The organism is Bacillus sp. Nf3, from assembly GCF_003028545.1.
GTDB classification, from domain to species: Bacteria; Bacillota; Bacilli; order Bacillales; family Bacillaceae; genus Bacillus; species Bacillus safensis.
Genome location: NZ_PYUA01000003.1, coordinates 461374 through 670745, shown reverse-complemented (window position 1 = coordinate 670745; position 209372 = coordinate 461374). Strand labels below are relative to the sequence as shown.

Below are 209372 nucleotides of genomic sequence, written 5' to 3'. Positions count from 1 at the left end.
CATCAGCTGCAGTCAGAGCAGTCGACATCTACAAGACATCTCAAAAATCCTTTGACGCCCTGAAAACATCTCAAAAAGGCTTATATGGCCTCACCGCCACTAACGGTTTCAGCGAAGCAATCACAGGCCGCGATATGTTTGGAAACAAGATCTCAAAAGAACAGCAGGAAGCGAGTATGAACGCGGCTTTGGGGATGCTTTTGCCGTTTGGGGCGAAAGGCTTTCGGGGGAAGATGGGAATTACGGGTAGGGAAAAAGTTAAGTTCTCATCTAGCTTAGAAGATCATATAAGAAAAGTTGATCCCAATGTTCCAAGGAGAAGAGGAATTGGTGGGGCGCATAACAAAGATGAATTTATGAAAAATGATGTAAATATATTAAATGTTAAGAAGCATGATGCTTTGCCAGGAGTGGAAAAAATAACTTACCAAGTTCCTTCTTTAGATGCTAAAACAGGTCAAAAAATTGGATGGAAAGCAAAGCCATTTGATAAAACTGTTTATGATCCTAAGTTAATTTCTGATGAAGATTTTATTAAACGAGGAAAAGAAGCTGTAAATAATGCTTCTTCAAAAGGTGTTTTAGGGAGAGAATGGGAAGGTTATGATGGACAAGGTATAAAATGGAGAGGTTATACAGATAAGGATGGGGCAGTGACCTCGTTTTATCCTGAATTATAGGTAGGAGGATTCAGATAGTATGTTAAAAAAAATTTTAGAAACTCAAATGTTAAGAGATGAACACTTTCCTGTGGTGGCTTTTTTCAATGCCATTACTGATGATAGCTTTGTAAATATTGTTCAGCATTTATCTACGGGAGTAGGTTATGGAATTAACGATGTGGATTGCACATTTCCAAATGATTTGGAACCCGACGAGGAGCCCTTTCATGGAGTACTATTTGCACTTCATGATGATGAGGTTATTGTTGATTATCAAACATTCTACTATTATCTTGAGCAAGCCTGTAACACGTACATTACAGAGTATCCTCAGGATAAGAAAACTATTAGCGAGGTGTTAAGGAAGGTTTTTGAAAAATATAGATTGGCCAATTGACAAAAGCACCTCTGACAATAGTTGAGCAACTAAGTATTAAAATTAGTAGAATGATTAAAGACAATTCTAATTGATAATTCATAGGCTAGATAATAAATTAGGACTTAAATTACTATCAAATTTATGAATAAGTTGGAGAATAATGAGAAGAAATATAAAACTCGAAGTCCCTGTATTCAACATTCATCCTTTAAGAATAACTGAAGGTTGGATTGTACGTTATAATAATTTTAGGGAAATTGACCCTAAAAAGTTAGAAACAGAAGATGATAGATGGTTTATGTTCACTGAAAGTTTATTACAACTTTATCATGAGAAATCATCAATAACATTGGATTTAGGGTGGTATCCTGATTTATCTTCTGATGGTAACTACCTTGTTCTAATAGTTAAAAATACAGATTGGGACAATCCTATTGAGGAATTCAGCTCGGATAACTATACCAAAGTGATTGATTTTATAGAATTTCATTTGAAAGAAATTACATCCAACTGGTGGAAATAAAATAGTAGATACTTATTTACTAACAAATTAACATCGCTAGTTTCTTCAGTTTTACTCGTTTATGATCAATTTTTGGGGCTGTAGGTACTCGAATGTGTTCTCAGAGTAATTTCATAATTAGGGGACTCAATATGTTTAGAGAATCTTTTATCTGCTGATACAACAGTAGATTCATGGTATGATGACGGGTGTTTGATTGCTAGTGAGATACTCTCTGATTTTAGCCTAAATGACTGGGAAGAACTATCAAATCAGGTGCTTAATAAACCAACAGAGTGGCAGCGTAAAATTGCTTATTGTCTGGATAATGAGTGCAATGAATATGAATTAAATATTTTAATAGAATTGTTGAATACTAATGATAAAGAATTATTTGAGATTTGTATTGATACATTGAGAAGCTTCCCAATTGAAGAAGGCAAGAAATTGATATTGAAGCATCCTCAAATTTTAAAACGTGTAAATCATGTAGTGGCTACTACTGCGAATTCACCAGTAAAAGTAGTTCTTCAAGATTTTCTTTCAAAAATGAATTCAAATTAGTTCATTTTTAATGAGATTACGCAAAAAAACCTTGATTGGCTAAATGCCTTTCAAAGTTTTTTGTGTTATTGTACTTCAAATTGAGAAAAAAACGACAAAAAGGGAGATGAGGACCTTTTTTCCTGTGTGGGTCACGTATGATAGAGACAAGCCAAAATGAGCACTCACAGCTTTTATAGTGAGTGTTTTTTGAATGAGGGATACTTTACATCTTTTTCTTGAAAAAGTATAGATGTTAAACAGACAAGCCACTTTAACGGCGAACTTCTTCATAAGAAAATGAGGTTGGTACAATAAACAGAAAAACATCCTCTAAATAATGCATAGAGAATGCTGCTCTGTTTAGATGGCGGAAATTATTTTAATGTATTTGTTCAATCAGATTCACAAATTCGAGTGAAGAAAGTGTTTCTCAACTCAATATTCCCCTTTAATTTTAAAAAATGACCCACGAATCGTTCCAGCTAGTTTAGACTTCTGCCTAGCAAATTTAAATTTTCCTTCTAATTCCTTTGGTACTTCCATCCCTTCAGAAAGCTTAAAACCAACAGCACGTTTTTTCGGGTCATCCACTGTATACAGGACGTTAATTGCAAGACCATCCTCATAAAAGACGTAGGTCCATTTGATATTTTCCACTTGAAAACTTGCCGTTTCTAAAGGTTTGGCTGCAAACTCTAGTTCACGTTCTTCTTTTAACACTCGGTTTACATAATCAAGGGTCTCCTGACTTTCCCTAGCAGGTAATACTGTAAATTCATGCTTATATTTGTTCATAAAGTAACGAGCCTCATTCGCTCGTAAGCCAGCAAGTGCTTCTGCTACAGGTGAAGACTCTAAACCAATCGTAGACACATGTTTAAAATCAACGATATAAGCCATTTCTATTCCTCCAAATCCTTCTTATTTCCGTACAACAGGAATCCACATCTCACCAAGTAATAAGTCGTTTCGCTGTCCCATTTCTACCACTGCATTTGGTCCACCAACATAGGCAAAATTCTTTGCTTCAGGCAAGACTTGACCAAATGCAATGCCAGTAAGCGTTTGATGCAATTCATCAGCGGTTTTAGCTTCCCCTTTAACGATTAGATATTCCCCTTTAGGAAATTGAATCACTCTGTCCGCTTCTGGTAACGATTCCTCTGTCATGACCCCGACATAATGCATCAGCTTATTATTTACCGCTTCGTTTACGATAAAAATATAGTCATTTGTGGCAATGGCTTTTAAGGTGTCAAGCTTACCTTCTTGGTTGACTGCTTGCCAAAAGTCTGCTTTTTCCTTCGTTATGCCCGCATAGTCTGTGTAATGACTCTTAAGTTCAGTTCCAATACCTAACACGTGAAAGCTGTCTTTTTCTTCTAGTATATATTCTGCCATATTCAACACTTCCTTTTCGAAAAAATGAACCAAGTGATTCTGTCTTTTCACTTGATAGGTATATAATAGGCTTAAACCATGTCAAAAAATGATACTGTTTAGGGGGACCAGATGAAAAAAGTTGAACGGATTAATACCATCATGCGGTATATTAACAACCGCGCCAACTTTACAATTTCTGAAATCATGAGAGAATTTCATATCTCTCGTTCGACAGCAATTAGAGACATCAGAGAAATTGAAGCTATGGGGATGCCGCTTGTCGCAGAAGTCGGAAGGGACGGGGGATATTTTGTAATGAACAATTCTGTCCTGCCAACTGTTCGCTTTACCGATAATGAGATTAAAGCTCTTTTTATTGCCTTTATGGCCACGAGAAACCAACAACTCCCTTATTTAAAGAGTCGCCAGTCTTTAGCTGAAAAATTACTAGGACTCATCTCAGAAACCCAGCAAGATGACCTCGTTCTGTTAAATCGCCTCTTGCTATTTGAAGGGACCAACCCGAATAATCCTGATCTGCTTGATTTGTCCGATCTCCCTCACCCCATGTTAGAAAAATTAATCCAATTGCTTATTTTGGATCGATATTTACTGATTACCATGAGAGAGGAGAAAGTGATCAAGTCCTATCCTATTTACCTTTTGAACCTTTATCGTGAAAAAAGCCTGTGGTTGATTGAATGCTTTGATTTAAAGGAAGAGAAGAAACGGATTGTGCCTGTCGACAATCTCACAGATGTAGAACCATGCTCTACAAAAAATAGATTAACCAGGAAAAAGATTTTAGAAAAACTAAGTAAGCAGGAGGAAGTAATCAACCTTGTCCTTGAGCTTGGTCCAAAGGCAATTGGACAGTTCAAAAAATACCATCCTTTCAAAATGTCAATTTCTTATACGAATCCTTACCAAACTACAGCCATTTTAAAGACTTTTATCAATGTTAATTATTCAGAAGAAATAACCGAAATAACAAATTGGCTATTTTTCCTAGGCGATGATATCAAGGTCCGGGAAATGCCTGTAGAAATCTTTGAAAGTATACAAGAGAGACTACTCCTATATTGTCCATAATCAATGCTGGTTAGACCTCATATTAGATACATGACGGTGAGACGTATCACTAATAGTGGTAAAGCAGAAAGGTGAAGTGGTATTTTGATAAAGAGTCGATTCACAAAATTCATGCTCCAAGTTTCAAACAAAATCGTCAATGAACCACCAATATTATTTCCATGCTTCTTTTAATAAACAAATACCTCTTTCGATTTGTTCAAGAGAAAGGTTTGCGAAACCGAGCAGTATGTGAGGTAGTACAGGTGGATTTTCGATAAATAAATGACTTGTTGGATAAACTTTAACATGCTGTTGAAGGGCTTTTTCAATTAATTCATTTTCGGTATAGGGAGTGTGTATACGTAACATGATATATAACCCTGCATTGTCGCCAATGATCTCAATTTGTTTTCCAAATAAATGCTGAACTTGTTGAACCAATAAGTTCATTTTCCTTTTATAAGTATTGCGCATACGTTTAATATGCTTTGTCCATTCCCCACTTTTCATAAATTCAGTCATGGTCAGTTGATGTAATAAAGAAGCATTATGTTCGAAGTGTTGAAATTTATCCATATAGATATTGATTAATGAATCAGGTAACACCATATATGCTAATCGTATAGATGGTAGAAATGCTTTTGAAAACGTACCAAAATAAATGACATGTTCAGCATCTAAAGAAGCTAAAGCAGGAAAGGGTTTTTGGCCATATCGAAATTCTCCATCGTAATCATCCTCTAATAAGAAACCGTTATTTGATCGTACCCATTGAATCAATTCAAGTCTTTGTTGAATCGATAGTGCAGTACCAGTAGGATATTGATGTGAAGGTGTTATGTACAATAATTTCCCGCTTTTATTTACGAGTGAGTCCAATAATACACCTTGTTTTGATGCAGGAATACTTTCAATCTCAAATCCATGTAAATGACAGACCTCACGTACACCGCTATAACCAGGGTTTTCAACAATCATACTAGAAAAACGTTCTTTTAATAGAAATCCTAAATACAACAGTAGTTGCTGTGTATTACTTCCAACAATCATGTTTTGAGGATTAATGCTCATACCTCTCGCTTGGAATAAGTAATCAGCCAGTTCTTGTTTAAATTCCGGCTCTCCAAAAGGATATCCATATTGAAAGCTAATGGATTGCTGCAACACTTTGTTAGAAATTTGCCGCCAAACTTTTAAAGGGAATTGTTCCTCATCAACAGCACTTACTTTGAAATCAATGAAATCGATCGATTGTGTTGGTTTAGTTCTAGGTACTTCTGGAATAGGGGTGTGAAGAAATATTGGTTCAAATTTATTGACAGTATAGCCTTTACGCACATTGGCTTGAATGTATCCTTCAGCTAATAATTGATCATATGCTTGCAGTGTTGTATGACGGCTAACACCTAAGTCATTTGCTAGTGAACGAATGGAAGGTAGATTTTCTCCTGTTTTTACCTTTCCGTCCTCGATTAATTTCTTAAATTGCTCATAAATTTGTTTATATTTTGGTTGATTGGCACTGAAAGGGAAAATATAATGTTTCATCTTTTTATTCCTCCCTTCTGACATTTAATAAAGTGTAAATCTGTACATTTTCACATGTCAGAATATCGATTATTATACTACTAATTGATATGAAAGGGGATAGAAGAGTGGATATAGTAAGAGCTAATGAAAATGACTTAAAGCAAGTTGCGGTTCTGTTTGATCAATATCGCCAATTTTATAAGCAGCTTTCAAATGTAGAAGGTGCTTATCATTTTCTAGCGGAACGATACGGTAAACAAGAGTCTATTTTGTTTGTTGCAAAAGAAGATGAACAATATTTAGGATTTGTCCAATTGTATCCAACATTTTCATCTGTTTCGATGAAAGATGCGTTCATTTTAAATGATTTGTTTGTTATAGAAGATTCTCGTCAAATGGGAATAGGTAAGCAATTGATGGAAAAAGCATTTTCATTTGCAAACGATAAAGGAGCTCGATTTATCAGTCTAGAAACAGCGACTTCTAATACAAAAGCACAACAATTGTATGAAAAAATGGGGATGACAATAGATTCTTCAACTCAGCACTATATTTATTATTGGGATTGAACATAGAAGAATGGAGGTTTAGGTATGGCAGGAAGAAAACAGTTAAAGATTTAATAGAATTCGGTCAAACAGTGAAAATGATTTGTAAGAGACGGAGCAGCAATCTACAATGGCATTGTACGCTGAAATGATGAATGCAACAAATGATATTACAGCGAGTCCTATGAATTTAGAAAAGAAAGACAGTGAAAAAATACAAAAGTATTTTAGACAAAGGGGGTAATTTTTTTGAATTCTTATGATGAAGATCTAATAAAGGATTTGGAATTACAAGACCTTCTTAAAAGTGTCAAAGTACATAAAAATCCAGAAATTTATTTAGATTTAATAGAACATAAATTTGATTTTGCTGGTTCAAAAATAGATTGGTTACAAACCAATAAACATTATAGTAAGAGCTCAAATAATGAATCTTTACTTCCTGATACTCTTCTATTTATAACTGAATTAAAAGACAAATATTTAGATAATCACTTACAAGTAATTTACATAGGGGATAACCTTACAGAGTTTGGGTACCAGTTTGAATTACAACATTTAGAAGAGTTACTAGTCTATTTGTTAGATATCCCACAGCACCACTACTTTATATCATTAAAAGGTGATTGGTGTATTTGTATTTCATTTGAAAACGATTTGGATTTCGGATTTAGTTTAAACAAAAAATAATTTTAAATGTCACGTATAGGAAAAATAAAAGATGATAAGAAGTGAAAAAACCTTGACTGGCTTTATATCATTCAAGGTTTTTTGAGTTTATTGGTCCTCAAACACGCAAAAGAAGACAAAGAACTCTTTGTTACAATCCTGAAAGCACACTCAAGCAGTGTGTTTTTCTTATGAAAAGAGTACACAATCTCTGCATAGCACGTGCTGAAGACATTTGGACTTCTTTGATGCATGTGAGTTGATTAGACTTATAAGCAAAGGGAAGAAAGGAGGAATTCCAACTGTACTTAACCAAAAGGGGCACTGCTTTATTATCTATGCTGCTTCACACGACATCTTATCTATCAATTGAAGATTTACAGAATCGGATGAATGTCTCGACTCGAACCGTTTACGCTGAAATCAAACGAATGAATAGCTGGCTGGAAACTCATCAGCTTAGTGGTGTGCAGCGAAAAGACCAACTAGGCTATTATTTAAATCCTCTTGAGAAAGAAATCATTATTCAAAAAGCTGACACCATTCTTGTTGGTCACGATTATGAACCATGTGTAAAGGAACGAAGAGCCATCTTGCTTTTATCCATTGCATGTAGCGAGCATTGCCTAAGAATTGATGATTTTATGAAGATGACAAAGGTGAGCCGAAATACATTGCTCGAGGATATGAAACAGCTAAAAGAGGCGCTTTCAAAGCAGGAGATCACACTCCGCTATCAGTCAGCAAGCGGCTATGTGATTTTAGGAGACGAAAGGGCCATTCGATTGGCACTCAAACCTTATATACATTTCATTCGCACAATGATAAAAAACGAAAAAACGTTTCCGTCATTTTGGTTAAAGGGACCTATTTCGTCCAAACGGGTACACCATCTCCTCCAGCAGTCAGAACAAGAACTTAAGCTTGAATTTGCAGATGAGATGCTGGATCAGCTCTCTTTGGATCTCTGTTTCTACTTCAAGCGGATGAAGCTAGGGCATGCTGTACACATTTCAAACGAAGAAAAGCGAACATTGCAGGAAACAGAGGAATGCTTGGCGGCTATTCGTTTCATGGCGCAGATTCAAAAAGAGGCCAGTCTCATTGTTCATGATGATGAGATCTATTTTCTTAGCACCCTATGGCTAAGTGCCAAAAAACAAAAACTTCCATTAATTAAAAAACCAGAAGAACATCTCATTCGCACCATCGCCAGGCAAATGATACTTGACTTTCAGCGATATGCTTGTATTTCCTTTCAAGAACCAAAAGCATTGGAGCAAAACTTAACCATGCATTTAATTCCAGCTTATTACAGGCTCATCTATCACATTGGTATAATCAACGAACTAACGGAGTCTATAAAAAAAGCACAGCCAGAAGTATTTGAAATCACTCAAAAAGTTGCCTGCCATTTAGAAAAGGCGGCCTGTTCAAAGTTGAGTGACCATGAAGTTGCATATCTCGCCATGCATTTTGGCAGCTGGATGAGAAGGGAAGGAATTTCATCCATTGTTAAGCGTTCTGTATACATTGTCTGCGGAGAAGGAATCGGCACAAGTTACATGCTGAAAACTCAGCTCCTCGAATTAATCGGCTACATCGAAGTACGAGGGCTGTTATCAAAGCGTGCATATGAAGAATTAGCAGCCGTTGATGCAGATTTCGTTGTGTCCACAACACCTATTTCGTTTAAAGGAAAACCAGTTCATCTCGTTCATCCTATTTTAACTGCCTATGAGAAAAAAACATTACTTCAATACGGGAAAGGCTTAGAAACGAAGGTTGACGAGCAGTATGTAAACGCTTTATTCGAAGTCATCCAGCAGCATACCATCGTACAAAACAAACAAGCACTGCTTCATGACATTCAGGAGCTGCTTCATCCCACATATGTATCCTATCAGAAAGGGTGGAACCCAGTGTTAAACGATTTATTAACAGAACAAACCATTAAGCTCCACCAAACAGCAGACACATGGCAAGAGGCGATTACAAAAGCGGCGCAGCCTTTACTTGATCAAAATGCCATTGAACCAAGTTATGTAGAAGCCATGATTCAGTCTGTTCATCAAAATGGTCCTTATATTGTGATTGCACCACAAGTGGCCATTCCACATGCAAGGCCCGAGGATGGCGTGAACAAATTGAGCATGACACTCATGTCATTCAAACAGCCCATTTCGTTTTCAAAAGATGGCAAAAAGCAGGTGCGGCTTGTCATTGTGTTAGCCGCTATTGACAGCATGAGCCACTTGAAAGCACTCAAACAGCTGACCATGCTGTTAAGTGAAGAGAAACGGACGAAACAATTGATTGAAGCAGAAGATTTAGCATCGGTGCAAGAATTAATTGATCAATTTTCACAAGTATAAAGGGGGAAAAAAGAATGAAAAAAATTCTAGTTGTATGTGGAAACGGGTTAGGAAGCAGCTTTATTGTAGAAATGAATGTCAAAAAAGCATTAGAAGAATTAGGTCTTATAGCTGAAGTGGATCATACCGATCTCAGTACAAGTAAAAATGAACAAGCAGATCTTTATATCGGCGCAGCTGATATTATTGACCAGCTGAATGACGGCACAAGAAATGTGGCTGGCTTAAATAATTTGTTAGACCAGAAAGCCATTAAGGACGTCCTTCGTCAACATATTTAAGTCATGTAAAAGGGGGATTCACATCATGATAGAACTGATCATGAACGATATATTGGGCACACCTGCCATTCTCATCGGTTTATTTGCTCTAGCCGGTTTACTTTTGCAGAAAAAATCAGCCGCAGATACTGTGTCAGGCACCTTGAAAACAACCATGGGCTTTTTAATATTAGGGGCGGGCGCTACAGTGGTTTCGGATTCACTCGGGGTTTTTCGAAAGATGTTTGAAGCAGCCTTTCACATTCAAGGGGTTGTGCCAAATACAGATGCTATGGCCGCCATTGCTCAAAAGGAATTCGGTACACAGACAGCACTCATTATGATTTTTGGCATGCTGGTCAATTTGTTACTTGCAAGAGTCACACCCTTTAAATACGTCTTTTTGACTGGGCATCATACGTTGTATATGGCGGCTATGCTCGCCGTCGTTCTCTCGACCGCCGGTATGCACGGGTGGCTGCTCATCTCCACTGGCTCAATGATATTAGGGGCAGCTATGGTCATTGCCCCCGCAATCCTTCAGCCGTTTACGAGGAAAGTCACCGGAAGCAATGATCTCGCGCTCGGGCACTTCAGTACTTTCGGTTATTTTACTGCGGGAATGATCGGCAAATGGGTTGGTTCTCCTGAAAAATCAACGGAAACCATTCAAGTGCCTAAATCACTCGGTTTTCTAAGAGATACATCTGTTGCCATTTCGATTACGATGGCTTTGCTGTTCTTTGCGATTGCACCGTTTGCAGGAATTCCTTTTATAGAACAAATTAGCGGGGGCACGAACTTTGCTGTCTTCATTCTCATTCAGGCGATTACGTTTGCTGCTGGTGTGTACATTATTTTAGCAGGGGTACGGATGGCCATTGGCGAGATCGTGCCTGCTTTTAAGGGGATTGCCGATCGATTCGTGAAGGGAGCAAAGCCGGCACTTGATGCGCCAACCGTTTTTCCATTTGCGCCAAATGCGGTGATTATCGGTTTTCTATGCAGCTTTGCAGGAGGCATCGTATCCATTTTTCTTTTACCTTTGTTTGGTTTAACTGTCATTGTCCCTGGTCTTGTCCCGCACTTTTTTTGCGGTGCTACAGCAGGAGTGTATGGCAATGCAACAGGAGGGGTAAGAGGTGCTGTCGCTGGGTCCTTTGTAAATGGATTGCTTCTTTCCTTTTTACCTGCTTGTTTATTACCTGTGCTCGGAACCCTCGGCTTTGAAGGGACAACGTTTGGAGATACAGACTTTGGTATCATCGGAATCTTAATTGGATTGATCAAGCTTTTATTTCAGCTGTAATAAGGAGGAGACTGAGATTGACAGCTACTTTTTCACCTTCACTGATGTGCATGGATCTCACGCACTTCCGTGAACAAATTCATATTCTCAACACGAGAGCAGACCGGTACCATGTCGATGTGATGGATGGGCATTATGTGAAGAATATGACGTTATCACCCTTTTTCATTGAACAGCTTCGGAAACTGACAAATGTACCGATTGATGTTCATCTAATGGCTGAACACCCCCAGGAATTTTTAATCGATGCATGTATTGATGCTGGCGCAACGATGATTTGTTTACACCCAGAAGTCGTGCAAAAAGATGCCTTTCGAATCATCCGGCATATTCACCAAAGAAAATGTGAGGTTGGCTTTGTTCTAAATCCCGCCACACCAGTTGCAGCATTAGATTCCTATATTCATTTAATAGACAGAGTGACGATCATGACAATCGATCCAGGCTTTGCCGGACAGCCTTTTATTAAAGAAATGCTTCAGAAAATTAAACAGGTGAAAGATATCAAAAAACACGGAGGATACTCGTTTTCAATTGAAGTAGACGGCTCTTGTAATGAGAGCACGTTCCGGCTGCTTGCTGAGGCTGGAAATGAGATCTACATCATCGGCACCTCAGGTTTATTTGGACTTCATAAACAACTCGACACTGCTTGGGAAACAATGAAGCAAATATTTTCAAAAGAAACAGCTTCAATCGAATCGCGCTAGTAAAAGAGAGGATGAAACCCATCCTCTTTTTTACGCAAATTTTACTAAAACAATATTCACTCACCAAAACTTACCCAAAAACAAAATAAAAATCGCAAATCTATAATTGAAAGCGGTTTATTAATATGTTATCCTTCAAATATCTTTAGTAAATATTTAGTCAAATAACGATGAGGAGTTTGCCTATGACCACACTCAAAGATATTGCTCATGATGCAAAAGTGTCCGTTTCCACTGTATCCCGTGTGTTAAATGGCGATCATACACTTGCCGTTTCACACGCAACGAGACAAAACATCCTCGACATTGCAAAGAAGTTAAACTATACCCCAGTGAGAGCAAGAAAAGCCGATCAAGCAGAAGAAAAAAGCCCATCTGAATCCCCAGTCATCGGTATCGTTGTCGCTCAATCCATTGACGAAGAATTAAATGATCCCTTTTTTTCATCGATTCGAAAAGGAATTGAAAAAGAATATGCCAAACAAGGCCTGTCCACTCTCCATACCTTTCGCCTAAGAAGCATGGATAAAGGGGCGATGCTAAAGGATATTGACGGCTTGATCGTCATTGGACGAATCAGCCCCGATACGGTTGAAAAAATGACAAATCGAATGGAACACATTGTTTTTATCAATCATTATGCAGATGAAGATTTGTATGATTGTGTACATGTGGATTTTGTCAGAGCGGCAGATCGCGCCATTCGTCATCTGCAATCACTAGGCTATACACATCTAGGCTATATTGGCGGGAAAGAGCGGGAGCATTATTTCGAAGGCAACGCTGTGATTGAGGACGAAAGACAAACGACGTTTATGAAAAGAATGCAGGAAGCGGGCGCTCTTCATATGGAAGACATCCACATTGGTGAATATTCCATGCAAGAAGGCTATTCGCTTATGCAGCAAGCTATCAAAAAAGGAAAACTGCCGCAGGCCTTTTTCATTGGAAGTGACTCTATGGCCATCGGGGCAATGCGCGCTCTCCATGAAGCCGGTCTACACGTTCCTTCAGATGTATCCATTGTTGGATTTAATGACATTGAAGCCGCATCATTTTCAAGCCCGCCGCTTACGACTGTCAAAGTATATACAGAAGAAATGGGGGAAGTCGGTCTGAAGCTTTTGCTTGAGAGAATAAACGGAAGAAAACTTCCTCTAAAAGTCGTCGTGCCAACAACACTCATCGAGCGAGGCAGTACATGTCTCATCCATGAAAGGGGGTGAACCATCGATTTCAGCAAACAAAAAAGAGACAAAAAAGCAGAAAGCAAGCTGCTTAGCATGATGGCCAGATCATGCTAAGAACAAGGCAGCCTGCCGGTATGCTCTCTTATCTCTTTGAAAAGAATAGAATTCCAGTATAATGGACTTCTTTTGTTTCCGCAACTGCATGAATTCTACCGAATATCGTCTGAATTTTCAGTGATCAAAAGGAGGAAACCATGAATAAAAAAATCATGCTGCTGACTGCAGCCATATTCTTGACCATGATTTTGTCTGCTTGCGGTAATAACGGTTCTTCTGAAGCAAATGGAAAGGTCACCTTGACGCTATTTTCAACGATGAGCAACAGCGGGGAAAGAAAAGCGTTTGAAGAAGTGATTCGTGAGTTTGAAAAGGAGCATCAACACATTCGAATCGATGCCAATTTCCCAGGCAACAGCTATGAAGATATGATCCGTGTCAAAATGGGGGCAAACGATATGCCAGACCTGTTTGATACACATGGCTGGGCCAAACTGCGCTATAGCGAGTATGTGGCTGATTTAAAAGAGATGGATTGGGTCAAACAGCTTGATCCTTCACTCGACCAGATTTTAAAGGACCAAGATGGCAAAGTGTACGCCTATCCGCTGAATCAAGCAAAAGACGGGCTTAGCTTTAATGCCAATCTATTAAATGAATATGGCATCGAAGTCCCTAAAACACTTGATAAATTAAAATCGGCTTTGCTGACAGTGAAAGAAAAAAGCAAAGGAGATGTTGTGCCGCTCTGGATACCAGGAGGAGATAACTCTAATATTGCCCAAGTCTTTGATGAGCTGGCGACGCCTTTATTAATCACCGATCAAAAGCATCAATACGGAAAGGAACTTGAAAACGGATCATTTGATTGGTCTCTCTATACACCGCTTGCCAGGTTCATGAAAGATCTGAAAGATCAAGACCTTTTAAACAAAGATGTCCTGACAGCGAAACTCTCTCAAGCACCGGAACTCATGGCACAAAACAAAATCGCCTTCACCTTTGTCGGAGGATCGTTAGGACCTGAAGCAACAGAGCTGAATCCATCGATCAAAGTAGGCACGATGCCTGTTCCAGCCATTCATGAAGGAGATGAACAAAGCTGGATTGGCGGAGAACGGTTTACTGTCGCTGCTTGGAAGGACTCTAAGCATCTAAAAGAAGCAAAGCAATTCATCGATTTTTTAGCAAAGCCTGAAAATGCCAAAAAAATCGCAGAGGGCACATCCTCTGAAACAGCTCTAAAACAAGTGAAAGCGAAAAACTATTACTCTGCATTTTACGATCAATACGAACAGGTGAAGATTGAACCGTATTTCGATCGAAAATACTTACCAAGCGGAATGTGGGCGGTCATGGCAACAACGGGTCAAGAATTATTAGCAGGCTCCATCACACCAGAACAGTTGTCAAAGAAAATGGAAGAGGAGTATAAGCGTCTGAAAAAACAATAGCCGATGGATGCTGAAACAGGAGTGAAGCCAATGAATGACATCACAAAAGCAAAGCAGCCAGCCGCATTCACCTCTTTACCAAAACAAAAGATACAAAAACGCCACAATTCATCACTTTGGTGGATGTACATGCCAGCTGTTCTCGTCGTCAGTACCTTTATCATTTATCCTTTTTTAAACGGCATTCAACTTTCTTTTACGAATTGGAACGGTTTCTCACAAACTTATCAATGGATTGGTCTTGAGCAATATGAGCGGCTGCTTCAGGATCAAGCGACATGGCTTGTTGTCAAAAACACGCTTCTCTACGGAATTGGGAGCACCATTTTACAAAATATCATCGGACTTGGATATGCGCTCTTATTAAATCAAAGCTTAAAGATGAAAGCCATCACAAGAACGGTCATCTATTTACCTGTCATGATCAGCCCGATTGCGATGGGCTATATTTGGTATTTTGTGTTTGCTTACCAAGGCGGTGCCTTAAATGATGTGGTGACGCTTTTTGGATTTGATCAAATGAATGCGCTCGGCAACCCGCAATTTAACACATGGATCATTGTGCTTGTTAACACATATCAATTCGTCGGGATTGCGATGATCATTTATTTAGCAGGACTTCAAAGTATCCCTAAGGATTATTACGAAGCGGCACAATTAGACGGCGCATCGAGCCTCCAGCAATTCAGGCGGATTACATTGCCGCTGCTTATGCCGTCGATCACCATTAATGTTGTGCTGAATGTCATTGGCGGGCTCAAGCTCTTTGATGTCATTGTGGCACTCACGGGCGGTGGACCTGGAGATTCCTCGCAATCCATGTCGACCTTTATGTATGATCTGTATTTCAAACGTCAGGATGCGGGCTATGCAGCGACGCAAGGGGTTTTCATGGCGGTCATCATCCTTATCATTAGTGTCGCAGCGCTGATTTATTTCAAACGAAAGGAGACCGAGGTGTGATGGATAACGCCTATAAACGCAAGAAAAGATGGTACTCCTTCTTCGCACTATTGATTACATTGCTACACCTCATTCCATTTTATATTTTGGTGACGACTTCATTAAAAGGGATAGGAGATTTTAGTTCAAAATGGCTGTTTCCAAAAGCGCTGCACCTTGAAAACTTCCGCACAGCATGGACAGAGGCTCAGCTTGGCCAGTCCTTTTTGAATACAGTGATCATTACGTTCAGCTCCGCTGTATTGCTCATTATATTGGGATCTCTTGCAGCCTATCCGCTTGCAAGAAGGAACACCAAGCTAAATAAAGCAGTCTATGTTTTATTTATTGCCATTATGGTCATTCCACCGCTCACAGCCCTTGTCCCGCTCTATAAAATGGTCGTTCAAATCGGGATGATGAACACCTATCAAATTGCTATTTTAAATAATGTGGCTGCTTTTTTGCCTCTGACGATTTTCTTATACGCAGGCTTTATCAGGTCGACCATTCCAAAGGAGCTTGAAGAAGCTGCCCGTATTGATGGAGCAGGGACACTCAGAGTTTTTTTCACTGTCGTTTTTCCGCTTCTAAAGCCCATTACCGCTTCTGTATTAATCATTGCCTGCGTGTATATTTGGAACGACTATCAATTTGCTATCTTCTTTTTGCAAGATAAAGAGATGCATACACTCACGGTCGCCTTATCCCATTTTTTTGGTCAAAATCAGCATCAGCTCCAGCTCGTTGGTGCAGCTGCCCTTATTGCAATGCTGCCAATGGTTACGATGTTTTTACTTTTACAAAAATATTTTATCGCAGGGCTTTCTCAAGGCTCTGTCAAAGGCTAGCCCAATATGGATGTAAAAAGGAGAGTCGTCTATGTCTAAAATTACATTTATCGGTGCAGGGAGTACCGTGTTTGCTAAGAATATATTAGGAGATTGTTTGTTTGTTCCCGCCCTTGAAGGCTTTGAATTCGCATTATATGATATTGACCTCAACCGGCTGAAAGAATCAGAAACGATGCTACGGCATTTAAAAGCAAATTACGGAGCAAATGTGACCATCCAGTCCTATCAAAACCGGAAAGAAGCCTTACAGGGTGCGAAATATGTCATCAATGCCATCCAAGTTGGAGGCTATCGACCAAGTACTATCATTGATTTTGAAATACCTAAAAAATATGGATTAAGACAAACGATTGCAGATACGGTAGGGATCGGCGGAATCTTCCGTTCCCTTCGAACGATTCCTGTCATGCTTGACTTTGCAAAGGATATGGAAGAGGTTTGCCCAAGTGCTTTATTGTTAAATTACACAAACCCTATGGCCACATTGACAGGTGCAATGCTGCGTTATACTCAGGTTCAAACAGTTGGTCTTTGTCATAGTGTGCAAGTGTGTACACAGGACCTATTCGAATCTCTTGAAATGGAACATGAAGGCATTGAAGAAAAAATCGCCGGCATTAACCATATGGCATGGTTATTAGAGGTGAAACGGGACGGAAAAGACTTGTATCCAGAAATCAAAAGACGAGCAAAAGAAAAGCAGCAATCGCGGCATCATGATATGGTTCGTTTTGAACTGATGGATAAATTCGGCTACTATGTCACAGAATCCTCAGAACACAATGCCGAATACCATCCATATTTCATTAAATCACGGTACCCTGAACTAATCGGTCAGTTTAACATTCCGCTCGACGAATACCCAAGGCGCTGCGAGGAACAAATCAACAACTGGAATACAATGAAGCATGACCTTGTTGGGAACACACAGATTACACATACTCGGTCTAAAGAATATGGTTCACGTATCATTGAAGCGATCGAAACGAACGTACCTTTTAAATTTGGCGGAAACGTTCTGAACACAGGCGGACTCATTCACAACCTGCCTGAAAAAGCCTGTGTAGAAGTACCGTGTGTGGCAGATCGCAGCGGCATCATGCCATGCTATGTCGGAGAGATCCCTGAACAATTGGCTGGACTCAATCGAACGAATATCAGCTCACAGCTGATGACAATTGAAGCAGCCATCAGCGGTAAAAAAGAACACATTTATCAAGCGGCTTTTCTGGATCCACACACAAGCGCTGAACTATCAATCGATGACACCATCAAATTATGTGATGAACTCATTGAAGCACATGGAGAGATGCTGCCAAATTATATAGAACCAAATCAATATGCCGCATCAACCAAATAATATCAATGAACCAGCCTCTACCTGATGCACAGCGCATCAGGTTTTTCTTATGAAGCAAAAAGAGGATTGACTGAGGGCCATTTTCATATTATGATTTTTCTAAAGTTAACCAACAGTTAACCAAAAAAACATCATGAATTTTTGGCATTCTCGTGTCATATGTCACAAACAAACCAGATGATCACAACGTAAACCAAAACTGCCGTTTGATTTGACAAAGAGTGTATACAGATGAATGCCCGTTAGATGAGACAATGACGATACATACACACCCTTTAAGCATGACATTCTTTAACAAAGAGGAGAGAGGGAACATGACCAAAACAGATGTACAAACGTTGAAAAATTATATTGGCGGACAATGGATTGAGGCAGAAACAAGTCAAACAGAGGCAGTGTATAACCCTGCTACTGGCGAAATCATCGCGGAAGTGCCGCTTTCAACAAAAACAGATGTTGAACGTGCGGTACAAGCAGCACAGGAAGCGTTTACTACTTGGTCTAAAACTGCTGTTCCCCGGCGTGCACGCATTTTATTTAAATACCAACAGTTACTCGTTGAGAACTGGGATGAGCTGGCTGAACTCGTAACGATTGAAAACGGAAAAAGTGTAACAGAGGCAAAAGGAGAAGTGCAGCGCGGGATTGAATGTGTGGAATTTGCTGCGGGCGCACCGACGTTAATGATGGGAAAACAGCTTCCAGATATTGCGACTGGACTTGAATCAGGCATGTACCGCTATCCAATTGGCGTCATCGGCGGCATTACGCCATTTAACTTTCCAATGATGGTTCCATGCTGGATGTTCCCACTTGCCATTGCCTGCGGAAATACATTTGTTTTAAAACCTTCAGAACGAACTCCTATTCTTGCGGCACGGTTAGCTGAGCTGTTTGAAGAAGCGGGTCTTCCAAAAGGTGTTCTCAACATCGTCAATGGAGCTCACGATGTTGTCAACGGCCTGCTTGAACATCAAAAGGTCAAAGCCATATCATTTGTCGGCTCTCAGCCAGTCGCTGAATATGTCTATAAAAAAGGAACGGAGCATGGCAAACGTGTCCAAGCACTTGCAGGCGCAAAGAATCACTCCATTGTCCTCAAAGATGCTGATTTAGATGCGTCAACAAAACAAATCATCGGGGCTGCCTTTGGATCAGCGGGAGAGCGCTGCATGGCTGCAGCCGTTGTCGCAGTGGAAGAAGAAGTGGCTGATGAGTTGATTCAAAAATTAGTGGATGAATCAAACGAGCTCGTCATTGGAAACGGAATTAATGAAGAGGTCTTTCTTGGGCCAGTCATTCGAAAGGAACATAAAGAACGAACACTTCAATACATCCAGTCAGGGATTGAAGAAGGAGCAAGCCTCATTCGAGATGGCCGGCAAGACCACGAAACAAATGGAGAAGGGTATTTCGTCGGACCGACGATCTTTGATCATGTCACAAATCAAATGAAAATTTGGCAGGACGAGATTTTCGCCCCAGTCTTATCAATTGTCCGTGTTTCTTCATTAGCAGAAGCCATCGACCTGTCCAATCAATCAAAATTTGCGAATGGTGCCTGCCTGTATACGGACAGCGCATCAAGCATAAGAGAATTTCGCGAAAACATCGAAGCGGGCATGCTCGGTGTAAACATCGGTGTACCCGCACCAATGGCATTCTTCCCGTTTTCCGGCTGGAAGGATTCTTTCTACGGAGACTTGCATGCCAATGGAACAGACGGAGTGGAGTTTTACACAAGAAAGAAAATGGTCACCGCTCGTTATATGTAAGCTATATGCAATGAATCATAAGAAGAAAAAATGCAGCCCCAGCATGGGAGACTGCATTTTTTTGTTGTCTTCTAGTCAAAAAGTAAGGGTTTTCAACGTTATTCCAGCAAGGATTTACACTAGAAATCATTCTTTATATTCATTCTTCATCAGTACCTATCAACATATTTTGAAATTGGGCCTAAACCCCAATATTAGGAAGATGAAAACAGGAGGAAATGAAACGATGAGGACGAGGATGAAGTGCGGCGTTGGTTTATTGATTCTTGCTTTGGTACTGAGCTTTTTACCGGTATATGATGCGAGTGCGGCAAGCACAACAATTGCAAAACGTGTAGGAAATGCCAACCCGCTCATAGACCACCACTTGGGCGCTGATCCATTTGCGCTCACCTATAACGGAAGAGTGTACATTTATATGTCGAGTGATGACTATGAATATCACAGCAACGGAACGATTAAGGATAATTCTTTTGCCAATTTGAATAGGGTCTTCGTCATCTCTTCAGCAGATATGGTGAACTGGACAGATCATGGCGCGATTCCAGTAGCTGGGGCAAATGGAGCAAATGGCGGCAAAGGAATTGCCAAATGGGCAGGTGCTTCCTGGGCTCCATCAGCAGCGGTGAAAAAAATCAATGGGAAGGATAAATTTTTCCTTTATTTCGCGAACAGCGGCGGAGGGATTGGCGTTCTGACAGCAGACTCCCCCATCGGTCCATGGACAGATCCTATCGGAAAAGCACTCGTCACGCCAAATACACCAGGGATGGCTGGAGTTGTATGGCTTTTTGATCCTGCTGTTTTTGTAGATGATGACGGCACTGGTTATCTATATGCCGGCGGAGGTGTTCCAGGCGGTTCTAATCCAACGCAGGGACAATGGGCGAATCCTAAAACAGCAAGAGTTCTAAAACTAGGACCTGATATGACAAGTGTGGTAGGCAGCGCATCAACCATTGATGCTCCTTTTATGTTTGAAGATTCGGGGATGCATAAGTATAACGGAACCTATTACTATTCCTATTGCATCAACTTTGGCGGCTCCCACCCAGCAGATAAACCACCTGGTGAGATCGGTTATATGACGAGCTCAAGTCCGATGGGTCCCTTTACGTATAGAGGGCACTTCCTGAAAAATCCGGGTGCATTTTTCGGGGGAGGCGGTAATAACCATCATGCTGTGTTCAATTTTAAAAACGAGTGGTATGTCGTGTATCATACCCAAACGGTCAGCTCTGCTTTATACGGATCAGGAAAAGGCTACAGATCTCCGCATATTAATAAACTTGTGCATAATGCTGATGGCTCCCTTCGAGAAGTCGCAGCCAATTTTGAAGGGGTTAAACAGCTTTCCAACCTGAATCCTTATCAGCGTGTAGAAGCTGAAACATTCGCATGGAATGGACGCATTTTGACAGAGGCATCTTCAGCTCCAGGCGGACCGGTCAATAACCAGCATGTCACAAACATTCAAAACGGAGATTGGGTGGCTGCCAGTAACGTCGATTTCGGATCAAACGGTGCGAGAACATTTAAAGCCAATGTAGCGTCAAATGCAGGTGGGAAAATAGAAGTACGCCTCGGAAGTCCTGACGGCAGACTCGTCGGAACACTGAATGTCCCTTCCACAGGGGGAACAAATAACTGGCGAGAAGTAGAAACGGCAGTAAATGGAGCAGCAGGCGTGCACAACGTATTTTTTGTTTTTACTGGAACAGGTGCAAACCTATTTCAATTTGATTCCTGGCAGTTTACTCAAAGGTAACGAAGAAAGACAAGATGATAGGAGAGTGGAAGAATTTGATGTCAATGATCAAAAAACCAATCTGCACTTTATTGATCTGCTTCACCATGCTGTCTGTCATGTTCATCGGACCTGGCGTAACTGAGGTTTCAGCAGCAGATGCCAATATTAATATCAATGCGGAAAGACAAGTGATTCGCGGCTTTGGTGGAATGAATCATCCGGCTTGGATTGGTGATTTGACCGCACCTCAAAGGGAAACCGCCTTTGGCAATGGGCAGAATCAATTAGGATTTTCCATTCTAAGAATTTTTGTAGATGAGAACAGAAATAATTGGCACAGAGAGGTCGCCACTGCCAAAAGAGCAATAGAGCATGGAGCTTTGGTGATCGCTTCACCTTGGAATCCTCCAAGCAATATGGTAGAGACCTTCAACCGGAATGGTACATCTGCAAAGCGGCTGAGATACAATCAATACGCCGCATATGCTCAGCATCTGAACGATTTTGTGACGTATATGAAAAATAATGGCGTCAATCTCTATGCTATTTCTGTACAAAATGAGCCCGATTATGCACACGAATGGACATGGTGGACTCCTCAGGAAATCCTGCGTTTCATGAGAGAAAATGCTGGCTCCATTAATGCCCGCGTGATCGCACCAGAATCCTTTCAATACCTTAAAAATATATCAGATCCTATCCTAAACGATCCGCAGGCGCTTGGAAACATGGACATTCTCGGAGCCCATTTGTACGGAACCCAAATCAGTCAGCTTCCGTATCCTCTTTTCAAACAAAAGGGAGGGGGAAAGGAGCTTTGGATGACAGAGGTCTACTACCCGAATAGCGATAACAATTCAGCGGACCGCTGGCCTGAAGCATTAGGAGTTTCAGAGCATATTCACCATTCGATGGTAGAAGGGGACTTTCAGGCATATGTTTGGTGGTACATCCGCAGATCCTACGGCCCTATGAAAGAAGATGGTCTAATCAGCAAACGTGGTTACAACATGGCGCATTTCTCCAAGTTTGTACGCCCAGGATACATCAGAATTGATGCAACGAAAAGTCCTGAACCGAATGTATTCGTATCAGCCTATAAAGGAAACAATCAGGTCGTCATTGTCGCGATTAACAAAAACAATACAGGAGTCAATCAGCACTTTGTGATGCAAAACGGAACTGCTTCACAAGCGTCAAGATGGATCACAAGCAGCAACAGCAACCTTCAGCCTGGTACAGACTTAAATATATCAGGTAATCAATTTTGGGCTCATCTCCCGGCTCAAAGTGTGACAACATTTGTGGTCAAACGCTAAAATGAATTGAATCACCAAAAGCCAATTTTCTCATTTCAAAAGAAAATTGGCTTTTTTTATGCAAATAGGAAGTTGATTTTTTCACTATGTACTTACATTGGGTATAATAATGGCAATGACTTCAGGAGAGTGATCAATGTATGCCAAAGCTTCAAAGCAAAGTATTAATGATCGATGACGAAAAAGAAATCTTGGAATTAATTAACACTGTATTAACAAGGGAAGGCATTGATCGCGTCATAACTGCTTCAACTGCCCGTGATGGGCTTGCAAAATTTCATCAAGAACAACCCGATCTTGTCATACTTGATATTATGCTGCCAGACGGTGAAGGCTATGATATTTGCAGACAAATCAGAGAGACCTCCCATGTTCCGATTATCTTTTTATCAGCAAAGGGAGAAGAATCCGACAAAATTGTAGGACTTGCCATCGGCGGAGATGACTACATTACAAAACCATTCAGTCCAAAGGAAGTCGCCTACCGGGTGAAAGCGCAGCTGAGAAGGATCTCATACTTGCAGTCAACTCAAGCCGATCCCGTGATCAAAAAAGGGCCGTTTGAGTTAAACGAGCAGCAAGCAGAACTGACTAAAAATGGTGCGATCATTGAGCTCACGCCAAAAGAGCTTCTGCTGATGACCTACTTCTTGCAGCATCCGAACCGCGTTATCAGTAAAGAAACGCTTTATCAAACCGTTTGGGGGGAAGACTTCTTCGGTTCTGACAATACGGTAATGGTTCATATCCGAAGATTACGGGAAAAAATAGAGGATTCCCCGTCAACACCAAAGTTTCTCGTCACTGTCAAAGGGCTTGGTTATAAATTTGTTGTAAAGGATGCGTAAAGATGAAATGGCGATTAACAGGCAGGTATATGGTCTCTGTCATTGTCGTGACCATTATCACGGTCTTTATCAACTTATTCGGATTTATGATTTGGCTCGTACTTCAGGCAAACAGCCAGCATAACGAGGAAAATACGCCCGAAACCTTCACAAGATCATTTGAACAATACGTCTCTTTTTCTGATCAAGGAATTACCGTAAACAAAGAAGGGCAGAAAGCCTTAAAACAACAGAATGCATGGATTCAAATTTTAGACGAAAATGGCCAAGACGTGTATCATGCGCAGGCACCTAAAGGATTAAAGAACAAATATACACCGATAGAAATCGTGAACTTACATAAATATAAAGATAAGCAATTATTATCGACCATTTATGCTGGCGGAAAAAAAGTAAAGGGCAAAGAATACAGCTACTTTATCGGATTTAAAGACCCTTCCATCGGAAAGTACCTATTCTCGTTTGACACGAAGGACTTAGTAACAAGATTCAATATCGGGACGATGATTTTATTATCAATTGATGCCATCATAGCGTTACTCATTGGTTACTTATTCAGCCGGCAGCTCACAAAACCGCTTGCCCGTGCCATTCATAGCATCCAGCGGCTGGCAAACGGCGATTACACGACAAATCTGCCTGCTAAAGGAATTTATAAAGATGTCTTCTATAATGTCAATCACTTATCAGAGCAGCTCGCTTCAAGCAAAAAAGAAAAAGACAAACTAGAGCAAATGCGGGAAGAATGGATCAGCCATATTTCTCATGATATTAAAACGCCGCTAGCTTCTATTCAAGGCTACGCAGAAATCATGAAAGACCCAAAGTATCCTCTTTCAAACCAGGACATTAGACATTACGCGGGCATCATTGAGAATAAATCATTGTATATCAAAGATGTCATGGAGGATCTGAATTTAACAACAAGGCTGAAAAATAACGGCGTCATGCTAAATAAAGAGCTGGTCAACATTGTGTCACTGTTGCGGGAAACGTTAATTGATATTTTAAACGATTCAAGATATGCCGATCAGACGATTGAGCTTCAAACGAATGAAGACAAGCTCATGCTGAATATTGATAAAATCCTCATTCGAAGAGCGGTCACCAATCTGATTTTAAATGCCCTCGTTCACAATGATCCTGATGTGACGATCATTGTACAGCTTGAACAAAAAGAAAAAACCCATATTACGATTCAAGACAACGGCAGAGGAATAGAAGAGACAGAGCTGGAAAAAGTGTTTGACCGCTATTACAGAGGGACAAATACAGGAGTTTCGCATGCAGGCTCTGGTCTTGGGATGGCTATTGCAAAGGATATTATCGTCAAGCACGGCGGGGATATCACGATTCGCAGCAGAGTAGGAAAAGGAACATCAATTGAAATCCAACTACCAGCATGAAAACATACAAAAAAACGGTTCTGATCAACAACAGAACCGTTTTTTCATCTATTATTTATTCTGAAAACACTTTTATGCCTTTTACAATGTTCCAAATGAAGAAGTAGATAGCAACAAGGAATGTTACTGCATATGTCGCAATTAAGAAAGGCCCCGCATGGCTGATATCTTTCATACCAAGTAAACCTGAACCAAGGATGCCAATACCAAAAATCAAATAAGGAATAATATGCGTCCATAATGATTTTTTCGCATGATATTTCACGTCGTCCTGACCTAAGAAATAGACGATAATTGGGAACAAAAATGGTGCGAAAAAGATACTGAAGTAACATAATGAAGACAAGACTTTATTTCCTTTCACAACGTTTCACCTCTATGATTTATTCACTACAAACCCATTGTACTACCTGAACCTTAACCTGTATTAATGCGAACCTTACAGCAACCTTAAACATATTTACCTTTTAAAATAATTTATAAACGACAAACTATAATATAGGTATTTAAATCTATTTTACCGAAAAAAATAGTTGACTTTGGTTTATCCTGTGTTTACAATAAAGTCGTAACCGATGCAGGAGTGTTACTGATATCATCAGGCACCACCAAGTCAGGTAAACATGTTGTACATTTGTACGTTGTTTGCTGAGATTTTGGTGTTTTTTTATGCTTTTTTTAGCAGTTTTAGGTAAGGTGGGATGAAGATGTTCACCGTCGTTAAAGTTTTAAACAACAATATCGTATTAGCTCTAACAGACACTCAAAATGAAGTAGTTGTTTTTGGTACAGGAATAGGCTTTAAGAAGAAAAAAGGTGATACTCTTGATGAGAGCGCTGTCAGTAAGACATTTTATTCTGATCAGACGTCTCCATTAGAATCTCAACTTGCCGCTATCCCAACTGATATTCTTTTATTAACTGAAAAAATCATTCATATGGGCGAAGAGATGTTGAATAAAAAATTAGGTTCCAGCATGCTGTTTTCGCTATCTGATCATCTTACCTTTTCAATTCAAAGGCATCAAGAAAAAATGGAATATGAAAACCCTATCGTATGGGAAATTCCACATCTATATTTTCAAGAATATCAAATTGGGAAAAAAGCACTTAAAATTATTCAAAAAATGATGGGGATTACTTTTGAAGATACAGAAGCCTCACTCATTGCCCTTCATTTTGTAAACGCTCAAATAGATGGTCAGTCTATGGGAGATACGATCAAAATGACCCATCTCACGAAGGAAATCGTTAAGATTATTCAAAACATTTTCGAGATGGTATTAGATAAATCATCGATAGATTATTCGAGGTTTATCACTCATTTGAGATATTTTATTGTCAGACAAGAAACAAATCAACCGCCTCAGCAGATGGATGATTCATTAAAAGAATTAATTCAGGATCGTTATATGAAGAGCTATGCATGCGGTTTAATTATCAAAGAAATGTTAAAGCGTGAATTTAATTGGAATGTCACAGAAGACGAACTTGTTTTTCTAGTCATTCATATTGAAAGAATCACAAAGAAACATCAACAGAATACATGATTTCTTTTAGGCGTGTTATGAAAAAGCATTAACCTAAACAAATCTCCATTTAGAAGAATGGTCTTTCTAATGGTGGATTTTGTTTAGGTTTTTTTTGTGAAAATGAAGGGGTGAAGACATGAAAAACAAAGAATTGGCGCAAGAAATTATCAAATTAATCGGCGGAAAAGGCAATATATCTCAAAGCTGGCATTGTATTACGAGGCTGAGATTTAATATCAACGATGAAAAACAGGTAAAAGTAGATGAACTGAAAACAGTAGATGGAGTGCTCGGAGCGCAATTCCAAAGCGGACAATTCCAAGTCATTATTGGAGCAAAAGTGGCAGAAGTCTATGAGGAAATCGACCATCTGATTGGTGACAGCAGCAATGATTCTTCTCCTGCTAAAAATACGTCAAAGATGAATCCAATCGAAGTCGTATTCGATGTCATTAGCGGAATTTTCACACCGATTTTGCCGGCGATTGTTGGTAGTGGATTGATTAAAGGGATCATGGCTTTGTTCGTTAGTTTAGGCTGGCTGACAGAAAAAACCTCTACCTATGCTGTACTACAAATCTTTTCAAATGCTGTCTTTTACTTTTTACCTTTCCTCATTGCTTATTCTGCAGCGAAGAAATTTAAAACACGAGAATCTCTCGCGATGGCACTCGCTGGGATTTTATTATATCCCACGATGGTGGAAGGGGCAGCAAAAGGGGCAGATCCACTTAGTTTTTTAGGATTGAGTATTCCATTAAATAATTATACTTCTTCCGTTTTACCGATTATTTTAGGAGTACTGCTGCTTAGCTTTATCGATAAGTGGATAACGAAAGTCATTCCAAAATCCTTAAGCATCGTATTTACACCGGTACTGAGCTTAATGATCACAGCCCCTCTTACACTAGCTTTCATAGCTCCTATTGGAAACGTTTTCGGTCAGTATTTAGAGATCTTTTTCACTTCTTTATTCCATTTTGCTGGACCCATTGCAGGCTTATTAATGGGAGGCCTCATGCCTTTAATTGTGCTAACTGGGATGCATTACGCATTCTTCCCAAGCACGTTTGCCAGCTTTGAAAAAGTTGGATACGATGTCATGCTGCTTCCGATGAACTTTATTGCCAATATGGCACAAGCAGGCGCCGTTTTAGGAGTCATCATTCGCACAAAACGAGTAGAAACAAGGTCTTTGGCATTATCAACATTGCTTCCGAGTTTCTTTGGTATCACAGAACCAGCCATTTATGGAGTCACACTGAGATTGAAAAAGCCTTTCTATGCTTCATTAATTGGCGGCGCAGTTGGCGGATGTTTTTATGGTTTATTTTCAGTCAAAACGACAGCATTTTCAATTCCAGGTATTACATCTCTGCCAACCTACATTATGAAAGGCACAAACAATTTCCAGCTCGCTTTAATTGGAATAGCGCTGAGCTTTTTGGTCTCACTGCTTGTCACTATGTTCCTTGGTTTCAAAGAACCTGCCACAAAAGTGGAAGGTCAGCCGCTAAAACAAGGAAAGTCATCTAAAGATCCAGAGCATGCAGTCAATCAACAAGCTGCCAGACAAGTAAATCCTTATGAAGTACAAGCACCTATAACTGGTAAAGTAGTTCCTTTATCTGACGTAAATGATGCCGTCTTTTCAAGCGAAATGATGGGCAAGGGAGTAGCGATTATGCCTGATAAGGGGGTGGTACAAGCACCGTTTTCCGGAAAAGTAGTGACCGTTACACCTACTAAACATGCAATAGGTTTGGTTTCAGATGATGGAATTGAATTATTAATACATGTAGGGATTGATACCGTCAGCCTAAATGGTCAATTCTTTGAGGTATTGGTGGAAGAAGGAGATGAAATCAACATCGGGGATCATTTATTATCATTTGATATAGAAGGAATTCAATCAAAAGAATTAAATGTCGTGACACCTATTATCGTCACTAATTCCTCGAAGTACCTAGATGTCATCCATACAGGTGACTCTTATGTCAACGCAGGAGAAAATAAACTCTTAATGCTCATTCATTAATCATAAATAGAAGGGATGATTGAAATGAAAGAATTAAAAAAAGGTTTTTCAGATAATTTCCTATGGGGTGGCGCAACAGCTGCCAATCAAATAGAGGGCGCTTATTTAGAAGGCGGGAAAGGGCTGTCAACTTCAGACTACGCAGCATATAAAGATCCCTATGCACAAGGAAAAGTAAACAACTTTACATTCGATGTTAGTTCAGCTGAACTAAACAAATACAAGGAAAATCCTGATGCATTTGATTTCCCAAAAAGACGCGGAATTGATTTTTATCATCGTTATGAAGAAGATATCGCACTGTTTGCAGAAATGGGATTTAAAGTCTTTCGTTTGTCCATCTCATGGGCAAGAATCTTTCCAACAGGTTTAGAGGACAAGCCGAATGAAGAAGGATTGGCTTTTTACGATAAAGTATTTGATGAATGTGCGAAATATGGAATTGAACCGCTAGTAACGATGTCTCATTATGAAATGCCGATTACCTTAACAGAGAAATATAATGGATGGATGAGTAGAGAGCTTGTCCCATTGTTCGAAAAATACGCACGGGCGATTTTAGAAAGATATAAAAACAAAGTGAAATATTGGATTACATTTAATGAAATGAATATGAACCTCAATAGTCTTTATACAGGTGCTGGCATTTTAGAGGATTTAGTAGACCATAAATTACAGGCTGCTTACCAAGCATCTCACCATCAATTTGTGGCAAGTGCATTAACAGTGAAGGCAGCGAAGGAAATCATTCCAGATGTCCAAATTGGCTGTATGATTAACCAAATCGAAGCCTATGCAAAAACAACAAAACCAGAGGATCAGCTGCAGGCAGTCAAATCGAATCAATTGAATATGTTCTATCCTGATGTTCAAGCTAGAGGCGAATATCCAACATACATGGTGAAATATTTTGCTGATAATCAAATCAAGCTGGATATTAAAGAGCAGGATGAACAAATTTTGAAAGAGGGCACTGTTGACTTTGTTGCAATCAGCTACTATATGTCACACGTAGCAGAAGCGCGTGAAGATGCCGCTGAGCTAGCGGGTACGTTTGACAGCCCGATTAAAAATGAACACTTGGAATTATCACAATGGGATTGGCCGATCGATCCAATGGGTCTGCGCATTTCATTAATTAAACTGTATGACAGATACCAAAAGCCTTTATTTGTTTGTGAAAATGGACTTGGCGCAAGAGATACATTGACACAAGATGGAAAAATCCACGATGATTATCGAATTGATTATTTGAAAAAACATATTGAACAGATGAAAGAAGCAGTAAAAGAAGGTGTTGACTTAATGGGATACACACCTTGGGGCTGTATTGACTTAATCAGCTGCGGAACATCTCAAATGACTAAACGCTATGGTTTGATCTATGTGGATCAAGACGACCTAGGAAATGGGACACTGAATCGTTACCGTAAAGATTCATTTTTCTGGTACAAAAATGTAATTGCATCAAATGGAGAAGACCTATAAAAGCAGATTGAATGATGAAAAACACCATCTCAGGGCGCCTTAACCGGCTGCATGCGATGGTGTTTTATTTTTCACGAAAACATCTCTTGACCTTGAAGTATAGTTCAACCTTTATAATGTAATTATAGTAAGACAAAATCACAAAAAAGGAGTAACAATGGAGTTGATGACTAGAGGTGAACTTGCCAAACAAACTGGAATAAGCCCTGCCGCAATTCGTTACTATGAAGAACACAACATTTTACCTGTCCCGAGACGCCGTTCGAACGGTTATAGACTATACACAGAAGATTATATTGTGAAAATTCAATTGATCAAAGATGCCAAATCATTGGGTTATTCACTAAAGGAAATAAAAGAAATATTGGAAATGCTGAGTCAAGATATAGAACTTGATACTTTAAAAAGAATCGTAAAACATAAACATGAAGAAATTGAAAAGAAAATTAAAAGCCTGCGCCTCATTCAAGACCTATTATCTAACTTATTAAAGACTCCCGAGAAAGAAGTACAAGTGTATCTCAAATCATTTCGTGTGATGAATCAGGATGACGAATAAACATATCTGCTTAAAGGAGAGAAATAAAATGAGTGTCGAAATTTATAACGGAGAACGTTCTGAAGAAAGTATTCAATTTGAAACATTAATCACGTCCCAAAGTAATAAAGAGAGTTTTGCTAGTGTCGAAAAAACCAAAAACTTTCTATCTCAAATAGAAAATATTAAGACTTATGCAATCGGAGATGATGTGAAACTAGTGAGTGAAATAAAGGAGCAAATTTTCGAAGGAATGCAGGTTTTCACATTGAATGACCAAATGTCGCAAAAGCAAAAGGTGATTCTCTATATACATGGTGGTGCTTGGGTAAACCAGCCTCTTAATTTCCATTGGTGGTACATGGATAAAATGGCTCAATCCCTTAATGCCAAAGTGGTCGCTCCTATATATCCTAAATTACCTCATTATAGCTACCAAGATACCTATCCGAAAATCTTAAATCTATATAAAGAAATACTAAAAACGGTTGAGAGTACCGATCAATTAACAATTATGGGAGATTCAGCGGGCGGAAATATCTCACTTGGCCTGGCGCATCTCTTAAAGATGGAAAGTCTGCCGCAGCCGAAGGATATTATTTTATTATCTGCATGTGTTGATATGAGTTTAAGCAATCCTCTTATATCTGAATATGCCCTTAAAGATCCCATTTTAGCGCCTGAAGGAATAGATGTCATTACAAAAATGTGGGCAGCAGATAAAAAGATAACTGACCCATTAATCAGTCCAATTCATGGGGACTTTCATGGTCTTGGGAAGATCACTCATTTTATTGGAACACATGATATTTTATATCCAGATGCACTAAAGCTTGATGAAAAGCTAACAGAACAAGGAATTGACATGAAAACCTTTGTTTATCCAGAAATGCTGCATGTGTTTGTCGTCATGCCAATCCCTGAGGCACAAGATGCTCAGGAAAAAATCATTCAGATAATCAATAGCTAATTTATTCTTCACACAATCCTATATAAATAATCGAAAGTTTAGCGAATGGGCTGCTTAGTGAAAGCAGCCTTTTTCCATTCAACATGAAATCAATTCAGAATGTCAATTCATCCTTCATTAAAAGATCCTTAAATTCCAAATTTTGTTTACAACACACACATTTCCTATTAATATGATAAATGGTCGGTTCTTCACCGGTTGATAAAGGAGAGTGACGTGATGAGTGTATTCTTTCTTCACCCCATGGCGCTGATCTTATTTACATTGCCTTTGTTATCTTTGATATGGGGAATTGTGGGTTACTTGATCTTTAAGCGAGTTCTTGTCGTTTTAATGATCACATTTGCAGCCTCCACTATTTTCATATTTGCCTATACTGGGTTCGACCTGTCAAATATGTATTGGGTAGTGGCAATGACCTTTTTATGCATGTGTACCACTGTCATCACAAAAATCATTCGATATCTGTATGATCGCTATAAAAGAGCATAAAGAAAAAGCTAATGTTCGCGAGCATTAGCTTTTTTTGTTTCCATTCATTTCATCTTCAAGAAGCGGTCATGACATGTTTGTTTGGTATAATAGATGAACATAGAAAGGTGAAAGGGGATACGATGTACACATTTGATCTTTCTCAAGAAGATGTAGAATTAATAGACGAAGCAAAAAAGAAGATTACCAGCCTTTATGAAGATGATAAACACCATATAGGAGCCGCCATTCGTATGAAAACAGGGGAAGTGATTTCGGCTGTCCATATAGAAGCCTATATCGGACGGGTCACTGTTTGTGCCGAAGCCATTGCGATTGGCAGTGCTTTATCAAATGGTTATAAAGATTTTGATACAATTGTGGCAGTTAGACATCCCTATTCAGATGAAGAAGATAGAAGGGTGAGAGTCGTAAGCCCTTGCGGCATCTGCAGAGAGCTCATTTCAGATTTCGGACCAGAATGTTTTGTGATCATAGAGATGGATGACAAGCTAGTCAAAGTGAAAATCGGGGAACTGATTCCACTCAAATATACTCGAAGCTGATGTAGAGGAATGTAGCAAGCGTCAAGCGTTATCCCTGTTACATTCCAAATAACTGAAAAAACGCTCAACAAAAACAGCACCATGTATTTTCTTCATATGCGCCGTGTTAAACATATATTGTTTCATATGCTCCAGCTTACGCAGACTCCGTACCAGTACTTTCCGATCCTCGTCAGAAAGATTATGATTATCATCTATCTTCGTCAACGCATACTTTACACGCGCGGAGACATTTTCAATATATAGATGGTTTTTGGATGTGGGCGGAATACATTGCGACAAATCACAACCCGTAAAACGAACACCATCAAGGGTGCAGTTTTCAAAATTGGCGATCAGCTTTTGTTTGCCATCTCCCTCAAACGTAATATCCACCAACTTACCGGAAAAAGAACAATTAACGATATTCGCTGCTTGTAAAACGCGGTCATTGAACCTACATTGATAAAAAGTACAATCGATAAACACAGCATTCTCCAATGTCATTCCTCTCATATCACACGAGGAAAATTCGCAATTGGTGAAAATAGCTTCGTTTCTGGCAATGCCCACAGAGCGCAAGTCAGAACGAATAAAAGTACAATGATCAATCTTACTGCGTGCAAAAAAACGCGCATTCGTCAGATCACATGTATCAAATACAAGGTGATGCAGATGACAGCTCCAAAATATAGGTGAACGGACATTCGAGTTGATGACCGTAGTTTCGCTGATTGTTTCATTTTCATAACTGACAATATCAGAAAATATTTCGTTGTCTACTAACTGACCAGACTCAAGTCTTCTCATCGCTACCACCTATCATTTCTTCAGAATCTTTTACAATAAGAGTTCATTTCGCTTTCACTAAGCGGTTGACATTGACAAATTATTATATCATAAAGCTCGAAACAGTAAGAGAGCGGCCGTCATTTTGAAAGCGCTTGTCGTGCAATGTGTATTTCACACTCACTTTAAATATTAAGGGGGACAAAAGAATGAAAAGATATGATGAATCCCCAGAACCAATCGGCGGCTATACTGCCGGACGCACACAGATGGATTTTGAGTACACGGCATGGATCACTCAAAAAGCGTTTGTATACTATCCGTCCGACAGCAATGAAGGGAAGACGCCTTCAACGTACATGTTTCCTGAAGTATACGAAATGCTGCATGATCTGCCGCTTTTCGCTGACGCTCCTTGCTAGAAAACAAGAAAGAGCATTTTCATTGATTTCTATTTCTGATCCTCAGAATATATATCCAAGACAATGTTTACAAAAGCCTTCAAAGCACGTGTTTTATATCGACCTTTCTTCACGACAATGCCAATTTTCCATGGAATATATTGACTACTAATTGGTTTTACACAAATGGCCTCTTTATACATGTCCGTTAAAGGACTTGGAATGATCGCAACTCCTAATTCATCACGAACTAATGTCAAAAGCAAATCCCATTGTGTTGTGCTGTAAGCGACATCGGGAACAAAATGTTCCTTACGGCAGCTTTCTAAAATCACTTGACTTAACGCAAATGAAGAATCAAACAATATCCATTTATCCTCTTTAAGCTGTTCGAGCGAGAGCTGTTGTTCATCTTTTAAAGCGTGATTTTTTGGTAAACAAGCCACAAACGGCGCTTCAAAAATGAGTTGTTCTTCTAATTCATGACTTTGGGCAGGTATGACAATAAAGGCCGCATCTACTTCGCCTTTCTCAACGAGTTTTTCTACATGTAAGCCGCCCTCCTCAATCATTTCGAGCGTCACATCTGGATGCTTTTGAGTAAAAGCTTTTGCCACTTTCGAAAAGAAAAAGGTACCAATTATTTGCGGCAGACCGATCTTTAAATGGCCGCGAATATGCGTTTCGGTATCACCCAGCTCCATTTGCAATTCATTCATTTGCTGCAGTACCGCAATCGCTTTTTCATATACAAGCTCTCCTTCATCCGTTAACCTGAAAATTCGATTTGACCGATCGAAAAGGATGACACCCAGTTTTTTCTCTAATTTTTGAATGGTTTTAGAGAGGGAAGGCTGGGCGATAAAAAGCTTTTCACTTGCTCTTGAAAAACTTCCACAATCCGCAATCGTTTTAAATATTTCAAAGTCCCGTATGTTCATTTTACCCTCCATTATTCCAATAAGGCATACTCATTATTATGATGATATATTGTACATGATAAACGTTTATTTTTACACTGAGAATAAGGAGGGGGTAAGATGTCAACATGTAGAGTTGCTGTTGTGCAAGCTGCTTCTGTCATTATGGATAGAGAAGCATGTACTGAAAAAGCCATTTCGTTAACACTTGAGGCCGGAGAAAAAGGAGCCAATATTGTTGTATTTCCTGAAGCTTTTATACCTGCCTATCCTAGAGGACTAGCTTTTGGCGCCACAGTAGGAAGCCGTTCTCCAGAAGGAAGAAAGGACTGGCTTCGTTACTTAGAAAATTCAGTTCCAGTTCCAAGTAGAACAACAGACAGATTAGGAGAAGCAGCCCGCAAAGCTGGTGTCTACCTCGTCATCGGTGTCATTGAAAGAGATGATGAATCAAGTCGCGGGACTTTATATTGTTCCGTATTGTTTTTCGGACCAGATGGAACCTTACTTGGAAAGCACCGTAAACTAAAGCCGACAGGTTCCGAACGACTCATATGGGGAGAGGGGGATGGCAGCACACTGCCGGTTTTCGATACACCGTATGGTAAAATAGGCGCTTTAATTTGCTGGGAAAACTATATGCCATTAGCTAGAGCAGCGATGTATGCAAAAGGCGTCCAAATCTATATAGCCCCTACGGCAGATTCCAGGGAACTATGGCAATCTACGATTCGCCATATTGCCGCAGAAGGCCGATGCTTCGTTCTATCTTGTAATCAATATGTGAATAAAGAGATGTATCCTAAAGATTTAGCCTGCTATGATGAATTAGCATCTTCTCCTGATGAGATGTGCCGAGGGGGGAGTGCAATAGTCGGTCCTTTAGGCGAATATATAAAAGAACCTGTCTATGGTCAGGAAGAGATACTGCTGGCAGATCTTGATTTGCGTGATATTTCTTCTAGTCAATTCGACTTCGATGTAGTCGGGCATTATTCAAGACCTGATATCTTCCAACTCGTCGTCAATGAAGAGAAAAAAGAAAATGTAAAGTGGATGAATCGATGAAATCACACGAAAAAAGAGCAGCCATCAGCCGCTCTTTTTTTCATGTGTCAACCTTGGTGAGTTTTTAATGGACCTTTTGTGATATGAGTAAGGTGAGCATTCATGTTAAAGATTTTAGCGTTGATGTTTGTTATTCCAAAGCTAGTGATTCTTTTAGAATGCATCTCAAGATAGTTTTCAGCTGCTTCTTTTGTTTCGAATAAGTAGATTCCGCCAGCCTCATTCTTCTCCGGATTCTCCGTCCATATTTTCCATATGAATCCGTCTTCCTCATTTATACTTTTCGCTAAATCAGCAAACTCTTTTGCCATTTCATCACCGAAAGGGCCTTTCATCTTAAAATCGACCTGTAATAAATGTACCATCGTCATTCTCCTTATGTTGAAGTTGTAAAATACAGTTCCCCCAGCACTTCTTTCATTTGATACTGCTGCTGCGGAAGTTCTTTCTTCATAAAAGACCGTACATTTGATTGGTCAACATCGTACATCACTTCAATTTCTTTAGAAAATAGAAGTTTTTCTTTTTCGAGCAGGGTAGAAACAGCTGGGCGTTTTTTCGGTTCAAGTTCTTCAGTGTTTAAAGCTTGCTTTAATCCTTCAACATAGACTTCAAATGAGCGGCCACCTGTGATTTTGACTCCTTTATTTTCTTCGTTGACGAAGATGATCGTTGGGAAACCTCTAGCACCAAGGTCTCGAACTAGAGTAAAATCTTGATTTAATAATTCCTGGCCGCTTGGCAGCTCCGCTTCATGGACAATCTCATCTCCGTTAAGTCCAAGATCGTTGACGATGTCAATTAACACCGTGATATCCGATATATTTTGATTGAATGCAAATAGCGCTTCTCTCGCACGGCGTAAAAAAGTATAGGCTAGTGCATCATCATGATGTTTTTGAATCACTTTGAACACGCGAGAGGGCGGGTAGGAAGATTGAACAGGATTGTCAATCATTAAGGACCCATCAATTGGCATGCGGGAATGTTCTCCAACCTCTCTCCAGTGACCAGCCACATCAGCAGGTTTGTATATTCCGTTTGCAGGATCAATTGGACCGCCATGCCATTTCTCTAACAGTCCACCTAACACAGTCTGGAAATGAAAATAATGTCCATATTGCTCTTTAAATCGACGCAGCACAGGTTCAATTGCCCAGCAATGCGAACAAATCGGATCTGTTACATAATAGAGCGTTATTGTTTTTTTAGGTTGCTGAAAATCAATGACCTGAATATCCTCTTCTTCACCTACACCACATACACCTGTTTCTATATCACAAAACATCTCATTGTTTTTCAATTTCATTTTCCTCCTCAAATTTTGTAGGAACGCTATTGCCTATCAGTTTGTTTGAATCAAGCAATGATTTACTTTACAATTAAATCTTAAGATACAATGAGTGAGACCAACACCAATAATTTCTTCAATTTGTTGTTTATCCAACAGATTGATAGATGTGTTGAAAAAGGAGGAGGGGATAAGATGCCACAGCCAAAGACAGACCCTCGGGTCCTAAGAACGCGTAAGTTAATAATGGAGTCTTTTATTAAACTTTCATCGAAAAAGGAATTTAAGGATATTACGATCAAAGATGTCACGGCAGAAGCCATGATCAACCGCGCGACGTTTTATTATCATTTTGAGGATAAATACGATTTGCTGGATAAAACACTATCAGAAGTATTATCGATTAATTTAGAAAGTATAAATTTCAATCATCGTAAACTAGATGAAGATTCGATTATCAATATTTTTAAAGCACTAACGAATTTCCAACAATCTCTCCATAACCGCTGCCAAGTAGAATATGAAACTGAACTTGCTCCTATTGTGAGGGAGCAGCTTGAAATTATTTTTTATCAATTGTTAATCAATCAATATACAAATGTGGAAAAGCAAATTCTAAAAGTCACAGCTGTTTTTTTAAGTTGGGGAATTCACGGAGCTTCTGTTGAGTGGAGAAAAAATAGTTCGCACTTATCCTCAGAGGAGTTTATCAAAACAGCAGTGCCATATATCTTGTCAGGAATTGATTTTAAACAAGCAGATGGATGATTTGACAATTTTCAAAGGCTTCACTAATATAAATGCTATAGCATATAAATTTCATAGAGGGTGTTTACATGGATTTACAAGATTTAATAGGCTATCTCGTTCATCGTACCGATCTCAAAATGACCAATTATTTTACGAACAGGTTAAAGCCTTACGGGGTCACTCCTGAACAATGGAGTATTATAAGTATTCTGAGTAGTGAAAAGGGAACTACTCAAAAAGAATTGGCAGAAGGAATTGATAAAAATCAAACCACTGTCGTCAGAATGATCCAGTCTATGGAACGAAAAGGGCTTGTCAAAAAGATCTATAATGAACAAGACCGGCGCTCACATCATCTGCTTTTAACAGAAAAAGGGGACGAGGTCAAAAAGGCCATTCTTCCTGTCGTCATGGATGCACATCAAACGGTGACAAAGCAATTAAACGATGAAGAGATTCAACAATTAAAATTACTTTTAAACAAATTATTTCATTCACACTATGAATCTTGACATGTCTAATCTGTAACGAACTGTTTATGTCCGATATATGCTATGACATATAAATTGTATCAACTGAAATTTTGTCCATTTGGACGGATTGTTTCAGTCAAATAACTTAGGAAGATGTGATCACGATTTTCATACTTATTCTTCAAATGATATTGGCCGCTTTCTTTTTTGTAACAGGATCGAAAATTATATCAGGGAAAATGGCAGAAGAGTTCAAACGATTTGGTTTACCTGCTTTTTTTAATGTTTTAACCGGAGCCTTTGAGCTCATAGGCGCAGCTGGAATGCTAATTGGCATATGGATGCCAACAATCGCAATATTATCAGGCTTATTGTTAGGAGGCACGATGCTGGCAGCTGCACTTACTCTGATCGTATTGGCCAAAGATCCCTTTAAAAAAGCAATCCCGGCACTTGTGTTATTCGCTCTCAGTATTGGGATCAGCTTGTACCACATTCTTTAAGTTCATATCAAGGTAAGTCACAAAACCTAAACAAATCTCCACTATTCTAATGGTGGATGATGTTTAGGTTTTTTAGCGATTGAATTGTTTTCGAAGAACTAAGCATGAGACAGCAAATACTGCAAAAGCGCCCGCTGATCCAGCAGCAAACACGAGCTCAGATTGTTCTAGTTTGGACTTGAATAACAAAGGGACAGAAAGAATGAGAGCGGCACCACTAAAGCTTAATCCTAATATCAACATTGCTAATAATTTATTCATAGAAACACCTCTTACACTCAGAATGAAAACAATCGAAACTACGATTCAAGAATCATATTTGGAGTGTATCATATGGTGACGGGCGATTGCTTTCTTTTCATTAAAGCACTCGTAAAATAAACTTTTTAAACGAACACTGTTCTTAACGAACGGCGTTCGTTATAATATAAATGAGATGTGGCTTTAAACGATTTTCATAAAGAAGAGGAGATGCATACGATGACGGCATTATCTAAGGATCAAAAGCAAATCGCTATCATTGGAGGAGGACCTGGGGGGCTAACGCTCGCCTTAATACTGCAAAATTACGGTATACAAACGACCATCTATGAACGAGAGGTGCATGACAAGAGTCTTGAAAGAGGGGGCTCACTGGATATTCACGAAGAAACAGGTCAAAAAGCTTTAAAAGAAGCGGGAATTTATGAGGAATTTCAAAAGAACGCCCGCTATGAAGGAGAAGATTTCCGCTTACTTGATAAGTCAGGAAAAATTTATATAGATGAAGAAACGGAACCAGATCAAAAAGGGACCCGCCCAGAAATTGATCGTGGTGTTTTGTGCGAACTGCTGTTAGATCAAATTGATGCTGAGAACATCAAATATGGTTATAAACTAGAAAGTTGCGTTTCGCTAGAAAACGGCATGACGGAGCTTCATTTTGAAAACGAAGTTGTCGAGACAGTTGATCTTTTAATTGGAGCAGATGGTGCTTTTTCTCGTGTGCGTCCTCTGTTAACAGATATTGATATTGAATACGCCGGACTTACGATGCTGGAACTGAATATCCTCAACGTAGAGGTGAATCACCCTGATTTAGCTGCATTTAATAAACGTGGGAAGATGTTTGCTTTAGCAGACCATAAAGGACTGATTGGTCAGTTAAACGGGGATGGACGAATAAAAGTGTATGCAAGCCTTATGGTAGAACGTAACTGGATTGAGGCTTGTGGTATTCCTTTTCATCAAGCGAAAGAAGCAAAAGAACAATTATTAGAGTTATTTAGTGATTGGGACGATCAGCTGAAAAATTATATTCGTTATGCAGAAGATGCCATCATTCCAAGACGGATTTATACGCTTCCTGTCGGTTTTAAATGGAACCGCCATAAAGGAGTAACGCTTATCGGTGATGCAGCTCATGTCATGTCACCATTCGCAGGGGAGGGCGTAAACATGGCGATGTTTGATGCAACGGAACTCGCACTTGCGATTGTCCGAAATCCTCATCATATCGAAAAGGCTATAGAAGAATACGAAGACATGATGTACGAATATTCATCGGAGAAAGCTCATGAATCAGAGAAAAGTTTAAAACTGTGTTTTTCAAAAAATGCTGCGGTCAAGCTTGCAGATATGATGAATTCTTTTCAAGAAAACGGTGATTGATGCTCAATTTACTATTTGACTTTGACATGTTATAAAGAGAGTATGAACAATTCAAATCGTCGTATTATCAGTCGTCGGTCTCAGCCGGCTAAAGAGCCCTTAAGCCGTGAACTCATTGTGAAAACTGCCTTTGACCTTCTTAAGGAGCAAGGGTTAGAGGGCATGAGTATGCGTAAGGTGGCTAAAGCATTAGATACAGGACCTGCATCCTTGTATGTCTACGTGAACAATTTTCAAGAACTAAGTGCTTACGTATTAGATTATGGTCTCGGCCAAATGGTTTATCCAAATTCAGCGGGTGGCACATGGAAAGAACAGTTATTTGACATATTGCATACTTATTTCCTGCTGCTATACGAAAAGCCTGGTCTTGCTGAAATTTCTCTTTCCACCATCCCGCAAGGAACGAACTTTTTACAGTTGACCGAACATCTTCTCGCTGCACTGCATAAAGGCGGAATCAAATCTACATCCGCTGCATGGGGAGTAGACCTTTTACTGTTATACGTATCTTCCGTAGCATACGAAAAGGTCTCTTGGAAGAAACACGGCTCTTCGCAGATTTCAGATACAAAAAAAACATTTCATGATGCAGACAAAACGCGGTTTCCTTTCATCCATAGTCTGAAAGAAGAAATATTTGCAGGTGATACCGTATTAATGGAACGGTTCCGATGGGGAATTGACGTCATTTTGTCTGGGATCCAGCAAAAAATCAATTAGAAAGGAGCAAAAAAAGTAGTCAATGGCTGCTTTTTTATATTTTCTCCACTTTTTCAAGATGTATAAAAAAATCTATATATTGTTTTTTCATATAAAAAATTATATAATCTAGTGGAATAAACAAATGAGGTGCTTAGGCATGGAACATATAAAGAATTTATTACAGAGCTATATTCCTTTAGCAAAATCTACTGCAAAAATGTTTGGACCAAATTGTGAAGTCGTGATTCATGATTTAACGAATCCTCAAGCATCTGTCATGTTTACAGTCAATCATCATGTGACGGGAAGAAAAATCGGTCAATCATTTGATCATTTGGTAAAGACTGTTTTACAATCAGAAGATTTTAAAGAAGATTATCTCGCTGGGTATACATTTAAAACCGAAGACAACCGTACCATTCGTTCTTCGACTTCTTTAATTCGTGATTCCAAGCAAAAGGTGATTGGTGCATTCTGTATCAATTTTGATGTTGAAGCATTGAATCAAATGCAGCAATTTATGGATACTTTTCTTTCTACAAAAGTTGAAGTTCAAGAGAATGAAACAACAACAAATGATGATCTTGAAAATGTGGAAGAAATCGTAGATCAATTGATTCAACAGATCATTCAAAACAGTGTTCATCCAGTCATGAAACGCCATGAAAAAATTGAATTAATAAGGTTCATGGATGAAAAGGGAATTTTTTTAATGAAAGGTTCAGTTGAGAAGGTCGCATCTATGTTAGGTATTTCTAAAGTCACCGTCTATAGCTATTTGGATGAGATCAAACATAAATCGAATGAAGGAGGAACGAAATGAAAAGCATCCTTGAGGTAGGGAATCTAACATCCAACGGCCACTATGCATTCGCAACCATTCATCAAAACACGGTCTATGTTTCAGGACAATTTGCCATCAATCCAGAAACGAGAGAAAAAGAATTTGGCGCCATTGAAGAAGAGACATTACAAGCGCTAAAAAATGTGGAGATGATTGTAGAAGCGGCTGGAAGTAAAAAAGAAAAGATTTTGCGTATGACATTATACATTTCTGATATTGAACTATGGGACAAAGTAGATGCGGTTTACACTGAATTTTTCGGTGAACATCAACCAGCACGTACTGTTGTACCAACGAATGAATTACATTTTGGTTTCAAAATTGAAATTGATGCTATTTCTTATATCTAGAATATTTTTTTGCCTATGATATATAAAAAATTATATTTCGTATAAAAAATTATTTAAAGAGGATGATGATTGATGAATCAATTGATTTGTAACCATTGCGGGAAAAAGTATGAGATGACACCAACTCTATGGAAATGTGATTGTAACGGAGTATTAAACCTGGTGAAAGATACCCCTAAAATAGATATAGCGGCTTGGGATCACTATCCAAACTCATTATGGCGTTATGTTGAAACCATGCCATTTTCAAAGGGTTCTAAGACTTGGGAATCTGTAACAATGGGTGAAGGTCAAACTCCGTTAATCCTTTTAGATCCGAATGAGCCAAATACTTATGTAAAAGTTGACTATATGATGCCTACACTCTCCTTTAAAGATCGAGGAGCTGCTGTTTTAATGACAAAGGCAAAGGAATTAGGGGTATCAAAAGTCATTGCGGATAGCAGCGGGAATGCAGGAACAGCGATTGCCGCTTATGCAGCTCGTTGCGAGATTGCATGTGACATCTATTTAAGCGATGAAACTTCACCTAAAAAGGTTGCTCAAATAAAAGCCCATGGAGCAACGATTAAAGAAATTCGTGGTACACGCGAGGACATTGCCGCTGCAGCCCAAAAAGCAGTAGACGACGAAAACGTTTTTTATGCAAGCCATGTATATAATCCTTATTTTTTTGAGGGAACAAAAACATACGCATATGAAATCTATGAACAAATAAAAGGAGCTCCAGATGCTGTAATTATTCCGGTTGGAAACGGCACTCTCCTTCTAGGAGCGTATTATGGCTTTAAAGAGTTATTTGAAAATGGTTTGATTCATAAAACACCGAAAATCATTGCCATACAAGCGAAAAACTGTGCACCTCTTGTGAAAGCTTATCAAAACGGGGAGGAATCAGCATCACCTGTTACGAATACAGGGACCTTAGCAGAAGGGATAGCCATCGCTGCCCCGGCGCGCTCCAAACAAATTCTAGAAGCTGTACAAGATACCAATGGTACATTTATAGATATTGAAGAAGATGAAATATTGAATGCACGCTCTAAACTAAGTGAGAAAGGATTTTATGTAGAAGTGACATCTGCAGTCAATTTTGCCGGCTACTTGAAATATAAAAAGGAATCAAAAGAAACCATCGTCATACCTCTTTGCGGGGCAGGGATTAAGTCAAAATAACACGTAGAATACAACTTGAAAGCGGAGGAATGCTTCATGGGATTGGATTTTACTCATTGCGAAGCACATTGGTCATACAGTGAATTCCATGATTTTAGAAGAAAGTTAGCAGCTTGTATTGGTATGAATTTAGATGATATGGAGGGATTTGGCGGGGACATACCCTTTAAAGACTACCAGGATGACATCATTCCATTGCTGGAACAATCCGATTCTGATAGTTACTTATCACCAGAGGTTTGTCAGACCGTTGCTGCGAGATTGCATCAACTGATCCGCCATTGGCCAGATGATGACATAGATAAAATGAACGCTCTCTATCTAGCAGAAGGTATGGAACTAGCGCATGAACAAAATGAGGTATTGGGATTTATATAGGAAGAGGATATGTTTTCATATGGCAGCTCATGGTTGGTAAGACCAACAGATTTCAATGAAGAGAAATTAATGATACAAAGTTTACAACTTGGTGCAAAAGGCTACCTCTTAAAGGATGCCAGCAGAGAAAACTTATTTAATACAATTGAAGCGGCCATCAGACGAGACATTTTACTTCAATCAAATGTGGCCTCAAAGCTATTTGAATCAACCACACACAAAGAACCTCAAGAAAAACTGAAAAAAGAAAATCATTTACTTACCGAAAAAGAGATGCTCGTTTTGCAAGCAGTAGCTAGAGGGTTTCGGAGTAAGGAAATTGCATTTGATATGGGGATTTCCGAGAGAACTGGAAAAGCACATTTAACAAACATTTATCAAAAACTAAATGTGACATCAAGAGCTGAAGCGATTAAAACATCAATAGAATTAGGAATTATTCATTTTTAGAATCACTCTCTTCATAATTGAAATGATCAAGAGAATACTAAAAAGGGGAAGTTGAATAAATAACACAGAGGCTGTACCAAAACAAGAAGAAGGGTCATTAAAGTGAAGCTGTCGATAAACTCGGTAGCTTTTTTAACTGTTTAAATAATTACTCAAATAATCTTGAAACGAAAAAAAGACCAAAAGAGAATACTCTTTCGTCTTTTAATGAATCTCAAGTTTTCAATACAACGACAAGCGCTAGAATGAACGGTCATACTAAAATCAACCGCACATAGTAGGGAAGGGTTACTCAATATGATTGAGTAACTTCGAAATATTCTGATCCATTACAAATACTTCAATTCGTTCACCAGTTTTTGTACTAGTATCACTATGGCTAGATAATACATTACACCCTGTATGCTTTTCCACAATTGCCTTAAAATCATCACTATACATTTCCCTAAGGACCTGTCTCATCTTTTTCACAAGGCTTTTACCGATATCATGGGTAACAAGGTGTTCTTCCTCAACGGTCAAAACACCTTTAAAGCGTAATAGGATCATATCCTCTACAATATAAGTTTTTGCCTCTCGAGGTCCTCGACCAATTAATTCTCGTTGAAATTTAATAAAAGCCTCGCTGAGTTCAGTTTCTAACTTTTTTTTAGATTGTCCCATAATGTTCCCTCCGAAAAATTCTTTCTGTCGTAATAAACAAAGAAACCGAGAAGAGGATTTCTATTAGACCAACGAATCTAGGAATTCACTAGCCTATAAGCAAAAAGGAACAATTCTCTTCAAACGCTTACGAGGTTAGCTGTCGGATTCGGGCATGAGAGTTGCCCTACTCAAAATGATGAGATTCACCCCTAAAAATGAATCAGCTCCATTTTATTCTGGTTCCCCCGCTCTCACCATCAAGATTTAGCGATTTAAGTTCATTCATTTGTTAAAACATCAATTATCATAATTAATGATACTGATATTGTAAAGAAAATTTTTTTGAGGAGGAGGATATAGAAGAGAAGCCTAAGATTCGTTTATTGGTTATTAATGAAAAAGAAAGACCATAACTAAATTATTTTTTTAAAATGTCTCTTTACAAGTAAAATTTATCATCGTATAATCAAACCATTCATTCAACATATATCGGCCTAGTCCTGAATATTCAGGAACGGAGGAACCAATTAATTGGGGTTAATTCTACATGTTGTAGAAGGGATGAGATTACTCTTTCGCCATCCTACCCGTCAGCTAACTTCGTCGGCTAAAGCGAAGGAGGTCAACAGACCGCCTATTGATTCAACGGATATTCTATTGCTTTTGCAGTAAAATATTTATTGAATCATGTTATGTAGGTCTTTTTTATTTGTTTTAAGGTGTTTTTAAACTGTATCTTAAGAAAAGAACAGGGAGACAGAATGCAGGGAGAGCTTAACGCTAGCTAGGCATTAGGTAGACCAATGAGTACTTTTCTTCCACAGTTGAAATTGTTAAGAGAAGGATAGGAATTCTATGTCTTTAACTTCAAAGGCATAGCGATAGATACCTATTTGTTTCTTTACCATTTCACAGGGAGATAAGTAAGCATTGGTCTATTTTTTATTCTTAGGCTTATTTCAAGTTCGTTAGGAATTAAGCGTAAATTTAAAAATTTGCCTCATTTAGATCAATCCAATAAGTAGGGAGAGTAGGTTGATGAACGATAGAAAGTCCATAAGAAAGGCAGCAGTGACGAAATTAAAATGACGGTGCACTTCATGAATGAATGGAGAGAAAAAAACGATGAATGACTTAATGGTAATCAGTTTCTTCATAGTATCCTTTGTTATTTTCTGTTTTTTTACTTTGTTTTGTGAGAGAGCATAAGGAGGAAAATCATATGATTATACCTGCAATCATTGGATTAGTTATGATCATTTACTTGTTATATGTGCTGATTAAACCCGAAAAATTTTAAATATTACAAATATAAGAGCGGCAAGTAGGAGGAAATAAACATGTCGATGGGACTTATACAGATAGTGGTCACCTTACTCATTATTGGGCTCTTAGTTAAGCCAGTTGGTATCTACCTTGAAAAAGTATTCAATTACGAAGAAACAAGATTGAATCAATTTTTCGGACCAGTGGAACGTGTGATCTATCGTTTAATTGGAGTTGACGAAAAAGAGCATATGGGGTGGAAAAAGTACGTCTTTGCTGTTCTGCTTTCTAATTTTATCATGATGATATTGATGTATGGAGTTTTCAGATTACAAAAATACTTGCCTTTAAATCCGGACGGTATAGAGAATATGTCTCCTGGATTAGCTTTTAACACAGCTGCTTCTTTCATTACAAATACTAACTGGCAAGCGTATAGTGGGGAAAATTCGCTTTCATACTTATCACAGATGATAGCTATTACTTTCCCTATGTTTACATCAGCTGCTACAGGATTTGCCGTAGCCATTGCATTTATGCGCGGTTTAATAGGACGTCAAGATAACCTTGGCAACTTCTACGTTGACCTTGTTCGTTCTATCATCCGTGTATTCTTGCCTTTATCTTTTATTGTCGCTTTATTCTTAGTATTTCAAGGAGTGCCTCAGACACTTCACGGTGCGCTTCATGCTACAACTCTAGAAGGCGTTACCCAAATGATAACAAGAGGGCCCGTAGCAGCTTTAGAGTCTATTAAACACATTGGAACAAATGGAGGGGGATACTTTGGAACGAACGCAGCACATCCATTTGAAAATCCAACTCCATTAACAAACTTTGTTCACATTTTATCTATGATGCTGCTACCTACTGCTTTAGTATATGCATTTGGAGTTATGGTTAAAAACAAAAAGCAAGGATTTGCTATATTTGCCACAATGAGCATGATGTTTATCGTGTTCCTTTCTGTTGTGTTTATTGCCGAATATAACGGGACGCCGGCTTTAAACCACTTGGGTATTAATGGGAATATGGAAGGCAAAGAAGTTCGTTTTGGTATATCAGAATCTGCTTTGTTTACCGCAGTTACAACAGCAGTAACAACTGGTTCAGTAAACAACATGCATGATTCTTTAACGCCTATAGGTGGCCTTGTTCCATTGGCTCAGATGATGTTAAATAACATATTCGGAGGTAAAGGAGTAGGACTATTAAATGGATTGCTATACGTCATACTGACAGTTTTTATTTGTGGGCTTATGGTGGGGCGTACACCGGAGTTTTTAGGAAAAAAGATTGAAGCTAGAGAAATAAAATTAGTTTCAATCGCTATCTTAATTCACCCAATTCTTATCCTAGTTCCTACAGCAATAGCTTTATCGTTCTCAGGACCCGTTTCATCCATATTAAACCCAGGTTTCCACGGGATATCAGAAGTATTATATGCTTTTACATCAGGTGCAGCTAATAATGGATCAGCTTTTGGTGGTCTTACCTCTAACACTGATTTTTATAACATAGCGATCGGTTTCGTTATGTTATTCGGAAGATATATTGCCATTATCGCAATGCTAGCAATTGCAGGTTCATTAGCTACTAAAAAGGTCGTCGCAACAACTTCTGGAACATTTCGTACAGATACACCCATGTTTACGGTTATTCTATTAGTCATCATTCTAGTTGTCGGAGCTCTTACATTTTTCCCGGTACTAGCTCTAGGGCCAATAGCAGAACATTTAGGAATGTTTCAGTAACAGAACAGTCATGCATCGAAACAAATAAGGAGGATGCCTCGTGGCAGTTGAGAATAAAGCTGTTTCAAAAAGTGTTATTTTTCAAGCAAGTATTGATGCATTTAAAAAGTTAAATCCATTGGTAATGATTAAAAATCCCGTAATGTTTGTAGTAGAAGTAGGAACTTTCATGACACTGATTTTATCCTTTAACCCTAGCATCTTTGGCAAAAGTAACATCGGACACGGTTACAATATTGCTGTATTTCTTGTTCTATTATTTACAGTATTATTTGCTAATTTTGCAGAAGCTCTTGCAGAAGGCCGCGGTAAAGCACAAGCAGATACGTTAAGGAAAACAAAATCAGAAACATTGGCAAAAGTAAGACAAAAAGACGGAAGCTATCAGGAGTTCCCATCTACTTCTTTACATAAAGGAGATATTGTACGGGTAGATACTGGGGATATCATTCCTTCTGATGGTGAAATCATTGAAGGGTTAGCATCTATTGATGAATCAGCCATTACAGGTGAATCTGCACCTGTCATTAAAGAAGCTGGTGGTGATTTCTCCTCGGTAACAGGAGGAACAAAGGTCGTTTCAGATTACGTTATTGTGAAAATACAAGCAGATCCTGGTGAATCATTTCTCGATCGAATGATTTCTTTAGTAGAAGGAGCGTCTCGTCAAAAAACACCTAATGAAATTGCACTTACAACACTTTTAACGGTATTAACCTTAATTTTTTTAGTGGTTATTATGACGCTTGTTCCGATCGCAGATTATTTAAATGTCAAACTTGATGTCACAACATTAATAGTACTCCTCGTTTGTCTCATTCCTACTACAATTGGAGGCTTACTTTCCGCCATTGGAATTGCAGGAATGAACCGTGTCACTGAATTTAATGTGCTGGCTATGTCAGGTAAAGCAGTAGAAGCTGCCGGTGATATAGATACAATGATATTAGATAAAACAGGCACAATTACCTTCGGAAATCGTATGGCGAGTGAATTTGTTCCTGTAGCTAATGTGAACAAAGAGGATGTTACATTAGCAGCTCTAAAAGCATCTGTTAAAGATGAAACTCCAGAAGGAAGGTCAATAGTAGAGCTTGCTAATAAACTAGGAGTTCATTGGAACGAAGATGACAGTCATGCAGAGATCGTCAAATTTACAGCGGAAACAAGAATGTCCGGCCTAAATCTAAAGAATGGAACAGTTATTAGAAAAGGCGCAGTAGATTCAATTAAGAAATATATCATTGAAAATGGCGGAAGCATACCTGCTGACTTTGAGGAAATATCTAATAGGGTCGCAAAGGCAGGAGGAACACCTTTAGCAGTCGCCATTAATAATAAGATATACGGAATTATTTATTTGAAAGATACTGTAAAACCTGGACTAAGAGAACGTTTTGAAGAGCTGCGGGGCATGGGAATTAAAACTATTATGTGTACAGGGGATAATCCATTAACTGCAGCTACAATTGCAAAAGAAGCGGGTGTAGATGAATTTATAGCAGAAGCTATACCAGAAGATAAAATAGACGCGATTAAGAGGGCACAAGCACAAGGTAAACTTGTTGCCATGACAGGTGATGGAACAAATGATGCACCGGCTTTAGCACAGGCCGATGTAGGGGTTGCGATGAATTCTGGAACGATGGCAGCAAAAGAGGCAGCCAACATGATTGATTTAGATTCAGATCCGACAAAACTCTTATCTGTTATTGCGATTGGGAAGCAACTACTCATTACGAGAGGAGCTTTAACAACTTTTTCCATATCTAATGATATCGCTAAATACTTTGCCATCATTCCAGCTCTATTTCTTATGACCATCCCGCAGTTGCAATCACTTAACATTATGCATTTAACATCATCAAATTCAGCACTGCTTTCTGCTTTAATCTTTAATGCTATTATTATTCCTCTTCTTATTCCTGTTGCGATGAAGGGGGCAAAGTATAAAGCAATGGACGGAAATAGGCTACTGTTTAGAAACTTAATCATTTATGGACTTGGCGGCATTATTTTGCCGTTCATTGGTATTAAAATGATTGATGTTATCGTATCCGCATTGCATCTCGCCTAAAAAGAAAGTGGAGGAGAACACAAGTGAAATCAATGATAATCGCATTACGTACGTCAATAGTTTTCATGATACTTTGTGGGTTGGTTTATCCTTTGGCTACAACAGGGGTAGCTCAAGCTTTATTTCATAAACAAGCTGAAGGAAGCCTTGTCATTTACAATGGGAAGGTAGCAGGTTCAGAATTATTAGCTCAAGATTTCAAAGGAGTTCAATGGTTTCATCCAAGATTATCAGCTGCTAAGTATGATCCGACTGCTTCAGCTGCCACAAATTCTGCTGTTGCATCAAAGGAATATATTAAATTAGTAGAAAAAAATATAAAGCAGGTAAGGGGCGAGAATAGAAATATAGGCAGCAAAATTCCACCTGATTTAATTACCACTTCAGGTTCTGGATTAGATCCTGATTTGTCACCAGAGGCAGCTGCATTACAGGTGCCAAGAATTTTTAAAGCAACAGGTATTGCTCCGGATCAACTAATGGCTCTAATAAAAAAGAATCAAAAAAATCGCCAATTAGGTCTTTTTGGAGAACCTCGTGTCAATATTTTAGAATTAAATATTCAGATTGAAAAGTTCCTTAAGAATCAAACATATCATTAAAAAACTAAAATCATAAAAGAAGTAGAACATTGAGTATTTGTTAAATAAGTAAAACCATGTCACCTAAGTGATGACATGGTTTTTGTTTTGTCATCTAATTATGATAAATAGTACTTTACCTTCAACGCGAAAATCTTCAAAATTGGTATGCAAAAAACTGTCTATACTGGTACTTAAAAAATCCAAATGACTCATGCTAGCATAAATCTAACAGCATGCTTGTATAAGAATCATAGCTATGATTATCCAATAACATAATTCCATTAAGATGAAATGAAAGGGGAGCATATGTATGCAAGAAATTACTTCACTGAGAAAATCGATAAATCATCTTACGTAATTGCGATATCATTCATTCTTTCAATGGTTGGCTTATCCGTCCTGTTACAACATTCCGAGATTATTTTACCAGAAGCTGCAGCGATGGCCATAGCCATGTGGGTATACAGAGAGCCAGAATGGATAAGACGCCCATCCATCATTTTGATTGCACCTACCTCAACAGCTGCGATTGGAATCATCATGTATCAGTTCAAAATTCTTTATCCAATAAAGGTAATGCTTACTCTAATGATAGTCATGCTCTTTATGAGATTAATATGCTCGAATCTTGCACCAGCCATCGCTACCGGTTTATTACCACTTGCCACTCATACAGAGGGATGGTCATTTGTATTCATTGTCTTTTTATTCATGCTGATCTTAATGGCCGGAGTTGTCGTATGTCAGCTTAACAAAAATCTCGTAAAATGGTCGATAATTCAATACAAATACATGGGCATATTTCTGGTGATTTCACTGTGCTGGCTCAGTATTTGCTGGGTATTGGGTTATGAGCAGATAGCAGTGATTCCACCAGTTTTTGTTGTGGTATATGAATCGCTACAAAAACCAGTCTACTCAGGGCAAATTGCGTTAAAACAAGGGTTTTCTCTAACGGTATCAGCATCATTGGCTGTTCTGATTTTCATGCAGGTTGAATCGCATGTGTTAGCTGCATTCATAGATATGATTATAGCAATCATGATATCTCGACTTTTTCTTGTCAGAATTCCTGCTTTGTTCGCTATACCATTGCTAACCTTTGTATTTCCTGAAGAAAAAATTTGGAGTCTACCCTATGCCACATTTTTTGCAAGTGTGTTTATGTTTAGCTTTATATTGTTATACAAGAATTTGGAAAAGAAAACTTCGATCCGGAAAAAACGTCTGCATCCGGAATTCGATGATGCCATAAATAATAAATAACTCGGTTATTGACAGGGGAAATTTGGAGGAAAAACATATGTTATTTGGCCTGATTGCAGCATTTTGTTTTGGTTTATCGGATTTTATGGTTACCCAGGCCACCAGGAAGGTTCAAACGTTACCTGCCTTGTTAGGGATTCAGTTTATTGCCTCACTTTTGCTGGGAGTGTTCGTACTTACACAATCACCACACATTGATAAAAGCTCGATCCCAATCATGGCATGGCTTGGAATAGCTGGTATCAGTGTCATCAACTTTATAGGTACTTTATTGTTATATCGAGCATTTGAAAAGGGGACTTTGTCAATCGTATCTCCTATCGGCTCAGGATTCGCTGTTGTCACTGCAATTCTCGCTTTTGTAGGTGGTGAACGATTGCCTTTCAATTCAATTATCGGAGTCATCCTGCTGATTATTGGAGTGTTTACGGTAACGAGATCAAGCAATAAGGCTGGACAACAAGTGACGTTGTCAGGCATACCAGAAGCCATTATCGCCTCGATATGCATCGGTTTTTATTTTTGGGCAATCGGATACATTACACCTCATCTTGGTGTGATTCTTCCTGTACTCATCACACGAATCATACAATTTTTCTGTGCGTTTGTACTTCTACGTGTAAAGAGAATTCAACTTCCGCGCATAAGCCTGTCTATCGGTATGGTTCTGGTAGTAGCCGCTCTGCTGGATACAGGAGCACTACTCTCGTTTAATATGGGGCAAGCCGTTGATTACACAACGAGCACAACTGCACTTACTTCATTATATAGTGTCGTTACTATACTAATGGCCGGTTTGATTTTAAAAGAAAAGCTAATAAAGAGTCAATGGGCTGGAATTGCTATTATTCTTCTTGGGGTCATGATCGTCAGCATCTAAAAGGATTAGAAGATCGTTATAGTGCATACCATTTATTGATGATTTATCCGAATGAGCCATATATTAATGGGTCAAAACATGACCTCAAGCAGGTACAAGAAAGGAAGGACAAAATGTCCTTCCTTTTTTACAGTTTATATAAATTGTGAAAGAACTTGAACACCCTGGGAAATCTGTGTCTCGTTCACATTGCCAAATCCCATAATCAGGCTCTCATTATACTGATCTTTTCGAATGGTATACCGCTCAGCCGGGTAGATTTTGATACGATGCTTCTCAAGCTCCATTGCAGTCAAAAGATTAGCGTTTCTTCCTGGCCAAGTTGCAATCAGGTGCAAACCCGCAGCATCGCCCGATATTTGAATCTTTTCCCCGAACGTATCCGTCAACGCATGAATCAGGTGAGTTCTTCTTTTATGATAAATTCGTTTCATTCGCAGAATATGTCGTTTCAGATGGCCCTCGTTCATAAATCGGGCCAAAGTTAATTGTGATAGGGCAGGACACTGCATATCGGTCGTACGTTTAAGTTGCACGATTGATTCCACCAACTCTTGCGGGGCCACAATATAACCGAGCCTTAGGGCAGGGAACATGTTTTTACTAAACGTTCCTACGTAGATTACCCGCTCTGCATCAAGCTCTCGCAAGGCATGAACAGGCATTCCTCCATAACGGAACTCGCTGTCATAATCATCCTCTATAATGTAGGCGCCTGTGCTGCGAGCGTAGTCAAGTAATTGGAGGCGCCTGCTGATCGACAGAATACTCCCAAATGGAAACTGATGAGAAGGTGTTACAAAGATGCATTTAGGCTTTACATCGGTTGGCAGCTGCTCTACACATAAACCATCGGCATCGACAGGCACAGGTATAATCCGAGAGTTCGTTTCAGCGAAAAGATGATGAATAAATGTTGCCGTCGGATCTTCCATAGCAATCGTTTCACCAGGCATTAATAAAAGCTTGCTGAGTATCGAAAAAGCCTGAGTTGCGCCAGCCGTAATAATAATTTGCGATGGCTGACAATGAAAACCTTTAATATGGAGAAGATGCTCACAAATTGCTTGTCGAAGCTCAATATTGCCAGCCATATCCTCTTCGTATCCAAGCATAGAAGGTGGAAGATCATGATACACATCCAGTGCAGCTCTTTTCCATTTCTGAAGAGGAACATGCTCGAGAGCAGGAAAGCTAGGACGAAAATCAATAGATACATGATTCTCGCAAGCTGAGGAAACATTCTCATGCCTGTCATTCATCTCTTCAGATTGTACATGCAGCGATCTGCTTGAACCTATATCTCTAACAAAGGTTCCCGAACCTTGTTTACCTTCCAAAAATCCTTCAGCTGTTAACTGCTCATATACTTCCACAATAAGGGCGCGTGAGACCCCAAGTTCTTTAGCAAGCTCCCGGGTGGAGGGAAGGGAGGTTCCAGCCCTGTAACTGCCTTGCATAATTCGGTCTCTGATCCACGAGTATACCTGTCTGGTTTTCGTTTCATTCCTTCCAGATTGCATGAGAAATCTCCTTTTACGATAAATTGGTATGATCAAAATGCATGAAAAATGGATCTAATAACGACCAATATATCATGATATTATAAGTCATGCCAAATCCCATTCCTTATAGAAAGAAGCGAATTGTATGAGAAACCGTAGAACGAACCAACTTAGAGCACCGACGATGAACGCAGCAGTGGAAAGTATATCTCCGGTACTCATCGACAAAGACTACGAATTGAATCGTTGGCTTTTCATTACGGCACTGTTTATGGCATCACTCAATTTGAGACCCATTGTTTCATCTATTGCACCTGTCTTGGGAAGTATTCAACATGAACTTGGCCTAAGCGGAGCTGTATCCAGCTTACTTGTTTCTATTCCGGTGTTATGTATGGGCATACTAGCTCCATTCTCAGTAAAATTGAGTGAAAAGCTAGGGATTGAGCAGGTCATCACCTTCTCCCTGTCGCTGATCGGAGGCAGTACACTTTTACGCCTGTTTATCCATTCTGCTTCATTGTTATTTTTCACTACATTGTTATCTGGTATGGGTATAGCCATGATGGGGCCCTTGTTATCTGGCTTTATAAAAAAGCATATGGCTGACAGAGCACCCACCATGATTGCAATCTATTCCATGGCTCTAGCATTTGGTGCGGCTCTTGGTTCAAGCTTTACTTCACCTTTACATTGGATGCTTCATTCGTGGCAAAAGTCATTATCGTTCTGGGTGATACCTGTATTTTTCGCTTTGCCGCTATGGTTTCATGTACTAAAGCGACAGTCTTCCAGCTCTAAACTGAACTCAACCGTTTCATTCGGAAAATCGTTAGAACTACCTTGGCAAAAGAGGAAAGCATGGATACTAGCTGTGCAATTCGGAATGTTATCTCTTGTATTTTATTCGCTTTTAGGCTGGCTTCCCTTAATCCTTATTGGAGCAGGTGCATCCAAACTTCACGCAGGTCTTATGGTTACCTTGTTCGCATTGATCCAAATTCCGAGTGGTACCGTTGTGCAGCAGCTGCTTAAAAGGCACCCTTCAAGACGAAACTGGCTCATTGTATCCTCTATGATGCAAGCTGCTGGTCTGTTACTTATTTTCTTTTCCACTTATTTATGGCTTGCTGTGTTCATTTGTGGTTTGGGATCAGGTATGCTATTTGCACTGCTCAACTTGCTTCCGGTTGAACTGACTACTTCGCCTGAAGAGGCGGCCTCATGGGCGGCTATGACTCAGTGTATAGGCTTTCTGATTGGAGCGTCCGGGCCACTCTTAACTGGTTATTTGCATGATCGTATGGGGAATTTTAATGCAGGAATATTGGCAATGGTATTCATCTCTATAGCGATGGGAATTCTATCTCTGACTATGATGTCTAAAGAAGATTAACATATTTTGCGAAAATAAAAGAATGTAATAAGAAACTGGAGGTCTATATTTATGAAAATTTTCGTAGCCGGTGCAAGTGGTGTTATTGGGAGATTGTTGCTGCCGCAGCTCGTACAAGCTGGTCACGATGTCATTGGCATGACGCGGAAAGAAGAGCAAAGGGGGGCCATTGAAAAAACAGGAGCCAAAGCCATTCTTGCAGATGTGTTTGACCGAGAACAAATCATGAAAATTCTAGATGAAGTGAAACCCGATGTTGTGATTCATCAATTAACGTCTCTAAGTCAAGGAAGCTCCTCAGAAAATGCGCGTATACGAATAGAAGGGACACGAAATTTAGTAGATGCTGCAAAACAGGCACAGGTACAAAAAATCATCGCTCAGAGTATTTCATGGGCCTATGAACCAGGCACAACTCCTGCAACTGAAGAAACCGCATTGGACATACATGCATCGATGCCTAGAAAAACGACGATTAACGGAGTGTTGTCTCTCGAGGAAGCTGTAAAAGAAATTCCTGAGCATGTCATTTTACGATATGGTACTTTGTATGGACCTGCAACTTGGTTTGGTATGAATGGGGATACAGCAAAAAAGGTCATGAACCAAGAAATAAAGGCTACAAATGGGGTATCTTCTTTTGTTCATGTCGAAGATGCTGCCAATGCTGCTTTGCTGGCGCTAGATTGGCCAAAGGGTACGTATAACATTGTGGATGATGAACCAGGCAAGGGGATAGACTGGCTTCCTGTATACGCACAAGTCCTAGGGGCACCAGTACCAGACATTCAACCAGAAGCAAACTCTTGGGAGAGAGGAGCCTCGAACCACAAAGCTAAAAACGAAATTGGGTGGACTCTTAAATATCCGACATGGAGAACAGGTTTTTCAAAGTCTTACTCTAAATAAATGGAATATAAATCTAAAAAATTAAAAGAAGCTGAAAAAAGCTGTCGGGCTAGCTGATCATTATTATAAGAGATAGCACTTTTGTAAAAACCTATGGGCTTTGGAAAGCTAGTATAATAATAAAGAGACTACTTTAGGTAGTCTCCTTTTAAAAAGCATGGAGTTAGACTCTATAAAAGAAAGAAGGTATGTGCGCTTTGGGTGAAGAAGTTTAAGTAAACAATGAAGTAAGATTATAAACAAAGGAGAAACCTATGCAACATGATCTTCTAAATCAATTATTAAAGATAACAGATGAAGAGGAACTGATTCTACAAAACAGAAGAGAGATAAATAAAGACATTTATACCAATCAGTCTAATTTTATTATAGAAAGTCAAAAATTTCTCAATCAAGAGAGTATGATTACGGTTCGAAAACATACACGCTTTGTGGATTTTCCTAAACATAAACACGACTACATTGAGATTAATTATGTTTACAATGGAGAGTATAACCAAAAAGTAGGGAATCAAAGAATAAATTTGCAACAAGGGGAGCTGTTATTTTTAAACCAGCATATTGAGCATGAAACTCAAGCTTGTGCAGAAGAAGACATTATTATTAATTTTATCATTTTACCTCATTTTTTTGATTTTATCTTTTCGTTTTTAACGACTGAAAATAGAATTAGTAATTTCTTAATTAACAGTTTATATAACAGTACTCAAAATGGACAATTCCTTTACTTTAAAGTTTCAGAAGTAGAAAGCATTCAAGAATTAATAAAAAAAATTATTATTGAAATTATGTCTCCTGCTTTTATGTCTGAATCCACCATTAAATTGTATATGGGTCTTTTAATGGTGGAGTTAATTAAACACGCTGATAAGGCCGAACATACAGAAGACAATCCTGTACAACATTATTTAATTGTTGAATCATTAAAGTATATTGATGAACATTTCCAGAGTGCATCACTGAATGAATTAGCCACAAAATTAAGCCAGCCCCCTTATGCTTTAAGTAAAGAGATTAAAAAGGCTACCAACTTTACATTTAAAGAATTACTTCAAGAAAAACGTTTAAATAAAGCGAAAGAGTTACTGGAAAGTACAGATATGCCAATTGCCTCTGTCATAGATCAAGTTGGATATGAGAATGTAAGTTATTTCTATCGGATTTTTAAAAACAAATATCATCAGACACCAAAGCAATTCAGAGAACACTTAGCAAAAAAATAAGATGCTGCTAAATGTTCTTTTTTATTTTAAACAATTGCAAATAAGGACAATAAATAAATCATTTCAGACATTATTTTCTCCTTTTAGCTGGCTTAATATAAAGACATAAGCAAACGCTTTCATGCAAAGGGTGATTAAAATGAAGAAATGTTGTTTAGCGGTTGATATTGGTGCTTCTAGTGGAAGATTAATAGCGGGTCATCTTGAAGACGGACTTTTAAATCTAAAAGAAATCCACCGTTTCGAGAATAAAATGGTCCAAAAAAACGGACAGTTATGCTGGGATCTTGATCGATTATTTGAAGAAATAAAAAAGGGAATTCATCAATGTAGTGAAATGGGATTATCTCCAGAAAGTATCGGTATTGATACATGGGCAGTAGACTTTGTTTTACTAGATGAATGGAACAAACCTTTAACAGAATTTGTTGCCTATCGCGATTCGAGAACAGACGGGATGATGGATGAGGTTTTTAAAACATTCATGAAGGAACGTCTGTATCTAGAGACAGGCATTCAATTTCAAAAATTTAATACGATTTATCAACTTTATTCAATCAAACAAAATCATCCGGAGATTTTAAGAAAAGCAAAATCTTTTCTAATGGTTCCTGACTATTTTCATTATTTATTAACAGGAAAAAAGGCAAACGAATACACAAATGCCACTTCAACTCAGCTAGTTAATGCTTTCACAAAGAAATGGGATCATGAATTATTAAATCAATTAGGCATTAACAAAGAAATGTTTCAAGATATTCATACACCCAAAACCGTGTTGGGTACATTGACTGAAGATTTAATAGAGGAATTCGGCTTTAATATGAAGGTTATTCTGCCAGCCACTCACGATACTGGTTCAGCTGTTATTTCGGTTCCTGAGCAGGAAGAAACAATCTATATTAGTTCAGGAACTTGGTCTTTAGTTGGTGTAGAAAATCATTTTCCAATTTGTATTACAAAAGCTTTAGATTACAATTTCACCAATGAGGGCGGCATTGATTATCGCTATAGATTTTTAAAAAATATTATGGGGCTTTGGATGATACAAGAAGTGAAAAGAAATTTTAAAGATCAATTTTCTTTTGCAGAATTAGTCGCCTTAGCTGGCCAGGCTCAAGAATTTAAATCCATCGTTCATGTAGATGATCCACGGTTTTTAAAGCCAGAAAATATGATTCAAGAGATTCAAAGTTATTGTCAAGAAACAAACCAGCCAATTCCATCTAAACCTGGAGAAGTAGCAAAATGTGTGTTTGACAGTTTAGTATGCAGCTACCAACAAGCAATTAATCAAATTGAGGAAATTTTTGAAAGAACATTCAATCAAATTAATGTGATCGGAGGGGGTTGCCAAAATGAAATGTTAAATCAACTAATTGCTGACGCAACTAAAAAAGAAGTATACGCTGGTCCAGTTGAAGCAACCGCAATTGGAAATATTGTATCGCAGTTAATGGCAGTTGGAGAAATTGAAGATATAAAAGAAGCAAGAACAATCATTAAGAACTCTTTTAAGGTTAAAAAATACACACCTTTAACAGTAACGACACCGTAAAAAAGAAAGGAAGAATATCAAATGACAATGAGAGAAAATTATGAGATTGCGAAAAAAGAATATGAAAAATGGGGAATCAATGTTGATGAAGTATTGGAACAATTAAAAAACGTTCCGATTTCCATTCATTGCTGGCAGGGAGATGACATTGCTGGATTTGAAGTAAATAAAGGAGAATTGTCAGGTGGAATTGATGTAACGGGAAATTATCCTGGTAAAGCAACGACACCTCAAGAACTAAGAAGAGATTTAGAAAAAGCGCTGTCTTTAATTCCTGGAAAACATCGTGTGAACTTACATGCCATTTATGCGGAAACAAATGGAGAAGTCGTTGAAAGGGATCAATTAGAGCCAAGACACTTTGAAAACTGGGTGAAATGGGCTAAAGATCAAGGTGTAGGCTTAGATTTCAATCCTACATTATTCTCACATGAAAAAGCAGCAGATGGTCTAACGTTGTCTCATCCTGATGAACGAATCAGACAGTTTTGGATCAATCATTGTATCGCGAGCCGCAAAATTGGTGAGTATTTTGGGGAAGAATTAGGAACAGCATCCTTAACAAATATTTGGATTCCAGATGGTTATAAAGATATTCCAAGTGATCGACTAACGCCTCGTCAACGGTTAAAAGATTCGTTAGATAAGATTTTTGAAGAAGAGATCAATGAAAACTATAATCTTGATGCCGTTGAAAGTAAGTTATTCGGTATTGGTTCTGAATCTTATGTGGTTGGATCGCATGAATTTTATCTTGGATACGCATTAAAGAATAATAAACTATGTTTATTAGATACAGGACATTTCCACCCGACTGAAACCGTATCAAACAAAATTTCATCTATGCTGCTTTACAGTGACAAGCTTGCCCTTCATGTTTCTCGTCCTGTTCGCTGGGACAGTGATCATGTTGTGACGCTGGATGATGAGTTACGTGAAATTGGTCTCGAAATTGTTCGAAATCAAGCATTGGATAAAGTGATGATTGGCCTTGACTTCTTTGATGCAAGTATTAACCGTGTTGCAGCATGGACAATTGGAACAAGAAACATGATTAAATCATTACTATATGCAATGTTAGTACCAAATGAACATTTAAAACAGTTACAGGAAGATGGAAACTTTACAGAAAGATTAGCATTAATAGAGGAATTCAAAACGTATCCTTTCGGTGCAATCTGGGATTACTATTGTGAAAAAATGGACGTGCCTGTAAAAGAAACATGGTTGGAAGAAGTGAAACAATATGAGCAAGATGTATTAACAAAAAGAAACTCTGTTTTAGCCTAAAAAATCATGAAAGGCTAACTAGTAAATTTACAAAGAGATACAGTCAGGGGAAGGGTCTAATAGATCAATTCCCCTGTTTATATTACAAGGATTCCTTTTTAGATGAATAGGTTACAACTCAATGTTTTTTCCACTCTACGCGTGCTAATTGAAGGGAATCATATTCATCTCACATGGAGAATACACAATAAAATACTTATGAGAGAAGGGGCCTGCTTTTACTTTTCAGTCATCAGCCGACCAGGTAAATCTAAATATTCGTTATGAGGAGGTTTTAAAATTGAAAGTGAGCTTATTTATTACATGTTTAATTGATACTTTCCAGCCGAATGTCGGTAAGGCAACAGTTGAGATACTTGAACACCTTGGTTGTGAAGTATCATTTCCTACATCACAAGTATGTTGTGGCCAGCCCGCCTATAATAGTGGCTATGTTGCCGAAGCCAAGCAAGCAGCGAAAAATATGATTCAAACTTTTGAAGATGCAGAGTATATAGTAACTCCCTCTGGTTCTTGTGCAGCGATGTTCCACGAATATCCACATATATTCAAAGGAGATGTTCAATGGGAGGAACGAGCAAGGCGTCTTGCTGAGAAAACGTATGAACTAACTCAATTTATCGTAGAGGTTTTAAAGGTTACAGATGTAGGGGCACGTTTAAAAGGGAAAGCGACCTATCATACATCTTGTCATATGACACGTTTGCTAGGTGTGAAGGAAGCACCTTTTACGCTGCTTTCTAATGTAAAAGAATTAGAAGTTGAGCATCTTCCCAACGCCCAAAATTGCTGTGGATTTGGTGGAACTTTTTCTGTGAAAATGATGCCAATATCTGAACAAATGGTAGATGAAAAAGTAGAAAGTGTTGAGCAGACAGGTGCGGACTATTTAATTAGTGCAGATTGTGGATGTTTGATGAATATTGGAGGACGAATAGAACGTTTAGGAAAATCAGCGCGAGTCCTGCATATTGCAGAGGTATTAAATAGCCGTTAATTCAAGGGGGGAACAAGGCATGAGCATGAAAATTAGTGATAAAAAATTTAATGAACGTATTGATAAAGGAATCCAAGATTCTACGATGCGTGAAGCTGTGTCTACAGCTCAAGAACGCCTGTATACACGTCGTTTGGCAGCTAGTGAAGAGCTTGGGAACTGGGAAGAATGGCGCGATTTAGGGGAGCAAATCCGTCAACACACGCTGGAGAATTTAGATTATTACTTAATGCAATTAAGTGAAAATGTTACAAAACGCGGGGGACATGTCTTTTTTGCGAAAACAAAAGAGGACGCTGCTCAATACATTAAGGAAGTTGCAGAAAAAAAACAAGCCAAGAAAGTCGTGAAATCCAAATCAATGGTAACCGAAGAAATCGAAATGAATAAAACTTTAGAAGACATAGGTTGTGAAGTGGTAGAAAGTGACCTTGGCGAATACATTTTGCAAGTTGATGATCATGAACCACCTTCCCACATCGTAGCGCCGGCTCTTCATATGAAAAAAGAACAAATTCGTGATGTATTTCAAGAAAAACTAGGTTATGGAAAATCGGAAGATCCTTACGAGATGACAAAATTTGTTCGTAAAATCCTGCGCGAAAAATTTCTTGAAGCAGAAATCGGTGTCACCGGTTGCAACTTTGCCGTTGCAAATACAGGATCAATCTGTTTAGTGACCAATGAAGGAAATGCGGATCTTGTAACTGCTATTCCAAAAACGCAAATCGCTGTAATGGGAATGGAACGTCTTGTACCAACAATGGAGGAGCTGGATGTACTCGTTGGATTGCTTTGCAGAAGTGCAGTAGGGCAAAAGCTAACGAGTTACATTACAACAGTAGGGCCTAAATATGAAGAAGAGGCAGATGGTCCAGAAGAATTTCACCTTGTTGTCGTTGATAACGGCCGTTCTGAAATCTTAGGGTCTGAGTTCCAACAAGTATTACAATGCATCCGTTGTGCAGCATGTATTAATGTATGTCCAGTATATCGTCATGTCGGAGGACATTCTTATGGCTCTATCTATCCGGGGCCAATTGGTGCAGTATTAAGTCCACTTTTAGGTGGATATGACGATTATAAAGAACTGCCATATGCATCAACTCTTTGTGCAGCATGTACTGATGCTTGTCCAGTTAAAATTCCGCTACACGAACTACTTTTAAAGCATCGTCAAGTAATTGTTGAAAAAGAAGGACGTGCTCCTCTAGGTGAGAAACTAGCGATGAAAATGTTTGGAATGGGAGCATCATCTGCTGCTCTATACAAACTAGGTACAAAAATGGCGCCTACAGCTATGAAGCCCATTGTAACAGGAGATCGAGTCTCCAAAGGAATTGGCCCATTAAAAAATTGGACTGAAATTCGAGAATTCCCAGCTCCAAGTAAAGAACGTTTTCGAGACTGGTTTGATGAGCATAAAAAAGGGGGGAGTAAATAATGAGAGGAACAGCTCAAAATCAGGAAGTTTTTTTAAATCATGTAGCTAAACAACTGGGACGCGAAAGACGAATAAGTGGTGTTGTGCGACCAGAATGGAAGAATAACGTAAACTGGGATGTAATGAAGGGTTATACAGAAAAGGAGTTAATCGCTACGTTCACAGAGCACTGCAGCAAAATTCATACTACTGTTTTTGAAACAACAAAAGATCACTTAGCTGAAGCTTTAAAGAAAATTGTTGCTGAACATGGCGGGGGGCCTGTAATGACAGCCCAAGATTCACGTTTCAAAGAATATGGCTTAACAGATTTACTTGAAAAAGAATGGCCGGAAGAAAATATAGAGGTACATGTATGGGATTCAAAAAAAGGACGTGAAGCGAATCATTCCCTCGCCGAAAAAGCCAATATTGGTATTACATTCAGTGACTATGCACTTGCCGAGTCAGGAACAATTGTTGTAAAAACTCATGAGGGACAAGGGCGGGCACTTCACTTTTTGCCGACTGTCTATGTCACGATTATCCCGCGTGAAACGATTGTGGCACGTATTACACAGGCTGTTTCTGACCTAAACCAACGTGTGGAAAAGGGAGAGGCTGTTGCTTCTTGTATTCACTTTATTTCTGGACCAAGTAATTCTGCAGATATCGAAATGAATTTGGTCGTAGGTGTGCATGGACCTTTAAAAGCTTTTTATTTCATTGTGTAAGGTTGGTTGATATAAAAAATAGAGTTTCCATTTGGAATCTCTATTTTTTATTGTAGTAAGGAGAGCAGGGGGGAGGCAGAAAAATAGCCAAGCTTCTCAAAGAAAGCTTGGCTATTTTTTTAAGCGCTGTATCGTTCCTTTTCAATTTCTTTTAATGACTTTCCTCTTGTTTCTGGTGCCATGACTAACCCAATAATTGCAGCAATTAGAAGGAACCCAATCATAATAGTACCTGATATTTTAAATCCTAATGTAGAAATCATCGTTGGAATCACAAGTGATATAAGGCCAACGGCTACACGTGCTGTACAAAAAAGGAATCCTTGTGCTTTTGCTCGGTATTTTGTATGAAATAACTCACTTGACCAAAGACCATAAAATGCTTGAGCCCCAAAGCCTGCTGCCGTTCCCCATAATACTACAAATATCAGCAGTTCAGTCATGCCCATTCCGCCGTACGTAAGAGTAGCCCAAGCAGCAATGCCCATTGCCGCTCCTATGCCATACAATACACGTCTGTTCACTTTATCACCTAGTTTAATAAAGACAAAGTACGTTCCTAAAACGGTCAAAATCCATAAAAACGCTTGTAATAAATTTGCTTGTGATGATGAAAGCCCTCCAACGGTCTGATAAATATACGGCATGAAGTATCCCATTACACCAGCTACTAAGTTCCAAAAGCAATAGATGCCTAGTAATAAAATAATGGCATGACGATTAGCTTTGACTGTGAATAATTCTTTGACTGGACTTTGTAATTTTTCACCTTTTGCTTTTTGATCCACTTCTTTTTGTTTTTCTTCTTCCCAGATTTTTGATTCATTAATTTGTTGTTGCATAATCCAAGTAATTAAAGCGATTACAAATAATTGACCAAAAATAATTCGGCTTCCTAAAAGACCTAACGGAGCCAAGGCAACAGAGAGGAGTAACGAAATAGCTGGACCAACCGACCACGCTAACTGTCCCCATCCTACACGAGATGCACGTTCATTTTCAGGCGCTTCTTCTGCTATATACGTCCAAGCAGCTGGAATAGCAGCTCCTACAGCTACTCCAGTAATAATGTATCCAGTTAACAACATCGGAAAGTTAAAAGACAACATCGTTAATAAGACACCAAACATATAAACCAATAAATCGTATTTATAAATTAACTTTCGGCCATATTTATCAACCAGAACGCCTCCTATTAGGGCTCCTGCTGCTGAAGCAAATCCATTAGCACTCAACGCTCCTAGTAATCCCAGTTTAAAATCATTTAAATTTAAATATTCCATCCAAAGTGTCAGGCCGCCAGCAGCAGCTACGATGGATGCTGCCTCCAAATAGTTTGACATTGCTACAGTAATAGTAGACTTTAAACCGCCTTTTGCATTACCAGCCATTTTGAAACTCCTCTCAAGTACATTCAAACAATGAATGTCTGTTATTTTTTGCTGACTGTGTTTTCCTAAAGGATTATGCTAAGTGAAACAATTCATTTAATTCTACAGAGCGTGGACTATTATCTGAATTTGTCTCCATGATAGGCGCCATGTAGTCCCACCATTTTTTACAAATATCACTTTTAGCCATCTGGTTCCATCTATCTTCATTTTCGATTTCCAAATAAGCAAACAATTGACCACTGTCTTTTTCTAAGAAAATAGAATAGTGATGAGCACCATGCTGTTTTAATGCCTCTACCATTTCGGGCCATATTTCATCATGTCGGCGTTTGTATTCATCAAATTGATCCTTGTGTACAAACATTATACTGGCTTTTCTTATCATCTCTTTCGCTCCTTGTACCGTAGAATAAATGAAAATAAAGAAAGCGTTTTCAAAATAGACGTTTTAATCTTTGAAATAAAATGACTTTTCGCCCTGGTTTCCTCACATTCTTTATTTTCCTTTGTTTATATGGTCATATTATTATAAAAACAAAAATAAAACAACATTTTTTTATCGTTATCTTTTGTTAGTGTTGATTATAAGGGGAATTTATCATAAATAAGAAAAAATTGCGGACATAAAAAAAGACAAACCTATATAGGTTTGTCTGGAAAATGTGTATACACAGGAGGGGACCTTAATTTTCTATTTAGATGGACTGTGAAGCAGATTCACTCATCAAGGCTGCAGAAGTCACAGGTATATTTTTATCTCGTAAAATGGTATGTGAATCCTTGTCTAGTTTATCGTCAACAATAATATGGCTAATATCACTTATTGAAGAGATATGAGAAAATTCACGGTACCCAAACTTACTTGAGTCGACCATTAAAATGGTTTTATGTGACCGTTCAATCATTTTTCTTTTTAAAAGAGCCTGCCACTCATTTGAATCACTTAAGCCACTATTTAAGTCAATACCCTTACACGATAAGAACACTTTATTCACATGATAATTTTCCAGTGAGCGCTCTGCTAAAGGTCCTACGTAAGACAACGATTTAGGAAGGAGAAGACCTCCTGTTGAGATAACCTGAATTTTTTCTTTCTTACTTAATTCTATGGCAACCTTAATGGAGTTGGTGATAACAGTCAAAGGAATATTCGGAAGGATTTTTGACATATACCATGCCGTTGTACTTGCATCAAGGATAATACGGTCACCTTCTTCAACTTGCTTCACAGCTTCACGTGCAATCACTTTCTTTTCTAATACATTAGTGATTTCTCGCTCTGAAAAATCAACTTCCGATTCTTTTTCCTCAATACTTACTGCTCCACCGTGGCTTCGACGCAGCTTATTTTCTTTCTCCAATTTTTCAAGATCACGGCGAATCGTTTCATCTGTCACAGAAAAAATGTCGCTTAATTCTGAGACACGAATGCTCGATCGTAGATTAACTAAATCTACTATTTTTTGATGCCTTTCAGCTAATAACATGTATAACTTCCTTTCGTTTAAATATGAATAAAAGAAAAACATCACAAAAATTGCATTTAAGATTGTTGTTTTGTTTTTATTTTTGTTTGTTTTTATCATAACATACTTATAACTTCAAAAAAACGCTCTTAAACAGCAGCAAGGTATAGTCATTAAAATGAATGAAACAGCATTTTATAAATCATAAATAACCACTTATTCCACAACCAAAACAAACACAAACAAAAATATAATGTTTGTTTGTGTTGACTCGATATATTTCTCAAAGTAATATAAAGATGTAAACGCTTTTGAATGAGTAAGGTATATCAATGGAAACCAAAATAAAAAGATAAAAATGAGCACAAGGGAGAAGATGGAGATGAAAGACCTTCTGACAAAGAAAGAAATACTAAAAGCACCTTTCCTTCAAGAAATGACAAAAACGACAGCCAACCTATATCGCTTAGGTTGGGATGAACGAAATGGCGGGAATATTAGTTATTTATTAAAAGAGGACGAAGTAGCAGAGTACCTTGACGTTCATGATGTAAAACGAACGGTGCCGATGATTTTTGATGGTGCTGAGTTAGCAGGGAAATATTTTATTGTGACGGGTTCGGGGAAATATTTTAAAAATGTAATAGATGATCCAGCCGCTAACCTTGGTATTATTCGTATAACTGAAGATGGTAAATCGCTTGATATTTTATGGGGGTTAGAAGAGGGAGGCGTTCCAACAAGTGAGCTTCCATCACATTTAATGAGCCATATTGAAAGATTAAAAGCAGATTCAAACCATCGTGTGATCATGCACTGTCATGCAACAAACCTTATTGGTATGACATTTACACACACCTTGGATGAAGCAGCTTTTACAAAAACGTTATGGCAGATGTGCACAGAATGCATTGTTGTATTCCCAGAAGGAATTGGTATTATTCCATGGATGGTTCCAGGAACTGATTCAATTGGAAAGGCAACAGCTGAAAAAATGAAAGAGGTTCGTTCAGTTATTTGGCCACACCACGGAATTTTTGGTGCTGGAACAACAATGGATGAAACATTTGGGTTAATTGAAACAGCTGAAAAAGCTGCGGAAGTATACACCGTTGTGTGTGCACAGGGAAGCGTGAAACAAACCATTACAGATCAACAGCTTCAAGACTTGGCAAATGCATTTGGTGTTGTGCCAAGACAAGGAGTTTTAAATCTATAAAAATAGTCGTTCCTACAATCCAATATTAGGAGGTTTCAGTAAATGAACTCACAAACTAATGTTAAACAATTTAAAATGTACATTAATGGAGAATTTGTAAATGCTAGCTCGGGCGAAGTGATACAGGTGTTAAATCCGGCAACTGAAAAAGTGATTTCAGAAGTGCCAAGTTGTTCTAAAGAAGAGGTTCAAGAAGCGATTGAGTTTGCAGAAGCTGCACAAAAAGAATGGAAAAAGAAACCGGCTGCTGAGCGTGCAAAGTATTTAACACGTTTAGCTGAAGAAATTCGAAAAAATAGAGATTTTCTTGCACGCGTCATCTCAGAAGAACAAGGAAAAGTACTTGCTCTCTCTACTACAGAAGTTGATTTTACTGCTGACTACATTGATTATATGGCAGGTTCAGCAAGGACGTACGAAGGGGAAATTCTTCAAAGTGACAGACCAAATGAAAATATAATGATCTTTAAAGAGCCAATCGGGGTTGTAGCTGGCTTTTTACCATGGAATTTCCCATTCTTCCTTGTAGCGAGAAAGGCTGCGCCTGCATTGGTAACAGGGAATACCATTGTCATTAAACCTAGTAGTGATACGCCAAATAATGCAATAGAATTTGCAAAATTAGTAGATAAAGTGGGTATTCCAAAAGGGGTATTCAATCTTGTAACAGGGCGCGGGGGTACAGTGGGAGACGAACTTGCTTCAAATGAAAAGATTGGTTTAGTCAGTTTAACAGGGAGCGTGGATGCAGGTGTAAGTGTCATGAAAGCTGCAGCTCAAAATGTAACAAAAGTCAGTTTAGAGCTTGGCGGTAAAGCACCAGCTATTGTAGCAGAAGATGCAGACATTGATTTAGCCGTGAAAGCAATTGTCGACTCACGTATCATTAATACGGGACAAGTATGTAACTGTGCTGAACGCGTGTATGTTCATGAAAGTATCGCCGATCCATTTATCAAAAAAATTGTCACATCAATGAAAAATGTGAAATATGGCAATCCTCTCGAAGATGAAGGTTTAGATATGGGACCACTTACAAATAAGCAAGCAATAGAATCAATTGAAGCGATGGTAAACCGAGCTGTTGAAGAAGGGGCCCAAGTGTTAACTGGTGGAAAACGTGCAGATGTGACACCTGGATATTACTATGAACCAACGGTCCTCGTGAATGTCAAACAAGATTCAGAAATTGTACAGGAAGAAGTATTTGGACCGGTTCTCCCGATTATGACGTTTAAAGATTTAGATGAAGCAATTGAGCTTGCGAATGATTGCCAATATGGATTAACATCATCTATCTTTACACAGAATTTAGATACAGCGATGCGTGCTGCAAATGAGTTACTATTTGGAGAAACGTACATTAACCGTGAAAACTTTGAAGCCATTCAAGGATTCCACGCAGGTCGTAAGAAGTCTGGAATTGGCGGAGCAGATGGTAAACATGGTTTAGAAGAATTTTTACAAACTCATGTTGTTTATTTGCAGCATAACTCAAACAAAAGATAAGAGAAAGACAACTTAATATTCCATAAGATTTATCAATGTTCTAAGAGTATCTCAAGAGAGATGCTCTTTTTCTTGACTGAATGTACAATCCCTTTTGCCTAAAAGTACAATTTCACTCAACGTCTAACTATTTTTCATTTGTTCTTCCCCCCAATAGCAAATCGCATCTAATACAGGTATCAATGATAATCCCTTTTCCGATAAACTATATTCTACTTTTGGAGGCACTTGAGGATATTCTTTACGATTAATTAATTGATCCGCTTCAAGCTCTTTTAGTGTATTGGTTAATGTTTTAAAAGAGATAGTCCCAAGCATTCGTTTCAACTGATTATAGCGAATAGGACCATTGTTTGCATATAAAGCATACAGTACCGTCATCTTATATTTCCCACCAATTAATGATAAAGTGTACCCAAATCCAGTTTCTTTTAGATCAACATTAGCAGTAAAGGATTCTTTAGTCATTTTACACTCTCCTTTAGGTTAGTATCGCACTTTAATTACCGTACTTGTAGTACGTTATAGCATACAATAAAATGAATGTACATCAAAATATGATGAAAATAACAAAAAAGGGTGAATGAATAATGAAAACGATTGTCTATGCACATCCTTGGGATGGAAGCTATAATCATGCTATTTTGACTTCCATTACAGAAAATCTAGAAACAAACAGAGAACCATTTCAAGTGATCGATTTATATAAAGATGGGTTTAATCCCGTTTTTTCAGCTGAAGAATTGAAGTATTTTCATAAAGGAGAAACGCCTGATCAATTAGTTAAGGATTATCAAAAGAAATTAAGTCAGTCAACTGAATTAATATTTATATTTCCTGTCTGGTGGTGGGATTTACCTGCAATTTTAAAAGGATTTATTGATAAAGTCATGTTAAGAGGTTTCGCATTTTTGGAAGATAAAAACACTGGGGCTTTAAAAGGTTTACTGACAAATATTAAAAAAACAACTGTGATCTCAACATCTACAACAGATAAGGATTATATAGAATCTGAAGGCGGGAATGCGATTCAAAGCGTTTTTATTAACAGAACTCTTGCAGACTTGGGAATTAAAAACGAAGACACCAAATGGATTCATTTTTCGAGAGTTAACTTAACAACAGATGAAAAGAGGAAAGTATTTTTAAACGAAATAGCCCAAAGTATTTAATTTACTGTAGCAGTCAATAAGGAAAGGCACAACCTTTACGACTGATTTAATTTATTGAGAAGGTGGTAGAGGTTGTGAAATTAAATATCGAGACTCAAATATGCGTTCTCATTTATTAGTTTACATAATATATATTCTAGGAAGTTAAACAACAAACGAATTTCCTTTGTCTCAAAACTAAGTATACTTATCTTATTGAGACAAAAAAGAAAAAATCAATTTTAAATTGATTCATCTAAATGCTTTGATGATATTCGCGGGATTTCACAACCATAACCAATTCGTTACAACGTTTTTTGTCACAACAACGCCAGATGCTATGAGCTTTGCTATCAAACGTTCAATTATAGCTCAGTCCAGTTGGTGTTCGATTGTGTCTGTTTACCAAATCAATGCTTTTTTACGTTCTAATATGTCAAAACATCTAGTCCAACATTACACTTGAAAAATGCTCATTAATCATTGTGTATCCATCAATTTCACCTCTCACCAAAAGAAATTTCTTTTGACTAACATTTTTTCATCACGTTCCTCCCTCCTGTTATTTACGAATCAGCAAGTCTCATTTATAATCGAGTAGATTTGTTCAATAACATATATATCTTTAAATGTGAGGGATTAGATGGAATTAAAGTGGTATAAAGCAATTATTGTGATCTTTACGATGTCTGGAATCTCCATTTCTACATGGTTTTCACGGACACCGGAAGTTAGAGATTTATTACAAGCAAACACAGGAACAATGGGACTTATTTTACTCGGTTTATCTGTTGGCTCAATTGTTGGGCTTGTTCTTTCAAATGTATTCGTCCGCAAAAAAGGCGGTCGAATGGCGATTGTGATCAGTGCTTTTTTGATGTTCCTTGGATTCACTACTCTTGCCATTGGTTCAACGCTCTCTTCTATCTTTGTCGTCACTTCTGGTCTTTTTCTTTTTGGAGCAGGCTCTGGCATGTGTAATGTAGCGATGAACTTAGAAGGAACAGAGATTGAGTACAGCATCAAGAAAACCATTCTGCCTATATTGCACGCTTCCTTTAGCATTGGGACGTTAATTGGAGCAGGTGCTGGTATTCTTTTTATCCATCTAGGGGTTTCTGTATTGATGCACCTTCTCGCTATTGCCCTTCTATTCTTCCTTAGCATATTGGTTTGTACACGGTTTATCCCGCATGGGACAGGAAAAGATCAGCATGAGAAGCAGTCTGAGCCTACTCAAACAGCATGGCTGAACAAACGAACGATATCTCTTGCGATGATCGCCTTATGCCTTGCGTTTGTCGAAGGCTCGGCCAATGATTGGATTCCACTTGCAATGGTGGATGGCTATCAAGTTTCACATTCCATGAGTACGGTCATCTATGCTTTATTTTTGTGTGGCATGATTAGCGGCAGACTGATCAGCGGACGATTGATTGATCGTTTTGGCAGAGTGTTATTGCTAAGAGTGGCCATTTTATCAGCAGCTGCAGGACTATTCTTAGTCATTTTAAAGATTTCACTTGTTGTATGTATGATATCGATCTTTTTATGGGGACTTGGCGCATCTTTAGGCTTTCCGCTGACCATTTCTGCAGCTGGCGATGATAGCCGGTACGCTGTCAAACGCGTCAGTATTGTGACCTTATCTGGTTACACAGCCTCCCTTTCCGGCCCTCCTATTTTAGGGCTGCTTGCTAATCAAGTTGGACTGCTTCATGCCTTTATCTTTGTTCTATTTGCCATATGTATTGCAGGAATCTTTACTAAAGCTGTAGCAAAACCACATTCATTACAAACTCACTAAACGTGTCTGATCCTTGATCATGGCACTTTTTTTAAATTTAAAAAATAAAATTGAAACCTTTCATGAAGTGAAACAGTCCTATAGATGTCCTGATGTTTATCGCTTTTTTAAAGAGGGAAAGTAAAAAAATAAGACTTTTCAAATAACTGAAAACGTGGTAAGATCATGAAAATAACCAGGAAGGGGTGAGAAAAATGAAAAAAAATATGCTATTAAAATTAGGTGTTTTGTGCATAGCACTTGCAAGTTTTCATTTGTTCTCAATGCCTCATTCCGTTCAGGTATACCATCATGCGAAGGTGGTTGCCGATCAAGAATCACATGAAATGAAAATCGTCCAGACAATGGGCGATGAAAAGAAGCAAAAACATGTGAGCGCAGTATTTGCCGCATTTACAGCACTGCTGATTATTGGCAGTATGACAGCTGGATTTGCACGCATCACTCATACTGATCGATTTGACCGGAAAAAGAAGCATTTACTTGCAGTGTTCTATCAATCTTCTTATTTCCGACAAGCTCGTGTTTAACCCAACCATCTAAATCAAAACAAAAATTGGGAGGTTTTACACGATGTTATTTTTCTTAAGAATTTTCATTCTAGGTCTATTCTCTGTCACTTCACTTTCTCTTTTCGTTTACCAAGGAATTGAAGTAGTGCACGCCATTACAAGCATGTTTGGCAACCACGAGAGCTAATTCACCTGTATATAAAAAGAAACCCCCTGCCAATCGCAGGGGGTTTTCGTTTGCTTATTTATTATCATCTGGTGCACGTTCAGGTGTCAGAAGGACATGAGTCACTTCTCCCTGCTCTTCCTCATCTACAATAAATGACCCATTGCTATAGCGGTCATTCGCTCTTAAAGTAGAAATATCTAGTGGAATCGTTGTGCCTTTTTCGGTATCTATCTCAAGTGTATCGTGCAACGCTGCAGCGATCACAGCCACAATACGGTGCGGGTTTTTCTTTAACTCTCTCAGCATAAGAACTCCGCGTTTCGCTCTTGATGTTTTATCAAATTCAGAGAGGTTCATTCGCTTTACAGCCCCTCTTTGTGTCGTGAGCACAAGGACATCGTTCTTCGGATCAATGATCTGGCCAGAGACTACCTCGTCCCCTTCCTTCAAGTTGATACCTTTGACACCTGCCGCTCTCGGTCCAACAACACTTACTTCTTCTTCATCAAACCATAAACCGTAACCATTTTTCGTTGCAATAAACAATTCCTGCTGTCCTGATGTGACATGAACATCTACGAGTTCATCGTCACCTTTTAGATTCAAGGCGACAAGCGGTTTCGAATAACGCTGCGCTTTATATTGAAGAAGCTCTGTTTTCTTCACCATTCCACCTTTCGTAAAGAATAAAAGATATGACGTTTCATCAAATTCTTTTATTGGAATGGCTTTTTGGATTGATTCCTCGCGATCAATCGAAATGATATTCGTAATATGCTGCCCCATGTCTTTCCAGCGTATATCTGGCAGCTGGTGAACAGGACAATAAATGTAGCTTCCTTTATTCGTAAACAGCAGAAGAACATCCGTTGTATTCATTTCAAACTGATGAATCAAACGGTCAGTATCCTTCATACCAAAGTCCTTACCATTAGATGCAGCATAGGAGCGCTGGCTTGTTCGTTTGATGTAACCATCCTTCGTGACTGTCACGTAAACATCCTCAGATGCAATCATCACTTCAAGGTTAATCTTAATTTCTTCGATTTTTTCCTCAATGACGGATCTTCTCTCATCAGCATATGTCTTTTTGAGCTTTTTCAAGTTGTTTGTAATGACCTTCAGCAGCTTTTTCTCGTTCGCTAAAATGTCTTCAAGCTCTGCGATGCGCACATCAAGCTCTCTTGCTTCGTCTCTTAATTGCGTAATATCTGTATTCGTTAAACGATATAACTGGAGTGAAACAATCGCTTCTGATTGTGCTTCTGTAAAATCATATTTCGCCATCAAGTTGTTCTTGGCATCTCGCTTATCATTAGAGGAGCGGATTGTAGCAATGACTTCATCTAAGATGGAAAGTGCCTTAATTAAACCGTCGACAATATGGTGGCGTTCCTTCGCTTTTCGAAGCTCGTACGCTGAGCGGTTCGTCACCACTTCCTTTTGATGGGCAATATACGCATCTAGTACAGTTGTGAGCGTCATTAAGGTCGGTCTTCGATTATGTATCGCTACCATATTAAAGTTATACGGGATTTGTAGATCTGAGTTTTTATATAAGAAATTCAGCACACCATTTGCATCTGCTTCTTTTTTCAGCTCTACTACGATTCGAAGCCCAGTACGGTCTGTTTCATCTCGGACCTCTGAAATACCTTCTACTTTTCTTTCAATTCGGAACTCGTCCATCTTTTTGACAAGGTTGGCTTTATTCACTTCGTAAGGAATTTCTGTGATCACGATTTGCTGGCGTCCGCCGCGGATGGTTTCAATCTCCGCTTTGCCGCGAATCATGATCTTCCCTTTTCCTGTTTCATACGCCTTCTTAATACCGTCTACACCTTGAATGATACCGCCTGTTGGGAAATCTGGCCCTTTGATGACCGTCATTAAATCCTCAACCGTACAATGCGGCTGTTCGATTCGTTTAATAACGCCATCAATGACTTCTCCCAAGTGATGCGGCGGGATATCTGTCGCATAACCAGCTGAAATCCCAGTTGATCCATTCACGAGAAGGTTTGGGAACATTGCTGGTAATACAACTGGCTCTTTGCTTGTATCATCAAAGTTTGCAACAAATTCGACCGTTTCCTTGTCTAGGTCCTTTAAAAGCTCTGAAGCAATGGCAGACAGTCTTGCTTCCGTATAACGCATGGCAGCAGGCGGATCTCCATCAATACTCCCGTTATTCCCGTGCATCTCAATCAGTACATTTCGTACTTTCCACTCCTGACTCATCCTTACCATCGCTTCATAAACAGATGAGTCTCCGTGCGGGTGATAGTTACCTATCACATTACCGACTGTTTTCGCGGCTTTACGGAAGTTTTTATCCTGCGTATTTCCTTCTGCATACATCGCATATAAAATTCTTCGTTGTACAGGTTTTAGTCCATCACGTGCATCTGGAAGCGCACGGTCTTGGATAATATATTTACTATAGCGGCCAAAGCGGTCGCCGATTACTTCTTCTAATGGTAAATCATGAAATCGTTCTTGTTGTGCCATGTTTAAACCTCCTCAGCTAGCGACAAGTTTTCATTTTCAAGAATGTTGCTTTCCTCATCAAGTCCAAAGGCGACATTCTTTTCAATCCATTTACGGCGTGGTTCTACTTTGTCACCCATTAAAGTTGTGACGCGGCGTTCCACACGTGCAGCATCATCAATTTTGACCCTGACAAGTGTTCTCGATTCTGGATTCATTGTCGTTTCCCATAGCTGGTCGGCATTCATTTCACCTAACCCTTTGTAGCGCTGAATCGTGTACCCTTTTCCAACTTTCTTCAGTACGTCATCCATTTCTTCATCAGACCATGCGTACTCAATAATCTCTTTTTTCCCTGAGCCTTTGCTGACTTTATATAAAGGCGGAAGTGCAATAAACACTTTGCCATGCTCAATCAGCGGCTTCATATAGCGGTAGAAGAATGTTAAGAGAAGCACTTGAATATGCGCTCCATCCGTATCCGCATCTGTCATGATGACGATTTTGTCATAATTGATGTCTTCCACATTAAAATCGACACCGACGCCTCCACCAATTGCATGAATAATGGTGTTGATTTCTTCGTTTTTGAAAATATCAGCAAGCTTTGCTTTTTCAGTATTGATGACCTTTCCGCGCAGTGGCAGAACCGCTTGGAATTTACGGTCACGTCCCTGTTTTGCTGACCCGCCCGCTGAGTCACCCTCTACTAGATATAGTTCGTTTCTTGCTGGGTTTCTAGATTGGGCTGGTGTTAATTTTCCGCTCAGCGTTGCTTCAGATTTCTTACGTTTCTTGCCGCTCCTCGCTTCTTCACGGGCTTTTCTAGCAGCTTCTCTTGCCTGCTGCGCTTTAATCGCTTTTTTCACAAGAAGAGTGGCTGTTTCCCGGTTTTCTTCAAGGAAATACGCAAGTTTTTCAGAAATAACAGCATCAACAGCTGAACGAGCCTCACTTGTCCCAAGCTTTCCTTTTGTCTGCCCTTCAAATTGAAGCAGCTCTTCAGGAATTCTGACAGAAATAATAGCAGACAGTCCTTCGCGAATATCAGTACCTTCTAAATTTTTGTCTTTTTCTTTTAAAAGGGCCACTTTGCGTGCATATTCGTTAAAGGCTCTCGTCATGGCCGTTTTGGCACCAGACTCATGTGTTCCGCCATCTTTTGTTCTGACGTTATTGACGAAGGAAAGGATATTCTCCGAGTAGCCATCGTTAAATTGAAAAGCAAAATCTACTTCAATGGACTGATGCTCTCCTTCAAATGAGACGACTTCACTTAGAACATCTTTTTCTTCATTTAGATAAGCAACAAAAGCTTCAATGCCTGTCTCATAATAAAACGTTTCTTGTACATCATGCCGTTCATCGATCAGCTCTATTTTTAACCCTTTTAATAAAAAGGCAGATTCTCTTAAACGCTCTGATAATGTATCGAAATTATAGGTCGTAACACTGAACATGGTTGGGTCCGGCTTAAAATGAATTAGTGTTCCCGTTTTTTTCGATTTTCCGACTTTTTCAAGTGATGTGACAGGTTTACCGCCGTTTTCAAAGCGCTGATGATAAATAAATCCTTCCCGTTCAATCGTGACAGTAAGCCATTCTGACAGCGCGTTCACAACCGATGCCCCAACTCCGTGAAGTCCACCACTTGTTTTATATCCACCTTGACCAAATTTTCCGCCTGCGTGCAGGACCGTTAAAATGATCTCGGGTGTCGGTTTTCCAAGCTTATGCATACCAGTAGGCATTCCCCGCCCTTTATCTTGGACGGAAATGCTGTTATCTTTATGTATTTTGACAATGATATGATCTCCATGGCCAGCGAGCACTTCATCGACAGAGTTGTCTACAATCTCATAGACAAGGTGATGAAGACCGCGGGAATCCGTAGATCCAATATACATCCCTGGACGTTTACGGACCGCTTCAAGCCCCTCTAGCACCTGAATAGAATCATCGTTATAATCTACTTGCTGCTTTTTAACCAAATGCTTAATCCCCTTTCACTAACAAACATAACCGGCTAATCATCAAATGATCTCTCTAGATTTTAATGATGATCATGCTGCTCATTACTGTCCACTTTAATAAGCTGCATCATCACCATGCATGTGGGATTCACCAATACATGCTCTTTTGCACAGCTATGAGAATCATTCTACATTCTGCAATCAGAACTAGAAGTCCATTATAAACAAGACTGTTTCATAAGCCAAATGCAATCATATGATGGTTTTAGCAAAACAGAACAAATGTTCTTTTTTATCTTATCGTTCTTTTTCTCGATATGCAAGGCCGCCGATATGTCCCTGTCGCCTTATTTTATCGCTTTCTTCTAGAATCGCAAATATATTTCTGCAACAAAAAAGCAAAAATCCTTGAAAAACCAAGGATTTTTGACGAATTAATGAGTTTTTGTCATTGCATGAGCCACCTTGATACATAAATCCATGATGGCGACCTTGCCATTTTCCTCAATCAGCCTTTTCGCTTCATCGTGATATATGCCTTGCTGCGCCCAAAAAACAGGTGCATCTATTTCGAGAAACTCTTCTGCCACCTCTGGCAAAAACTCTGAACGTCTAAAGACATTGACGATATCAACAGGCTCTTTTATATCTTTTAAAGAAGCGACTGCTTTCACACCGAGTGCTTCATCGATTGTTGGATTCACTGGGATGATCTCATAACCGGCATCCTGCATCGCTTTAGACACCATATAAGACGTCCGGTGCGGTTGATCTGATAATCCAACAACAGCAATTCGTTTACTGCTCTTTAATATACGGCCAATTTCTTCTTTCGTAGGATTGTTCATCCAGACACTCCCTTTTCCTCTATTTTAGCGAATTTCTGCTTAAAAACAAAGCTGAATCCATCTGCTTTCGATTTTTTCAAAAAAAGTTCCCCATGTTTTTCACAAGATCATGTTAAAATGTAAGACAAGAGGGAGAATATAAAGGAGTTATGCAGATGTTAATTGCTTTGATGTTTATTTTGGCTTATCTTCTCGGCAGTATTCCATCCGGTCTCATTGTCGGGAAAGCTGCAAAGGGAATCGATATTCGTGAACATGGCAGCGGAAACCTAGGTGCAACGAATGCATTTCGTACACTTGGCGTAAAAGCAGGATCGATTGTGATTACTGCTGATATCCTAAAAGGGACGCTTGCTTCAGCTTTACCGTTTTTCATGCAGCTGGACATCCATCCCTTATTAGCAGGAGTTGCTGCTGTTATCGGTCACAGCTTTCCTGTCTTTGCAAAATTTAAAGGGGGAAAGGCAGTCGCTACATCAGGCGGTGTGCTGCTATTTTATGCCCCATTCCTATTTATCACGATGATCGCTGCTTTTTTCTTATTTTTATACATTAGTAAATATGTTTCACTATCATCTATGCTGACCGGTATCTATACATTCATTTACAGCATATTCACCAAAGACCTATTCTTAATCATTGTTGTTGCCGTTCTTGCTGGCTTTGTGATTTACAGACACATCGCCAACCTCAAACGAATTCTCAACAAAACTGAACCGAAAATCAAATGGCTCTAGCCGTTTCATCCATTTAGATATGTGGTAAAAGTAAAGAAAAGCTGTTTTTGCATCCTGCATTTTAAAAACAGCATGACTTCAAAAAGGGGCGATCACATTGAAATTAACAATAAAAGAAGATGCACTCAATTGGTACAAGGATGAATTAGATTTAGAAAAAGGTGATCAAGTTCGCTTTTTTGTGAGATATGGCGGGTGCAGTAATGTACAAAAAGGCTTTTCTCTCGGCGTCGCAAAAGATGAACCTCAAAATGCCGGCGCAACCGCTGAAATAGAAGGTATTACTTTCTTTATTGAGGAAAGTGATATTTGGTACTTTGACAACCATGATCTGCATATTGATTATAACGAGTCCGTGAAAGAACCAGAATTTCATTATGAATAAACAAAAAAGATACCTCATCCCTCGGGTATCTTTTTTGTTTTACACTTCAATATATAGCCCATACTCTTGAATGTTTCCTAAAGACCGTTCCTTTTGCAGAATTCTTTTTTGCGGCTCACCGATCAAGTCAAAGTGAGGAAACCCTTCGCGGTCATGAATCCATTCTTTTTTTAGTCCATGTCTTTCTCCCCACTCAACTAACCGCTTCATATCCTGACAGGCTGCTTTTGTGACGGTATTGGCATTTGGAAAACGGTCATCGAGCCAGTAGTGTGTTAAAAAAGCAACTTTTCCTTCCTGGACAGCTGTTTTCCAAGCGTTTAAATCGCTTCGTTTAATACCAAAAGCCATAAATTAAACCTGCTTCTTCGACTGTTCATATACTTTATGCCAAGCAGGAAAGGCTTTTCTAAATTGAATAGGTCTAAAGGTGTCTTTATCTACACAAATATGTGAGGTTGTCCCTGTAATCGCTGTTTGTCCATCAGGTTTTTGAATTTCATAGCCATACACCGTTTTGACACCATTATATTCTTCAATCCATGTATGAACGGTTGCTGTTTCACCATACAACAATGGTTTTTTATATTGAACCTGCAAGTCTATAACAGGTGCAAGAGCACCGTCTGCTTCTAGCTGCGCATAGGAAAAACCTAATTCTTTAATCAATGCTGTTCTGCCGACTTCCATCCAGATTAAATAATTGGCATGATATACGATGCCCATTTGATCTGTTTCTGCATAACGGACTTCTATTTCTTTTTTGGATACATACACGTTTTCATCGCTCTCCTATCAAAACCTAAGGTCTGTCTCTGCCATTTTACCACATTCCAAATGGTTCTTCTAAAAAGAGGCAATAAAATAAACCAGGAATCCCTGGTTTATTCAGTATAGCCATTCTTTCTTGCTGCTTCTTCGTCTTTGATCTCAGAACGCATCGCGTCAATACTCATTTTGCGGTTTTCGTTTTTTTGTTTGATCATTTGCTTTTCTGTCTCTGTCGAAACGGACATCGCTGCTTCAGATTCATCGATATTGTCAAGTGTGTTCTCGATCATATCTTGCAGCTTTTCAACATTATCAGATCGATCATCTGGATTGGATTGATATGACTCGTTATTCATGATGATTCCCCTCCTTACTCGCCCTTTGTCTGTATCACATCTGGCTGTTCATTTGATTTATTATGCATCTTTTTACCTTTATTCCGTTTGTATGCTACAGGTTTTGTCCCTAAATGGTCTGGTGTAAACTGCGCTTGTTTATCATGCTCTCTACCCATTATTCATCCCTCCCTCTTCTTTAGGATGAACGAAAACGGATAATTCATGACTTATTTTTGTCTAAATCGTTCTTCCAACTTTTCTTCGAGCTGGTTTAAAAATTCCTCATTGCTTAATAATTCTTTTTTATTTTCAAGCACAAGCTCTTCAAATGTGCGTCGTTTTCTTCTTCTCATTCCACTCACCTCCATATATGTATGATTACATTTTCGCCAAAACATTTGGAAAATAAGCAAAAAGAGCTGAATCATTATAGATCCAGCTCTTTTTCAATTTCTTTTTTTGTCAGCATTTGATGCTTCACAGACATGATACGTCCTTTTTCATCTAATATGTAGGTCGTTGGGTATGAAAGAACCTGATATCTTGCTTGAATGCCTTTTTGGTCCAATAAAACAGGAAAGCTCAGCTTTAATTCTTTTGTGAATTCTGCCACATGATCCACACTCTTTTCAGTGGTCGTCAAATTCACCGCTAGTACTTCAACTTGGTCATTTTCGCTCCTAATTGCGTCTAGATCCGGCATTTCTGTCCTGCACGGCTTACACCATGTCGCCCAGAAATTGACGAGCACCTTTTTCCCTCGGTAATCAGATAACGAGGCAATTTTGCCGTCAAGGGTTTTTAGTTCGAAATCAGGGGCTTGATCCCCTTTTTCAAGACCGATTGCGGGCTCTTTTGGCCCAAATAAATTCCACGCAAGTAAACCAATCAACACAAGTAAAACAGCGCTTGCCATTCCTTTTTTCCACATGATTGATCCTCCACTATTTTAAAAAAGAAGAGAAAGCTGTTGAATCGCCTTCTCTTCTTTGCTGTATTAGTTGCTTGCCAATTTTTCGCGAAGTACCATTTGAAGGATACCGCCATGACGATAGTAGTCAATTTCAACTTCACTGTCAAAGCGAACGACCACTTCAAATGTTTTCTCGTTGCCATCTGTGTCAATTGCTTTCACAGTGACGAGATCACGCGGACGAACTGTTTCGTCAACATGAACTTCAAATGTTTCTGTTCCTGTTAGACCATGAGTTTCTGCACTTTCTCCGTCTTTAAACTGCAAAGGAAGTACGCCCATGAAGACAAGGTTACTTCTGTGGATACGCTCAAAGCTTTCAGCTAGAACAAATTTAATTCCAAGAAGGTTTGTTCCTTTTGCAGCCCAGTCACGTGAAGAACCCATTCCGTAATCTTTACCTGCTAAGATCGCAAGACCTGTTCCATCTTCTTTATAGCGCATGCATGCATCATAAATGGATGTCACTTCACCAGTTGGCCAGTAAGTTGTATAGCCGCCTTCTGTTCCTGGTGCAATTTGGTTCTTAATACGGATGTTTGCAAAAGTACCTCTCATCATGACATGGTGGTTACCACGGCGAGATCCATATGAGTTAAAGTCTCTAGGCGACACGCCTCTTTCTTGCAAGTATTTGCCCGCCGGTGTGTCCTTACCAATCGCTCCAGCAGGAGAAATATGGTCAGTTGTAACAGAATCACCGAACTTCGCAACTACGCGCAAGCCTTTAAGTGGTTCAACTTTACCAGGTTCAACTGATAAGTTTTCAAAGAATGGCGGGTTATCAATGTATGTGGAATTTTCATCCCATTTGTACAATGCATCATCCGTCGTTTTAATTTCATTCCAGCGGTCATTGTTGTCAAAAACAGTTTCATACTCTGAACGGAATAGCTCAGGTGTGACAGTGCTTTTAACGACGCTGTTGATTTCGTCCATTGATGGCCAAATGTCATTGAAATAAACGTTTTCGCCATTTTTATCGACACCGATAGGATCTTTTGTTAAATCAATATTCACCGTACCTGCAAGTGCATAAGCCACAACTAATGGTGGAGATGCAAGGTAGTTCCCTTTCACAAGTGGATGGATACGACCTTCAAAGTTACGGTTACCTGATAAAACAGAAGTGATCAGCAGATCATTTTCAGAGACAGCATCTTCAATTTCTTTCTCAAGCGGTCCTGAGTTTCCGATACAAGTTGTACAGCCATACCCTACAATGTTAAATCCGAGGTCTCTTAAATATGGAAGAAGTCCTGAATTCACAAGGTATCCTGTTACAACTTTAGAACCCGGCGCTAGTGACGTTTTCACGTAGTTTGGCACTTTCATACCAAGCTCACTTGCTTTCTTCGCGACAAGACCTGCTCCGATTAACACGTATGGGTTCGATGTATTCGTACAGCTCGTAATGGCTGCAATCGCAATCGCACCTGTCTTCATCACAGCTTTTTCACCGTTTGCAAGATCAAATTCGATTTGTTTATCAAGCTCTGATTTATCTAAGCCAAACCCTTGGTTACCAGCTGGGCTTTCGATGTGTTTATGGAACGTCTCTTTCATTTGAGAAAGTGGAATCAAATCTTGTGGACGTTTAGGACCAGATAAGTTTGACTCAATTTTAGAAAGATCAATTTCCACAACATCAGTAAAAATTGGTTCTTCTGCATCTGGCGTATAGAATAAGCCATTTGCACGAGAATATTCTTCAACGATATTAATTTGCTCTTCATCACGTCCAGTAAGGCGAAGGTAAGCAAGCGCTTCTTCATCTACTGGGAAGAATCCACAAGTAGCACCGTATTCTGGCGCCATGTTCGCAATTGTTGCACGATCTGCTAATGGCAATTGAGCAACACCCGGTCCGAAGAACTCAACGAACTTGTTTACTACGCCTTTTTCACGAAGGACTTGTGTGACTTTTAATGCAAGGTCAGTTGCAGTCGTTCCGTTTGGAAGCTCTCCAACTAATTTAGCACCAATAACTTCTGGTACTGGGAAGTATGAAGGCTGACCAAGCATACCAGCTTCCGCTTCGATACCGCCAACGCCCCATCCAAGTACACCGATACCGTTAATCATCGTTGTATGAGAGTCAGTTCCAACTAATGTATCTGGGTAAGTGATGATCTCGCCATCTTCTTCAATTGCATGAACAACACTTGCAAGATACTCTAAGTTCACTTGGTGAACAATTCCTGTTGCAGGCGGAACAGCTTGGTAGTTGTTAAACGCTTTCTTTGCCCAGCTAAGGAAGTTATAACGCTCTGCGTTACGTTCGAATTCTAAATCCATGTTAATGTTTAATGCATCTTCAGTTCCAGCTTTATCAACTTGTACTGAGTGGTCAATAACAAGGTCAACTGGAATTTCAGGGTTAATTTTATCCGGATCCCCACCTACATCTGCCATTGCTTTTCTTAAAGAAGCAAGGTCAACGACGGCTGGTACACCCGTGAAGTCTTGTAAAATAACACGAGAAGGTTTAAATGGAACATCAATTTCTTTTACCTCGGCAGTTCCCCATTTTGCCAAGTTTTCAACGTGTTCCTTCTTGATCACTCTACCGTCTACTTGGCGAAGCACTGATTCTAAAAGTACCTTAATGGAATAAGGCAGCTTAGAAACATTTCCGATTCCTTGTTTCTCTAGTGCTTCTAACGAATAATAGTGATACGTTTTCCCATTTGTCGAAAACGTTTTTCTAGATTGAAAAGCGTCTTGTTTAGCGACTTGCTGCTGTTTCGACATGTCCAAAATCCCCCTTTTGATGATCAAGATCAATTTCAATTCTCAGAAAAATCGTCGTATTTCACCACAATTTTCTCACAATTTCATCTTAAAACAAATTCATACATAAGTAAATAACAATGCTTTTATTAAATTCAATAAGTTTAACTTATCATTAGGAAATGATTACTCTTCATAAACGAAGCGCAGCGGGTTCATACTACAAATGAGGTGAAAGAACATGACAAAACGTAAAGCAAATCATGTCATTGACGGCATGAACGCAGCCAAAAGCCAAGGTAATGGCGCAGGCTATACGGAAGATGATCAACTCGTTTTAACAGAAGAACAAAGACAAAACAATAAAAAACGCAAAAAGAATCAATAAGAAGGAGCCAAACATCATGACGAATAAAAACACAGGGAAAGACATCCGTCAAAACTCTCCTAAGGAGCATCAAAGCGGTCAGCCTGAGCCGTTATCAGGCAGTAAAAAAGTGAAAAACCGCAACCATACGAGACAAAAGCACAATTCTCATCATGATATGTAATCATTCCCCTCTCATCCCGTGACCACACGGGATGTTTTAGGTCTTTCACACATTTCTATTTTCATCATATGATTTATTATGAGATGTGATGGAGGAGTGTTTATGGAGAATGAAAAGCAATCGAATTCCTCTGATTTCCTTGAAATAGATGATTGGCTCAATGTTTTAATGGATGATCCATTTGCCTGGTATGATGAACACCTCCCAATTGATCTCTATGAAACAAGCCGTGATTATATTATCGAAATCGATGTCTCCACCTTATCGATCACTGATGTAAAGCTGACCTTCGCTGGACATGAGCTGACATTGACTTACACAGTACAAAAGCCAAACGGTGAAGGCGAACAGCCAGTTGAAAAAAGCGTGATGCTCCCTTTTTATTTAAACGACAAAGACATTGCAACAGATTATGAAAACCAAATCATATCGATAAAAATTAAAAAATGTTCCGACCATCCAAGCGGTGCATTTTCCTTTCAAATCCCGCACTTCAAACATTAAGAGCCCACCTTCATATAGGTGGGCTCTCTTCCCGTTCGTTTCAAGTCAATACCTTTTGCGAACCACCATGGCCAAATAGTAGAGTCGCTATATGATAATGTATTCTTTTTCTACTAATCGGTTTGGGTCATTCTAGTAAATGGGTGGCTATCAATGAAAAAAGGCGTTTATAGAGATAATAGACATACATTTTTGTTATTTTCTTCTATCCTCTCTTCATGTAATATAAAATAGAGAGATAAGGGGTATAAGGAGTGAGAACATGTTAAGCGGCTGGTTTTTGTGGTTCATTTTATTTTGGGGTACAGTGATGATCGGATTACTCGCAATCGGTGGCTTTTTTATGTTTCGCAAATTTTTAAAACGATTGCCAAAGGAAGATGGGAAATCAGAGCTTGATTGGCAGGATGAATATATTCAAAAGAGCCTTCACCTATGGCGGGATGAGGACAAACAGCTGTTAAATGAACTCGTATTACCTGTTCCAGAGCTGTTTAGAGATGTTGCTAAAGAAAAAATAGCGGGTAAAATTGGTGAGCTGGCATTAAAAGAACAGGCTGCCAGCATTAATTTAGACTTAATCATTCGCGGCTACATTATGGCTACACCAAAGCGGGATCATAAATTTTTATTGAAGCGCCTTCAAGAAAAAAACATCGATCACTCGCCATATGAATCGTTATTAAAATAACCTCCTTTTTTAAAAAGGAGGTTTAATTCATTTGAATCTGCTGCGGATCTAATTGTTTAGACAGCTTTCTAAACGACAAATACATAGCAACTCGCCAAGGCACGATCATGCCAAAGGCAAGAATCCAAAACATTCCGCTTAATGAACCATAATCAATAGAAGAACTTAGGATGGTCTTCATTCCGATACGAAGGACAAGAAGTCCAATGAGAATAAACACAAATGCTTTTGACCGCTTTAAGTAAATGTCATTGCCTCTAATTTCAAACTTCGATGTTTTAATTAAAAATATAGAGAAAAACATCCCCACTGTGATCGCTTCTAGAAATTCAGCTCCAGTTACCCGAAACATTGGAACAAAAAACATCAGTGCGCCAGTGCTCATGAAAATAGGAGGTAAAATAATTTTTTTCGCAGTTGCAGGTTTTGCAGATGACTTAATGCGAATAAACATGACGGCCACCGCCATACATATCGCTATTATAGAAGAGATCAAGATCATCATATCAAATCATTCCTTTATTCTTTAAGGTCAGCCTATGTATAATATACTCCAATTGACGAAAAAAAACCAATCGCCGCGACTGTAGAAAACGATTTCAAAAGCCTGTAAAGCCGCCAAACAATGATGAGAACATGATGATAATCCATGTGAGAAGATCAAAGAACAGCAAAATCCCTACCACGATCATAATGATCCCGCCGATTCGCATGATAAGCTGCTGACGCTTTCTGATCCATCCCATTTTCGTAATGAAAAAGGAGAGAATAAAAAACGGGACGGCAAATCCCAATATATACGCAATCATATACATGACCGCCGACTCAGGATTGTTACTTGCCAGTGTGATGACAGCGGATAAAATAGGTCCAGTACAAGGTGTCCATCCAGCGGCAAAGCCCATTCCGATGAGAATGGATCCAAAAAAACCAGCAGGACGATTTTTGAACTGTATTCTCTTTTCGCCCATGAGGAAAGAGGGCTTAAATACGCCAAGAGTCATAAAACCAAAGAAAATAATGAGGATGGCTCCAATTTGACGAATCGCTTGATGATAATCATTAAAAAACTTCCCGACAAACGATGTCCCAAAGCCTATCGCAATAAATATAATAGAGAACCCAACTAAAAAGAATAATGTGTGAAGCAAACTTCTTCTTCTCAGCATCACCTTCTCAGATTTCACTTCATCTATACTAACGCCCGTAATATACGATAAAAACGCTGGATAAAGCGGCAGACAGCAAGGTGAAATAAAAGAAAGAAATCCTGCTCCAAATGCTAAAAAGTAATTCAAATCTGTCAAAAGAACACCCCCTTCTTACAATATACAATAAGAGATGACAAAATCATTTCATTTTTTTTACATCACCTCAATAAAGATGGTCTATTCTCTTAAAACCTTATATAATTTAATTTGACATCAAGATAATGAATCCTTTAAATTTGAAAATAAACCTTAAAATGGATATAATAGAATCGATTCTTTTTATCAAGATTTGCATGAAAGGAACATGACTTTGGTAAAAACATCATTATTAACTCAAATCGAAGAAAAAAGAGAAGAGCTGATGAAAGTTGTCTTGCACAATGGGATGACATCAACAGTGACCATTGAGCATAGCCAGCAGCTAGATCATCTCCTCTTACAATATCAACGACACTTACACTCAAACTCAGCCAACTAATTATACTTCATGATATCAAACATGCCGCACCATTGTAGAACAGTTGATATGTGTGACCATAAAAGAAACGAAAACCTCTGACATAGGGGTTTTTTGTTTTTTACATGCTATTTGACGCCATAATAAAAACCACCTTCCCTGCTTCATTCATGCAAGTACAGTGGTTTTAAGCGTCTGATGAAGGTGAATTGAATAAAGAAAGGACAACGCTTGTCCATTCTTTATAACCATGTTCCATCTATGATCATAATATCGTACGTATTATTTCGCTTGGTTGTTCATGGCTTTCATCATTTGATTGATTTTCTTCTGGGACGGTTTCATGCCCATTTGCATCATCATCATTCGAAGCATTTGTTCATTAATCGGTGGATTCTTTTTCAAATAGCTCATCATATACTTACGAGCAATAAAGAATCCGAGTGCAACTCCTGCAAGCAGTGCAACAACGCCTACAAGGATGACAACCCATAAATCCATAATTCTTCCTCCTTCATGTTGTCTCGTATAAAGTGTACTAAACAAAAGGCTATTATACAACATTTCACGTTCAATTTTATTTTTTTAAACAAAATTCCTCACTTTTACTGGATTAAGCCACCCGTGCTTCTTTGAACTAAAGTCCATCGCAAGAAAACAAGGGCTGATTTTTCTCAGCACTTCAAAAAACACCGCTTCTGCCTCATAACTACCAGTCGCAGACATTTGGATATACCGGTCTTTAATAATAAATGCTGCGGTTCCTTTTCCATCTGGTAAAGAAGCGCTGTAAATCGAGCCTATTTGTGTATAGTGAATGTTCGTTAAGTTATTCATGAGACGCTGGTGCATATGAAAAGCAGGGATTCGTTTCGTCACATAATCCACTTGCTTCACAAGCATAACTAACTCATCGTCGGTGCGATTCGTCCAGTGTAACGACTCAAACAAATGAAACAAAATAGATTCCCTGCCAAAATAGTGATGTGCAAATTCATCCTCAATCCAATAAATATAATAATGGCGTTCCATGTCTATCCCTTCCTTTCACATTTCGTCAATCTCGTTTATTGCTTGTATTATACAAAAATGTGAAAGAAAGAATTGTCTATATATGAAGCAAGAAGAAACTAGTTTTGTCAAAAAAACAAGAAAAAAGAAAAAAGTTTGCAGAGCGGATGAAAATGCTCTGCAAACAGATAGCAAAAAAGCATGATGCTTGGAGTTCGTTTATTTATTCAGCTTCGCTTTCACACGGCTGACTACATTGCTGACAGTAAATCCGTATTTCTCGATAATGGTTTCACCTGGTGCAGAAGCGCCAAATTTATCAATTGCAATCACGTCACCGTCAAGGCCAGTGTAACGCTCCCAGCCAAGTGACGCACCCATTTCAATCGCAATACGTGCACGTACTGCTTTAGGAAGAACGGATTCTTTGTATTCGTCTGACTGCTGATCGAAGCGATCCCATGCAGGAAGGCTGACAACAGATGCGCGGATACCCTCTTTTTCAAGTGCCTTTTGCGCTTCAATGGCTAAACCAACCTCAGATCCTGAAGCGAGTAGAAGTGCTTCTGGCTGTGCATCAGCTGCTTCAACCACAACGTATCCACCCTTTTCTACTCCCTCATATGCCTTCTCTGGTGCCTGGTCAATCGTTGGAAGGTTTTGACGAGTAAGAACTAGTGCAGTCGGTTTATCCGTTGAAGATACAGCTAGTTTCCACGCTGCAGCTGTTTCATTTCCATCTGCTGGGCGAATAACGGAAAGGTTAGGCATCGCACGCAGTGAAGCAAGCTGTTCAACCGGTTCATGTGTTGGACCATCTTCACCAACAGCGATACTATCATGAGTAAAGACGTATGTGACTGGAAGTCCCATTAAGGCAGCAAGACGAATCGCTGGTCTTAAGTAATCTGAGAAAACAAAGAACGTTCCGCCGAATACACGAAGACCGCCGTGAAGTGCCATACCGTTGAGCGCCGCACCCATTGCAAATTCTCTCACACCGAACCAAATGTTTTTACCGGCATAATTATTTTTACCGAAATCATCCGTGTTTTTAATCGTTGTTTTGTTTGATCCAGCAAGGTCAGCAGACCCGCCAATAAAGAAAGGTACTTGCTTTGCAATACCATTTAACACTTCGCCTGAAGAAGCGCGGGAGGCAAGGCTTGAACCTGCTTCATAAACAGGAACCTCTTGGTCCCAATTTTCAGGAAGCTTTCCTTCAATCGCAAGCTTCAGCTGTGCTGCCAGCTCTGGATATTCTTTTTCGTATTGCGCAAACAGCTCATTCCAAGCTGCTTCTTTTTTCTGACCAGCGTCTTTGACAGCTTCTTTGAAATGATCGTACACTTCAGAAGGTACATGGAAATCTTCTTCAAACGTCCAAGAGTAAGCATCCTTCGTCAGCTTAGCTTCCTCGCTGCCAAGAGGTGCACCATGCACACCAGACGTTCCCGCACGGTTTGGCGAACCGAAACCGATTGTTGTTTTCACTTCGATTAAAGTAGGTCTGTCTGTGCTTTGTTTCGCCTTTTCAATAGCAGCTGTTACTTCTTCGATGTTGTTGCCGTCTTTCACGTAAAGAACTTCCCAGTTCATCGCTTCAAAACGATTCTTCACATTTTCAGAGAATGAACGATCTAAGTCGCCATCTAAAGAAATGTCATTTGAATCGTAAAGAACGATTAAACGGCCTAAGCCTAAATGACCAGCAAGTGAAGCAGCTTCAGAGGAAATCCCCTCCATTAAGTCTCCATCTCCGCAAATGCTGTATGTATAGTGATCTACAACATGAAAGTTGTCTTTGTTATACGTTTCCGCAAGATGTCTTTCTGCAAGTGCCATCCCTACTGCCATAGCAATTCCCTGGCCTAAAGGACCTGTTGTGGCATCTACGCCTTCTGTGTGTCCAAATTCAGGATGTCCAGGTGTTTTGCTTCCCCATTGGCGGAATTGTTTTAGATCATCGATGCTCAGATTGTATCCGCTTAAATGAAGCATGCTGTATAGAAGCATAGAACCATGTCCCGCAGATAAAACAAAGCGGTCTCTGTTAAACCAATTTGGATTTTGCGGACTTACGTTTAAGTGATTCGTCCATAAAGCGTACGCCATTGGTGCAGCACCCATCGGCATTCCTGGGTGACCGGAATTCGCTTTTTCAATTGCGTCTATGGAGAGAGTACGTATTGTTGCAATAGATTTCAATTCAATCGTTTCCATATAAATCCCCTTCCGTATCTTGTGTACACCATTATCATAAATCTACTGTCCTTTTTTCACAACTATTTCACGCTGAAAAAGAAGGATTTTGTCACATTTAGTTTATCGATCACCTAAAAAGTTATGCAAATATGAAAAAAGACGAGAATAATCTTCCCATCTTTTCAAAATTCAAGAAATCACAGCCTTAATGAAGGTTCTGATCTTTTTCTCTTTTTAATTTTTCTGGTGTGACATCGTTTCCTTCAGGATCAACAATCTTGACAGTTTTAAGTGTATTTTTCATAGAAGAACGAAAAGCTTTCAAATACTCTTCTCTCAACTGCTTTTGTTCTGTTTTTTCAGCGTCTGATAAACCGGTCTCTTTCGACTTTTTTGAAAGCTCATTTATTCTTGCAAGCTGTTCTTTAGAAATCATGACAAACTCCTTTAAAGCATTTTCTCTACATACTACTAAATATCAATCATTTTGACAACAAATCACGCTTTAGGTGGTAAGACCTTTTTCATATTCTTGATACCTTCTATGAACCGTTGCTTTTGAAATGTCAAAACCTAACGCCTGAAGAGTTGCGGCAATTTCGGCGAATGTCATATTGTTTTTTCTTAATCGAACAATTTCTGAAATCGGCACTTCAATACGCTCACGGCCAGGTGCATGGTCCTGCTGCCTTAAATTCAGTTCAGGCTGATATCCGCGCTCAACTGCCCTTTTCATTCCCCGCTTGATTTTCAGGTTATGAATTTTCCGTTGATACTCTTCGACGACTCCTACAATCTCAATGACCATTTCATCTGCTTCTGAAAGCTCAAGCTCTCCTCTATGAAACACGCTGTATACCTTTACGCTCTCTTTAAATAGACAATGAAGGAGCGCAATTTTTGCTTGTCCTCTTCCAAGACGTGTTTCATCCTGGATCAGAACGGCATCGATTGACTCTTCCTTCAGTGCAGCAAGCATTTCAAACACACCATCACGATCTAAATCATATCCACTTGCTTTTTCTTTGATGACTTTGACCACATTCATCTTGTGCATGGCAGCTAACGCCAGCAGTTCTTCTTCTTGTCTTTTCAGCGAGGTTTCCTGCTCCTCTTTGACAGTGCTTACTCTCGCATAAATGATTGCGTTCATGTCTCAAATCGACCTTTCTATTGTACTGTTGCAAGCTGATATACGACTGGATGCTCTTTTTTGACGGGTATGACAAGAATGTCGCCAGGCTGGATTTCAGTTGAAGCAAGATCATTGTGTTCAGTAACCCAGTCAATAAATGCATTTTTGTCGATTGATTTGCTGTCGTTTACTTGATCAGCTAACCCCCAAAGAGTATCACCTGATTGAACCTCTATTTTAACATACTGATTTGAATCATTATGGCTTGTGACTGCAATAAGTGAGAGAAATATGCCAACGATGAATGAGAATACCCCAATAAAAATAATAGATTCTTTTAACCTCATAATGTCATCTCTCCTAATAGAATATGTGTTCGCTCTTTCTGTCACTCATTATAAATACGAACAAACGTTTCTGTCAAACGTTTTTTTCGAACCTATGTTTGTACTGTTAGGAAAAACATGCTATAATTTCTTTAAAATTGACGTTTTGAGGTGCAAAAGATGACGAAGCTATCAAAAAGACAACTCGATATCCTGAAATTCATCAAAGATGAAGTAAAAAGCAAGGGCTATCCCCCATCCGTCCGTGAAATTGGAGAAGCTGTCGGTCTAGCATCCAGTTCAACGGTCCATGGACATTTAGCTAGACTAGAAACAAAGGGCTTAATTAGAAGAGACCCGACAAAACCTAGAGCGATCGAAGTACTAGATGAAGAGGAAATGAATATTCCAAAGAGTGCTGTAATGAACGTTCCAGTCATCGGAAAAGTAACGGCCGGTCTTCCTATCACCGCTGTTGAAAATGTAGAAGAATACTTCCCTCTTCCAGAGACTTTTGCAGCACCAGATGAACAAGTGTTTATGCTTGAAATTATGGGAGAAAGTATGATTGATGCAGGTATTTTGGACAAGGACTATGTCATTGTGCGTCAGCAAAGCACAGCTAACAATGGAGATATTGTGGTCGCCATGACAGAGGAAGATGAAGCGACAGTGAAACGCTTTTATAAAGAAGATACACACTTTAGATTACAGCCAGAGAACCCATCAATGGAACCGATTATTTTACAGAATGTGAGTATACTAGGTAAAGTGATTGGCGTATTTCGAAATATTCATTAAAAAAGCCGGTATTTCATCAGCTGCTGATGAGAACCGGCTTTTTCTTATGCACAAGAATAGGCAAGAATACTTGAACTTGGGAAGGAACCAAATGTAAAGTTCGGCCATATAAAGCCAGTGGTTCGGCCAAATGGCTGTGAGGAAAGGATATACATTAAAAATACTTGACCGTTTCTCAAAAACACAATTGTCCATCTTCTATTACATCCCGCTGCAAATTGTACAGTTTGATGGCCTCCGCCAACACCGTGCCCAGATATAAGCGACTGCATACTCTGTGGCTGCGAGAGTGCTTGCTGATACTGCGAAATGATATGCTGCGGCGGTGCCGGCGGGGCTGAGTGTCCGCCTGAACCTTGCCCTGGCCAAGTACCTCCTCCTCCAGTCGGAAATCCAGGAAACCCTCCACCTGAAGGAATACCAACAGATGGAAACCCCTGCATCTGCCTATCATATGAGTACCCATTCCACACACCTTCATACGGATGATACATATTAAACACCACTTTCTTTAGACATTCATCACGACAGTATATGTCATAAATAAAAAAAGTGTGTTAAACGTCTAAATAGAAATTTTTCCAAAAGACGTTTCGTTCTTCTTTAGAACGGTTAAATAATCATTAAGAAGAAAAAAAAAAATGAAAACTTTTTGTCTCCCTCAAACGTTATATTATTAGAAACAAAAGAAATAAAAAACATTTAGATTTAACACTTGTAATATCACTGTAATTATTGTAACATTTGTAACATAAGAAGTTTTCATTGAGAAAAGGAGGCAATTGCCTTGAAAAAATTATTTGTTTTATTAACTGCTATTATGCTTATGATCTCATTACAAACAACAACATTGGCCGCTTCCAAGAAATCAGCCGCTTTGACAAATAAAGAAGCGTTACATATTGCCCTTGATGCAAGAGAACATTTTTGGAGTGCAATGTCAGGCTACAAAATTAAAGAACATTCTAATTACAAATTAAAATCATTTACCTATAAAGATATGACATACAACTATCTTTCTAAAACATTTGATACAAAGAAAAAATTAAACAGCTACCTATCTCAAGTGTTCACTCAAGATGCCATCAAACATGGTTTAAAAGATTATCAGTTTATTGTTCATAAAGGCAAAATGGCTGTTCCAGTCGGTGACGGAGACAACATGCTCAATTGGGAAAAAGCCACACCTAAACTTGTTTCTAAAAAACAAACAGTCCGCACATATGAATTTACTGTCCCAACACTTGATGGACGCAAAGTAAAACGAACTGTTACGTACGAAAAAGTACAAAAAGATTGGAAAGTCACACAAATTGACGCTGTCATCTAAATAAAAAACCAGGCCGATGAGAGGCCTGGTTTTTATATTGGAGAAAATTCAGTCATGCGGTCCAGCGCGTGAGCAAGTGATGATGCCGTGCGAAATTCATTAAATGGAAGCCCGAGCTGTACTGCTGTTTGAGCAATTTCTGGTCTAATTCCTGAAATGGTCGTCTCTACTCCAATTAATCGAAGTGACGTGACAAGATCAAAGATTTGATGAGCCACCATTGTATCAATAATGACAACACCAGATAGATCAATACATAAATGCTGAACCCCTTTTTGCGAGCACTGTTTTAGCGTATTTTCTAAAATAATCTTTGCTCTCGCTGTGTCAATATCACCTACTAAAGGCAACAACGCAATCTGGCTTTTTAAAACAATCACTGGTGAACTCAATTCATAAATCATATCTCTTTGAGCCACAAGCTTCTTCGTTGTATTTTTCACATATTGCTGGATAAACACATGGATTGATATATTAAACGCTTCGGAAATTAAATCATACCAATAAAAAATGCGATCAATATCAATGTCACCTTGACGCTGTTTAATAAATTCTTTTAAGTAATGCAGAACGACTCTTTGATTGGACATGTATTCTCTTACGACATAATCTAATGGTGTATTTAAATGCTTCGGATCACTGGCTAAATCCTCAGACCATTTTTTAAATTCAGTATGTAAATATGTCTTGTCTTCAATAATAGCTCGTATAAAGTGCTGGTAATAATCTTGATTCTGCCGTTTTAGCTCTGCAATGATGCTGGAATCTGTTGAACGATATATCGATTCTGGATCATCGTCCTCAATTGATTCATACCATGTTTCAGTCAGCTTCTCTGCATGCTGCATAAAAAAATCGTATAATGCACGGTTCTTATCCATAAGCAAATGTCCCTTCACATTTTCTTCTTGTCAGTCTTTGTACCTTATAGATTGATTGTACCACTGAATCTTTTTTTCCTGCCAGCTCGGATACGCTCTGATCATATACAAAAAAGCACCCGATTGAGGGGTGCCTTTTCCTCAGATTTATTTCACAATGAATAATATTCTTTTCCCATCAGGAAATCCGCTGATTTGGTGCCCGACCCATGAGCCTGCTCCCCTATTATCAGATGGACTGACATATTGAACGCTTGCGCCTTTTCCTCCCTCAAGACAAACCGCCATCGGCCATTCATCCCGGTCAAAGCCAGGTTTTGTCGGAATCCCTTTTAATGATTCTTGCCTGCGGGCATCTGCTCCATTCCTGTCAATGGTACACACATCTGAATGCCCTTTTCGAATGGCTTCTTGAATATGACTGCCTGTTTCAGGGTACCTTTCCTTTGGAAATTGAACGACATGATCATATCGATCAGCCCCTTTTGCTGCTTGCTTCTCTCCAAATCCACCTGACAACATGCCCATCCATATCACAAAACATAAGGCGACAGCAGCGATCCAGAATCTTTTCATCTTCAAAAGCGCGTGACCTCCTCATCCATCTCAAGCATGATTTTGACTTAAAGGAAATGTGACATTTTAATGTATGAGTGGTTCGCGGATGACATGTGAAAAAATTGATGAAGCTCTCAATCTCAAATCCATAGGTTAAAAAATGAACCCTCTATTAAATGAATTCATACAAAAAAGCTTGTCTCCTATGAAGGAAACAAGCTCTATTTTTTATTGTGCTTTTGCATAGTTTATAAACTCAACAAAGGCAGCTGTCGCTTTTGGACCGCCATTCATCGTTCCGTTTGAATACCCAGCGTTATGAACTCCAACGATTTGCTGGTTCTGATCTAGCATGGCAGAACCTGAATTTCCGCTGAATGTATCAATCGTATAGTATGCTAGATTCGTATCTTCTCTCGTCACAGGACCTGACATCTCCCACTGTGACACCTTGCCAGTCGATCTCATTTTATCACCAGGATATCCTGAGATTTTAATGGTTGTCCCAGTCAAGTTTGTCACCTGGCGGATGGATCGGTAGCCGACCGTATTGCCAATATTCGTATCGGTTTTGATTACGGCAAAGTCATATTGGCTTGCACCAGTATTAATATACCCGCTTGGCACATAGAACTCAGTCATTTTTGCTGAACCGTTCACCGCAGTACTATCATTCATACCTGGATATACGGTTCCTTTTTCACTATAGCTTCTCGATGCCGTATTGTACACGCAGTGTCCGTTTGTCAAAATTTTATTAGGAGCAATGAGTGTCCCTGTACAGCTGGAGCCGCCAAATGTAATATAAGCAATCGAATTGTATGGTGCTACTCTTGTATTTGCTACTTTGGTTCTACCATCGTCTCCAATGACGACTTTTGTTTGAAAATCTTTTAAATATTTTGATAGTGGTTTTACTTTTTCGCCAACAGTAGAAGAAAGATCATCCACTTTGTCAAAGGATGAGGGGGCTTTCGTATCATTGTGGAAATCACTTGAAGAAATCACTTTTCCATCAGAAGTCACCATGTCATAATCAGACGTTAGTACTGAATCTGATGTGGCATGGGCAAAACTAGGCACACTTAAAGCACCAAAAACGAGAAGAGAAGGGAGTAACATTTTCACCTTTTTCATCATATTCCTCCTTTATGTCCTATATCAAAAATCATACGATTGTTTCATATTGGAGTAAATGGGAGAATATTCTTATTTTTTAAAAATATTTCATTTTTAAATTAGGTGTTTTGTATCTTCCCAACCTTCATTCTATCGATCTCTTACTATATGAACAGAAAAAAACCGCCTAATTGGCGGTCTTTCCTCTTTGTCAGCTCCACACATCTTTTACATATCTATTGTCATTTGCAAGGGCTGTCAGCCAATTTTCAGCTGTTTCCTTCGAGCATTGTTTCTCTTTTTGATAGAGATCGATTAGTGTAGCCTCTACATCTGGGGCCATGACTTTTCCGTCTCCGCACACGTACAGATAAGCTCCTTGATCAAGCAATTCGATGAGCATGCCTCCGTCTTCTTTCAACAAATGCTGGACATATACTTTTTGCTCATCGTAACGAGAATAAGCACGATGGATATGGACAACTCCGTTTTGTGCGGCAAGCTGCATTTCATCAAAATATAGATCATCTTCCTCAGGGTGACGGCAGCCAAAATATAAGTGGGCTTCGCCTAGCTGCTTTCCTTCTTTCTGCCACACTTCTCTTGCCTGAACAAATCCTCTAAATGGAGCAATTCCTGTACCTGGTCCGATCATGATCATCGGCACTTCTGATGAAGGAGGCAGCTGGAATCCAGCCTGCGCTTCATGCAGGAAGCAGGCTACTTCTTCTCCTTCTTTTAGACCACATAAATAGGTTGAGGCGACTCCGGCATATTCTCCACTGCCGCTCCACGCTTTACCTTTTACAACTGCTACTGTGATACTGACTTTTTCTTCATCTACCTTAGGCGAGCTAGAGATCGAATAATAACGCGGTTTCAAACCTGGTAAAAGCGCCAAAAAGTGTACAAACGGTAGCTCGCACGCTTCATATTGATCTAATAAATCCAGCATGGTTACTCGTTTCTTTAAAATGGCTTCTTGATATGCTTCACCAGCCATTTGTTCAAGCTCCACGCGGTGAGGCGGACATACCGTATGTGCTGCGAGCTCTCTTAGCTGTGTACGTGTCGCAGGCTCTTGAAGCTCAACATGTGAGGCGAGTAATTCTTTGATTGGAATCGGCTGATCTAATGGTAAATGACTTGCCTCTTTCTCAGATGAAAGCTTGATGTGCTGCTCTGGATTTAGTTTAAAGCGGCGGGTCACACGCTGAACGAGTGCATCACTATTTTTCGGTACAATCCCGATATGATCCCCTTCTTTGTATGCTTTTCCAGCAGGCAGTTTCAATTCAATATGTCTTGTCTGCCTCGTGCTTGTTTCTGATTGTAATTCTTCATTTTTCAATACAACAGCTGAAAAGGCATCATATATTTTAGCTACAGGACGCTCCACTAGCTCATTCGTATAAGCAACTGATAGGTTTGGTTTTTCCTTCCCTTTTTCTTGGAAGGTGAGCTTAAATTCTTTTGCAAGCTGTTCAAATACAGTTTTCTGGAAGATTTCTTTATCCTCATCCATATCACCGCCTGCATCACCTTCTCCTAAATCAGCTACACGTTTAGCACCTTTTCTTTCAAGGGCCTCATCAATCAGACGGGGGATCCGCTGGTACGTACTCGCCCAGTTTCGATCTCCGCATCCAAAGACCGCAAATGTCACGTTTGATAAATCCTGCTCCTCATCCTGCGCCAGCCAATCCACAAATTGCTTCGCATTGTCAGGCGGATATCCGTTGTATGAAGCGGTCACGATGAGGACAGCGCCTGTATCTGGCAATTGGCGTGTATATTCATCAAGCGGTGCAGTGGTCACATCGAATCCTTTTGCTTTCCCGTCTTCCGCCAATTCGTTCGCTATTTGCTTTGCTGTGCCAAGATTCGATCCGTACAAAACTAGCAGCGGTGTACCGTGACTCGGCACTTTTGACTCACTAGATTGGTTGCTTTTTTTCGGTTCTTCTTTCGGTGGTGCCATAAAGAATTGTTGCTTCCTTGGCCGCACCTTGATTTTGAAATCGTTTGGTTTAATCGTCAGAGATTCTTTTAAATCAAGCTCATAAGATGTGTGATCAATTAACTCTAAATTATGCAGAACCATCGCGAGAACCATCGTAGCTTCATGCAGAGCAAACTGCATACCGATACATGCACGCTGTCCATTCCCAAAAGGCTTGTAAGCATGCTGCGGGATTTTCTCAGGATGCGTAAACCGCTCTGGTTTAAATTCTTCAGCATCCTCGCCCCATACCGCTGGATCACGGTGTAATTTAGGAAGCAGAACAGAGACACTTTGATTCTTGTGAATCGGATATTTTCCCCCGATTACTGTGTCCTCTTTCGCATAAAGAGAGAACGTAGGCGCGGTTGGCCAGAGGCGAAGGGCTTCATTTAACACCATACGAGTGTAGCTTAGCTTTTGCACTTGTTTAAATGTCGGCAATCCGCCTTGCAGCACCTCATCTGCTTCTTGGACAGCTTTCTTCAATTTCTCTGGATTCTTTAGTAAGAAATAAATCGCAAAGGATAGCAGTCCGCTTGTTGTTTCGTGCCCTGCAATTAAGAAGGTGATGATTTGATAACGGATATTTTCATCAGATAAACGTTCACCTGTTTCAGGATCCTCTGCATGCAGCATAAGAGACAGTAAATCATCGCCTGTTTTATCTTGTTTTCTTCGTTCCTGTATAATGTCATCTACTAATTGCTTCATAAAATCGACATGCTGATCAAATTCTTTTCGTCTTTTGATCATGAGTTTATCGGCAATCGGCAATCGGCTCGACTGCTCCATTGCTTCATTTAAGCCTTTCAGCATGCTTTCAATGAATGGATGCTGGTTTTCTTTATAAAAACTGTTAAAGCGAAAATCAAAACCGCAAAGACCGATCGTATCTAAAGTCAGCTTTGTCATATCCTCAGCTACTTCAATTTCTTCATCGCGGCCTGTTCTTTGCCATTTTTGCACGAGTTGTGTGGCAATATCGAGCATCATCTCATGATAGCCCTTCATGGCCTGCTGGCTGAATGCTGGCATCAAAATTTGATGAGCCTTTCTCCAGTTCGGTTCTTCTGTCCAGCTCGTAAATAACCCATCTCCTGCAAAGGCTCTTACTTTACTGAGACTAGTCCCAATAAATTTATCAAAACGGCTCTCATCAAATACTTCTTGGACAAGTTCATGGCTGGAAACAAAAATACTTGTTGCATTTGAAAATTCAAACTGAAAAATCGGTCCTAATTCGTCTGCCAGCCGCCAAAAAGTTTGAGAAAGCTCCCCCTTTTTTATATGGGGAATATTTTTAAAAGGTCCGTATGTTTTTGGTTTTGGAATGATTGATGTTTGCTTCATATGCCCACTCCCTTTATCTCTTTATGATGCAACGCTGATGGCGCGCCATAAACATTGCTCAATCTCCTCTAAAAATTCTATTGTTGGCTCTATTTCTTCTGCAAGAATTTGTTTATGCAGCTGCACAAAAGCACCAAATACAATCGATAAAATGGTTCTGCCTGAGAGGTTTGGATGAATTCCATCCTTTTTCCCTTCTTCAAAGATAAGGAACAGCTCATGTAACAAATGCTGCATTTTCTCTTTGCTCGTTTCGTCTAAGTAATGGGACCGTTTATCAATCTCTAAAAAATACAGCCCGCTTGGATTCTCCTTTGTAAACAAAACCAAGCAATAAAATACATGCTTAAAGTACGCACGAATACTTACCTTTGGATCTGGACGGTTTGTGTTCATTTTTTCGATAAATGCTGAGAGGCTGCGCTGGTACAAAATATTGACGAGTGCCTCTTTGCTGTCGAAATAACGGTAAATGGTGCCCGCTCCGACGTTTGCTCTTTTTGAAATCATCGGCATTGTGGTGCCATCAAAGCCTCGTTCTATAAATAGTTCCAGCGAAGCTTTCATGATCTGTTCTTGTTTATCAGTCACTGCTGGCATTTCATCCCCTCCTTATAAAAATATAGGAATGAACGTTCATTCCGCTTGCGGTATATTATATTAATATTTCAATTTCATCTATTTATACTTAAACACACTTATTTTACTCCGTCACCACATTTTCTGAAAATAATAATAATTGAGAAATGATACCTAGGCACAAGACATCCAAAGGACTTATAAAGATTGTCAAATGTGTGTCATGCAGGTGTCATCAGCACTACACATTCATTCCTGATCGATTGGTGACTGAATGTGGTCTTCATATGTATCAATATATAAGCTTCCATTACTTGAACGGACAGCATAAACAATGTCCTTTAAGGACAGCTGCCTTTTTTTAAGCTCTTCTTCTATCCATTGCTCTGTTAAATGATTTTCATGTATGTTTTTTTGGATGAGTTTCCCGTCCATGATGACTTCAATCGGCATGTAACGCTCTGCCTTCATGAATAATTGAAGGTCCTTCCGTGTGACATTTTCAAACGAAGGGTATTTTTTCACTGACATATGCCCATCTGTTTCAATCATGGCAAATTCAACTTCACTAATATCAAAGATGTCTTTTTCTCTCAGCTGCTGATTTAAATAATCAAGGGTATATCTCATCCCCTTCATATTTCCTTCAAGAATTTTTCCATTTTGTATGACAAGAGTTGGTTTACCAGCCATCAGCCCTCTCATCTTTCGGCTTCTTAATGCAAGCAGGGAAATCACATAAATAATCATGACAAGTGACACAAAGGAAATCGTTGTGTGCTGAAGCGGGAGCGTTGTATTAAACGCCAGGTTTGCTGCAATTGAACCTAAGCTGATGGCTGCAATAAAATCAAAAATATTCATCTGCGCAATGGTTTGTTTCCCTAGAAGACGCGCTCCTCCAAATAAAATCGCAAAAGCAAACATCGTTCGAAGAATCACTTCAATATGGTCAGACATGCAAGTATCCACCTTTCATTTGCATCAAAAAAAGCCTTTTCCTTAGAAAAGACTCTTTGTTAGACTATGCATTTATTTCATCATTATTCAATTGGGCAGTACCGCTTTGTTCAAATTGTGATCGCAGTTCAATAATTGAGCTATTCCTAACATGATCTGATTCTTGCTCAAGAAGCCACGTATAGAACCTAGCTTGCTCCGCTGTTTGCAAAGCATGCATATATTTTTGCGAGGAACGCTTCTCTGCAACGCGCTGCTTGATCCCGCGCATCTGCTTCCAGAATTGATAATAAGGGAGCTTGAGTTTGGTCATAAAGCCGCGAGCGTCCTCCATGACATATCCCTCTTCTTTAATTGTGTCATCATGAGAGACCGCTTGATACCATTTATAAAAAGACGTCCAATCATGGAAAACAGCCACTTCCTGCTTGCTGGATATTCCCAGCTGCTCACTTAATCTTTTCACTTCAGCGAATGGTGCTTTTTCATAGCTTAACTGCCGCTTCACTATATCGAGTAAAATGAGTTGATCTTGTTCATATGTGATAATATGCGGATCTTTTTCTGGCAAAATGACTTCAAACACCAGAGATACATGCTGGTCACGGACGTATGATTTGATGTAGTCAGCCTGCACGTCATCGAAGGTCTTATAAAATAGCTCTTCGACCCAGGAAGCATGCTGATTTTGTTTCACATGTGATGTATACGATTTGGACGTAAACACCAATTCATCTTCCATTTCATTATACCCAACAGTTCCTAAGTATCCATTTGCTTTATCATATACGGTGACAGGGAATTGTAGATGGTTCACTAAATGCTGCATTCTTGTCTCCGGACGCTCATCAATGTTAAAAAATTTATTGTAGCTTCTAGACACAATCTGCTTTGAAACCATGTTGACAAACAAACCTCTTGCCTTCACATTCACATCGTCCCATTGCCGCTCACTAAAAGCCTTTTTCGTAAAATTAAAGGATGAAATATGGTGCGGTAGCTTTAATTCCTGTACATATTCATGCTGATCTAAATGAGCTAAAAAATCATCCAGTGAAATATCTGGCTGAACAGCAGCTGATTGTTTTTTCTCAGAGGCTCTGTAGACTGGATTGTCAATTTCATGAGTCTCTATCCCGTCACCCGTGATTTTCAACACCCGCAGCTGCCCCCCAAATTCAACCTGACCTTCTAGGTTATAAGATCTTTCCGCTGCGTGAATTGGCAGTCTGTATAAATTGCGATGACCGTGAATTTGGATGACATCCAGCCCAGCCGTGTTTTGAACAAACAAGTGATCAATGTCATCTGAATATTCTCCTACGCCGTGAATGAGCTGCTGTGTTGAGACATGCAGAAGCTCTTCTGGCAAATGAGCAAGCCCCCCGTGGGTCACAAGAAATGTCTGGCCATGGTATGTAAAATACGTAAGCTGGTGAAATGTTCTAACAAACTTTCGTACTTCTTTTAAATCAAAATCAGCTGCTTCGATTTCAGGCGCAGTATGACGATTAAACATATTGCTTTTGACCTTTTCACCATGCGCAAACCGGTATAAATGCTGATCATGATTGCCTTCAATGACGATGACATTCCGGCATTCTCTATGGGCGAGCATCCATTCTAATACTTCTTTGTTTTCTATTCCTCTATCAAGAAGGTCACCTGCAAAGATATAAAGTTCGTTTTCTTTGATATCTCCTTGCAAATAGGTGGTAAGTGCGGTGTAACAACCGTGAATATCTCCGAAAACATGAATGGCCTCATATTGATCAAAGGATCGAGGCTGATAGGTCATCACTTGCGGATATTCCTCCGGCTTCAAAACAGTCACCCATGATGGGACCTTTTCTGTTTTTAACCGCTCGTTCATTTGATACAAAACAGATTCCCGCACCACTTTGTGAGATTCACGTGAGCGATTTTGTAAAAGAGCTGTCTCAAGGGGCACCTGCGTGAAATCGACGACATACACCCTGTAACGATACGATGTCGCTAAAGACTTATATTGAGAAATTGATTTGCTTGAAATATGTGTCGCATCAATCACAGTAAAGTCTCCTCGGTCCATACGGGCTGTGAGTAAATCGAATAATAAAGACCAAACTTTGTGGTCATGCTTGCTTGAAATGTCTAGTTTCCCATTGACTGATAGCTGCGGTGGCTGGGTTAACAGCCGGATTTGATCCGCTGATAAAGTGTAAGGCTCTAAGCCTTGTTCTTTGATCCATGTTGATTTACCTGCGCCTGGGAGACCTCGTAAAAGGACTAAAGTTCTCATATTGGTTCTCCTTTAATGAGTGATATTTTACCTATTATAGATAAATTATGGATAAATCTCAATCTTTTATTGATTATGGTAATATATAGATATAAAGGGAGGTTTTATGTATGTCTAATGGAGAGAATATGGCATTCAATATGGGAGATCTTCTATTTCAAATGTTCTCTCTTCTGTTCATTGCCTTTATTGTGACAATCATTGTCATCGCATTTCGAATGATTAGAAGAAAACGAATGGAATTGAAAAAAATCGAGGCAAGATTAAACAAAGTGATTGAAAAAAACGATCTAAGAGAGTAAAAAATCCGGGAGTTAACCGGATTTTTTTGTTTTCATCACGATTCCTTGACGCTGCTGCATCAAAAAGAAAAAGACACCTAAAAGAACAAGCAGACCGCCAAGCATTTGGAGCAGCGTGACTTTCTCTCCAAGCAGCCATACAGCAAGGATCGTTGCCCCAACAGGTTCCCCTAGAATACCCATTGAAATAGTTGTCGCATTAACATAAGTTAAAAGCCAATTATTAATGACATGAGACATAGTGGGAATAATAGCGAGCAATAAAAAGATTCCCCACTCTTTAGCCGGATAGCCTATAAAAGGGGTTTGCTGAAGCAGATTGAATAAAATTAAAAAAAGACCGGCAAAACCAAATACACAAAAACTATAAATCCAATGAGATATTTTTCTGACAGCCTGTTGACCTATTAACAAGTAACAAACAACAGCGATCACACTCAAAAAGGATAAAATATCTCCTAAGATGGCTTCCTTGCTATGACCAATATCTCCCCACCCTATCATAAGGGCACCAACAATCGCTGCACACATCGTCAATAGAGCAGACATCGTCGTTCGTTCACGGAAAATGAGGAATCCGCCTAATAAGGACACCATCGGTTGTAGAGCGATAATAATGGTAGAGCTTGCCACTGTCGTCAGCTTTAGTGAGCCAAACCACAGCACAAAATGGAGGCCTAAAAAGAAGCCTGACATACATAAGAAAAACCAGTCTCTGCGTTTTATTGAGAGAAATTCTTTTTTTCTTGGCAGGATAAATGGCAGCATGAAAGCCGCCGCAAAGATCATTCGATACATACTTAAAATAGCAGCAGGTGCATTTGACCATTTCACAATGATTGCAGAAAACGAAATAGCAATTATCGAAATCACAAGTGGCAGTGCAATTGATTTCGTTTGAGCAGTTGTCTTGATTTCCATTAGCAGCTTCCTTTACATCAGCAGTAGATGAGCAGTTCATCTTATATGTCGTCATCTTACTATGTCCATTCACCTAGTGGCAAGATGATTTTTTAAACTGGCGTCAGCTTGTTGGATGAAAAAAACACCCTTTTCATAGGGCGTTTTTTGATGTTTAATTTGAAATCAATTCACGAATTCTTTCTTCAATAGGTGTTAACGGCCGGCCTAGTAATGTTTCGAAATCTTGGCTTTCGACAGCTAATGCACCATCGCGAATGCCGCTTTGAATGGCTTTGACAAATGGCACTGCATCTTTTGGTACACCATTTGAAGCTAAAAATTCTCCAAATGTATCTACATCTATTTTTTCTACTTTGATTTCTTTTCCGCTCACCTTGCTGACAATTTGTGCAAGTTCACTATGCGTCCGAAGCGGGCCTGACAGTTCATATATCTCCTGATCATGTACTGGAAGTGATAACGCATTTGCTGCCGCTTCTGCGTAGTCATTTCTTGTTGCCCAGCCAACCTTTCCTTCGCCAATAGGGCTTAAAAATGGTGCGCCGCTGACTGACGCCAGAATCGTATCTTTTTCGTTTTCAACATACCAGTTGTTTCTTAAAAATACATGAGGAATGCCAGAGGCCAAAATGGCTTCTTCTGTTTTGGCATGGTCATTTGCAAGGACAAGCTGACTCTCTCTTGCATTGACAACACTTGTATAAGCAATAAAACTCACATTTGCTGCTTTCGCCGCTTCGATTGCCGCTTTATGCTGCTGCACGCGGTCTCCATCCACCGTTGAAATGATCAACAGACGGTCAATGCCCTCAAATGCTGATGTCAGGGTGTCTGGCTGAGTAAAATCTCCACGGCGTACATCCACCCCAGCATCCTTCAAATGTGCTGCTTTTTGCGGATTTCGAACACTGACTGCAATTTGTTCAGCCGGTACTTTTGTGAGCAAATGCTTGACGACGAGCGATCCAAGTTGTCCTGTTGCACCTGTTACTAATAATTTCATTTGTTTGACCTCCTCATTTTTCGTTCAACGGTGATGTGCATTCGTTATAATCGAAATGGTTACAACAAAGGTGTAAAAAAAGCTCCCATGTACGAGCTTTTTTATTCCGCCTCTGTTAATAATTGCTGAATTGTCACTTGCTTTAGGTGATTCTCAAGTGCAGCTTGTGCTTCTTTTAGTTCATGCCGAAGTCTCGTGTCCATCGCTTGACCAATCGGGCATGCGATGACGGGCTGATGAAAGTTAAACAATTCTTCATCCTCGCTTACATCCACAGCACGATACACATCTAACAGCGTAATATCCCCAGCCGCTCTTTTTAAATAAGCACCGCCTACTCCGCGGCGAATCTCAATGAGACCCGCCCGTTTGAGCATTGCCATCATTTTTCGAACAATGGCTGGATTTGAATTCACGCTCTCTGCAATAAAATCACTAGTACACTCTTTTGGAACACCTGCAATAAATGACACAATATGAACAGCAATCGGATACCTGCTGCTAATTTGTTTCACAATCTTTCACCACCGTTGTAATCAATATAGTTACAATAAGTGATTTTGTCAATCAATAAACGGATTTTTCTTTCGTTCCCAATCCTCATACGTCATGATATCGTAGTCTTCTCCTGTATCAAGTTCAAGCGGAGCAATGCATTCAAGCAGATTCTCATCTGGGTCAAGAAAATAGATCGCTGCATGAAATTGCGGCGGATTATCGAGAACTAAAGGCTGCTTTTCTTCTGAAAAACCAAACATTGGGTGAATGCTGATGCCTCTTTCGATCAGCCAGGATTTGATCTGTTCGATGCTGGATGTTTTAATTTGGAAGGCTAAATGTCGAGTTGCTACGTGATATGGAATAGTGGACATATCTGCTTTCCATATGCCAAGCCAGCTCTTTCCTTTCTCAATCCATAAAAAGGCTACTCTTTCATTCTCATGAGCAAGTGTCAATCCCAATTTTTCATAAAACGCAATAGATGTCTTCAAGTCACTCACAGGTAAATGTGCTTCATACAGTCCTTTTATCATCATCAAAATCACTCCTTTTCTACCTTCTATTCTGCGGGAGTTGATGAAATTCTGCCTCAGCAAAACGATGTATTTTAGCTCTAACATTGGTTTGAGAGAACTTGTATGTTTGATCCATTACAGATGGGGGAAGGTGTTCAAATAAAAGAAAGGAGCGGTTCATATGCCTTGGACGATGAACGATTATCCAGCTTCATTTCAATCATTAGACAACGTCATTCGAAAAAAAGCGCTTGAGATTGCCAATAAAATGATACAGGAAGGCTATGAGGAAAATAGAGCCATTCCCATTGCGATCAGTCAAGCGAAAGAGTGGAAAAAGAATGCCACAGAGAAAGAGATAGAAAATTTCTCATCTCATGGTTCTGTCAAACCTTCTGAGGGCAGCAGCTCCGCAAGACCAGAGCTCATGGATCATGCGCAGCATGTAGTAAAACACGAGGAAGGCTGGGCGGTTCAAACAGAGAAAGCGAAACGAGCAAGTGAGGTCAAAGAAACAAAACAAGAAGCAATTGACCGGGCAAAGGAGATTTCAGCTAATAAAGGAACATCTGTTGTCATTCACCGAAAAGATGGGACGATTCAGGATGTGTTAAAGCCGCAATAAGACCGCTCGTCAGCGGTCTTAGCGTGTAGACAAACCCTCGCATTCGGTGTCAGTCCTGCGTGCCGGTGCTCACGAATGTTAAATTCGCTCCGCTCCGGTACTCGTTCCTTCCTAGACTGCAAAGGTTTTCTATCACGCTGAAGGAAAACAAAAGGCTAAAATAAAGATCATTTTAGTCTTTTGTCAACAATTTAAGACCGCTTGTCAGCGGTCTTGTTTTATGCATTCTTTTCTTTTTTCGCTGGAGTTTTTCTTTTCTTAGGCGCTGCTTTTTTCGCTTTGGCTGGTTTTGATCGGTCGATTGATGCCTGTAGTGCGGCCATTAAATCAGTCACATTAGATGCAGGATCTTTTTTGCCTGTCGTTTCTGGTTGAACGGTATGTTCTCCAGATATTTTATCGCCAATTAAATTCATCAGCTGTTCTCTGTATTCATCCTGATATGCCGCTGGATCGAATGTTGTGGTCAGCTGCTCGATTAAAAGGAGCGCTGTATCTAACTCTTTCTTGACAATGTTCTCCTCTTGGGGGATATTCGGTACATCTGATACTTGTCTAATTTCGTCAGGGAAATGAATGGTTTCCATCAGCAAAATATGTTCATAGCACCTAACGATCGCTAATTGCTCCTTTGAGCGGATCATAATTTTTGCCACACCAATTTTCCCAGATTCCTCTAAAGCTTTTCTTAATAATGAATAAGCCTTCGCTCCGCCGGTATCCGGTGATAAGAAATAACTTCTTTCATAATAGATTGGATCAATCTCTTCAATCTTTACAAAATCAATGATTTCAACGGCTTTTTCTTCATTTTCTTTTCGTAGTTTTTCTAGCTCTTCATCGTCCAATTCAATAAATTTATTTTTCGCATATTCATACGCCTTCACAATTTGTTCCGGTGCTACTTCTTCACCGCAATTGGCACATACTTTCTTGTAGTTAATGGGCGTGTGACATTCTTTATGCAGCTGTCTTAATTTAATGTCTTTGTTCTCTGTAGCGGTAAACAGCTTGACTGGAATATTGACCAATCCGAAACTAATGCCGCCTTTCCATACTGTATGCATCGCGCTTCCTCCGTTCTTTTCTCCTTACTATGTAATGTTTTCATCAGACTTATGTATGTGATTGAAAATTTCATCCCACTCTAAGAACACATGATATAAGGAAGTGACATGCACAATGAAACCTATGCGATTAACACCTGCACATGATATACCTGCCGGTGCAGACTGGGTGTATGAATTAAAATATGATGGCTTTCGGGCTATTCTTGTATGGGAAGAAGACGAGATTCGTTTAGAAAGCAGGACCGGAAAACAGCTAAATGAGCAATTTCCTGAAGTGATGGATCAGTGCGAACAATTAAGAGACGAATTTGCTCCCTTTTTACCACTGACACTTGACGGAGAATTGGTCTTTTTACTAAGTGAAGAGCAAAGTGAGTTTGCGAAGGTTCAGCAAAGAGGCCGGCTGAAAAACAAAGAAGCCATCCAAAGACAGGCTGAACGATTTCCATGTCATTTCATTGCGTTTGATCTATTAAGATGTAAAGGGAAACCTCTCGTTGATTTACCGTTGACGGAAAGAAAAAATCAGCTGCAACAAGTTTTCCAAGACGCAAAACTCCCTTCATCAGTTCAGCTGGAGCACCCTTCCTTTCTGCAGGTCATTCATACAGACCCAGACTCTGAATACATGAAAAACTTGATGACGATGTATTTAGCAGAAGGATTAGTAGCGAAAAAAAAGACGAGTAAATGGTATGACAATACTCGTTCAAAAGAATGGCTAAAAATGAAAAACTGGCGGTATGTGTCTGTCATTGTAACCCGTTTTGACAAAGAAAATGGCTATTTCCAAGGCTCCATTTATCAAGATTCGGCTCTCATCGAGGTTGTCCAATTCAAGCATGGATTTTCTAAAGAAGAAGAACAAACACTGCGCACGCTATTCCAGACAAAGGGCCAGTTAACAGGAGGATCAACATATGAAATTCCTCCTTCTATTGTTGCCAGCATTGCGTGTATATCCTTTGATGGATCGGCGTTAAGAGAGCCGCGTTTTTCTTCCTTTTTACTAGATGCGGATCCAGCAGCATGTACAATTCAGCAAATGCTCAAACAGCTGTATCCACTCCCTGTTGTTATAGACGTCACTCACCCTGAGAAACCCATTGTCCCGGCCCTTCAACTGAACAAGGCAGATTACTTACTTTATTTAAGACAAGTGGCTCCCTATCTTTTGCCCTTTTTACGTGAAAGGCGTCTTACTTTAATTCGGTATCCGCACGGCAGTGGAGACGAATTCTTTTATCAAAAGTCAACTCCTGATTATGCGCCGGATTTTGTTTTGACAGATGAAGTTGATGGTATTTCTTACACGGTCTGTAATGATCCTCGTACGCTTCTTTGGCTTGGCAACCAGCTGGCGATGGAATTTCATATCCCTTTTGAAACAAGAGATACGGATCGGCCTACAGAAATCGTCTTTGATCTGGACCCGCCATCTGTAAATGAATTTCATCTAGCTATCGAAGCTGCTAAACGAATCAAAGCGCTTTTAGACGGACTTTTTCTCACAGCCTTTATTAAAACAAGCGGAGGCAAAGGGCTTCAAGTCTATATTCCTTTAAAGAAAAACGCCTTCACTTACGAAGAAACAAGACAATTCACTGCGTTTATATGCCAATTTTTATGTGAGCAAGCACCGGATCTATTTACTCTGGAACGTCTTAAGAAAAAACGCGGCAATCGCTTGTATTTAGACTACATTCAGCATGATGCTGGAAAAACAATTATCGCTCCATATTCCCCGAGAGGAAATGAGCTTGGACTTGTCGCGACACCGCTTGAATGGGACGAACTCTATCATGATGAACTTCATCCTACTCTTTTTACGATGCCAGCTGTCATAGAGCGTTTAAAGGAAAAAGGCGATCCGTTCCGCCGCATGAGGCACCTTGTGAATGATGATGCTTTTAGACAAGTCTTACATCAGCTTGCACACATGTGACCTTCTCATCAGATGGACATCCGCGGTCATGAAGCGTTACACTTATTCATTAGAGAGGAAGAAAGGGATGACGATTTTGACCGCACATTCATTTCGTAATACAGCTTTGATTTTCTTATGTCTTTCCGCAGGAATTGTGGATGTAATTGGCTATTTAAGCCTAGGGCATGTGTTTACAGCCAATATGACAGGTAATATTGTGCTGCTCGGCATTGCAGCAGGAAGCTCCTTGCAGCTAACGGCCCTGCATTCCATCATTGCTCTAAGTGGATTCGTTTTAGGGGTTTTACTTGCAGTTGTGGTAGGCGGGAAGCATGAGAAAGCGTTTTGGCCAAAAGCCGTGACACGCATTTTTATCATAGAAGTGATGATTTTGTTTCTATTTGCTTTCATGACCATTTTCCCTTATACACAAGGTGCTTACTTTATGCTGATCATCCTTTTAAGTATGGCCATGGGCATGCAGACAGCAGCGGCTCGTAAATTGAATGTTGCTGGCATTTCTACAACTGTTCTCACGAGTACACTCGCTAATCTATTTGAAGATGCAGCTCAGCGCATATCATACAGGGAAAAAAGAAAAGCCCCTATTCAGCATGTGAGCTTGCTGCGAATTGGATCTATTGTCTTTTACTGCCTAGGTGCGGCTATTGCTGCATACACAGATCGTTACGACCCGTTTATCATCATTTGGTTGCCTATCATCATCCTAGGCATCATTGTGATAACAGCTGGATTGAAGCACTTTCACCAATTGAAATAGCCTCTCTTTAGAAGGCTATTTCAATGATTGTGATTTTACACTAATAACTCCTTACATAAAAACCAGGAGGGCGTCCCATGATGAACGTAGAACCATATGGATATCCAGAAAATGTCCCGAATCCTCCGTACCCGGGAAAACCGCCTAAGCCAGAGAATACACCAGGGCTCAAATAATATCCGCCAAAGCCGATATGGGAACCAACTGGCCCAATATGTGCCCCGCCTCCGCTAAAACCGCCTCCATGAAAACCACCATAAACCCGTGGATACATACAATCACCTGCCTTCAAATCAGACCTTATCTCATCATATGCATGACAAAAGAGGCGGTGCTCCTGCTTTTTCTTTTCCTTCTATGTACATTAGACCAATTTGATAAAATTTGAATGAAAAGTCCTGCAAAAAATTAAATTAAGCAAAGAAAAGTGACCTTTTTAACTTGTTGCTCTGCCCTATGTTTATTTAGAATAATGGAGCAGGTAATAAATTTGCACACCCCCTTTGTTGCGAATTCTTCTTATTAAACGTTCTTGTAGCGTTTAATAAGAAGAGCCTATTAAAACACAAAAAACCCTTGCTGACGATATCAACAAGGGCGAGAGATACATGGTATTAACCACCAATGATTTTTTCTGCAACTTCGAATGAACCCGCAACGTTTTGCGATAGAACAGTCGCAGCGACCGCTAAACCGACAACAAATAATACTTTTAATCCTGTTTTCATCTTAAATCAACCCCATTCTTTTCATATGTAAATCCGCTTCTAAACTTTTGTTCAAGTAAAAAACAGACTGCTCATAAAGTGCTTGCTTTTCACAATATTTTGCTGCAAATTGTGATAGCTCTTTTACTTCATGATATTCATTCTTCTCTTCTAACTTTCTTAATTTCTCATCAATTTGCTGAAATCTTTGTGGCGCATGCGTTAAGTAAAGATCATGTACGATGCCTATTTTTAGCTGAAACACTTCATGAGAAGCATCCTTTATTCTGGCATATGCAGCCTCTATATATTGGCTTGCACGCTGCTTTTCACCAATCACACAGAGTTCCCGGCTGATCAGATACGTAGAATGGAAAAAGAAATCTGAATCATAGTACTCTTGATGGGACATTGCTTTTTCAAGATGACGTATCGATTCCTTCGGTTTGTTCCAAAATGAATATAAAATGGCCACATTGTGATGAAGCTGAGCCAGCATAAAATCATCCTGCTCACTTGTCAAAACTTCTTCTGCCAGACGATAATTCTCAAGCGCCTCTTCATACCGGCCGATCTCTGTTAGATTCGCTGCTATAAGAGAGTATGAAAGGGCTGTTCTTCTTTCATACTGCTTGTGCCGCTTATAGACGTGGAGCGCTCTGCGGATATAGCTTAATGAGAGCATGATATGACTAAGCCGGTAGTAAAGCCATGCCACTTTAAAATCGAAATCAGCACGTTCTATCTCACTTGGAATTTTATCTAAGAGCTTTTCAGCACTTTGATACATTTGCAATGCAACCTCATAATTACCTTGATGCTGCTCATACACACCCTCATAGAAATCGAAATAATAGGCAAGACGATTAGACAGATCATCTTCTTTTTTTCCATAATGACCCTCTATACTTTTCGTTGAAACGTTGCCCTTTTGCCCTCTTAAATTGTACATAAGAATGTGATGTCTTTTCTCAAGAAGAGAATAGTATATGAGGATATCCGCATCGTCAATTTCCTCTACTGCTTGTTTCGCTTTGGCAAATAACCGTTCTGCCTCATCTGCATGATCTTTTTTGATTTCCATGTTCCAGTCATTTAATAGTGATGCCAATTCCGCAACAGGAACTTTGCTCATTCTACACCCCCAATCCACCTTCAGCTACAACACATGATTTCACTAAATATGGAACTTCTATTAGCAATTGCTAATTAGTCCATTTGACATCATTTTAATATGAATCACTTGAATCTTCAATATCCGTTTCCTTTAAAAGTGCGTTTCCTTTTCCTAATCAATGATATTTGCCTAAAAATTTAGCCTTTTTTAAAAAAAGAACATCTCAAAATGAAAAAAGCCCTTTTTGGGGCTTTTTGATCTTATTCCAATCGTATGATGGTTAATGCCGCTCCAACCGATCCTCCTCCAAGTAAGACAACTGTTGCGACCACTCCGAAAATTTGGAGAGAAATTTGGTTACCTGCTGTAAGCGTTGTAATAAGTGATACATTGTAGGTAGATGCCGATAAAGCGGGTGATAAAATAGAGCCTGGAATGGCAGATCCGCTGTTGACAATCCTCGTTCCAGCAAGTAGTGCTACGCTTGTGTTCACTTGATACGTGATGAAATAGCGACCTGAGACTGGCACTGTAAATACCGTATTTCCACCACTTGCCGTAAAACCATCTAAAGTCTGATTATTAGACAAAGAAACAGCTGTTCCGCCTAAGACAACGAGCACTGTACTTCCCGACGTATTGGACGCGTACATTGAGTTAGCCGTTACACTTGTTCCGGTTGGACCTGTTACTCCCGTCGAGCCGGTGGCTCCGGTTGGACCGGTTACTCCCGTTGGGCCGGTTATTCCCGTCGAGCCGGTTACTCCCGTTGGACCGGTTACTCCCGTCGAGCCGGTGGCTCCCGTTGGACCCGTTGCTCCCGTTGGACCGGTTATTCCCGTCGAGCCGGTTACTCCCGTTGGGCCGGTTATTCCCGTTGAGCCGGTGGCTCCGGTTGGACCGGTTACTCCCGTTGAGCCGGTGGCTCCGGTTGGACCGGTTACTCCCGTTGGGCCGGTTATTCCCGTTGGACCTGTTACTCCCGTTGAGCCGGTTATTCCCGTTGGGCCGGTTACTCCCGTTGGACCTGTTGCTCCCGTTGGGCCCGTTGCTCCCGTTGGGCCTGTTGCTCCCGTTGGGCCGGTTATTCCCGTTGGACCGGTTATTCCCGTCGAGCCGGTGGCTCCGGTTGGACCCGTTACTCCCGTTGGACCCGTTGCTCCCGTTGGGCCCGTTGCTCCCGTTGGGCCTGTGGCTCCCGTTGGGCCGGTTATTCCCGTTGGACCCGTTGCTCCCGTTGGGCCGGTTATTCCCGTCGAGCCTGTTACTCCCGTCGAGCCTGTTACTCCCGTTGGACCGGTTATTCCCGTCGAGCCGGTGGATCCGGTTGGACCCGTTGCTCCCGTTGGACCCGTTATACCTCCACACATATTAAGTTGGGCGCACATGTCTCTCACTACTTTCAATCTGTGGAATCTTCAAGACATACACACTAATACTGATAATTGAGAGAAAAAGAAACGACAATACTTCCAGTCGAGGTCCCGCCAGTAGCTACAATCCCAATGGAGTTCAGGTCATTAAGCGTAATGGATTGACTCTCCCCTGGAGGTACTGTGAAATCTGGAACAGCCGCACCGTTTACCTCTAATGTCACAGTAGGTGCTACAGCTGCGATCCCATTGTTTTCCACCATAATGGTCCCGTTTATGACAAATGGTGTTCCGTCTGTCCAGACAACAACTGCATCAGCAGCAGCTGCTAAATCGACCGTGAAGCATACTGCATCATTCACAAAGCCTGTTTGCTCATTACTACACCCGCCTAAAATAGCCATTATAACCCTCCTTCAACCTATTCTTGATAGACTATGATCTAGTGATCTACGAAGATTGTGCGATTATCCCAAACTTAAAGCCTTATTTTCTTCCTTTGTACCATGTTTAATTGTATTTCTAATCGCGCTTGCACGTTTTCAGCAGCTTGATTCTTTAAAATCAACATCATATCTTTCACCGTAACCGCCCGGCTTTCTCCCTTTTGGACATAGATGTCATGACATGTTTTTTTTGTTTGAATGGTGATAGAAACTGGCACATTTTGATCATCATGATGATGCAAAACCACTGTTGCTGTATTCAGTAATTTTGTTCCATTACGCCATATTTCAACCGAACTGGACGATGCTGAAAAATAAAGAAGGATGTGATGAGATTCAATGTTCTTTAATATGAGCGCATCATATACAGGCAGCTTCACTTTCATCAATCCGCATAAAAAAGACAGGTCGACAAGGATTTTTGAGCTAGATCGATACAAGACTTTCTGACAGCACGACGATCTCATGCAACACGGAACAAGAAGCTCTAACACCACACAATTCTGTTCTTCATTGATGGAAATCAAAGAAAAATAACAAGTCTTAAATATACTTCTCTCAAAGAACACCCATGAGTAGAAAGGTTCCCCATCTTCCATGATGAGCAAAAAAGGAGAACTCAATGAACGTTTGTGAGTAAAGCCATCATTTTTTTTTTGATTGTTTATCTCTTTCAGTTTACTCATCAACAGTTTTGTCACTTTCCATCAGCCCAATTCAATGCTGTATACAAATCCATATGGTCTTTTATCATATGTGCCTTTGACTATTTTGTGCGATTGCCTAAGGACCATCGGCACCAGTCATCAGCTCAGCTTTTCATTTATCGAGTTTCTTTATATAATATGATCAATCACTTACACGCCTCAGTAGCTCTAGAAGGGAAGAGCGCCGTAAAACAAATTGTAGCTGGCGGGTCGCAAGGCAAGGGTTTCAGAAGCACCGAAAAGCACATGAGCTGAGACAGGTGAGATTCCTGTCGGTGAAATTCCGTAGGGAAGCGTGTTGCCCCTAGCCTATGCTTACGAAAGGAGTGCGGGTTCGAATCCCGTCTGAGGCTTATGAGGTCGATGGAAATGGAGGATAAACATCATGTATGTGTTTGAAGAATATATCAGCAACATCGGTAACCCCGAGCTGAAGCAGCGCACTCAAGACATCTTACAATGGGTAGAAGACACATTCCCTCAATTAGAGCCAAGAATTGCTTGGAATCAGCCTATGTTCACAGATCACGGCACATTTATTATTGGGTTTAGCGTCGCAAAACATCACATTTCTGTCGCACCAGAAGGAAAAGGAATTGATCAATTTTCAGCTGACATTGTACGAGCTGGGTACGATCATGGAAAAAAGATGTTTCGCATGAAAGAAAGCTTGCCAGTTGATTATCCTCTCCTGAAAAAAATCATCGAATTTAATATCGAAGACAAAGCGGATTGTTCAACGTTTTGGCGAAAATAAACAGTACCCCGATCTCAGCCGTTAACAGATCGGGGTATTTTACTGCTTCATGTTATTTTGTTCTCTTCCCTACCACTTTCTGTTCAAGCCACTCATAACATGACAAGATGGAATTAACACTTTTTTGAAATATCGGCAAATATACAACAGCAGCGGCTGTTAAACACGCTATAGAAGCTCCTGCGAAGACATCAAATGGATAATGAACCCCTACCCAAATCCTTGAAAATCCAACAGCACACGCAATGATCAACCAATAAAAATGGCGTTTATGAAACAGCCAAAAGATCAGGCAAATCGAAAAAATAAAAATCGTATGATCACTCGGAAACGAGTTATTCACTTCCTTTTGAATCAAAAGATTGACGTGGCTCATTTCTGCAAAGGGCTGCTGATTGAAATAAAACACCCCTGCGATTTTCCCAAGTAACTCTGCCAATATGAAGGTCAGTCCAGCAGAAACGACCATCGCCCTATTGTACCTGCTGCGATTTTGAAACCATACAAACAAACACATGAGCGCTGCTAGCAGCACTGTATATTCAGCTAGTCCAATAAATATCGGATTCAAGGAACCATAATCAATACTGAGCTGATTCACCCACCTAAATAAATCTTCATTAAATCCCCGCATCTCATTTCATCCTTTTTACATGATTTATGATAAGGATAATTGAAATGAGATGTCTGCCTCCATCGATCGAACGAACAAACCATGGAATCATATGACAGGTTTGTCACTTTGCTGTCACTTGAACATCATGTACTAACTTGTTTAACGAGAGTGATGTTGCACCCATTCTTTTTTTAGCAAAGCATATTGATATGTGTTTTCATATTTAGGTGTGCCGTCTTCATGGTTCGTAAATGAAATAAACTCAAGAAAAAGGCCTTCTTTCCGCATGCCTAATCGCTCACATAATGCCTGTGAACGGACATTATCATCCTCTACATAGGCATAAAGACGCCTTGCTCTCTTTTCTAAAAATAAATAGGATAAGAATGCTTCAGCACTCTCACGCGCATATCCTTTCCCTTCATACGCTGCATTAAAATTCCATCCAATTGCATACGTATCAGGCTCCTCTTTTAAATGAAACAATTCACCAATAACCTGCCCACTTTCTTTTAAACAAACCGCTACATATGAGTGATCTTCTTTTCTCTTTTGCACCTTAGCAGCCGCTTCCTCCAATGTAGAGATTCGATCATCAAGAAAACAATTGACTCTTGGATGAGCCAAGTACTCTAACATTCCTGCCGCATCTTCATCGCAAAACGGTCTAATCATTAACCGATTCGTTTCTAATAGATTCATATGTTACCCCTCACTGTTTCTGCTTGATTTCGCGTTTGTAGTCTCTCCATATTCTAGATGACATGTATCAACTTTGACAATCAGATTCATATTGAATTGTCTTCAAATAAACCCATCAAAAGCATTTTGGCTATTAAATAACATGATGACAACTGTTATAATAGAACATAGGTTTGTATTTTATCAAAAAGGGGTTACATCATATGATCAATACGGTGGATGGCAACATTTTAGAGGCAAGCGAAGACATCATCTGTCACCAGGTGAACTGTAAAGGAGTCATGGGCGCTGGATTAGCGAAACAGATCAAAAGCAAATATCCGAATGTGTACAAAGATTATAAACAGTTATGTACAGAACAAGGAGATGACTTGTTAAGCTCCGTTCAACTTATCACAACAAAAGACGGAAAAACAATTGCCAACTTATTTGCCCAAGTTGGATACGGAAGAACAAGAAAGCAAACAGACTACGATGCATTACGCAGCTGCTTTCAACTCCTAAAGGATACAGTTACACAATCACCTGAAGAGAAAAACCAAACGTCCATCGCCATTCCATACGGGATCGGCTGCGGCTTGGCCGGTGGCGATTGGACGATTGTTGAAGAGATGATTGAAGAGGAACTGGGTGATTGTGAGGTGAGGGTTTATCGGTTTAGATAGAGGGAAATGAAAAATGTAATTAGAAGGGGAATTTGTTTTTCAATCTTTTTGCTTTCGTTGATCGGTTTCTTTGACATGCTAATCAATAACAATTGATTCCAATCACAATCAATAATTTTATTTTGTTGTTACATGTGTCTGTTTTGTTATTCAATATAAGGAGTTATTATTTAATAAGAGCACCATTTCTGCACGGAATGGTGCTCTCAATTAGTTCTCTATTTTTTTTCTATAATCTATCAAAATGAAATTTATAACATCTTAAAAAATTCAAAAGTTACTCTAATGTAGAAAGGTATTTTTCTAAATGTTTTTTACCAGAATTACTTTTAGGTATAATACCTAGATGATTATATTTCCAAATGGTTTTTCTTTCATGAGGGTTTGTATTCGAAAGATCATCATAATTAAATTCTATATTGAAATGTCCCGTTTCATTAAATATCATTGTGAAATTTGTCCAAGGCTCTTGACCACTTTGTTCAAACGCTCTCCTAAGTTCTTGGATACAGTCAACTAATTGATGCCATCTTTCTCTGTATTCATGTTCACTCACCTCAAACAATTCAGTGATCTCATGACTATATATCGGCTGATCATTATTTTCCTCAGGTAAAAAATAAAAGTAAGCAGTCTGTGAACCTTCAACTACTTCACCATATAAATACACCTTTACCCAATTGACAGGTATAGTCTTAACTACAATATCAACTATCTGTTTGTAAACATGTTCTAGTTCTTCTTCATTCATTATTTTTTCCCTCCATACACATTATCGAATCGTCTGATTTCCCATTCATCATCACCAATTTTATACTTAATATCAAAAGTTTCTGGACGTAGAGAATCAGCTTTATAGTTAGGTGTTATTTTTACTTTAACCTGATCACCATTTTGAAGAGCATCAGCCCATGCATTCTCAAGCTTTTTCCATTCACCTTTATTTAAATTCCCATTCATCGGCACAAGATTATCAATATCCCCAGACCCTTTAAAAATAGTTGCAATCAAGTGACCTCCGTCATCATCTAGTAATCGATCTGGCTTACCTGAATTGGATTGGGCATATTGGTTTCTTTTGACCTCTCCGTATTTTAAATCACTTGCTTCGACTTTGACAATACGTCCGTAGTGATCGGTTGTGTAGGTGTAGCCTTGCTTTGTTGAATAAACAACATTTGGTTTTAATACTTTTTTACGTTTCCATCTCACATAGTGATCTCCGTAGCTAACAACAGTCGGTGGTGATTTTGGTGCTGGTAATCGTCTGCCTGTCTTAGAGATACCGTATCCTGAATTGTTGTCTAGACGCTTTGCCATAGAGAGGAGTTTATTTTTGAGATTTTCTCCGTCAAACACGTTATACGGCAGCTTCGGGCCACCAGCCAGTTGAAACTTTGGTGAGTATGGCAATAGATTCGGAATAGAAACTCTGTCTAATGATTTTGCTCCTTGTTCAAGCCCTTTCTTCACAGTCGTTTTGGCCGCTGTTGTCCCCGTTTTTGTAATGGCTCCTGCACCTTTAGAACCAAAGACGATTTCTGCTAGAGAACCAGTCGCATAGGCAAACCAGTGTGATCGAGAATATGCATCACCATCGATGACTTCTTTTTGGAATGAGTCCGAAATCGACTTTCCAATCGCTTTCGATGTTTCAATTGGATGTGAAACAGCCGTTACAACCGATTCAACGGCACCTCCAGGATCTGTCACAAGATCATAGATGCCAACTACTGTATCTTTGGCCACATCATATAGACCAACTGCTGCACCTTTTACAACATCAACGAACCCCTCTGAGGCTTCTTCCTGCGCTTTGATCTGGAGAAGCTGGCTGTAATACATTTTTTGATCATAAGAAAGATTCTCATATCCAATTTCGTCTACAATCTCAAAGTATTTCTCTTCTGATATACACGAAGGATCGTTGAGCTTTTCCTTCAATTCTTTGATTCTTCGTTTCTCTTTTTCTTCTTTTTTCACCTTTAAATATGCTTTCACCTGTGCATCGATTTTATCATGGTTCTTGTACACATCTGTCTCATGAAATGCTTTTGCATCGTAACACATGGGCTGCGCATTTTTTCCTTTTCCTGTAGCAGCCATCATTTTTGCATAAAAAGTTGAGAGGTGTTTTTCAATCGCTTCTGATTTTGCGTATTCTGTTTTTAGCTCATGATCTATTTTATGTAAAGCACCAATTGCCTCTTTTCTTTTTTTGTTCGCATCGTCTAAATGTTCATTGACCTCTTTACTTGAAAATACATTCAGTTCTATGAGATCACGGATGTCGTCAAAAATAGTGGATAGGGCTTCTTTTTGTTCCTTGACCATATCTTTATTATTCTGAATCCCTTGTTTCAGTTGAGCGTCTAAGAAATGCTCCTCAATAAATGTACTCCCGCCTAACGATTCATCATCAAGCTTTCCTTTTACCCCATCTAAAAAAGCTTTTTGCATATCAATAAAATCAAGATAAGTGTCCGTGTAAAGCGCAAGATCCTCATAAAAGGCTTTGATATTGTCTGCACCTTTTCCAGTAAATTCATCACCTAATCCCGACACACTTTTTAATGCTTTTTTCACATGCTGCATTTCGTCTCGAAGCTCCTGATAGACTTTTGACCTTTGTTCGACAGCTGACAGTAAAGATGGAGCATCTAATATTTTCATATAAAAAAGACTCCTTTTATGGAATATTCTTTTACTAGAATACCATAAGGAGTCTGACACTTTAATCCACTTTATCGTTTTTTAACCAATTATCCTCCGTAGTGTGGATTCCCTTTTATGATCCTGCACCTCTAGAGAAAAGCAACACTACCTCATTTTTAGCATCTGCCTGAGTTTGTTGTCCAGCAGGCATTCCAAGAATTGCACATAATAGCAAAGCAGTAGTAATCATCATCATTATTTTTTTCATGATCATATGACCTCCTTTCCTATTAGCGTACAAGATTTTAAAGCCAATTCCAAGAAGTAGTTACTTTCTTCATAAAGATTTAACTTCTTATAAATGGAGGCAACATCAGGAGCTAAAGCCTCTATATCAACATATGCTTTTCTTTCTTCCAAAAGACATAGCCCTTTCTTGATATCTTCATAGCTTTCCTGTGGTGTTTTATAACATTTCTCAAGGATATTGAATTTCAACATAAAGTTTGTGTTCTGCTGTTCTTTAGAGAAGTTTTTCCCCTCAGCAACCCAACTTATTGCCTGATCGAACTGATTTGATTTGTAGCTTGATCTTGCAAATTCATACGCACATTGTAAGTATGAAACAGGAGCTGACTGTTTTAGATCATCTGCCGAAATTGCTTTGTTAAAATATTCAATTGCTTCTATATGGTGGTCATATTGAATTTTGAGAAATCCCAAATCATAATAAGCCAACGCTAACAATCTCTTATCATTCTTTTCAATCAGTCTATCGACACAATCCAAAAGTATCCGTTCAGCTTTGTCTAGTCTACCGTCATCAATCAAATTCAGTGCCAACAACATATTACAGTTTATGGTCTGTATGCTGTAACCTTCATGGCCTTTGTAGATGTCCTTTGCTGTTTGTAGATGATGGTGAGAAAGAAGCGTGACTTTATTGAAATAGTAGAGTGTGCCAATTTTATAATGGAACTCAGCCTTTTCAATTTCATCATGTACCTTGTCCAACTGTCTCTCAGCTACTCTGAATAGGACTAGGGCTTCTGAATAGTTATTCTTTGCACTCTCATACATACCTTTGAAAAGATAAAAGTAAAACCTTAGCATGTCATCTGTTTTGACTCTTTCATTTTCTGTTATTGTTGGTTGCCCCACTAAATCTTCCATCAGTACCTTAAATCTGTAATCAAGAATATTGAAATAGAGTAACACATCTTGATTTTCTTCCATTTCGCCTAACATTTCTTGAATCTCATCCCTCAGCTCTACTGCTTGTGAAACTTCCCTCTTTTTAATATGTAAATACCATTTGTTGAGCGTGTTTGCTACATCTACAGAAGAAATCAAATTCGACATCCCATTACCCCCTTGCTATCATTTCCTTTGTATAATTTTAACATGACATTTACAACATATGTAAAGACAAGGTGTTCATTTTAAAAGTTTTCGGTATCCCGCAAAATGCAAAAATACTTTTATCTATAAAAGGTATGTTTTATGTAGTGTGCATTAAAAGAGGAACGACATGGGAGTAGAGAATTAAACATAGGTATCCTGTAACACAAGAAGTAACAGAGTTTTCTAAAGGATATAATACAAAGAAGAAATGTTATTGAAGTTAGTAGCGTAGAAACAAATTTAAAACATTTTCTTTAGAATTCTCTTTTTGAACATAGATTTACATCTCGTTTTCTTCTTTGTGAATATAATTTGACCAAATTACCCCCCTGAAATCAATGACCCTAAGGGGGTTGCTTTGTTATTACTGAGACATATACTGATCGCGTTCCCATGGGTATTTTACGTTCAATATTTTTTGATGCCCTTCTAAATCTTCCACTAGTATGACCTGTCTTTATATATTCTAGACATTCACTAATTCCACACTTACATTTGAATTCAGGAACTCAGCTCCTCTACTTTCATAGCAAGATGCTCCGAAACATTCACAACTTCGGGCATTTCGTGGTTTCCTAAAAATTTAATAATTTGTTGTAAAATTTCTATTAGCTCTACACTTTTTGGCATTCGTTTTTGATTTTGCAAGAGAAGAGAATCAATACTCGAAGCTATTTCATGTAGAGTAAGTTCATCTTTAACACTTGGAATATAGTCCCTTAGCTTTTTGAAAAACCACTCAATATCTTTTATTTCTAACATCGGATAACATTCAAGTTTATAAATGTCATATGTATGAGGCTCATCCATTTTTAAAATGGCTTCGAATTCCTCTTTACTCAAATAAACCTCAGGAAGCTCATATTCAACCTCTGTTGCTTCCTCATCAACAGCGTACTCAACTGTATAAAGCCCCTCAATGAATTCATCAAAGGAATCTGCTAATTTAAAGTCTTCTTCCATCTCAACATCAAAATAATGAATTGCAGGATTCTCTTTCGTTTTTCGATAATCCATCGCTACCCAAGTATGGCCATCCCCGTTAATCAAAACAAGCCCTTCTGGCAGCTCCCACTCTTTTATTAAATAGGCACTATCCATAATCCCTTCATCTTCAGCAATTCCCAAAAGATGATTAAATTGAATATGATCCTCAGCCCATGAATTAGAGTGAGTCGTTGGAAAAGCATTATGAATGGTATAACCACCATTCTGTTCTAATATGAGCTTTTTATATGTATCTGGCAAAGTGACTCCTAGTTTCCTTTCAGCCTTAGATATTTCTGTTTCGTTGATCTTTTTTAACGTATGGTAACCTTCCTCGTCTATTTCCCAAAAAGATTTCAAAGTTTATTTCCTCCAGTTTCATTAAACTAAACCCCATTGCGAACTTCTATTCTATCAAACTGTTTTTGATGGTGATTGTATGTGTAATCTTAAGAGAAAGATTTATCGAATTATTGATAAGATGAGTCGCTTCCGTAAGAATCCAACAATAGATGATTTGAAAAGAAAAACAGATAAAGATGAGAAGACTGTTAGGCAAGCAGTCAAAAACCTTCTGGCAAAAGAAGAATTGAAAAGGAAAAAAGAGAAAAGAGAATGGCGTTTTTAACTTTAAGTTAGCCGTTCGTTTTTTATCAAATTACTAAAAGAAGCAATCTACAAGCCAGAAGCTGCCCTTTTTTCTAATCTTCAGGATCCTCAAAGATACCGAGAATTTCATTCATATCGTATTGATAAAGTTCATACAAACTGCGATCTGTAATCTCGCCTCTTTTTATTCTTTGATTAAGAACAAACATCAGATCGATTGGTTCTCTTTCATAAGATATCATGTCATCATCTGCATCATTAAAATATAATACTGGCTTGTTTAAAAAGGAATGTGATTTAGGCTTAGTAAAGTATGTCCACTTCACTTGCGGATAGTTTCTCCTAATGGTTTCCCCATAATATATACCAATATCCATTGCTATTGCATAGTCCACTTTTGCAATTTCAACTGGATTAGCCAATAAACTCTTTTTTTCATCTTCATAAATAAAATCAGGATATTGCCTTAATTCTTCTAATTCTCTACCAATCTCTTCTTCTGATAATTCATAAATTTCAATCTGAGATAAAAACCAACTATAGATATCTATAAGTGATTCGGGAGTGAAATTAAAGTCCACCTCTTCATTAGTAACATTTTTCAAAACTTCAATCCGTAGTGGTATCTGATTAACAAACCAATCAAACAGAATTTTAGCCTCTTTCTTTGATAAAGTTTCAAAGGATTCCATTATAATTGGTGGTTCCATTAATACATACTCCATTAAATTCCTCCCTCATATTGTAATTATTTTTGAATACTGGCTATACTGATTTAACTCAGTTGCATTTTATGGTTTGCTTGCTCAATTCTACCAGTATTTGTACTTATAATGAAGTACTACTTTACTTTATCAATCATTTCAATTTTTTAATCGGAAATCTTTAACCACTTGTTTCCTTAAAAGAATGAGAAGTTCGTACAACCTATATTTGATACATCGATACAAATTATTTGCATCTTGTGGACCTAGACATCCCTACAGCTGCGGCCATTTCTTTTGCGACAGCTTCATCAATTTGTTTTTTTTTGCGTATTAGGCTATCCTTCGCCTTCCCCCTTTTCAAGGTCATCCAGATGTTTTACGACTGGTGCAATCGTTTCATCTAGCATCTTTTGCAAATCTTCTTTGTTCACTTCTTCTTCCTCCTTCTCTTCCGCTTGATTCAACAGATTGTCGATAGCGGCTCTTGCATTTTTTAGCTCATTCAGGTTAGCAGCTGAAAACTTTCGTCCTGCCTTTTTTACTTCTTCCGCTGGCTTCTCATTCTTCATTAAGAAGTTTTTGAGCAAAGAAAAAAGCCCCTTCTCTTCAGAAGCTGGCTCACGCTCTTGTTTACCTATGTCTGCTGTTCCGGCCATTGAATATCCGGTGATCTCACCCCTTTTGAATCTGTTCCCAGATTTCATCAGATGCTTTTGTCACAAGCACCCAAGATCCTTTTCGGATCAGCTCATCGCCCATTTCAAAATCGGAAGGAGCGATATAAGATTCAACGACTTCCCCGACACCGCCTTGGAAATCATGCTGCTTGTCGATCTCACGTGCATCCTTCAGGAACCCATGAGCGCTTTCTCAATTTCCTCTGGTGTCATGTAATCCCCATGAGCATCCGCTACGTTTGGTTCATAAACAATACCGTACACAAGACGCTGCGCATCATCAGCCTTCGCAATGACTTTGATCTCTTTTTGAAAGTCTGGCTGTTTTTCTGACTTCATAAAAAAGAACTGCTTTTGATTAGCAGCCTTGTCCACTTATGAAACGTGTGTGATCTTTGCATTTATTAATTCGCGTGGCAATTCATTCACCTCCTTTCAAAAGAAAAAGACCCTTAAACGGGTCTTTTTCCAGGCCGCATTTAGCAAAATATCGCCCATATTTGATTAGGATAATAAAATACTTCTACATTTGGATAATCAGAGTCATAACCTATAATTTTAATAATATTACCTGTCTGAGGGTGAAATTCAAATCTAGAAATATTAAAGACTCTTACAATAAAAGGTCCACCAATATTGAAGCCAGTAAAAATTAACCCCCACTTAAAACGACATTTTTGCAGATCACCGTCATTTACATTCCTATATGAAATCCCTTCACATTCTGTATCCCCTGGAGCACATGGGAATGGATAATTAGGGTTTCTTTGATATTCTTCAACTATCTTTATCGCTTCATTTCGATGACTATTCCAATGATCTCTAGCCCTTATCATATACTCAGGTGGTGATGATACAGAATAAATCTTAGGCATGTAATACATGTTTATATCCCCTTTACGCATTTTTATTTAACAACACTAAATAAAGTATGCTTGAGCCTATTAAACGTTATATTACTTACGGTCTATTTTATTCTAGCACTTTATAACGAATGGTTTCTTTTTCCTCAGCGGACAAACCCAAAATGACTGGATCAACCACAGGACCAACCGCACAATGACAATTTACTCGCTCTTTTGGCGTGAGCTGTGTATCTCTCGGAAACATGCACCGCTCTCCGCTGCCTGGTATCTCGAATTCTTCATCGAGAGGAATAATCGTGCCGTCCAGCTGCACGTGACTTTCTCTCGACTGATTCTTCTTCCCGTCGCTGTGTTTCCACTTCTTCCCCGTTACTGCCGGGGATTGGACGTAGGATTCATGTTGAGCGACGGAAGAAGCGGTCAACACCTCTGTAATGGCTGTTACACGTGCGCGTTTCCGGCTGAATTCAGGAAGGTCCTTCAGTTCCAGTTCAATCTCCTGGATAGAGCGGCCTTCTGTTATGCCATCTTTCAGTGTTTGCTCAATGGCTGTATGAGTATTCAGCTGCATCAGCTGCGCAATTCCCGTGACCATGATTCAATCCACTGTTCAGTTTTCTCAGAAAGCACCTTGAATGGGATATCTGCATCGATGGAATTCATGATTTTCTCAGCCAGCTGCGTGACGGTCAGTGTTAGAAAGACAGCCGTTTCTTTTCCAAATAGCTCTGCAAACTCATCTGAAGTGAATAGATCATCATTAAAAAAAGCCAGAATGGATTCTAACGTCTCTGAATCGTCCTTGGATATAAAACCATTCAAAGCATTTAAAAACGTCCTGCGTTGCATTCTGAACAATTTAGCGGTGGTTTTCTCATACTCTTCCACCAAAGAAAGGATATCCTCCAGTTCAGGGAAATCAGCCACCGCTGCTTTGAGTTCCTTGACCTCATCTTCCTCCGCTTTTTGTACAAAAGTGTCCGATACTTATTTAAAACTTCTATTTGGAATTTCATCTAAACATTCTTGTAGTAATCGTTTATATCTAATCAAAACTTTGTTCTCTTTTCTATCAACAAAGTTTTGCATTTTCCGAATTCCCAAAGTTAAAAAAGAAACATACAAGATCATAAATGTAGGCGCATGTACATTAAATTTTTCAACTATAGTGATACCATGATTCATCATACTTCCAAATAAAAAAGACATGATTGAAAAAAGTGCTGTTTCAAAATAATAGAATATGAAGCCTCCTGAATGTGAAGCTCATTGTACATTGACGCAAAGTTCCCTACCAAAATGACACAAAGTACCAAACTTTTATCGATTAGATTTATGACTAATTGGCAATAGTAACATGTTCTTTTCGCATTCCGGCAATCGGGACAAGAACTTGTACCGATAAAATAAAAAGCCGCTAAAATAGCGACTTCAATGGGGACCATGTTCTTGTCCCTCGACAATCTTTAATAAACGGAGCAAATTTGTCCCTGGACAATTTTCTGTACCATTCATACAGAGTATCCCTCAACCGTGTTTAACCTCACATCGTATCAGTTTTAAGTGCATGTGATTGATGTTCTTGTCCCTGGACATCTTTAATCAATCTTACATGGTCTAAAAGTTTCGTGTTTAGCTTCATACTCTTCTATTAATCGGATTTTATTTCCATCAAATCTAATCATTGATATACCATCAAATGAATAAAGTTGTTCTTCTTTTGCTTTAAAAAACCATTCTACAAAAAATAAGGTATCATTTACTTGATGAATATTTTTTATCTTCCATTCTAAGACAACTTGCTTCAGTAACATTTTTTTGATCCACAAATGGACTTCCTCTATACCTACATACATTGCTCCATAACATTCGCGGTAGATAATATCATCAGAAAAATACGTATCTAAAAACGTAAAATCTCTAGTTACCCACATAAAGAAATATTTTTTTATAATTTCTTCTTTCATAAGTACTCCTCTATTTTTTAATTAAGCGCAGTTCTTAACTAGTGTTTTGAATCTATTATATCAAAATGAACAAAAAAAAGTTCTTGGTTGGAATTTATGTCATTCTACACTCATTCGCTTTATTGGTGCACTTTAAAGCCTTGTTATATTAGCGGTGTACTAAGTACACCTATTATAATGTATAAGGAGCATGTGAAGCTGCCGCGCTCTCGTTTAAGCTTGGGGGCGTGCCAAGCCCCTCGCCTATACGAAAAAGGGGTGCTCTTGTAAAGAACACACCCCTTTATTTAGGTAACTTAAATTCTGTTATCCCATTCGGATTTTAGGTAACTTAAATTCCGTTAAAAGAAAAGAGCCAATGATAATTACATCATTGGCTCTTCTTAACTTTAAAGATATAGTTTCTTTCAATCCACACTCCTCAAGAGAGCGACAAGCTAATAATACCAATCGTTCTAGCAAAGTCTAGTCAATTATTAGGTTTATTTGTTGCATCAATGTAATGCTTATTAGATTTCTTATTCTCTATAATATCTTCAGTCCTACCCAAAAGCATTTGAATCTCTTTTCTATTATACTGCTTTTTTATTTTCTCTTTAAATGCTGTTTGTTGATTAATAGTTGCTTTATGCATCTTTTTCCCCAAATTATTTCAAATAAATCCCGATGTATTTACTCTGTTCAAATGATGTAAATTCGTTGGTTTCGTTAATTTCATTCATAGAAATCACCTCCTAAACATATATCGAAGGTGATTTGGAAATTTTCAGGTGTTCACTGAATTGGTTCTATTTAATGTAAAATTCGCTAGTGTAGAATGTTCCAAGAGTTGCAACATGATTGCCCTTTTTGTCGTAACGTTCTACATCCACTCTAAAGCGATAAGTACCTTTTTTGTTACCAAATGACTCTTTGATGTCAAATTGATCATAAAGTTTTTCACCTGGGTTAAGGGGGTTTGGGGAATTTGTTTTAATTGTCTCCCACTTTCCATTAACCTTTCTTTGTGGAATAAGGTTGGGACCAACACTAAAGTCATTGTGGTTTTGTACTGCAATTCGTACGACCTTATCCTCTCCAATTTTGTGATTAGCTTTTGTCGGGCTCGCCGACACTCCAAATCCTGATGCCATGCTCATCATCTCCCTTTTTATATTTTGCGCTCCTATCCCTCACCAAAGCACGTGCAGCCATACACCCAAAAGACGACTGTTCCCATCAAATCATCGTTTCCTCCGAATACGGCCGCCTTGTCTTTGATACGTTTCGCGTCTCGTTCCCATGATTTCTTCCCAATCCCTATTGGTAATGGGATCAGCATCGTTCTCCTTCTTTCTATTAGAACCAGGAGCAATGCTTTTAAATTGCTTTAATGTCTCTTTAGAAACAGAATCCCTGATCTTCATGTTCATACTCTCCTTGCCGAATAAGCACCACCTTACGCTATTCGCTTAAATAGATTTTTGAATGATGACTACACTCCGAGAGGATGCCAAGTACAGCCATTCATCAAGTAAAATGAAAAACTGTCCTCGATACGGCTGCCGCAGACCAGCTGCTATCCAGGCTCAGAACGTCCCTCTCGTATGGTCACATTCCTCATCACCTTTATTCCGTATCCAGATACGCCATTGATAAGGGAAAGGCGCGTCTCCCAATAAAAAAGCGGACACCAATCAAGGCACTTAGAGTGCTCAATGATCAGCGTCCGCAGGTTCTTCCTTCTGGACAAAATATTCACGTTCGTTTTGCTTGTCTCTATCATATGATGATCCGCTTAGGAAAAAAGGTCCCCTTTTTATCCCCCTTTTTGTCGGCTCTTTCTCGGCAATACAAATAAAAAAAGTGCCCATAAACATGGACACTTTGGTTCTATTATTCCCAAAACGCATCGCCTTCAGAATTAATATACTTCTGAAGAAAAGTTTCAAAATCTACATCAAGCAGCCTATATTCTAAACCGTCTTCAAATAGATAAAGGTTGGAATTTCCCTTATTTATCATCAAGTAGCACCCTTCAAAAAGAGCAGCAATAGCTGTTCCATCAACCTGATCAAAAAAATCATTAGACAACTCGGATTCGATTTCTTCTAAACTGAAAATGTGTAATCCTCCACCCACCTTGTTCCCAAAAACTATGTCTTCAAATATTCTTGCGCCATTATGTAGACATAAAAACTCTTTGAAATCGTCAGGCAATGCATGATGTTTCTTTTCAAATTGTTTTATATTTTCTTGATCGGCTGGGGCATTAAAGGTACAGCACTTTTCATAGACTTCACCGTCTACCGAGAATTTGATGATGTTCTTCTCATCTAATTGATTTTTAAGCTTTTCTAATATCTGCACGATCCTACCCAATCTTTCACCTTCTATCTATATCCTCTCCACCAAGTAGAAACCTCTTGTTGATGCAGCGTTCTTGTGAGTGCATATAAATTACCCATTTTATTATCTCCACCATATTCTAAAGGAATAACATGGTGAATGTCTAAACCAGACCAATCCCATTTAGAATCTCCGTATTTACTAATATACATCTGATATATTTATTTCGGATGTCCTTATCTCTCTTTACTCTATCTTCAGGCTTATACCATTTCATATCTGCTTTTGTTGGTGATGGTAATGATTTACCACTATGATTTCTCATCAATCCCTTGAAGTAATCACAATTGTTCAGATTTCATCCTACCACTCCTTGAAAGTTCATATGGAAATTTTCTTATAATCTATCTAACTCTGAAAATCGTTCGTATTTTACAAAAATACCCTTGAATTTTTTATAAAATATAGGATAATTAAGGATGTCAAAATAAACTAGGGAGTGTTTTAAATGAGATTAAAGAAAGTTATAACTTGTTCCGCATTATCCTTTGCTTTACTGGTTTCTGGATCTCCTGCATTCGCTTCAACTTCTAATGCAGACAGCAACATGAGTCAAAAGATTATAACTCCTCAAGTTGAGCTGAAAACTATTCATCTAAAAGCCAATACACAAAAAGAATCTATCATTTGTCTCTTTCCTCCTAAAAGATGCAAAAGAGGGTGATGGTACTCGGACAGGCAAATATCAAGGTTGGTATTAAAAGTGAGATACCCCTATCTCACTTTTAATTAGCTAACTTTAAAATTTATAGTTGCCATCACTATGCCTGTTTTAATAATTTCAGAATCATTAGCAATTAACTTATTTTTGACTGTTTCCTGCAGGTGGAAGCCTCCTGCTATTTTATTTTGTGTGAACTTGAGTAATTTAACTTTGTAAATTGGCCGTCACGTGTAGTGATTTCCCTTTTCCCGTAAATAGATGCTTCAGCTAAAAACGCTTGGTTGGAATGGCCATATAGAATAATGACTTTCACTTCTCCTTTGGTCATAAAGTTATTAATGGAGATGGTTGAATTTGTAACTTTGTAAGGATTATTCATTCGCACAAGTCTCCTTCTGTAAATTTGTTTTTCATCTGATATTCCTCTTCCTTTCCTAATTAGACACTCTGTATTTGCAAATATAGCGGACAATATCGCTCCACTTGGACTTCGTACCAATCATTTCAGCAAGGTTTTGAATACTTTTTCTGAGACCTTCGTTGAAAAGTTTTAAAGACGCCTTTTTTGTGGGTGAATTGTGGGTAGCGGCTTCTTCATTTTGAAATATTAGAAACACCCACAAAAATAAAAACCCCCTGAAGCCAATGGCTCCAAGGGGTTTTCTTTATTAATACTGAGACATATACTGATCGCGTTCCCATGGGTGTACTTGGGTGCGGAACATATCCCATTCGATTTCTTTTGATTCGATGAAGTGCTCGAATAGGTGATCGCCTAGTGCGTTGATCATCACTTCGTTTGATTTTAGCAGCTCGAGTGCTTCTGCAAGTGTTGCAGGAAGGTCAGCGATGCCGTTTTCAAGGCGCTCTTCTTTGTCCATGACATAGATGTTTCTGTCAATTGGTGCTGGTGCGTCTAGTTTGTTTTTGATTCCGTCTAGACCTGCTGCAAGTAATACGCTTAGTGCAAGGTATGGGTTTGCAGATGGGTCTACGCTACGCACTTCTACACGTGTGCTGATGCCGCGTGATGCCGGGATACGGATCAATGGGCTGCGGTTTTGTGCACTCCATGCCACATAGCAAGGTGCTTCATAGCCAGGTACAAGACGCTTGTATGAGTTAACCGTTGGGTTTGTGACTGCTGTAAAGCTTGTTGCGTGCTTGACGATACCTGCGATAAAGTGTCTAGCAGTCTCGCTTAATTGTAGATCTGCTTTTTCATCGAAGAATGCGTTTTTACCATTTTTGAATAATGATAGGTTACAGTGCATACCAGATCCGTTTACACCGAACAATGGTTTTGGCATGAATGTCGCATGAAGACCGTGTTTTCTCGCAATGGTTTTGACAACGAGTTTGAATGTTTGAATGTCATCACAAGAACGGATTGCGCCTGCATATTTGAAATCAATTTCGTGCTGTCCTGGTGCTACTTCGTGGTGAGATGCTTCAATTTCAAAGCCCATTTCTTCAAGCTCTAGCACGATATCACGGCGGCAGTTTTCACCTAGATCTGTTGGTGCAAGGTCAAAGTATCCACCTTTATCGTTTAGTTCAAGCGTTGGCTCGCCTTTTTCATCTAATTTAAATAAGAAGAATTCTGGCTCAGGTCCAAGGTTGAAATCGCTAAATCCTAGTTCTTCCATTTCCTTCAAGATACGCTTTAAGTTGTTACGCGGGTCTCCATCAAACGGTGTCCCGTCTGGCTTATAAATGTCACAAATAAAGCGTGCAACTTTACCTTTTTCTGCTGTCCAAGGGAAAATAACAAATGTGTTTAGATCTGGGTATAGGTACATATCTGATTCTTCGATACGTACGAATCCTTCAATAGATGAACCGTCAAACATACATTTGTTATCGAGAGCTTTTTCTAACTGGCTCACAGGAATCTCAACATTTTTAATCGTTCCGAGAATGTCTGTAAATTGCAGACGGATGTACTTTACGTTTTCCTCATTTACTAATTTTACGATATCTTCTCTTGTGTACTTTGCCATTTCGTAAAACTCCTCCCTACAAAAGGTAAAATGTGTATAGCAATGCTTTTGCTAATTGGTTAACGGAAGAACCTTGACATATCCCCCTGCCTAAAGGTCGTTCCTTGTTGGAAACGTCCAGCCTGAATGAGTTCCTTCTTCAGTAGCTTCCTGAGTTCATCATCTGACAAGTTGTGCTTAGCTGTGGTTTTTTCCTCCGTCTTTTTATCAGACGATGGATTTTCTGCCTCAGCTTTGGCAAAAAGTTTTTTGATTCCTGCCATGTTTACACCTTGTTCGATGAGGTTTTTAATTTCTAGTAATTTATCAACATCATGAAAAGAAAATAATCGGCGGTTTCCATCACTTCTTGCTGGAAATACTAAACCATTTTCCTCATAATAGCGAATTTGTCTTGCAGATAATTCTGTTAGCTGCATGACAATCCCAATTGGGAATAAAGGCATTGAGCGGCGAATGTTATCACTCATCTCAACTGTCTCCTCCTCTTTGCTTAAATTTATTATATGTCATGTTATATTATGTGTCAACAATATGTTAGGAATATTAACATGGTTTTTTTATTGAGCAGGCACTTCAATAAAACCTTGATCCAATAAGGCATCGACAGCACTGCAAATCGCATTTTTCACATGGGCATACGTGAGACCGCCTTGCACATAGGCAGTATAAGGCGGTCTGATCGGACCATCGGCTGATAATTCGATACTGGCTCCTTGTACAAACGTCCCCGCTGCCATAATGACATCATCCTCGTAGCCCGGCATATAGCTTGCATGTGGTGTGACGTGACTGTTAATCGGAGATGCATACTGGATTGCCTGACAGAACGCAATCATTTTTTTAGGATCTCCAAATTCGACAGATTGAATCAAATCTGTTCTTTTCGCATTCCACGCTGGGTTTGTTTGGAATCCGAGCTTCTCAAGAAAACGAGCCGTAAATACTGCGCCTTTTAAGCTTTGAGCCACAACATGCGGCGCCAAGAAAAAGCCTTGATACATTTCCTGGAGGGCATACAGCGATGCACCTGCTTCACTGCCGATGCCCGGAGATGTCATTCGATAAGAGCAAGCTTCGACCCATTTTTCTTTTCCAACGATGTAGCCGCCTGTTTTGGCAAGACCTCCACCTGGGTTTTTAATGAGTGAACCGGCCATGAGATCAGCTCCGACATGACACGGCTCTTGTAATTCAGTAAATTCACCATAACAGTTGTCTACAAACACAATGATTTCTTCATTTATCTCTTTCACAAATGAAATCATTTGCTCAATTTCTTCTAGAGTAAAGGATGGCCTTGAAGCATAGCCTTTTGAGCGCTGAATGCCGATGACTTTTGTTTTAGAAGAAATCGACTCTTTTACTTTGTCGTAATCGACTGATCCATCTTGACGCAAATCAATGGCTTTGTAGTCAATCTGGAAGTCTTTTAATGAGCCTGTCCCTTCTTTGCCGCGAATCCCGACAATTTCTTCTAACGTGTCGTATGGTTTTCCCGTCATGTAGATCAATTCATCGCCAGGTCTCAGCACACCAAATAAAGCAATGGAAATCGCGTGTGTGCCGGAAATGATCTGCGGACGGACAAGGCCGCTTTCTCCACCGAAGACATCCGCATAAATCTTTTCTAACGTGTCTCTCCCCATATCATCGTAGCCATATCCAGTTGTTGGATTAAAGTGAGAGTCACTGACTTTGTGCTTTCGATAGCTTTCAAGAACCCGCCACTCATTTTGTTCGCTCGTTTGATCAATTTGCTGATGTACGTGTAATATCTCTTGTTCTGTTTCTGCTGCTGCTTTTTCTAAAATACTGCCGTGTTTTAATGTGTGAAACATCTTGATTTAATTCCTTTCCAACATATACTTCTTGATTTGACCTAAGATGGTCTGATCCTCACCACTATATCCGGTGATGTCGTAAATCTCTGCTTCTTTTTGAAATTCTAGTGATTCCACAAGCGTTTCTGATTTTAATGCAGAGATGAGCTTCCCTTCATACGCTGGAATCTTCACATGATATGGCTTTAAAAAGGCTTTTTTCAGCTCAGCCATAATATCCGCTTTTAACCTTTTTACATCTTCTTTGCGTCTAGCACTGATTAATATGTGGCGATGCTTTGAAGATGGGATGAAATCTGGTCTAATTTGATCTTCCTTGTTATAAACAGTCAGCATTGGAATACGGTCCGCTTCTAATTCTTCTAAAAGCTCATGAACCGTTCGTTCGTGCCCTTCATAATCCTCATTAGAAGAGTCGATGACATGAAGCAAATAATCGGCTTCCTTCACTTCTTCAAGGGTTGAACGAAATGCGGCGATCAGTGTTGTAGGAAGGTCTTGGATAAAGCCAACCGTATCCGAAATGAGCACACTGTAGCCAGATTCTAATGTCATCTTACGCGTCATTGGGTCAAGTGTCGCAAACAGCAGATCCTCTTCATGACTATCTGCTTCTGTTAATTGATTAAACAAAGTTGATTTTCCGGCATTCGTATACCCGACAATGGCAATTTGGAACACACCATTTTTCTTTCGGCGTTCCCGGTATCTTGTTCGATGTTCTTTGACTGCAGATAACTGCCCGTTAATTTCGTGAATGCGGTTTCGAATATGACGTCTGTCTGTTTCAAGTTTTGTTTCACCTGGGCCTCTTGCGCCAATTCCGCCTCCTTGTCTTGAGAGGCTGATCCCTTGTCCACTTAGTCTCGGCAGGGCATACTGAAGCTGGGCAAGCTCTATTTGCAGCTTCCCCTCTCTTGTACGGGCTCTTTTAGCAAAGATATCTAAAATCAATTGCGTACGATCAATAATTTTTACATCTAAAGCAGTCGCCAAAGCTTTTAGCTGGCTTGGAGAAAGCTCGTCGTTAAAAATAATGACATCACATTCGAGTTCTTCGCAAAGCACCTCAAGTTCTTCTACTTTCCCTTTACCGATATACGTTGCGCTGTCTTGTCTATTTCTCTTCTGCGTCATCACGCTGACAGCTTCACCGCCAGCCGTTTTGGTTAAGGAAGCTAATTCTTCCATTGAGTATTGAAAGCGTTCATCCGTTACATGCGGCAATTGACAGCCGACAAGGATCGCTTTTTCAGTCATTTCATGTTCATTCAACGTCAGTTGTTTCCTTTCTGTACTTAAGTTTTCAGTAGTACCATCATACCAAACAGATCACACGTATACCACTATTCGGATGGTTTATTTTAGTGACTCTTTATAAAAAGGATACGCCATTTCAAGAAGGCGTATCCTCTTTCATTTGAAGATCGTGACTTTTAATGGTCAGCAGATCTTTTTTATCATAATGATCCACAAGAAGCAGTCTCATCGCCTGGGTTCGTATCGCCTTTTCAATGGTGTTTCGTACAAACCGGCCATTGCTGAATTTTGCCGGGCTTGTGGTACTTTTAATGTGCATTAAATAATCCCGCAGCTTCCATTCAGCTTCTTGTGTAAATACATATTCTCTGTCCGCCATCATTCGTTTTGCAATATCCATGAGCTGATCGACTGTATAATCAGGAAAGCTGATGTTGATTGGAAATCTTGATTGCAGACCAGGGTTTAAAGAAAGAAAATGATCCATTTCCTTGGAGTAGCCAGCAAGAATCAGAATGAATTCGTGCTGTTTGTCCTCCATATGTTTTACAAGGGTATCAATCGCCTCTTTTCCAAAATCTTTTTCTCCTCCGCGTGCAAGAGAATAGGCTTCATCAATGAACAAAATACCGCCTAGTGATTTTTTAATTAAATCCCTTGTTTTTTGCGCTGTATGACCAATGTACTCTCCAACAAGATCACCGCGTTCTGCTTCAATTAAATGACCTTTTGAGAGCACATTCATTTCAAAGAAAAGCTTCCCGACAAGTCTTGCAACTGTGGTTTTCCCTGTGCCAGGATTCCCTTTGAACATCATATGAAGCGCTTGTTTTCCTACCTTTAACCCTTGTTCCTGCCGTTTTTGATTAACAAAAATCCAAGCATAAATCTCTTTTATGTTTCGTTTCATTTCATCCATACCGACAAGGCTGTTCATTTCACGCTCTATTTCCCGTAAGATGCTGTGTTTTGCCTCATTTTTCTGCAAGGCTTCTAGGTATTCTGCCTCTGAGTCTGCATCAACCAATACTTGCTTTTGTCCGTTAAGTATAATATTGATTTGGCCGTTGTTTTTATATGTGACAGCTCGCTCCAACGTATTCACCTCTCGCTCTTCTCTCTTTATTCTATTCGGGTGGAGCTGTAATCGTGACAATCGCCCGCTTAAGCCCAAGTTTGCTGTCAAAATGACCCGAGATACCGAATATTGTAGGGATTTGTGCGGTTTCCCAGGAAATGATGTGCTATTTCCATTGTATTCATCCCGTTTGGGCGGACAAACCAACAATTTGTTTTTTCTTAGAAAAATGTAGCTTTTTGATCACAAATGATGCAGAAAAGAGTCTCAATGATTTCCGCATTTTGTACAGGCAATTCTTCTATTTTCTCATAAAATAAAGACGAGGTGATGAATAGATGGTGAAAATTTTTATTGATCCTGGCCACGGAGGAACAGATTCTGGAGCTAGTGCTAATGGACTTTTGGAGAAAAATATAACACTTCAAATCGCGCTTTTACTGAGAGACATTTTGATTAGTGAATATGATGGGGTTTCTGTCCGCTTAAGTCGTTCAACTGACCAATCTGTCACTTTGTCCCAGCGTACGAATGCAGCAAACAGCTGGGGAGCTGACTATTTCGTATCTATTCATATTAATGCTGGCGGAGGCACAGGGTTTGAAAGCTATGTGTATCCTGGCGTTTCAGCACCGACCACCACGTATCGCAACGCCCTTCATGATGAAATTGTCCGCTCAGTTGATTTTGCTAACCGCGGCAAGAAAACTGCGAACTTCCACGTTCTTCGAGAAACTTCTATGCCCGCTATTTTAACAGAGAATGGTTTCATTGATACGACAGCTGATGCTAATAAGCTCCGCAACGCAACCTTCCTTCAAGGCATCGCTCGCGCTCATGCGACTGGTCTAGAAGAAGCCTTTCAATTGAAAAAAAAAGCAAGTAATCTTTATAAAGTGCAGGCAGGAGCTTTTAAAGTGAAAGCCAATGCAGATGAATTAGCAACCACACTTAAATCCAAAGGCTTTGACGCATTTGTTGTATTAGACGGAGGTATGTTCCGAGTACAAGCCGGGGCTTTCCGTACAAAGCAAAATGCAGATGACCTCGTCGCAAGATTGAAGCAGGCCGGTCATGACGCATTCGTTTTCCAATAATTTCAAGCTGTTGTAACGAAACAAACCGGCTCAAGTCTTCTACTGAGCCGGTTTGTTGTGTATTTATTTACGCTAGGATATTGACGACAAATTGAGACCATGTTTCAAGACGATCGAAGTACTCAGGCTTTTTCAAATCGGCTGTTTTCATCCATTTTCCTGAAATTTGATCTGTTTCTTTTACTTCTACATGAGCACCCGGAGATAGTTCAAGCGCTGATAACAGTCCAATGTGCACACGGCCGACACTGTTGTCATCGTCATTGATTAATCCAAGGGTTTTCATTTCAAGTTTGTCTTCTTCTTGAATTGAAAGTTCTTCGTCCAGCTCACGATCCGTATTTTCTTTTAGAATCTCAGCAAAGTTTTTTCCTTCAATGAAATTCATATGCCCCCCAAAGCCAAGAGATAACTTATGATGTAAGCGAGTCTCTCCTCCGCCTTGAAGTCTTTCGTATACATACACTTCGTCCTCACGCTTAATCACGACATAAGGAATCGGCTGCTTGAAGTCAGGATTTTCTTCTGCATCGCCTCTTCGCATCTGCTCGAAGTGCTCTTCGATTTCTTTCATAATGGTGCTGATTGTTTTCTCTTCACTGTTCACACCATTAAACGCAAGTGTTTCGTTTTGGAACACTTGCGTACGCGGTGCAACTAAAATGATTTCGTCCATTTTTCCCATGTTCGGTAACCTCCAGTATGTAATACATTGTTAGAAATGGCAAAAAGCCAAAACGAGTGATGCGTTTTGACTTTTACGCTTTCCTTATGATTCATCTCCAAAGAAGAAGTCGTCATCTTTTAACGGCTCAACTGTTGCTTTTTTGTAGCCGTTCCCTTTCATTGAGAAGAAGTCATGCGATTTTGTTTTTGTATTGAGTCCGTTCAATACAATAGGGTTAATCTCTTCTTCTTCAAAATAAGGGGCAAATCCAAGGTTCATTAACGCTTTATTGGCATTGTAACGAATGAACTTTTTCACATCATGCGATAAATTGACTTGGTCATAAATATCTTCAGTGTAATGAAGTTCATTTTCATAAAGCTCGTTTAAAAGGTCAATAGAGAAATCATACAGCTCTTTTTGCACTTCAGGTGTTTGTTTGTTGTAAATTTCTTGTGCTAATAATCCAACGTACACACCATGAATCGCTTCATCACGCAAAATTAAGTTGATGATTTCACCGCTTTGCATGAGCTTTCCTTGCCCATAGAAATATAGCGGGTAGTAAAAACCACTATAAAATAGGAAGCTTTCTAAATAAACAGAAGCAACCATTGCTTTAAAGAGAGAAATAGGATCGTCCTTTTGAATCGAACGGTATAAACTGACAATCATATCTGCTTTCTTTTGCAGGAATTTATTCTTCTTGACCCATTCAAACACTTCACTGATCGTTTCAGTTGGTGCGAGTGTCATGAAGATATTGGAGTATGATTTCGCATGTACCGCATTTTCCATCATTGCCATAAAGTTGAGTACAGCTTTACGTTGATGGCCGTCCACATGTTCTGCAACAATCGGCATCCCTGTATTTCCTTGTTCTGTATCAAGTAAAGTCAGTCCAGCAAGTACCTTCATGTACGTATCTCGCTCTTTTTCACCTAAGTATTTCCATGTTAAGAGATCTCCGTTTAAGGAAATCTCTTCTGGAAGCCAAAACTGCTTCACATTTTGGTTGTAAAACATTTGTGTAAAATCGTCTTCGTGTTTTGACCAGTTGGCTGCATCATAAATTTTTGTCACGTTAAACTCTCCTTTAATCAAACAACACAAGAAAGACAGCCTTCCTGCCCTGTATCCTTCGTTCTTGCATAATAAAGTGTCTTAATGCCTTTATGGTGTGCATAAAGATCGATGCGGTTTAAATCACGCGTTGTCATCGTATCTTTTAGGAATAGTGTAAAGCTGATTCCTTGATCGACGTGCTGCTGAATCGTTGCGATCATATCGACCACTTTAAACATGTCCATATCGTACGCTTCTTTATAGAAGAACCAGTTTTGCGCTGAAAGACCTGGCATTGGGTAATAGGTTTTGCTGTTGCCGTATGTTCTTTCTTCGATACGTTCCATAATTGGCATCACAGAGGCTGTTGCCGATTGAACATAAGAAATGGAACCTGTTGGTGCAATACATAAACGATAGCTGTGATACATGCCATTTTCCGCTACAAATTCTTTGAGTGCTGCCCAGTCTTCTTTTGTTGGAATGTGCATGCCTTCAAATAGTGCTGCTGCTTTTTCTGTTTTTGGTGTGAAATCATTTTCCACGTATTTATTGAAGTACTCACCAGTTGCATAGCCAGAGCCTTCATAACGATGGAATGTTTCTCCTTTTTCTTTCGCAAGCTCACTTGAGCGTTTAATTGAATAATAGTTCACCATCATAAAGAACGTATTTGCGAAATCTCTTGCTTCTTCACTTTCATAGGCAATTTGGTTTTGAGCTAAATACCCATGAAGGTTCATCGCACCAAGTCCAATTGACTTCATCGCTTTGTTCGCTTTTCGAACAGCCGGTGCATTGCGAATGTCTGTTGTTTCAGACACAAGCGTTAGTGAGTCTGTTGCAAGCTTAACCGTTTTTTCGATCGATTTGTTTTTCATGACATTCATGATATTTAATGAACCAAGGTTACAAGAAATATCAAGACCGATTTCATCTTCTTGATCATAGTCCGTGTAAGAAGAAACCTCTGACGCCTGAAGCACTTCTGAGCAAAGGTTTGAGAATTTCACTCGTGAAATATGGTTCAAAGCATGCTCTCTGTTTACATTATCTTGGAACATGATATATGGATAGCCTGATTCTGAGCGTAGAACAGCCAATTTTTCAAGAAGCTTTCTCGGATTGACTTTTTCTTTTTTAACTTTCGGGTTTTCTACAAGCTCGTCATACATTTCTTCCATGTCCATCTCATCAAGATGCTGTCCATATTCTTTATAGACTGTGTGCGGATAGAAGGTGTAAGCTGTTTTATCTTCTCTAGCAAGCTCGATAAATTTATCCGGGATGACGACTCCAATGGACAGAGTCTTCACGCGAACATCTTCATCTGCAGAGATTTTTTTCGTATCTAAGAAATCATTGATATCTCTGTGGAAAATATTCAGGTAGGCACTGCCTGATCCTTGTCTTTGCCCCATTTGATCTGCATATCTGAATGCATTATCAAGAAGCTTCATCACGCCGACGACACCTTTTGTCGCATTTTCTACATCTTTGATTGCTTCGCCTTTTGCACGAAGTTTTGACAGGTTCAAACTGACGCCGCCGCCTAGTTTTGACAGCTGCATGGAAATATCAATCGCTCTTGAAATATCGTTTAGTGAGTCATTCACTTCAAGCAAGAAGCAGCTCACAAGCTCACCGCGTCTTTTACGTCCAGCGTTCAAGAAGGTTGGTGTACTTGGCTGGTACTCTTGATTGATCATCAATTCTACAAACTCAAGTGCTTTTTCTTTATCCCCACCCGCAAAGAAAAGTGCTACAACTGAAATGCGGTCTTCATAGCGTTCAAGGATTTTCTTTTTATCATTTGTTTTCAGTGCATAGTCATTGTAAAACTTAAATGCACTCATAAATGATGGGAATCTAAATTTTTTGGCATATGCAGCTTCAAAAACTTCTTTAATATCTGCCATGCTGTATTGTCTTAAAAATTCTTCCTCATAGTAGTCGTTTTCTATTAAGTAATCAATCTTCTCTTCTAGATTGTGAAAAAAGACCGTGTTTTGATTAATGTAATCTACGAAATAACTATGTACAGCTTCTTTGTCCTTATCGAACTGAAACTTTCCTTCTTTTTGAATCATAATTTCGTTATTTAATTGTATCCACTTTGGAACCTGATTTTGTGACAATTCTTTCTACCTCCTGTGTAAACAATTCAACATCCCTTTTTGTTCCGCTTAGTTCAAAGGTGTGCAAAATAGGAACTTGATATTGTTTAGAAATCGTATCGGCGCTTTTTGCAAAATTATCTCCCCACACTTTGTTGCCACTCACCGCAACACCTAGTAAAAGGTGAGCATTTTTTTCTAAAAAAGACTGAGTGGTACTAGGGACTTGTCCAAATCCTGTCGTAAAGGTGACGAGAATAAACGGCGTATCCAAAAACTCTTCTCCAGTCAATTTTCGTTTGTCTGTAAAAGGGGTCTTGTCCAAAAAGCGTTGAACATTTCCTGTTTTTGAATCAAATACGATTTGAATCAATTCCATCACGACCTAGTTTTTAGTATTGTTGATCATTTCGCTATTCACTATATATAGTATACTATGTTTTTTCAAAACACAACATATAGATGTTCAAAACGAAAAAAATCAACCAACCCGGCCGAACCTTCATAGCCGAACTCGTACGTTCAAATAAATAGAGCAGAACAGGATCTAAAAATAGACTGCTCTACTCCCTATTCAACTGAAACCGAAATCTATCATAACACGAAAAAAAATCGCTTAGTAGACTAGACTTTTTGTTTTATTTTTTGTAGGCATCGCACTGTAAATCTTCTGACACTTCTGTAATTTCCACTTCAACACCTAATTCTTTTAGCACCGCTTCAAGCGCAGAGGCGATTGAAGCTTCTCTCACTAATTCTTTCCCATTTACAGAAACACTTGTTCCATATTCGAAACAGGAATCGTCTTCACAAGTTTGTTCCCAATGATTAATTTTAATTTTATGTGTCATGAACTCATCCTTTTCTGTCTAGATGTCTGATGCATGATTATAGTGTAGCGGCTTCACATTCATTTGTAAATTTACGTGCTTACTCTTCATCATCAAGGCCATCATCATATTCTTCTTCATCCCATTCATCTATGTATTTCGTTGTAACGAGCGTCAGTTCTCCTTCTTTTTCATCAAATCGGTACACATGTACTTGATCATCTTTCACAACAGCAAAGTGATTATTTTTTAGTGCAGCAGATGATGGTAAAACGCCATCTGCATTTTCATGAGAATGGTTATTCCAACTTTCTTGTCTCGTTTCAATGTTTGAGATAGCGCACGATCCAAACAAGACTACAATTCCAATCAAAAGGAGGATTACTCTAATCCTTCTTAATTCAAGCTCTGCATTTTCCATATGAATCCCCTCACCCTTCTAATATCCAATAAATAAGGAATTATACGGAAAATCGGCAGAAAAGTTTCATTGCATACAAAATAGCCCCTCTGCACTGACAAAAAACGTAGCGGGTTCGGCCGGTTTATTCGCAGAGGCATGGGGCTATTCAATACAACCTATACTATTCTAATTCCAGATTTACATTCTTTTGAGGTGCAAATGTAGAAATGGCGTGTTTATAAATAAGCTGCTGCTTTCCTTCTGTTTCAAGCAGCACCGTGAAATTGTCAAATCCTTTCACTTGACCGCGAAGCTGAAAGCCATTCAGTAAGAATACTGTGACAAATGTATTGTCTTTGCGGATCTGATTCAAAAACTGCTCCTGAATATTAATCGGTTTCATGTTTCGTCCTCCTTGATTCTGATAACTACAGTTTCGCTTTAAGTCCAAGCTTTCCTGCTATATATGCGAAAATTTCCTCTTTTTTGTCTGAAAAGTGGCAAGGCGGTGTCATATCAAACCAAGTGACCGCCATTTTATTACGGAACCACGTGAACTGACGCTTCGCATATCTACGGGAATTTTGCTTTAATTGCTGGATGGCTTCATCAAGTGAGCAGTCACCTTGAAAATAGGCATACAGCTCTTTATAACCAATGGCTTGAACAGACTGACAATCCTTCAAGCCTGATTGATAAAGTGCTCTCACTTCTTCAATTAAGCCCTCATCTATCATCATATCAATTCTTTGATGAATGCGCTCGTACAAAAGCTCTCGATCCATTTTCAGCCCAATGAAGGCTGTATCATAAAGAGGAACTTCTTGATGCCCGTTTTGCATTTCCGACATTTTCTGACCTGTTGTATGGATCACTTCCAGCGCCCGGATCACGCGGCGGACGTTATTCGGATGAATAGCATTTGCCGCATCAGAATCTACTGCCTTTAGCTTTTCGTGCAGCAAAATCGCGCCGTGTTGCTGTTCAAACAGCGCCATTTCTTCTCTAAAAACAGGGTCACTTTTCTCATCCGTAAATGTGTAATCATATAAAACAGATTGGATATAGAGGCCTGTTCCGCCGACAATCATTGGCGTTTTCCCTCTAGCGGCAATCTCTTTGATCTTCGAACGGACCAGCTGCTGAAATTCAGCTGTCGAAAAGGATTCGTCCGGCTGTTTAATATCAATTAAATGGTGCGGGATGCCATTCATTTCTTCGGGGGTGATTTTAGCTGTTCCAATGTCCATTCCTTTATAAATCTGCATAGAATCCCCGCTGATAATCTCTCCATTAAATGCTTTGGCTATATCAATGCTCAATTTGGTTTTGCCGACAGCCGTCGGCCCTACTAATACGATTACTGGCTGCTTCGCTTTATTCATAACATCACTCTCTTTTACAAAACTGCCTACAGTATAGCATAACTTTTCTTACTCTCCTATATCCTGGCCATCACCAGCCAAGCGGTTCATTTCCAACCACTTCATATGTTTTTCCTTTTAAACGATGCTTATGTGTTGGCCGCTTCTCATCTGGACTATAGACGACACCTCCGTATGGGATGGGTACAGAATCGAGATAGGCTGAATAGGTGACTTCCTCGATCTCGTGATAATGTGTTCCATCCACTCTTGGAATTGCAGGTCCTGTAATTCCATAGTACCTGTGGAAATGCCCTCTTTCAAAGGAGGTGATCCCGCGATAAAAATGAGTATGCCGGTCGGTACTGCTTCCATTTACAGGCTGAGAAATACCTTCTATTAAATGATAATGCCCCTCTGTTACATCCGTACGTGCTTTATATGCATGAGCATGCGGCGGACACTTTGCCCAATCAGATGGATACAGGCCCATTTCTAACATTCCTCCTTATATTAGGCGTTCACCCAAACATATGTAGGCAATCGGAATACACTGATGTCAGTTACAGTGATTTTATGAGAAAGGAGCCTTTTATTATGAATTATTTTGACACACCTCCATTTATTCAAGAAGACATGAGAAGACCTTTTGGCTTCGGATTTGGACGTCCTGGTTTTGGGTTTGGGAGACCCGGATTTGGATTTGGACGCCCTGGTTTTGGGTTTGGGAGACCTGGATTCTTTGGACCTCCATTTTTAGGTGGTTTTGCTGGAGGCTTGCTTGCTGGATCTCTGCTTGCGCCAGGATATGGTTATGGATACCCTTACCCGCCTCCATACCCGCCGTACGGACCATACCCTTGGTATTAAATATGACGTTTAAGTGAAAACATCCGTTCATAAAATGAATCGATTGACACACTCTTTTTTCATGGGTTAACATTTACTTTACCGACTGTTCAGTAAAGTAGGTGTTTTTTTTATGCCTAAAACCACAAAAGAGCCATTTTGATGCAGCTGCCCGTATGATATTAAAAGAAGGAGTAAGACATCTCACCCTTCAGCAGATGGCAGAGCATGCAGGTTTTCAGAAATATTTCAGCTTGAACCGCTGAAAAGAGAGGATAAAAACCCTTTTACTTCATCGGATTTTATACCTATTAGAGGAGGGATGATCATGATCCTCGGTTATCTTTTTTTGGCAGTGGCCATTTTTTCTGAAGCCATTGGCGCCGCGATGTTAAAATTATCTAATGGTTTTACACGCTGGAAGCCAAGCGCTGTCGTTGTGGCTGGCTATTCACTTGCTTTTTATATGCTGTCATTGACACTGAACATTATTCCACTTAGCATGTCTTATGCAACATGGTCTGGGGTTGGTACGGTCCTCACGGCTATTTTTGGCGTGCTCTTTTTCAAAGAAACCTTGAACCAAAAAGCAGTCATTGGGATGGCGATGCTTGTCTCAGGGGTCGTACTATTAAATATGTCATAAAGGATGTGAGAGAGCATGAAAGGAATGCTCTACTTAACAGGAGCCATTTTAACTGAGGTTTTTGGCAGTACAATGCTGAAGCTTTCTCAAGGCTTTTCGCAGCTGCTGCCGAGTATCGGGGTACTGATCGGATTTGGATGCGCCTTTACTTTCCTCAGTTTAGCACTTAAAACCATTGAGCTCTCATCTGCCTATGCAACATGGTCTGGTGTTGGAACAGCTCTCACTGCTCTTGTAGGACTTTTCCTGTTTAACGAAACAATCAGCACGAAAGGCTTCATTGGCCTTGCACTTGTCATCTGCGGCGTGATTGTCTTAAATCAGTCCAAGAAGCAAAAGAACGAAACCAAAGCACAACTCGATCAAACCGAATGGACGTCATAAAAAAAGTCATTTTCTCCATATTTCAAGAGAAAATGACTTTTTTGTTTTAACGGCCGGCTTGAATGGTTTCTTCTAAGGAAATGTTCACATTACCCTGAACAGCTCTTGAGATCATACATGAGCTTTCGGCTTTATGCGCAAGCTTTCGGGCCAGCTCAATATCTTGTGCGGAAGCGGTCTCTTTGAGGATGATAACAGGTCGATGAATGATTTCCTCATAAGTAAACACACCATTTGTCACATCTACGACAGCTTCAGAGCTCATCGATAGATCCTCTTTCTCTAATTGACTCCGCTCCATCATGGCTGCAAGTGTAATGATATAACACGTAGCGGCTGCACCTAAGAGCATCTCATCTGGATTGGTTCCAATACCTGGACCGTCCATTTCCTTTGGAATCGAAATCTTTGTTTTTAATTGTTCACATGCGATTGTACCCACATCGTTACGCAGACCAGGCCAGCTTGCCTGAAGATGAAAATGATGACGCGTCATATCCGTCTCTCCTTTTGTTATCACTGTTCATAGTGTAACAAGAATTCCCCTGCTTGTCTTAACATGTGCACGGTCCTTATGTATATTCTTCATCAAGCACTGTGCGAATTGCCCTGACATAACGATAGAACGCCTCGTTTTTTGTACTCGACCGCCTTCGAAAGTCGAAACTGTCAAATAAAGCTTCACGCTGACTTCTGCTAATCTCAAGCTGCACACTTTGCCCTGTTTTTGTAAGATTATTAATATTATGATTGCTTGTCCCGCTCAGGGTTGCGTGTGCGACAGCTAGTTCAGCAGAAAACCCGTTCCGCTCTAATGAGCTCACAATTTTCTCTGCACGGTCGTAATCTGTTCCGCCGACGAGAGTATGGTCAATTCCTTCCTCGCCTTTGTATCCATGCACTGCTAACACGTAATCATGTGCTTTTGCCTGCGCGACGCCGATTGGCTCATCAAAGTTTGTACTTGTAATATGAAGTTCTGATGCATTCTCTCTTAGACCTTCAAATAAATACGTCGAAAAATCGTTGTCAAAAAAATGGACAATCTCGCTCACGCCGCCTTCAATCCTCCCGCCATGAGGTGACATCACAAGAAGGCGGCTGCCGGGCACTGGGTTAGCTGTAATGTTGTAGCTGCTTGTTGATTCGTTTTCTTCCAGTTCTTTAAAATTTCGATAAATATCATTTGAACCGCTTTCGTCTTCCCCACCTGATGACACTGGCTCATCATGTTCCTGTGCTTGCATGGTATAATAAACGCCCCATCCGATCGCAAGCAGGAGAAGCAAAGCAAAAAACTTCTTCATTCCCGTTCTCCTTTAACAGATTTCTAAGCCGTTTCTATGATTTATATTGAATCATCATTTCTTATTCATTTTTTCCACATTTTCTCTTCACGTTTGATCATAACACTCTAGATCATGAGATTCCTCAAAAATAAGATAATTGCATTTATATACACAGAAACGCCTCTCCTCTTTGAAAACAGAGTTAGAATAGTATGACAAAGAAATGACGTTATGTTTAATATGACCTAGTCCTATCCAGTCTGTTTTCTTTAATTCGGCTTTTTTTGATAAGGATTTGATTTTTTCCATCTGTCACGCATCACATTTATATGAGCATTGACCCTGTCTACACCCCTCCTTTTTCTGCAAAATCCTTTGATTCGCTGGTTCTCTTAGAAGAACTCTCCCACCTATCATCGGCAGATTCTACATGATTTCCACCTTTTTCTATTATTTTACAAAATGTAAGCGCTTTTCTTTTTTGGAAGGCATAAGCAAGCCGCCAATATGAAGTAAAGAAGGGACAAGAATCCGAACCAAGCAGTTCTCAATCACATAACGTAAGAGTGTACGAGAATGGATAGCTGGAATGGAGGGCATCACATGTTTGGATTTTCTATGGTGCAAATGGTCAGAACACATGCTAGTAAACTAGATCAGCCTTTAAGAGAGACCGTTCTTCACCTTTATAAACCTTTTAAATGGACGCCATGCTTTCTTCATCGTTTTTTCGAAGGCAGACTGAAGAAGAAAAAGAAGCTTCGTGTGATCATTGAATTTAAGGAAGGTGCAGCCGAGGCAGGAATTCAAAGCACGAAACAATTAATGAAAAAAAGCAGAAAAACAAATATAAAACGACATTTTTCACATATCGACTGCTGCGCTGCTGATTTAACGCCTGCTGCTTTAGAGGAGCTATTAGCAAACGGTGAGCATATTCGTAAAATTTATTTAGACCGGAAAGTACATGCGCTGCTGGACGTAGCCACACAAGCAAGTCATGCTGAAGAAGTCATCCGAAACGGGACAACTTTAACCGGTGAAGGCATTACGGTCGCTGTCATTGACACGGGAATTTATCCGCATGAAGATTTAGATGGAAGAATTCGTGATTTTGTGGATTTAGTCAAACAAAAAACAAAGCCTTATGATGATAATGGCCACGGTACACACTGCGCGGGAGATGTCGCGGGAGATGGATCCGCTTCAGACGGCCTATACAAAGGACCTGCCCCAAAAGCGAATCTGATTGGTGTGAAAGTGTTAAATAAACAAGGGGCTGGATCACTTTCTACTATTATAGAAGGTGTTGAATGGTGCATGCAGTTCAACCAAGACCACCCTGATGATCCGATTCATATTATCAGCATGTCGCTAGGCGGAGCTGCGCAGCGTTATGATGACGAACAGGACGATCCAATGGTGCGTGCTGTCAATGCGGCTTGGGATCAAGGGATTGTTGTATGCGTCGCTGCCGGTAACTCTGGTCCTAACAGCCAGACGATTGCAAGCCCTGCTGTCAGCCAAAAAGTCATTACGGTCGGAGCCTATGATGACAGGAATACACCTGAATCAAGTGACGATATCGTAGCACCGTTTTCAAGCAGAGGGCCTACTGTTTACGGGGAAGCAAAGCCTGATATCCTCGCACCAGGAGTAAACATCGTTTCTCTCAGATCACCAAGATCCTTTCTGGATAAACTCGACAAATCAAGCAGAGTAGACGATGATTATACAACGTTATCTGGCACATCGATGGCAACACCAATTTGTGCTGGTATTTGCGCTCTACTATTAGAGCATTCACCAGATTTAACGCCAGATGAAGTCAAAACCCTGTTAAAAGAAAATACAAGCAAGTGGTCTGGAGATGATCCGATGATTTATGGAGCAGGTGCAATTGACGCAGAAAAAGCAATCAAAGAATAAAGAAAAAAGCCCTTTACGTTTATGCGTAAAGGGTGTTGTTTGTCTCATTTTTAAGTGTGAAGTCTTTCATCTACTTGAGCAGCTGACATGTTATGCTTCGTTCTCATACATCTCATCTCCTTTTTGAATGTGCGTACGCGCTTCGATCACAATCTCAAAAAAAGTGGAGGATTCCTTGTACATGTCGCGTTCCTTATAATAATTAGCCGCATCAAGTGCTAATTCCTCTAAATCAGCAAACATTTTTTTATTTCTCAGACCAAAAAGGGCCGACCTCAATTGCTCACAACCGTCTTTCTCTATATAGAGCGCCTGTAAAAATTGAAATTTTAACTGATAAATTTCATCTTCCAATACACAAGCCTCTTTCATTCCTGTAGATATGGCCTCGCCCGCCCGCTGAATATCTCCGAGTTTAAAACAAGTAAGGGCAAGTGAAAACAACGATTTGATCATCGTGGATGCTTGATCTTTCTGATAAAGTGAAATGGCTTGTTCAAAAAAGACAGTCGCTGTATGGTACGTTCCCATACTATAATGACAAGTGCCTAGGTTATTAAGAGCCATTGCTTTAAAGTAAGATGTGCATTCTTTTTGTTCCATCGCTTCACAGACTTTTAACGCTTTTTCTAAATAAGGAAGCGCTTTTTGATACTGATTGACATCAATCCAATTACCTGCCATGACAAAATCACATTGAATGCTTCTTTTTCCATAAAGCTGATGTTTCTTATAGATGTCTCTCGCCTTTTTAGCATAGTGCATGGAGAAATAAGTTTGTTTCATATGATAGTATACTTCTGCGATTTTATAGTAGAATTCTGCTTTTTCAATCTCATCTGTCACTAAAATCAGTTGATGTTCCGCATGCTTGTAATATGAAATGGCCTCGATATACCGGCGCTGGATAAACGCATACATTCCATGAAAAAAATGAAAATAATAGCCTAGTAAGCCTGTCATCTCATCTTCTGCATCGTCAATTTCTTTAGGAAAGGACACTGCTTGAAGCGTTTCATTCCCCGCATGGACGGGCGCTAAGTGCTGAAGCATCATTTGATGGCGAAAATCCATTAGGGAATAATATAGGAGTAAATCTTGATCCTCTTCCATATCATGAATTTCTTCTTCAACAAGGCGCTTCATGCCGTTTGCCTGTTCAACTTCAAATTTGCAAATATGCGTGTACCATTGATTGATCTTTACACCTACTTCGGAAGATGGTATTTTGTGTGCCATCCACTTCAGCCCCATTCTATCATATCAAACTGATAACTATTATTTTACATAATTTATGTTTTTAAGGCAAATTGTAAGTTATTACATATTTTATGTTCAAATCGCATATTCCTATCTTTTTTACCAAGTTTAAATAGAGTACTTTTGCCCATCAAAACTTTTTTTACGAAGACGGGTCGAATTCTCTTAGTACTTCTTTTAACGCATTGATATAACGTCTGAATGCTTTTTTCTTTCCTTTTCTCGTATCAAAATTGTCAAAAAAAGCTTCTCTTTGCGCTGTACTAATTTCTAGTTGAACACTTTCACCACTTGCATTTTGATTATTTATATTTTTAGGATCTGTACCAGAAAGCCGTTCGCCTTTTTGTACCATTTCTGCGGAAAATCCTCGATCTTTTAGTTCTCGCACAACCGCTCTTTGCATTTTTTCATTTGTGCCGCCAACGAGCGTGTGTCTTTTATCACTTTTATAGCCGTGGATGGAAATTGAAAAAGGATACGTTTTAATCATTTGAACCAAAACGGGTTCATCAAAATTAGTACTCGTGATATGCAGGTCCCGGTTATTGTCTTGCTTTGTACCTTCGAACAAATACGTAGAGTAGCTTTCTTGAAAGGCTTCTACAATTTCACTTGTTCCTGGTTCAATCTCTCCTCCATGAGGAGAAAATACGAGTAAATCACTTCCGCCCTTTTCGTGAAATTCTATCTCGTACCCTTCTTTTTCATGTCGTATGAGCTGTTTAAAGCTTTCGTATTGATCACCTTGTTTTCGCTCTTTTTGATACTTTTCTACCTCTTGATAATGCTTCTTTTGCTCTTTTTTTTCTTGAACAGAATGGCTGCATTTCACCATTAAAAGAGTACACAGAATAAGAAAGATGAATCCACTTATTAGTAACCTTTTCATTTCACCGCTCCTTTTTTCTCTTAGGTGTCATCTTACCGCAATATTTTACTATCAATGGCTTAAAAAATTCAAAGGTTGTCCGGCTCATTTAAATGAATCAGGAAAACTTACCTGTTTTTAATGTCATCTAGGTATATCAGAGGTCTTTGAATTTTTGTTGTCCGCGTAAAAACTAAATCGTATGACCTCATTTCAATATTAGTTAAAACCACCTACAAAAATGCCAATATTACTCTTTTTTTCAAAACAAAAAAGCTGTAAACAAAGGAGTCTCCTCTTCTGTTTACAGCTAGTCTCTGTATATCATCATTACATTCTTAATTCATTCTCTAAAACTGTCATCACTTCATCTTGCGACAGTCCCTGCGCAAGTGAAATCTCACTCACTAACATGCCTCTTGCATCTTCAAGCATCTTCTTTTCACTTGAATTTAATGCTTTCTTCTGATTTCGTCTCATCAGATCTTTAACAACGTCTGCACCATCTTCGATCGCACCTGTTTTTAGCTTTTTCAGATTTTCATCATATCTTTGCTTCCAAGTAAGCGTGTCGTCGTTTGTTTCTTCTGCAAAATTGTTCATCACAACTTTCAGCGTTGCTTGATCTGCTACCGGACGTATACCTAGTTGATTGATTCTGCCTTTTGGGACCATCATCTGCATATTCGGCATTTGAATCAGAAAATATTCCTGCGTCTTACCTAAAATCTCTTTTTCTTCCATTCCTTCAATCACACCGGCTCCATGCATTGGATAAACAATTTTATCACCTATTTGAAACAAATCCGCCACCTCCGAAAGTATTCACAATATCATTATAACACATTTCATCAGAGGATAAAAATTTATATTTTATCATGTTATTTTAGCACTAGTCAATTCTTTTTATTTGAGTTTTTTTAGAAAAAGCCTTTTTTATAAAAGAAGTGAGAGCATCCAGTCCTCATGACTCTTTCTTGCATATACTAGCATTGAGTCACATTTAGGAGGGATGACAATGTGCAAATGCAAGTGCAAACATTCCCACTCAAACTGTCATAAAAAGCATGACGATCATCACCACGAGGATCCATGTAAAGAAAAAAAGTTTTGTCATAAAAAAGATAAATGGTTTGAGAGCGATTTTTGGGATACCTCTCGAAGCTACGATCCCTGTTATTTTCCTAAAAGTGTCTGCAGCAGATGTAAAAAGCGTCGTAGAAGAAGACATCGCTACGAAATTTAAGGCTTGACGCTTTACCTGCTTTTCTTTTTCCCGGCTGAAAAGCCGGTTTTTTTCTTTCATATGGATAGGCTCATGAAGCAAATCTGTCTCATAGGATATGGCAACCTGACATAAAGGATGAGATATACATGAACGATATGAACAGCCAAATGAATCATTATCACCAAGAAAATCCCTATCACACATTTGAAAATGTGTATACAGCCAATCATGAGCATATGATTGCGCCAAACATGCATGATCATATGAATATGCCAAACCATTATCATAGCGGCAAAAAAGATATGTATAATGCGCACCATCCACATCATCATTCACCCTATTCAACGTTTCCCAATCAGCATGATTACTTTTCAAAGCATGTTCCAATGAAGGATCACCATCATCTAGGCCATTATGGTGGATATGGGATGATGCCGCACCATCCATACGGTTATCAAGATATGCATATGATGATGCCAACAAGCCAGCAAATGCCTGGCCATTTTTACGGAATGAATCAACCAAATGCGCTATTCCCCCGCTATTACTAAAGAATGACAAAATAAGGGTATAATATACCATTTAATACCATATGGTAATATGGTAACATTATAGGTAAATAATGGGTGTAATCATCTATTATTTACCTATATTCAACAAGGGGGAAGGAAAAAATGAAAAAAACATGGACGATTCTTATGATGGGGATGCTCACATTGGTTATGGCGCTGTCAGTACCACTTTCTGCATCTGCTGAAGGAGCCGAAAGCAAAGCATCAACAAATGTAAAGCCAGCTGCTCTTTACGCTAAAATTACAGGAGCTAGTAAGCAGGAATGGTCTTATTCTGACATTGAGCTGACGTACAGCCCAAATTCAGTTCTAAGTCTTGGTGCGGTTGAGTTCACTCTGCCAAAGGGTTTTCAAGCAACAACTAAAGACATTATGAACGGTAAAGCATTAAAAGACAGCTACATTTTGAACAACGGACAAACCGTTCGTATTCCGCTCAGACTGGATTTACTTGGAATTTCCAAATATACATTAAAGCTTTCACATAAAGTACTTCCTGCTGCAGGTACATATACGTTCCGCGCAGAAAATCGAGCAATCAGCATTGGTTCCAAATTTTATGCAGAAGATACGATTGATATTAATACACGACCAGTTGTGGTCACACCGCCAGATCCTTGCGGATGCTAAAGAAAAAAGCGCTCTGTTAAGAGCGCTTCAGATTGTTGACAAAGGGCTAAAATGATCTTAATTTTAGCCCTTTGTCTTTTTTTCAGCGTGATAGAAAACCTTTGCAGTCTAGGAAGGACGAGCATCGGAGCGGAGCGAATTTGACATTCGTGAGCACCGAAGCGCAGGACTGACAACGAATGCGAGGGTTTGTCTACACGCTGAGCGCTCTGTTAAGAGCGCTTTTTTTATATCACATCACCCGTTTAAACATTTTCTCCATTTCATAAGTGGAGTGATGAATAATGATCGGCCGGCCGTGCGGACAGGTGAATGGATCCTTCGTTGTCCGGAGTTCATCTAATAAGGCTTTGATTTCATCATGACGCAAATGACGATTTGCTTTGATTGAGCCTTTGCAGCTCATCATAATCGCCGCTTCTTCTCTCAGTTTCTTGATATCAACACGCTTTTCATCAAGCACTTGCTCTATAATCTCTTCGATCAGTTCAGCCTCTTCACCTTTCGGAAACCACTGTGGATGCGAACGAACGATGTAGCTTCCTGAACCAAAGGGCTCTAAGAAGACACCCACTTTCGCTAGAATATCCTTATGCTCTTCAATGATCAGCATATCGTTTTTAGAGTAGTGAAATGTTAAGGGGACGAGCATTTCTTGCACTTCCTGTTCGATCTCTCCCACCTTCTCACGATAATACTCATACTTGATTCGCTCTTGAGCTGCATGCTGGTCAATGATATAAAGTCCTCGTTCATTTTGAGCTAAAATATATGTGCCGTGCATTTGCCCAATTGGATACATCACAGGGACGCGTTCGTTTTCAGGCATCGTCTCTGTCACATCTTCATATAGTACCGTCTCTTCATCTTCAAATGAAGCGGCGGATTCCTCTAAATGAATACGCTCAGATGATACTTCTTCATAAGATACTGGTGATGATGCTTCTGTCTTCTCTTGTTTAGGCATCCCATATGCATCGGTATAACTTGTCTCGTATATGACCGACTCGTGCGGATCCGGCTGATAGGTTAGCGGTGTTTCTGGTTGGCTTTGGTTTCCTTGTTTCGCATCAAAGGTTAAGGATTGTTGCTCATTTTTCACAGCTGGTATTGGTGCTTTTTTTGGTACTGAGGCACTTGGAATGAGCTGCTGCTTTTGAAATACTTCCTTAATTCCTTGTTTAATCAGCTCATGAAGTTCCTGTTCTTTACTTAGTCTCACTTCAAGCTTCGAAGGATGAACGTTCACATCTACTAAAATTGGATCCATCTTCATCTCAATAAATGTAATTGGATGACGACCAATCGGAAGCAGTGTGTGATATCCTTCATGGATCGCTTTCACGAGCGGAAAATGTTTGACATATCGGCCGTTTACAACAGAAGACATATAATTCCGTGATGCCCTCGTCACTTCTGGTAAGGAAATATACCCTTTCACTTCAAAATCAAGTGATTGTACGTGGAGCGGCAGCATTTTTTTCGCCACGGCTGTCCCGTAAATGGCCGCAAGTACATGACGCACATCTCCGTTTCCATTCGTTTGGAGGAGAACTTTCCCTTGATGACGCAAACGGATCGATACTTCGGGATGAGCTAGCGCAATTCGGTTGACCACATCCGATATATTACCAAGCTCCGTATGAACGGTTTTCATATATTTCAGGCGAGCTGGCGTATTGTAAAATAAGTTGGTGACCACAATCTCAGTGCCGCGGCGGCCAGAGGTTTTTTTCTCTGAAATAATCTTCCCGCCTTGCAAAGCTAGGTGTGTCCCAGCTCCTTCGCCAGTACTTGTTTTCATTTCTAAATGAGAGACAGATGCAATACTTGGCAGTGCCTCTCCCCTGAATCCAAGGGTTCTGACACGGAACAGATCATTTTCGTCTTTGATTTTGCTCGTTGCATGACGCTGGAAGGCGAGCTTACAATCTTCAGCATCGATTCCAACACCATTATCAATAATCCTTATAGAAGAAAGACCTGCTTCTTCTACATCGATTTCAATCACTGTACTTTTTGCATCGATCGCATTTTCCACAAGCTCCTTTACAACAGAAGCTGGGCGCTCGACCACTTCACCTGCAGCAATTTTATTGGATAGGTCATCGGATAACTGAATAATCTTTGCCATTTCTGCTCACCTCACCTTACATTATAATTTCTTTTGCAATTCATACAGCTTTGTCATAGCTTCAAGCGGCGTCATATCCATTAGGTTGTATGATTTTAATTCATCGATGACCGCTTGATCTTTCTGTTTTAGAGCAGCTTTTGGCTGCGGTTTTTCTTCTACTTCAAAGAAAGATAGCTGCTGTTTTTCTTCAGTCTTTTCTACTTTTGGTGCTGGAGATACGTTCGGGGTCACGTCATGTGATCCGCTCTCAAGCTCCGTTAAAATGGTCTGGGCTCTATTGATGATGGCATCAGGCAATTCAGCTAGCTGCGCTACATGAATACCATAGCTTTTATCAGCTGCACCTTCTTTGATTTGATGTAAGAAAACGACTGTGCCTTCATGCTCTTCAGCTCGCACATGAACATTTTTCAGCTCGCTTAATTGAGATTCAAGAACCGTCAGCTCATGGTAATGTGTAGAGAATAGGGTTTTGGCCCCAATATGATCATGAACAAATTCAATGATCGCCTGCGCAAGCGCCATTCCATCATAGGTGCTTGTCCCACGTCCAATTTCATCGAATAAAATCAAGCTGTTTTTCGTTGCGTGCACCATCGCATTTTTTGCTTCGAGCATCTCTACCATAAAAGTACTTTGACCAGAAATCAAATCATCTGCTGCACCAATACGGGTAAAGATTTGATCGAAGATTGGTATCGTCGCCTTTGACGCAGGCACAAAGCAGCCAATCTGCGCAAGAATCGAGATGAGAGCCATTTGTCTCATATACGTACTTTTCCCTGACATATTCGGTCCAGTGATGAGTAAGGTTTGTCTGCCTTTTCCCATATGGCAGTCATTCGGTACATATTCCTGGTGATCCAGCACTTTTTCAACGACAGGGTGACGGCCATCTTTGACATCCACGTCATCCTCTGAGAATTCCGGACGGATATAACGGCGCTTTTCACTAACAGTCGCAAAGCATTGAAGCGCATCCAGCTCACTCATTTGTTTTGCGAGCAGCTGTAATCTAGGAATATAGCCTTTTACTTGCTCCCTGAGAGCTGTAAATAGTTCATATTCCAATTCGTTAATATTTGATTCTGCTTCAAGAATCAGTGCTTCTTTTTCTTTTAATTCAGGTGTGATATACCGCTCTGCATTGGCAAGCGTTTGTTTTCTTTCATAACGCCCTTCCTCAAGCAGATGTGTATTTGCACGTGTCACTTCGATATAATAACCAAACACTTTATTAAACCCGACTTTTAATGAGCGAATGCCGGTATATTCTCTTTCCTGCTGTTCGAGACGTGCAATCCAGTCCTTTCCGTTTCGGCTGGCATCACGGTATTCATCTAATTTTGCATTGTAGCCATCTTTAATCAAATTGCCTTCTTTTATCGTCATCGGCGGATTTTCATAAAGTGCATCTTCTAATAATTCCAGCAAGTCGCCACAAGGATCAATCTCATTCGCTCTTGATTTTGCCATTTCTTCTGGTAATGAATGAACGAGTTGTTTAATATCCGGTACTTGTTTTAAGGATTCCTTGAGCTGGATGAGATCACGGGCATTCACGTTGCCAAATGCCACGCGGCCCGCTAGACGCTCAAGATCATATACTTGCTTTAATCGTTCGCGCAGATCCTCGCGCTCAAAGAAATGATCCATCAGAATTTGCACCATTTCCTGGCGCTCGTTAATTTGCGAAAGACGAATGAGCGGCCGGTCGATCCATTGCTTGAGCAGTCTGCCGCCCATCGCTGTTTTTGTTTCATCTAACAGCCATAATAAAGAGCCTTTTTTGCTTTTTGAACGAATCGTTTCTGTTAATTCAAGGTTTCGTTTTGAGTAAAGATCAATTTTCATCGTTTGTTCAAGCTCAAACACTTGAACTTGCTGAAGGTGATCCAAGCTTCTTTTTTGCGTTCTTCTTAAGTAGGCATATAGTGTTAAAAATGCCGTTTTTAACTTGTCGTCAAGATGGGAAACGAGCTGTTCAGCTTCCTCTAATAGTTCATCACTATCTTCATATGAAATAGTTGCTTGGCAGCGTTCTTTAAGGGTTTTGATTGTTTCCTCATCCAGCTGCTTTGACACCACAATTTCTTTTGCACCAACAGAATAAATTTCTGATACGACTTCATCTAATCGATCGATGAAAGCCGCCATGTTTTCACCTGTTGATAAATCTGACAGCGCAAGACCGTATCCATTTTGAAAGCTGGTAACAGACGCAATGAAGTTGTTCTCGTTTTCACTTAAACCTTTACCATCCATAACGGTACCTGGTGTAATCAGTTGAACAACTTCCCTTTTGACTACACCTTTTGCCGTTTTAGGGTCTTCCACCTGCTCACAAATGGCGACCTTGTAGCCTTTTGAAATCAACTGTTCTATGTATGCAGAAGCAGAATGATATGGAACGCCGCACATTGGAATTGTGCCGCCGTCTCTGCTTGTTAGCGTAATTTCTAGTTCTTGCGCCGCTTCTTTCGCATCATCAAAAAACATCTCATAAAAATCGCCTAAGCGAAAAAATAAAAAGGCATCTTGATAATCTGCCTTGATCTTTAAATATTGCTGTATCATGGGCGTATAACTTGCCATATTTCTAATCCCTCACTATATTACTTTCGAATTCATACCATCTTCAATTATAGCATAAAAAATCACCTTTTTTCTCCTAGAACAGGCACAAAAAAACTAGGGGGATATGCGCCCTAGTCATTCCTTACTCTTCTGGATCACCTGCTAGGAACTCTGGATGAATATCCTCTAACTCCTCATCCACTTCTTCTTCCCACTCGTGATCATCTTTTTCTTTCCAGTCTGAATTGACCTCTACAACAATTTTTGTTTCACCGACTACCTCAGCAATGAACTCTCGCTCTGCCTGAACGATAATTTTATTGCCATTTGGAGAAATGGTCACTTCTAAGCAATTGGGCTGCTGCAAAACTTTCGCAATCACTTCGTGCTCATCATCAAGAAAATTTTTATCTTTATATCTCAGTTTAATGATGTCTACATACTTCACACGCTCTGTGACGACTTCTGTTTTCGTGTTGTCAGCGTAAGAGTACCATACGTTAATATCAAATGTTCCTTCGATCTCAACCGTTTTACCGACCTTTTCAGCATCATACTTATGATTAATGATCCAACCACCTAGGATGCTGGTTGGTTTTTGCGATGGAGAAATGGTGTGTGTGCTTTGGGTGAATTTCCTCCCTTTTGCAACCACCGCTTTTGTAATAATTTCTCTGTATTCAGACATTCCGGCATGCCTCCTTGTTCTTGATCGTTTTATCTTATGCTGGGCATTCGTCTAGTGTGTCACGATTTTGAACTTCATGTTCAATTAAATTCATTTCTGTTTCAGTGTATGCATGGTCGCCCATAAACTTGCCTTGAAAATCGGAAAAGTTGGAGAGTGAGAGATTTGGAGTTGATGAAGCATGAAGAGAATGGGTAGTGCATTTCAATAGGAAAACAAAAAACCCCGCATCTGCGGGGTTTTCTCATTTAATGGAGCAACTTGGTGATGAGTTTTTTACTTTTGAACCGGTTTCTCCTAATAAGAGGTCACCGCCGGTTGAAAGAATGATTTCATCTGTTACTTGATTCGAAATTGTGTGCGCTACAAGCTGAAGCAGGGAATTGACTTCTGTTTGTGACTCTTTGAATTCTTGAATGACTGGGATGTCATCCAGTTCTTCCTGCAGGGCATCGATTTTTTCTTCGACTTGTTTTAATGCTTCATGTTTGCCGTAATGCTTTAAATTTACAGCTTGTTTTTGAAGCGCCTTAATTTGATTAATGATCGTTGAAATTTTTGTATTTTCATTGATTTGCGCTTCTGCTTTTTTGAAGAAATCAACTTCTTCCGTTTCAGAAATCATTTTAGCGAGCTCTCTTGCGCGCTCGACAATCTCTTTCTTTGAATAAAGTGTCATTTTAATTCACCTCGATAGCTTCTCCAACCATTTCTCCGTCAAGAGACCAAGTTTTGGCTTGTGTGATTTTCACTTTGACGATGTTGCCAATCGCTTCTTTTGGTGCTTTAAAATTCACAAGCTTGCTTTTACTTGTATATCCGGCTAGGATCTCAGGGTTGTTTTTACTTTCACCCTCTACTAATACTTCGACAATCTGTCCTTCATATTCCTTCATTTTTTTCGCAGAAATTTCATTCACAAGTGCATTTAGGCGTTGCAGACGTTCTTTTTTCACACGCATTGGCACGTTGTCTTTCATTTTCGCTGCCGGCGTTCCTTCTCTTGGAGAATAAATGAACGTATAAGCGGCATCAAACTCAACCTCGCGATAAAGCGAAAGTGTTTCTTCAAACTGCTCATCTGTTTCATTTGGGAACCCAACAATAATGTCCGTTGTTAATGAAGCATTCGGCATAGCTTCTTTGATTTTGCGCACAAGATCAAGGTAACGCTCACGGTCATATTTTCTCGCCATAAGCTTCAGCACAGAAGAACTTCCGGATTGAACTGGCAGGTGAATATGATCGAGAAGGTTTCCGCCCTTGGCTAGCACTTCAATTAAGTGATCATCAAAATCACGCGGGTGACTTGTTGTAAAACGGATACGTGGAATATCAATTTTTCGCAGCTCATCCATCAGGTGGCCAAGACCATATTCCATATCTTCAAAATCTTTTCCATATGCATTCACGTTTTGACCAAGAAGGGTAATTTCCTTATATCCTTCTGCTGCTAAACGTCTAACCTCTTGAATAATTTCATCTGGGCGGCGGCTTCTTTCCTTGCCGCGCGTATAAGGCACGATACAGTATGTACAGAATTTATCACAGCCGTACATAATATTCACCCAGCCCTTGATTTTACCTTGACGGGCTCTCGGAAGGTTCTCAATCACATCGCCTTCTTTTGACCAAACCTCAATGACCATTTCTTTTGAAAGGTAGCATTCAGATAACAGCTCTGGCAGGCGGTGAATGTTGTGCGTGCCGAAGATTAAGTCAACAAATGGATGTTTCTTCAAAATACGGCTCACGACAGATTCTTCTTGGGACATACATCCGCAGACACCTAAAATTAAATCTGGCTTTTCACGCTTTAATGCTTTTAAATGACCAAGCTCTCCAAACACTTTGTTTTCCGCATTCTCACGAATCGCACAAGTGTTTAATAAGATGACATTCGCATCTTCAGTTGAGTTTGTTGGTTCATAGCCTAGCGCCATAAAAATACCAGCCATCACTTCTGTGTCATGCTCATTCATTTGACAGCCGTATGTGCGAATATAAAACTTGCGGCCGTTCCCTAACCCTTGAAACTGCTCGTCAATTTGAAATTGATTGTATTCGACTTCTTCTTTACCCCGTTTTTTTGCATCTTTTAAGGAAGGCGGAATGTACACAGCTTCAAAATATTTGCTGTAGTCCTTCTCGGATTTTTTGTCCGATGAACTTACTTGTCCGCTCGCTTTTCTCTGCTCTTCATTCATGAATTTGTACTCCTTTCAAACCAAGTTCCACCCTACAGTATAGACTATTTTGTGATGAATTGAAAATAAATCATATACGGTTCTTCTATGAAAATTGTCTATTAGTCATAACCATTTTTCATAAAAAGAAAAAGAGAGCCTGCGCTCTCTCAATCAAGTATGTTTAGTTTTTTTGCTTCTTCTTCAATGATTGTCAGTGCCCGGTCTAGTTCTTCTTTTGTGTGCTCGGCTGTGATGATGGCTCTAATTCTTGCCTTGCCTTTTGCTACTGTTGGGAAGGCGATGCCTTGAGCAAACACACCTCGTTCTATTAAAGCTTTTGAGAAACGAAAAGTAAGTGCTTCGTCTCCAATCATGATTGGGATAATCGGTGTCTCTGTTGGGGCGACTTCAAATCCAAGGCTGATGACCTTTTCTTTAAAATAAGCGGCGTTCTCCCAAAGTGTATCGATTCGCTCCGGTTCATCTAACAGCACTTCAATCGCTTCTTCACACGCTCTAGTCACAGCTGGCGGATGTGAGGTGCTGAATAAAAACGGTCTTGCTTTATGTTTTAAATAATCAATTAAAACCGCTGAACCAGCTACGTAACCACCGAGCACTCCGACAGCCTTACTAAGTGTCCCGACCTGAATGTGCACTCTGCCGTCGAGTTTAAAATGGTTGACTGTCCCGCGGCCATTCTCGCCAAGCACGCCAGAGGCATGCGCATCGTCTACCATGACAAATGCATCATATGCTTCTGCTAGCCTGACGATTTCAGGAAGTGGCGCGATATCACCATCCATTGAGAAAACACCGTCTGTTACGATGAGACGGACGCGATAATTCATTGATTTTTTCAAAATCTTCTCCAGCTCTTCCATATTGGAATGACTGTATACCTTTTTATCTGCTTTGGTTAATCGGATTCCATCAATAATTGAGGCATGATTCAGTTCATCCGAAATGACAATATCATCTTTTGTCAGGATACTCGATAAAACCCCTTGGTTGGTCGTAAAGCCTGATTGGAACACAAGGGCTGCCTCTGTCTTTTTAAATGCAGCAAGCTTTTTTTCAAGACGTTCATGCATTGTCATTGTGCCGGCGATGGTTCGAACGGATCCTGTACCCGCTCCGAATTCATCAATCGCCTCTTTTGCTGCTTTCATCAGCCTTGGGTGCGAGGTGAGGCCTAAGTAGTTATTTGAGGAGAGTTGTATAACAGATTGTTCATTTAATGTAACAGTGGATGATTGTTTTGAGTCGATCTCTTTCAAGGTTTGGTGGGTGCCCTGCTGCTTCATTGTTTCCAATTCATCTTGTAAATACGTGAATTCCTTCATCATTTCTTCCCCCTTTGATATGATGGCATCATCAGTACGACTTTTCCGCACGTACCATTCTTCATGAGTTCAAAACCCTTTTCGAACTCTTCAAATGGCAGTGTGTGAGTGACAACTGGCTTTACATCAATGGTATTCGTTCTTAACAGCTCAGATACTTGACGCCACGTCTCAAACATTTTTCTCCCCGTGATCCCTTGCACGGTTAATCCCCTAAAAACAATTTGGTTCGTAATATCAATTGTCACTGGCCGTTCTGGCAAGCTTAGTATATTGACCTTTCCTCCATTTGCACAAGCTTCGAGTGCTTGATTAATGGCAGCTGGATGACCTGACATCTCACACATTACGTCTGCCCCTTCCATCCGGGTGAGCTGCTTAATCATCGCGACTGGATCATCTTTTCCAATATCCACAATATGATCTGCACCCATTTTTCGGGCAAGATCGAGCCTGTATTCATTTTTATCAACGGCGAACACTTGAACAGCTCCAGAAGCTTTTGCGACAGCGATTGCCATTAAACCGATTGGTCCGCAGCCAAAAATCGCCACAGATTTACCTGAAACAGGTGTGTGCAGTACTGTATGGACAGCATTTCCTAGCGGCTCTTGTATAGAGGCAAGTTCAACTGGCATTTGAGCCGGATTATGCCACACATTTTGTTCAGGTATTTTGACATATTCAGCAAAACAGCCATCAATGTCTACCCCTAAAATTTTCGTTTCACTGCACAAATGCTGCTGCCCTGTTAAGCACATATAACATTGATTACATACAACATGCGTCTCAGCCGATACAAAATCCCCTACTTTTGCTCGTGAGACCTGCTTCCCCACTTTGACAACTTCCCCTGTAAATTCATGTCCAAAAATGTAGGGCGCTTTGACTCGTCCCTTAGCCCAGTCATCCCAATTATAAATATGCACGTCTGTTCCGCATATCGAAGTGGCTTTCACTTGGATCAAGACTTCATGATCTTTGATTTCTGGAATCGGCATCTCCATCAGCACCGCTCCGTAAGCGCTTTCTTTTTTAACAATTGCTTTCATCGTTCCACACATGACGTACAACCCCTTTGTTAAAAAACTTCTCCCAATCAGATTTTAACACGACTTATTTTAGTCGTAAACACCACTGTCTACTAGATAAAGACAAATGAACACCCCACATATTTTTTTAGATATTTTTCTAAAAAAAAAGCAAATCTCCGGTTGATAGGAGATTTGCTTTCATCGTCAGCGTTTCTTTGAAACGGCAACATATAGGGCTGGCACAATAAATAATGTCAGAATCGTTGAGAAAAAGACACCTGATACAATGCAGATGGCCAGCGGCTTAAAGAGTGGATCATGACTTAATGCAACAGGCATTAATGCAACTAGTGCCGTAAATGCTGTTAAAAGTATCGGTCTAATCCTTGCTCTTCCCGCTTCAATGACAGCTGTCTGTTGATCAAATCCTTGCTTGCGCCGCTGTTCAATAAATTCGAATAAGACGACCGCATTTCGAACGACAATACCAGCCAATGAGACAATTCCCATTGTTGCCATAAAGCTGAATGGCGTTTGTGTGACAAACAGTCCGATAATGGCTCCTGATACGGCTAAGTAAACCGTTCCTAGAACTAACAGTGGAAGCATCAATGAATTGAACTGGAATGCGATGGTCACGTAAATGAGCAGCAGGACAACCGCAAATAAGAGACTAATTTCAATAAAGAACTGGGTCTGATTTTCATTTTCTCCACCTTGTGAAATGGTCAAATCCTTCGCTGCCGCGCTTTTCCCCACTTGATTAACGACTTCTTTCATATCGTCTTTAAACGAATCTGATGCGCCGGGATACGCCTTTAGCGTAATGGTTGGAACTCCATTTTCATGTGGAATGCTTTCATACTGCTCTGTTTCTTTTTCTGTTACATATCGGCTAAGCGGCTCAAGTTGAGGCATACCACCCTCGTTTGTCTTCACAGGCACTTTCAATTCTTTTAGCTTTAAACCATTTTGATGTGTACCTGTATCCTGTTTCACCACCAAATCGATATCATTTGTTCCTTGTTTAAAGGTACCTAATGGAATCCCTTCTGTCACAAGCCCAAGCTGTCTGCTGACAAATTGAGCACTGAGCCCATCCTCTGCCATTCGCTCACGGTTTAATTCAAAGGAAATCGTTTTCGCCGGCTTATTGACATCATCTGTAATCAAGCTTGCTCCTTTGTCTTTCATTTCATTTGTCAGCGTTTCTTTGACATCAATGAGCTTTGTAAAAGAGTCACCTGCAACTGTTACTGTCACTGGCGCTCCAGTTGGCGGTCCTTGAACAATGGTTTTCATAAAGAGATCAGCCTCTTTGAATTTCTCTCGCAAAGGCTCGGTCATACGATCTATCAATGCCTTACTTGTCATCTGATCATTGTCTACTCTTACAACAATCTGACCAGTGTGGTCATTTGCATTTGAAATACTTTCATTAAACAGATTCGGCACCCCGCCGCCTGCAAAAATCGACGTTTCTTCAATGCCTTTTTGCTGCTTAATTTCTTGTTCTATTTTCTTTAGTGTTTCATTTGTTTTGTCTAATGTTGTTTCACTTGGAAGCGTGACAGTGACGACCACTTCTTTCTTATTTGCCGCAGGGAAAAATTCAAATGGTGTGACGAAAATAAGTAAAAAAGCAAGCGTTGCAACAAGCAAGCCACTTAGTCCAATAACGAGCGGCCGCTTCACAATGTTTTTCAGCACACGGTCTGCATAGAAATCCGCCAGCTTTTTTAATGGTTTTCCTAGAAAGCCCGGCTCTTTTTCACTCTTCTTGTTCTTTCTTTTCCTGTTCATAGTATATTGATAGACCGGCACAAGTGTCAGTGAAATCACCATGGACGCAAGCACAGTCGTTACTAGAACAGACGGTAGTGCCCGAATAAATGAACCGTTTGCACCTGATAAGAAAAGAAGCGGCAGGAAAGCAAATACAACAGCAAGTGTTGATGTCAAAATGGACCCTGCGACTTCTTTTACGCCAGCAATTGTTCCTTTAAGCGGACTTTCGTATTTTTTCATTTGTCTTAAAATATTATCATTGACGACAATCGCATCATCGACAAGTATCCCTAAGGCAATGATAAAGCCGATGATCGAAATTTGATTGAGATCCACTTGTAAAAATGGCAGCGGAATGGTTCCAATTGTAATGGATAGCGGAATGGCGAGTGAAACGATAAACGCCCCGCCAATCGTGAGTCCAAGTGTAGTAACGATAATGACCGCGATGACTGCAACAATGGCTTCTTTTATTAAATCATTGAAAATGGCATCCACTTCACTTTTTTGTGAATAGTAGTCTACCCACTCCACCCCATTTGGCAGCTGCTTTTCTTTCTCAATGACATCATTGACTTTGTCATACATTTTAGGAATATCAAGCCCTGGTTTAATATTCACTGTAAATGAATAGGAGGGCTTTCCGTTATAGGACACAATATCACTTTTCTCTTTTTCTACTTCTTTTAAGCTGCCAAGCTGACTAATTTTGACCGGCTCTCGTTTTGTTTTTGAGAAAAGCTCAATTTTTTTGACTTGATCTAAGCGGTCATATGTATCGATGGACAGCTTGACCTTCTCTTTACCTGCCCGAATATCGCCTAGTGGAGATGTATCAAATTCCTGATTGATGGCATTTGTGACATCAGTTACATTGAACCCTTCACCCTCCAGCTTGTTTGAATCTAAGTTTAATATCGCTTGTTTGTCATTGAAGCCTTTGATAACGACATTTTCTACCCCTTTGATGTCCTCTACTTTTTCCTTTAATGCACGCAGCGATTTCTGACTTTTTGCTAAGTCCGATGATTGACTCGACACAATCATATAAGAACCAACGGGTACGCTGCCGAACTCATCCTTTACATCCGGCTCCATCACTCCGTCAGGAAAAGATGACGCAGCACTTGTCGTTTCATTCTTAATTTGACTTGCCACCTTTTGAAAGTCGGCTTGATCCTCAATTTCAAGCACAACATTTGAGAAACCAATGGCAGAAACCGAGCTCGTTTTCTCTACACCATTGATATCAGATAAAGCTGATTCCAGCTTATTGGTGACGTCTCTTTCCACCTGTTTTGCATCTGCACCAGGAAAAACGGTAGAAATCGTGACGAGATTCGCCTCGAATTCTGGAAGTTCTCGTTTAGGAAGCTGCGCGAATAAATAGCCGCCAGCAATGAGAACGATAAAAAATAAAATAAAAACAAGCTTTCCTCTTTTCAAAAAAGCTTCGAACATTATTTCACCTACTTAAATATTTATTTTTGATGAAGTAAATTCAACTTAACCTTAATTTATCATCATGGTGAAAAAATGCAAGCTCTAATATGTCATTTTTATCTATTTCACGAACTGAATATGTTATATAAGAAATGTATAGCGGTAAACAAAAACAACCTGCTTACATGATGTAAGCAGGTTGAAAATAATAAAATTAGAATTATCGTGGCTCAACAATCAATTTGATGGCGGTTCTTTCTTCTCCATCGATCAGAATGTCAGTAAAGGCTGGAATGCATATCAAATCCACTCCGCTTGGCGCAACAAATCCCCTTGCAATGGCGACAGCCTTAACCGCCTGATTCAGTGCTCCAGCGCCGATTGCTTGTATTTCTGCTGCACCGCGTTCACGTAAAACGCCCGCTAATGCTCCTGCTACTGAATTCGGATTTGACTTTGCTGAAACTTTTAAAATTTCCATTTCTGCTCCCCCTTAAATTTACAATGGATAAGTGAGTGTTCATTAGAACAATCTTTGTTAGATGATGCTATTTTTTTGAAAACCCATCCCCAAAATGTTTTTCAAAAATAGCAGGCTACCTACCATTTTTACTATATTCACGATAGAGGGCGCATATTCCTTCTTTCTGATTAATATTTTTCTGAAATAAATATGTGAACATTTATTCAAAGAAAATATGGTCATCATTTATCAAAATTCGATCAATTTTGACAGCTTTTTTCGACTGTTCGTCAATTTCTACTATTACTGCACTCAACGTTGTGCGGCCTTCTGCAATTTCAAACCGGACTGGGAGACTTGTTTTGAATCGTTTAATAATCGTTTCTCGGTCAACACCTAAAATGCCATCATAAGGTCCTGTCATCCCAACATCTGAAATATACGCAGTTCCTTTTGGCAATACGCGGTTATCTGCTGTTTGAACATGTGTATGCGTTCCAACGACACATGATGCACGGCCGTCTGTATACCAGCCCATTGCTTGCTTTTCACTTGTGGCTTCACCATGAAAATCAATAAAAATAAACGGTGTCCGTTTGGATGCTTCCGCAATTAATTCATCTACTTTTTGAAATGGGCAGTCAATTGGCGGTAAAAACGTACGTCCTTGCAGGTTAATGACAGCCAATTCTTTTCCTTGTTTTTTAATAAACGTGAGACCTTTTCCAGGTGTGCCTTCTGGGAAGTTAGCAGGACGGACCATATGGGCTGCGTCATCGATGAAATCGAAAATGTCTCTTTTATCCCAAGTATGGTTGCCCATTGTGAGCACATCAGCTCCTGCTTGCAGGAGCTCATGATAGATTTTTTCAGTCAGACCTTTCCCATGAGCAGCATTTTCTCCGTTGACAATGGTAAAGTGCGGCTGATATTTTTTCTTCAGCTTTGGCAAGTATTCTTTCAGTGTATCTCTGCCAGGTGAACCGACGATATCTCCAACAAATAATATTTTCATGCGCTTTTGAACCCTTTCTCTTATAAATTGATCTTCTTATCAGTGTTGCATATTTACACAAAAAAATAAAGCGGCGCTAAGCGCACCGCTCTATTTTGCATACTCTACTGCGCGAGTTTCTCGAATGACTGTCACTTTAATGTGACCAGGGTAATCGAGCTCGTCCTCAATTCGCTTACGAATATCCCTTGCTAGACGGTGAGCTTCAAGATCATTAATTGAATCTGGCTTCACCATTATACGTACTTCACGTCCAGCCTGTATCGCAAACGATTTTTCAACACCTTCATAAGATTCAGAGATATCTTCTAATTTCTCAAGTCTCCGAATGTAATTTTCAAGCGTCTCACTTCTTGCACCAGGGCGTGCTGCAGATAATGCATCAGCTGCCGCAACAAGAACAGCGATAATAGATGTCGGTTCTTGGTCACCGTGGTGAGAGGCAATACTGTTGATGACAACAGGATGCTCTTTATATTTCGTCGCAAGCTCAACGCCAATTTCTACGTGGCTTCCTTCTACTTCATGATCAATGGCTTTTCCAATGTCATGCAGAAGACCTGCTCGTTTTGCAAGCTTTGCATCTTCTCCAAGCTCTGAAGCCATGAGACCTGCAAGATGTGCAACCTCAATTGAATGCTTCAGGACATTTTGTCCATAACTTGTACGGAATTTCAAGCGGCCGAGAATTTTGATCAGATCCGGATGCAGACCGTGAACTCCGACTTCGAATGTCGTTTGCTCACCCATCTCGCGGATATAATCATCGACTTCACGGCGTGATTTTTCCACCATTTCTTCAATTCGTGCAGGATGAATGCGGCCATCCTGGACTAGCTTGTCCAGAGCTATCCTCGCTGTTTCACGTCTAATCGGATCAAAGCCCGATAGGATAACAGCTTCAGGTGTATCATCTATGATCAAGTCAATACCAGTTAACGTTTCTAACGTACGGATATTTCGTCCTTCACGTCCGATAATACGACCTTTCATCTCATCATTTGGAAGATTGACTACAGATACCGTTGTTTCAGCTACATGATCAGCTGCACAACGCTGTAACGCAAGTGAAAGAATGTTTTTCGCCTTTTTGTCAGCCTCTTCTTTCGCTCGGTTTTCAGATTCTTTCGTCATGACTGCAATGTCGTGGGAAAGCTCATTTTCAACTTGATCCAGAATGATTTGTTTCGCTTCATCTCGAGTTAGGCTTGAAATGCGTTCCAACTCGGCTTTCTGCAAACGAATCATATCATCCACTTTGCTTTCCATCTCTTCAATATGTTGTTGTCGTTCATTCAGAGAATGATCTCTCTTCTCCAACAGGGACTCCCGTTTATCTAAAGATTCGTCTTTGCGATCAAGATTTTCTTCTTTTTGAAGTAAACGGTTTTCTTGTCTTTGAAGCTCATTTCGTCTTTCACGAACTTCTTGCTCCGCCTCTACACGAAACGAATGAATTTCATCTTTCGCTTCCAAGAGCGCTTCTTTCTTCAATGCTTCCGCATCACGCTTTGCATCCTCAACAATTTGTTCGGCCATGTTTCTTGCGCCGGATATTTTTGCTTCTGCAATGGTTTTACGAACAAAGTAGCCAACAACTAAACAGATTAGGCTCAGCAAAATGGAGATGATCGTAAACATCGTAGGCGACATATTTTCACCTCCTCTTGCTATGAACTTGGTTTTACAAATAAAGTGTCGGCATGTACATTGTTTTGTGTCTCAACATACAGGGCCTTCACAGGGAATGAGATCCTCACTGCCCTTGTCAAGTTTAAATTAGTTATCAATCATGTTAAGAAAAACAAGTGATACATTCCCATTGTAATTGTGTCGGAAATACTTGTCAAGCTAGCTATCTTAGCGTTTGCAAAAGCAGATCAGAATTTTTCTTGATTCAGCAGCTGATATACTTTATTGTTCACTTGGCCCAGTTTAGTGTTATTTTGTATATTGGAGAACAAAACAACGATGGTTTGACCAGATTTGCTAAAGCTGTTCAAAATGTTGAAGCCCGGCATGACACCATGGCTTGAATAGCTACCGGGAGCAACATAAAATCCCATTCCGTATGTGGAGCTGCTTCCTGGCGTAAACATCTTTTTATGGCTCTTCTGCGAATACAGTTTGCCGTCAATCAGGGCTTGGTCAAATTTGTACATATCTATAGCACTCATATAAATATCTCCAGCACCGTACAGCTGAGATAGATCGGGCATATACGGTGTAACCGCTTTGCTGCCTTTCAGCTTATACCCGACAGCAGGATAAGGTTCTTTTTTATATGTTTTGTAAAAGCCTGCATGCGTCATTCCCGCCGGTTTAAAAATATGATTCTTTATATATTGTTCATAGGACTCACCGCTTACTTCAGCAACAATATAAGCAAGAACAGAATAGTTGGAATCCTTGTAGCTCCATACGCCCGGCTGACGATTAATTCCCTGACGTTCTATGTCTTTTATTAATTCGTCCGGAGTAATTGCTCCGTTTCCTTCAATATGTCCGTTTATTCCCGATGTATGTGTAAGCAGATTTTTCAAAGTAATTGTATGTCCGTTAGGGAAATGAGGTAAATACGTGCTTACCGGATCACTTGTCTGAAGTTTCCCCTTTTCCTCAAGCTGTAAAATGGCGGTTGCAATCAGCGCTTTTTGTGACGAACCGACATAAAAAGATGTTGATGGATTATTTCGAATTTTTCGTTTACGGTCTGCATAACCAAAACCTTTATTTGTTACGATTTCTCCATTTCTAACAATCATGGAGGTTCCGCTGAAACCAATCTCCTTTAAATAGCTGCTGATTTTGTGATTTCGGTCCACAGTTTTGATTTGTTCCTCTGATTTTTTGGCGGTTTTCCTTTTGACTTCTTTTTTCTGACTGTTTTCTAAAGCTATTGCAGTTTTTTGAAACGGGTTCTTCTCTTCACTATTTCGATGAAGCACATTCCACATCGTTAAGCAAATCATCGCTACTAAAAAAACAAGCACAATTTTTCCCTTCTGACTTGGTTGTTTCCGGCTACGTTTTGCATTTCTTCTGCGGGTCGGGCTTGTCATTAGTTTTTCCTCCCAAAATAAATGCCATTTTGTACACTTTAGACGGATGAAGTACTGAAAAAGTTGTCGAAAGTTTTTTGCAAAATAAAAAAAAGGCTGAGTTTTTTCACTCAGCCTTTTTTATCATTTCATACTGATTTAATTTTTATTCTAATTCTAATTGTTCTAGCGCCTCTTCAGCTTCCGGCTGCGCTACCCCGTTATTATCCAAACCGTAATGCTCGCGAATTTGCTCCTGGATCATCAGCATGATATCTTTATTTTCTTTTAGGAACTGTTTCGCATTTTCACGGCCTTGCCCAAGACGTTCCTCTTGGTAAGAATACCAAGCACCGCTCTTTTGTACGATATCTAGTTCGCTTCCAAGGTCGATGATTTCTCCCTCTTTTGAGATCCCTTCACCGTACATAATGTCTACTTCCGCAATACGGAATGGCGGTGCTACTTTGTTTTTCACCACTTTAATTCTCGTTTTATTCCCCATAATATCATTGCCTTGTTTCAGCTGTTCAGCACGGCGCACTTCTAAACGAACAGACGAATAGAACTTCAGCGCACGTCCACCAGGCGTTGTTTCAGGGTTACCGAACATGACCCCAACTTTTTCACGAATTTGGTTAATAAAGATGGCAATTGTTTTTGATTTGTTGATAGCACCTGATAGTTTACGAAGTGCTTGGGACATCAAACGTGCTTGAAGACCAACGTGTGAATCACCCATGTCTCCTTCAATCTCTGCTTTTGGTACAAGAGCAGCTACAGAGTCAATCACAACAATATCAACTGCCCCACTGCGGACAAGAGCTTCTGCAATTTCAAGTGCTTGCTCTCCTGTATCCGGCTGAGAAAGTAACAGTTCATCAATGTTGACACCTAGTTTTTGAGCGTAAACTGGATCGAGTGCATGCTCTGCATCAATAAATGCAGCTTGTCCTCCCTGCTGCTGAACTTCAGCAATGGCATGAAGGGCTACTGTCGTTTTACCAGAACTCTCTGGACCATATACTTCGATAATACGGCCTCGGGGATATCCGCCTATTCCAAGCGCAGTATCAAGTGCTAACGAACCACTAGGTACTGTTGAAATACGTGTATCTGTTTGCTCTCCTAGTTTCATAATAGAGCCTTTACCAAACTGTTTTTCTATTTGTTTAAGAGCCATATCTAAGGCTGCTTGACGATCACTCATTCTATTGTTTCCTCCTTTATCAATTCCACTATCTATACTATACCTTGTTTTACGTCATTTGCCAAGAAAAAAACGAACACATATTCGATTTTTTTCTTGGCAGATTTTTTAAGAAAAGAGTGTTTTCTATTAGAAAAAACGCTCTTTTATAAAGGAGTAAACCTAACAAAAAACAAAATTAACTCTCTTTTAATAAGTTGAGTAAGTGATGTAGACCATATTTCACAGCGCGCTTTCGAATGCCTGACCGGCTGCCCGTAAACATCCATTCAAACACGTCCGTCTGGTCTTTCATCGATAGTCCAATGAACACTTTTCCAACAGGCTGACCCTCTTGGGTATCAGGTCCTGCTACACCCGTAAAGCTAATGCCAATATCACTTCCAGTCAGCTTTCTAACCCCTTCAGCAAGCTCTAAAGCACACTCTTTGCTGACAGCACCATAAGAAGACAGTGTTTCCTCCCGGCAGCCAAGTACCTGCTGCTTTACTTGGTTTGTATAACAAACCACACTACCGTTCAAAATGGATGATGCTCCTTCGAGATCTGTCAGCCATTCGGAGAACATTCCACCAGTCAGACTTTCTGCTGCTGCTACTGTTTTCCCGTGCTCGTGCAAGGCTTTGGACGCTTCGCGGACAAGTGATGTATCCCCATATCCGTAGAAGTACTCACCTACCCGCGCTAAAATTTGCGCTTCTGTTTCTTTTAACAGACGTTCTGTTTCTTTTTCATCCTCATGCTTAGCAGTCAGCCTTAGCGTCACTTCACCGTCAGATGCGAGTGGTGCAATCGTCGGGTTGGTTTGAGCATCAATTAAATCTTCTAGGTCTGTTTCAAGCTGCGATTCACCGATTCCGAAGAAGCGCAGAACAACAGACACAATTTTTTCCTTTAAGCCAAGCTTCTCAGAAATCAGGGGCTTTGCCTCGTTTTCAAACATCGGGTGCAATTCACTTGGCGGTCCAGGAAGAAGCATATAAAACGTATCGTCTTCTTGAACAAACATACCTGGAGCCATCCCGAAACGGTTCACGAGCACATCTGATCCTTCTAGAACGAGTGCCTGCTTACGGTTGTTCGGTGACATATCGCGGCCGGTCTTTCGAAAGTAGTCTTGAATCGATTCAAATGCTTCTTCATTTAGTACAAGCTCTTTACCAAGCGTGCTCGCAATTGTTTCTTTTGTTAAGTCATCTTTGGTTGGTCCAAGACCACCTGAGAAGATAATAAAATTAGATCTTTCCTGCGCTACCTGAATGGCCTGTTTTAAACGCTCTGGATTGTCACCAACTGCTGTGTGGTAATAAACATTCACACCAATTTCAGCTAGTTGTTTGCTGATGAATTGTGCATTCGTATTCGTAATTTGCCCTAGCAAGAGTTCGGAACCGACTGCAATAATTTCTGCTTTTCTCTCTGACTTCAAAGCGTACACGTCCTTTTTAGTTAGAATTCTTTAAAGCTTCCCAGTTTTTCGCAAAGTAATCCCAGCCTGAGACAACAGTGAAGAACACCGCTACCCACATCGCTAGATCACCAAACGGGAATGATACAAGTTCAAACGGCAGGTTATGCAGTAAAAGTGCTGAAATCGCAATGATTTGCGCCCATGTCTTCACTTTTCCAAGCATATTCGCCGCCACTACTTCACCGCCTCCGGCTAATACAAGCCTTAGACCAGTTACAGCAAATTCACGGCTAATGATCACAATCGCCATCCATGCCGGTGTGAGATTGTATTGAACAAGTATAATTAAAGCAGCTGAAACAAGCAATTTATCTGCAAGCGGATCTAAAAATTTACCAAAGTTCGTCACTAAATTAAGTTTACGTGCATAGTATCCATCAATCCAGTCAGTTGTTGAAGCGACAATAAACAGGATCGCTCCAACAAGGTGCGTCACTTCGATGCTGACGTCGCCAAAGCGTGCGACACCCCAATCAAACGGTGCAAGCATAATGATCATAAAAACAGGGATCAAGGCGATCCTAGAAAGAGTTATTTTATTCGGTAAGTTAAACATGAAATCCAATCCTCCAATAATGCAATTTTTTATGTATATATAATAGTAGGAACAAAAGAAAAGTCATCTACTTGCTTAAGATGACTTTTCCTTTCCTTTATTCACAATCACAATGTTTTGTGTCATGGTGTTCTTAGGGTCTAATTCGTACTTAAGTGTCTCGTCATTTACCTTGATCTCAATTCCAGACGCATTGCCTAGACGGATATCGACCTGAGAAAGATCAGACAGGTCTGTTTTAAACGATTCGCCATCTTTTAGTTCACCCATCTTCAGCACTTTTCCAGATTCGTCTCTTACGCGCAGCCATGAAGCTTGCGAAGCAGAAATGGTTAACTCCATTTCGTCTGCACCTGATACTTCATACGTTGTTGTCGAGCCTTCTGTATTCGTAGCCTTTAAAGAGACAGTTTCATCGTCTTTTGATGAATCGTCTTTTTTAGATGATTTTTCTTTATCATCTGACGAAGTTTTTTCTTTTTTCTTTTGATCTTTTGCAAGAGATGAATCCTCAGATACTTCATATTTAGATTCTGATTGCTGAGGGGCCGCCTGATTATTCTTCTGTCCGCTATCATGATTGACCGCCTGCACGATCACATAAATGATGGCGATGACCACAATGATGCCTCCAATAATTAAAATTGTCGGCAATAATTCAAGGACTTTCGAGGCAGGCTTTGGCAGCTCTCTTTGCGGCTTAATATTCGATAATTTATCAGATACTTCATCATTGTACGTGCTTGGAACATCTTTACGAAACTCTTCGAACAATTGTTCAGGATTCAGTCCAACGGCTTCGGCATATTGTTTAATAAACGCTCTAACGTAAAATTTACCTGGAATAATATCATAGTTTCCTTGTTCGATTGCTAGCAAATAGCGCTTTTGGATCTTGGTAACCGTCTGAAGATCCTCCAGCGACATCCCTTTTTCCTCTCTGGCCTCAACGAGCCGTTTTCCCAATTCAGTCAAAACAAACACCTACCATTACCATATTAAAAATCGAAGCCAGAAAAACCAGAATGATCAAACACTTGTGGTTCTTCAGCGTGTTCATATGTAATCTCTTCGTCTGCGCTATTACGCAATTCAATGATATAGTCGAAATCATCCATTGTATATTCTGAATTTTGAATAAAGATGTCTGGATGCTCGACCACCTTTGTTGCCGGCAGTCTCATAATTTCCCTTAAAAGCTGCAAATGCTTCTCAGAACCTCTTCTTGTCGATACAATCCCATCAATAATAAAGACGTTATCTGGGCTGTATTCATCTGCGATCAGCTGACTTCGGATCGTCTGTTTCAAAAGAGTAGACGATACAAACAGCCATCTCTTGCTTGCACAAACACTTGAAGCCACAATTGATTCTGTTTTTCCGACACGCGGCATACCGCGAATCCCAATCAATTTATGTCCTTCTTTTTTAAAGAGTTCAGCCATAAAATCAACAAGAAGACCGAGCTCGTCTCTTTCAAAACGGAACGTCTTTTTGTCATCCGCATCACGCTGTATGTATCTTCCATGACGAACAGCTAAGCGGTCACGAAGCTTTGGCTGTCTTAATTTCGTTACTTTTATCGTTTCCATTGTATTTAAAATTGATTCAAGCCGCTTAATTTGATCTGTGTGGTCACAGCGTAAAAGCATTCCGCGTCTTGATACATCAACACCATTGATTGTCACAATATTAATTGAAAGCATCCCCATTAGAGAAGAAATGTCTCCTAAAAGTCCGGGACGGTTTACCTGTATCTCATATTCAAAATACCATTCGAGCTTTGCCAAATGATATTACCCCCTTCATTGTGGCAAATTTTTACCTTCCTTTATCATAAAGCATTTTCACATTTTTAGAAAGCACAATGTTGTGAAACGGTTAAAATAAAAAGAGAGGCACAAACGACCCCTCTTTTTGTTTAGTGCGAGCTATTATTTTCAACTAACTTGACCATCATATTTGCAATGGCACGCTGCTCATCTTCTGATGCAACGCTCCAAAGGTCAGCAAGTACTCTTTCCTGCTCGTTCTTTGCCTCAACTTCGTTAGCTAGATATCCGCCAATTTCATATGCAAGGTTATTGATGGTCTCATCTTCTAAACCTTTATCCTGCGCATGATTTAAGCGATCACCTAAAAAGTTTTTCCAATGGTCCCAGTTCTCAAGTACAGACATGTCGATTCCTCCATTCGAAAAGATGAATTACAGCCATAGCTTTTGTCATGGAGAGACGAATTATACACGTTTTTTAACAGTACCAGCCGCCATTAACAGATAAAATTTGACCTGTGATATAACTTGACTGTTTTGAGGCGAGAAACCAAATGACATCGGCAACTTCCTCAGGCGATGCAAGCCGGCCAAGCGGGATTTCTTCTTCCAGCATTGCGATGTCTTCCTGCGTAAAACTATTCATCATGTCTGTTTTGACAGCACCTGGGGAGACAGCATTTGCTCTAATTCCACTTGGGGCAAGCTCTTTTGCTAATCCTTTTATAAACGCATTTTGCGCACCTTTGACCATGCTGTACAGCACTTCACACGATGCTCCCGTTTCTCCCCATATCGAGCTGACCGCAATGATATGGCCTGCTTTCTTTTGGATCATGGCAGGTAAAAGGGATTGGGTAAGCTCATATGGACTTGTGACATGAAGCTGCACCATACTGGCTAATACATCTTTTTCTGTGTCTGTCACCAATCCGACATGGCTCCTGCCGCTATTTAAAACAAGTATATCTGGACAGAGTGGCAGGCGGCTGACAAGCTCATCTGCTCCGCCCGTTATAGCTAAATCTGCTTGAACGACATGCGTCTGAATGTGATATGCCTCATCCAAATGAGCGGCGAGGAGCACAGCTGCCTGTTCATTTTTATGATAATGAAGCATTAGGTTGCAGCCTTCTTGGGCAAGCTTTTTGGCTGCTGCCTGCCCAATCCCGCCACTGGCACCTGTTATCAGCGCCCAACGACTCATCACATTGATTCCTTCTTTCTATATAGAATAACTATTCTTTTCGTTTAAATGGGAACCAGTTGGCTGATCCGAACAATTTCACCATTACAGGTACGAACAATGGTAGCACAACGAGTGCGTACAATAAAAGTCCTGTGAGGACAAGTGTTGCAATCTGCAAGAGAGACAGCACACCTGATGGAAGCATTGCGGCAAATGTTCCTGCCAGAATAACAGCAGCAGACATAATGACAGACCCCATATTTTTCATTGATTCGGTCATGGCAAACTGGATGTCTTTTGTTTTGTATTCATTAAACCGCTCCATTAAGAAAATCGAATAATCGACTCCGAGCGCCATTAATATGACAAATCCAAAGAATGGTACAGCCCAGTTAATGCCTGGATATCCGAAGAAATGGGTGAAAATAAATTCTGTTATACCGATTGCTGTAAAGTAAGTCAATATGAGTGAACCTACCAAGTACAGCGGCATAACAAGCGAACGGAACAAGATCACCAAAATAAGGAAAATACCAATCATCATGTAAAGCACTGTCTTATTGAAATCTTGGTCTGACAGCTGTTTCAGATCAGCGTTCATACTTGATACACCTGAAACACCAAATGACGCATCTTTTAGGTTTGTTTCAGGAAGTGCCCTTTCAACAGAAGCTTCCACTTGTTTTATTGTCGACAGAGCTTCATTTCCATATGGATTTTTTTCTAAAATGACATCAATTTTTGTCATCTTGCGATCATCTGACATGTATGAATCAAATACTTGCTTGAACGCTTTATTTTTTAAGACGTCTTTTGGAATAAACCAGCCGGCCATGTCTTGATCTGGTGCATTTTTCAGTTCATCTAAGTAGTCACCTGCACCCATTAAGCCGCTCGAAATTTTCTCCAGTCCATTAACACTTTTGTTCAGACCATCTGTCAGCTTTGTCAGATCATCCCCAAAGCCGCCAATCTTTTCTTTCATTTGCTTTTGACCATTAATGATGTCGCCCGCTCCATTTGCAAGCTTTGGCATATTATCAGCTAATTGTCCTTGGCCTTTAGACGTTTGATCCAGTCCAGTTTCAACTGCATCTAAGCCAGCAATGAGTTCATCGATTTGACTCGTCAAGACTTTTTGCTGCTCTGAAGCTTTTGCGATAAAGGCATCAGCTGCTTCAAGCTGCTTTCTAGCTTCTTTCGCTTGTTTAGCATAGCTGTCTGCCTGTTTCGCCCCTTCTTGCAAAGTCGCAGAAAGTTCATTGTACGAAGCTTTGATCGCTTGATAAGATTGATTTTCTTTTACCTGCGGGATTTGCTTTTCCAGTGTACTAAATTGTGTATTTGCTTGTTTGATTAACGCTTTTACATCTGCTGCGGCAGAGGATGATGTATCCACTTGCGCTAATGCCGCCTTTAATTCTTTGGAAATGCTTTTATACAGTGAAACTTGCTGATTCACTTGTGCGACTTGAGCCATTAATTCCTTTTTCGCACCTTTGATTTCAGCTTTAATGGTTGCTACACCTTTTTTGTTTTGATCAATTCCGTCTTGCAAATCCCTTAAATGTTTTTCAACATTTTGAATGCCTGTTTGCACTGATTCTGTACCAGAAATCAGCTGGTTAATCCCTTTTCCTGATGATTTGATTTGCGGCGTTTGATCCTCAATGGATTGACTCATTGTTGTCAGTGCATCTTGGATGTTTTTCAATCCTTCATTGCTTTTATCAAGCCCTGTGTTCAGTTCCTTGGCTTGTGATTTCACGTACAGATCACTCAGCCCTTTACCGACAGGACGGGTGGCACTTCTGACTTTGCTGACGCCATCTGTTTGTTCAATTGCACGGCTGAGTTTTTCGATGGCAATCAGCCCTTCATTGTTGTCTAAAACATCAGCTGATTTCACGACCACTGTTGCCGGAAGTGCTTCACCTGGTCCAAACTTGTCAGAAATGGTATTGAATGCGTTGACCGATTCGTATTTATTACCGATTTCATCTAAGCTGTTATAAGAAAGGGTTCCTTTATACATCAGAATGGGCGGAAGTGTAATGATTCCTACGATTAATAAGCTGAAAAGCGGTTTCTTAAATGAAAAGCCGCCTGCTGTTTCCCACATTTTTGACTGCGGGTGAGCAATATCGCCTTTAATCGGCCAAAATAACACCTTTCCTAAAACCGCCATAAAGAACGGTACAATCGTGAGAAGGGCCACAATGAGCACAGCAACCCCGACTGCTACTGCAACAGCTGATTTATAAAGCTGAAATTGTGCCAGACCAATACATGTAAAACCGATCAGAACCGCAATTCCGCTGAATAAGACGGTCTTTCCTGCTGTTTTATACGTAATGAGAATCGCTTCAATTTTATCTTTACCGTGTGCGATCTCTTCCTTAAAGCGGCTGAGAAGCAGTATACAGTAGTCCGTTCCAATTCCAAACATGATCGCGACCATAAAGATTTGAGTAAAGGTCGAGAGCGGAAAGTCTACATATTTTACTAAATAAGCCACGATCGATTGACTCACCAAGTAAGAGAGTGCCACTGCGACTAACGGAACGAAAGGCGCCACAGCTGATCTAAAGACAAGAACAAGGACGACGAGAATAAACCCAATCGTAATGAATTCTGTTTTCTTCAAGCCTTCCTGCGAACTTGTGATAACATCATCATCAATTAACGGCTGCCCTGTCATTTCAAATTTCAGGTTTAAGCTTTTCAGCTTTTCATTGACTCTTTCTTTAAAATCAGACGCTTTGATTTTGTTTGAGTCATATGTAACTGGAACAAGAAGTGTCGTTTGATCTTTGGAGAGCATTTGTTTTTTAATATCTTTATTGGCTTCAAAGTAAGAAGTGATGTCCTCTATGTGGAGGTCTTGATCCTTTTCTAAAATGTCCATTGCCTTTTTTAAAGAAGTTTCTCTTTCTTTCACAATGTTCTTTTCTTGAAAGACAATGACGATTGATTTTTCTGTATCGCCGTTTTCAGACATTTTCTTTAATAACTGATTGGCATATGAGGACGGATAGCCGTCTGGTACAGAAATTTGCCCTTTTTCTTTCGTTAATTGCGCCATATTAGGAGCGGTGATGAGTAACACTGCCGCTAATACAACCCACAGGATCGTGATCAGCCATCTACCCTTTATGATTGCTCTCATTAGTACTTTGTGCCTCCTCTTCGATGATCACTTGATAGATCTTTTCATATGTTTGAATAAATGATTCCATTTCTTTTTCTTCAAGCTTCTCAAAATAAGATCGAACTAGGTCTTGAAGCTGCTTTTCCATTCGGCTGACTACATCTTTGCCCTCTGGCGTGACGTACAGGTGAACATTTCTTCTGTCTGCTTGATCATGTTCACGAAAAATATAGTTTTTCGTAAAAAGACGATTGGTCATGGATGTTACAGCACTTTTGTTTACATTACATACATATGCCAGGTCTGTTGATGTACACCCCGGATGTAAATTGATGTATCGAAGGGAGTAATATTGATCAAGCGTCAGCTCTTTATCAAGCTTTTCTGTGATCATACTCGATACTTTTTTCTCCATCATGAGATAGACATCTGCATACCTCTGGATGAGCTGGGCAATTTTATTGTGTTCCATACGCTGCTCCTTTTTAGTTTAAGTGTTTAACTATTAAAGAGTTTAACTAACGAACAAAACAATTGTCAATGAATATCCTCGCAAATAAAGCGGATTTTTCAATGAACATAAAAAAAGACAAACTCTGCCGATATGAGTTTGTCTTTTTACATTTATTTTGTTTTTGGGACGACTTTGAAAACGGACATCCGTTCTTCATCAATTTCTTCATCTAAAATTTGCTGAATATCAGCTAATTGAATTTGTTCCAGCACTGTGACGACATCAAATAAGCTCATGTCTAAGAAGGCATATCGAGTAAATTGGTTCGCAATGTATTCTGGAGAATTCATGGCTTTTAAAAAGCTACCGATTTTTTTCTTGCGTGCAAGCTCAATTTTCTCCTCTGTCATGAGGCTTTTTGCTTGAAGAAGGGTTTCTTTTAATACTTTTGCAAGTTGATCGGGATCATTTGTATCCCCGCCAACAGAAGTGAAGCCAAAGCCGCCTTCTTCTGTATAATCGTAGCTGAATGTTTCATCAATTAAGCCTTTTTCATACATCTGTTCATATTGTAAAGAGCTTTTGCCAAACAGCGTCTCTAAAATGAGGTTCATCCCAAGCTCATGCTTTAGCAGCTGATTTCCTTTTTTATGCGGATTTTTTGTTTTCAAACCGAACATACATTTAGAGCCTTGTACGTTCATTGGAAGTTCGTATTCTTTCCGGTATACACCTTCAGGCTCATTAATGTCTTTTCGTTTGATCTCCGGCTGGTCTGTAAATGGCTTTTTCGCCTGGTTTGCTCTGACTTGATCTAAAATTTGCTTCGGATCAACCGGACCGACAACGAATAGAAGCATATTGCTCGGGTGATAGAACGTTTCATAGCATTCATACAAATGATCTTTTGTAATAGGGGCAATGCTCGCTACTGTTCCAGCAATATCTATTCTCACAGGATGTTCTTGATATAAATTTTCAATCAGACCAAAGAATAAACGCCAGTCCGGATTGTCATCATACATGTTAATCTCTTGGCCAATGATGCCCTTTTCTTTTTCGACTGTTTTTTCAGTAAAATAAGGCTCTTGAACAAAGTCAATGAGTGTCTCAAGGTTTTGTTCGACATTTGAGGTGCTAGAGAATAAATAAGCCGTTCTCGTAAACGTTGTAAAAGCGTTTGCGGATGCTCCTTGTTTACTAAAGGTATGAAACACGTCTCCATCTTCTTTTTCAAACAGCTTATGCTCTAAGAAATGGGCAATTCCGTCAGGCACTCGAATCATGTCTTCTTTGCCAAGCGGCACAAATTCATTATCAACTGAGCCATATTTTGTTGTAAAGGTTGCATAGGTTTTGTTAAACCCTTGCTTTGGCAGCACATAGACGTCAAGTCCGCTTTCCATTTTTTCGTGATAGACCGTTTCTTGCAGCTGATCGAATTGAATTGTTTTCACTGTCATGAAGCACCCTCCGTTCCTTTAAGAAAATAGGTCGTATCCCATTCGATTTTCTGACCCACTTTGATGATGTCCTCTTTTGTCACTCGGTCTAATGCTTCTAAAAAGGAATCAAGGGTTTCCCCAGTTGGCACAACGGCATGCTGATACAAATATTCTGCTGTCCCATAAGACGTATCGATCGTTTCAAGCAGCTGGTTTTTGACGACTGCTTTTGTTTGATCAATTGCTTCATCAGAAAAATCACCTTTTTGCATCGCTTCAAATTGTTCTTTGATGATGTCTACTGCCTGCTGGTAGTTGCCGACTTCAATTCCTGACATGACCATCATCAAGCCTTTAAAGCTCTCAAGTCTAGACACAGCGTAGTACGCAAGACTTGCTTTTTCACGAACATTGATGAATAGCTTAGAATGCGAGAAACCGCCGAATATACCATTAAACAAATGCAGCGCCGGATAATCTTTATCTGCAATCGTTGTATGTGTGCGAAAGCCGATGTTCAGTTTGCCTTGTTTTACGTCCTCTTCATCAATGACTTCTTTTGGTTCATTTTGAGGTCTTGCTGATTCAGTCTGTTGTTGTTTGACCGGTTCTCTTTCACTTGTTTTAAAGTATTGGGAGACCATTCGGCTGATGTCTTGTTCGTCAACATCTCCTACTACATAAAGATCAAGCTGATTTGATTGAAGCGCATACTCATAAGCTTCAAAGAGCGAGTGAGCGGTGATTGCGTCGATGTCTTCCATTTCACCATTGACGTGCAGTGCATATGGTTCACCTTTACACATTTCCTGCACGAGTCTTAAATTCGAATAACGCATTTTGTCATCATAGACTGCCTGAATTCGCTGTTTTAACGTGCGTTTTTCTTGATCTACATATAATTGACTAAACACCCCATCTTCAACATACGGGTGGAATAATAGGTCAGATAGTAAGGCAATCCCTTTTTCTAGTAAAGGGGTTTGATCCTTTAAATATTTTTCATTCGCCATTTCCAAGCGGAAGGTAATGATGTGATTCTCACCTTTTTTCGCCATGTCTGCTGAAACGCTTGCTCCATAGAGCTCATCAAAATAAGCACGCAATGCACCTGTTTTCGGCATCTTTTCTGTTCCTCTTAACAACACATGCGGGAAAAGAGAACGCATGGTGACGTCATCTTTGGATAACGGTGCAAGCATTTTAAAAAGGATTGTCACGGTTTTAAATTTTTCTGTTTTGACAATATGAGTATGAAGACCAGGTGTGTCCAGTGTCTTCTCTTGTAAGTACGTCATGAGAAACCTCCTTTGTTCATCCTATTTATTATGTATTAGAACATAGCTGATATATACGTGAAACAGCCATTTAATAGACATTATATCAATCAGAGGAAAGGATAGGAAATAAAAACGCCTCTGCTCAAAGCAGAGACGCCAGTCATTATTTCGTTCTAAACGGCCACCAATTCCATTTACCAAAAATACGAACCATAACCGGAATAAAGAGCGGCAATACAACAAAAGCATATAATAAAAGTCCAATGAGTACGACCGTTGCAATTTCAACAAGTGATAATACTCCTGATGGCAGCATAGCGGCGAACGTACCTGCTAGAATGGCCACTGCAGAAATAATGACAGAACCCATATTTCTCATCGCTGATATCATCGATGCTTGCACATGCTCTCCCTTCCATTCATTAAAACGATCCATGAGGAAGATGGAATAATCGATCCCGAGCGTCACAAGAATAACAAAGCTGAAAAATGGGACAGCCCAGCTGACACCATCGTAGCCAAAAAATGTTTTAAAGATCCATTCTGTTAACCCGATCGATGTAAAATACGTTAAAATCAGTGAAAGTGTTAAGTATACCGGCATGACGATTGACCGTAATAAAATAATTAAGATAATAAAAATACCAATTAACATGAAGATGACAGTTCGAATAAAGTCACCGTCAGACGTTTCTTTTAAGTCCACATTTAAACTTGAGATACCAGATACACCGTATTTGGCATTTTTGAGTCCACTTACAGGTAAATATTGATCAAGGGTTTCCTCAATTTTTGCGACACCTTTCATCGCTTCATTGCTGTATGGATTCACATTTAGGATGACTTCAAAAGTCGTTAGTTTACGATCTGGAGACATATACGTATGGAAGATTTGCTTAAATTCTTGGCGTTTCAGCACTTCTTCTGGAATAAACCAGCCCGTTATTTCTTCATCTGGCGCTTGCTGAAGCTGCTTTAAGTAGCCGTCAGCCTCGGTGAAGCCGCTTTTGACCTGCTCAAGCCCTTCAATACTTTCATCTAATCCATCTGTTAATAATGTAAGTTTTGATGAAAGCTGGCTAAATCCTTTTTTGATGGCTTTTTGGCCGTCTGTCAGCTGATCTGCACCATCTTCAATTTTAGGCATTTCTTTAATCAATTGTTTTTGGCCCTCATTTGTTTGGTCAAGACCGTCATAAATTTGATCAAGCCCATCCATGAGCGCTTGCACTTGTCGTTTTACTTCTTTTTGCTTGCTTGATAAGGTTTGGATCACTTGATCTGCCTGCTTGATCTTTTGCTTAAAGTGAGAGGCTTCCTCTTCATATACACTCATTTGATCCCCTGCTTGATCAAGCATTCCTTTTGTTTCTTTGAATACTTTCTTGATTTCTTTATATTCTTCCATGTCTTTTACTTCTGGAAGACGATTTTCTAGTGCTTCGAATGAAAGATTTTCATAAGATTTCTTTACTTTCTTAATGGTTGTCATCAGCTGTTGATTCGATTTCGCATGGCGTTCCAGTGTATTCACCACTTGCTCTAGCTCTTGAATCATCGTTTCGCTGCTGCGATATTCTTGCTCTAATTCTTTTTTCGCTTCTTTGATTTTACTTCGAATCGTGCCGACGCCTTCTTTACTGCGCCTCACCCCATCTTCTAATGAGATAAGGGATTCCCTGACTTCTCCGATACCGCTTTTGATTGCTTTCGTTCCATCAATCAGCTTGTCAATGCCTTGAGCGGATTCTTCAATTTTTGGTTTTTGTTTGAGAAGGGCCAGATTTGTTTCGGTCAAGCCATCAGAAATTTTCCCGATTCCTTCATGTCCTTTGCCAAGTTCTCCTCCCAGTTCTTTCGCTTGAGAGGTGACATAAAGCTGGCTCAGCCCATCTCCAACAGGGCGCGTGACACTGCGGACTGTTTTGACTTCGTCAATATCATTTAATTTACGGGTCAGTTTTTCAATGATCACAATCTTTTCTTGATTATCTAGCTTATTGTCACTTTCAACAAGCACATTCAGCGGCAGCGCTTCACCAAAGCCAAATTGCTCTGATATCGTATTAAATGCAGACACCGACTCATACTTATTCCCAATTTCATTTAAACTGTTATAAGATAGGGTGCCGTCGTACATCAGAATAGGAGGCACCGTAATAAGAGCGACTAAACCTAAGCTGATCAGCGGCCTTCTAAATGAAAAGCGCCCAGCCCATTCCCACATTTTACTTTGCGGGTGCCGAATGTTTTCTCTTTTAGATGGCCAGAATAGAGATTTTCCGAAAACAGACATAAAAAAGGGAACGATGGTGACAAGGGCTATCAGCAGAACACCCACTCCAACGGCAACACTAACGGCTGATTGATACAATTGGAATTTAGCAAATCCAATACTTGAGAAGCCGACTAACACGGCTAAGCCGCTGAAAAATACCGTCTTCCCTGCACATTGATACGTGACGATAATCGACTCTTTGACATCACGGCCTTGACCGATCTCCTCTTTAAAACGGCTTAACAGCAGGATGCAATAATCTGTTCCGATACCGAACATAATGGCTACCATAAAAATCTGAGTAAAATTAGATAGAGGAAATTGTGTATATTCTACAAGAAAAGCCACAATACACCGGCTGACAGCGTAGGAAATGCCTATCGTAATGAGCGGAACAACAGGTGCCAATATTGATCTGAAAACAATTATTAAAATAAAGAAAATAAAAATCATCGTGATAAGTTCAGTTTTCTTCAGACCTTGTTGAGAGCTTTTAATGACATCTGAATCCACAAATTTTTGACCCGTTATTTCATATGAGACATGATAGGGCTTTAAAACTTCCTCAATTTGTTCTTTAATCTTCACAGCTTTTGTTTCGTAGTGGTCGAATTTGAATGGAACAAGAAGTGTACTTTTATCCTTTGATAAAAGTTGTTTTTGAATGTCCGGATCTACATGAAAATATGAAGTAATTCCGTCAATGTGGAGTTCTGGGGCATGTGTCATGAGTGCAGCTAAAGCCTTTTTTAATTCCTGCTCTTTCGCAGGGAACAGATGTTGTTCGGAGAATACAAGCACACCTGTATCTTTTTTCCCGTTCTTATCTGACAGCTTATCCAATAGGTGAAGTGCCTCAGCTGTTGGTGTCCCCTCCGGAACCTTTAATTGCCCTTTTTCTCTTGTTAATTCCTCTAAATTGGGCGCAGTAATAAACAGTATCACAGCTGTTATCATCCACACCACTAATACAATCCATCTTGCTTTAATTATTTGCAACATAGCTGCTTCAAGCTCCTTCTAGTTCATCAATCAATTTGCTGTATTTGAGCGTGTCTGAAGTGCTGACTGCGTCTCCTTCAAATGGCAGGATGACCTATTCAATTGTCCTTACGTGTTGAAGAAACACATCTCCATCATCAGCACGCGAGCTCAATTTCTGCCTAAAGAAAGACAGAAAATGAATGTTTTTGAACACCTCCAATTTGGGATAATTTAAAAGATATTACTATACATTAGTTTAACTATCAAAATTTTACATGTCAATTTATAAAAAAGAAAAAAGATGGCAAAATGCCGTCTTTTTTCTATATTTAAACTGTTTTCAATTGTTCACTCTCATCCTCTTCATCTGGCTGGATGAAAAAGAGGACCAAAAATAGTGAAATGAGACTGCAAATGGTCGAGAGAATAAAAACAATGGAGTCCCCTTTATCCATAAGATAGGCAAAAATCGGAGGTCCTAAAGCAACACCGATAAAACGCATACTGCTATAAAATGACGTAATGGTACCGCACTGTTCTTTTTCAATTCCTTCAGTAATCAGCGCATCAAGTGCAGGCAACACAATACCGATACCAACACCGCCAATGCTTAAACAGATAAACAATACGTAAAAGCTGTGATTCCACCATAAAAAAATATAAGAAAGTGATAACAAAGCCATACCTGCGATTAAAAAGATTCTCATTTTGCCTTTTTCTTTTCCAATCGTTTTTCCAGCAACGAAGGAACTGATTGATAGAAAAAGGAGCGGAATACTGAGCAGGAACCCTTTTTTGACACCTTTTATTTGATAAGCAGCCTCTAGATTATCGGATAAGTAAAAAAGCACACCAAAAAGAAGGAACATAATAAAACCGCCAATAGCAAAAATGGCATAAAGCCAGCGTCCTTCATGCTTAAAAATGGTCTTTGTTGATTTTAAAAATTCTTTAAATGAGGGCGGGTCCTCCTCTTTTTTTGCCGACTCTACCATGAACAGTACCATGAGAAAGCTGATGGCTGAAAAGAACGGAATGAACCAAAACGGCACATACCAAAACCATGAAGCAAGAAGTGCTCCAATAATCGGGCTTAGTACCTTTCCCGCTGTGTTAGAGGTTTCAATGGCCCCAAGTCCCGCACTGACCTCTTCATCATCATGAAACAAATCTCCTATAAATGGCATAACAACAGGTGCCGCTCCAGCTGAACCGACACCTTGAAGGACCCTGCCAAGAAGAATCCACATATACGGTTCTTTCATGATTGTTGAGGCGACTGCTGCCACAGCCCCTCCAAGTCCGGCGATTAAAAGACACGGCAGCAGTACCTTTTTCCGCCCAATCCGGTCTGATAAATAACCGGCGATTGGAATACATAAGATTGCTACAACCGAATATACCGTAATAATGAGAGAGACTTGAAAGGAAGTGATCGAGAGTTTCTTTTCTATCTCTGGCAATACAGGTATTAGCATCGAGTTCCCTAGTGTCATGATTAGAGGGACTGATGATAACGCAATGATATTCTTTTTACTGACTGTTTTCTCGCCCAACATCATTCACCCAATTCTATATACTGTTACGTATTAGTGTGGCAAGTTTGACGAGTATTATGTATGGCAAACAAAAAGCAGCCGCCTATGAAAGCGACTGCTTTTTAAAATCGTTTGCGTATGACATGAAAGCTGAATTTATCTGCTCGAAAATAATTGAGGGAGTATAAGACCGGCTGATCATCCTGATCATAGTGCATTTGTTTGAGTAATAATAACGCCGTTTCAGGGTCACAATCTAGAATCGGTGAGACCTGATCGTGGTACCCAATTGGTTCAATGTCTGCAACTGCATATTTAATCCCACTGTGCGGTTCTCTTCCAAAAAGCTCAAAAAGAGACTCTTCTTCATGTGTAAAAGAAGCGGGAAGGTGTTTGACTGGAATTTTATCTAAACAATAAACAACTGGCTGTCCATCTGCCGTTCGAACGCGTTCCATTGAAAAAATCCCATCAGATTCATCACACTGAAAACGAATGACATCATTCTCTGTTGGCTCCCCTTCTTGCGAGGATAAAAAGATGGTACCAGGCGTCATATTGACCTGCTCAATCATTTTCGTGACACTTGTCAGCTGTTCTATGCCTGTCGAAAAAAGTGGTCTTGAGTTGACGAAAGTCCCCACGCCATGCCTTCTTATTAAATACTTTTCTTCTTCTAATATACGAAGGGCTTCACGCAGTGTCGCTCTGCTCACACCTAAAAGCTTTGAGAGCTCAAACTCAGAAGGCAGCTTTTCTTTTTCGGCATATACACCTGTTTGAATATCTTCTTTAATACGGTCAATCACTTTCAAATATAAATGGCGATTGTCTGTTTTGGTCGACATGTTTTCCCTCCGTCTAATCAATGCAAATGATAAGATGAGAAATCTCTATTCCGAGATAAGTTGAACATAACTATATCATGTTTTTGCAAATAAATAAATAGTCTGACATCCAGTTAACATAATCATACTATCGTTTACTGCTTTTCACGAAAGCTCTCTTCAACTTATGAAGAGAGCTCGTCATATTGTTCTTTTGAGAGAAGAACCTCTCTTGGTTTACTTCCTTCATATGGGCCTACAACGCCTCGCTCTTCCATTGCGTCAATGAGACGTGCTGCCCGGGTATAACCGATGCGGAACCTTCTTTGCAGCATAGAGACAGAAGCCGTCTGCATACCAATGATCAGTTCAACTGCTTCATCATATAGATCATCTTCCACAGCTGCAAGCTGATCCTGCGTTTCTTCGCTTGGAATCATTTCCTCTTGGTATTGGGCTTTTTGCTGTGTGATCACATGATCAACAACATGTTCCACTTCTTCATCTGATAAAAAGGCGCCTTGCACACGAACCGGCTTGTTTGCACCAACAGGTAAAAACAGCATGTCCCCTCTGCCCAGCAGCTTTTCTGCGCCCCCCATATCAAGGATCGTCCTTGAATCTGTTTGGGAGGATACGCTAAAGGCAATGCGGGACGGGATGTTGGCTTTAATGACACCAGTAATGACATCAACAGAAGGTCTTTGTGTAGCGATAATCAAATGAATTCCCGCAGCACGAGCCATTTGAGAAAGTCTTGTAATGGAATCTTCCACATCAGAGGAAGCCACCATCATTAAATCTGCAAGCTCGTCTACAATGACAACAATATAAGGAAGCTCTGGCTGTTTGGCATCTTCTGTTTGATTCATTCGTTTAATGTAATCATTGTATCCTTCAATATTTCTTGTCCCCGTATGAGAAAACAATTCATAGCGGCGTTCCATTTCGCTGACTACTTTTTTAAGTGCTTGAGAAGCTTTCTTAGGGTCTGTTACGACAGGTGCCAAAAGGTGCGGAATGCCGTTATACACATTTAATTCAACCATTTTTGGATCAATCATCATCATTTTCACTTCATGAGGCTTCGCTCTCATGAGAATACTTGTGATAATGCCATTGATACAAACACTTTTTCCGCTTCCAGTCGAACCTGCTACAAGTAAATGCGGCATTTTGTTCATTTCAGCAAGCACGGCTTCACCCGAGATATTGCGGCCTAAGCCAATAAGGAGCTTAGCATTTGGACGGTCATTTTGCTTCGATTCTAATACCTCTTTTAATGAAACCATGGCAATTTCTGCATTCGGAACTTCAATCCCGATGGCTGATTTACCAGGAATCGGTGCCTCAATTCGAATGTCCTTTGCTGCAAGTGCGAGGGCTAAATCATCACTTAAATTGACGATTTTGCTGACCTTCACGCCGACATCTGGATATACTTCATATTTGGTCACAGCTGGACCTAAATGAACCTGTGTGACTTTTGCTTTCACACCAAAGCTTTGAAATGTTTTTTCAAGCTTTCTTGCATTTTCATATATATTTTTCTTATCTGTTTGCTGACCTGAATGCTGCGGCTCTGCCAAAATATCAAGTGATGGCAATTCGTAATCTTTGTTTTCAAGTTCTGTAAATGTCATCGGCGGTGCCTCTTTTGGTTCATCAGCTGTATCTGATTGAACTGGTGCACTTTGCACAGACTCTTGAAGAGGCTCTGTCTCTTTTGCCGCCTGCTTCTTTTGAACGGGCGGGGTGAGAATGTCATCCCTGTCTGCAAAGCTTGAAATAATCGGCTGGCTATTCTCAGAAGACGGCGTTTCCTCTTCGATCAAGATCAAATCATCATCATCTTCTTCTTGAATGCGTGAACGTTTTTTCTTTTCACCTGTTTTCTGAGAGGACGCGCTCTTTTTCGCCTGCCTGATTCCTTTCATATCTTCAACAAACGCCTTCCACTGCTTCACCATAAATTGTGATACAGGAATCGTCACTTTTTTCACCATTTCCTGAAGAGATCGGTTTGTAATCAGAACAATTCCAATCAGCATCAGAACAATAGCCATGATTTGCGAGCCTGCTTGCGCAAATAAGAAATAAGAAGCAGCAAACAATACAGCTCCGATCATGCCGCCCCCTAAATCAGGTGACCCTGTTTCACCTTTCATATCCATCAAGAAAAGCTCAAATGTATTTCTAATTACACTTTGAGAGCCAATGACGCCAGCAGATGAAAGATGCTGGAAAAGCTTCACATGTGACAAAAGCAAGATGCTCGCAATGATGCAGTAGAGACCTGCTTTTCTTCTTGTCAAAATATCTGGGATTTGTTTTTTCCAGAAAATCGTCACACCAAAAAGAAATAATCCGATAAGGCAGAGAATAAACCATTCACCTGCAAAGAATCGGAATAGATGTACAAAGGTTTGTCCAACAACGCCCAGCTGTAAAATGGCAATGATCGCTATGGCAATACAGACTAACCCATTTAATTCATATTTCAGTTTTAGCTGTTTATTTTGTTTTTTTCTCGTTTTCCGTTTTCTCTTTTTAGCCATACTCATCACCTTACTACGAAAGAAAATATAACCTACCGAAAGATCAGAAAGAATGCAGCCTGGTTTTGGCTGCATCTTGTTGTAAGTTTTCCCTTTATTATAGCATAGAATCATTCATATGAGTCGGTTTGATTGGTGCCTAAATGTAACTTCAATCGCTTGCCTGGTGCAAGCTCTTGATTGAGAAAATCCATTGGATTGGTGCTCATGACTTGAACGATTTCTGCTTCATCTTCTTTCATTTCAACCATCACTGGCACACCTTGAATGTTTACCTGCTGGAGTTTACGTTCTCCCTGTTCCTCAGCGTAAATGGCTTCATATGGCATAGGCGTATATAAAATCATTGGATCAGCCCCTCGTTTTGAGATGCCCTGTCTCCGATAAGTTCATTCAACTTTTTAATCGCTTGTCCTACACCGCCGACTTCATTCATGAGTCCGTATTCCGCTGCCTCATGACCAACGACATTTGTTCCGATGTCTCTTGTCAAATTGCCTTTGGAGAACATGAGCTCTTTAAACTTCTCTTCTGTAATGTTGGAGTGGCTTGTGACAAAGTTAATGACTCTTTCCTGCATTTTATCTAAGTATTCAAAGGTTTGCGGAACACCAATGACAAGACCTGTTAATCGCACAGGGTGAATGGTCATCGTGGCTGTTTCGGCAATATACGAATAGTCACACGATACAGCAATCGGGACACCTATCGAGTGGCCGCCGCCAAGCACAATCGAAACAGTTGGTTTCGATAAAGAAGCAAGCATTTCTGCAATTGCGAGTCCCGCTTCAACATCTCCCCCTACTGTATTTAAGATGATCAAAAGGCCCTCTATTTTCGGGTTTTGTTCAACGGCTACGATTTGTGGAATGACATGTTCGTATTTGGTTGTTTTATTTTGCGGTGGAAGCTGCATATGGCCTTCAATTTGTCCAATAATGGTGAGGCAATGGATATTTGTATCTTGCGGCAGCTGCGGAACGGCTGTTTCACCGAGCTGCTGTATTTTGCTCATAATGCTATCTTTTTCTTCTGGCTTTCGCTCAGGCTGCTGTTCATTCTTTTCGTCCATTTGTCTCCATCCTTTCCTCAAACTCTTCTTCTATTATGAACAAATAGCCCATATTCCATCCGCATTCCTCAAGCCACATCAAAAAAGCCCAAAGAGCTTATACTCTTTGGGCTTTATCATCACACTTCCATAATAATTGGAATGATCATCGGCTTACGTTTTGTTTTTTCATATAGGAATTGATTGAGTACATCGCGCATGGATTGTTTCAATGTTGACCATTCAACAATTGAATTTTCCGTTTGCTCTTTGACAATCCCTTTGACCATTTCTGTTGCTTTCACAATCAGCTCTTCGGATTCTCTTACATAGACAAATCCTCTTGTGATGATTTCAGGTCCAGAAATTAATTGTTTCTTTTGTTTATCGAGCGTAATGACAACGATCAAGATGCCGTCTTGAGACAACAGGCGTCTATCGCGTAACACGATGTTTCCGATATCACCAACGCCAAGACCATCGATTAAAATGTTCCCTTGGTGAACTTTTTCACCGATTTTGACGTTCTGTCCTCTAAACTCAACCACATCTCCTTTATCAATCAAGAAAATGTCGCTGCGTTTCATACCTACTTCTTCGGCAATACGAGAATGTGCTTTTTGCATACGATATTCGCCATTCACCGGAATTAAATACTTCGGTTTTAGTAAGTTCAGCATCAGCTTTAACTCTTCTTGGCAGCCATGTCCAGATACATGCACACGTTTTTGTGCAAAAATGACTTGTGCTCCGCTTCTTGTGAGGAAATCCACTGTTTTAGAGTATGTGAGTTCTTGTCCAGGAAGTGGTGTAGATGCAATCACAACAGTGTCATCTTTTTCAATATGAAGCTGTTTGTGATTTTGCTTCGCCATTTTTGTTAAAGCAGCAAGAGGCTCTCCGTGGCTTCCAGCAGTCAGGATGACCACATCGTTTTTCGCCATTTTCTTCACTTCTTGAACGGGTACAAATAATTCTTCATCTGCTGTCACATAACCAAGCTTGATCGCCAGCTGAAGGGTTGTCATCATATTCTTCCCTGCAACGGCAAGCTTACGGCCATTTTGATTTGTTGCATTAATGATCTGCTGCACGCGGTTAATATTAGATGAAGACACAGCAACAATCACCCGATTTTCAGCATTGTACATCGCATTTGAGATTTCGTCTTGGACGAGCGCCTCAGAAGGTGTATAGCCTGGTTTTTCAGCATTTGCACTGTCTGAAAGTAGTGCTAAAACGCCATTGTTTCCAATTTTCGCAATCTCTCCGATGTCACAGGCTTGGTTAAGCGCTGGGGTTTGATCAAATTTAAAATCACCTGTGCATACGATTGAACCAAGAGATGTTTTGAAGCTGATCCCTACTGAATCAGGGATGCTGTGATTCGTTCTAAAGAATGATACTTTTGTTGTTTCAAAAGTAATGACTGACTTTGCATGTACCTCACGCAAATCAGCTTTTTGATTGAAGCCATACTGCTTTAATTTTTCTCGAAGTAACGCAAGGGTCAGCTTCGTTCCGTAGACTGGTACAGACAATTTGCTCAAGCAATGGAATACGCCTCCGATTGCTTCATCATGTCCGTGGGTAAGAAAAATTGCTTTCACCCGATCAGCACGTTCTGTTAAATAAGAGATATCAGGAATGACGACGTCAATGCCTAGCATTTCGTTTTCTGGATGCATTAAGCCTGCATCTACCACGTATATGTCCGAATCAATCTCAATGACATATAGGTTTTTCCCGATTTCTCCAACGCCTCCGAGTGCAATAATTCTTACGTTCTCTGTATTTTTCTTTTTCAAAATTCTTATCCTCCTAGTCTCAAGCCCGTCCATCATCGCTTAATGCTATTATAACTGAATCTAATTTTAGAAAACAAGATGAAGTCACATTTTAAGAAAGTGTTTATGTATAAAAAACGGTCATACTCAGGGACATCTGAGAATGACCGCTTACGAAATCTTTTGTTTTGATCAGCTGTTTAAAACGCTGCTTAAATTCAGTCTCTCTTCTTCTGACAAAGGCAAAAGCGGAAGACGAACAGATCCGACGTCTAGTCCTTTCAGCTGAAGGGCTGTTTTGACAGGCGTTGGATTTGGCGCTGAGAAAAGCTGTTTCATGATTGGAAGCAGCTTTTGATGGATCAATGCTGCATTCGCTGTTTGACCTGAAGCATAGCTTTTCAGCATTTGCTGCATATCCAGTCCTACGATATGAGACGCAACAGAGACAACTCCTTTTGCACCAACAGATACAGCTGGAAGTGTTAAGCTGTCGTCCCCTGAATATACGTCGAAATCTTCTGGCGTCTCTGCAATGATTTTTGTCATGGCATCAAGATCGCCGCTTGCTTCTTTAATGGCAACAATGTTTGGTATTTGTGCAAGCTTAATTGTTGTTTCTGGTGCTAATGACGCAGCCGTTCTTCCTGGTACATTGTAAAGCATGACAGGAAGAGATGTAGACTCGGCAATTGCTTTAAAGTGTGCATACATGCCTTCCTGTGATGGCTTGTTGTAATAAGGTACGACAAGCATCACTGCATCAACGCCCGCTTCTTCTGCTTTTTTCGTTAGTTTGATAGACGCATTTGTATTATTACTGCCTGTTCCTGCAATGATTTTACAACGACCATTTGCTAATTTGACCGATTGCTGAAAAAGAGCAACTTTTTCTTCATTCGATAAAGTTGGCGATTCGCCTGTTGTCCCTGCAACGACTAAAGAGTCACTGCCGTTTTTTAACAAGTAATCAATGAGAATTGATAGCTTTTGGAAATCGATGTTGCCCTTTTTATCAAAAGGTGTAATCATAGCTGTTGCGATATTTCCGAAATTCATTTTTTTCACCTCATCATGATTCAATCACATTTATCTTGAAAGTTCAAACACTTCATGCAGGGCATTGACAGCCGCTCTCATGTTTTCTTCGTTCACTAACACCCAAATGGTCGTATGACTGTCAGCTGATTGTAAAATCGGAATGTTTTGCTCGGATAGAGCCGATACAATTTTAGATGTGACACCTGGTACACCCATAATGCCTGCGCCAACAGCTGATACTTTCGCACAATTTGTTGTCACAATTGGCGTATAGCCAAGATCTTTTAGGATCGACGTTGCCTTTTCAGTCATTGCACCTGTCACTGTATACACAATTTCACTCGGTGTGATGTTGAAGAAGTCGACACTGATTTGTGCGTTTGCCATTGCTTTGAAGACCTCTGTTTGTACGCTGTACTGACCTTCTTTTGCAGGAACTTTGATTTGCGTCACATCATTAACATGTGCAATACCCGTAATGAGGCGATCGTACACATCATGGCTCATTTTATCTGAGTAGTGTGATGTAACGAGTGTGCCCTCATCATCAGAGTATGTTGAACGGACCCTCATTGGTACTTTTGCTTGCATCGCAATTTCGACAGCTCTTGGGTGAATGACTTTTGCCCCTTGATATGCGAGGTTGCAAATTTCCGTATATGTCACGACTCTCAGCGGTTTTGCATTTTCAACAATACGGGGATCTGCTGTCATAACGCCTTCTACATCTGTAAAAATATCAATAAAGTCTGCCTGCAATGCAGCGCCTAAAGCAGCGGCGGACGTATCACTGCCACCTCGTCCGATTGTTGTCACGTCTCCATTTTTCGCGGCTCCCTGGAATCCAGCAACAACGACAACATCATGTTCAGACAGTGCTGCCTCCAGACGTTCGCACTTCATGTCAATAATTTTCGCACTTGTATGCTCCTTATCTGTTACAAAGCCAGCCTGAGCACCAGTCATCGCTACAGCCTTTAGACCGTTTTCATTCAGCATACTTGAAAACACAACAGCTGAGATATTCTCTCCGCAGGAAACAAGCAAGTCTTTTTCTCGATTTGTCATATGCTGCGCGCTGCCGTAAAGCAGACCAAGCAGCGTATCTGTCGCATAGGGATCGCCTTTTCGTCCCATTGCAGAAACGACGACAACCGACTTATAGCCTTTCTCTTTTGCAGATAAGATATGTGCAAGTGCCCTTTTTCTACCTTGATCATCTTTGACAGATGTACCGCCAAATTTTTGGACAATTATTTTCACTGTTTTCACTCCAAGTTCATTATGACGTAACAGAAGAGAGCAGGCGAAAGATGCCTAACTCTCTTCTGTTCGTCCTCATCATCCATTGAATGTTAAACTAATTTTAATGCTTTTAAGCTTTCTGCAATTTGAACTGAGTTCCATGCAGCACCTTTAAGCAGGTTATCAGATACAATCCACATATGGAACCCGTTTGGACGGTCCAAATCTTTCCGAATGCGGCCGACAAAGACGTCGTTTTTCCCAACAGCATCTGCAGGCATTGGATAAATTTGCTGAGATGGATCATCTTGCAGCGTAATTCCTGGTGCATCTTTTAGAATTGTTTTGAGGTCTTCCACTGTTGCATCATTTGATTCTAGTTCGACGTAGACAGATTCTGAATGTCCCGTTTCAATTGGAAGTCTCACGCATGTTGCCGCTACTTCCAGCTCTGGCATATGCATGATTTTTTTCGTTTCGTTGATCATTTTCATTTCTTCGAATGTATAGCCATTGTCTTGGAATTTATCAATTTGCGGAATCGCATTAAATGCAATTTGATAAGGCATAACTTCAGGTGTTACAACTTCTTTATTTAAAATGGCTTGTGATTGGCTGTATAGTTCGTCAATGGCCTCATGTCCCGCACCTGATACTGCTTGATACGTAGAGACAATGACTTTTTTCATTCCATACGCCTGACGAAGCGGTTCTAATGCCGCTACCATTTGAATCGTTGAACAGTTAGGGTTTGCAATGATTCCTTGATGATCATGCAAGTCTTTTTCGTTTACCTCTGGTACGACAAGAGGGATGTTTTCGTCCATACGAAAAGCACTAGTGTTGTCTACAACAATCGCACCTCGTTTGACTGCTTCAGGAGCCAGCGCTTTAGAAACATTTCCTCCAGCACTGAATAATGCAATATTCACTCCTTCAAAACTTTCAGGTGTTGCTTCCTGAACAGTGTACTCTTGGCCTCTGAATGTCACTTTTGTTCCAGCAGAACGTTTTGAGGATAGTAGAGTAAGTGTATCCATTTCAAAATCTCTGTCAGCTAGTGTTTTTAACATTTGTTGACCGACAGCTCCAGTCGCTCCAACTACAGCTACATGCAATCCTCTTCCCATCAGTAAAACTCCTTCCGACCCATCCACGATTCTTTTCTTTCGGATGGCCATCCTATGACTTTTTACATTTTATTTTACCATAGAAAAGCAAGGCTTGAAGCATCTTTTTTGAATCTTTCATGATTTTCTAGTGAATCTATTATTCGTTTGGTCCAATTAAAATTGGTTGAATTTGTCTATGCTGGAGTGCCTCTTCTACTGTTTGAGATAGCAGATCCATATTTGCGACCATAGAGGTCGGTTTTTTGAATGGATCATCCTGGCCAAACGGAATAAAGAAAATATTCTTTGTCGACATCAGTCTCATCAGATTTGTACCATTTAAGCCTAACGCATCATTTGTTGAGATACCTAAAACGACAGGTCGATGATTTCGAATGGTCGCTTTAGCAGCCATTAAAACAGGACTGTCTGTCATGGCATTTGCAAATTTCGCCATTGAGTTTCCAGTTAAAGGAGCAATGACCATACAATCAAGCGGCAGCTTAGGTCCAAGCGGCTCTGCTTTCACGATTGAGTCAATCGCTTGAAATCCAGTCAGCTTCTCAATCCGCTCGATCCACTCGGCTCCCTCTCCAAATCTCGTATTCGTGCTCTGCACCGTGTACGACACTACTGGACGCACCTCTGCCCCTTCTTTTACAAGCGCTTCGATTTGCGGAAAAACGGCTTCATACGTACAGTGGGAACCTGTTAAACCAAAGCCGATTCTTTTCCCTTTTAATGTTGTCATGATTCCATCCCCCTTTTTTCCTCCGCAAGTTCACATAAAAGCCCGGAAAGCACTTTTGCAATGATTTGTCCTGCTGTCTTTGGTGCAACAATCCCTGGGAGTCCTGGTGCAAGAAGTGCCTTCACTCCGTGCTTTTGTGCAAAGTCAAAGTCTGTTCCGCCTGGGCGGGAGGCGATATCCAAAATGAGTGTCTTTGGTGTCATGCTGACGATGACAGATGAATCTAATACAAGACTTGGAATGGTATTGATGATAATATCAACATCCGTTACTTCCTCTTTTAACTGGTCCATTGAAAATGGATCAAGCCCCATCTCAAAGGCCCGCGCTAAATGTGCTGTGTCTGCCGCCCCTACTTTTACGTCTGCCCCTAGTGCCCGAAATGTGCGGGCAATGGTGAGTCCTGTTCTTCCAAGTCCGAGAACAGCGACGTGAGACCCGTGAATCGTATAGTCCGTTTGCTGAATGGCCATCATGATAATTCCTTCAACTGTTGGAATAGAGTTATATATGGCAATATCATCTCGCTCAAACAGCTTCACAAGCTTCCGGTTCACCTGCTTTGCCAGATTGTCTAAGTACGTATTTGAAATACCTGAGTACAAGGTACAATGGGCAGGGGTTCTTTCTAAATATTTCGCTTCCAGCAAGACCTGCTCGTTTGAAAAAACTGTAGCAACAGCGCCTTCATCCGTTGCCCCTGATACTGGCAGGATCATACTGTCTACTTGTTCGAATGGAAGTTCAGACATTTTCAGCTTTTCAGCACCGATAAATCCATGATCCAGCTGATCAAATCCGACCAAAAACACTTTGGCATGCTGCTGTGACAACTTGCGAATAATTTCAAGCTGCCTTGCATCTCCCCCGATCACCGCAACCGTTAAACCGCTCAACATACTGACCGTTCACCTTCTTTATTTAAAAAAGTCTGTAATATTTTCTGAATCTCCCTTTCAGCATATGAGGAGAGGATTCAGCCTGTGAACGAATCAGAAAGAGAAAAGAAAAAGAGCACCCATTATTGTGGGTGCTCTTTTTCTCCGTGCGGCTGAAGTTCTTCAGGCACATCGAGAATGATCATATCTGATCCTATTTTTTGAATGTGATTCCACGGGACGCGGATGTCATTTCCTTGTTTTCGAAAGCCAAACCACTTCACGGAAGGTATAATGAGTGCTGTAATTTGACCGTCCTGTTCATTGATTTCAAGATCAGTTTGTCCAAGCACGCCAAGCCGCTCCGCTCTTTTAATATCGACAATCTCTTTTCCCGACAGTTCACTCAGCCTCAAAATCGCATCACTTCCCTTCCGTATCATATATGCAACAGACAAGGGGAATAGACCGGATCTCTTTAATGACTCGTTTGGAGAGAAAGCTGCGTCCCTTTCATATAGTGATCATGCCATAATTCCAAGTTGTACAGCATCCAGACTTTTTGATCCGCTCCATTTTTGTTTTTCTGATTCGAATGATTTCGTAAAAATTGTTCTAGTGGCTTTCTTTGAAACAGTTCTGTTGCAAAGCTTTGTTGATCAAGAAGCTTCTCTTCGATTTCTTTCATTCGTTTGCTCATCCAATGATACACTGGAACCGGAAAACCCATTTTCCTTCTATATAATATACGCTTATCCACCGTTTGCTCCATTGTCTTTTTTAACATATATTTCGGAATGTCTTGTACCTCACTCGTTTTGAGACTCGACTGAAAAAATGCTTGCAGCCTGCTAGGCAGTCCTTTATAAGGAAGCTTATATTTGAAGGGCATGTCATTGACAAATTGGATGATGCGATGATCAAGAAATGGAACACGCGCTTCTAGTCCATGTGACATCGTCATCATATCAAGCCGGTCTAACAGATTTGGTAAATGAATCTGCTGGAATAAATAGAGCAGTTTATTTTCATACGACGCACCCTCCATCTTTTGAAAGCAATGGGCAATAAACTGGTTCATGTGTGAGTCAGGAGGGTCAATTGAACCAGCGTGCCGACTTAAAAGCTGCTCTTTTTCGCCAGCAGTAAACCATGCATACCTTTTTTTGTAATGATCCATCTCACCTTCAAGGTCGATCAATTGATCCACCTGCTGCTGAAAGGATGGTTCAAATAATACCTTCGAAAGGATAGAGGACAGTTTTCGGTTTTTTTGAAGCCATACAATTTTCCGCCAATCTGCTGGACTCCTAAAGACACGTCCATAACCTGCAAACAATTCATCCGCTCCTTCACCACATAGAACTACCGTCACGTGCTTTTTTGCTTCCCGTGACATATGGTAAAAAGCGACTTCATGAGGAATAGAAAGAGGATGATCTCTTCGCTTCACAACTTCAGGCAATAATTGAAAATACTCTTCTTCACTCATTCGATGTGAGTGAAGCTTCACATTGTATTGATCTGCCGCGAGTTTGGCATAGCTTTCTTCAGAAAAGCCCTCCTCTTCAAAGCTGGTCGAAAAACAATGAATATTCTCGTTTTTGTATTTGGACATCAAAGCGACAATCGAAGTCGAATCCACTCCCCCGCTTAAAAAAGCTCCCACAGGCACGTCAGACATCATCTGTTTTTGCACACTATCTTGAATTAATTCAAACAATTCCTTTTGATAATAACGTTCTCCCTGATCGATCCCATCAGCTGGGAGCGGATATTGCCAGTAGGTCTCTTTTGTTATGCCTGTTTCATCTATTTTCAAGATGACACCTGGGGGTAATTTTTGAATGCCTTGAAAAAAAGTCTGCTCGCCGATCGAATAACGGAAGGATAAATAACTAAGAACAGCGTCCGGCTCAATAGCAGTTTGTATGTCTGGATGCTGAAAAAGAGCTTTCATTTCCGAACCAAAAATAAGCCCTCCCCGGCATTCTGAAACATACAGCGGTTTAATCCCAGAACGGTCTCTAAACAAATAAAGTGCTTTCTTCTTTTTATCCCATATCGCAGCTGCAAACATTCCGTTTAATTGCTCAACAAAGGAAATTCCGTATTCTTCATAGCCATGAACAAGCACTTCTGTATCTGTCTCTGTGCGAAACAAATGGCCTTTATTCCATAAGTTCTCTCTTAATTCTTTGAAATTATAAATCTCTCCATTTAGAATCACACATATAGAATCATCTTCATTTGTTATTGGTTGCGGCCCAGATTGAATATCAATTATTGAAAGCCGCGTATGAACCAGACCAACTGAGTCATCTTGATAGACACCACTATCATCAGGTCCACGCACAGCAAGTGCGTTTTTCATCTTCAGTAAGATGTGAGGATCAAGTGGCGCTTGGTTAAAATGACAATAGCCTGCAATGCCGCACATAGACATGGCTCCCTTCCATTAATGATCTGACTGCTGAATCGTCATTGCGAAAATATGCATAAATGGATTATCTTGAAAGCGAATTTCATCAAAAACGACTTTTTGCGAAAAGGTGAGCGAATCAAGCCATAGGTTTGATGTCAAATGATGATTAATGCCGGATACCGTATGAATATAATCAAATGCATATGCCGCTCGATCATGAAATGCAGGTTCACGTTCAATCACATCCGTTAATGAAAGCCGAGTCTCACAGACAACGTTCCCCTCTCGTAATAACGAAATCTCTTCGTAAAGATTGCCATTGGATGAACAGCCAACGACATGAAGCGCTTCTGCTTCAAGTGGCGGAAAACGAAGAGACTGTCCCTCTAATTCAATATTGTCTCCTTGATCTTGATATATGAACTGAAAAGGAATCCCTTCGATCATAGGATCTTGCACGTTCATGATTAACTCAGCCGGTAAAGAAGCTCCGCCAATTGTTAATTGACCTTTGTCATATTCATTTTGATATGTGATGCCTCTATTATTGACATAATCATGAAGAGAGAGAGTTTGATAGGTCTTCATTTTGAATCACCTCTTTTAGTTCTGTAAGCAGGCGGGTCTCCACTTCTAATGTTTTTTGAAACCGATTCGCCGTCCTGTCTATCATACTGCGAGGATTTTTACTGAGGCCTACTCTAGCCGTAAAATTGGCGAGCACTGTCCAGCTTTGATAAGCATCTTCAAACGCTTGAATAAGGGGATGTAAAAGCTCATTTTCGTAAGAAGATAAGAATGTCACCATATGTTTTCTAGAGTTGGCCACATCCTTTAATCCTTCAAAATAAACATTGTCTAATAAATTTCCATTTTCATTGTCTTTGATACTATCAATATAATCCTTTTGAATGATTGAAATAGCACCTAGCCCTGTGACAGCTCCAGGCAAATCAAAATGCGGCGGTGCTCCTTCTAAGATGGCAGCATGCTCCTTTAATATCACCAGTACATCCGGTTCTTTCTGAAGTTCCACATGTTTGATCCACTTATAACGATTCTCGGTTCGAGGTGTATGTTCATATACAGAGCGGGCAGCTTTCATCAAGTGGTCTTTACTCAATGTGCCATGATAGGAGTAAGCATGGTCACTGACCACTGCATGATCATCATTTACCTCAAGTACTTCCAATGTGTGATACCCATGTTCTCTTTCGTAAAATGGACAGTACGGTAATTCAAATATATCTAAGGAAACAGAGACAGTCCCTGTGCTTGGATGCTGTTTAAACACACGGTTGATATAGAGGTCTAATTCCTCTTCCGTGTAAAAAATTTCTTCTAAATGAATGCCATTATGATGGAGAATATCCTCGCGAAAATGTTTAAAGGAACCGATCAAAACAAACCCTTTGTCTTGAGGTCTATAAACAAGGCCTGCCTGCCTCCAAACCCTATCAATTTCAATCCCTTTTCTAAGAAGCATGGCTGCAATCGTTAATTGAGAACAGTTTAAATAATTGTTCCGGTAAATAGGTGCTGCAGTAGCCACATATGTCTCCTCCTTTTTATACCCAGCGATTTTTTAACGGGATAATACCCAGCTCTTTTTTCGCAATCACTTCTTTTAATAAATCTTCAGAAGGCGGATGAAATTTTGCCGCTTTCACATCTCGGCTTAAACGTTCAAGCAACGATCCTTGCTGTAATGAAGAAAAGCCCTCGACCTGAGAAGCTAGCTGCACGATTTCTTCTGCTGCTTGCGTCACAAAATGTTTTGTAATCAGCGTCTTCGTATACAAATCACTTGTGTAATGATTTTGTCTCTTTTCTTGATCTGCTTGCTGAGCGCAGGCCATAAGCTGAGAATGTGCAACATCCAATTTAATTTTCATATCTGCAATACGAAATTGCTGGCCTGGTAAAAAGGCTGATTTTTTCTTGGAAATTCGATCATTTCTTTTATATGCCATACCGAGGGCATGTTCATATGCTGATTTTGCAATGCCATAATAAACAGCTGTAACAGCTAGACGAAACCAATAGATTAAATTTTCAGTATCTTCTATTGCGTAGCCTTCTCGACCGATGAGCTGATGATCGGGTATAAACACTTGGTCAAAATGAATGTGATGACTCATCGATGCTCTCATACCCGAATAATTCCACGATTCCTCAATCGCAGCGCCTTCACTCGGTAATGTCATTAAGAGCGCAGTCATTCCATATTGAGATGTGCATGACGACGGCGCATACTGACAATAAATCGGTAAATATTTAATGCGCGGTGCTCCAGTCACTGTGAATTTAGTTCCACTCACAAGATATCCGCCATCTGTTTTCTCTGCGGTAATGGTCGGAATCCCGCCCATTTGCTTACGCTGATAAATAAAAATCACATTCGGATCGCTAACAGAAGCGATCAGCTCTCCTGAACGCCAAATATCTTCAAAAACTACGGCCTGCTGCTCACTTGTAAGCACTTCAGAAAATGCGCCGAGCGAATAGTAATGCATCGCCATAATGAGTCCTGTCGACGCGCATCCTTTAGATATGTGTGACAAAAGAGTCACCGTTTCTTCAAATCCATATCCAAGACCCCCGTCTTGTTTCGGCATATTGGCGACATGTAATCCACAATTAATCAGCTCGTCTAGATTTTGATGCGGGAACTGAAATTCATCATCAAGCTGACTCGCCCTTTCCGAAAATTGCAAAACAAGACGATCAATCGTTTCTTGACGAAGCTCCGTCAGTGTCATATTCATCCCTCCTTTGTATAAAAAATAATCTATTTTGTTTCAATAAAAGATCATCCGGGGCCCCTCTATCTCGAATGACATAATCGTTTCCTTCAAACAAAAGCAGCTCTAGCGGAGAAGAATGACCTAAAAATAAGGTAGGGCTGTAGCAAAGTCCGTATGCCCCAGATTTCTCAATACAAAGAAGATCACCTACATCGCCTTGCGGAAGCTCTACCTCTCTGCCGATTAAGTCTTCTGGGGTACAAAGTGGACCAACAATCGATTGTTTCACTACAGCCGAAGGTTTGTTGGAAGGTTTAATGAGCCGCATTGGATAATTATTGCGGAGCAGCCTGCCTCTAAACGTCATCGCTTGATGATGATGCATTCCTCCATCTGCAATTAAAAACGTCTGCCCTTTTGATTCTTTTACATATTGTATAGATGTTAAATAAACACCACATTCCGCTAAAAGGAATCTCCCCATCTCAATAATAAACCTCGGAAATTCCAGCTCAGTTTCGTACACTCGAATCAATTCCGCTACGTTTTGAAATAACCGTTCAGCATGAAGAGGTGTCTCATGCTGAAAATACGGAATTCCAAACCCGCCGCCTAAATCAACCATCTGGCATGTTAGTCCATATTCTTTCTTGATTCGAACAGCTGTATTAAGCGTGTATTCAAACGATGATAAAAGCGATGTTTCATCAAGAACTTGGGTTCCCAAATACATATGAATCCCTTTAAAAACAAGCGAATGATCATACTTCTGAAATAGGTCAAATACGTCTTTCAGTTTGGATTCATCTATCCCAAATGGACTTGGAACTCCGCCCATTTTGATTTTTGCTCGTGACTCAATGGATTCAGGGTTAATTCGAATGCCTACTGATGCCTGTTTGTTTTGATGCTTTGCAGACTCTGCGATATAAATAAGCTCTTCCTTTGATTCCGCGATAATACAATAGATCTCATGCTGGATAGCGACATCGATCTCTTGCTTCTGCTTACCTGGTCCAGAAAAAATGATATGCTGCGGCGAATAACCTGCTTTAACAGCCATAAGGAGCTCTCCTGCAGAAGCCACTTCTATACCAGCGCCAAAAGACCGTAACAATGACGCAATCGAGACATTTCCATTGGACTTAAATGAAAAGAACACCTCAGCTGATTGATGGAGCCATGCTGTAATGTGATCATAGTGATCTTTCAATGCATCTCCATCGTATACATACATCGGCGTCCCATAACCATTCGCTTTCTCTAAGAGCGTAGAGTCATTTTTTGGCAAATTCTCTCCCCCTTTCTGCTGAAAATTCCATATCATCAAACTTTGTCAGCATATGAATCTGCTTATCCTTCTTCATATGGTAAAACAATATAAACAGGCGATAATGCCACATATCATCCGCTCTCGTTTTACCGAAAGTATAAATAAAAAACCCACCATCTTCTCTCGGATCGAGTGCTTCGGTTACCTCCGTTAACACATCTTCAAACGGCAGGTCGGCACTGCATGAGAATCTTTTAAAGCGGCTTTCAATATATTCGTAGGTTGAAAAAAAACGACAAATGATTGGGAGTAAATAAGTAACTTGCGTGAACCGGGCATTTATTTCAATGATCGGTATGAGCTGTTCATTTATATCAATGATCGAATCAACGCCAACCACACCTCGATACCCTTCTTCATATAGTAGTTCTATAATTCGATGCATGCTTACTTCATATTCACGTTTTTTGTCCTGTTCATAAATAGGCGCAAAATCGGTCCCTAAGTAGATGCCGTCCTCATTGATTTTCTGTTCTGTAATTGAAAGTAAGTGTGATCCTTCCTCTTGAATGAGCAATTGGGCATTTAAAGATCGCTTAATCGGATGCCACCCCTCTAAGAGAAGGTCTGTTTGGATTTTTCTTCTTTCAATAAAGGTCACTAGCTGCTTGAATTCTCTCTCGTTTTTTAAAATACGAAGTCCCTTACCAGATGATCCATAAGGTATTTTCAGAACCATTTTTGAGAAATGCTTCGCTCTTAATTCTTCATACGTCTGTTTTAACTCGTCAGCATTTTGACAAATAGCACCACACGTGACGGTAAACTGATGTTCTTCTGCCCATTTTCTAGTCGAAATCTTATGATTGAATCGCTTTACGAGTGTTGAATTTGAGCCATAAATCTTTCTTTTTTCAAGCGATGATGCTTTTTCAACCGATTCATCTAAAAGATACGGTACAATGAGTCCCTTTAATTTCAAGGCATCTTCTTTTTGAATCATATGCGGAAGCTCGACACCTTGCTTTTCCAAATAGGCTAAAAAAGCAGGTTCAGGCTGATGATGCATGATGACATGATGATCCTTAGAAGCAATCAAAAGCAGTTGTTGTTCTTGCTGGAGAACTAGTTCATTTTGAACATGGTCTGTCATAACAGGTAAAGCTTTTGTTTGATCCCAGCTTTGTTCTTGATTCATATTCCCAAACCATATGACGTCGTTTCTTCCCTTAAAATCAAATAGCGCTGCCGGATCTTTCATCACACTACTCCTTATGAACAGAATGCTTTTGTATTTCTAAAGACCGATTAATGTGAAAGAATCGTTTACGGATGGGCTGATTCCAGGTATGAACAACATCATTTGCATCCAGTACTTCGGATAAATAAGCAAGTGATTCAGGCTGAAG

Annotated in this window: 211 protein-coding genes, 4 pseudogenes and 2 riboswitches (1 of these 217 running past the window's edge); of the genes and pseudogenes, 84 read left to right on the top strand and 131 right to left on the bottom strand. The window is 39.8% G+C overall.

Going from position 1 to position 209372, the window contains the following annotated elements; genetic code table 11:
* The 4 genes from C9414_RS12890 to C9414_RS12875 all read left to right on the top strand — a co-directional run.
* Positions 1–680: CdiA family toxin C-terminal domain-containing protein (locus tag C9414_RS12890; protein WP_181286148.1), on the top strand; the 680-nt coding region annotated here is incomplete at its 5' end.
* Positions 681–699: 19 nt separating this feature from the next.
* The gene (cdiI, locus tag C9414_RS12885; protein ID WP_226340878.1) at positions 700–1059 is read left to right on the top strand and encodes a ribonuclease toxin immunity protein CdiI; all 360 of its coding nucleotides are present in this window, start codon (positions 700–702) and stop codon (positions 1057–1059) included.
* Positions 1060–1201: 142 nt separating this feature from the next.
* Positions 1202–1564 (top strand): hypothetical protein, encoded by a 363-nt coding sequence (locus tag C9414_RS12880; protein WP_107163776.1) that lies wholly within the window; start codon positions 1202–1204, stop codon positions 1562–1564.
* A gap of 192 nt (positions 1565–1756) precedes the next feature.
* Entirely contained in the window at positions 1757–2107 is a 351-nt protein-coding gene (locus C9414_RS12875) for a hypothetical protein (RefSeq protein WP_258182629.1), read from the top strand.
* A gap of 417 nt (positions 2108–2524) precedes the next feature.
* Here C9414_RS12875 and C9414_RS12870 read toward each other — a convergent pair whose 3' ends face one another.
* Both C9414_RS12870 and C9414_RS12865 read right to left on the bottom strand, forming a co-directional pair.
* The gene (locus C9414_RS12870) at positions 2525–2989 is read right to left on the bottom strand and encodes a phage tail protein (protein ID WP_107163774.1); all 465 of its coding nucleotides are present in this window, start codon (positions 2987–2989) and stop codon (positions 2525–2527) included.
* 21 nt (positions 2990–3010) lie between these two features.
* Positions 3011–3490 carry a GyrI-like domain-containing protein gene (locus C9414_RS12865; RefSeq protein WP_058838635.1) on the bottom strand — a complete coding sequence of 160 codons (480 nt, stop codon included), beginning with the start codon at positions 3488–3490 and terminating at the stop codon, positions 3011–3013.
* Positions 3491–3601: 111 nt separating this feature from the next.
* Here C9414_RS12865 and C9414_RS12860 point away from each other — a divergent pair, with 111 nt between their 5' ends.
* Positions 3602–4564 (top strand): helix-turn-helix transcriptional regulator, encoded by a 963-nt coding sequence (locus C9414_RS12860; protein WP_107163773.1) that lies wholly within the window; start codon positions 3602–3604, stop codon positions 4562–4564.
* 153 nt (positions 4565–4717) lie between these two features.
* Here the strand turns inward: C9414_RS12860 and pdxR (C9414_RS12855) are convergent, their stop codons facing one another.
* Positions 4718–6094, bottom strand: coding sequence for a MocR-like pyridoxine biosynthesis transcription factor PdxR (gene pdxR, locus C9414_RS12855; RefSeq protein WP_107163772.1), 1377 nt, complete (start codon positions 6092–6094; stop codon positions 4718–4720).
* Between the two features lie 107 nt (positions 6095–6201).
* Between pdxR (C9414_RS12855) and C9414_RS12850 the strand changes: the two genes are divergently transcribed.
* The 16 genes from C9414_RS12850 (at position 6202) to C9414_RS12770 (ending at position 24902) form a co-directional block, all read left to right on the top strand.
* A complete protein-coding gene (locus C9414_RS12850; RefSeq protein ID WP_107163771.1) occupies positions 6202–6645 on the top strand; it encodes a GNAT family N-acetyltransferase in 444 nt (147 codons plus the stop codon).
* 228 nt (positions 6646–6873) lie between these two features.
* On the top strand, positions 6874–7314 hold the full coding sequence (locus C9414_RS12840; RefSeq protein WP_107163770.1) for a rhs-associated protein: 441 nt from the start codon (positions 6874–6876) through the stop codon (positions 7312–7314).
* A 317-nt stretch (positions 7315–7631) separates the two neighbouring features.
* Positions 7632–9668: a BglG family transcription antiterminator gene (locus C9414_RS12835; protein ID WP_107163769.1), complete on the top strand. Its 2037-nt coding sequence runs from the start codon at positions 7632–7634 to the stop codon at positions 9666–9668.
* Between the two features lie 14 nt (positions 9669–9682).
* A complete protein-coding gene (locus C9414_RS12830; protein WP_047203175.1) occupies positions 9683–9949 on the top strand; it encodes a PTS sugar transporter subunit IIB in 267 nt (88 codons plus the stop codon).
* Between the two features lie 25 nt (positions 9950–9974).
* A complete protein-coding gene (locus tag C9414_RS12825; protein WP_047203174.1) occupies positions 9975–11237 on the top strand; it encodes a PTS ascorbate transporter subunit IIC in 1263 nt (420 codons plus the stop codon).
* Positions 11238–11254: 17 nt separating this feature from the next.
* The gene (gene alsE / locus C9414_RS12820; RefSeq protein ID WP_047203173.1) at positions 11255–11947 is read left to right on the top strand and encodes a D-allulose 6-phosphate 3-epimerase; all 693 of its coding nucleotides are present in this window, start codon (positions 11255–11257) and stop codon (positions 11945–11947) included.
* Positions 11948–12132: 185 nt separating this feature from the next.
* Complete coding sequence (locus tag C9414_RS12815; RefSeq protein WP_107163768.1) at positions 12133–13173, top strand: LacI family DNA-binding transcriptional regulator; 1041 nt, start codon at positions 12133–12135, stop codon at positions 13171–13173.
* A gap of 218 nt (positions 13174–13391) precedes the next feature.
* Positions 13392–14648 carry an ABC transporter substrate-binding protein gene (locus C9414_RS12810; RefSeq protein ID WP_107163767.1) on the top strand — a complete coding sequence of 419 codons (1257 nt, stop codon included), beginning with the start codon at positions 13392–13394 and terminating at the stop codon, positions 14646–14648.
* 30 nt (positions 14649–14678) lie between these two features.
* On the top strand, positions 14679–15611 hold the full coding sequence (locus C9414_RS12805) for a carbohydrate ABC transporter permease (RefSeq protein WP_107163786.1): 933 nt from the start codon (positions 14679–14681) through the stop codon (positions 15609–15611).
* On the top strand, positions 15611–16441 hold the full coding sequence (locus tag C9414_RS12800) for a carbohydrate ABC transporter permease (protein WP_047203170.1): 831 nt from the start codon (positions 15611–15613) through the stop codon (positions 16439–16441). The genes C9414_RS12805 and C9414_RS12800 overlap by 1 nt, the downstream gene beginning before the upstream one ends.
* 31 nt (positions 16442–16472) lie before the next feature.
* Positions 16473–17804, top strand: coding sequence for an alpha-glucosidase/alpha-galactosidase (gene melA, locus C9414_RS12795; protein ID WP_107163766.1), 1332 nt, complete (start codon positions 16473–16475; stop codon positions 17802–17804).
* A gap of 314 nt (positions 17805–18118) precedes the next feature.
* On the top strand, positions 18119–19579 hold the full coding sequence (locus C9414_RS12790) for a CoA-acylating methylmalonate-semialdehyde dehydrogenase (RefSeq protein ID WP_106025097.1): 1461 nt from the start codon (positions 18119–18121) through the stop codon (positions 19577–19579).
* Positions 19580–19805: 226 nt separating this feature from the next.
* The gene (locus C9414_RS12785; protein WP_106025098.1) at positions 19806–21347 is read left to right on the top strand and encodes a glycoside hydrolase family 43 protein; all 1542 of its coding nucleotides are present in this window, start codon (positions 19806–19808) and stop codon (positions 21345–21347) included.
* A 35-nt stretch (positions 21348–21382) separates the two neighbouring features.
* The gene (xynC, locus tag C9414_RS12780; RefSeq protein ID WP_039179020.1) at positions 21383–22648 is read left to right on the top strand and encodes a glucuronoarabinoxylan endo-1,4-beta-xylanase XynC; all 1266 of its coding nucleotides are present in this window, start codon (positions 21383–21385) and stop codon (positions 22646–22648) included.
* 140 nt (positions 22649–22788) lie between these two features.
* Complete coding sequence (locus tag C9414_RS12775) at positions 22789–23496, top strand: response regulator transcription factor (RefSeq protein WP_106025099.1); 708 nt, start codon at positions 22789–22791, stop codon at positions 23494–23496.
* Positions 23497–23498: 2 nt separating this feature from the next.
* Positions 23499–24902, top strand: coding sequence for a sensor histidine kinase (locus C9414_RS12770; RefSeq protein ID WP_107163765.1), 1404 nt, complete (start codon positions 23499–23501; stop codon positions 24900–24902).
* A gap of 55 nt (positions 24903–24957) precedes the next feature.
* Here the strand turns inward: C9414_RS12770 and C9414_RS12765 are convergent, their stop codons facing one another.
* Complete coding sequence (locus tag C9414_RS12765) at positions 24958–25266, bottom strand: magnetosome magnetite crystal formation protein family (RefSeq protein ID WP_041085183.1); 309 nt, start codon at positions 25264–25266, stop codon at positions 24958–24960.
* A gap of 343 nt (positions 25267–25609) precedes the next feature.
* Here C9414_RS12765 and C9414_RS12760 point away from each other — a divergent pair, with 343 nt between their 5' ends.
* From C9414_RS12760 to C9414_RS12730, 7 genes are all read left to right on the top strand, one after another.
* A complete protein-coding gene (locus C9414_RS12760) occupies positions 25610–26452 on the top strand; it encodes a PRD domain-containing protein (RefSeq protein ID WP_041085182.1) in 843 nt (280 codons plus the stop codon).
* Between the two features lie 118 nt (positions 26453–26570).
* The gene (locus tag C9414_RS12755) at positions 26571–28472 is read left to right on the top strand and encodes a beta-glucoside-specific PTS transporter subunit IIABC (protein WP_107163764.1); all 1902 of its coding nucleotides are present in this window, start codon (positions 26571–26573) and stop codon (positions 28470–28472) included.
* A 24-nt stretch (positions 28473–28496) separates the two neighbouring features.
* Positions 28497–29960: a glycoside hydrolase family 1 protein gene (locus C9414_RS12750; protein ID WP_181286147.1), complete on the top strand. Its 1464-nt coding sequence runs from the start codon at positions 28497–28499 to the stop codon at positions 29958–29960.
* Between the two features lie 157 nt (positions 29961–30117).
* Positions 30118–30519 (top strand): MerR family transcriptional regulator, encoded by a 402-nt coding sequence (locus C9414_RS12745; RefSeq protein ID WP_047203156.1) that lies wholly within the window; start codon positions 30118–30120, stop codon positions 30517–30519.
* 28 nt (positions 30520–30547) lie between these two features.
* The gene (locus C9414_RS12740; protein WP_047203155.1) at positions 30548–31468 is read left to right on the top strand and encodes an alpha/beta hydrolase fold domain-containing protein; all 921 of its coding nucleotides are present in this window, start codon (positions 30548–30550) and stop codon (positions 31466–31468) included.
* A gap of 219 nt (positions 31469–31687) precedes the next feature.
* Complete coding sequence (locus tag C9414_RS12735) at positions 31688–31960, top strand: DUF2651 family protein (RefSeq protein ID WP_047203154.1); 273 nt, start codon at positions 31688–31690, stop codon at positions 31958–31960.
* 122 nt (positions 31961–32082) lie between these two features.
* Positions 32083–32505, top strand: coding sequence for a cytidine deaminase (locus C9414_RS12730; RefSeq protein ID WP_047203190.1), 423 nt, complete (start codon positions 32083–32085; stop codon positions 32503–32505).
* 21 nt (positions 32506–32526) lie between these two features.
* Here the strand turns inward: C9414_RS12730 and C9414_RS12725 are convergent, their stop codons facing one another.
* Positions 32527–33294 carry a pentapeptide repeat-containing protein gene (locus tag C9414_RS12725; RefSeq protein WP_047203153.1) on the bottom strand — a complete coding sequence of 256 codons (768 nt, stop codon included), beginning with the start codon at positions 33292–33294 and terminating at the stop codon, positions 32527–32529.
* A gap of 188 nt (positions 33295–33482) precedes the next feature.
* On the opposite strand from C9414_RS12725, the pseudogene C9414_RS12720 reads away from it, so the two are divergent.
* A pseudogene (locus C9414_RS12720) lies at positions 33483–33674 on the top strand (alpha/beta hydrolase); the annotation flags it as partial.
* A gap of 50 nt (positions 33675–33724) precedes the next feature.
* Here the strand turns inward: C9414_RS12720 and C9414_RS12715 are convergent.
* A complete protein-coding gene (locus C9414_RS12715; protein ID WP_181286146.1) occupies positions 33725–34615 on the bottom strand; it encodes a LysR family transcriptional regulator in 891 nt (296 codons plus the stop codon).
* A 99-nt stretch (positions 34616–34714) separates the two neighbouring features.
* Between C9414_RS12715 and C9414_RS12710 the strand changes: the two genes are divergently transcribed.
* Positions 34715–35662, top strand: a complete 948-nt coding sequence (locus tag C9414_RS12710; RefSeq protein ID WP_099663308.1) for a carbon-nitrogen hydrolase family protein — start codon at positions 34715–34717, stop codon at positions 35660–35662.
* Positions 35663–35709: 47 nt separating this feature from the next.
* Here the strand turns inward: C9414_RS12710 and C9414_RS12705 are convergent, their stop codons facing one another.
* Together C9414_RS12705 and C9414_RS12700 are read right to left on the bottom strand one after the other, a co-directional pair.
* A complete protein-coding gene (locus C9414_RS12705) occupies positions 35710–36027 on the bottom strand; it encodes a monooxygenase (RefSeq protein ID WP_106025106.1) in 318 nt (105 codons plus the stop codon).
* An 11-nt stretch (positions 36028–36038) separates the two neighbouring features.
* Positions 36039–36965, bottom strand: coding sequence for a DsbA family protein (locus tag C9414_RS12700; RefSeq protein ID WP_107163763.1), 927 nt, complete (start codon positions 36963–36965; stop codon positions 36039–36041).
* A 183-nt stretch (positions 36966–37148) separates the two neighbouring features.
* Here C9414_RS12700 and C9414_RS12695 point away from each other — a divergent pair, with 183 nt between their 5' ends.
* The 3 genes from C9414_RS12695 (at position 37149) to C9414_RS12685 (ending at position 38679) form a co-directional block, all read left to right on the top strand.
* On the top strand, positions 37149–37721 hold the full coding sequence (locus tag C9414_RS12695; RefSeq protein ID WP_107163762.1) for a TetR/AcrR family transcriptional regulator: 573 nt from the start codon (positions 37149–37151) through the stop codon (positions 37719–37721).
* A 68-nt stretch (positions 37722–37789) separates the two neighbouring features.
* A complete protein-coding gene (locus tag C9414_RS12690; RefSeq protein WP_041085171.1) occupies positions 37790–38215 on the top strand; it encodes a MarR family winged helix-turn-helix transcriptional regulator in 426 nt (141 codons plus the stop codon).
* A gap of 116 nt (positions 38216–38331) precedes the next feature.
* Entirely contained in the window at positions 38332–38679 is a 348-nt protein-coding gene (locus tag C9414_RS12685; protein ID WP_039178975.1) for a DoxX family protein, read from the top strand.
* Between the two features lie 72 nt (positions 38680–38751).
* Here C9414_RS12685 and C9414_RS12680 read toward each other — a convergent pair whose 3' ends face one another.
* The gene (locus C9414_RS12680) at positions 38752–38940 is read right to left on the bottom strand and encodes a hypothetical protein (RefSeq protein WP_039178972.1); all 189 of its coding nucleotides are present in this window, start codon (positions 38938–38940) and stop codon (positions 38752–38754) included.
* Between the two features lie 219 nt (positions 38941–39159).
* Between C9414_RS12680 and C9414_RS12675 the strand changes: the two genes are divergently transcribed.
* From C9414_RS12675 to C9414_RS12650, 7 genes and pseudogenes are all read left to right on the top strand, one after another.
* The gene (locus C9414_RS12675) at positions 39160–40329 is read left to right on the top strand and encodes an FAD-dependent oxidoreductase (RefSeq protein ID WP_107163761.1); all 1170 of its coding nucleotides are present in this window, start codon (positions 39160–39162) and stop codon (positions 40327–40329) included.
* 42 nt (positions 40330–40371) lie between these two features.
* Complete coding sequence (locus C9414_RS12670; RefSeq protein WP_058838662.1) at positions 40372–41052, top strand: TetR/AcrR family transcriptional regulator; 681 nt, start codon at positions 40372–40374, stop codon at positions 41050–41052.
* 139 nt (positions 41053–41191) lie between these two features.
* The gene (locus C9414_RS12665; RefSeq protein ID WP_047203142.1) at positions 41192–41857 is read left to right on the top strand and encodes a helix-turn-helix transcriptional regulator; all 666 of its coding nucleotides are present in this window, start codon (positions 41192–41194) and stop codon (positions 41855–41857) included.
* A complete protein-coding gene (locus C9414_RS12660; RefSeq protein WP_047203141.1) occupies positions 41854–42228 on the top strand; it encodes a RidA family protein in 375 nt (124 codons plus the stop codon). The genes C9414_RS12665 and C9414_RS12660 overlap by 4 nt, the downstream gene beginning before the upstream one ends.
* Before the next feature lie 72 nt (positions 42229–42300).
* Positions 42301–43404, top strand: coding sequence for a threonine synthase (locus tag C9414_RS12655; protein ID WP_107163760.1), 1104 nt, complete (start codon positions 42301–42303; stop codon positions 43402–43404).
* A 36-nt stretch (positions 43405–43440) separates the two neighbouring features.
* Positions 43441–43782 (top strand): hypothetical protein, encoded by a 342-nt coding sequence (locus C9414_RS20250; RefSeq protein ID WP_181286145.1) that lies wholly within the window; start codon positions 43441–43443, stop codon positions 43780–43782.
* A 45-nt stretch (positions 43783–43827) separates the two neighbouring features.
* Positions 43828–44232: pseudogene (locus C9414_RS12650) on the top strand (response regulator transcription factor); the annotation flags it as partial.
* A 288-nt stretch (positions 44233–44520) separates the two neighbouring features.
* Here the strand turns inward: C9414_RS12650 and C9414_RS12645 are convergent.
* Complete coding sequence (locus C9414_RS12645) at positions 44521–44895, bottom strand: Na-translocating system protein MpsC family protein (protein WP_483295691.1); 375 nt, start codon at positions 44893–44895, stop codon at positions 44521–44523.
* 108 nt (positions 44896–45003) lie between these two features.
* Positions 45004–45157, bottom strand: a riboswitch (cyclic di-AMP (ydaO/yuaA leader).
* Positions 45158–45358: 201 nt separating this feature from the next.
* A riboswitch (cyclic di-AMP (ydaO/yuaA leader) is annotated at positions 45359–45501 on the top strand.
* Between the two features lie 598 nt (positions 45502–46099).
* Between C9414_RS12645 and kdpF the strand changes: the two genes are divergently transcribed.
* The 6 genes from kdpF to C9414_RS12615 all read left to right on the top strand — a co-directional run bounded on the left by kdpF (position 46100) and on the right by C9414_RS12615 (position 52704).
* Positions 46100–46177: a K(+)-transporting ATPase subunit F gene (kdpF, locus tag C9414_RS20625; protein WP_075612384.1), complete on the top strand. Its 78-nt coding sequence runs from the start codon at positions 46100–46102 to the stop codon at positions 46175–46177.
* Between the two features lie 46 nt (positions 46178–46223).
* Positions 46224–47897, top strand: coding sequence for a potassium-transporting ATPase subunit KdpA (kdpA, locus tag C9414_RS12635; RefSeq protein ID WP_107163785.1), 1674 nt, complete (start codon positions 46224–46226; stop codon positions 47895–47897).
* A gap of 40 nt (positions 47898–47937) precedes the next feature.
* Entirely contained in the window at positions 47938–49974 is a 2037-nt protein-coding gene (gene kdpB, locus C9414_RS12630; protein ID WP_107163758.1) for a potassium-transporting ATPase subunit KdpB, read from the top strand.
* A gap of 32 nt (positions 49975–50006) precedes the next feature.
* Positions 50007–50576, top strand: a complete 570-nt coding sequence (gene kdpC / locus C9414_RS12625; RefSeq protein WP_249117691.1) for a potassium-transporting ATPase subunit KdpC — start codon at positions 50007–50009, stop codon at positions 50574–50576.
* A 288-nt stretch (positions 50577–50864) separates the two neighbouring features.
* Entirely contained in the window at positions 50865–51824 is a 960-nt protein-coding gene (locus C9414_RS12620) for a hypothetical protein (RefSeq protein ID WP_107163756.1), read from the top strand.
* A gap of 37 nt (positions 51825–51861) precedes the next feature.
* Positions 51862–52704 (top strand): DMT family transporter, encoded by an 843-nt coding sequence (locus tag C9414_RS12615; protein WP_107163755.1) that lies wholly within the window; start codon positions 51862–51864, stop codon positions 52702–52704.
* A gap of 134 nt (positions 52705–52838) precedes the next feature.
* On the opposite strand, the gene pdxR (C9414_RS12610) is transcribed toward C9414_RS12615, so the two are convergent.
* Positions 52839–54227: a MocR-like pyridoxine biosynthesis transcription factor PdxR gene (pdxR, locus tag C9414_RS12610; RefSeq protein WP_107163754.1), complete on the bottom strand. Its 1389-nt coding sequence runs from the start codon at positions 54225–54227 to the stop codon at positions 52839–52841.
* A gap of 127 nt (positions 54228–54354) precedes the next feature.
* Here pdxR (C9414_RS12610) and C9414_RS12605 point away from each other — a divergent pair, with 127 nt between their 5' ends.
* The 8 genes from C9414_RS12605 (at position 54355) to C9414_RS12570 (ending at position 63739) form a co-directional block, all read left to right on the top strand.
* Positions 54355–55605: an MFS transporter gene (locus C9414_RS12605; protein WP_107163753.1), complete on the top strand. Its 1251-nt coding sequence runs from the start codon at positions 54355–54357 to the stop codon at positions 55603–55605.
* A 51-nt stretch (positions 55606–55656) separates the two neighbouring features.
* Positions 55657–56514 (top strand): NAD-dependent epimerase/dehydratase family protein, encoded by an 858-nt coding sequence (locus C9414_RS12600; RefSeq protein WP_047203132.1) that lies wholly within the window; start codon positions 55657–55659, stop codon positions 56512–56514.
* A gap of 254 nt (positions 56515–56768) precedes the next feature.
* A complete protein-coding gene (locus tag C9414_RS12595; protein WP_047203131.1) occupies positions 56769–57737 on the top strand; it encodes an AraC family transcriptional regulator in 969 nt (322 codons plus the stop codon).
* Positions 57738–57876: 139 nt separating this feature from the next.
* Entirely contained in the window at positions 57877–59295 is a 1419-nt protein-coding gene (gene rhaB / locus C9414_RS12590) for a rhamnulokinase (RefSeq protein WP_107163752.1), read from the top strand.
* Positions 59296–59316: 21 nt separating this feature from the next.
* The gene (gene rhaA, locus C9414_RS12585; protein ID WP_107163751.1) at positions 59317–60585 is read left to right on the top strand and encodes an L-rhamnose isomerase; all 1269 of its coding nucleotides are present in this window, start codon (positions 59317–59319) and stop codon (positions 60583–60585) included.
* A 280-nt stretch (positions 60586–60865) separates the two neighbouring features.
* Positions 60866–61582 carry a (Fe-S)-binding protein gene (locus C9414_RS12580; protein ID WP_107163750.1) on the top strand — a complete coding sequence of 239 codons (717 nt, stop codon included), beginning with the start codon at positions 60866–60868 and terminating at the stop codon, positions 61580–61582.
* 19 nt (positions 61583–61601) lie between these two features.
* Positions 61602–63026 (top strand): LutB/LldF family L-lactate oxidation iron-sulfur protein, encoded by a 1425-nt coding sequence (locus tag C9414_RS12575; RefSeq protein ID WP_107163749.1) that lies wholly within the window; start codon positions 61602–61604, stop codon positions 63024–63026.
* Positions 63026–63739, top strand: coding sequence for a LutC/YkgG family protein (locus C9414_RS12570; protein ID WP_107163748.1), 714 nt, complete (start codon positions 63026–63028; stop codon positions 63737–63739). Before C9414_RS12575 ends, C9414_RS12570 begins: the two co-directional genes overlap by 1 nt.
* A gap of 119 nt (positions 63740–63858) precedes the next feature.
* Here C9414_RS12570 and C9414_RS12565 read toward each other — a convergent pair whose 3' ends face one another.
* The 3 genes from C9414_RS12565 to C9414_RS12555 all read right to left on the bottom strand — a co-directional run bounded on the left by C9414_RS12565 (position 63859) and on the right by C9414_RS12555 (position 66620).
* The gene (locus C9414_RS12565; RefSeq protein ID WP_107163747.1) at positions 63859–65130 is read right to left on the bottom strand and encodes an MFS transporter; all 1272 of its coding nucleotides are present in this window, start codon (positions 65128–65130) and stop codon (positions 63859–63861) included.
* Between the two features lie 73 nt (positions 65131–65203).
* Positions 65204–65518 carry an L-rhamnose mutarotase gene (gene rhaM, locus C9414_RS12560; protein ID WP_107163746.1) on the bottom strand — a complete coding sequence of 105 codons (315 nt, stop codon included), beginning with the start codon at positions 65516–65518 and terminating at the stop codon, positions 65204–65206.
* Positions 65519–65828: 310 nt separating this feature from the next.
* Entirely contained in the window at positions 65829–66620 is a 792-nt protein-coding gene (locus tag C9414_RS12555) for a DeoR/GlpR family DNA-binding transcription regulator (protein WP_047203123.1), read from the bottom strand.
* Positions 66621–66981: 361 nt separating this feature from the next.
* Here C9414_RS12555 and rhaD point away from each other — a divergent pair, with 361 nt between their 5' ends.
* Both rhaD and aldA read left to right on the top strand, forming a co-directional pair.
* Entirely contained in the window at positions 66982–67818 is an 837-nt protein-coding gene (gene rhaD / locus C9414_RS12550; RefSeq protein WP_107163745.1) for a rhamnulose-1-phosphate aldolase, read from the top strand.
* Between the two features lie 42 nt (positions 67819–67860).
* Positions 67861–69327, top strand: coding sequence for an aldehyde dehydrogenase (gene aldA / locus C9414_RS12545; protein ID WP_047203121.1), 1467 nt, complete (start codon positions 67861–67863; stop codon positions 69325–69327).
* Between the two features lie 123 nt (positions 69328–69450).
* On the opposite strand, the gene C9414_RS12540 is transcribed toward aldA, so the two are convergent.
* A complete protein-coding gene (locus C9414_RS12540; RefSeq protein WP_107163744.1) occupies positions 69451–69795 on the bottom strand; it encodes a winged helix-turn-helix transcriptional regulator in 345 nt (114 codons plus the stop codon).
* A gap of 122 nt (positions 69796–69917) precedes the next feature.
* Here C9414_RS12540 and C9414_RS12535 point away from each other — a divergent pair, with 122 nt between their 5' ends.
* The 4 genes from C9414_RS12535 (at position 69918) to C9414_RS20535 (ending at position 72984) form a co-directional block, all read left to right on the top strand.
* A complete protein-coding gene (locus C9414_RS12535; RefSeq protein WP_107163743.1) occupies positions 69918–70499 on the top strand; it encodes an NAD(P)H-dependent oxidoreductase in 582 nt (193 codons plus the stop codon).
* Between the two features lie 622 nt (positions 70500–71121).
* Entirely contained in the window at positions 71122–72285 is a 1164-nt protein-coding gene (locus C9414_RS12530) for an MFS transporter (RefSeq protein WP_107163742.1), read from the top strand.
* 194 nt (positions 72286–72479) lie between these two features.
* Positions 72480–72815 (top strand): hypothetical protein, encoded by a 336-nt coding sequence (locus tag C9414_RS12525; protein WP_039178946.1) that lies wholly within the window; start codon positions 72480–72482, stop codon positions 72813–72815.
* Between the two features lie 43 nt (positions 72816–72858).
* Positions 72859–72984: a hypothetical protein gene (locus C9414_RS20535; protein ID WP_254966705.1), complete on the top strand. Its 126-nt coding sequence runs from the start codon at positions 72859–72861 to the stop codon at positions 72982–72984.
* 54 nt (positions 72985–73038) lie between these two features.
* Here the strand turns inward: C9414_RS20535 and parC are convergent, their stop codons facing one another.
* The 3 genes from parC to C9414_RS12510 form a co-directional block, all read right to left on the bottom strand.
* Positions 73039–75477, bottom strand: coding sequence for a DNA topoisomerase IV subunit A (parC, locus tag C9414_RS12520; protein WP_107163741.1), 2439 nt, complete (start codon positions 75475–75477; stop codon positions 73039–73041).
* 2 nt (positions 75478–75479) lie between these two features.
* Positions 75480–77447, bottom strand: coding sequence for a DNA topoisomerase IV subunit B (gene parE / locus C9414_RS12515; protein ID WP_047203115.1), 1968 nt, complete (start codon positions 77445–77447; stop codon positions 75480–75482).
* A 416-nt stretch (positions 77448–77863) separates the two neighbouring features.
* Complete coding sequence (locus C9414_RS12510; RefSeq protein WP_047203114.1) at positions 77864–78277, bottom strand: CoA-binding protein; 414 nt, start codon at positions 78275–78277, stop codon at positions 77864–77866.
* A 155-nt stretch (positions 78278–78432) separates the two neighbouring features.
* On the opposite strand from C9414_RS12510, the gene plsY reads away from it, so the two are divergent.
* Positions 78433–79014, top strand: a complete 582-nt coding sequence (plsY, locus tag C9414_RS12505) for a glycerol-3-phosphate 1-O-acyltransferase PlsY (protein WP_024425146.1) — start codon at positions 78433–78435, stop codon at positions 79012–79014.
* A 97-nt stretch (positions 79015–79111) separates the two neighbouring features.
* A complete protein-coding gene (locus C9414_RS12500; RefSeq protein ID WP_024425145.1) occupies positions 79112–79399 on the top strand; it encodes a HesB/YadR/YfhF family protein in 288 nt (95 codons plus the stop codon).
* Between the two features lie 39 nt (positions 79400–79438).
* Here C9414_RS12500 and C9414_RS12495 read toward each other — a convergent pair whose 3' ends face one another.
* The 7 genes from C9414_RS12495 to acnA form a co-directional block, all read right to left on the bottom strand.
* On the bottom strand, positions 79439–79750 hold the full coding sequence (locus tag C9414_RS12495) for a hypothetical protein (protein ID WP_039178934.1): 312 nt from the start codon (positions 79748–79750) through the stop codon (positions 79439–79441).
* A gap of 3 nt (positions 79751–79753) precedes the next feature.
* The gene (locus tag C9414_RS12490) at positions 79754–80176 is read right to left on the bottom strand and encodes an acyl-CoA thioesterase (RefSeq protein ID WP_024425143.1); all 423 of its coding nucleotides are present in this window, start codon (positions 80174–80176) and stop codon (positions 79754–79756) included.
* Between the two features lie 107 nt (positions 80177–80283).
* A complete protein-coding gene (tlp, locus tag C9414_RS12485) occupies positions 80284–80526 on the bottom strand; it encodes a small acid-soluble spore protein Tlp (protein ID WP_024427090.1) in 243 nt (80 codons plus the stop codon).
* A 14-nt stretch (positions 80527–80540) separates the two neighbouring features.
* Positions 80541–80684 carry an acid-soluble spore protein N gene (locus tag C9414_RS12480; RefSeq protein WP_008357830.1) on the bottom strand — a complete coding sequence of 48 codons (144 nt, stop codon included), beginning with the start codon at positions 80682–80684 and terminating at the stop codon, positions 80541–80543.
* 51 nt (positions 80685–80735) lie between these two features.
* Entirely contained in the window at positions 80736–80861 is a 126-nt protein-coding gene (locus C9414_RS12475) for an FbpB family small basic protein (protein WP_003211002.1), read from the bottom strand.
* A 74-nt stretch (positions 80862–80935) separates the two neighbouring features.
* The gene (locus C9414_RS12470; protein ID WP_107163740.1) at positions 80936–81439 is read right to left on the bottom strand and encodes a TlpA family protein disulfide reductase; all 504 of its coding nucleotides are present in this window, start codon (positions 81437–81439) and stop codon (positions 80936–80938) included.
* 66 nt (positions 81440–81505) lie between these two features.
* Positions 81506–84235, bottom strand: coding sequence for an aconitate hydratase AcnA (gene acnA / locus C9414_RS12465; RefSeq protein WP_039178925.1), 2730 nt, complete (start codon positions 84233–84235; stop codon positions 81506–81508).
* A 220-nt stretch (positions 84236–84455) separates the two neighbouring features.
* Between acnA and sspO the strand changes: the two genes are divergently transcribed.
* The 4 genes from sspO (at position 84456) to C9414_RS12445 (ending at position 85960) form a co-directional block, all read left to right on the top strand.
* Positions 84456–84602 (top strand): small acid-soluble spore protein O, encoded by a 147-nt coding sequence (gene sspO, locus C9414_RS12460; RefSeq protein WP_039178922.1) that lies wholly within the window; start codon positions 84456–84458, stop codon positions 84600–84602.
* A 16-nt stretch (positions 84603–84618) separates the two neighbouring features.
* Positions 84619–84765, top strand: coding sequence for a small acid-soluble spore protein P (locus tag C9414_RS12455; protein WP_012010105.1), 147 nt, complete (start codon positions 84619–84621; stop codon positions 84763–84765).
* Between the two features lie 102 nt (positions 84766–84867).
* Positions 84868–85269 carry an Hsp20/alpha crystallin family protein gene (locus C9414_RS12450; RefSeq protein ID WP_107163739.1) on the top strand — a complete coding sequence of 134 codons (402 nt, stop codon included), beginning with the start codon at positions 84868–84870 and terminating at the stop codon, positions 85267–85269.
* A gap of 262 nt (positions 85270–85531) precedes the next feature.
* Entirely contained in the window at positions 85532–85960 is a 429-nt protein-coding gene (locus C9414_RS12445) for a DUF2621 domain-containing protein (protein ID WP_024427086.1), read from the top strand.
* A 22-nt stretch (positions 85961–85982) separates the two neighbouring features.
* Here the strand turns inward: C9414_RS12445 and C9414_RS12440 are convergent, their stop codons facing one another.
* Both C9414_RS12440 and C9414_RS12435 read right to left on the bottom strand, forming a co-directional pair.
* Positions 85983–86465, bottom strand: coding sequence for a CcdC family protein (locus tag C9414_RS12440; protein WP_047203110.1), 483 nt, complete (start codon positions 86463–86465; stop codon positions 85983–85985).
* Between the two features lie 94 nt (positions 86466–86559).
* The gene (locus C9414_RS12435) at positions 86560–87267 is read right to left on the bottom strand and encodes a cytochrome c biogenesis CcdA family protein (RefSeq protein WP_047203109.1); all 708 of its coding nucleotides are present in this window, start codon (positions 87265–87267) and stop codon (positions 86560–86562) included.
* 208 nt (positions 87268–87475) lie between these two features.
* On the opposite strand from C9414_RS12435, the gene C9414_RS12430 reads away from it, so the two are divergent.
* Positions 87476–87649: an aspartyl-phosphate phosphatase Spo0E family protein gene (locus C9414_RS12430; protein WP_369810454.1), complete on the top strand. Its 174-nt coding sequence runs from the start codon at positions 87476–87478 to the stop codon at positions 87647–87649.
* Between the two features lie 261 nt (positions 87650–87910).
* Here C9414_RS12430 and C9414_RS12425 read toward each other — a convergent pair whose 3' ends face one another.
* From C9414_RS12425 to yneA, 6 genes are all read right to left on the bottom strand, one after another.
* A complete protein-coding gene (locus C9414_RS12425) occupies positions 87911–88129 on the bottom strand; it encodes a YneF family protein (protein ID WP_003212379.1) in 219 nt (72 codons plus the stop codon).
* Between the two features lie 84 nt (positions 88130–88213).
* Complete coding sequence (gene sirA, locus C9414_RS12420) at positions 88214–88660, bottom strand: sporulation inhibitor of replication protein SirA (RefSeq protein ID WP_024425134.1); 447 nt, start codon at positions 88658–88660, stop codon at positions 88214–88216.
* Positions 88661–88858: 198 nt separating this feature from the next.
* A complete protein-coding gene (tkt, locus tag C9414_RS12415; RefSeq protein WP_107163738.1) occupies positions 88859–90862 on the bottom strand; it encodes a transketolase in 2004 nt (667 codons plus the stop codon).
* 187 nt (positions 90863–91049) lie between these two features.
* Positions 91050–91280, bottom strand: coding sequence for a DUF896 domain-containing protein (locus C9414_RS12410; protein ID WP_024425132.1), 231 nt, complete (start codon positions 91278–91280; stop codon positions 91050–91052).
* A gap of 69 nt (positions 91281–91349) precedes the next feature.
* The gene (locus tag C9414_RS12405; RefSeq protein WP_047203108.1) at positions 91350–91997 is read right to left on the bottom strand and encodes a YneB family resolvase-like protein; all 648 of its coding nucleotides are present in this window, start codon (positions 91995–91997) and stop codon (positions 91350–91352) included.
* Positions 91998–92014: 17 nt separating this feature from the next.
* Positions 92015–92326: a cell division suppressor protein YneA gene (yneA, locus tag C9414_RS12400; RefSeq protein ID WP_024425130.1), complete on the bottom strand. Its 312-nt coding sequence runs from the start codon at positions 92324–92326 to the stop codon at positions 92015–92017.
* Positions 92327–92485: 159 nt separating this feature from the next.
* Between yneA and lexA the strand changes: the two genes are divergently transcribed.
* A complete protein-coding gene (gene lexA / locus C9414_RS12395; protein WP_024425129.1) occupies positions 92486–93106 on the top strand; it encodes a transcriptional repressor LexA in 621 nt (206 codons plus the stop codon).
* A gap of 44 nt (positions 93107–93150) precedes the next feature.
* Here lexA and C9414_RS12390 read toward each other — a convergent pair whose 3' ends face one another.
* Entirely contained in the window at positions 93151–93600 is a 450-nt protein-coding gene (locus C9414_RS12390) for a hypothetical protein (RefSeq protein WP_107163737.1), read from the bottom strand.
* Positions 93601–93893: 293 nt separating this feature from the next.
* On the opposite strand from C9414_RS12390, the gene C9414_RS12385 reads away from it, so the two are divergent.
* Positions 93894–94436 (top strand): IseA DL-endopeptidase inhibitor family protein, encoded by a 543-nt coding sequence (locus C9414_RS12385; RefSeq protein WP_039178902.1) that lies wholly within the window; start codon positions 93894–93896, stop codon positions 94434–94436.
* A 32-nt stretch (positions 94437–94468) separates the two neighbouring features.
* On the opposite strand, the gene C9414_RS12380 is transcribed toward C9414_RS12385, so the two are convergent.
* The 7 genes from C9414_RS12380 to C9414_RS12350 all read right to left on the bottom strand — a co-directional run bounded on the left by C9414_RS12380 (position 94469) and on the right by C9414_RS12350 (position 104169).
* Complete coding sequence (locus C9414_RS12380; protein ID WP_039178899.1) at positions 94469–95317, bottom strand: STAS domain-containing protein; 849 nt, start codon at positions 95315–95317, stop codon at positions 94469–94471.
* Between the two features lie 147 nt (positions 95318–95464).
* Positions 95465–95845, bottom strand: coding sequence for a NucA/NucB deoxyribonuclease domain-containing protein (locus tag C9414_RS12375; RefSeq protein WP_235436039.1), 381 nt, complete (start codon positions 95843–95845; stop codon positions 95465–95467).
* A 258-nt stretch (positions 95846–96103) separates the two neighbouring features.
* Positions 96104–97012 carry a trypsin-like serine peptidase gene (locus C9414_RS12370; RefSeq protein WP_041085128.1) on the bottom strand — a complete coding sequence of 303 codons (909 nt, stop codon included), beginning with the start codon at positions 97010–97012 and terminating at the stop codon, positions 96104–96106.
* Positions 97013–97205: 193 nt separating this feature from the next.
* On the bottom strand, positions 97206–100349 hold the full coding sequence (locus C9414_RS12365; protein WP_107163736.1) for a bifunctional cytochrome P450/NADPH--P450 reductase: 3144 nt from the start codon (positions 100347–100349) through the stop codon (positions 97206–97208).
* Positions 100350–100370: 21 nt separating this feature from the next.
* Entirely contained in the window at positions 100371–100949 is a 579-nt protein-coding gene (locus tag C9414_RS12360; protein ID WP_107163735.1) for a TetR/AcrR family transcriptional regulator, read from the bottom strand.
* Positions 100950–101177: 228 nt separating this feature from the next.
* On the bottom strand, positions 101178–101888 hold the full coding sequence (locus C9414_RS12355) for a DUF421 domain-containing protein (protein WP_107163734.1): 711 nt from the start codon (positions 101886–101888) through the stop codon (positions 101178–101180).
* Between the two features lie 64 nt (positions 101889–101952).
* Positions 101953–104169: an RNA ligase gene (locus tag C9414_RS12350; protein ID WP_107163733.1), complete on the bottom strand. Its 2217-nt coding sequence runs from the start codon at positions 104167–104169 to the stop codon at positions 101953–101955.
* Between the two features lie 110 nt (positions 104170–104279).
* On the opposite strand from C9414_RS12350, the gene C9414_RS12345 reads away from it, so the two are divergent.
* The gene (locus C9414_RS12345; RefSeq protein WP_047203102.1) at positions 104280–104471 is read left to right on the top strand and encodes a hypothetical protein; all 192 of its coding nucleotides are present in this window, start codon (positions 104280–104282) and stop codon (positions 104469–104471) included.
* Between the two features lie 12 nt (positions 104472–104483).
* Here the strand turns inward: C9414_RS12345 and C9414_RS12340 are convergent, their stop codons facing one another.
* From C9414_RS12340 to C9414_RS12325, 4 genes are all read right to left on the bottom strand, one after another.
* The gene (locus C9414_RS12340; protein ID WP_107163732.1) at positions 104484–105392 is read right to left on the bottom strand and encodes a DMT family transporter; all 909 of its coding nucleotides are present in this window, start codon (positions 105390–105392) and stop codon (positions 104484–104486) included.
* Between the two features lie 154 nt (positions 105393–105546).
* Positions 105547–106398, bottom strand: a complete 852-nt coding sequence (locus C9414_RS12335) for an SDR family oxidoreductase (protein WP_107163731.1) — start codon at positions 106396–106398, stop codon at positions 105547–105549.
* A gap of 101 nt (positions 106399–106499) precedes the next feature.
* Positions 106500–106913 carry an Rrf2 family transcriptional regulator gene (locus C9414_RS12330; protein WP_059375422.1) on the bottom strand — a complete coding sequence of 138 codons (414 nt, stop codon included), beginning with the start codon at positions 106911–106913 and terminating at the stop codon, positions 106500–106502.
* 48 nt (positions 106914–106961) lie between these two features.
* Positions 106962–107435: a VOC family protein gene (locus tag C9414_RS12325; RefSeq protein ID WP_052773114.1), complete on the bottom strand. Its 474-nt coding sequence runs from the start codon at positions 107433–107435 to the stop codon at positions 106962–106964.
* Between the two features lie 160 nt (positions 107436–107595).
* Between C9414_RS12325 and C9414_RS12320 the strand changes: the two genes are divergently transcribed.
* A complete protein-coding gene (locus C9414_RS12320; RefSeq protein WP_107163730.1) occupies positions 107596–108039 on the top strand; it encodes a DUF2188 domain-containing protein in 444 nt (147 codons plus the stop codon).
* Positions 108040–108257: 218 nt separating this feature from the next.
* On the opposite strand, the gene ku is transcribed toward C9414_RS12320, so the two are convergent.
* Entirely contained in the window at positions 108258–109106 is an 849-nt protein-coding gene (gene ku / locus C9414_RS12315; RefSeq protein ID WP_048240214.1) for a non-homologous end joining protein Ku, read from the bottom strand.
* A gap of 115 nt (positions 109107–109221) precedes the next feature.
* Between ku and C9414_RS12310 the strand changes: the two genes are divergently transcribed.
* Positions 109222–111054 (top strand): DNA ligase D, encoded by a 1833-nt coding sequence (locus tag C9414_RS12310; RefSeq protein ID WP_107163729.1) that lies wholly within the window; start codon positions 109222–109224, stop codon positions 111052–111054.
* Positions 111055–111121: 67 nt separating this feature from the next.
* Positions 111122–111817 carry a YoaK family protein gene (locus C9414_RS12305; RefSeq protein ID WP_047203095.1) on the top strand — a complete coding sequence of 232 codons (696 nt, stop codon included), beginning with the start codon at positions 111122–111124 and terminating at the stop codon, positions 111815–111817.
* A 40-nt stretch (positions 111818–111857) separates the two neighbouring features.
* On the opposite strand, the gene C9414_RS12300 is transcribed toward C9414_RS12305, so the two are convergent.
* From C9414_RS12300 to C9414_RS12275, 5 genes are all read right to left on the bottom strand, one after another.
* A complete protein-coding gene (locus C9414_RS12300) occupies positions 111858–112091 on the bottom strand; it encodes a hypothetical protein (RefSeq protein WP_024425111.1) in 234 nt (77 codons plus the stop codon).
* A 455-nt stretch (positions 112092–112546) separates the two neighbouring features.
* Positions 112547–113659, bottom strand: coding sequence for a response regulator aspartate phosphatase (locus C9414_RS12295; RefSeq protein ID WP_047203094.1), 1113 nt, complete (start codon positions 113657–113659; stop codon positions 112547–112549).
* 242 nt (positions 113660–113901) lie between these two features.
* Complete coding sequence (locus C9414_RS20055; protein ID WP_142398059.1) at positions 113902–115029, bottom strand: collagen-like protein; 1128 nt, start codon at positions 115027–115029, stop codon at positions 113902–113904.
* 44 nt (positions 115030–115073) lie between these two features.
* A complete protein-coding gene (locus tag C9414_RS12280; RefSeq protein WP_047203956.1) occupies positions 115074–115418 on the bottom strand; it encodes a DUF3992 domain-containing protein in 345 nt (114 codons plus the stop codon).
* Positions 115419–115492: 74 nt separating this feature from the next.
* Positions 115493–116146, bottom strand: coding sequence for a CotZ-related putative spore coat protein (locus tag C9414_RS12275; protein ID WP_047203955.1), 654 nt, complete (start codon positions 116144–116146; stop codon positions 115493–115495).
* A gap of 406 nt (positions 116147–116552) precedes the next feature.
* Between C9414_RS12275 and C9414_RS12270 the strand changes: the two genes are divergently transcribed.
* Positions 116553–116924, top strand: coding sequence for an iron chaperone (locus C9414_RS12270; RefSeq protein WP_039178845.1), 372 nt, complete (start codon positions 116553–116555; stop codon positions 116922–116924).
* Between the two features lie 52 nt (positions 116925–116976).
* Here C9414_RS12270 and C9414_RS12265 read toward each other — a convergent pair whose 3' ends face one another.
* The gene (locus C9414_RS12265; RefSeq protein WP_107163727.1) at positions 116977–117558 is read right to left on the bottom strand and encodes an undecaprenyl-diphosphatase; all 582 of its coding nucleotides are present in this window, start codon (positions 117556–117558) and stop codon (positions 116977–116979) included.
* 141 nt (positions 117559–117699) lie between these two features.
* Positions 117700–118242 (bottom strand): GNAT family N-acetyltransferase, encoded by a 543-nt coding sequence (locus tag C9414_RS12260; protein WP_039178842.1) that lies wholly within the window; start codon positions 118240–118242, stop codon positions 117700–117702.
* A gap of 203 nt (positions 118243–118445) precedes the next feature.
* Between C9414_RS12260 and C9414_RS12255 the strand changes: the two genes are divergently transcribed.
* Entirely contained in the window at positions 118446–118907 is a 462-nt protein-coding gene (locus C9414_RS12255) for a macro domain-containing protein (protein WP_107163726.1), read from the top strand.
* Between the two features lie 277 nt (positions 118908–119184).
* Here C9414_RS12255 and C9414_RS12250 read toward each other — a convergent pair whose 3' ends face one another.
* The 5 genes from C9414_RS12250 to C9414_RS12235 form a co-directional block, all read right to left on the bottom strand.
* Positions 119185–119658, bottom strand: a complete 474-nt coding sequence (locus C9414_RS12250; RefSeq protein WP_039178835.1) for an antitoxin YezG family protein — start codon at positions 119656–119658, stop codon at positions 119185–119187.
* A complete protein-coding gene (locus tag C9414_RS12245; RefSeq protein WP_107163725.1) occupies positions 119658–121580 on the bottom strand; it encodes a T7SS effector LXG polymorphic toxin in 1923 nt (640 codons plus the stop codon). Before C9414_RS12245 ends, C9414_RS12250 begins: the two co-directional genes overlap by 1 nt.
* A 115-nt stretch (positions 121581–121695) precedes the next feature.
* Positions 121696–121830, bottom strand: coding sequence for a hypothetical protein (locus C9414_RS20530; protein WP_258182627.1), 135 nt, complete (start codon positions 121828–121830; stop codon positions 121696–121698).
* A gap of 2 nt (positions 121831–121832) precedes the next feature.
* Positions 121833–122924, bottom strand: a complete 1092-nt coding sequence (locus C9414_RS12240; RefSeq protein ID WP_107163724.1) for a Rap family tetratricopeptide repeat protein — start codon at positions 122922–122924, stop codon at positions 121833–121835.
* 543 nt (positions 122925–123467) lie between these two features.
* Positions 123468–124313: an SMI1/KNR4 family protein gene (locus C9414_RS12235; RefSeq protein ID WP_107163723.1), complete on the bottom strand. Its 846-nt coding sequence runs from the start codon at positions 124311–124313 to the stop codon at positions 123468–123470.
* Between the two features lie 79 nt (positions 124314–124392).
* On the opposite strand from C9414_RS12235, the gene C9414_RS12230 reads away from it, so the two are divergent.
* Positions 124393–124581 carry a BlaI/MecI/CopY family transcriptional regulator gene (locus C9414_RS12230; RefSeq protein WP_107163722.1) on the top strand — a complete coding sequence of 63 codons (189 nt, stop codon included), beginning with the start codon at positions 124393–124395 and terminating at the stop codon, positions 124579–124581.
* A gap of 73 nt (positions 124582–124654) precedes the next feature.
* On the opposite strand, the gene C9414_RS12225 is transcribed toward C9414_RS12230, so the two are convergent.
* The 9 genes and pseudogenes from C9414_RS12225 to C9414_RS12190 all read right to left on the bottom strand — a co-directional run bounded on the left by C9414_RS12225 (position 124655) and on the right by C9414_RS12190 (position 131140).
* Complete coding sequence (locus tag C9414_RS12225; RefSeq protein WP_107163721.1) at positions 124655–125287, bottom strand: hypothetical protein; 633 nt, start codon at positions 125285–125287, stop codon at positions 124655–124657.
* 329 nt (positions 125288–125616) lie between these two features.
* Positions 125617–126321: pseudogene (locus tag C9414_RS12220) on the bottom strand (XkdF-like putative serine protease domain-containing protein); the annotation flags it as partial.
* 104 nt (positions 126322–126425) lie between these two features.
* Positions 126426–126830, bottom strand: coding sequence for a hypothetical protein (locus tag C9414_RS12215; RefSeq protein WP_107163720.1), 405 nt, complete (start codon positions 126828–126830; stop codon positions 126426–126428).
* A gap of 88 nt (positions 126831–126918) precedes the next feature.
* Positions 126919–127793 (bottom strand): annotated as a pseudogene (locus C9414_RS12210) (phage minor head protein); the annotation flags it as partial.
* A gap of 617 nt (positions 127794–128410) precedes the next feature.
* Positions 128411–128779, bottom strand: coding sequence for a nuclear transport factor 2 family protein (locus C9414_RS12205; protein ID WP_107163719.1), 369 nt, complete (start codon positions 128777–128779; stop codon positions 128411–128413).
* A 469-nt stretch (positions 128780–129248) separates the two neighbouring features.
* Complete coding sequence (locus tag C9414_RS20245) at positions 129249–129413, bottom strand: hypothetical protein (RefSeq protein ID WP_181286144.1); 165 nt, start codon at positions 129411–129413, stop codon at positions 129249–129251.
* Between the two features lie 154 nt (positions 129414–129567).
* A complete protein-coding gene (locus C9414_RS12200; RefSeq protein WP_107163718.1) occupies positions 129568–129912 on the bottom strand; it encodes a structural protein in 345 nt (114 codons plus the stop codon).
* A gap of 90 nt (positions 129913–130002) precedes the next feature.
* Positions 130003–130185, bottom strand: a complete 183-nt coding sequence (locus C9414_RS12195; RefSeq protein WP_073980085.1) for a hypothetical protein — start codon at positions 130183–130185, stop codon at positions 130003–130005.
* Between the two features lie 469 nt (positions 130186–130654).
* Positions 130655–131140, bottom strand: coding sequence for an SMI1/KNR4 family protein (locus C9414_RS12190; protein ID WP_107163717.1), 486 nt, complete (start codon positions 131138–131140; stop codon positions 130655–130657).
* A 475-nt stretch (positions 131141–131615) separates the two neighbouring features.
* Here C9414_RS12190 and C9414_RS12185 point away from each other — a divergent pair, with 475 nt between their 5' ends.
* Positions 131616–131831 (top strand): hypothetical protein, encoded by a 216-nt coding sequence (locus C9414_RS12185; protein WP_242056701.1) that lies wholly within the window; start codon positions 131616–131618, stop codon positions 131829–131831.
* A 175-nt stretch (positions 131832–132006) separates the two neighbouring features.
* Here the strand turns inward: C9414_RS12185 and C9414_RS12180 are convergent, their stop codons facing one another.
* From C9414_RS12180 to spoVK, 6 genes are all read right to left on the bottom strand, one after another.
* Entirely contained in the window at positions 132007–132210 is a 204-nt protein-coding gene (locus C9414_RS12180) for a hypothetical protein (RefSeq protein WP_107163716.1), read from the bottom strand.
* A 289-nt stretch (positions 132211–132499) separates the two neighbouring features.
* Positions 132500–133834 carry a type I glutamate--ammonia ligase gene (gene glnA, locus C9414_RS12170; RefSeq protein WP_007499421.1) on the bottom strand — a complete coding sequence of 445 codons (1335 nt, stop codon included), beginning with the start codon at positions 133832–133834 and terminating at the stop codon, positions 132500–132502.
* A 59-nt stretch (positions 133835–133893) separates the two neighbouring features.
* Positions 133894–134304 (bottom strand): MerR family transcriptional regulator, encoded by a 411-nt coding sequence (locus C9414_RS12165; protein WP_039178801.1) that lies wholly within the window; start codon positions 134302–134304, stop codon positions 133894–133896.
* Positions 134305–134394: 90 nt separating this feature from the next.
* The gene (locus C9414_RS12160; RefSeq protein ID WP_107163714.1) at positions 134395–135675 is read right to left on the bottom strand and encodes a methionine gamma-lyase family protein; all 1281 of its coding nucleotides are present in this window, start codon (positions 135673–135675) and stop codon (positions 134395–134397) included.
* Between the two features lie 6 nt (positions 135676–135681).
* Entirely contained in the window at positions 135682–136953 is a 1272-nt protein-coding gene (gene hflX, locus C9414_RS12155) for a GTPase HflX (RefSeq protein WP_041084763.1), read from the bottom strand.
* Between the two features lie 121 nt (positions 136954–137074).
* Positions 137075–138034 (bottom strand): stage V sporulation protein K, encoded by a 960-nt coding sequence (gene spoVK, locus C9414_RS12150; protein ID WP_024424083.1) that lies wholly within the window; start codon positions 138032–138034, stop codon positions 137075–137077.
* Between the two features lie 320 nt (positions 138035–138354).
* Here spoVK and C9414_RS12145 point away from each other — a divergent pair, with 320 nt between their 5' ends.
* Positions 138355–139113: an N-acetylmuramoyl-L-alanine amidase gene (locus C9414_RS12145; protein ID WP_107163713.1), complete on the top strand. Its 759-nt coding sequence runs from the start codon at positions 138355–138357 to the stop codon at positions 139111–139113.
* A gap of 67 nt (positions 139114–139180) precedes the next feature.
* Here C9414_RS12145 and C9414_RS12140 read toward each other — a convergent pair whose 3' ends face one another.
* From C9414_RS12140 to C9414_RS12100, 9 genes are all read right to left on the bottom strand, one after another.
* Positions 139181–139798 (bottom strand): hypothetical protein, encoded by a 618-nt coding sequence (locus tag C9414_RS12140; RefSeq protein ID WP_039178787.1) that lies wholly within the window; start codon positions 139796–139798, stop codon positions 139181–139183.
* Between the two features lie 84 nt (positions 139799–139882).
* On the bottom strand, positions 139883–140863 hold the full coding sequence (gene nrdF / locus C9414_RS12135) for a class 1b ribonucleoside-diphosphate reductase subunit beta (RefSeq protein WP_034662137.1): 981 nt from the start codon (positions 140861–140863) through the stop codon (positions 139883–139885).
* Positions 140864–140880: 17 nt separating this feature from the next.
* Positions 140881–142983: a class 1b ribonucleoside-diphosphate reductase subunit alpha gene (gene nrdE, locus C9414_RS12130; protein ID WP_034281935.1), complete on the bottom strand. Its 2103-nt coding sequence runs from the start codon at positions 142981–142983 to the stop codon at positions 140881–140883.
* Positions 142943–143335: a class Ib ribonucleoside-diphosphate reductase assembly flavoprotein NrdI gene (nrdI, locus tag C9414_RS12125; RefSeq protein WP_008360380.1), complete on the bottom strand. Its 393-nt coding sequence runs from the start codon at positions 143333–143335 to the stop codon at positions 142943–142945. Before nrdI ends, nrdE begins: the two co-directional genes overlap by 41 nt.
* Positions 143336–143600: 265 nt before the next feature.
* On the bottom strand, positions 143601–143813 hold the full coding sequence (locus tag C9414_RS12120) for a hypothetical protein (protein ID WP_039178783.1): 213 nt from the start codon (positions 143811–143813) through the stop codon (positions 143601–143603).
* A 79-nt stretch (positions 143814–143892) separates the two neighbouring features.
* Entirely contained in the window at positions 143893–144213 is a 321-nt protein-coding gene (locus tag C9414_RS12115) for a YmzC family protein (protein ID WP_039178780.1), read from the bottom strand.
* Between the two features lie 163 nt (positions 144214–144376).
* The gene (gene hfq / locus C9414_RS12110; RefSeq protein ID WP_024424088.1) at positions 144377–144598 is read right to left on the bottom strand and encodes an RNA chaperone Hfq; all 222 of its coding nucleotides are present in this window, start codon (positions 144596–144598) and stop codon (positions 144377–144379) included.
* 25 nt (positions 144599–144623) lie between these two features.
* The gene (miaA, locus tag C9414_RS12105; RefSeq protein ID WP_107163712.1) at positions 144624–145580 is read right to left on the bottom strand and encodes a tRNA (adenosine(37)-N6)-dimethylallyltransferase MiaA; all 957 of its coding nucleotides are present in this window, start codon (positions 145578–145580) and stop codon (positions 144624–144626) included.
* 70 nt (positions 145581–145650) lie between these two features.
* Entirely contained in the window at positions 145651–146052 is a 402-nt protein-coding gene (locus tag C9414_RS12100) for a YmaF family protein (protein ID WP_034623557.1), read from the bottom strand.
* Between the two features lie 104 nt (positions 146053–146156).
* Here C9414_RS12100 and C9414_RS12095 point away from each other — a divergent pair, with 104 nt between their 5' ends.
* From C9414_RS12095 to erbB, 3 genes are all read left to right on the top strand, one after another.
* Entirely contained in the window at positions 146157–146429 is a 273-nt protein-coding gene (locus C9414_RS12095; RefSeq protein ID WP_047203904.1) for a hypothetical protein, read from the top strand.
* A 307-nt stretch (positions 146430–146736) separates the two neighbouring features.
* The gene (erbA, locus tag C9414_RS12090) at positions 146737–147054 is read left to right on the top strand and encodes an SMR family multidrug efflux transporter EbrA (RefSeq protein ID WP_039178769.1); all 318 of its coding nucleotides are present in this window, start codon (positions 146737–146739) and stop codon (positions 147052–147054) included.
* Between the two features lie 15 nt (positions 147055–147069).
* Positions 147070–147438 (top strand): SMR family multidrug efflux transporter EbrB, encoded by a 369-nt coding sequence (erbB, locus tag C9414_RS12085; RefSeq protein WP_058837646.1) that lies wholly within the window; start codon positions 147070–147072, stop codon positions 147436–147438.
* 46 nt (positions 147439–147484) lie between these two features.
* Here erbB and C9414_RS12080 read toward each other — a convergent pair whose 3' ends face one another.
* Positions 147485–147934, bottom strand: a complete 450-nt coding sequence (locus tag C9414_RS12080) for an OsmC family protein (protein ID WP_039178763.1) — start codon at positions 147932–147934, stop codon at positions 147485–147487.
* Positions 147935–148010: 76 nt separating this feature from the next.
* Positions 148011–148745, bottom strand: a complete 735-nt coding sequence (locus C9414_RS12075; protein ID WP_047203902.1) for a poly-gamma-glutamate hydrolase family protein — start codon at positions 148743–148745, stop codon at positions 148011–148013.
* 585 nt (positions 148746–149330) lie between these two features.
* Between C9414_RS12075 and C9414_RS12070 the strand changes: the two genes are divergently transcribed.
* On the top strand, positions 149331–150656 hold the full coding sequence (locus C9414_RS12070; protein WP_064498491.1) for a S8 family peptidase: 1326 nt from the start codon (positions 149331–149333) through the stop codon (positions 150654–150656).
* Positions 150657–150746: 90 nt separating this feature from the next.
* Here the strand turns inward: C9414_RS12070 and C9414_RS12065 are convergent, their stop codons facing one another.
* The 4 genes from C9414_RS12065 to C9414_RS20240 form a co-directional block, all read right to left on the bottom strand.
* The gene (locus tag C9414_RS12065; protein WP_107163711.1) at positions 150747–151895 is read right to left on the bottom strand and encodes a Rap family tetratricopeptide repeat protein; all 1149 of its coding nucleotides are present in this window, start codon (positions 151893–151895) and stop codon (positions 150747–150749) included.
* Positions 151896–152058: 163 nt separating this feature from the next.
* Positions 152059–152808 (bottom strand): poly-gamma-glutamate hydrolase family protein, encoded by a 750-nt coding sequence (locus C9414_RS12060; protein ID WP_047203899.1) that lies wholly within the window; start codon positions 152806–152808, stop codon positions 152059–152061.
* 309 nt (positions 152809–153117) lie between these two features.
* On the bottom strand, positions 153118–153591 hold the full coding sequence (locus tag C9414_RS12055; RefSeq protein WP_047203898.1) for a CarD family transcriptional regulator: 474 nt from the start codon (positions 153589–153591) through the stop codon (positions 153118–153120).
* 244 nt (positions 153592–153835) lie between these two features.
* The gene (locus C9414_RS20240; protein WP_047203897.1) at positions 153836–154093 is read right to left on the bottom strand and encodes a hypothetical protein; all 258 of its coding nucleotides are present in this window, start codon (positions 154091–154093) and stop codon (positions 153836–153838) included.
* 68 nt (positions 154094–154161) lie between these two features.
* Here C9414_RS20240 and C9414_RS12045 point away from each other — a divergent pair, with 68 nt between their 5' ends.
* Both C9414_RS12045 and bslA read left to right on the top strand, forming a co-directional pair.
* A complete protein-coding gene (locus C9414_RS12045) occupies positions 154162–154566 on the top strand; it encodes a hypothetical protein (RefSeq protein WP_107163710.1) in 405 nt (134 codons plus the stop codon).
* A 123-nt stretch (positions 154567–154689) separates the two neighbouring features.
* On the top strand, positions 154690–155217 hold the full coding sequence (gene bslA, locus C9414_RS12040) for a biofilm surface layer hydrophobin BslA (protein ID WP_107163709.1): 528 nt from the start codon (positions 154690–154692) through the stop codon (positions 155215–155217).
* Positions 155218–155449: 232 nt separating this feature from the next.
* Here bslA and mutL read toward each other — a convergent pair whose 3' ends face one another.
* The 43 genes from mutL to C9414_RS11825 all read right to left on the bottom strand — a co-directional run.
* Positions 155450–157351: a DNA mismatch repair endonuclease MutL gene (mutL, locus tag C9414_RS12035; protein ID WP_047202218.1), complete on the bottom strand. Its 1902-nt coding sequence runs from the start codon at positions 157349–157351 to the stop codon at positions 155450–155452.
* A 21-nt stretch (positions 157352–157372) separates the two neighbouring features.
* A complete protein-coding gene (mutS, locus tag C9414_RS12030) occupies positions 157373–159949 on the bottom strand; it encodes a DNA mismatch repair protein MutS (RefSeq protein WP_107163708.1) in 2577 nt (858 codons plus the stop codon).
* A gap of 124 nt (positions 159950–160073) precedes the next feature.
* Positions 160074–160619: an outer spore coat protein CotE gene (gene cotE / locus C9414_RS12025; RefSeq protein WP_039178732.1), complete on the bottom strand. Its 546-nt coding sequence runs from the start codon at positions 160617–160619 to the stop codon at positions 160074–160076.
* A 244-nt stretch (positions 160620–160863) separates the two neighbouring features.
* Positions 160864–161298 (bottom strand): regulatory iron-sulfur-containing complex subunit RicA, encoded by a 435-nt coding sequence (gene ricA, locus C9414_RS12020; protein WP_047202216.1) that lies wholly within the window; start codon positions 161296–161298, stop codon positions 160864–160866.
* A gap of 1 nt (position 161299) precedes the next feature.
* Positions 161300–162826: a tRNA (N6-isopentenyl adenosine(37)-C2)-methylthiotransferase MiaB gene (gene miaB / locus C9414_RS12015; RefSeq protein ID WP_034281907.1), complete on the bottom strand. Its 1527-nt coding sequence runs from the start codon at positions 162824–162826 to the stop codon at positions 161300–161302.
* A 149-nt stretch (positions 162827–162975) separates the two neighbouring features.
* On the bottom strand, positions 162976–164157 hold the full coding sequence (locus C9414_RS12010; protein ID WP_107163707.1) for a glycine C-acetyltransferase: 1182 nt from the start codon (positions 164155–164157) through the stop codon (positions 162976–162978).
* Positions 164154–165218 (bottom strand): L-threonine 3-dehydrogenase, encoded by a 1065-nt coding sequence (gene tdh, locus C9414_RS12005; RefSeq protein WP_047202214.1) that lies wholly within the window; start codon positions 165216–165218, stop codon positions 164154–164156. The genes C9414_RS12010 and tdh overlap by 4 nt, the downstream gene beginning before the upstream one ends.
* Positions 165219–165392: 174 nt before the next feature.
* Positions 165393–168437 carry an efflux RND transporter permease subunit gene (locus tag C9414_RS12000; RefSeq protein ID WP_107163706.1) on the bottom strand — a complete coding sequence of 1015 codons (3045 nt, stop codon included), beginning with the start codon at positions 168435–168437 and terminating at the stop codon, positions 165393–165395.
* A gap of 202 nt (positions 168438–168639) precedes the next feature.
* On the bottom strand, positions 168640–168900 hold the full coding sequence (spoVS, locus tag C9414_RS11995) for a stage V sporulation protein SpoVS (protein WP_003211281.1): 261 nt from the start codon (positions 168898–168900) through the stop codon (positions 168640–168642).
* Positions 168901–169102: 202 nt separating this feature from the next.
* Positions 169103–169897, bottom strand: coding sequence for a TIGR00282 family metallophosphoesterase (locus tag C9414_RS11990; protein ID WP_047202212.1), 795 nt, complete (start codon positions 169895–169897; stop codon positions 169103–169105).
* Positions 169898–169987: 90 nt separating this feature from the next.
* Entirely contained in the window at positions 169988–171550 is a 1563-nt protein-coding gene (gene rny, locus C9414_RS11985) for a ribonuclease Y (RefSeq protein ID WP_003211958.1), read from the bottom strand.
* Positions 171551–171777: 227 nt separating this feature from the next.
* Positions 171778–172959 (bottom strand): serine hydrolase domain-containing protein, encoded by a 1182-nt coding sequence (locus C9414_RS11980; protein WP_107163705.1) that lies wholly within the window; start codon positions 172957–172959, stop codon positions 171778–171780.
* Positions 172960–173104: 145 nt separating this feature from the next.
* Entirely contained in the window at positions 173105–174148 is a 1044-nt protein-coding gene (gene recA, locus C9414_RS11975; RefSeq protein WP_047202210.1) for a recombinase RecA, read from the bottom strand.
* A gap of 178 nt (positions 174149–174326) precedes the next feature.
* Complete coding sequence (locus C9414_RS11970) at positions 174327–175577, bottom strand: competence/damage-inducible protein A (protein WP_107163704.1); 1251 nt, start codon at positions 175575–175577, stop codon at positions 174327–174329.
* Between the two features lie 16 nt (positions 175578–175593).
* On the bottom strand, positions 175594–176175 hold the full coding sequence (gene pgsA, locus C9414_RS11965; protein WP_047202208.1) for a CDP-diacylglycerol--glycerol-3-phosphate 3-phosphatidyltransferase: 582 nt from the start codon (positions 176173–176175) through the stop codon (positions 175594–175596).
* Positions 176176–176250: 75 nt separating this feature from the next.
* Entirely contained in the window at positions 176251–177150 is a 900-nt protein-coding gene (locus C9414_RS11960) for a helix-turn-helix domain-containing protein (protein WP_107163703.1), read from the bottom strand.
* Positions 177151–177173: 23 nt separating this feature from the next.
* Positions 177174–177965: a DUF3388 domain-containing protein gene (locus C9414_RS11955; protein ID WP_003211480.1), complete on the bottom strand. Its 792-nt coding sequence runs from the start codon at positions 177963–177965 to the stop codon at positions 177174–177176.
* Between the two features lie 131 nt (positions 177966–178096).
* Positions 178097–178354 carry a DUF3243 domain-containing protein gene (locus C9414_RS11950; protein ID WP_024424114.1) on the bottom strand — a complete coding sequence of 86 codons (258 nt, stop codon included), beginning with the start codon at positions 178352–178354 and terminating at the stop codon, positions 178097–178099.
* Positions 178355–178427: 73 nt separating this feature from the next.
* Positions 178428–179156, bottom strand: a complete 729-nt coding sequence (gene ymfI, locus C9414_RS11945; RefSeq protein ID WP_047202206.1) for an elongation factor P 5-aminopentanone reductase — start codon at positions 179154–179156, stop codon at positions 178428–178430.
* A gap of 31 nt (positions 179157–179187) precedes the next feature.
* Positions 179188–182307 carry an MMPL family transporter gene (locus C9414_RS11940; RefSeq protein ID WP_107163702.1) on the bottom strand — a complete coding sequence of 1040 codons (3120 nt, stop codon included), beginning with the start codon at positions 182305–182307 and terminating at the stop codon, positions 179188–179190.
* Positions 182285–182761, bottom strand: coding sequence for a MarR family winged helix-turn-helix transcriptional regulator (locus C9414_RS11935; protein ID WP_060699030.1), 477 nt, complete (start codon positions 182759–182761; stop codon positions 182285–182287). Before C9414_RS11935 ends, C9414_RS11940 begins: the two co-directional genes overlap by 23 nt.
* A 152-nt stretch (positions 182762–182913) precedes the next feature.
* Positions 182914–184206 carry an EF-P 5-aminopentanol modification-associated protein YfmH gene (gene yfmH, locus C9414_RS11930; protein ID WP_107163701.1) on the bottom strand — a complete coding sequence of 431 codons (1293 nt, stop codon included), beginning with the start codon at positions 184204–184206 and terminating at the stop codon, positions 182914–182916.
* Positions 184203–185486 carry an EF-P 5-aminopentanol modification-associated protein YfmF gene (yfmF, locus tag C9414_RS11925; protein WP_107163700.1) on the bottom strand — a complete coding sequence of 428 codons (1284 nt, stop codon included), beginning with the start codon at positions 185484–185486 and terminating at the stop codon, positions 184203–184205. Before yfmF ends, yfmH begins: the two co-directional genes overlap by 4 nt.
* A 145-nt stretch (positions 185487–185631) precedes the next feature.
* A complete protein-coding gene (locus tag C9414_RS11920; RefSeq protein ID WP_107163699.1) occupies positions 185632–188748 on the bottom strand; it encodes an MMPL family transporter in 3117 nt (1038 codons plus the stop codon).
* A 311-nt stretch (positions 188749–189059) separates the two neighbouring features.
* On the bottom strand, positions 189060–190289 hold the full coding sequence (gene bcbE / locus C9414_RS11915) for a bacillibactin exporter BcbE (protein ID WP_224929260.1): 1230 nt from the start codon (positions 190287–190289) through the stop codon (positions 189060–189062).
* Positions 190290–190390: 101 nt separating this feature from the next.
* Positions 190391–191116, bottom strand: coding sequence for a GntR family transcriptional regulator (locus C9414_RS11910; protein WP_039178693.1), 726 nt, complete (start codon positions 191114–191116; stop codon positions 190391–190393).
* Between the two features lie 164 nt (positions 191117–191280).
* Entirely contained in the window at positions 191281–193653 is a 2373-nt protein-coding gene (locus tag C9414_RS11905) for an FtsK/SpoIIIE family DNA translocase (protein ID WP_142398058.1), read from the bottom strand.
* Between the two features lie 110 nt (positions 193654–193763).
* Positions 193764–194000, bottom strand: a complete 237-nt coding sequence (locus C9414_RS11900; RefSeq protein ID WP_008344712.1) for a YlzJ-like family protein — start codon at positions 193998–194000, stop codon at positions 193764–193766.
* Complete coding sequence (locus tag C9414_RS11895) at positions 193997–194725, bottom strand: ClpP family protease (protein WP_024424124.1); 729 nt, start codon at positions 194723–194725, stop codon at positions 193997–193999. Before C9414_RS11895 ends, C9414_RS11900 begins: the two co-directional genes overlap by 4 nt.
* 119 nt (positions 194726–194844) lie before the next feature.
* Positions 194845–196512: a ribonuclease J2 gene (gene rnjB / locus C9414_RS11890; protein WP_012010007.1), complete on the bottom strand. Its 1668-nt coding sequence runs from the start codon at positions 196510–196512 to the stop codon at positions 194845–194847.
* A 171-nt stretch (positions 196513–196683) separates the two neighbouring features.
* Positions 196684–197550 carry a 4-hydroxy-tetrahydrodipicolinate synthase gene (gene dapA, locus C9414_RS11885; protein WP_047202199.1) on the bottom strand — a complete coding sequence of 289 codons (867 nt, stop codon included), beginning with the start codon at positions 197548–197550 and terminating at the stop codon, positions 196684–196686.
* Between the two features lie 30 nt (positions 197551–197580).
* Complete coding sequence (gene dapG / locus C9414_RS11880; RefSeq protein ID WP_034662253.1) at positions 197581–198795, bottom strand: aspartate kinase; 1215 nt, start codon at positions 198793–198795, stop codon at positions 197581–197583.
* A 92-nt stretch (positions 198796–198887) separates the two neighbouring features.
* Entirely contained in the window at positions 198888–199907 is a 1020-nt protein-coding gene (gene asd / locus C9414_RS11875) for an aspartate-semialdehyde dehydrogenase (protein ID WP_107163698.1), read from the bottom strand.
* A gap of 139 nt (positions 199908–200046) precedes the next feature.
* The gene (gene dpaB, locus C9414_RS11870; protein WP_039178677.1) at positions 200047–200640 is read right to left on the bottom strand and encodes a dipicolinate synthase subunit B; all 594 of its coding nucleotides are present in this window, start codon (positions 200638–200640) and stop codon (positions 200047–200049) included.
* Entirely contained in the window at positions 200637–201539 is a 903-nt protein-coding gene (dpaA, locus tag C9414_RS11865; protein WP_047202196.1) for a dipicolinic acid synthetase subunit A, read from the bottom strand. Before dpaA ends, dpaB begins: the two co-directional genes overlap by 4 nt.
* Positions 201540–201661: 122 nt before the next feature.
* Positions 201662–201934 (bottom strand): YlmC/YmxH family sporulation protein, encoded by a 273-nt coding sequence (locus C9414_RS11860; RefSeq protein WP_024424130.1) that lies wholly within the window; start codon positions 201932–201934, stop codon positions 201662–201664.
* Positions 201935–201996: 62 nt separating this feature from the next.
* The gene (asnB, locus tag C9414_RS11855) at positions 201997–203964 is read right to left on the bottom strand and encodes an asparagine synthase (glutamine-hydrolyzing) (RefSeq protein WP_107163697.1); all 1968 of its coding nucleotides are present in this window, start codon (positions 203962–203964) and stop codon (positions 201997–201999) included.
* Positions 203965–203976: 12 nt separating this feature from the next.
* The gene (locus C9414_RS11850; protein ID WP_048239793.1) at positions 203977–204531 is read right to left on the bottom strand and encodes a hypothetical protein; all 555 of its coding nucleotides are present in this window, start codon (positions 204529–204531) and stop codon (positions 203977–203979) included.
* Positions 204500–205495, bottom strand: coding sequence for a hypothetical protein (locus C9414_RS11845; protein ID WP_107163696.1), 996 nt, complete (start codon positions 205493–205495; stop codon positions 204500–204502). Before C9414_RS11845 ends, C9414_RS11850 begins: the two co-directional genes overlap by 32 nt.
* Positions 205496–205511: 16 nt before the next feature.
* Positions 205512–206705: an acyl-CoA dehydrogenase family protein gene (locus tag C9414_RS11840; protein ID WP_181286142.1), complete on the bottom strand. Its 1194-nt coding sequence runs from the start codon at positions 206703–206705 to the stop codon at positions 205512–205514.
* Positions 206671–207981: a type III PLP-dependent enzyme domain-containing protein gene (locus C9414_RS11835; protein WP_181286141.1), complete on the bottom strand. Its 1311-nt coding sequence runs from the start codon at positions 207979–207981 to the stop codon at positions 206671–206673. Before C9414_RS11835 ends, C9414_RS11840 begins: the two co-directional genes overlap by 35 nt.
* Positions 207968–209224: an ATP-grasp domain-containing protein gene (locus tag C9414_RS11830; protein WP_107163693.1), complete on the bottom strand. Its 1257-nt coding sequence runs from the start codon at positions 209222–209224 to the stop codon at positions 207968–207970. Before C9414_RS11830 ends, C9414_RS11835 begins: the two co-directional genes overlap by 14 nt.
* 4 nt (positions 209225–209228) lie before the next feature.
* Positions 209229–209372, bottom strand: the end of a protein-coding gene (locus C9414_RS11825; RefSeq protein WP_107163692.1) for a nucleotidyltransferase family protein. It continues 987 nt past the right edge of the window; the window shows 144 of its 1131 coding nt (coding positions 988–1131); its start codon lies beyond the right edge, outside the window; it ends in the stop codon at positions 209229–209231.

Excerpts from the sequence above, each read along its gene's own strand:
- cdiI (WP_226340878.1), top strand. The coding sequence starts at position 700 with ATGTTAAAAAAAATTTTAGAAACTCAAATGTTAAGAGATGAACACTTT.
- C9414_RS12880 (WP_107163776.1), top strand. The coding sequence starts at position 1,202 with ATGAGAAGAAATATAAAACTCGAAGTCCCTGTATTCAACATTCATCCT.
- C9414_RS12870 (WP_107163774.1), bottom strand. The coding sequence starts at position 2,989 with ATGGCTTATATCGTTGATTTTAAACATGTGTCTACGATTGGTTTAGAG.
- C9414_RS12865 (WP_058838635.1), bottom strand. The coding sequence starts at position 3,490 with ATGGCAGAATATATACTAGAAGAAAAAGACAGCTTTCACGTGTTAGGT.
- C9414_RS12860 (WP_107163773.1), top strand. The coding sequence starts at position 3,602 with ATGAAAAAAGTTGAACGGATTAATACCATCATGCGGTATATTAACAAC.
- pdxR (WP_107163772.1), bottom strand. The coding sequence starts at position 6,094 with ATGAAACATTATATTTTCCCTTTCAGTGCCAATCAACCAAAATATAAA.
- C9414_RS12835 (WP_107163769.1), top strand. The coding sequence starts at position 7,632 with ATGCTGCTTCACACGACATCTTATCTATCAATTGAAGATTTACAGAAT.
- C9414_RS12830 (WP_047203175.1), top strand. The coding sequence starts at position 9,683 with ATGAAAAAAATTCTAGTTGTATGTGGAAACGGGTTAGGAAGCAGCTTT.
- C9414_RS12825 (WP_047203174.1), top strand. The coding sequence starts at position 9,975 with ATGATAGAACTGATCATGAACGATATATTGGGCACACCTGCCATTCTC.
- C9414_RS12815 (WP_107163768.1), top strand. The coding sequence starts at position 12,133 with ATGACCACACTCAAAGATATTGCTCATGATGCAAAAGTGTCCGTTTCC.
- C9414_RS12810 (WP_107163767.1), top strand. The coding sequence starts at position 13,392 with ATGAATAAAAAAATCATGCTGCTGACTGCAGCCATATTCTTGACCATG.
- C9414_RS12805 (WP_107163786.1), top strand. The coding sequence starts at position 14,679 with ATGAATGACATCACAAAAGCAAAGCAGCCAGCCGCATTCACCTCTTTA.
- C9414_RS12800 (WP_047203170.1), top strand. The coding sequence starts at position 15,611 with ATGGATAACGCCTATAAACGCAAGAAAAGATGGTACTCCTTCTTCGCA.
- melA (WP_107163766.1), top strand. The coding sequence starts at position 16,473 with ATGTCTAAAATTACATTTATCGGTGCAGGGAGTACCGTGTTTGCTAAG.
- C9414_RS12790 (WP_106025097.1), top strand. The coding sequence starts at position 18,119 with ATGACCAAAACAGATGTACAAACGTTGAAAAATTATATTGGCGGACAA.
- C9414_RS12785 (WP_106025098.1), top strand. The coding sequence starts at position 19,806 with ATGAGGACGAGGATGAAGTGCGGCGTTGGTTTATTGATTCTTGCTTTG.
- C9414_RS12775 (WP_106025099.1), top strand. The coding sequence starts at position 22,789 with ATGCCAAAGCTTCAAAGCAAAGTATTAATGATCGATGACGAAAAAGAA.
- C9414_RS12770 (WP_107163765.1), top strand. The coding sequence starts at position 23,499 with ATGAAATGGCGATTAACAGGCAGGTATATGGTCTCTGTCATTGTCGTG.
- C9414_RS12760 (WP_041085182.1), top strand. The coding sequence starts at position 25,610 with ATGTTCACCGTCGTTAAAGTTTTAAACAACAATATCGTATTAGCTCTA.
- C9414_RS12755 (WP_107163764.1), top strand. The coding sequence starts at position 26,571 with ATGAAAAACAAAGAATTGGCGCAAGAAATTATCAAATTAATCGGCGGA.
- C9414_RS12750 (WP_181286147.1), top strand. The coding sequence starts at position 28,497 with ATGAAAGAATTAAAAAAAGGTTTTTCAGATAATTTCCTATGGGGTGGC.
- C9414_RS12745 (WP_047203156.1), top strand. The coding sequence starts at position 30,118 with ATGGAGTTGATGACTAGAGGTGAACTTGCCAAACAAACTGGAATAAGC.
- C9414_RS12740 (WP_047203155.1), top strand. The coding sequence starts at position 30,548 with ATGAGTGTCGAAATTTATAACGGAGAACGTTCTGAAGAAAGTATTCAA.
- C9414_RS12735 (WP_047203154.1), top strand. The coding sequence starts at position 31,688 with ATGAGTGTATTCTTTCTTCACCCCATGGCGCTGATCTTATTTACATTG.
- C9414_RS12730 (WP_047203190.1), top strand. The coding sequence starts at position 32,083 with ATGTACACATTTGATCTTTCTCAAGAAGATGTAGAATTAATAGACGAA.
- C9414_RS12725 (WP_047203153.1), bottom strand. The coding sequence starts at position 33,294 with ATGAGAAGACTTGAGTCTGGTCAGTTAGTAGACAACGAAATATTTTCT.
- C9414_RS12715 (WP_181286146.1), bottom strand. The coding sequence starts at position 34,615 with ATGAACATACGGGACTTTGAAATATTTAAAACGATTGCGGATTGTGGA.
- C9414_RS12710 (WP_099663308.1), top strand. The coding sequence starts at position 34,715 with ATGTCAACATGTAGAGTTGCTGTTGTGCAAGCTGCTTCTGTCATTATG.
- C9414_RS12705 (WP_106025106.1), bottom strand. The coding sequence starts at position 36,027 with ATGGTACATTTATTACAGGTCGATTTTAAGATGAAAGGCCCTTTCGGT.
- C9414_RS12695 (WP_107163762.1), top strand. The coding sequence starts at position 37,149 with ATGCCACAGCCAAAGACAGACCCTCGGGTCCTAAGAACGCGTAAGTTA.
- C9414_RS12690 (WP_041085171.1), top strand. The coding sequence starts at position 37,790 with ATGGATTTACAAGATTTAATAGGCTATCTCGTTCATCGTACCGATCTC.
- C9414_RS12680 (WP_039178972.1), bottom strand. The coding sequence starts at position 38,940 with ATGAATAAATTATTAGCAATGTTGATATTAGGATTAAGCTTTAGTGGT.
- C9414_RS12675 (WP_107163761.1), top strand. The coding sequence starts at position 39,160 with ATGACGGCATTATCTAAGGATCAAAAGCAAATCGCTATCATTGGAGGA.
- C9414_RS12670 (WP_058838662.1), top strand. The coding sequence starts at position 40,372 with ATGAACAATTCAAATCGTCGTATTATCAGTCGTCGGTCTCAGCCGGCT.
- C9414_RS12665 (WP_047203142.1), top strand. The coding sequence starts at position 41,192 with ATGGAACATATAAAGAATTTATTACAGAGCTATATTCCTTTAGCAAAA.
- C9414_RS12660 (WP_047203141.1), top strand. The coding sequence starts at position 41,854 with ATGAAAAGCATCCTTGAGGTAGGGAATCTAACATCCAACGGCCACTAT.
- C9414_RS12655 (WP_107163760.1), top strand. The coding sequence starts at position 42,301 with ATGAATCAATTGATTTGTAACCATTGCGGGAAAAAGTATGAGATGACA.
- C9414_RS20250 (WP_181286145.1), top strand. The coding sequence starts at position 43,441 with ATGGGATTGGATTTTACTCATTGCGAAGCACATTGGTCATACAGTGAA.
- C9414_RS12645 (WP_483295691.1), bottom strand. The coding sequence starts at position 44,895 with ATGGGACAATCTAAAAAAAAGTTAGAAACTGAACTCAGCGAGGCTTTT.
- kdpF (WP_075612384.1), top strand. The coding sequence starts at position 46,100 with ATGATTATACCTGCAATCATTGGATTAGTTATGATCATTTACTTGTTA.
- kdpA (WP_107163785.1), top strand. The coding sequence starts at position 46,224 with ATGGGACTTATACAGATAGTGGTCACCTTACTCATTATTGGGCTCTTA.
- kdpC (WP_249117691.1), top strand. The coding sequence starts at position 50,007 with ATGATAATCGCATTACGTACGTCAATAGTTTTCATGATACTTTGTGGG.
- C9414_RS12620 (WP_107163756.1), top strand. The coding sequence starts at position 50,865 with ATGTATGCAAGAAATTACTTCACTGAGAAAATCGATAAATCATCTTAC.
- C9414_RS12615 (WP_107163755.1), top strand. The coding sequence starts at position 51,862 with ATGTTATTTGGCCTGATTGCAGCATTTTGTTTTGGTTTATCGGATTTT.
- pdxR (WP_107163754.1), bottom strand. The coding sequence starts at position 54,227 with ATGCAATCTGGAAGGAATGAAACGAAAACCAGACAGGTATACTCGTGG.
- C9414_RS12605 (WP_107163753.1), top strand. The coding sequence starts at position 54,355 with ATGAGAAACCGTAGAACGAACCAACTTAGAGCACCGACGATGAACGCA.
- C9414_RS12600 (WP_047203132.1), top strand. The coding sequence starts at position 55,657 with ATGAAAATTTTCGTAGCCGGTGCAAGTGGTGTTATTGGGAGATTGTTG.
- C9414_RS12595 (WP_047203131.1), top strand. The coding sequence starts at position 56,769 with ATGCAACATGATCTTCTAAATCAATTATTAAAGATAACAGATGAAGAG.
- rhaB (WP_107163752.1), top strand. The coding sequence starts at position 57,877 with ATGAAGAAATGTTGTTTAGCGGTTGATATTGGTGCTTCTAGTGGAAGA.
- rhaA (WP_107163751.1), top strand. The coding sequence starts at position 59,317 with ATGACAATGAGAGAAAATTATGAGATTGCGAAAAAAGAATATGAAAAA.
- C9414_RS12575 (WP_107163749.1), top strand. The coding sequence starts at position 61,602 with ATGAGCATGAAAATTAGTGATAAAAAATTTAATGAACGTATTGATAAA.
- C9414_RS12570 (WP_107163748.1), top strand. The coding sequence starts at position 63,026 with ATGAGAGGAACAGCTCAAAATCAGGAAGTTTTTTTAAATCATGTAGCT.
- C9414_RS12565 (WP_107163747.1), bottom strand. The coding sequence starts at position 65,130 with ATGGCTGGTAATGCAAAAGGCGGTTTAAAGTCTACTATTACTGTAGCA.
- rhaM (WP_107163746.1), bottom strand. The coding sequence starts at position 65,518 with ATGATAAGAAAAGCCAGTATAATGTTTGTACACAAGGATCAATTTGAT.
- C9414_RS12555 (WP_047203123.1), bottom strand. The coding sequence starts at position 66,620 with ATGTTATTAGCTGAAAGGCATCAAAAAATAGTAGATTTAGTTAATCTA.
- rhaD (WP_107163745.1), top strand. The coding sequence starts at position 66,982 with ATGAAAGACCTTCTGACAAAGAAAGAAATACTAAAAGCACCTTTCCTT.
- aldA (WP_047203121.1), top strand. The coding sequence starts at position 67,861 with ATGAACTCACAAACTAATGTTAAACAATTTAAAATGTACATTAATGGA.
- C9414_RS12540 (WP_107163744.1), bottom strand. The coding sequence starts at position 69,795 with ATGACTAAAGAATCCTTTACTGCTAATGTTGATCTAAAAGAAACTGGA.
- C9414_RS12535 (WP_107163743.1), top strand. The coding sequence starts at position 69,918 with ATGAAAACGATTGTCTATGCACATCCTTGGGATGGAAGCTATAATCAT.
- C9414_RS12530 (WP_107163742.1), top strand. The coding sequence starts at position 71,122 with ATGGAATTAAAGTGGTATAAAGCAATTATTGTGATCTTTACGATGTCT.
- C9414_RS12525 (WP_039178946.1), top strand. The coding sequence starts at position 72,480 with ATGAAAAAAAATATGCTATTAAAATTAGGTGTTTTGTGCATAGCACTT.
- C9414_RS20535 (WP_254966705.1), top strand. The coding sequence starts at position 72,859 with ATGTTATTTTTCTTAAGAATTTTCATTCTAGGTCTATTCTCTGTCACT.
- parC (WP_107163741.1), bottom strand. The coding sequence starts at position 75,477 with ATGGCACAACAAGAACGATTTCATGATTTACCATTAGAAGAAGTAATC.
- C9414_RS12510 (WP_047203114.1), bottom strand. The coding sequence starts at position 78,277 with ATGAACAATCCTACGAAAGAAGAAATTGGCCGTATATTAAAGAGCAGT.
- plsY (WP_024425146.1), top strand. The coding sequence starts at position 78,433 with ATGTTAATTGCTTTGATGTTTATTTTGGCTTATCTTCTCGGCAGTATT.
- C9414_RS12495 (WP_039178934.1), bottom strand. The coding sequence starts at position 79,750 with ATGGCTTTTGGTATTAAACGAAGCGATTTAAACGCTTGGAAAACAGCT.
- tlp (WP_024427090.1), bottom strand. The coding sequence starts at position 80,526 with ATGAATAACGAGTCATATCAATCCAATCCAGATGATCGATCTGATAAT.
- C9414_RS12480 (WP_008357830.1), bottom strand. The coding sequence starts at position 80,684 with ATGGGTAGAGAGCATGATAAACAAGCGCAGTTTACACCAGACCATTTA.
- C9414_RS12475 (WP_003211002.1), bottom strand. The coding sequence starts at position 80,861 with ATGAGAAGAAGAAAACGACGCACATTTGAAGAGCTTGTGCTTGAAAAT.
- C9414_RS12470 (WP_107163740.1), bottom strand. The coding sequence starts at position 81,439 with ATGTGGAAAAAAGGAATGGCAAGCGCTGTTTTACTTGTGTTGATTGGT.
- acnA (WP_039178925.1), bottom strand. The coding sequence starts at position 84,235 with ATGTCGAAACAGCAGCAAGTCGCTAAACAAGACGCTTTTCAATCTAGA.
- sspO (WP_039178922.1), top strand. The coding sequence starts at position 84,456 with ATGACAAAACGTAAAGCAAATCATGTCATTGACGGCATGAACGCAGCC.
- C9414_RS12455 (WP_012010105.1), top strand. The coding sequence starts at position 84,619 with ATGACGAATAAAAACACAGGGAAAGACATCCGTCAAAACTCTCCTAAG.
- C9414_RS12450 (WP_107163739.1), top strand. The coding sequence starts at position 84,868 with ATGGAGAATGAAAAGCAATCGAATTCCTCTGATTTCCTTGAAATAGAT.
- C9414_RS12445 (WP_024427086.1), top strand. The coding sequence starts at position 85,532 with ATGTTAAGCGGCTGGTTTTTGTGGTTCATTTTATTTTGGGGTACAGTG.
- C9414_RS12440 (WP_047203110.1), bottom strand. The coding sequence starts at position 86,465 with ATGATGATCTTGATCTCTTCTATAATAGCGATATGTATGGCGGTGGCC.
- C9414_RS12430 (WP_369810454.1), top strand. The coding sequence starts at position 87,476 with ATGACTTTGGTAAAAACATCATTATTAACTCAAATCGAAGAAAAAAGA.
- C9414_RS12425 (WP_003212379.1), bottom strand. The coding sequence starts at position 88,129 with ATGGATTTATGGGTTGTCATCCTTGTAGGCGTTGTTGCACTGCTTGCA.
- sirA (WP_024425134.1), bottom strand. The coding sequence starts at position 88,660 with ATGGAACGCCATTATTATATTTATTGGATTGAGGATGAATTTGCACAT.
- tkt (WP_107163738.1), bottom strand. The coding sequence starts at position 90,862 with ATGGAAACGATTGAATTGAAATCTATTGCAACAATACGTACTCTCTCC.
- C9414_RS12410 (WP_024425132.1), bottom strand. The coding sequence starts at position 91,280 with ATGATTTCTAAAGAACAGCTTGCAAGAATAAATGAGCTTTCAAAAAAG.
- C9414_RS12405 (WP_047203108.1), bottom strand. The coding sequence starts at position 91,997 with ATGAACGCAATCATTTATGCGAGAGTAAGCACTGTCAAAGAGGAGCAG.
- yneA (WP_024425130.1), bottom strand. The coding sequence starts at position 92,326 with ATGAGGTTAAAAGAATCTATTATTTTTATTGGGGTATTCTCATTCATC.
- lexA (WP_024425129.1), top strand. The coding sequence starts at position 92,486 with ATGACGAAGCTATCAAAAAGACAACTCGATATCCTGAAATTCATCAAA.
- C9414_RS12390 (WP_107163737.1), bottom strand. The coding sequence starts at position 93,600 with ATGTATCATCCGTATGAAGGTGTGTGGAATGGGTACTCATATGATAGG.
- C9414_RS12380 (WP_039178899.1), bottom strand. The coding sequence starts at position 95,317 with ATGGATAAGAACCGTGCATTATACGATTTTTTTATGCAGCATGCAGAG.
- C9414_RS12375 (WP_235436039.1), bottom strand. The coding sequence starts at position 95,845 with ATGGGCATGTTGTCAGGTGGATTTGGAGAGAAGCAAGCAGCAAAAGGG.
- C9414_RS12370 (WP_041085128.1), bottom strand. The coding sequence starts at position 97,012 with ATGAAAAAGGTGAAAATGTTACTCCCTTCTCTTCTCGTTTTTGGTGCT.
- C9414_RS12365 (WP_107163736.1), bottom strand. The coding sequence starts at position 100,349 with ATGAAGCAAACATCAATCATTCCAAAACCAAAAACATACGGACCTTTT.
- C9414_RS12360 (WP_107163735.1), bottom strand. The coding sequence starts at position 100,949 with ATGCCAGCAGTGACTGATAAACAAGAACAGATCATGAAAGCTTCGCTG.
- C9414_RS12355 (WP_107163734.1), bottom strand. The coding sequence starts at position 101,888 with ATGTCTGACCATATTGAAGTGATTCTTCGAACGATGTTTGCTTTTGCG.
- C9414_RS12350 (WP_107163733.1), bottom strand. The coding sequence starts at position 104,169 with ATGAGAACTTTAGTCCTTTTACGAGGTCTCCCAGGCGCAGGTAAATCA.
- C9414_RS12345 (WP_047203102.1), top strand. The coding sequence starts at position 104,280 with ATGTCTAATGGAGAGAATATGGCATTCAATATGGGAGATCTTCTATTT.
- C9414_RS12340 (WP_107163732.1), bottom strand. The coding sequence starts at position 105,392 with ATGGAAATCAAGACAACTGCTCAAACGAAATCAATTGCACTGCCACTT.
- C9414_RS12335 (WP_107163731.1), bottom strand. The coding sequence starts at position 106,398 with ATGAAATTATTAGTAACAGGTGCAACAGGACAACTTGGATCGCTCGTC.
- C9414_RS12325 (WP_052773114.1), bottom strand. The coding sequence starts at position 107,435 with ATGATGATAAAAGGACTGTATGAAGCACATTTACCTGTGAGTGACTTG.
- C9414_RS12320 (WP_107163730.1), top strand. The coding sequence starts at position 107,596 with ATGCCTTGGACGATGAACGATTATCCAGCTTCATTTCAATCATTAGAC.
- ku (WP_048240214.1), bottom strand. The coding sequence starts at position 109,106 with ATGCATACAGTATGGAAAGGCGGCATTAGTTTCGGATTGGTCAATATT.
- C9414_RS12310 (WP_107163729.1), top strand. The coding sequence starts at position 109,222 with ATGAAACCTATGCGATTAACACCTGCACATGATATACCTGCCGGTGCA.
- C9414_RS12305 (WP_047203095.1), top strand. The coding sequence starts at position 111,122 with ATGACGATTTTGACCGCACATTCATTTCGTAATACAGCTTTGATTTTC.
- C9414_RS12300 (WP_024425111.1), bottom strand. The coding sequence starts at position 112,091 with ATGTATCCACGGGTTTATGGTGGTTTTCATGGAGGCGGTTTTAGCGGA.
- C9414_RS12295 (WP_047203094.1), bottom strand. The coding sequence starts at position 113,659 with ATGAGCAAAGTTCCTGTTGCGGAATTGGCATCACTATTAAATGACTGG.
- C9414_RS20055 (WP_142398059.1), bottom strand. The coding sequence starts at position 115,029 with ATGTGCGCCCAACTTAATATGTGTGGAGGTATAACGGGTCCAACGGGA.
- C9414_RS12280 (WP_047203956.1), bottom strand. The coding sequence starts at position 115,418 with ATGGCTATTTTAGGCGGGTGTAGTAATGAGCAAACAGGCTTTGTGAAT.
- C9414_RS12275 (WP_047203955.1), bottom strand. The coding sequence starts at position 116,146 with ATGAGTAAACTGAAAGAGATAAACAATCAAAAAAAAAATGATGGCTTT.
- C9414_RS12270 (WP_039178845.1), top strand. The coding sequence starts at position 116,553 with ATGTATGTGTTTGAAGAATATATCAGCAACATCGGTAACCCCGAGCTG.
- C9414_RS12265 (WP_107163727.1), bottom strand. The coding sequence starts at position 117,558 with ATGCGGGGATTTAATGAAGATTTATTTAGGTGGGTGAATCAGCTCAGT.
- C9414_RS12260 (WP_039178842.1), bottom strand. The coding sequence starts at position 118,242 with ATGAATCTATTAGAAACGAATCGGTTAATGATTAGACCGTTTTGCGAT.
- C9414_RS12255 (WP_107163726.1), top strand. The coding sequence starts at position 118,446 with ATGATCAATACGGTGGATGGCAACATTTTAGAGGCAAGCGAAGACATC.
- C9414_RS12250 (WP_039178835.1), bottom strand. The coding sequence starts at position 119,658 with ATGAATGAAGAAGAACTAGAACATGTTTACAAACAGATAGTTGATATT.
- C9414_RS12245 (WP_107163725.1), bottom strand. The coding sequence starts at position 121,580 with ATGAAAATATTAGATGCTCCATCTTTACTGTCAGCTGTCGAACAAAGG.
- C9414_RS20530 (WP_258182627.1), bottom strand. The coding sequence starts at position 121,830 with ATGAAAAAAATAATGATGATGATTACTACTGCTTTGCTATTATGTGCA.
- C9414_RS12240 (WP_107163724.1), bottom strand. The coding sequence starts at position 122,924 with ATGTCGAATTTGATTTCTTCTGTAGATGTAGCAAACACGCTCAACAAA.
- C9414_RS12230 (WP_107163722.1), top strand. The coding sequence starts at position 124,393 with ATGTGTAATCTTAAGAGAAAGATTTATCGAATTATTGATAAGATGAGT.
- C9414_RS12225 (WP_107163721.1), bottom strand. The coding sequence starts at position 125,287 with ATGGAGTATGTATTAATGGAACCACCAATTATAATGGAATCCTTTGAA.
- C9414_RS12215 (WP_107163720.1), bottom strand. The coding sequence starts at position 126,830 with ATGTATTACATGCCTAAGATTTATTCTGTATCATCACCACCTGAGTAT.
- C9414_RS12205 (WP_107163719.1), bottom strand. The coding sequence starts at position 128,779 with ATGAAAGAAGAAATTATAAAAAAATATTTCTTTATGTGGGTAACTAGA.
- C9414_RS20245 (WP_181286144.1), bottom strand. The coding sequence starts at position 129,413 with ATGCATAAAGCAACTATTAATCAACAAACAGCATTTAAAGAGAAAATA.
- C9414_RS12200 (WP_107163718.1), bottom strand. The coding sequence starts at position 129,912 with ATGGCATCAGGATTTGGAGTGTCGGCGAGCCCGACAAAAGCTAATCAC.
- C9414_RS12195 (WP_073980085.1), bottom strand. The coding sequence starts at position 130,185 with ATGAAGATCAGGGATTCTGTTTCTAAAGAGACATTAAAGCAATTTAAA.
- C9414_RS12185 (WP_242056701.1), top strand. The coding sequence starts at position 131,616 with ATGAGATTAAAGAAAGTTATAACTTGTTCCGCATTATCCTTTGCTTTA.
- C9414_RS12180 (WP_107163716.1), bottom strand. The coding sequence starts at position 132,210 with ATGAATAATCCTTACAAAGTTACAAATTCAACCATCTCCATTAATAAC.
- glnA (WP_007499421.1), bottom strand. The coding sequence starts at position 133,834 with ATGGCAAAGTACACAAGAGAAGATATCGTAAAATTAGTAAATGAGGAA.
- C9414_RS12165 (WP_039178801.1), bottom strand. The coding sequence starts at position 134,304 with ATGAGTGATAACATTCGCCGCTCAATGCCTTTATTCCCAATTGGGATT.
- C9414_RS12160 (WP_107163714.1), bottom strand. The coding sequence starts at position 135,675 with ATGTTTCACACATTAAAACACGGCAGTATTTTAGAAAAAGCAGCAGCA.
- C9414_RS12145 (WP_107163713.1), top strand. The coding sequence starts at position 138,355 with ATGGTGAAAATTTTTATTGATCCTGGCCACGGAGGAACAGATTCTGGA.
- C9414_RS12140 (WP_039178787.1), bottom strand. The coding sequence starts at position 139,798 with ATGGGAAAAATGGACGAAATCATTTTAGTTGCACCGCGTACGCAAGTG.
- C9414_RS12120 (WP_039178783.1), bottom strand. The coding sequence starts at position 143,813 with ATGACACATAAAATTAAAATTAATCATTGGGAACAAACTTGTGAAGAC.
- C9414_RS12115 (WP_039178780.1), bottom strand. The coding sequence starts at position 144,213 with ATGGAAAATGCAGAGCTTGAATTAAGAAGGATTAGAGTAATCCTCCTT.
- hfq (WP_024424088.1), bottom strand. The coding sequence starts at position 144,598 with ATGAAACCGATTAATATTCAGGAGCAGTTTTTGAATCAGATCCGCAAA.
- miaA (WP_107163712.1), bottom strand. The coding sequence starts at position 145,580 with ATGAATAAAGCGAAGCAGCCAGTAATCGTATTAGTAGGGCCGACGGCT.
- C9414_RS12100 (WP_034623557.1), bottom strand. The coding sequence starts at position 146,052 with ATGGGCCTGTATCCATCTGATTGGGCAAAGTGTCCGCCGCATGCTCAT.
- C9414_RS12095 (WP_047203904.1), top strand. The coding sequence starts at position 146,157 with ATGAATTATTTTGACACACCTCCATTTATTCAAGAAGACATGAGAAGA.
- erbA (WP_039178769.1), top strand. The coding sequence starts at position 146,737 with ATGATCCTCGGTTATCTTTTTTTGGCAGTGGCCATTTTTTCTGAAGCC.
- erbB (WP_058837646.1), top strand. The coding sequence starts at position 147,070 with ATGAAAGGAATGCTCTACTTAACAGGAGCCATTTTAACTGAGGTTTTT.
- C9414_RS12080 (WP_039178763.1), bottom strand. The coding sequence starts at position 147,934 with ATGACGCGTCATCATTTTCATCTTCAGGCAAGCTGGCCTGGTCTGCGT.
- C9414_RS12075 (WP_047203902.1), bottom strand. The coding sequence starts at position 148,745 with ATGAAGAAGTTTTTTGCTTTGCTTCTCCTGCTTGCGATCGGATGGGGC.
- C9414_RS12070 (WP_064498491.1), top strand. The coding sequence starts at position 149,331 with ATGTTTGGATTTTCTATGGTGCAAATGGTCAGAACACATGCTAGTAAA.
- C9414_RS12065 (WP_107163711.1), bottom strand. The coding sequence starts at position 151,895 with ATGGCACACAAAATACCATCTTCCGAAGTAGGTGTAAAGATCAATCAA.
- C9414_RS12060 (WP_047203899.1), bottom strand. The coding sequence starts at position 152,808 with ATGAAAAGGTTACTAATAAGTGGATTCATCTTTCTTATTCTGTGTACT.
- C9414_RS20240 (WP_047203897.1), bottom strand. The coding sequence starts at position 154,093 with ATGAAAGAAAAAAACCGGCTTTTCAGCCGGGAAAAAGAAAAGCAGGTA.
- C9414_RS12045 (WP_107163710.1), top strand. The coding sequence starts at position 154,162 with ATGAACGATATGAACAGCCAAATGAATCATTATCACCAAGAAAATCCC.
- bslA (WP_107163709.1), top strand. The coding sequence starts at position 154,690 with ATGAAAAAAACATGGACGATTCTTATGATGGGGATGCTCACATTGGTT.
- mutL (WP_047202218.1), bottom strand. The coding sequence starts at position 157,351 with ATGGCAAAGATTATTCAGTTATCCGATGACCTATCCAATAAAATTGCT.
- mutS (WP_107163708.1), bottom strand. The coding sequence starts at position 159,949 with ATGGCAAGTTATACGCCCATGATACAGCAATATTTAAAGATCAAGGCA.
- cotE (WP_039178732.1), bottom strand. The coding sequence starts at position 160,619 with ATGTCTGAATACAGAGAAATTATTACAAAAGCGGTGGTTGCAAAAGGG.
- ricA (WP_047202216.1), bottom strand. The coding sequence starts at position 161,298 with ATGACACTTTATTCAAAGAAAGAGATTGTCGAGCGCGCAAGAGAGCTC.
- miaB (WP_034281907.1), bottom strand. The coding sequence starts at position 162,826 with ATGAATGAAGAGCAGAGAAAAGCGAGCGGACAAGTAAGTTCATCGGAC.
- C9414_RS12010 (WP_107163707.1), bottom strand. The coding sequence starts at position 164,157 with ATGATGAAGGAATTCACGTATTTACAAGATGAATTGGAAACAATGAAG.
- tdh (WP_047202214.1), bottom strand. The coding sequence starts at position 165,218 with ATGTGTGGAACGATGAAAGCAATTGTTAAAAAAGAAAGCGCTTACGGA.
- C9414_RS12000 (WP_107163706.1), bottom strand. The coding sequence starts at position 168,437 with ATGTTCGAAGCTTTTTTGAAAAGAGGAAAGCTTGTTTTTATTTTATTT.
- spoVS (WP_003211281.1), bottom strand. The coding sequence starts at position 168,900 with ATGGAAATTTTAAAAGTTTCAGCAAAGTCAAATCCGAATTCAGTAGCA.
- C9414_RS11990 (WP_047202212.1), bottom strand. The coding sequence starts at position 169,897 with ATGAAAATATTATTTGTTGGAGATATCGTCGGTTCACCTGGCAGAGAT.
- rny (WP_003211958.1), bottom strand. The coding sequence starts at position 171,550 with ATGTCGCCTACGATGTTTACGATCATCTCCATTTTGCTGAGCCTAATC.
- C9414_RS11980 (WP_107163705.1), bottom strand. The coding sequence starts at position 172,959 with ATGACAAGCCCGACCCGCAGAAGAAATGCAAAACGTAGCCGGAAACAA.
- recA (WP_047202210.1), bottom strand. The coding sequence starts at position 174,148 with ATGAGTGATCGTCAAGCAGCCTTAGATATGGCTCTTAAACAAATAGAA.
- pgsA (WP_047202208.1), bottom strand. The coding sequence starts at position 176,175 with ATGTTTAACTTACCGAATAAAATAACTCTTTCTAGGATCGCCTTGATC.
- C9414_RS11950 (WP_024424114.1), bottom strand. The coding sequence starts at position 178,354 with ATGTCTGTACTTGAGAACTGGGACCATTGGAAAAACTTTTTAGGTGAT.
- ymfI (WP_047202206.1), bottom strand. The coding sequence starts at position 179,156 with ATGAGTCGTTGGGCGCTGATAACAGGTGCCAGTGGCGGGATTGGGCAG.
- C9414_RS11940 (WP_107163702.1), bottom strand. The coding sequence starts at position 182,307 with ATGAGAGCAATCATAAAGGGTAGATGGCTGATCACGATCCTGTGGGTT.
- C9414_RS11935 (WP_060699030.1), bottom strand. The coding sequence starts at position 182,761 with ATGGAACACAATAAAATTGCCCAGCTCATCCAGAGGTATGCAGATGTC.
- yfmH (WP_107163701.1), bottom strand. The coding sequence starts at position 184,206 with ATGACAGTGAAAACAATTCAATTCGATCAGCTGCAAGAAACGGTCTAT.
- yfmF (WP_107163700.1), bottom strand. The coding sequence starts at position 185,486 with ATGACGTACTTACAAGAGAAGACACTGGACACACCTGGTCTTCATACT.
- C9414_RS11920 (WP_107163699.1), bottom strand. The coding sequence starts at position 188,748 with ATGTTGCAAATAATTAAAGCAAGATGGATTGTATTAGTGGTGTGGATG.
- bcbE (WP_224929260.1), bottom strand. The coding sequence starts at position 190,289 with ATGTTGGGCGAGAAAACAGTCAGTAAAAAGAATATCATTGCGTTATCA.
- C9414_RS11910 (WP_039178693.1), bottom strand. The coding sequence starts at position 191,116 with ATGTCGACCAAAACAGACAATCGCCATTTATATTTGAAAGTGATTGAC.
- C9414_RS11905 (WP_142398058.1), bottom strand. The coding sequence starts at position 193,653 with ATGGCTAAAAAGAGAAAACGGAAAACGAGAAAAAAACAAAATAAACAG.
- C9414_RS11900 (WP_008344712.1), bottom strand. The coding sequence starts at position 194,000 with ATGATTTTATATACGCCTATGCCATATGAAGCCATTTACGCTGAGGAA.
- C9414_RS11895 (WP_024424124.1), bottom strand. The coding sequence starts at position 194,725 with ATGGACGAAAAGAATGAACAGCAGCCTGAGCGAAAGCCAGAAGAAAAA.
- dapA (WP_047202199.1), bottom strand. The coding sequence starts at position 197,550 with ATGAATTTCGGAAATATCGCAACAGCTATGATTACACCTTTTGATAAA.
- asd (WP_107163698.1), bottom strand. The coding sequence starts at position 199,907 with ATGGGAAGAGGATTGCATGTAGCTGTAGTTGGAGCGACTGGAGCTGTC.
- dpaB (WP_039178677.1), bottom strand. The coding sequence starts at position 200,640 with ATGACAACATTAAAAGGGAAAAGAATCGGCTTTGGTTTAACAGGTTCC.
- dpaA (WP_047202196.1), bottom strand. The coding sequence starts at position 201,539 with ATGTTGAGCGGTTTAACGGTTGCGGTGATCGGGGGAGATGCAAGGCAG.
- asnB (WP_107163697.1), bottom strand. The coding sequence starts at position 203,964 with ATGTCTATGTGCGGCATTGCAGGCTATTGTCATTTTAACCAAGCGCCA.
- C9414_RS11850 (WP_048239793.1), bottom strand. The coding sequence starts at position 204,531 with ATGAAGACCTATCAAACTCTCTCTCTTCATGATTATGTCAATAATAGA.
- C9414_RS11840 (WP_181286142.1), bottom strand. The coding sequence starts at position 206,705 with ATGACACTGACGGAGCTTCGTCAAGAAACGATTGATCGTCTTGTTTTG.
- C9414_RS11830 (WP_107163693.1), bottom strand. The coding sequence starts at position 209,224 with ATGAAAGATCCGGCAGCGCTATTTGATTTTAAGGGAAGAAACGACGTC.